General features: G+C 53.6%; 125 protein-coding genes and 5 pseudogenes. 109 read left to right on the plus strand and 21 right to left on the minus strand.

Features of this window, described 5'->3' with window-relative positions; all coding sequences use genetic code 11:
* Window positions 1–252 precede the first annotated feature (252 nt).
* The 7 genes and pseudogenes from NQZ67_RS20445 to NQZ67_RS20475 all read left to right on the plus strand — a co-directional run bounded on the left by NQZ67_RS20445 (window position 253) and on the right by NQZ67_RS20475 (window position 6,145).
* Window positions 253–1,419, plus strand: a complete 1,167-nt coding sequence (locus tag NQZ67_RS20445; RefSeq protein ID WP_257449541.1) for a DUF6155 family protein — start codon at window positions 253–255, stop codon at window positions 1,417–1,419.
* 12 nt (window positions 1,420–1,431) lie between these two features.
* Window positions 1,432–2,076 (plus strand): UPF0158 family protein, encoded by a 645-nt coding sequence (locus tag NQZ67_RS20450; RefSeq protein WP_257449543.1) that lies wholly within the window; start codon window positions 1,432–1,434, stop codon window positions 2,074–2,076.
* 163 nt (window positions 2,077–2,239) lie between these two features.
* Window positions 2,240–2,938: an RNA polymerase sporulation sigma factor SigK gene (gene sigK, locus NQZ67_RS20455; protein WP_257449546.1), complete on the plus strand. Its 699-nt coding sequence runs from the start codon at window positions 2,240–2,242 to the stop codon at window positions 2,936–2,938.
* Window positions 2,939–3,048: 110 nt separating this feature from the next.
* Window positions 3,049–3,225 carry a hypothetical protein gene (locus NQZ67_RS20460; protein ID WP_257449549.1) on the plus strand — a complete coding sequence of 59 codons (177 nt, stop codon included), beginning with the start codon at window positions 3,049–3,051 and terminating at the stop codon, window positions 3,223–3,225.
* A pseudogene (locus tag NQZ67_RS20465) lies at window positions 3,218–3,735 on the plus strand (ATPase). Before NQZ67_RS20460 ends, NQZ67_RS20465 begins: the two are co-directional and overlap by 8 nt.
* A gap of 14 nt (window positions 3,736–3,749) precedes the next feature.
* A pseudogene (sigK, locus tag NQZ67_RS20470) lies at window positions 3,750–4,338 on the plus strand (RNA polymerase sporulation sigma factor SigK).
* A gap of 397 nt (window positions 4,339–4,735) precedes the next feature.
* Entirely contained in the window at window positions 4,736–6,145 is a 1,410-nt protein-coding gene (locus NQZ67_RS20475) for a glycoside hydrolase family 5 protein (protein WP_257449552.1), read from the plus strand.
* 77 nt (window positions 6,146–6,222) lie between these two features.
* Here NQZ67_RS20475 and NQZ67_RS20480 read toward each other — a convergent pair whose 3' ends face one another.
* Window positions 6,223–7,824 carry a response regulator gene (locus tag NQZ67_RS20480; protein WP_257449554.1) on the minus strand — a complete coding sequence of 534 codons (1,602 nt, stop codon included), beginning with the start codon at window positions 7,822–7,824 and terminating at the stop codon, window positions 6,223–6,225.
* Between the two features lie 13 nt (window positions 7,825–7,837).
* Entirely contained in the window at window positions 7,838–9,505 is a 1,668-nt protein-coding gene (locus tag NQZ67_RS20485; RefSeq protein ID WP_257449556.1) for a sensor histidine kinase, read from the minus strand.
* 189 nt (window positions 9,506–9,694) lie between these two features.
* On the opposite strand from NQZ67_RS20485, the gene NQZ67_RS20490 reads away from it, so the two are divergent.
* From NQZ67_RS20490 to NQZ67_RS20660, 35 genes and pseudogenes are all read left to right on the plus strand, one after another.
* Window positions 9,695–10,636 carry an ABC transporter permease gene (locus tag NQZ67_RS20490; protein ID WP_257449558.1) on the plus strand — a complete coding sequence of 314 codons (942 nt, stop codon included), beginning with the start codon at window positions 9,695–9,697 and terminating at the stop codon, window positions 10,634–10,636.
* Window positions 10,637–10,648: 12 nt separating this feature from the next.
* Window positions 10,649–11,524: a carbohydrate ABC transporter permease gene (locus tag NQZ67_RS20495; RefSeq protein ID WP_257449561.1), complete on the plus strand. Its 876-nt coding sequence runs from the start codon at window positions 10,649–10,651 to the stop codon at window positions 11,522–11,524.
* A gap of 128 nt (window positions 11,525–11,652) precedes the next feature.
* Window positions 11,653–13,371: an extracellular solute-binding protein gene (locus NQZ67_RS20500; RefSeq protein WP_257449562.1), complete on the plus strand. Its 1,719-nt coding sequence runs from the start codon at window positions 11,653–11,655 to the stop codon at window positions 13,369–13,371.
* A 150-nt stretch (window positions 13,372–13,521) separates the two neighbouring features.
* Window positions 13,522–16,335 carry a glycosyl hydrolase gene (locus tag NQZ67_RS20505; RefSeq protein ID WP_257449770.1) on the plus strand — a complete coding sequence of 938 codons (2,814 nt, stop codon included), beginning with the start codon at window positions 13,522–13,524 and terminating at the stop codon, window positions 16,333–16,335.
* Window positions 16,336–16,492: 157 nt separating this feature from the next.
* Window positions 16,493–17,851 carry an MFS transporter gene (locus NQZ67_RS20510; protein ID WP_257449563.1) on the plus strand — a complete coding sequence of 453 codons (1,359 nt, stop codon included), beginning with the start codon at window positions 16,493–16,495 and terminating at the stop codon, window positions 17,849–17,851.
* A gap of 20 nt (window positions 17,852–17,871) precedes the next feature.
* Window positions 17,872–18,612 carry a helix-turn-helix domain-containing protein gene (locus tag NQZ67_RS20515; RefSeq protein WP_257449565.1) on the plus strand — a complete coding sequence of 247 codons (741 nt, stop codon included), beginning with the start codon at window positions 17,872–17,874 and terminating at the stop codon, window positions 18,610–18,612.
* A 101-nt stretch (window positions 18,613–18,713) separates the two neighbouring features.
* Window positions 18,714–21,545 carry an alpha-L-rhamnosidase gene (locus NQZ67_RS20520; RefSeq protein WP_257449566.1) on the plus strand — a complete coding sequence of 944 codons (2,832 nt, stop codon included), beginning with the start codon at window positions 18,714–18,716 and terminating at the stop codon, window positions 21,543–21,545.
* Between the two features lie 27 nt (window positions 21,546–21,572).
* Entirely contained in the window at window positions 21,573–22,565 is a 993-nt protein-coding gene (locus NQZ67_RS20525) for an alpha/beta hydrolase (RefSeq protein WP_257449567.1), read from the plus strand.
* Between the two features lie 18 nt (window positions 22,566–22,583).
* A pseudogene (locus NQZ67_RS20530) lies at window positions 22,584–24,845 on the plus strand (beta-glucosidase); the annotation flags it as partial.
* A 348-nt stretch (window positions 24,846–25,193) separates the two neighbouring features.
* A pseudogene (locus NQZ67_RS20535) lies at window positions 25,194–25,928 on the plus strand (SDR family NAD(P)-dependent oxidoreductase); the annotation flags it as partial.
* A 150-nt stretch (window positions 25,929–26,078) separates the two neighbouring features.
* On the plus strand, window positions 26,079–27,038 hold the full coding sequence (locus tag NQZ67_RS20540) for a tRNA dihydrouridine synthase (RefSeq protein ID WP_503636302.1): 960 nt from the start codon (window positions 26,079–26,081) through the stop codon (window positions 27,036–27,038).
* Between the two features lie 181 nt (window positions 27,039–27,219).
* Window positions 27,220–28,764: a response regulator transcription factor gene (locus NQZ67_RS20545; RefSeq protein ID WP_257449570.1), complete on the plus strand. Its 1,545-nt coding sequence runs from the start codon at window positions 27,220–27,222 to the stop codon at window positions 28,762–28,764.
* Window positions 28,761–30,494 (plus strand): cache domain-containing sensor histidine kinase, encoded by a 1,734-nt coding sequence (locus tag NQZ67_RS20550; RefSeq protein WP_257449572.1) that lies wholly within the window; start codon window positions 28,761–28,763, stop codon window positions 30,492–30,494. Before NQZ67_RS20545 ends, NQZ67_RS20550 begins: the two co-directional genes overlap by 4 nt.
* A gap of 93 nt (window positions 30,495–30,587) precedes the next feature.
* On the plus strand, window positions 30,588–31,961 hold the full coding sequence (locus NQZ67_RS20555) for an ABC transporter substrate-binding protein (protein ID WP_257449573.1): 1,374 nt from the start codon (window positions 30,588–30,590) through the stop codon (window positions 31,959–31,961).
* Between the two features lie 22 nt (window positions 31,962–31,983).
* Window positions 31,984–32,940 carry a carbohydrate ABC transporter permease gene (locus NQZ67_RS20560; RefSeq protein WP_257449574.1) on the plus strand — a complete coding sequence of 319 codons (957 nt, stop codon included), beginning with the start codon at window positions 31,984–31,986 and terminating at the stop codon, window positions 32,938–32,940.
* Entirely contained in the window at window positions 32,937–33,740 is an 804-nt protein-coding gene (locus NQZ67_RS20565) for a carbohydrate ABC transporter permease (protein ID WP_257449575.1), read from the plus strand. The genes NQZ67_RS20560 and NQZ67_RS20565 overlap by 4 nt, the downstream gene beginning before the upstream one ends.
* Window positions 33,741–34,002: 262 nt before the next feature.
* A complete protein-coding gene (locus NQZ67_RS20570) occupies window positions 34,003–35,793 on the plus strand; it encodes a sensor histidine kinase (RefSeq protein ID WP_257449576.1) in 1,791 nt (596 codons plus the stop codon).
* 17 nt (window positions 35,794–35,810) lie between these two features.
* Complete coding sequence (locus tag NQZ67_RS20575) at window positions 35,811–37,421, plus strand: response regulator (protein ID WP_257449577.1); 1,611 nt, start codon at window positions 35,811–35,813, stop codon at window positions 37,419–37,421.
* A gap of 218 nt (window positions 37,422–37,639) precedes the next feature.
* Window positions 37,640–38,989 (plus strand): ABC transporter substrate-binding protein, encoded by a 1,350-nt coding sequence (locus tag NQZ67_RS20580; RefSeq protein ID WP_257449578.1) that lies wholly within the window; start codon window positions 37,640–37,642, stop codon window positions 38,987–38,989.
* Window positions 38,990–39,087: 98 nt separating this feature from the next.
* Window positions 39,088–39,972 (plus strand): carbohydrate ABC transporter permease, encoded by an 885-nt coding sequence (locus tag NQZ67_RS20585; protein WP_257449579.1) that lies wholly within the window; start codon window positions 39,088–39,090, stop codon window positions 39,970–39,972.
* A gap of 12 nt (window positions 39,973–39,984) precedes the next feature.
* Window positions 39,985–40,797, plus strand: coding sequence for a carbohydrate ABC transporter permease (locus NQZ67_RS20590; RefSeq protein ID WP_257449580.1), 813 nt, complete (start codon window positions 39,985–39,987; stop codon window positions 40,795–40,797).
* Between the two features lie 82 nt (window positions 40,798–40,879).
* Window positions 40,880–46,756 carry a sugar-binding protein gene (locus tag NQZ67_RS20595; RefSeq protein ID WP_257449581.1) on the plus strand — a complete coding sequence of 1,959 codons (5,877 nt, stop codon included), beginning with the start codon at window positions 40,880–40,882 and terminating at the stop codon, window positions 46,754–46,756.
* Window positions 46,757–46,863: 107 nt separating this feature from the next.
* On the plus strand, window positions 46,864–47,895 hold the full coding sequence (locus NQZ67_RS20600) for an S-layer homology domain-containing protein (protein ID WP_257449582.1): 1,032 nt from the start codon (window positions 46,864–46,866) through the stop codon (window positions 47,893–47,895).
* Between the two features lie 171 nt (window positions 47,896–48,066).
* On the plus strand, window positions 48,067–49,020 hold the full coding sequence (locus tag NQZ67_RS20605; RefSeq protein ID WP_257449583.1) for a carbohydrate ABC transporter permease: 954 nt from the start codon (window positions 48,067–48,069) through the stop codon (window positions 49,018–49,020).
* Window positions 49,021–49,026: 6 nt separating this feature from the next.
* Window positions 49,027–49,866: a carbohydrate ABC transporter permease gene (locus NQZ67_RS20610; RefSeq protein ID WP_257449584.1), complete on the plus strand. Its 840-nt coding sequence runs from the start codon at window positions 49,027–49,029 to the stop codon at window positions 49,864–49,866.
* Between the two features lie 70 nt (window positions 49,867–49,936).
* Window positions 49,937–51,667 carry a sensor histidine kinase gene (locus NQZ67_RS20615; protein ID WP_257449586.1) on the plus strand — a complete coding sequence of 577 codons (1,731 nt, stop codon included), beginning with the start codon at window positions 49,937–49,939 and terminating at the stop codon, window positions 51,665–51,667.
* 107 nt (window positions 51,668–51,774) lie between these two features.
* Window positions 51,775–53,061 carry an ABC transporter substrate-binding protein gene (locus NQZ67_RS20620; RefSeq protein WP_257449587.1) on the plus strand — a complete coding sequence of 429 codons (1,287 nt, stop codon included), beginning with the start codon at window positions 51,775–51,777 and terminating at the stop codon, window positions 53,059–53,061.
* A 26-nt stretch (window positions 53,062–53,087) separates the two neighbouring features.
* Complete coding sequence (locus NQZ67_RS20625) at window positions 53,088–54,713, plus strand: response regulator transcription factor (RefSeq protein ID WP_257449588.1); 1,626 nt, start codon at window positions 53,088–53,090, stop codon at window positions 54,711–54,713.
* An 85-nt stretch (window positions 54,714–54,798) separates the two neighbouring features.
* Window positions 54,799–57,027, plus strand: coding sequence for a helix-turn-helix domain-containing protein (locus tag NQZ67_RS20630; RefSeq protein ID WP_257449590.1), 2,229 nt, complete (start codon window positions 54,799–54,801; stop codon window positions 57,025–57,027).
* A gap of 165 nt (window positions 57,028–57,192) precedes the next feature.
* Window positions 57,193–58,134: an ABC transporter permease gene (locus tag NQZ67_RS20635; RefSeq protein WP_257449591.1), complete on the plus strand. Its 942-nt coding sequence runs from the start codon at window positions 57,193–57,195 to the stop codon at window positions 58,132–58,134.
* 36 nt (window positions 58,135–58,170) lie between these two features.
* Window positions 58,171–59,037, plus strand: coding sequence for a carbohydrate ABC transporter permease (locus NQZ67_RS20640; protein ID WP_371825336.1), 867 nt, complete (start codon window positions 58,171–58,173; stop codon window positions 59,035–59,037).
* 88 nt (window positions 59,038–59,125) lie between these two features.
* Window positions 59,126–60,730, plus strand: coding sequence for an extracellular solute-binding protein (locus NQZ67_RS20645; protein WP_257449594.1), 1,605 nt, complete (start codon window positions 59,126–59,128; stop codon window positions 60,728–60,730).
* Window positions 60,731–60,876: 146 nt separating this feature from the next.
* Complete coding sequence (locus NQZ67_RS20650; RefSeq protein ID WP_257449596.1) at window positions 60,877–67,065, plus strand: fibronectin type III domain-containing protein; 6,189 nt, start codon at window positions 60,877–60,879, stop codon at window positions 67,063–67,065.
* A gap of 95 nt (window positions 67,066–67,160) precedes the next feature.
* Window positions 67,161–70,445: an endo-1,4-beta-xylanase gene (locus NQZ67_RS20655; protein WP_257449599.1), complete on the plus strand. Its 3,285-nt coding sequence runs from the start codon at window positions 67,161–67,163 to the stop codon at window positions 70,443–70,445.
* Between the two features lie 204 nt (window positions 70,446–70,649).
* On the plus strand, window positions 70,650–70,790 hold the full coding sequence (locus NQZ67_RS20660) for a hypothetical protein (protein ID WP_257449600.1): 141 nt from the start codon (window positions 70,650–70,652) through the stop codon (window positions 70,788–70,790).
* Window positions 70,791–70,989: 199 nt separating this feature from the next.
* Here NQZ67_RS20660 and NQZ67_RS20665 read toward each other — a convergent pair whose 3' ends face one another.
* Both NQZ67_RS20665 and NQZ67_RS20670 read right to left on the minus strand, forming a co-directional pair.
* Complete coding sequence (locus tag NQZ67_RS20665) at window positions 70,990–73,695, minus strand: RCC1 domain-containing protein (protein WP_257449601.1); 2,706 nt, start codon at window positions 73,693–73,695, stop codon at window positions 70,990–70,992.
* A gap of 364 nt (window positions 73,696–74,059) precedes the next feature.
* Window positions 74,060–74,911, minus strand: coding sequence for a helix-turn-helix transcriptional regulator (locus NQZ67_RS20670; protein WP_371825335.1), 852 nt, complete (start codon window positions 74,909–74,911; stop codon window positions 74,060–74,062).
* A gap of 367 nt (window positions 74,912–75,278) precedes the next feature.
* Here NQZ67_RS20670 and NQZ67_RS20675 point away from each other — a divergent pair, with 367 nt between their 5' ends.
* The 10 genes from NQZ67_RS20675 (at window position 75,279) to NQZ67_RS20720 (ending at window position 91,656) form a co-directional block, all read left to right on the plus strand.
* Window positions 75,279–78,863 carry a glycosyl hydrolase gene (locus NQZ67_RS20675; RefSeq protein WP_257449602.1) on the plus strand — a complete coding sequence of 1,195 codons (3,585 nt, stop codon included), beginning with the start codon at window positions 75,279–75,281 and terminating at the stop codon, window positions 78,861–78,863.
* 34 nt (window positions 78,864–78,897) lie between these two features.
* Entirely contained in the window at window positions 78,898–81,060 is a 2,163-nt protein-coding gene (locus NQZ67_RS20680) for an alpha-galactosidase (protein ID WP_257449603.1), read from the plus strand.
* Between the two features lie 95 nt (window positions 81,061–81,155).
* Window positions 81,156–82,937, plus strand: a complete 1,782-nt coding sequence (locus NQZ67_RS20685) for a cache domain-containing sensor histidine kinase (RefSeq protein WP_257449605.1) — start codon at window positions 81,156–81,158, stop codon at window positions 82,935–82,937.
* Window positions 82,930–84,480, plus strand: coding sequence for a response regulator transcription factor (locus NQZ67_RS20690; RefSeq protein ID WP_257449607.1), 1,551 nt, complete (start codon window positions 82,930–82,932; stop codon window positions 84,478–84,480). Before NQZ67_RS20685 ends, NQZ67_RS20690 begins: the two co-directional genes overlap by 8 nt.
* A gap of 179 nt (window positions 84,481–84,659) precedes the next feature.
* On the plus strand, window positions 84,660–85,550 hold the full coding sequence (locus NQZ67_RS20695; RefSeq protein ID WP_257449609.1) for an ABC transporter permease: 891 nt from the start codon (window positions 84,660–84,662) through the stop codon (window positions 85,548–85,550).
* Between the two features lie 15 nt (window positions 85,551–85,565).
* Entirely contained in the window at window positions 85,566–86,456 is an 891-nt protein-coding gene (locus tag NQZ67_RS20700; protein WP_371825337.1) for a carbohydrate ABC transporter permease, read from the plus strand.
* Between the two features lie 56 nt (window positions 86,457–86,512).
* Complete coding sequence (locus NQZ67_RS20705) at window positions 86,513–88,204, plus strand: ABC transporter substrate-binding protein (protein WP_257449612.1); 1,692 nt, start codon at window positions 86,513–86,515, stop codon at window positions 88,202–88,204.
* A 140-nt stretch (window positions 88,205–88,344) separates the two neighbouring features.
* Window positions 88,345–89,370: a LacI family DNA-binding transcriptional regulator gene (locus tag NQZ67_RS20710; protein ID WP_306812983.1), complete on the plus strand. Its 1,026-nt coding sequence runs from the start codon at window positions 88,345–88,347 to the stop codon at window positions 89,368–89,370.
* Window positions 89,371–89,397: 27 nt separating this feature from the next.
* On the plus strand, window positions 89,398–90,123 hold the full coding sequence (locus NQZ67_RS20715; protein ID WP_257449613.1) for a 3-ketoacyl-ACP reductase: 726 nt from the start codon (window positions 89,398–89,400) through the stop codon (window positions 90,121–90,123).
* A gap of 177 nt (window positions 90,124–90,300) precedes the next feature.
* Window positions 90,301–91,656: a glycoside hydrolase family 28 protein gene (locus tag NQZ67_RS20720; protein WP_257449617.1), complete on the plus strand. Its 1,356-nt coding sequence runs from the start codon at window positions 90,301–90,303 to the stop codon at window positions 91,654–91,656.
* Between the two features lie 61 nt (window positions 91,657–91,717).
* Here NQZ67_RS20720 and NQZ67_RS20725 read toward each other — a convergent pair whose 3' ends face one another.
* Window positions 91,718–98,032 (minus strand): immunoglobulin-like domain-containing protein, encoded by a 6,315-nt coding sequence (locus NQZ67_RS20725; RefSeq protein ID WP_257449620.1) that lies wholly within the window; start codon window positions 98,030–98,032, stop codon window positions 91,718–91,720.
* Between the two features lie 281 nt (window positions 98,033–98,313).
* Here NQZ67_RS20725 and NQZ67_RS20730 point away from each other — a divergent pair, with 281 nt between their 5' ends.
* From NQZ67_RS20730 to NQZ67_RS20755, 6 genes are all read left to right on the plus strand, one after another.
* Complete coding sequence (locus tag NQZ67_RS20730; RefSeq protein ID WP_257449623.1) at window positions 98,314–101,499, plus strand: heparinase II/III domain-containing protein; 3,186 nt, start codon at window positions 98,314–98,316, stop codon at window positions 101,497–101,499.
* A gap of 2 nt (window positions 101,500–101,501) precedes the next feature.
* Window positions 101,502–104,912 carry an alginate lyase family protein gene (locus NQZ67_RS20735; RefSeq protein ID WP_257449625.1) on the plus strand — a complete coding sequence of 1,137 codons (3,411 nt, stop codon included), beginning with the start codon at window positions 101,502–101,504 and terminating at the stop codon, window positions 104,910–104,912.
* A gap of 165 nt (window positions 104,913–105,077) precedes the next feature.
* Window positions 105,078–107,390, plus strand: a complete 2,313-nt coding sequence (locus NQZ67_RS20740; protein ID WP_257449627.1) for a helix-turn-helix domain-containing protein — start codon at window positions 105,078–105,080, stop codon at window positions 107,388–107,390.
* A gap of 209 nt (window positions 107,391–107,599) precedes the next feature.
* Window positions 107,600–108,577 carry an ABC transporter permease gene (locus NQZ67_RS20745; protein WP_257449629.1) on the plus strand — a complete coding sequence of 326 codons (978 nt, stop codon included), beginning with the start codon at window positions 107,600–107,602 and terminating at the stop codon, window positions 108,575–108,577.
* 19 nt (window positions 108,578–108,596) lie between these two features.
* The gene (locus NQZ67_RS20750; protein ID WP_257449631.1) at window positions 108,597–109,478 is read left to right on the plus strand and encodes a carbohydrate ABC transporter permease; all 882 of its coding nucleotides are present in this window, start codon (window positions 108,597–108,599) and stop codon (window positions 109,476–109,478) included.
* A 65-nt stretch (window positions 109,479–109,543) separates the two neighbouring features.
* Entirely contained in the window at window positions 109,544–111,160 is a 1,617-nt protein-coding gene (locus tag NQZ67_RS20755) for an ABC transporter substrate-binding protein (protein WP_257449633.1), read from the plus strand.
* Between the two features lie 49 nt (window positions 111,161–111,209).
* Here NQZ67_RS20755 and NQZ67_RS20760 read toward each other — a convergent pair whose 3' ends face one another.
* Both NQZ67_RS20760 and NQZ67_RS20765 read right to left on the minus strand, forming a co-directional pair.
* The gene (locus NQZ67_RS20760; protein ID WP_257449635.1) at window positions 111,210–112,007 is read right to left on the minus strand and encodes a sulfite exporter TauE/SafE family protein; all 798 of its coding nucleotides are present in this window, start codon (window positions 112,005–112,007) and stop codon (window positions 111,210–111,212) included.
* Window positions 112,008–112,037: 30 nt separating this feature from the next.
* Complete coding sequence (locus tag NQZ67_RS20765) at window positions 112,038–113,657, minus strand: carboxylesterase family protein (protein ID WP_257449637.1); 1,620 nt, start codon at window positions 113,655–113,657, stop codon at window positions 112,038–112,040.
* Window positions 113,658–113,774: 117 nt separating this feature from the next.
* On the opposite strand from NQZ67_RS20765, the gene NQZ67_RS20770 reads away from it, so the two are divergent.
* The 27 genes and pseudogenes from NQZ67_RS20770 (at window position 113,775) to NQZ67_RS20900 (ending at window position 140,441) form a co-directional block, all read left to right on the plus strand.
* Window positions 113,775–114,650 carry a LysR substrate-binding domain-containing protein gene (locus NQZ67_RS20770; RefSeq protein WP_257449640.1) on the plus strand — a complete coding sequence of 292 codons (876 nt, stop codon included), beginning with the start codon at window positions 113,775–113,777 and terminating at the stop codon, window positions 114,648–114,650.
* Between the two features lie 212 nt (window positions 114,651–114,862).
* A complete protein-coding gene (locus NQZ67_RS20775) occupies window positions 114,863–115,846 on the plus strand; it encodes a LysR family transcriptional regulator (protein ID WP_306812984.1) in 984 nt (327 codons plus the stop codon).
* 117 nt (window positions 115,847–115,963) lie between these two features.
* The gene (locus NQZ67_RS20780) at window positions 115,964–116,779 is read left to right on the plus strand and encodes a transporter substrate-binding domain-containing protein (protein WP_257449642.1); all 816 of its coding nucleotides are present in this window, start codon (window positions 115,964–115,966) and stop codon (window positions 116,777–116,779) included.
* Window positions 116,780–116,828: 49 nt separating this feature from the next.
* Window positions 116,829–117,605 carry an amino acid ABC transporter permease gene (locus NQZ67_RS20785; protein WP_257449643.1) on the plus strand — a complete coding sequence of 259 codons (777 nt, stop codon included), beginning with the start codon at window positions 116,829–116,831 and terminating at the stop codon, window positions 117,603–117,605.
* Window positions 117,602–118,312, plus strand: coding sequence for an amino acid ABC transporter permease (locus tag NQZ67_RS20790; RefSeq protein WP_257449644.1), 711 nt, complete (start codon window positions 117,602–117,604; stop codon window positions 118,310–118,312). Before NQZ67_RS20785 ends, NQZ67_RS20790 begins: the two co-directional genes overlap by 4 nt.
* A complete protein-coding gene (locus NQZ67_RS20795) occupies window positions 118,309–119,061 on the plus strand; it encodes an amino acid ABC transporter ATP-binding protein (protein ID WP_257449645.1) in 753 nt (250 codons plus the stop codon). The genes NQZ67_RS20790 and NQZ67_RS20795 overlap by 4 nt, the downstream gene beginning before the upstream one ends.
* Window positions 119,062–119,080: 19 nt before the next feature.
* Window positions 119,081–120,091, plus strand: a complete 1,011-nt coding sequence (locus NQZ67_RS20800) for an LLM class flavin-dependent oxidoreductase (RefSeq protein WP_257449646.1) — start codon at window positions 119,081–119,083, stop codon at window positions 120,089–120,091.
* 29 nt (window positions 120,092–120,120) lie between these two features.
* Window positions 120,121–121,263, plus strand: a pseudogene (locus NQZ67_RS20805) (amidohydrolase); the annotation flags it as partial.
* A 45-nt stretch (window positions 121,264–121,308) separates the two neighbouring features.
* Entirely contained in the window at window positions 121,309–121,788 is a 480-nt protein-coding gene (locus tag NQZ67_RS20810) for a DinB family protein (RefSeq protein WP_257449779.1), read from the plus strand.
* Window positions 121,785–122,327 (plus strand): GNAT family N-acetyltransferase, encoded by a 543-nt coding sequence (locus tag NQZ67_RS20815; RefSeq protein ID WP_257449647.1) that lies wholly within the window; start codon window positions 121,785–121,787, stop codon window positions 122,325–122,327. The genes NQZ67_RS20810 and NQZ67_RS20815 overlap by 4 nt, the downstream gene beginning before the upstream one ends.
* The gene (locus NQZ67_RS20820; protein WP_257449648.1) at window positions 122,324–123,658 is read left to right on the plus strand and encodes an LLM class flavin-dependent oxidoreductase; all 1,335 of its coding nucleotides are present in this window, start codon (window positions 122,324–122,326) and stop codon (window positions 123,656–123,658) included. Before NQZ67_RS20815 ends, NQZ67_RS20820 begins: the two co-directional genes overlap by 4 nt.
* A gap of 243 nt (window positions 123,659–123,901) precedes the next feature.
* Window positions 123,902–124,921 (plus strand): ABC transporter ATP-binding protein, encoded by a 1,020-nt coding sequence (locus NQZ67_RS20825; RefSeq protein WP_257449649.1) that lies wholly within the window; start codon window positions 123,902–123,904, stop codon window positions 124,919–124,921.
* Complete coding sequence (locus NQZ67_RS20830) at window positions 124,918–125,904, plus strand: ABC transporter ATP-binding protein (protein WP_257449650.1); 987 nt, start codon at window positions 124,918–124,920, stop codon at window positions 125,902–125,904. Before NQZ67_RS20825 ends, NQZ67_RS20830 begins: the two co-directional genes overlap by 4 nt.
* Window positions 125,905–125,931: 27 nt before the next feature.
* Window positions 125,932–126,882, plus strand: a complete 951-nt coding sequence (locus NQZ67_RS20835) for an ABC transporter permease (protein WP_257449651.1) — start codon at window positions 125,932–125,934, stop codon at window positions 126,880–126,882.
* A gap of 15 nt (window positions 126,883–126,897) precedes the next feature.
* The gene (locus NQZ67_RS20840) at window positions 126,898–127,779 is read left to right on the plus strand and encodes an ABC transporter permease (protein ID WP_257449652.1); all 882 of its coding nucleotides are present in this window, start codon (window positions 126,898–126,900) and stop codon (window positions 127,777–127,779) included.
* Between the two features lie 58 nt (window positions 127,780–127,837).
* Window positions 127,838–129,487, plus strand: coding sequence for an ABC transporter substrate-binding protein (locus tag NQZ67_RS20845; RefSeq protein WP_257449655.1), 1,650 nt, complete (start codon window positions 127,838–127,840; stop codon window positions 129,485–129,487).
* 137 nt (window positions 129,488–129,624) lie between these two features.
* Window positions 129,625–129,798, plus strand: a complete 174-nt coding sequence (locus NQZ67_RS20850) for a lysine biosynthesis protein LysW (protein ID WP_119598416.1) — start codon at window positions 129,625–129,627, stop codon at window positions 129,796–129,798.
* A gap of 11 nt (window positions 129,799–129,809) precedes the next feature.
* Complete coding sequence (locus NQZ67_RS20855) at window positions 129,810–130,703, plus strand: RimK family alpha-L-glutamate ligase (protein WP_257449660.1); 894 nt, start codon at window positions 129,810–129,812, stop codon at window positions 130,701–130,703.
* A 24-nt stretch (window positions 130,704–130,727) separates the two neighbouring features.
* Window positions 130,728–131,387: a degT/DnrJ/EryC1/StrS aminotransferase gene (locus NQZ67_RS20860; protein WP_257449662.1), complete on the plus strand. Its 660-nt coding sequence runs from the start codon at window positions 130,728–130,730 to the stop codon at window positions 131,385–131,387.
* Window positions 131,387–132,709 (plus strand): DegT/DnrJ/EryC1/StrS aminotransferase family protein, encoded by a 1,323-nt coding sequence (locus NQZ67_RS20865; RefSeq protein WP_257449665.1) that lies wholly within the window; start codon window positions 131,387–131,389, stop codon window positions 132,707–132,709. The genes NQZ67_RS20860 and NQZ67_RS20865 overlap by 1 nt, the downstream gene beginning before the upstream one ends.
* Entirely contained in the window at window positions 132,706–133,755 is a 1,050-nt protein-coding gene (argC, locus tag NQZ67_RS20870) for an N-acetyl-gamma-glutamyl-phosphate reductase (protein WP_257449667.1), read from the plus strand. Before NQZ67_RS20865 ends, argC begins: the two co-directional genes overlap by 4 nt.
* Entirely contained in the window at window positions 133,755–135,602 is a 1,848-nt protein-coding gene (locus NQZ67_RS20875) for a M20/M25/M40 family metallo-hydrolase (protein ID WP_257449669.1), read from the plus strand. The genes argC and NQZ67_RS20875 overlap by 1 nt, the downstream gene beginning before the upstream one ends.
* Window positions 135,603–136,412, plus strand: coding sequence for a thiamine pyrophosphate-binding protein (locus NQZ67_RS20880; protein ID WP_257449672.1), 810 nt, complete (start codon window positions 135,603–135,605; stop codon window positions 136,410–136,412).
* On the plus strand, window positions 136,409–137,350 hold the full coding sequence (locus NQZ67_RS20885) for a transketolase family protein (RefSeq protein ID WP_257449674.1): 942 nt from the start codon (window positions 136,409–136,411) through the stop codon (window positions 137,348–137,350). The genes NQZ67_RS20880 and NQZ67_RS20885 overlap by 4 nt, the downstream gene beginning before the upstream one ends.
* Window positions 137,340–138,566 carry an MFS transporter gene (locus NQZ67_RS20890; protein ID WP_257449676.1) on the plus strand — a complete coding sequence of 409 codons (1,227 nt, stop codon included), beginning with the start codon at window positions 137,340–137,342 and terminating at the stop codon, window positions 138,564–138,566. The genes NQZ67_RS20885 and NQZ67_RS20890 overlap by 11 nt, the downstream gene beginning before the upstream one ends.
* A 12-nt stretch (window positions 138,567–138,578) precedes the next feature.
* On the plus strand, window positions 138,579–139,835 hold the full coding sequence (locus NQZ67_RS20895; protein ID WP_257449678.1) for an ATP-grasp domain-containing protein: 1,257 nt from the start codon (window positions 138,579–138,581) through the stop codon (window positions 139,833–139,835).
* A 54-nt stretch (window positions 139,836–139,889) separates the two neighbouring features.
* On the plus strand, window positions 139,890–140,441 hold the full coding sequence (locus tag NQZ67_RS20900; protein ID WP_257449680.1) for a flavodoxin family protein: 552 nt from the start codon (window positions 139,890–139,892) through the stop codon (window positions 140,439–140,441).
* A 71-nt stretch (window positions 140,442–140,512) separates the two neighbouring features.
* Here NQZ67_RS20900 and NQZ67_RS20905 read toward each other — a convergent pair whose 3' ends face one another.
* Together NQZ67_RS20905 and NQZ67_RS20910 are read right to left on the minus strand one after the other, a co-directional pair.
* On the minus strand, window positions 140,513–140,938 hold the full coding sequence (locus NQZ67_RS20905; protein ID WP_257449683.1) for a DUF488 domain-containing protein: 426 nt from the start codon (window positions 140,936–140,938) through the stop codon (window positions 140,513–140,515).
* A gap of 21 nt (window positions 140,939–140,959) precedes the next feature.
* Window positions 140,960–141,856: a LysR family transcriptional regulator gene (locus NQZ67_RS20910; protein ID WP_257449685.1), complete on the minus strand. Its 897-nt coding sequence runs from the start codon at window positions 141,854–141,856 to the stop codon at window positions 140,960–140,962.
* A gap of 116 nt (window positions 141,857–141,972) precedes the next feature.
* On the opposite strand from NQZ67_RS20910, the gene NQZ67_RS20915 reads away from it, so the two are divergent.
* The 4 genes from NQZ67_RS20915 to NQZ67_RS20930 all read left to right on the plus strand — a co-directional run bounded on the left by NQZ67_RS20915 (window position 141,973) and on the right by NQZ67_RS20930 (window position 145,803).
* A complete protein-coding gene (locus tag NQZ67_RS20915) occupies window positions 141,973–143,364 on the plus strand; it encodes an MFS transporter (protein WP_257449687.1) in 1,392 nt (463 codons plus the stop codon).
* A gap of 51 nt (window positions 143,365–143,415) precedes the next feature.
* Window positions 143,416–143,964 (plus strand): hypothetical protein, encoded by a 549-nt coding sequence (locus NQZ67_RS20920; protein ID WP_257449689.1) that lies wholly within the window; start codon window positions 143,416–143,418, stop codon window positions 143,962–143,964.
* A gap of 208 nt (window positions 143,965–144,172) precedes the next feature.
* The gene (locus NQZ67_RS20925) at window positions 144,173–145,348 is read left to right on the plus strand and encodes an MFS transporter (RefSeq protein WP_257449691.1); all 1,176 of its coding nucleotides are present in this window, start codon (window positions 144,173–144,175) and stop codon (window positions 145,346–145,348) included.
* Window positions 145,349–145,407: 59 nt separating this feature from the next.
* Window positions 145,408–145,803 (plus strand): (R)-mandelonitrile lyase, encoded by a 396-nt coding sequence (locus NQZ67_RS20930; RefSeq protein WP_257449693.1) that lies wholly within the window; start codon window positions 145,408–145,410, stop codon window positions 145,801–145,803.
* Window positions 145,804–146,152: 349 nt separating this feature from the next.
* Here the strand turns inward: NQZ67_RS20930 and NQZ67_RS20935 are convergent, their stop codons facing one another.
* From NQZ67_RS20935 to NQZ67_RS20975, 9 genes are all read right to left on the minus strand, one after another.
* On the minus strand, window positions 146,153–147,340 hold the full coding sequence (locus NQZ67_RS20935; protein ID WP_257449696.1) for a patatin-like phospholipase family protein: 1,188 nt from the start codon (window positions 147,338–147,340) through the stop codon (window positions 146,153–146,155).
* A 231-nt stretch (window positions 147,341–147,571) separates the two neighbouring features.
* Window positions 147,572–148,813 (minus strand): sugar phosphate nucleotidyltransferase, encoded by a 1,242-nt coding sequence (locus NQZ67_RS20940; RefSeq protein ID WP_257449698.1) that lies wholly within the window; start codon window positions 148,811–148,813, stop codon window positions 147,572–147,574.
* Between the two features lie 116 nt (window positions 148,814–148,929).
* The gene (locus tag NQZ67_RS20945; protein WP_257449700.1) at window positions 148,930–150,678 is read right to left on the minus strand and encodes an alpha-glycosidase; all 1,749 of its coding nucleotides are present in this window, start codon (window positions 150,676–150,678) and stop codon (window positions 148,930–148,932) included.
* A 147-nt stretch (window positions 150,679–150,825) separates the two neighbouring features.
* Window positions 150,826–153,018: an alpha-glucan family phosphorylase gene (gene glgP, locus NQZ67_RS20950; protein WP_257449703.1), complete on the minus strand. Its 2,193-nt coding sequence runs from the start codon at window positions 153,016–153,018 to the stop codon at window positions 150,826–150,828.
* 185 nt (window positions 153,019–153,203) lie between these two features.
* The gene (locus NQZ67_RS20955) at window positions 153,204–154,187 is read right to left on the minus strand and encodes a DUF3231 family protein (RefSeq protein WP_257449705.1); all 984 of its coding nucleotides are present in this window, start codon (window positions 154,185–154,187) and stop codon (window positions 153,204–153,206) included.
* 66 nt (window positions 154,188–154,253) lie between these two features.
* On the minus strand, window positions 154,254–154,895 hold the full coding sequence (locus NQZ67_RS20960; protein WP_257449707.1) for a response regulator transcription factor: 642 nt from the start codon (window positions 154,893–154,895) through the stop codon (window positions 154,254–154,256).
* Window positions 154,892–157,084 (minus strand): sensor histidine kinase, encoded by a 2,193-nt coding sequence (locus NQZ67_RS20965; RefSeq protein ID WP_257449709.1) that lies wholly within the window; start codon window positions 157,082–157,084, stop codon window positions 154,892–154,894. Before NQZ67_RS20965 ends, NQZ67_RS20960 begins: the two co-directional genes overlap by 4 nt.
* Window positions 157,085–157,092: 8 nt before the next feature.
* Window positions 157,093–157,905 (minus strand): hypothetical protein, encoded by an 813-nt coding sequence (locus tag NQZ67_RS20970; protein ID WP_257449711.1) that lies wholly within the window; start codon window positions 157,903–157,905, stop codon window positions 157,093–157,095.
* A gap of 142 nt (window positions 157,906–158,047) precedes the next feature.
* Complete coding sequence (locus tag NQZ67_RS20975) at window positions 158,048–160,117, minus strand: beta-galactosidase (protein ID WP_257449713.1); 2,070 nt, start codon at window positions 160,115–160,117, stop codon at window positions 158,048–158,050.
* A gap of 165 nt (window positions 160,118–160,282) precedes the next feature.
* Here NQZ67_RS20975 and NQZ67_RS20980 point away from each other — a divergent pair, with 165 nt between their 5' ends.
* On the plus strand, window positions 160,283–161,158 hold the full coding sequence (locus NQZ67_RS20980) for a helix-turn-helix domain-containing protein (protein ID WP_257449715.1): 876 nt from the start codon (window positions 160,283–160,285) through the stop codon (window positions 161,156–161,158).
* Window positions 161,159–161,227: 69 nt separating this feature from the next.
* Here NQZ67_RS20980 and NQZ67_RS20985 read toward each other — a convergent pair whose 3' ends face one another.
* A complete protein-coding gene (locus tag NQZ67_RS20985) occupies window positions 161,228–165,565 on the minus strand; it encodes an InlB B-repeat-containing protein (RefSeq protein WP_257449717.1) in 4,338 nt (1,445 codons plus the stop codon).
* Between the two features lie 499 nt (window positions 165,566–166,064).
* Here NQZ67_RS20985 and NQZ67_RS20990 point away from each other — a divergent pair, with 499 nt between their 5' ends.
* The 9 genes from NQZ67_RS20990 to NQZ67_RS21030 all read left to right on the plus strand — a co-directional run bounded on the left by NQZ67_RS20990 (window position 166,065) and on the right by NQZ67_RS21030 (window position 172,857).
* Complete coding sequence (locus NQZ67_RS20990) at window positions 166,065–166,862, plus strand: hypothetical protein (protein WP_257449719.1); 798 nt, start codon at window positions 166,065–166,067, stop codon at window positions 166,860–166,862.
* Entirely contained in the window at window positions 166,859–167,320 is a 462-nt protein-coding gene (locus tag NQZ67_RS20995) for a hypothetical protein (protein ID WP_306812988.1), read from the plus strand. The genes NQZ67_RS20990 and NQZ67_RS20995 overlap by 4 nt, the downstream gene beginning before the upstream one ends.
* Window positions 167,321–167,417: 97 nt before the next feature.
* Window positions 167,418–168,086 (plus strand): response regulator transcription factor, encoded by a 669-nt coding sequence (locus tag NQZ67_RS21000; RefSeq protein ID WP_257449722.1) that lies wholly within the window; start codon window positions 167,418–167,420, stop codon window positions 168,084–168,086.
* Entirely contained in the window at window positions 168,083–169,492 is a 1,410-nt protein-coding gene (locus NQZ67_RS21005; RefSeq protein ID WP_257449724.1) for a sensor histidine kinase, read from the plus strand. The genes NQZ67_RS21000 and NQZ67_RS21005 overlap by 4 nt, the downstream gene beginning before the upstream one ends.
* A 47-nt stretch (window positions 169,493–169,539) precedes the next feature.
* Window positions 169,540–169,932 carry a hypothetical protein gene (locus NQZ67_RS21010; RefSeq protein ID WP_257449726.1) on the plus strand — a complete coding sequence of 131 codons (393 nt, stop codon included), beginning with the start codon at window positions 169,540–169,542 and terminating at the stop codon, window positions 169,930–169,932.
* A 158-nt stretch (window positions 169,933–170,090) separates the two neighbouring features.
* Window positions 170,091–170,420 (plus strand): PadR family transcriptional regulator, encoded by a 330-nt coding sequence (locus NQZ67_RS21015; protein ID WP_257449729.1) that lies wholly within the window; start codon window positions 170,091–170,093, stop codon window positions 170,418–170,420.
* Window positions 170,421–170,434: 14 nt separating this feature from the next.
* Window positions 170,435–171,301 (plus strand): pentapeptide repeat-containing protein, encoded by an 867-nt coding sequence (locus NQZ67_RS21020; RefSeq protein WP_257449732.1) that lies wholly within the window; start codon window positions 170,435–170,437, stop codon window positions 171,299–171,301.
* Between the two features lie 18 nt (window positions 171,302–171,319).
* A complete protein-coding gene (locus tag NQZ67_RS21025; RefSeq protein ID WP_257449734.1) occupies window positions 171,320–172,090 on the plus strand; it encodes an ABC transporter ATP-binding protein in 771 nt (256 codons plus the stop codon).
* Window positions 172,090–172,857: an ABC transporter permease gene (locus NQZ67_RS21030; protein WP_257449737.1), complete on the plus strand. Its 768-nt coding sequence runs from the start codon at window positions 172,090–172,092 to the stop codon at window positions 172,855–172,857. The genes NQZ67_RS21025 and NQZ67_RS21030 overlap by 1 nt, the downstream gene beginning before the upstream one ends.
* Window positions 172,858–172,865: 8 nt before the next feature.
* Here NQZ67_RS21030 and NQZ67_RS21035 read toward each other — a convergent pair whose 3' ends face one another.
* On the minus strand, window positions 172,866–173,726 hold the full coding sequence (locus tag NQZ67_RS21035) for a helix-turn-helix domain-containing protein (RefSeq protein ID WP_257449739.1): 861 nt from the start codon (window positions 173,724–173,726) through the stop codon (window positions 172,866–172,868).
* A gap of 130 nt (window positions 173,727–173,856) precedes the next feature.
* Between NQZ67_RS21035 and NQZ67_RS21040 the strand changes: the two genes are divergently transcribed.
* The 3 genes from NQZ67_RS21040 to NQZ67_RS21050 are packed head-to-tail and all read left to right on the plus strand — an operon-like array spanning window position 173,857 to window position 176,702.
* The gene (locus tag NQZ67_RS21040; protein ID WP_257449742.1) at window positions 173,857–174,690 is read left to right on the plus strand and encodes an amidohydrolase family protein; all 834 of its coding nucleotides are present in this window, start codon (window positions 173,857–173,859) and stop codon (window positions 174,688–174,690) included.
* Between the two features lie 37 nt (window positions 174,691–174,727).
* Window positions 174,728–175,672, plus strand: a complete 945-nt coding sequence (locus NQZ67_RS21045; protein WP_257449745.1) for an aldo/keto reductase — start codon at window positions 174,728–174,730, stop codon at window positions 175,670–175,672.
* Window positions 175,673–175,682: 10 nt separating this feature from the next.
* Complete coding sequence (locus tag NQZ67_RS21050) at window positions 175,683–176,702, plus strand: zinc-binding alcohol dehydrogenase family protein (protein ID WP_257449747.1); 1,020 nt, start codon at window positions 175,683–175,685, stop codon at window positions 176,700–176,702.
* 66 nt (window positions 176,703–176,768) lie between these two features.
* Here the strand turns inward: NQZ67_RS21050 and NQZ67_RS21055 are convergent, their stop codons facing one another.
* Window positions 176,769–178,259 carry a glycoside hydrolase family 43 protein gene (locus NQZ67_RS21055; RefSeq protein ID WP_257449749.1) on the minus strand — a complete coding sequence of 497 codons (1,491 nt, stop codon included), beginning with the start codon at window positions 178,257–178,259 and terminating at the stop codon, window positions 176,769–176,771.
* A 193-nt stretch (window positions 178,260–178,452) separates the two neighbouring features.
* Between NQZ67_RS21055 and NQZ67_RS21060 the strand changes: the two genes are divergently transcribed.
* From NQZ67_RS21060 to NQZ67_RS21090, 7 genes are all read left to right on the plus strand, one after another.
* A complete protein-coding gene (locus NQZ67_RS21060) occupies window positions 178,453–179,361 on the plus strand; it encodes an ArsR/SmtB family transcription factor (RefSeq protein ID WP_257449751.1) in 909 nt (302 codons plus the stop codon).
* 71 nt (window positions 179,362–179,432) lie between these two features.
* Complete coding sequence (locus tag NQZ67_RS21065) at window positions 179,433–181,154, plus strand: sensor histidine kinase (RefSeq protein ID WP_257449753.1); 1,722 nt, start codon at window positions 179,433–179,435, stop codon at window positions 181,152–181,154.
* Window positions 181,129–182,265, plus strand: coding sequence for a response regulator (locus NQZ67_RS21070; protein ID WP_257449755.1), 1,137 nt, complete (start codon window positions 181,129–181,131; stop codon window positions 182,263–182,265). Before NQZ67_RS21065 ends, NQZ67_RS21070 begins: the two co-directional genes overlap by 26 nt.
* A 140-nt stretch (window positions 182,266–182,405) precedes the next feature.
* Window positions 182,406–184,085 carry an extracellular solute-binding protein gene (locus NQZ67_RS21075; protein ID WP_257449758.1) on the plus strand — a complete coding sequence of 560 codons (1,680 nt, stop codon included), beginning with the start codon at window positions 182,406–182,408 and terminating at the stop codon, window positions 184,083–184,085.
* 118 nt (window positions 184,086–184,203) lie between these two features.
* Complete coding sequence (locus NQZ67_RS21080) at window positions 184,204–185,106, plus strand: ABC transporter permease (protein WP_371825338.1); 903 nt, start codon at window positions 184,204–184,206, stop codon at window positions 185,104–185,106.
* Between the two features lie 20 nt (window positions 185,107–185,126).
* Window positions 185,127–186,011 carry a carbohydrate ABC transporter permease gene (locus NQZ67_RS21085; RefSeq protein ID WP_257449764.1) on the plus strand — a complete coding sequence of 295 codons (885 nt, stop codon included), beginning with the start codon at window positions 185,127–185,129 and terminating at the stop codon, window positions 186,009–186,011.
* A 124-nt stretch (window positions 186,012–186,135) separates the two neighbouring features.
* Window positions 186,136–187,905, plus strand: a complete 1,770-nt coding sequence (locus tag NQZ67_RS21090) for an extracellular solute-binding protein (protein WP_257449767.1) — start codon at window positions 186,136–186,138, stop codon at window positions 187,903–187,905.
* The last annotated feature ends 356 nt before the right edge of the window (window positions 187,906–188,261 follow it).

The raw sequence follows: 188,261 nt of genomic DNA on the forward strand, positions 1-188,261 counted from the left end.
GATCGCCTTCCACCTGGAAAGGAAGGCGAAGGAGGGCTAGACCAGCCCCTAACCCTCCTCAATTACGTGCGAAAACTAAAGAGAAACCCGAGCATCTTTAAAAAGATGCGGGTTTCTCGACATTCTGTGCGTCCTTTGGACGCTTTTTTTCTTGGCTCGCGGCGGGACGAGAGATAGAGCCTTACTCCGATAAGTTATAATGGGTGTAATGGAGAATGGAACAAGAGAAACATCGGCAGAAGGGAATGGGTCATGATGATTTACGTATGCAGAATCGAGCTTGACGAAATCACTCCGAAGATTTGGCGGGAGTTCCGGTTCCATCCGGAATTGACGTTTCACCAGCTGCATCATTTGATCCAAGAGGTCATGGGGTGGGGCGATTATCATTTGTACGAGTTTCAGGTGAACAAGAAGTCGATCGGCGTGCCGGATCCGGAAATGCAGCCATTCGAGAGGGGAACGAGCAAGGAGCTCGACGCGCGCAAAGAAATCGTTCAGAAGCATGTCAGCATGGAGGGAGCAAATTTTTCATACCTCTATGATTTCGGCGACGGTTGGGAGCACACGATTACGCTGAAAAGCATCGACATGGAGCAATCGGATCCTGTGCCCGTGTGCCTGGATGGCGCGCGAGCTTGCCCGCCTGAAGATGTGGGAGGAGTGTGGGGCTATCAGCATTTGCTGGAGGTGCTCGGCACGCCCGACCATCCGGAGCGCGAGGAAATGCTGGAATGGGCCGGGGAGGAGTTCGACCCGGAGCACTTCTCCGTTCAGGATACGAATGTCCTGCTCCGGCAGATGAAGGACAAGCTGATTCCCAAGCCTGCTAAGGGTGGAGCCGGGAGCAAGAAGATTACGGGTGACACGGCCGGCAAGCCCGCGAAGCTGACGAAAACCGCGCTGAACAAACATTTGAAGCAGCTAAGCAACGAGCAGCTGATCGGGCTGGTCAAGGATTGTTTTGGCGTGAGCAAAGACATGGAGAAGTTTCTGTCCGTCCGAATACTCGGCGAAGAGGCCGCGGAGTCGCTGTTCGAGGAATACCGCAAGAAGGTTGAAAATGAATTTTTCCCGGATCGCGGACAGCCAAAGCTGCGTCTACAGGAAGCTAAGAAGGCGATAGCGGAGTTCGAGAAGTTGACGGGCAGCATGAAGCATGTGTTCGAGCTGAAGCTGATCTACGTCGAGTCGGGCGTCGACTTCACGGTAACCTACGGCGATATCGACGAGCGGTTCTATCGCAGCATGGTGTCCGTGTACGCCGATGTCATCGGCATGGCGAACGAGGATCCGATGGGTGAATTATTGGAAGAGTATGGGGATCGATTGCAGAAGATCGTCACGGATACGGAGGGTATTGGCTGGGGTTTTCAAGATGCTCTGGTCGAACTTCATGCGGAGCTGGATCGGGATTAGAGGTGACGATTAGTGAGCGGCGGAAAGAAGAAAAAGAAAGGTCCGAGAATAGAGGCTGCCTTTCCGATGGAGCAGGACGAGCATTTTTATTTTATTGCGGGGTATACCGAAGGCGGTTTTCCGAATGGCATCACTTGGGAAGAGCATGAAGCGGAACAGAATGGACAATTGGATGGACAAACTTTGCAAGGGGAAGTGCGAATGATTCCATTGAAAATAACCGAACGCCAGCTTCAGGAGCTGGTCGAAGCTTACGACATGAACGTCGATGGAATCGAGCATTACCTGAATGTTGAAACGGGTGATGTCGAGATTCTGAATACGTTAGACATGGATGAGGAAGATGAGCGATTAAGCTGGAGAATCGAAGAGCAGCTTGACGAAGTTTACTACCAGGTGCCTCATAAGGAATCGTACGAGGGATATGAGGACATGAGCAAATTCGCGGATACGGTGGACGACGAGAAATTAAGAGAAAAATTGTATCACATTTTAAATGGCGGCAAAAAAGTGTTTCGGCGATATAAAGATGCGTTGTCCTCGGACGCTACGGCAGTGAAACGCTATTATAAGTTTGTGGAAGAGCGAGATCGCGAACGGATTCTGGAATGGCTGAGAGCAGAGTCTATAGAAGCAATGATAGAACGACCGGAGTAGCTCTGGTCGTTTTCTTTGTATATGAGTATTTATTAACGAGTTGGTCATGCACACATAGGCCGTTGCCCACATACAATGTACAACTGACGTTCTTGCGAGCACGGACGAAGGCTTGCTATTCCGGGCCGGTTGTCCTGCCAATACAGCATGGGGGGTACGGAGCATGGGATTTTTTACGGCTGTCGCTTTGTTCATTAAGCAGCTCACGCTGCTCGTGTCGTATGTGAAAAATAACGCGTTTCCTCAACCGCTGAAGGAAGACGAGGAAGCCAAGCATCTTGCGCTTATGGCGGAGGGAAATGCTCACTCGCGCAATTTGCTCATCGAGCACAACCTGCGTCTCGTGGCGCATATCGTCAAAAAATTCGATAACACGGGTGAGGATTTAGAGGATTTGATCTCGATCGGCACGATTGGATTAATCAAAGCGATCGAAAGCTTCCAAACGGGAAAAGGCACGAAGCTCGCAACATTCGCCGCCCGTTGTATCGAAAACGAAATACTTATGCATCTTCGCAGCTTGAAGAAGACGCGCAAGGACGTATCCTTGCACGATCCGATCGGCACGGACAAAGAGGGGAACGAGATCACGCTGATCGACATCCTCGGGACGGAGTCCGATGACGTTGCGGACAAAGTGCAGCTCAAGATCGAGAAGAGCAAGATTTATAAGAACCTAGACATATTGGATGACCGGGAGAAGGAAGTCGTCATTGGCCGCTTCGGACTGGTGCATGGCGGGGATGAGCGGACGCAGCGGGAGATCGCGAAGGAGCTGGGGATCTCGCGGAGTTATGTGAGTAGGATTGAGAAACGGGCGTTGATGAAGCTGTATCATGAGTTTTATAAGGCTAAGAAGTGAAAATATAGCCTTGATGAGAAGCCGGCGATGCCGGCTTTTTCTGTCTGCATGCATAATCGCTGCTATGGTATAATTCGAATATATGCTTTGCACTGGAGGCTGAGGTTGATATGAATCGCACACAAGACCTAGGTAAGTTAATTAAACTGACAGGAGACCGTGCAAAATTAGACGCAAAAGCAAATGACACCTACATCGTTTATAAAACCAGGGAAGGTACAATTGTAAAAGAATACAGCAATGGCGATATAGTTCGAATGAACGATCAGGATTTCCAACATGAATGATCCCTTGGCTACCATGTTTGTGTTTGCAGGAAATAATGGCAGCGGAAAGAGTACGATTCGAAACCTTATAATTGATAAACTAGGTGTGAGCGTAAATATTGATCCTGATGCGTTAGCGCGAGGTATTGATATTGAAAGACAACACTTGCAGGCGGCAATGTAATCCGTCAAATGCGTGAGGCGAAAGCGAATGGTTTTGAAATCATTATGTTCTACGTAGGTCTTGGTGATGTTCGTCTTAACATTGAGCGTGTGGCTGCGCGTGTTCGAAATGGTGGACATCATATTGAAACAGCAGATATACTACGTCGACAACAAACTTCTATGAACAATTTACTTAACCATTTGGTACTCATTAATCATTTGATTATTATTGATAATAGTGGTGCTGGTGGAGAAATTGTGATGGAAGCGGATTGGACGCAAGTAAAGCAGTACACGCCAGAATTGCCGGATTGGGTGGAAATGATTGAGCGAGCGCTCGTAGAGCGAAATAACTTAGAGGATTAGACCGATTAAGTCTTTTGACTGTAATCGGTTATTTTTTTACATCGGGTTGTGTCCACAACGTCAAAAAGTTCGATAACACGGGTGAGGATTTAGAGGATTTAATCTCGATCGGCACCATCGGCCTGATCAAAGCGATCGAAAGCTTCCAAACGGGCAAAGGCACAAAACTCGCGACCTTCGCGGCCCGTTGTATCGAAAACGAAATACTTATGCATCTTCGCAGCTTGAAGAAGACGCGCAAGGACGTATCCTTGCACGACCCGATCGGCACGGACAAAGAGGGGAACGAAATCACGCTGATTGACATCCTCGGCACGGAGTCCGATGACGTGGCTAAGCTTATGCTTCCGAAGTAAGTTTTCTGCGAAAACTTTGCAAGTGCAGCTCAAGATCGAGAAGAGCAAGATTTATAAGAATTTGGACATATTGGACGACCGGGAGAAGGAAGTTGTTATTGGAAGGTTCGGGCTGGTGCATGGCGGGGATGAGCGGACGCAGCGGGAGATTGCGAAGGAGCTGGGGATCTCGCGGAGTTATGTGAGTCGGATTGAGAAGCGGGCGCTTATGAAGCTGTATCATGAGTTTTATAAGGCGAAGAAATAGTTTTAAAAAATAATGAATGGATCATGAAATTGGATCCCTACCAGGAGGCGGTTCATCCTTTTCATGGTGGGGATTCACTATCTTATTTCCTACGGGTGAATGTTCAATACCGTTCCGATCCTCGGCGCGGGAGGCAACATTACGGAAACATAAAGCTAGATTGAGTCGTGGGGAGAAAGCAAAAGCGCTATCGCTATCACGCGTTATGCGAGCGTGAGAGCCATTTGTTTATATGTAATAATAATAGGACAAGGCGCGGAATAGTGACTATTCCGGCGCCTTTTCTTGGTGATTAGAAGAATGGCGCAATTACCTATCGTGCCCTTATTGAAGGCTTGCTATGCTAGGAATGATTCCTGATGAATCCACTACTGATGCAGAGGAGGAGATATTGGTCATGAAACGTCTTAAAATATCCGGTATGAATCTCGTCGACGAAAAGGGAAATCAAGTCTTACTGAACGGTCTTTGTTTCATATGCAGGGATAAAGATAAGGGGTACTTGGAGCCGAATATCGAAAGCAAGCTGGCGTTCTATGCCAAGCGGGGATTTAATGTAATTCGCTTAGGTATTTTTTGGGATGGTGTCGAACCGGAGCCTGGAAAGTATGATGATGATTACTTAAATCGGGTAGCGGAAGTCGTACGGTTCGCCGAGCAAGTAGGTCTATACGTTTTCCTTGACATGCATCAGGATTTGTTCTCGGCCAAGTTTATTGACGGAGCACCGGAGTGGGCGACATTGGACGATGGATTGGATCATCCGGAGGAGCTGACAATCTGGTATGAGGCTTATCTCAGCAGTCCGGCCGTTATTCGTGCCGCGGATCATTTCTGGGGGAATCATCCAGCGGTCGACGGAGTCGGACTGCTTGATCATTATGAAGCGATGTGGGAGCATATCGCCAGCCGATTCCATGGGTATTCTAACATCATCGGGTTCGAGCCGATGAACGAGCCTTACATTGGAAGCCTTGCGCCGAAAGCTTTCGGAGAGGCATTTGGGGCGATTATGCAGAACAATCCTTCTTTTGATCCGAATTCGCCTCAATCCGCGACTCCATCGGAACGCGAGTTAATGATGGGCATCCTTACCGAGCATTTCGTAACGTTTGATAAGGAAATATTGATGCCGTTCTATAATCGTATGCTAAGGGCGATTCGCAAGGTAGGTAATATTCCAATCGTCACCGGCAGCAACATATACGGGACGGCCGTCAAAACGGGTATTGAAAAGGTTAGAGACTCAAATGGCGTCGTTGACACCCAGCAGATCTTTGCGCCGCACGGCTATGATACGGTGGTCGATACCGATCGTTACGATGAATATAACAAGGAACACGTGACGGAGATTTTCGCCCAGAAGCGATTATCCCAATTGGAGCTGCAGCTTCCGGTTATCGTCGGAGAATGGGGGAATTTCCCAAGCGGAGCCTTTACCAAAAGTTTAATCGAGCATATGACAGAAATTTTGGAGCAATATCATTGGTCCAGCACTTATCATCAGTATGTTGCGGGAATGGAAGGCGACGAGAATTATAGCAGCTTGGAACGAGGATACCCCGTATATATTGCAGGACGCTTGATCGCCTATCGATACGACTATGAGCAAAAACGGCTAACGGTGACATGGAATGCCGTTAAAGATGGAAAATCGAAATTGTACTTACCGGATTTACGGAGCATGAACAACTGGAGTGTTTCGCATGAAGCGGAAATCGAACTTGAACCGATTGAGGGAGAGATTGGAGGTTACGTATCGGTTAGCGCGCGAGAAGAAGGCGTTCTGGAGGCTGTAATCGGCTGAACAACGCAGTTAGATATACGATAAGAGCTGCAGAGCTGTCGCATTTATGCGGCAGCTCTCCGTGGTTTTTATAGCGGTCATGACTTGTTCCGATATTCCTGAGGCGTGCTCCCATAATGTTTCTTAAAGATCTTTATGAAATGAGGAGCCGCAAGGAACCCGAGCTCGGAGCTGATCTCGGCAATTTTCATATCCGTGTTTCGAAGCAGATACGCCGCGCGTTCCATCCGAATCCGATAGAGAAGATCACCAATGGTTTCGCCCGTGGCGCTCTTGTATACTTTGGACAGATAGACTGGATGCAATCCTACGTGATCGGCGACGGTCTGCAGCGAGATGCCTTCGGCCAGATGTCCCTGAATATAGGTTCTGACCTTGGACGCGATCTGTTGGTGCGAATCCTCCAATTGATTCGACGCTTTCACCTTAAGCGACGCAATGATTTTGTCCGCCCATTCGAAAATGCGCTGTCTGGACAGCTGGCTTTTCTTGCGCAGAAGCAAATCGAATTCTTCCCCGAGGGTCTCCTCGATCGGCAGCCCTTCGGAAGCCATGATGGTCGTGAACGAAGAGGAGAGGTAGAGAAATACGGCGAGCAGATGATCGCGGGAGGGCTCGCTGGACGGGTCGTCCAGCGCCAGCATCCTGCTGATCTTGACGGACGCTTCGTCCCAGCTTCCCGACTGCAGCAGTACCGGAAGCAGCGGCGGCTCATACAATTGGATGACTTTTGAATCTTCGGATTGGACCGAATTGCCTTCAACCGTGATGAAATAGCTTTTATTTTTCCCGACGTTTCGATTGATCGCGGCTACGGAGGCTTGATAAGAATCCGCCACTTTGGAAGGGAAAGTGCCGATTTTGCTCAAACAAACGGATAACGAGCCTTTTAAATATTTGTGTACGTGATTCTGAAGCTTTATCGCGTAGGAATCCGCCCGGACAAGCCCATCGGCAGCTCCGCTCTTGATCAGAAAGACCAAGTAGCCTTGCTCGGTGACGCCATGCCACAGCTCGAACAGCTCTTCGAACACTTCCTCGGCAATGTTGCTGACGGCGTATTCAAGCAAGGAGAGGGAGTGCAAGTCGTATCCGGAGAAATCCTCTTCCAGCCGAACGACCATCATCAGGTACGGGTCGCCTAATCGGAAGGAAACGTCAATCATGTCGAGCCGCTCCTCCAGCCATTTCGGTTCTATCGGCTTGTTCTGAAGCAAATCGCTCAGCAGTTGGTTCCTCAGCAGCGGCATATTGGCATGGAGCGTATGTTTGATCCGTTGATAGGAGCTGATCTCCGCCCATTCTTCTTCGATATCGACAATCGCTTTGCGCACCGCGTCTATTAACTCCCCAATGTCCACGGGCTTAAGAAGATAACCAAGCGTCTGGTATCGAATCGCCTTCTGAGCGTATTCGAATTCATCGTGCCCGGACAAAATGATACTGCGGACTTTGCTTGACAGACTGCGCATATGTCCGATAAGCTCGAGTCCATCCATCTCCGGCATCCGTATATCGGTAATCATGACATCGATCGGCACTTTCTCCGCAATTTGCAGCGCTTCCTCGGCCGAGTAGGCAAGATGGACTTCCTCAATGCCATGCTCTTCCCAGGGGATCGTTAGCGCTAAGCTTTCGACAACCGACGCTTCATCATCCACGATTAATAAATGATACATAAAAAGAATCCTCCTAATCGATGCTTCTTGGCCAATATAGCTGGATGCGAAGACCGCCGAGTTCGCTTGAACCAATCTCCATCCCGGCCGGCTGCTCGAAATAAATGCTCATACGCTGGCGTATATTCCACAAGGCGCAGCCCATTGACTCGTCAAGCGGCTGTTCGATTCGCCCCAGCAATTCTAAAATTTCAGTCTCCGTCATGCCTTTCCCGTCATCTTCTACGATAATCCGGAACCTTGCGCTCTCCTCTACGCCGGTAATGCGTATGCAGGATGCCTGCCGTTTCTGTTCAATCCCGTGAATAACTCCATTCTCTGCCAGGGGTTGAATGAGAAGCTTCGGGACGGGCAACTGCTTCATGGAATCAGGGACGTTGATTTCGTAACGAAGCCGATTCATTCTTAAACATTGGATTTTCAAATAATTTTCCACAACGCCAAGCTCTTTCTCCAGCGTCGTCACGGGCTCGTCCAATCTCGTGGTGTACCGGAAGTACTCCGCCAGATTTTTGGTCATGGCCGTTACGGCTTCTTCGTTGCCCAAGCGGGTCATGTTGTCGATGAAGAACAAGCAGTTATAGAGGAAATGCGGGTTGATCTGCGCCTGCAGCTGCTTGACCATAGCTTCCCGCGAAACGATTTTCTCCTTGTACACCTTATCGATCAAATCCCCGATCTGTTCGGCCATATCGTTGAAGCTTTCATATAAAATATCGAATTCGTTCCGGCTCGCTTTATGAATGCGAACCGAGAAGTCGCCGTGTTTGAGCAGCCGAACGCCTTTAAGCAGTGCCACGATCGGCACTTGTACTTTCCGGTAGAGAAAAAGCAGGGTGGCGACTCCTCCGAGAAAAATCATCACGCAGCCGATATAGAAAAAGACTTGCGTTCTTTTGATCGGCTGCAAGGCTTGATCCAGCGGGACGCAGTCGATCATATACCAGCCTAACGACTCGGCCTTCATGAACGTCGCCATATAATCGGTGCCGCCGAACGCTATCGTTTCCGTTCCTTCGGTTCTCTCTTCCAGGATTGGAATAAGAGCTTTGATGATTTTGTCCTTTTCCTTTATTTCTTGCGCCGCGGTCGAGATGACAGGTTGGTCCGGATGATAAAAAAAAGAATAGTTGCCGTCGATATTGGAGCCTTCAAGCAGGCCTTGCAAGTTGCTCTTCGGGAACGCAACCCGAATCGTATAGCCGTTCAAGCTTCGATCGTAGACAAACCGCTCGCCCGTGGAGTCGAGCTCCCATTGAGCATCGCTCCCTCCTCCAGGAAGAGAGTCCTGAATCTTTGTCGTCCCGATCCACTTCCCCATCAGCTCGGAGTAGATGGAGATCTTATTGTCCCATCCTCTCGAGAAGCTTTGCAGCCCTATTTTATCAGCTAGGTCAAGCTGCAGCTGGACCTGATCATAGGTGTCCATCAGATGAACGGATGAGAGTAAACCGACCTTGGAGTCGGTCTCCAGCGTCATGGCGAGCATGCTGAGCTGTTCGACATTGTGGTCCAGATTATTAATTAAGTATCGGATACGGTTCAAATTGTTCATCTGAATATCTTCCCGGACAGTTGCCAGGCTGGTGTTGACCGTATATGCGTACATAGTCATAACGGTCAGGATTGAAATCAGCGTAACCAATAACATGCCGATGAAGGTGCGATATTGTTTGTACATGGCGGTTAGTCCTTTGCGGTGTATTGTCTTCTCATTGTAGGTGTCACGAACTCCATTTACAACGAGCGAAAGCGCCAAATCACTGAAATCTTAAGATTGCGATATTCAAGTTTGGATTCCGTTATTTCGGACCGGTATTCCTAGGACGTACAATTAGCTCAAGAAAACGATACCAAGTAGGAGGCCCATATGCAGACTGCCATTCAACAAGAAACGCTGAAGAAGAAGAGGGAGAAGATCGTACGAAGAGGGGACAGCTGGCACTTGTACCTCATGATCCTTCCTGCCATTGCGCTGACTCTACTATTTGTCTATGTGCCGATGGGCGGCATTGTCATGGCGTTTCAGGAATACAAACCTTACCTCGGCATCACCGGTTCCAAATGGGTTGGACTGGATCAGTTCGAGTTCCTGTTCGAATATCCCGACAGCTCCCAAGTGATATGGAACACGCTTCGCATTGCCGTACTCAAGCTTTTTTTCGGAACGATCGCTACTCTAACGTTTGCCTTGCTCATTAACGAAGTGCGCAAGAAGTGGATTCGCAATTCGGTTCAGACCTTTGTCTTCCTCCCCCATTTTTTGTCGTGGGTCGTACTTGGCGGCATCTTCATCGAACTGCTTGATCCGAAGCACGGACTCGTGAATCAACTGCTAGGTGTACTGGGTATGGAATCGATCTTCTTCTTGGGGGATAACAATTGGTTTCTCGCAACGGTTGTCGGCACGGAAGTATGGAAGGAATTCGGTTATGGCTCGATTATATTCCTGGCGGCTCTGGCGGGAATTAATCCAGCGCTCTATGAAGCAGCCCAGCTGGACGGCGCCAACAAATGGAAGCAAATATGGCATATTACATTGCCGGCGCTGGTCCCTACGATCGTCGTTTGTCTCACTTTGTCGCTCAGTCAGGTGCTGAATGCGGGCTTCGATCAAATCTTCAATCTCTACAATCCTCTCGTCTATGCGAAAGGAGACATCATCGACACGTTCGTTTATCGCATTGGCTTAATCGGGGGGAATTACAGCTTCGGCACCGCTATCGGATTGTTTAAGTCGGTTGTTGGTCTAATCCTCATCGTAGGCGGATACCGGCTTGCCTATAAAGTCGCCGGATACAAAATATTCTAAGGAGCGAACAGCATGCAGCCCATACCCGCTTCGGAACGTTGGTTCCACATCATTAACAATGTGTTTATGCTATTTCTGGCGGCGATTTGCGTCCTGCCGCTTATCCATGTTGTGTCGATTTCGCTAAGCTCGAGTCCGGCCATTGCTTCCAACAGCGTGACGTTCTGGCCGATCGGACTTAATTTCTACTCTTACGAGAAGGCGCTGGAGGACGATCAACTCATCCGATCCGTTTGGATATCCGTGCAGCGAACCTCATTGAGCTTGGGGCTGGGGCTTCTTGTCAATTGTCTGGCCGCCTACGTCCTGTCCAAGGGAGGCGGAAGAGACGGAATTGCGGGCTATAAAGGGATCGTAGGGTTCTTTATCGTAGCGATGCTTTTTAACGGAGGGATGATTCCAACTTACTTGCTCGTTACGAAGCTTGGTCTGTACAATTCGATATGGGCTCTCGTTCTGCCTAGCGTCGTAAACGTCTTTTATTTAATCTTAATCATGAACTTCTTCAAGGCACTGCCGAAAGAGCTGGAGGAGGCGGCGTTCATGGACGGAGCGAATCATTGGCAGGTGTTCTATCGCTTGTTCCTGCCGCTTTCGCTTCCCGTATTGGCCACTGTAGGGTTATTCCTTGTGGTGATGGAATGGAACGAATGGCTGATGGGCCAAATCTATATGAAGGCGGACAATGTACCGCTAAGCACGTTCCTTAAATCGATTATAGCCGTACCTGTCATTGATGCTTCCAATGCAGCCGATGCGGCAAAATTGAACAACAGGTCGATCAGTTCTGCCCAAATCTTGATCGGAGCGCTGCCGATCTTGCTTATGTACCCTGTTTTACAACGTTTTTTCACGAAAGGAATTGTCATAGGCGCCGTGAAAGAATAAGAAGCAGGTCGTTATCTAAAGTTAAGATTGCGCTATTCAAAGTTTAAGATGCGCTATATCGGTGATTTGTATGCGCTTTTATACTGAACATGTAAGAGAACAGGCATGACTAACAGGAGGGGTTCGATATGGGGAAAAAGAGAAGGTTGTTTACCGCATCGCTTGCCACGGTAGTCTTATTGACTTCGCTGGCGGCTTGCAGCAGCGGGAACGGTAACAACAAAGGAAATGATGCCGGCACTGGCGAAGCAACCGAATCCAAGCTTAACATCGTGAACGGCAAGATCGAACCGCCGGTAACGATTACGTTGGTACGGGGCGAAGATCCTACCGCTACCTTCAAAAACGGGGAGACCTACGAGGACAACGTGCACACTCGCTGGGCGGAGGAGACGCTTGGCGTGAAGCTCGAAACTTTGTGGTCGTCGCCTTCGGCGGATACTTCTTATGACACGAAGCTGAAGCTTATGTTGTCTTCCGGCGAAGAATTGCCTGATCTGTTCGTATCGACGCAGTCCAACACGACGAATATGTTTATCGAATCCGGCAAGCTGCTGGACGTAGAAGAAGCTTTCGAGAAATATGCTTCCGATACATGGAAGGCGGCGATGGCCGAAGTGCCGGAAGCATGGCATCCGTTCATGATGGACGGCAAAAAATTCGCGATCCCGATCCTGCGCCCTACGATGGGCACGCAATCCCCATTATGGATCAGACAGGATTGGTTGGACAAGCTGAACCTGAAAGCGCCTACGAACCTGGAAGAATTGGAAGCGGTCATGGATGCATTCGCGAACCAGGATCCCGACGGAAACGGAGAGAAGGATACCATTGCCCTTGAATTCGGCATGAAGGATCAATTCATCGGATATCCGATTGGCGACGCTTCGTGGATCTTCGGATTGTTCGGAGCGATTCCGGATCGGTGGTACCCTGGAGAAGACGGAAAGCTTGAATTCGGATCCGTTCGGCCGGAGATTAAGACAGCCCTGGAGAAGATTAGTGAATGGAAAGAAAAGGGATATATCGCGGAAGATATCGCGCTTCACGACTTCAATAAAGTGACGGAGAACGTGGCGTCCGGCAAGGTCGGGATTCTAGGCGGCGAGCATTGGCTGATGGTGTATCCGGGCTCCCTGATGCTGGCGACCAATCCCACGGCGATGTATGCGCCGTATCCTCTTCCGCAAGGGCTTGACGGCAACAACATGAGAACGGTTGCAACTCCATATACGGGCGCTATTCTCATTAACAAGGATATTTCCGAAGAAGCGCTGCAGGCTTTCTTCCATTATCAGAATGCGTTGTATGAGTCGTATAACAGCGAAGATCCGTTCCTCTTCAAAGGCTTCCAAGAAGGCTATGATTACTTAACGAAGGACGGGGCTGTCATCTATGACCAAAATCAAATCCCAGGCGGCAAGACGGCAACCATGAAATATACGATTTCCGGGGCACAGACGGTTTATCAGTCGAAGCTGCTGGAGGCTTCCCTGAAGCGCGCCAAAGAAGAAGAGTTGACGAACCAAGAGCTCGCGGCATTCGCAACCTCGGGCATCGTGTCGATCGATAACAGTAATCCGTTAGAGGTCATCGGCAATAAGGCTTTACTTGTCATTTCTACTCAGTCTGAGTTCGATGTTCCTGAATATTTCCAAGGTCCCGCGACGTCTACGATGACTTCCCGGAACGAACTGCTGAAGAAGATGCAGATGGATACGTTCACCGAAATCATCTACGGCAAGCAGAGCGCAGATGCCTTCGATTCCTTCGTGAAAAAATGGAAATCGTCCGGCGGCGACGACATTACGACAGAAGTGAACGAATGGTACGATTCCGTTAAATAATAAGGGATTGGACGAAGCGGCCTCGGCGAGTACCGAAGCCGCTTTTGTCGTTCGCCTATGATTAGGAAATGGCGCGAATCCACATATCGATTACCTGTACGGTTTGTTATATTAATGGCAAATTCGCACATAGGATGGTGAGCTTTGAATATGTTCATGCGGGAGACATTCAAATCTCCGGAGAACCGGTATCGTCCCAAGATGAGATGGTGGCTGCCCGGGGCTTATATGGAGAATGATGAAATTAAACGGGAGATTGAATGGCTTGCCAACGCAGGTTACGGAGGCGCCGAAATCATTCATTTCTTCGGCATACCGACGGAAGACGTCGAGCCTGAGCAATATGTTCGATACGGATTCGGATCCGACGAGTGGAACGATCGGATGAAGGCTGCGCTGGAGACGGCCATTCCGCTCGGATTCCAGCTGGATTTCACGATTGGTCCGCTATGGCCGATCGCCACGCCAGCTATTATGGACAGAGAGGATGATCGTTGCGTTCATGGACTTCACTTTGGGACAAGGGCGATTATTGGAGCGTACCATGGTCAGATTCCGGGCGCCGAAACAATCGACGGAGAGCGCCCTCGCAAACTGGTTGCCGTTACGGCTGCCCGCCTGTACAACGGAGCGGCGACTATCGGCAAGGCGGCGACGCTCGACCTTGAATCGGCGATTGATTTGATGAAGGCAGGTTGTGTTGATATCTTGACTGAACGGATTGCCTGGTCACCTCCTGACGACGGGGAATGGTATCTATTTGCTTTCTGGAGCCAGACGAACGGTCAGATGAATGATTCCATTAGCGCTCCCGTCGTGGATCACTTCTCCAAGGATGCCGTGGATGCCATTACCGGCTACTGGGATGAACGCTTGCTCGGAGATCCATATTTGCGAATGTTGTACGAGAAGAATGCTGGCTGCCTATTCTGCGATTCGATCGAGCTGAATGCAACGATGCTTGGAGGCATGTATGGCGCGAAGCCGCTAGCGGTCTCGATTTGGACGCCTGAGCTTCTGCGTGAATTTCGAGAGCGGAGAGGTTATGATCTTACGCCATATTTGCCATCTATCTTCATCAAAGGTCTTTATCAATTAAGCGTACGGAATGCGGATGAAGACGCGGAGTTTGACTTTGAGGACCGATCGGCCAATCGGCGGATCCGCAACGATTTTCATCTCACTCTGACAGAGATGTTCCGCGATAATCACGTGCGAGTGCTGCGAGAATGGGCCAATCGTCACAACATGCGGCTTCGTTATCAAACGTACGGGTTACCGACGGAATTGACGAACGGTTTACTAGAAGTAGACATTCCCGAAACTGAATCTCTTGGCTTCAAAGACAGCACGGACGGATATCGCCTGCAATCGGGCGCGGTCCATATGAAGAATCTAGAAATGTATTCGATCGAAGTAGGAGCGGTAATGGGCTTCGGGTATAAGCAGACTTGGACGGGCAAGGAGTACGGGCTGCTGTGGCAGCTGCATCGGGGATTTGCGTCCGGAGTTAACCAGGCGGTATTGCACGGCATGTCCTACGAATCGACATCGGCTTCGGGGCATTTCCGGGATATGTTCAAATGGCCGGGCATGTCCTTAATGGGATCCATGTTCTCCAACGAGTGGGGAGCTCGCCAACCGATCTCCCGGCATTCGAGGGGGATCGCCGATTATATCGCACGCAATCAGTATGTGCTTCGAATGGGCAAGGCCAAGGTGGATCTGGCGATTTATCGTTATCATATCGATGGCATTCATCATGACATCCTAACCGAACCAACCGTATACGAGCAAGCGGGATACTCGTACGATTATGTAAGTCCCGCATTGCTAAATCTAGAGACGGCGAAAGTAGGGATGTTCGACGGTCAACCTGTTCTAGACGCAGACGGATCTGCTTACAAAACATTAATCGTAGATACGCGCGTTCATTCGGACGGTAGTTGGCGTTGGTCCCCTTACATGCCCCTCGATATAGCAGATCGGCTGTTGGAATACGCCAAGGAAGGACTTCCTATCGTTCTTGTAGGAGAAGGAGCCTCAGGGGTCTTATCCTATAACGGTGATTACAACGTCATGGAGAGGGAGGATGATGAGCTCAGGCAAAAGTTGGAGCGATTGCGCACAATGCCGAACGTTCGACATGTACCGAATCAAGAGGGCGTAGTCGAGGCGCTCCGTAAACTGTCCGTCTTACCGGCGGTCAGGACGCCCGCGAGCTCGCCTCTCATCGCCCTCCGCCGATATGACCAAGGGGACAATTATTATTATGTGTACAACTCGAGTCTCAAATCCGAGTTCCAAGGCGAAGTCGTTGTCGGCGGCAGAGGAAGGGCATACTTGCTGGACGCCTGGGATGGTTCGGTTTATCCTCTGGAAGCCGAGTCGGCGCCTGACGGCGAAGTCGCCATTCCTCTTCGGCTGGCGGCGAATGAATCGGCATTGGTTCTCGTTACCCCGCTTGACTTGGGCGAAAGCGAAGAGAAGCTCAAGATGACGCCGAGCGACAATCCGAACATCCTCCAGTTGGACAACTGGACGTTAACGGTCAATAGCTGGACGCCTGGTTCCGTTCCGTTCGAGACGCGGATCGAGAAGATCGAGCTTGAGCTTGGTGAGGGACTAAAGGATTGGACGGACATTCCACAGCTTGAAAATAAGTCTGGAATCGGATGCTACCGGACGTCGTTTGTGCTGTCCGAGTCCGAAGAACGCTTACCGGAGGCCATCCTGCAGATCGGACAATTAAGCGATACGTTCCGAATTCAGGTGAATGGAACTCCTCTTCACGCGGTTAACCAAATCGATCGTCGCGTTCGAATCGGGAAATGGCTGAAGACCGGCGTCAACCTAATCGAGATCGAGGTCGCGACGACATTAAATAATGCACTCCTTAAATTGGACCCTCATCGGAAGCCTGAGCCTCACGGCCTTGTCGGTCCAGTTCAGCTTCTATACTAGCAGAATTGAGGTCGGCTGAGCCGGCCTCTTTGTTTTCGAAACATTCTCTTCCCAAACCGCAAGTTAAGATCGGATTATTCTACCTTTAGATCGCGTTATATCTAGCGAAGGAGGGATTCGATAAACTTGAAGCATGACCATCATGGGGGGCAATTATATGGAGAGAGAATTATCGAATAAAGCGTTGGCCGGGGATGCAATGGGGCAGTTTTCCTTAAACATAGCAACGGGTTTGCTCGGTATCATTACGTATTATTATACAGACATTGTCGGCGTATCAGCCGGTCTAGTCGGCACGATCATGCTGCTGACGAAAGCGCTTGATGCATTCGCGGATATCGGCATGGGCGTCCTCGTCGATCGTACCCGATCGAGGCACGGACAAGCAAGGCCATGGCTCCTTTGGATGACAGTTCCTGTATTTGCTTCGATCTTACTGCTATTTTGCGTACCCGATATAAGTTCTTCGGCGAAAATCGCATATGCGGTAACGACCAATCTCGTATTTTTTGTTTTCGTTTACACGCCAATTTCCATTCCTTATCTAAGCCTAATGGCATTAACAACGAAGAGTCCGTTGGATCGATCCCTAATGGGGTTATATCGTGCGGGATTCGGCTATTTGGCGGGGATGGTCGTGGCAATCGGATTCGTTCCGATTGTCAACGCCATGGGCGGAGGCCGTTCGGAATGGACCTTGCTGGCTGCGGTGTTCGGTGCGATTGCTGCAGCGGGCATCTATACAGCATTCCGTTCAACGAAGGAGAGGTACAGTACGATTCAGATGAAGGAGTCCGGTGAGGTACAGAAGACGCTTCCGTTCCGTACGGGCATCAAGCTGTTATTCACGAATCGGTATTGGTTAATTGTAGTATCGGCGGGAATGCTCGCTAATATTCTTTTTGCAAGCTCCGCGACTAGCGGCATGTATTACGCCAAATATATCTGGGGCGATGTAAATCTGGTCAGCATTATGGGCGGAATTGGTTTGATTCCGGTTATCGTGGTATTCCTGTTATCTGGACCGGTCATGAAACGTGTAGGCAAAAGAAATACGGCAGTACTCGGACTGGGAATCGGCTTATTGGGGCTTCTGATTCGTCTAATCGATCCGCACAGCATCCCGATTGGTCTGGCAGGATCATTGATTCAAGCCTTCGGGATGATTCCGCTCATGATTGTTCTCTCCCCTATGACGGCAGACACGATCGAATACGGTGAGTGGAAGCATGGGCAACGAATTGTCGGTTTAACGAATAGCGTGAACGGCTTCGGAGGCAAGATCGGCACGGCGCTCGGCACGGCGTTGATCGGTTGGTTTCTGGCATGGGGTCATTACCAGGAAGGGGCTGCCTTACAGCCTGATTCGGCCAAACAAATGATTATTGCATTCAATATCTATGTCCCGATTGTTATTTATATAGGAATTGGAGTCTTGCTTATGTTCTTCTCGCTGGAAAAACAGTATACCAAGATTCTCGACGATCTCGAGAACAGGAAAGAACAAATCGGATAACGGCTCAAGGGGGGCTTGCAATGGAAGCTCAAAAAGATTTTTTGATTGTCGCTCTCATTCAGGATGGTCAAGGCCCATGCACGATTGGGTCCGCGAACATTCAGGCGGCTCGAGGAGAACTGTACGTCATTCCATTCAACGAGCCAGTTGCTCCATTCTTTAACGGAGTCGAAGGGGCTTCGGGACCGCGTGTCGTCCATTGCGCATTTCGTGCCGATGATTTGGGGATGGCCGCCCCGCTTCTTCCGATGAAATGGCGCATCGAAGAAGCTTATCTCGAAGAGATGCATGCGCTGCTCCGCGAGATAGCCGGAGCGGCGAATAAACCTTCGGCATCTTGCTCGGAAAACCGCTTGTCTGCTTGGACGCGTTTTATGGACTTTCTGTTATCCAGACCCGAACATGCCGAGCTGCAGACGTTCGAGCAGGACGAGACCCCGATCAGGCAAGCTCTCCATTTCATGGGCTATCGTTTTATGCACCCGATTTCCATAGCGGAGATTAGCAAGCGCGTAGCGATGAGTACCCGCCATTTCCAGCGTACGTTTAAATCCATTACGGGGAAAACGTATATTCAGATGCTGCAGGAGATCCGTATTCGTCATAGCTGCGGCCTGCTTCGATTTTCCCGCTTAAGCGTCCAATCGATCGCGGAGTCCGTCGGCATTTATGACATGAATTACTTTTACCGGTTATTCCGCAGCTATTGCGGCATGACGCCTGCTGCTTTCAGGCATCGCTATCAAGGGCTCGATGCCTGAGGATTGGCACGATAGCACATAGTATGGCGAGTCGGTATTTTGATATTTTTGAAATAAGCAGAATCATAACATTCGAGCAACGATCAGAAAGGAAGATCCCGATGAAAATCTCCCGTTTAAGAACAAATCGGATGGTGAGTCCGCTGGGCTTCACATTAGGTAAACCTCAATTGTCTTATGTCGTGTCGGAAACCGAAGCAAAGAAGCAGGCTGCCGCTCGTATTGAAGTCGCATTGGATGAAAGCTTCTCGAATATGGTGTTCGACAGCGGCAGAAGAGAAGATATCGACAGTCTTGCCTTCGAACTCCCGATCGAGCTTAAGCCGCGGACACGTTATTATTGGCGGGTGGAGGTATGGGCGGACAATGGCGATCATGGCCTAAGCGAAGTGACATGGTTCGAAACCGCAAAGCAGGACGAGCCTTGGACGGCGGAGTGGATCGTCCCCGAGCTTGACCGAGAGGTCCATCCGGTTTTAAGCCGAACGTTCGAGCTTTCCGATCCCATCCGGTCGGCGCGAGCTTATGTTTGCGGTTTAGGTTTATATGAGATGACGATAAACGGAGCCAAGGCCGGAGATGAATATTTCGCCCCTCACTTCAATGCCTATCAGAAGTGGCTTCAGTATCAGACCTACGATGTGACGGAACTATTGCTGGAAGGCGCGAACCAGGTGGAGGTGAGCCTCGGTAACGGTCTGTACAAAGGCCGGTTCGGGTTTAGCGGCCACACAGCGGAACTATACGGCAGCGAATTCGCGCTATTGTGCGAGATTGTCGTCGAATATGTTGACGGTTCTAGCGTCGTCATTCCATCCGATACGACGTGGTCCGCGAAAAGAAGTCGTGTCATGGGCGGCAACTTGTATGACGGGGAGACTTACGACGCCACCTTCGAATCGGCGGAAATATTCTCTGTACGCATCGGCGATCTCGGATACGAGCGTCTTATGGCTCGACTTAGCTTGCCGGTCATCATAAAGGAAGAGTTAAAGCCCGTTCAAGTGATACAAACTTCGGCAGGAGAGACGGTACTGGATATGGGACAGAACATGGTAGGGTGGATCCGCTTCCGAACGAATGCGCCAAGAGGTACAGTCATAAGGCTTCAACATGGCGAGGTGCTGCAGGATGGCAATTTCTATCGGGATAACTTGCGAACGGCGAAGGCGGAGTACGTGTACACGGCCGACGGCGGGGAGCGAGAGGTCCGTCCGTTCTTCACCTTCTACGGTTTCCGCTACGTCAAGGTCGAAGGCTGGCACGGCGAGCTGAATCCCGACGATTTCACGGGCTGCGTGCTCTATTCGGACTTGGAGGAGATCGGAAGCTTCGAGACTAGCGATCCGCTCGTCAACCGGCTATTCCAAAACGCTTTATGGGGACAGAAAGGCAACTTCCTGGACGTGCCGACGGACTGCCCGCAGCGCGACGAACGAATGGGCTGGACGGGCGATGCGCAAGTGTTCTCCGGAACGGCATGCTTCAATATGGATTCGTTCGCTTTCTTCCGCAAGTACGGATACGATATGGGACGAGAGCAGGAAGAACGAGGCGGAATGGTACCGATGGTCGTTCCCGCGACGAACGTACAGGGCGGCGGCTCCAGCGCTTGGGCGGACGCGGCGACCATCATTCCATGGAACGTGTACCTCCACTACGGCGACCGATCGATTCTGGAGCAGCAGTTCGGCAGCATGAAGGCATGGGTCGATTATATCATCAAGGCGGACCAGGAATCGGGCGGCCGGCGGCTCTGGACGACAGGCTTCCACTTCGGCGATTGGCTTGCTCTGGACGGCAGCAATTCGGATTCTCCGATGGGCGGCACGGACACGGAATTTATCGCATCGGCCTACTACCGTTACTCCGCTCAGTTGACGGCCAAAGCTGCCAGAGTATTAGGCCGGGCCGATCTGGCAGACTACTACGATCAGATCTCCGAGGAAGTGAAGTCGGCTATCGAGGACGAGTTTTTCAGCAAGAACGGCCGTTTGGCTCTGGATACGCAGACCGCATACGCCGTGGCCTTGTTCATGGATCTCGTGCCGGACGCTTACCGGCCGAGAGTAGTCGAAGCGCTGCGCAAGCGGCTCAAGCTTGACCGCAATCATCTGAAAACCGGGTTCGTCGGCACGCCTTATCTGAATCTGGTCCTGTCCGCCCAAGGCTGCAATGATCTTGCTTACACCTTGCTGCTGAACGACGATTATCCGAGCTGGCTCTATGCCGTCAAGCTGGGGGCCACGACGATCTGGGAACGCTGGAATTCCATCATGCCGGACGGATCGATTAGCAGTACGGGCATGAACTCGCTCAATCACTATGCTTACGGAGCCATAGCGGAATGGATGTACCGCGTTGTCGCGGGCATCAACCCTTCCGAGGAAGCTCCGGGCTTCCGCCGGGCGGAGCTGGCCCCGCAGCCCGATTTCCGCTTGAGGTCGGCCAAGGCCGGTGTGGAAACCGCGTCCGGCTTGTACAGGAGCGAATGGTCATTCGATGATGAGGGGAATCTCGCATTCCGGTTCGAAATTCCTTTCAACGCTACGGCAACCGTCCGATTGCCGCGGGCCGACGCGGCGGCGATCACGCTTAATGGCAATTCGATCGCGGCCAATGGTGTTTCGAGCCTTCAGATGGGAGAAGACTTCAGGCTGGAGCTAGACGCTGGCAGCTACGACATCCGATACACCCCGACGAGGAGCTATATCAAGCGCTTCAGTACGCATACTCCGCTTGTCGAGCTCTTATATAACGCACAGGCCCAAACGTTGATCGGCAGCTTGCTCCCGCATGGCATGGAGCTTAATCCGGATACGCTCGGCGCCTCGATCGGCGACGCGTCGCTGCGGGATTTAACCGCTTATTATCCGATGGAAGCGAGCATGCTCGACGAGCTGGACGCCAAGCTTGAAGCCATTCCGGTCTAACAAGATACGAGCGAGGAGTGAACTCGAATGCGGATATCGACTCTTGATCTAACCCATGCTGGCGTCACGCTGACCGCTTACGTGCTCGACGCGTCGAATGAAATGCCGAATGCTCGAACAAGACCAGCCGTTCTTATCTTCCCCGGCGGCGCCTACCGCGCATGCTCGGACCGGGAAGCGGAGCCGGTCGCCATGGCCTTCCTTGCCGAAGGCTACCATGCCTTCGTGCTCCGTTATTCGCTGAACGGGGATGCCCCTTTCCCAAAGCCGCTGAACGATGCGGAGGAAGCTCTCGATCTGATCCGCATGCGCAGCGAAGAATGGCATGTCGATCCCGGGAAGGTTGCCGTTTGCGGTTTCTCCGCGGGCGGCCATCTGGCCGCGGCGCTCGGAACGATGGGCAGAGTCCGCCCGAATGCCATGATACTTTGTTATCCATGCGTTGTTGCTTCGATGGGAGGCATACTTCCCGCTCCCATTCCCGGAGTAGACGAGGCCGTCAATTCGCTGACGCCGCCGGCCTATATTTTCCACACATATGAGGATACCCTTGTACCCGTCGGTAACGCTCTGGCCATGGCAGCCGCGATGGATCGGGAGAAACGGCCGTTCGAACTGCATATATTCCAGAACGGAGCGCACGGCTTGTCGCTGTCCAGACCGGTCACTTCAGGCGGCATGCGTTCTCTGTCGGATCCGGACGCGGCCAAGTGGTTCGGCTTATGCGTGGCCTGGCTGCGCAACCAATTCGGAGATTTTGCCGCCGATCGCGATTCCGTCCTGCTGAGCGAGACTGTCGCGGAATATAGCATCGATGTTCAATTGGGCGTCTTGTGGAAGAACGACGCATGCCGAAGGCTGGTGCTCGGGAAGCTGCCTATGTTGGAAGAAAGTCCTCAGTTGAAGGATGCGATGGGCGTTCCCCTTAGAACCATTATTGAATTCGGCGGCGGCTTATTAACAAGCGAAGATGTGCTCGATCTGGATCTCCAATTGAAGGAGATTCAAGTCATTTCATAACGTGTAACGGAGGATCATATGACCACAGAACGAATAAAAGCAATCCTTACTGCCATGACGCTGGAGGAGAAGGCAAGTCTTTGCTCGGGAGAAAGCTTCTGGACAACGAAAGCGATCGAGCGTCTGGGGATACCTTCGATCCTGTTGACCGACGGCCCGCATGGCTTGCGCAAGCAAGCCGGCGACGCTGACCACATGGGGCTGAACGAAAGCGTGCCGGCTACCTGCTTCCCGACCGCCGCGGGGATGGCCAGCTCCTGGGACCGAGAACTCTTGCGCAAGGTGGGGGAGGCGCTTGGCAAGGAAAGCCAGGCAGAGGGCGTAGGGATCCTGCTCGGACCCGGCGCTAATATTAAGCGTTCGCCGCTCTGCGGCCGGAACTTCGAATACTTCTCGGAGGATCCTTATTTAACAGGGGAGCTGGCGGCCGCGCATATCGAAGGCGTGCAAAGCCAAGGCGTCGGAACGTCGCTCAAACATTTCGCGGTCAACAATCAGGAGCATCGGCGGATGACGACGGATGCCGTGGTCGACGAACGTACGCTCCGGGAAATTTATTTGACCGGCTTCGAGATCGCAGTCAAGAAGTCGCAGCCATGGACCGTCATGTCGGCTTACAACCGATTGAACGGCACCTATTGCTCCGAGAACGAGACGCTTCTTACCGCCATTCTGAAAGAAGAATGGGGACATGAGGGCTTCGTTGTCTCGGACTGGGGCGCTGTGAACGAGGCCGCTGCAAGCGTGGCATCAGGAATGGAACTGGAGATGCCATCGAGCCATGGCATCGGCGAGCGTAAAATCATAGCGGCGGTAGAAAGCGGAGAGCTGTCCGCCCAGGCGCTCGATCGGGCGGTTGCGCGTCTTTTGAACGTCATATTCAAAGCCGTGGATAACCGGAAAGAGGGAGCCGTCTATGACAAGGATGCTCATCATCGGCTTGCCCGCGAAATCGCCCGGGAATCGATGGTGCTGCTTAAGAACGACGATCATCTCCTCCCGCTCAGCCCTTCGGGCAAGTTGGCGATAATCGGAGCGATGGCCGAGCAAGTCCGCTATCAAGGCGGCGGCAGCTCCCACATTAACCCGACGAGACTCGACAGTATCAGGGACGAGATCGGGAAGTCCGCGGGCGGCGCGGCGATCCTCTATTCGCAAGGCTACTTGCTGGAGAGCGATGCCGGCGACGAAGCACTGCTTAACGAGGCGAAGCGGACGGCGGCCGAGGCCGACACGGCGGTGTTGTTCGTCGGCTTGCCCGACCGATACGAATCGGAGGGCTACGATCGCACGCATTTGAACCTGCCTGCCAATCAGATCGAGCTTATCGAACAGATCGCTTCCGTTCAGCCGAATATCGTCGTTGTCCTGAGCAATGGCGCGCCTGTCGTCATGCCATGGCTGGGCAAAGCGAAGGCCGTGCTCGAGGCCTACTTGGGCGGTCAGGCGTTAGGCGGGGCGATCGCCGATCTATTGTTCGGCGAGGCGAACCCATCGGGCAAGCTGGCGGAGACGTTCCCGCAGAGTCTGAGGCACAGTCCGTCGCATCCGTTCTTCCCGGGCGAAGGCGACCGCACCGAATACCGCGAAGGGTTGTTCGTCGGCTACCGGTATTACGACGCGAAGGATATCGAGCCGTTGTTTCCGTTCGGTCATGGCCTCAGCTATACAACCTTCGAGTACTCTGCTCTTCAACTCGACCGAAGCGAGATGACCGACCGTGAGACCGCGCAGGCGAGCGTCACCGTGAAGAATACGGGGCAGCGCTTCGGCAAGGAAATCGTGCAGCTCTATATCAAGAGTCGGAACGGGAGCGTCATTAGGCCCGAGAAGGAGCTCAAAGGATTCGCGAAGGTCTCGCTGGAGCCAGGTGAAGAGAAAACCGTTCATTTCACTCTGGACAAACGAAGCTTCGCTTATTACGACGCGGCTCTGAAGGATTGGCATGCGGAGACGGGCGAATACGAGGTAGCCGTCGGAGGCTCGTCTCGCGAGATTATGCTAAGCGAGGTCGTGACGGTGCGATCCACGACGGACATCGTGCCAAGCTTTCATCGCAACACGACGCTGGGCGAGCTGATGGCGAATCCGAAGACGGCGCCGATTCTTGCCCAGCTGCAAGGCATGGCTCCCGAATCGGCGGCGCCATCGGATGCCGTCTCCGAAGAAATGATGGGCGCGATGATGAAATATATGCCGCTTAGGGCCTTGCTTGCGTTCTCCGGCGGACAGATGACGGAGGAGACGCTCGGCTACTTGCTCAATCAGTTCAATGAAGCCGTTCAGGGCGAAGGAGAACTTCGGAATCGAAGGGAGAGGAATGGAATGTTTAACGAAAACTCGAAATTAGGCGAGCTTCTGGCAGACTCGAAAGCCGCGGCCGTACTGGAGACGCATCTGCCGGGTATATCCACGAATCCTATGGCCAGCATGGGAAAAGGTATGTCGCTAAAGCAGCTGTCGGCCATCCCTCAGGCGAATATGCCCGAGGATTTGATTCGCGCAATCGTGGCCGACTTGGCGGTGCTTAACGGACAGGCCGATGAGACTGCAGAAGCAGCTGATGAAACGCCGGCAGCCGACTCTCGTCCGAAAGCTTCATTTTCGGCTTCCGGCGAGTCCGTAGCCATCGTAACGGGAGCGGGAGGCGGTATCGGACGAGCGTCGTCACTTAAGCTGGCAGAGGCAGGTTTCAAGGTGGTCGTCGTTGACTATAACGCGGCAACCGGCGAGGAGACGCTGCGACTCATCCGCGAGCAAGGCGGGGAGGGGCTGTTCGTGCAAGCGGACGTATCGAAGAACGAGGACGTCGAACGATACGTTGGCGCGGCGGTCGAAGCTTACGGACGAATCGATGCTTTCGTGAACAATGCCGGCGTTCTTCAGAAGTTTTCTTTGCTGGAGAACATCGAGCTGTCGGAATACGAACGAATTATGAGCGTCAATGTCCGGGGCGCGTTCCTGGGTCTCAAGCATGTCCTGAAGGTAATGGCGGAGCAAGGGGCCGGCTCGATCATCAATACGGCTTCGACAGCCGGTCTTCGCGCCGAACACAGCATGGCGGTCTATACCGCAAGCAAACATGCGGTAATCGGATTGACGAAGGCCGCCGCAATCGAATACGTGAAGAAAGGCGTTAGAGTCAATGCGATTTGTCCGGGCGGCGTAGACACGCCGCTTACGCAAGGCGTTCCCGCGATGATGCAGGACAGCGGCTATATGCCCGAGGAGTTCCCGAACATGCGCATGGGCCGGTTCGCCGACCCTTCCGAGCTCGCGGAGATGGTCGTATTCCTTGCAAGCGGCAAATCCAGCTACATGACGGGCTCCATCGTCGCGGTCGACGGCGGGCTGACGCTTTAGTCGCAAGGAAAAGCGTGAGAGCAGGGTGCTTCCTCCCTGGCTCCCACGCTTTTTGTTTTCTTCCAGCCTTCGTGAAAATTGCATGATGAAAATATGTTATAATGTTGTTTGTTTTAGGGTTATCGTATGCTGACGAGAGGAATGGAATTATTGATTGAAAATTTTTGGAAGGAATTACCTAAACCGTTTTTTGTACTTGCTCCTATGGAAGATGTAACGAATGTCGTATTTCGTCATGTTGTGAGTAAAGCGGGTAGACCTGATGTTTTTTTCACTGAGTTTACAAGTACGGAAGGTTACTGTAATCCGGATGCAATATATAGTGAACGCGGGAGATTATACTTTACGGAAGATGAACAGCCGATGGTTGCGCATATTTGGGGGAATAACCCTGAATATTTCAGGGAAATGAGTATAGGTTTGGCCAAGCTTGGCTTTAAAGGCATTGATATTAATATGGGCTGCCCTGCTCATAGCGTCGCAGCTAAAGCTAAGGGGAGCGGACTTATCCTGCAGCCTAAGCTTGCAGCAGATATTATACAGGCGACTAAAGCAGGCGGATTGCCTGTAAGCGTAAAAACCAGACTTGGCTATACACATGTTGATGAGTGGCGCGAGTGGTTATCACATATATTGCGACAAGATATTGCCAATCTTTCTATTCATCTACGAACCAAGAAAGAAATGAGCAAGGTGGCTGCTCATTGGGAGCTTATTCCTGAAATTAAACAGCTTCGCGATCAGATTGCACCCCATACCTTATTAACGATTAATGGAGATATAGCTGATCGAAAAACAGGCTTAATGCTGGCAGAACAATATGGAATTGATGGAATTATGATCGGTAGAGGTATATTTAAAGATCCATTTGCTTTTGAGAAAACGCCTAGAGAGCATAGCAGAGACGAAAAAATGGAGTTATTAAACTACCATATTGATTTATATGATAAATTTGCAACAGAACTAGAACCGAGACCATTTGTTCATTTGCTTCGTTTTTTCAAGATATATATTCATGGATTTGATAAGGCAGATGAGTTGAAAAATGAGCTCATGCAAACGAAGTCAACAGATGAAGTACGTCAAGTGCTACAAAACTTTACTAAATAATAATATCGTTCTTGATGAGAAGCCGGCGATGCCGGCTTTTTCTGTCTGATTGGGGCTATGAAATAGACGATGATAGACCAAACCCTTGTTCGGTATGGCTTTCCGGGGCGCATGATGGATACGATTGTTGTTCATCAAAACGCGTATTTACTATATCATGAACCCAAAGGAGGAGTGCTTAATGAACACGTTAACCGTCATGTTTGTGGACGATGAGGTCTTGGCGATTGAACATCTTAAGCGAATGGTCGATTGGGAGAAAGAGGGATTCAGGGTTGTCGGTGAATCCGCGCGTCCTCTGCAAGCGCTTTCTTTGGTGTCCAGACTAAAGCCCGATCTTATATTCGCAGACATCCGGATGCCCCATCTGGATGGGATCGAATTCAGCAAGCGCGTATTCGCCTCGGGGCATCGCTGCAGAATTGTTCTTCTTACGGCTTACAAAGAATTCGAGTATGTCAAAGAAGCGATATCGCTTGGGGTTACCGAGTATCTAATCAAGCACGATCTGGAGCCGGATACCTTACGTAGAGAGTTAGTAAAGGTAAAAGCGGCCATCCATGAAGAGCGGAAGAATAACGCGGTATTCATTCGACAATATCTCAAGGAATTGACCAGTGGGAACCGCCCGTCGGAGGAGCTTTCGGCAACGGTTTCGAGACAAGAAATCGTAAAGGGCAGGGAGTTCGCCTATGTCATCCTGTCGATTGATGACTATTTTGCGGTTCTGCCGGGAACGAATCGCGAAAGCGAGGATATTCGGAACGCGGAGCTTCCGCAGCTGCCCATGCACGACGTTGAGATTGCTTACCTAAGGGATGGACGAATCGGTTATTTGTTGTCCGCGAAGCCGGTCGCAAGCAGACGGGAAGCCGTCGGGCGCTGCGCGGAAGCCGCGTCCGCCCTATGCCGTGCTATAGAGGCTAGCTGTACGAAACAGCGGGTTGTTGCTGCGTATTCCGCACCGTTCTACAAGCTGGAGGATCTGATGGGAATACACCGCGCAACGATGGAACAGCTTACCGCCGGGATGCTGTTCGACGGAGCGGCAGTCATCGGCCCGGCTTCGGCCCGAAGGTTGACACTGACCGAGGACCATGCCGCTTTACTCCGCGAGGCATTGGACAAGCTGCAGGAAGGCGATCCGGATTCCGTCGAAGCGTCTCTAAATGTCTGCTTCGAGAAAGCTGCCCAAACACGGAGCATCTCCTATCTAGCGGATATTTGCGAAGCTCTAACATCCGCTCTAGAAGCCTTACGGTACAAACGGGGACTGCCATCGCTGAGCGAGTTACTAAATGAGGAGGCGACTGCCAGGTGGCGGACACTGAAAGGCATCCAAGCTTGGCTGATAACGAAGATGGAAGAGACCTTGTCATCTGGTACGAGTCATGGCTACAGCCGCAAAGTCAGAAGCGCCATCGACTATATTGCTGCTCATTTCGCCGAGGATTTGAGCGCGGATTCGATCTCGATGAACCTGGGCATCAGCGGAGAGCATCTTCGCCATCTGTTCAAGCAGGAAACGGGACAGACATTGCACGACTACATAACCAAGTACCGAATCGAGAAAGCAAAAACATGGCTTGCGAGCGGACATTACAAGCTCTATGAAATTTCCGATAGGGTCGGATATAAGAGCAGTCACTATTTCAGTAAGGTATTCTGTAAAGCCGTCGGCATGTCTCCGCTTGATTATGCCGAAACAAAGGGGGCCAAACAATGAAAGCGACCATTCGGACAAAAATTATTGGTAGTACGGTGCTCGTCGTGTCACTGTCGTTAATACTGAGCAGCTATTTTACCTTCTCCTATATGGCGAGGATCGTACGCGAACAGGCGTTGAAGGATAACATGACCAAGCTTGCCCAGAACTCGTCATCCCTTACCCGCATGCAAGATCGGCTATTCAAAACGGCGGAGACCATCATCGCCGACTCCGATATCAATGCCAATCTCATTCGCGAGCCCGGAGCGTCCATGGAGGAGGAGTACTTTAATAAAGTTGCCGTGATGAAGCAGCTGCAACGATTTGTTGCCTTGGATTCCAGCCTGCTGAACATCATGATCGTCCGTCCCGATAAGGAGGTGTTCTCCAACTACAGCGGTTACGACAGCTATTATGAGTATTACTTGAGAGAAGCGTGGTTTGCTCCTTTCCGGGACGGCCGGAGCGGTCCGCGGTTTTCCGAGGTTCACAAATTCAGCTATATGAACGGTCCTCAAGATGTCATCAGCTATGTCATCCCGTACCGGAATTGGGAGGCCCCATCCCATGAGAAGCCTTATTATCTTGTGATGGACGTGAAGCTGGATGAAGTCGGCAAGTTGTTTAAGGAAAGCAGGAAGGATTTCGAACGCATCGTGCTGACCGGCAGCGACGGCAGCACGATCTATGATACCGAGACGGCCGCAGTCTCAGAAGCGATGCAACGTTCGGGCGACGCCATTACGATCCGCTATGAGGCCATGAGCGAAGGATGGAGTCAAGAAGCATTCATTTCCAAAAGCAAGTTATACGAGAGCATCCGTCCCGTTCTCTTCTTCTACCTCTTAATTGTGATAGCCGGACTGCTCTTCATTCTGCTTATCATCCCCACCTTAATCCTAAATTTCACGAAGCCGATCACGGCATTGGCGCGCGCCATGCGTAGAGTATCCGCAGGTGAATTGCATACCAGCGTGACGATTCGCAGCGGCGACGAAATGCAGGTTCTCGGAGACGGCTTCAACCAAATGGTGCATGAACTCGATACGTGGATGAAATCCGCGTTGCGGGAGCAGGAAATGAAGCGGAACATGCAGATCAATTTGCTCCTATCCGAAATCAATCCGCATTTTATTTACAATACGCTCAATACCATCATCTATTTATCCCATGCCGAGCGAAGCAAGGATACGATTACGATCACCAGAGCTCTGATCGACATTCTGCAGGATACGATCAAGACCGGCGAGCAGGCTTTCTTCTCGACGCTGGAAGAGGAGCGCAAACTGGTTGAAAAGTATGTCTGCATCCAGCAGTACCGTTATCCAGGCCGATTTCACATGGAGTGGGACATTCCGGAGCCGCTTGGGGCGTGCAGCGTGCTTCGGCTCATGATCCAGCCTCTTGTCGAGAATGCGCTTTTCCACGGTATCTTCGATTTAGAAGAGGAGGGTGTGATCAAGGTTTTCGCCCTTGTAAGCGAAGGGACGCTGCTGGTAACGGTCTCCGATAACGGAACCGGCTTGGGAGAGAGACCGCCTTCGCTCGATCTTAAGCGCAGTCCCGTGCACACGGGCCAGACGAAGGGAATCGGTCTAGCCAATATCCGGGAGCGTATCGGCTTTCATTTCGGCGAAGCTTACGGGATTGATTTTGTTTCCCAGCCTGGCGAAGGTACTTCCGTCACAATACGGATTCCCTGCATCCTCGGCGAGGACATACCGCATAAGCGAATAGCCGGATTGTGAGCAAAATAACCGTTTCGTTTCATTTCTGTTCTTTCGTGAACACGCTATCATGAACTCGTAAGCGATTTCATTCCAATAAATGGAGGGGTTAAGGTGAAGGGAAGAAACAGATCCTGGCTCGCGACGGCGGTGTCGCTCGCATTGGTTTTGGTTATGGCACTGACCGGCTGCAGCGGCACGAACAACAGCGGCAGCGAAGGCGGAAAAACAACGAACAGTGGCGAGGGTACGACCACTAATACGGATGGCGCCCCGGTAACGGAATTGGAGGGTACGATCAAGGTATGGGACTGGGACGAGGCATTTCTGACGAAAATGGTCCCGGAGTTCAACAAGCTCTACCCGAAAATCAAGGTCGAATATACCGTCGTCAACAACGCGGACTACATGCAGAAGCTGCAAAGCGGCATCGCATCCGGCTCCGACGTACCCGATGTTATTCTCGGTGAGATGAACTATCGGGGCCAGCTCTTTGATTTGGATGTACTGGATAACCTTGAGGCGGATCCATACAACTTTTCACGCGACCAGCTGCTGGATTATCTGCCTTCGATTCTTTCCAATTCGAAGGGCGAGCTGGTAGGCGTCGATCAATCGATTACGCCCGCGGGTCTCGCTTATCGCAGGGATCTCGCGAAACAGTATCTCGGCGCGGACGATCCGGAAGCGGTAGAAGCCATGCTCGCCAATTGGGATGCTTTTATCGAGAAAGGCAAGGAAGTACAGGAGGCAAGCGGCGGCGAAGTCACGATGTTCGCGAGCTTTGACGACGCTTACCGCGTACTGCGGGAGCAGAACTCGAAGCCGTATGTCGACGGTACGACGGTCAACTTGACCGACCGGCTGCAGAAGCCGCTCGAGACGGTATTCAAGATGAGAGACGCAGCTATCCTCGGCAAATATGAGGCCTACACGCCGGGCTGGAACGCGTCGTTCGCCAAGGGAGACAATATCTTCTACCCGATGGCGCCGTGGAGCGCGAAGTGGAACATCGCTGCCAACGACAAGGACGGCATTGGACGCTGGGGCTTGATTCCGGCACCGGAAGGCAGCTATACGTACGGCGGTACTTCGGTAGGCGTATATAAGGGCAGCAAAAACAAGGAAGCCGCATGGGCGTACATTCAATTCGCCTATATGTCTGACGAAGGCATGACCATCAGCTACAAGGAGTTCGGCAATATGGCCGGCACGAAGGAGTTTTTCGAGAAGCACAAGGACTGGATTGAAGCGGGTACGGATTATGACAAGTATTTCGCTGGTCAGAACCTGAACAAGACGTTCATCGAGGAAATCGTTCCGACGGTCAAAGCCGATCCGCAGACCAAATACAACGCAATGGTTCAGACGGCTTACAGCTCGCTGTATCCGCTCTGGATGAAGGACACCAGCATCACGGTTGACGCCGCGCTTGAGAAGCTGAAGAGCGAAGTGAAGAACCTGGCGCCGGAAGCAACCATTCATTAATCGGAGCCAAGGAGGAAGCAACGTGAATACGGAAACGGTCTCGAAATCGAGCGCGTCTTCCAGGGTGGCGCCGTCCCGATGGTCGGGGGTCCGAGTGTGGCCATACCTGTTCGCCCTGCCGTTCATTCTGTCTTACATGACGTTTCATCTCTACCCGACGCTGTACTCGTTCTGGCTGAGTATGCACGACTGGAACGGAATCGGGGCCAAAACGTACATCGGCCTGCGTAACTACGTCACGCTGCTGACGAAAGACCCGCTCTTCTTCAAGTCTCTGTACAATACCTTCATCATCATGCTCATGTCCGTCCCGCTGATGATTCTGCTCGGAATGGTGCTGGCTTATCTGATTTTTCATCTGGCGAAGGGCCGAGTGTTTTTCCAGACCGTGAATTTTCTTCCCTATATTACGACACCGGTGGCCATCGGCTTTATTTTCTCCTTCATGTTCGACTGGCAGACGGGTATCGTGAATGCGCTTCTTATTAAAACGGGGCTGATGACGGAGGGCTACTATTGGCTGCAGGATCCCTTGATGGCCCAGGGCATCATTGCATTGATGATTATCTGGCGAAACTTAGGTTATTTCATGGCCATCTATCTTGCGGGAATGACGGCGATCCCGCAGGATATTTACGAAGCGGCGAAGGTGGACGGTTCCACGGGCCTGCATACGTTTACGAGAATCACGCTGCCGATGCTGAAAAATATAACCGTATTTCTGATCGTAACCTCTATCATCGGGGGGTTACAGCTATTCGACGAGCCCAAGCTGCTCTACGGCGGCTGGTCGGCGAGTACGTCGGGAGGACCGGATAACGCAGCGTTGACGGTGATCTGGAAATTCGTGAACGACTCTTTCGTTACGGGAACTCGATTCGGTTACGGCTCGGCGCTTGCCTACACGCTCTTCGTCATTATCGTGCTGTTCTCGCTTCTCAGCTATCGGATCAGCGCGGGGAAAGGGGATAAGGCATGAAAGTCGTCAAATGGATATTTATCGCGCTGGTAACGGCGGTATCGTTGTTTCCTTTTTACGTGATGATCATGATGTCGACGTATTATTCGGAAAATATTTTCAAGGGGCTGCCGCTATCGCCGTCCGATTACCTGACCGAAAATCTGATGACGGTATTTAAAACCGACTTTATCCGCGTGTACGCGAACAGCCTAACGGTCTCCTTCGCTGCAGGGATACTCGGCGTTCTGACCAGTACGCTGATCGGTTATGCGGTGGCGAAGTTTAACTTTAAGCTGAAGAGCTTCCTGAACTACTTTATTATCATCACGATGATGGTACCCGCGCAGGTAGGCTTAATCGGCTACATTATAGAGATGCGCCATATGGGGTTTGGTAACACGCTGATGCCCGTCATTCTCATTTGGAGCGCTTGGTCGTTCGGCGCGTTCTTCATGGTCCAGTACATCCGGGATACGGTGCCGACTGAAATTCTGGAATGCGCCCGAATCGACGGCGCGTCGGAGCCGAGAATCTTGTTCGGCATCGCCATGCCGCTGATCAAGCCGGGAATCGCCACCTTGTCCACGCTGGTCTTCCTGTGGTCGTGGAACAACTACCTGCTGCCTCTCGTGACCATCAATAATGCCAAATCGTTTACGTTGCCGGTGTTCATCTCCACGCTCGGTATCGTGCACCGGACGGATTACGGCGCACGGATGGCCGCGCTCGCCATGGCGACGCTGCCGGTCTTGATCATTTTCCTGCTCGGGAGCAGAACCTTCATCAAAGGCATAACGGCAGGTGCCGTGAAAGGATAGCTTGTCTAACTCCGCCGAGAACGGGATGGACTCGGCGGAGATCCTGGATATAGAGACTTATATTCGTATATTCGCAATTCTGCGAGCAGGCAGGAATGAGGAACCAGACGTCGAATCCCTTTCTAAACGACCCACCTACCTCTATTCGCGGCCACTCATCCATGAGAGGTCTCGCTAGAGGTTTTAATATAGCTATATTATGAAACTTTGTACTATATTATAGAACAAAACCTCCGCGCCGTTCGGAGAACCAGGGTGGAACATGAAATATCGTTCGTATTTCAACAGCATCTCTATTAAAAATAAAATATTCGCCGCCATGATTATTTTGGTTGTCCTTTCCATCACGGTTTTTGCTTTTTTTGCTAATAACGTTTCCCGGAAAGCGATTATCGAAAAGGCAATGAATAATTCCCTTCGGGAGCTTGTTCTCATTAACAATAACATTGAGACTTTAATTACGAATGTCGAGGACTATTCCAAAATGCTGGCTACCGACTATCGGCTGCAGGAGGTTTTATACACCGATATGTCAGTGAGTAAGCCGGAGGGCGGACTCGAGAGTTTGATTATGAGGAAGAAGCTTTCGGAGATTATAAGCAACTTCGTCGAACCGAATACGAAGGTTAAAGCCGCGAGCGTCTTATCCTCGCGGATTCAGTGGGCTGACGTCGGTTATGCCGATAACGAATACGCTGCCAGGTTATTCGGCACGGAGCCTGTAGCGATGAAGCTTGAAAATAACAATAAGCCGATTTGGACGGAACTTGTCCCCTTTAAATTTCGATATGATGCAACGGAAAGCAATGTCTTTGCGGTATCAAAGGCTGTTGTTCATAAGGAATTCGGGAAAACGATTGGAATGGTCGCCCTGTATGTCAAAGAATCCGTTATCGCGGCTATTTACGAAAACAGCTTAAACTATCAAGGAGGCGAGTTTTATATCCTTGATGCTAAGCATCGGATCATCTCATCTCGCAATAAGTCCCTCTTATATCATGATTTTACGAATATGACCTCTATATCGCTCCCGAGTCTGGATGAAAGAGAAACGAGTTTCATCCTCGGCAAAGGGAACGAGAAGCTACTGGTATCTACGCAGCATTTTGAACCCCTGAGCTGGACCATTATAAGTGTTATTCCGCTAGATGTGATTACGGTCGAGAATAAGAAAATTAATCAGCTCATTATTCGAACAGGAATACTGTGTCTGATATTTGCGATGGCTATTTCTTTTTTTCTGTCCCGCTCCATTACGAAACCTTTGCTCATACTCTCCAGTACCATGAGGAAAATCAGAAACGGACAAATGAATGTTCGAAGCGCTTACCAATCCATGGATGAAATTGGACATTTAAGCGACGGATTCAATAGTTTAATGGATCGCATCGAAGCTCTTGTGGCCAAAAACGCGGAAGAGGAAAGAACGAAAAGCGAAATCGAATTCAAGTTGCTTCAGTCTCAAGTCAAACCTCACTTCTTATATAACACGGTTGAAACCATCATCTCCTTAATTAAGCTGAATATGAAAACGGAAGCGATTGCAGCGGCAAAGTATATGGCTAACTTTTACAATATTTCATTGAGCAGAGGAAATGATGTCATTTCCATACGGCAAGAAATGAAATTGACGGAAAGCTATTTGGAAATACAGAAGCTTCGATACGTGGAGTATATGGACTATAGCATGGATATAGATGAAGACATTATGCGTTATGCTACCCCCAAGCTGATGCTTCAGCCCATTGTCGAGAACGCGATCTACCATGGTCTAAAGTGGAAAAAGGAGAAGGGGACATTACAAATCGCAGGCTTCCTGCGGAACGGTCAAATCATTATAGAGGTGTATGACAACGGTGTAGGCATGGACAAACAACAAATGGAGCAATTGTTGGAGCCTGCGGAGGAGGATAAACGAAAGGTAAGCTTCGGCGCCCGAAGCGTAAACAGTCGAATCAAAATGTTATTCGGGGACCAATATGGGCTGGAAATCGAAAGCGTTTCGGGCTCCTATACCAAAGTCACCATTCGTCTTCCTCTCCAAGAGTTATAGAAGAAGGGGGTAGGGGCATGTATAAAGTGTTGATCGTCGATGATGAATATTATTTTAGACAAGCTATAAAAATCTCGCTTCCTTGGGAAGAATGGGGTCTCCAATGGATAGGTGAAGCGAACAATGGCGAGGATGCGCTGGAACAAACGAGAATGCTGCATCCGGACATTATCATGGTAGACATTAATATGCCGATCATGGATGGCCTAACCTTTATTAGGGAAGCGAAGGCGGAAGGGCATAACTCCAAATTTATCGTTCTTACCGGTCATAGCGAATTTGCTTACGCCAAACATGCGTTACAGCTTGGAGTGTCTAATTATGTGTTGAAGCCGATTGACGAGGATGAAATCCGAAGCTCGTTATGTGAGATTAAGAAAGTACTCAACAAAGAGAGAAGTGCGAAAGTAGAGCTCGATAACCTGAAAAAGCAGGCGGTGGAAAAAGCAACCTTACTAAGAAACCAGGTAGTAAACGATTGGCTGCTTGGCAACTTAGGTCCTGAGCATAAGGAAGAACGCCTGTTGAGCTTGGGATTGGACATCGTTTCACCGTATTATAGGATAGCGGTTATGGCGATCGAGGCAAACGCCGAGCATGCGCGCTCCATGGAGCAGAATAAAACAACGATTGTGAATGTAGGTTTAGCATTTGTACAGCATGCCGTAACGAAGTCATTAAAGTGTGAAGGATGCTTGAACGGAAAAGGGCAGTACGTGCTCATTTTTGGTTCGAATGACAATGATTTCGACGAAGTCGGAGAGCTCTGCGATTCCATCCGCCACATGATGGCGGCGACGAACGATTATACCTATACGATTGGGCTGGGCAGTGGATATGCTGGTTTCGAGGGTGTTGCCGAATCGTATAAGGAAGCGCTTTACGCTCTGAAGCACCGGTTCATTCTGGAAGGCAACCAGATCATTTCTTATTCTGAAGCGACTCGGACCGCCAACAAGGTGAGCTTGTACTCGGTAGATAAGAGAAGCAAATTGTTGATGAGTATGAGGACAGGAAACATGCGGGAGGTTGAGGCATGGCTTAACGATTTCTTTGACAATGCCCGTTTGAAACAAGCCTCTTTAGAGATGCTTCTTGTTGCCGGGTTTGAAATTTTCTCCACTTGCATGGAGTTTTTGGAGGAAACATCGCGAGACATAAACGAGATCTTCGATAGCCAAACGGAGTCGGATCTGTTTCGATTCATCGAACGGATGAATGCTTTCGGTGAATTCGAGGAGTGGATACGCAGCCTGCTTCGGAAGCTCATGGCCCATGTTCACGCGAATAAGTCCAGCAGATCCGCCATAATCGTGGAAGAGGTGAAGTCATTTATTGAATTGAATTACGTGAATGAAGAGATGAAGATAGAAGACATTGCTAGAGGCGTCCATATGAATTATAACCATTTGTGTTATGTGTTCAAGAAAGAAACATCCTGCACGATTAATGATTATTTAACACGAGTAAGAATGCAAAAGGCCAAAGAGCTCTTCGATCAGGGTTATCTTGTCGTTCAAGAGGTTGCGGGCAGGGTCGGCTACTCGGACGCCAATTATTTTGGGAAATGCTTCAAAAAGTATGCGGGAATTACTCCGAGCAAGTATATAAGCTATATCGGCAAATAACAGTGATTTGACCATGAATCGTCAGTCAGAGGCGGCCGCTTTCGGTTCCTCCGGCAGGCGGTTTTTTTGTGGATCACGCAGAACTGCGTACAATATTCCTTCCTGACCTATAATCGTCTCTGTCCATGGTTAGGGCAGCCCTATACAATAAAGCCTGTAGATGGTAACGCTTTCTTGAGTCGCCAATCATCCTACAAAAAAAATCAGGAGGTCATAAAATGAAACCAATGATCAGGATAGTTTTTACAGCTTTGCTTGTACTGACAATGGTGGCTGTAGCGGCATGCTCCTCTAACAATTCGTCTTCTCCTTCAACCTCGCCTTCGACAGGCGCTTCGGAGCAGCCAAGCGGCGGGAAAACGGACGGGGAAAAAGTGAAACTGCGCATCATGACCATTACGACGGACGAAAACCGCAATAACATTATGGAGCAGTTTATTAAACCGAATATTGCAAAGGAGTTCCCCAATCTAGAGGTGGAATTCGAGCCGGGCGGCGGCGGCGAGGATATGGCCAACAAGATGAAAACCTACAATGCCTCCGGGGATATGCCGGATATATTCTGGAATGATGCCGGTTTCTTCACTTCCTTGAATCAAGCAGGCAATATTATGGATTTGACATCCTACATTACCGAAGACGGTTTTTTGAATAAATACAAGGTGCCGGAGGCGTTAAAGCATTTTGATGGAAAAATATACAGCCTATCCTCTGGAGCGGATACGTATTTCACGCCGGTTATTTTCTATCACAAGGATCTATTCGAACAAGCGGGCGTACAAGTGCCGCAAACCTTCGATGAGCTGATCGAGGCGTCGAAGAAGCTTAAGGATGAGGGCATCGTTCCGGTAGTGACTCCGGGTAAAGACGGTTGGGGGCTTAAGCTGTTTATGCTGCAGCAAATGGTCCAAACCGGAGACCCCGAGGCCATGATGAAGCTGGTAAACAATGAGACGGATTTCAACGACCCTTCCGTCATTGCGGGGGTAGAACGCATTGAACGACTCGCGAAGGAAGGCGTCTTCGCGGATGGTATTGCCAATATTGATTACGGTCCGGCGATGGAAATGTTTACTTCCAAAAAGTCGGCAATGCTGTGGATGTTCACCTGGGAGCTGCCGAATCTAGCGAAAATCGATAGCGTTGATTTCTTCCCGTTCCCGAGCTCGAGCGATAAGTACGATCCCAATAAAGTAGCTCAATTCTGGGGCTCTCCACTCAACGGGTATGCAGTCAGCGCAAAGACGGAACATCCTGACGAAGCGGTTAAGGTAGCTGAGTTCTTGGCTATGCAGGATGCTCTATACTTTGAATCCGTCGGTTCTGCTATTGCCCTGGAAACGGGAAACACTGCCGCGAATCTGAGTCCATTAATGGAGAAGTTTCTGAACTGGTACAATGCCGCCGATGTGAAGATTGCTTCGTTTGCGCTGAATTCGGTAGACGCACGTATGTCTGCGGAGCTATCGACTCAAGGCGCAAGGCTGTTGACTGGCGAATATCCATCAGCCGAATTCTTGAAGGTGATTAATCAGGAGTGGGAAGAGAATACTTGGTTTGGCAATTAAGGAATCTCGGAACGGAAATAGAGAAGAATGGCAGCCCGCTGGAAGAGGGGTCCAGCGGGCCATGCCTGACCATCTATATAGACAGTGGAGAGTGATTTATGAACAAGTTTTTCAGTACCAAGATGTCTATAGCTGTTTTTGCTACTCCCGCTTTATTGCTTTTTACGGTTTTTTGCGTCTACCCGCTGCTCCCTCAATTATGGATGAGCTTGCATAATCATAATGGCTTTCAGAATCTTGGTTTCGTTGGCTTCGATAATTATTGGAGTGTAATGAAGTCGTCATCGTTCTGGGTCTCTCATAGAAACACGTATTTGATTGTTGCGATTTCGGTATTGATTGGTTTGCCTCTGTCCATGGTATTCGCACTCTTTATTGATGTTCAGACGCCTAGATTGCGCAGGTTTTTTAAGTCGGCTGCGATGTTTCCCGCCATTCTATCCGTAATTGTCGTTTCCCAAATATGGGTAGCCTTTTATGAGCCGAACTGGGGATTATTCAACACCATCTTGAGATCTATTGGCCTCGATGGCTTGACTCGTTCCTGGCTTACGAATGAGAAGACTGTGATGATAAGCATCGGTTTGACGTTTCTATGGCAGTATATCGGATTGAATGCCATCTTATTGTATACAGGGATTAAAACCATCCCCAAAAACTATTATGAAGCCGCTTTAATTGACGGAGCGAATGCCTTTCAAGTCAGCACCCGCATCACGATTCCATTGCTGCAGGATGTCATGAAATATGTGCTCATCCTGTCGAGCTTAGGTTCTATGGCGTTCTATGCTCATGTCCGGGTGATGACCGCCGGCGGACCGGGTGACTTATCAAGAACGGTCATCTACCAAATGTATTATACGGCGTTTGATACCTCGCAATTTGGTAAGGGAACTGCCATTGCCGTTATCTTTATCTTGCAATGTCTTGTGATCTCCTTCCTCATACAACGCTTCGTAGCAAGAGAAAAAGTAGAGTTCTAGGGGGCATGGGACATGAAAAACGGGATTCGTCTATTTTGGTTCGTCGTCGGCTGCTCATTTCTATTTCCATTGTATTGGATGGTCTCGATGTCTTTAAAGTCCAAGTCAGAGGCCTATAACAATCAGTTCGGCCTTCCCAAGGCCTGGGCGTGGGATAATTACATGGAAGTATTATCCAAATACGATTTCCCTTTATATTTCAAGAACAGCGTCATTTATACGGGCGGCACCATCGCGATTACGCTCGTGGCAGGTACGATGCTCGCCTATTGCTTGAGCCGCATGTCCTGGAAGTTCAATGGCTTGGCGCTTTTTTATGTATCTTTGGGATTAATCGTCCCTATTGAGGTCGTTATCATTCCATTATTCCAACTAGTGAAATCGCTGCATATCAAGGATACCTATTTTGCGCTGATTTTGCCTTACACGGGCTTCTCTTTGGCTTCATGCGTGCTCATGCTCTTTGCTTTTCTCCGTTCGCTGCCAAAGGAATTGGAGGAAGCGGCCTGTATAGATGGGGCCAATGTGTATCAGGCGTTTTCTCGAATTATCTTCCCGATTGTCATGCCTGCGCTAGTGACGCAGACCGTTCTCATCTTCATGCGAGTTTGGAACGAATTCCCTCTAGCCTTTATTCTTGGAGCGAGAGACCAGTTCAGACCATTGACCGTGGGATTGCATAGCTTCTTTGTCAGTGTCGGGGTTTCTCACTGGGGATACATCGGCGCAGCCATGATGCTGACAAGCTTGCCCACGATCATTATCTATATGATCGGTAACGAGAAGATCGAGAATGCTTTAACCGCGGGCGCCATTTTGAAATAGACGATGACGGAACGGATCCGGCACCAATACCGTTCAGGCGGTATGTGTATAGTTTTACTATTATCCAAGGAGGTTTTGAGAGGTGAGAAAAAGCGCATTTATTTGGTTTTTGGCTTTGGCAATGGTACTCTCCATGATGCCATTAGCAGGGTCGGTAGCCGCGGCGGATAGCTCGCCAAGCGCTGCTATTAGTAAGACGATCTATGTGGCGGGAAGCGGCAATGATGACACAGGCGACGGAACAAAAGAAAAGCCGTACAAAACGATTGGCAAAGCTAAAGAAGTAGTGAGGACTTTGCCTAAGACCGGCGGGGATATCGTCGTTCAAATTGCAGATGGCTTTTATCCGCTTGAAGAAACCCTGGTTTTTACGGCGGAGGATTCCGGAACGGCAAGCAGCACGATTCGCTATGAGGCGGCACCGGGGGCAAAGCCGGTCATCAGCGGCGGAGAAATGCTGGAAAAAGGCGTTTGGACAGAAGCTGTCGGCCTTACCCAGACGGGCGGCTTAACCGCGTACAAAACGACTCTTAACCGGAGCGATAAGCTGCGCGCGATCTATGTAAACGACAAGCGCGCCAACATGACAGTGAGTCCGCAGATCGCTTCGGCTAACAGAACGGTCAACGGTACTCCGACAGTCAGCTTTACCTCTGAAGGTAATCCTTGGGCGTGGCAGAACGGCAGCAACATTCGGGCGGCTATCGTCTTCGACTCCAGCGTAGGCTTGACGAAGAATACGAAAAACCCTCAAAACATCGAAGCCGAAAGCATGGGCGGTTCCACCGCCAGATGGGCGAGGCCATTCGTTACCTTCGCGTCGATCGAAGAGGCGCCGGCAGCCAGCAGCAAGCCAGGAGGCGTCATGCTCCGGTTCCAAATGCCGTATGGGGCGATTTCACAATCCTTGAGCAATAACACGCAATACAATCCAAATAACAATCAAGTCATCCGTAACGCTTTCGAGTTCCTCAACAAGCGCGGCGATTTCTATTTCGACCAGGCGGAAAGCACGCTATATTACATCCCGCTTGAAGGCGAGGATATCCATACCGCCGATGTGGTCGTTCCAAAGCTGGAGACGGTTCTCGACGTAAGAGGGATCCCTGTAGGTGATCGGCTAAGCCCAATCGAGGACTCGGATGATGGACGCGTTAGACACGTCACCTTCGACGGGCTGAAGTTTGCCCATACCGACTACAAGCTGTACGAACTGACGGGCACCTATACGCTCAGCGATGGATCCGGTCCGGTGACGACCACTTCCCGCGGCTATGCGTCCGTTCAGGGCTCCATCGTGAACACCGCTTACTTTCCAAGCAGCATCAACTGGCATGAGACGTTCTACCGCGGTTATGACATACCGCCGGCAGCGGTCATGATTAATGCGGCAAGGCACATCAAGGTGTTGAATGGCGAGATCGGACTTACCGGATTTAACGGTATCCACGTGGAAAACGATGTCAAGGAGATCGAAGTCACGGGCAACTATATCGTAGACTCGCTCGCTTCCGGCATTGTGGTCGGACATCCGCATCATGTTTATGAGAACGATGAACCGATTAAGCATGAATCCAGCGCTTCGGTCTCCGGGACGCCAATAAGGGACTGGGCGGGCGTTGATAAAGAAAAATTTGCGGCGGGTACGGAAGCCGTGCCGGAAAACATTTATATTACGAATAATTTCCTGCACAGAACCTGTTACGGATTCCCGGGCGCCAACGCATTAGCCTCTTTCTACACGACCAATATGCAGGTACTTCATAATTATATTTATGATACGACTTACGGCGCCATGAGCATCGGCTGGGGCTGGGACGAGTACGACGGGTTCGGCTTTACCGCTCATGGCACGGACAAGAACGGCGGCCCTTACCATGGTACGCATGAGACGAGTCTCGCAAGGTCTCCGGAGTTGACGACGACCTCAAGGAATAACAAAATCAACTATAACCGGATAGAAGAAATCTGTACGATCGTCAATGACTCTGGCGCCATCTATTCATTGGGCCGGCAGGGAGACCCGGGTAACTTGCCGGGCGGAGGGACATGGGATACCGTCAAGGATTTGACGAACAGCCCTGTTACCGACAAAAATAGCAACTGGCATCCCGACAACTGGACGAATTACACCGAGATGAACTACAACTTCCTCGACCCGAATCCAACGGGCAAACCGACAACCTCCAACAACTGGACGAACGGGTTCCATCCCGACGAAGGAAGCACGTTCATTAAGATGATAGGCAACGTCGTGCAATCCAAGCTCTCGCATGCTCCCGGACAAAGCCGGCTTTATGAGTTCAACAACTGGAAGCGCAAAAGCGATATGATTGCCATCGAAGGTTACGTGGACGGAAACAACAACCAGAATGGCGCCCCTAGGATAACGTTCGACAATTATAAAAGCGAAGACCGCATTTGGCCGGTTAGAGGCAACGAAATCGTATTGAATTCGGGTCTTGCCAACGAATATACCCATATGATCCCAAGAAGCCTCATTGCCGACACCGAGTTTGAGCTTGCGTCCCATGTCATTATGGGGAAGGGGGAGAAGCTGCCGCGCAGAGGCCTGCTGCAGCCTGAAGATACAGTGTGGCTTGCGCCTGCGAACACAACCGTGTTTCATGAAGGCGCTACGATGACCAAAGCTGCCGGCGACGAACCATTCATCGATGCTCCGTCTGTGCCAGGGGAATACAAGCTATATATCGTATATGAAGACGGCAGAGAAACCGCTGCTTCTAAGTATACGTTATACGTCGACCTGAGCATGTCCTCGATCAATGTGGAAGACGGGCAGACTTACGATGTCTCAAAGTCACGTCCTCTTGAGCTTTCCCTAAGCGATGACAATACGTATACGCTTAACGGAAATCCTGTTGTAAGCGGTCACAAAATATTCGCCGAAGGAAGCTGGACGTTGGTCGTCAGCGCTCCGTCGGGGACGACTTCCAGAACCATCAGCTTTACGACCACAGTATCGGCGGCAAACAAACTGCTCTCGGCTGACGTGTCGGTAGCTCCCGGCGGGACTGTCAGGTTCGCGTACGATTTGGACGACGCGACCAAGAAGATATGGATCTCCTCGTCGAGCGGCGGACACTTTGATGGAGGCGACGATGAAACAGCAGCCTCTGGCGATGCAATCGCGATGAAAGCGCCCGTGCTGCCGGGGCCATACGTCATTTATGTACTGGCGGAAGACGGCGAAGTACTGAGCCAGTCGCATGCTAGTGTTGTGGTAAGGGATATGACGCCTGTCGATATTCCTAGAAACGGTCTTGATTTATGGCTGAAGGCCGATGAGGGCGTGGAACGGGATAGCAGCGGCAGCGTAACGGGATGGACCAATATGGGAGGCGTTCCGGCAAAGCTTGTTCCGGCGAACGTTCCTGGCAGCGGGGGTGATGGTCTCGGAGCGCCAAGCGGCAACCCTAAAATCAAACAAGGCGTTTACGAGTCTGTCGAATTCGACGCGAATTCAAGGCCGTTAAAAGCCGCGGGCTTTAAAGATTATAACGGCAAAACGGATATGACGATTTATACGCTGGTGAAACCAACGACGACAGCCAACAACTCCAGCGACCAAAGCGGTCTTGTTTACTTCGGATTGAACGAGTCTTACCAGACATGGGCTGCCAACGACGGTTGGAGCGGTATCAATCTCGGCGTTGGAACAAATCGAGTGAATCTTCGCTTCGGTAACGCGGATGGCAGCGTCGGAGGCGGCGGGCAATCCATTTCAACCACGGCCACAAACGGTCTGGTCAGCGTTCGGGCGCAGCTTAACGGAAACACGAGAACTGTTTTTGTTAATAACAACGTCATCGGCACCCCTGGAACGAACGCCAAGCCTCTGAAGGGGAACAGAGCGGATCTGGCCGTAGGTTACACGATGGCGTCTGCCACTCCATTCCGTTTCATGGGCGAAGTGCTGCAGATTCTTATCTACGACAGAGTGCTGACTGCTGAAGAGGTTACCAAGATCGAAGCCTACTTCAACGAGGTGAAAGCCGGCAGAGGCGGATCCGCGAATCCGATTGGCGAAGCAGCGGTCGACAAAACTTTGCTGAACGCCCTTATTGAGGACGCAGATAACCTAGACGACGCGATTTATACCAACGAATCATGGATGGCTTTTGCGAGCGCTTTAAGTGAGGCCAAAGCTGCAGCATCGAATGCTGAGATCGGTCAGGAAGCAGCGGACCATTCGTATTTCGCGCTGCGTAACGCGTTCAAAGCGCTGCAGCTGCTGCCTAGCGGCGTCGGGACCGCCGCATACGGTACGCCCGTTCTCGGCGGCTCCGAGCTCGACCCGCTCTGGAATACGACCGTCGCGCTGCCGATCCTTAAGCATCTGACGATGGTGAACGGTCCGGCGGACGGCTCCGCTAAAGTGCTATGGGACGATCAAAACCTGTATGTGCTGGTGCGTGTCAAAGACCCTGTGCTGAACAGCAGCAGCGGCAACGCGCATGAGAAGGATTCGGTCGAGATCTTCGTGGATGAGAGCAACAGTAAGCAAACGTCCTACGGCGCAGGTATGGGACAATACCGTATTAATTATCTAAATGAGCAAAGCTTTAATCCAGGCAGTATCAGTGCGGGGTTTGAGTCATTCGCCAAGGTCGTGGACGGCGGTTACTACATGGAAGCGAAGATTCCATTTAAAGCCGTTGCTCCCGCGGAAGATCATGTCATTGGATTTGACCTGCAGATCAATGACGCGAATGCAGGCGGCAGCCGTCAGGATATTGTCATGTGGCATGACCAGACCGGAGACTCCTGGATGAACGGTTCAAACTGGGGTGTGGTTACGCTTCTTAAACCATCGGGCGGGGATGACGAGAATGCTGACATCAGCGGTCCATCGACGGTTATAGCAGGACACCCTGTTGCCCTGTCCATTGGTATCGACAATCTGGCCGAAGGATTCGACGCTATGTCCGTCGAAGTTCATTACGATCCGGAGAAATTCGAGTTCGAGACCGTTACCGATATAGACGGAGTCGTCAGCCTGGCGGCAAGTGCATTAACAAATGTGCGCGATGATCTGACCATCCTTGCAACGGCTGTCAAGCAACAGACGGGGCAGATTCTCATCATTGCTTCAACAACAGGTCATTTGGACCAAAACAGCGGCGAACTGTTCGTGCTGAACGGCAGAGCGATGGGCAGCGCGTCTGCGGGCGGTACCAGCGTTTCCCTTGCCGACTTCGTTGTAACGGCGCAAGCTGACGCTCGTAACATCAACACAGCAAATGCCGTATTGGATATTACGGTGAAATTGGCGGATAGCTCGGCGCTTGCAGCCGTTATTGAACAGGCTGAAGGATTACTGAACACATCTACAGAAGGCACGCAGCCTGGACAATATCCGGTTGGTTCCAAAGCCGTACTGCAAGGTGCCGTTCAATCGGCGATTAACGTGCGGGATAACGGGGCCTCGACCGAAAGCGACATCGCGCAAGCGATCACAGCGCTCAATCAAGCGATTGCCGCGTTCAGAAGCAGCGTGATTCCTGATCCAAGCGTCAATAAATCGGAATTGATTGCAGCCATTGAAGCCGCGACTTCAAAGCTGGATGGTGCCGAGGAAGGTAATAAAATCGGGCAATATTCCTCCGCTGCAAGAAGCGCGCTGGAAGCTGCCATTCAGCAGGCAGTGGCCGTGAGGAATAATGGATCTGCATCACAGTCTACGGTTAACCAAGCAACTGCCGCTCTTCATGAAGCCGTAGACGTCTTCGCAGCTCAAATCATTACGCTAGTACCGGGTCAAACGGCAGTAACCATTCGCGACCTGTCGTACCTGGCCAAGTACTACGGTACGACATCTAACGATACGGATTGGATGAATGTCGAGAAGGCAGACCTGTTCGGCAGCGGAGAAATCACGATTCGCGAATTGTCCGCCGTTGCCAGAATGATTGCCGTAAACTGGCTGTCGGAGTAACTGCAGAATGTACAACACGGAGGCCGGCATTATGCCGACCTCCGTTTGTTAGTGGGCAACGTGCAAGGTTAAACGCTCTTACCATATAGAAAAGGATGGATCCTCCTATGAAGCGTAAATTCCTATTACTATGTCTATCTCTATGGGTATCGCTTTCTTTAATGCCTTATACCGTGTTGGCCAAGGATGCTTCCTTCTCCCTGACCTTAAACAATGAACGGCCCGCAGTCGGCGAGAATATTCAGGTTGTGGTAACCGGGAACAACTTGACCGACGTGTACGGATATGAAATAAACTTGACATACGAACCAAGCCGCTTGCGATATGTGAAGACGGAAAGTCCGATGACCGGCTTCTCCGTGCCGATGGCGCCTAAGGATGGTGAACTCGTATTCGCCCATACGAAGGTAGGTAAGGTTGCCGGTGAGAGCGGAAAAGTGGTTTTGGCTACGATAGAATTCAAGGTCATAGGCGGTACCGGCAGTAAGCCAACGGCAATTGGGTTAACAAACGTGGAGCTCGTAAAAAGCGACTTGACCGTCACTAATCATGCCGCGAATGTTAGCCTGAACGTTACGACGGCCGGAAAGACATTCAACGATCTTAACGGACACTGGGCGAAACAGGAGATCGAGCGGGCAGCCGGTCTTGGTTTCGTGGCTGGCTATGCCGACGGCACCTTCCGCCCGCAGAACCATGTAACGAGAGCGGAGTTTGCCACGATGGTCTCCAGGGCGATGGAGCTAAAGCCCAAGGGCGGCGCAGATCCTTCATTTGCCGATCTGGACCGTATTCCGGACTGGGCTAAGCCTTCTGTCTTGGAAGCCCAAACGGCAGGCGTCATAACGGGCTACGAGGATGCGACTTTCCGTCCAGACCTTCTGATCAACCGTTCCGAAATGGCGGCCATGATGATGCGGACATTAGATACGAAGATGGACGAAGGATGGAAACCCGCTTTCGCCGACACGGACAGCATTCCCGTCTGGGCGCAGCCGTCCGTTGCTGCGGCTGCCGAAGCGGGCCTGATTAAGGGCAGAGACAACAATAAGTTCGTGCCTGCGGCTAACGCGACTCGCGCCGAGGCGGTTGTCTTAATTCTAAGGTTGATTGATTATAAGAATACAGCGGAACTCTAATATCGTTCAAAAGCGCCACCTGGTGAAAGGTGGCGTTTTCTGCGATCAGTGACAGTGGTTCATGTTCGATTTCGGATTATTTTGAAAGAAATCGTGAAATTGCCTTCTATGACCGGACTGTCCTTGCTTCTATACTTGGTATATAGGCAACATCCAAGCAGGAGTGACGATATGAGCCGCTACGAGAACCCTCTCATTCACCGAAGTCCGCATTCAAAGTCTATCGGCAAGGCCTTAAAAAGATGGGAGTCCCCGCTGGCGGGCTACCTCTTTATTTCACCATGGTTGCTTGGCTTTTTTGCGCTGACGTTATACCCCATGATGCTTTCCCTCTATTACTCCTTTACGGATTATACCTTAATGAAAGGGATGGACTGGGTAGGCTTCGACAACTATAAGAACATCTTGCTGGAAGACGACAAGTTTGTTCAGTCTCTTATCGTCACCTTTAAGTTTGTAGTCGTATCCGTACCGGCTCGTTTATTGGCTGCATTGCTTATCGCCTTGGCGTTAAACAAAGCGGTTACAGGCATCTCCGCTTATCGAATCGCTATCTATTTCCCGTCTCTCATTGGGGGCAGCATCGCGGTTTCCATGCTATGGGAAACCATTTTCGGAGTCGATGGCTGGATGAATCGGTTTCTTGGCGTGTTCGGCATTCAAGGCAGAGGCTGGATCAGCGATCCCCAAACGGCCTTATGGACGCTGGTATTGCTTACGGTATGGCAGTTTGGTTCGGCCATGGTTATTTTCTTGGCCGGCCTCAAGCAAATTCCGAGAGAGCTATACGAGGCCTCATCCGTTGACGGAGCCGGTCGATGGACGCAGTCGTGGAGGATTACGTTGCCCATGCTCACCCCGGTATTGTATTTCAATCTTATAATGGCGGTAATCGGAGCGTTCCAGATGTTCACCGCGGCCTATGTCATTACTAGGGGCGGGCCGATGAATTCCACGATGGTCTATGCTGTTTACCTGTATGAACGTGCGTTTAATCGCTATCAGATGGGATACGCTTCTTCGCTTGCCTGGATCCTGTTGAGCATGATAGCCGTTATTGCCGGCATTCTCGCTTTAACCTCCAAATACTGGGTGTTCTATGAAACGGAATCAAAAGGAGGATAAAGGTAAATGAGTGGACGGATCTTCAGCGTCATTCGACATAGCTTTCTCTTTATTTTCAGTCTCGTTATGATCTATCCGCTTATTTGGTGGATGGGGTCGTCATTAAAATCAAATGCGGAAATGAGCTCTCCCTATCCATTTCCGTTGGTTCCCCTATGGAACAATTTCGGCGAAGGGTGGAACGCGATTCCGGGGTTTTCCTTCACCGATTTTTATCTGAATACGTTTATGCTCGAGCTTGCCGTTATTAACGCGACCGTTGTTTCTTGTACCCTGGTCGCGTTTGGGTTTGCCAGGCTGGATTTTCCCTTAAAAAAGTTTTGGTTCTCCATCCTTTTGTTGACCTTGATGCTTCCGGCACAGGTGCTTGTCATTCCGCAATACGCGATGTTTCACCAGTTTGGCTGGATCGATACGTATTGGCCGTTTATCGTTCCGCATCTTCTCGCCGGAGGATCGGGCGGAACATTTTTTGTGTTTCTCCTCGTTCAATTCATTAGGGGGGTACCCAAGGAACTGGACGAATCGGCGAAGATCGATGGATGCTCATGGTTCGGCATTTATTTGCTTATCGTGATGCCGCTAACGAGGTCTGCCCTTATAACGGTGATCATTTTCTGCTTTCTTTGGAATTGGGATGATTTCTTGGGTCACCTTCTGTATATTAATTCGGTCGACAAGTATACGGTGGGGCTTGCGCTCAAGATGCTCAGCGATTCCGAAGGCAATCAGCAATGGGGACAACTGCTGGCGATGTCGCTTGTTTCGATTTTGCCGGCAACGTTATTGTTTGCGGCTGCGCAAAAGCAATTGGTAGAAAGCGTTGCGACGACAGGCATGAAGTAATAGGATGGAAGGGACGAGCCCAATCGTTATATAGCTGCGAATTATTCGTTCTTCAGAAGGAGTGCCCTCAGTGAAGAATCCTTTTAAGAAGTACAGAATCGATCATCTGTTTTTTGGCAGCTTTGCCGCGTTAATCATCCTTGTGCTCAGTATAACGATATGGATAAGCTACAGCTTGACCTCCAAAGAGCTGGCGACTACGGCATCTACAAACCAGCAGAAGCTTCTTAATGAACTGAACAATGAGATAACGACGCGAATGGTAACCATTGAACAAATTTCATTATCAAGGTCCAGAGATAATTCGCTGCTCGCCTTATTGACGGGGGCTAGAGATCAGGATGAATTTTCCCGGTACCAGGGGTTTAACGAGGTGAAGCAATCTCTTGCCAATTTAACAAACTCAATGCCGCTTATCGAAGGCATAGACGTGTTTATGAACAGGCCGAGTTATGGAGACTCCTTGAGCTATATTCAATTTCTGGAGCTGGAGGACGCTTCGAATCATTATTGGGCGGAAAGCATCAGGCGCAACGATTTTGCATGGAGCGATGAGTATGAACGGTCATCGTTTCGAGGAGAGGTGTCCGTGCTTAGCTTCGCGCGGTCCATCTTGTACAACAATAAGCTTATCGGGTATTTGGTTATTCACGTGAAGTCGGATATGTTAAAAAACGTGTTAGCGGGCCATTCCTCGGTGGAAGTGAGCAGGATCATGTTAGATGTATCAGGCCAGCCCATTCTCCAAATCGGCAATGTTCCGGACGCGGAGACGTGGGCAAGCTTAAGGGCGCGAATGGGAGGCTCCTCCGGCGTATTTCGAATCGAAAACGATACGGGAGGGGCCGAATCGTCGCTTATCGTGTATGCTCGCAACAATAATTCCAAGTGGACCTTGGTCGAGCTGACCCCTTGGTCCGAGATCACGCAAGGAAGCGTGAAGCTTGCAAAGGTCATTGCGATCATAGGCGTTATATCCATATTACTAACGTTAGTCATTACGATGCTGCTTAGCATGCAGTTTACGAGGCCGATCAAGAAGCTGGTTGGCGCGATGAATCGTTATTCCATCGAGGGCAAAAACATGAAGCTGCCGGAAGACTATTCCAACGAGTTTGGTTACCTCTATGCGGGATATCGCAAGCAAAACGAGCGTATCGAACAGCTTATACAGTCGCTACGCGAACGTCACGAGCTGCAAAGGGTGGCCGAGATAGAAGCATTGCAGGCCAATATTAACCCCCACTTTCTGTATAACACGTTGGACCAGTTAAATTGGATTGCCATTGCCAACGATCAGGGGGATATGAGCCGCATTCTGGAGCTTATGGGTCGGATGTTTCGAATCAGCCTTTCCAACGGGAATACATATATTACGATCCAGCAAGAGCTGGAGCATTTAAGCTGCTATTTGGAAATTCAGCAAATTCGTTATAAGGGCTCCCTGCAATTTTATTTTGAAGTCCCAGAGGACATCCCGTTTTTATATATTCCAAAAATGATCTTGCAGCCCTTTGTAGAGAATGCGGTGGTACACGGCTTCCACAATCGGAGCCATGGGACGATCTGGATTACCATGAAGCAGCAAGGCGAGAAGCTCTCCATCCTTATAGAGGATGACGGACAAGGGTACCAGCCGGCCCGGACGACGCATCGAAAAACGGGAGGCTACGGCATACGCAATGTCAAGGAACGTATTTCAGCTCATTTTGGCAACGCTTACGGAGTCGAGTATGGGCCCCGCGATGAAGGGGGGACCACGATACGGCTGACGCTTCCCGTACTCCGCAATATACCGTGATATTGAAAAAATCGGAAAATATCAAATCAAATTGTGCATCCTTCTGCTATAACGGGTCCAGTAGACTTGTTAAGATGATGATGTAACGGGATAGGAGAGATGAACAAATGGTCATGCGGCGACGAATAGCTTATCTAGCTGCGGCAGCATTTTTGGCCATTGTGCTTTCGGCATGCTCATCCGGCAACGATACGATACCGACTAGGCCCCAAGACGGAGAGAGCGTTAAGCTGCGCATCATGTGGTGGGGCGCACAATCCCGGCATGAAGTGACGCTAAGGGCATTGGAAGCTTATACAAAAGCCAATCCCCATGTAACCTTTGAACCCGAGTATTCGGGGATGGACGGGTACTTGGATAAATTATCCACGCAAGCCGCGGCTCAGAATGCTCCGGATATATTCCAGATCGACCCCAGCTGGGTAGCGGACTGGGCTTCTCGAAATCAGTTGATTGATATGACGGATGCCATAGATCTGACAAACATCGATGCCAAGCTGACGAGTATCGGCTACATCGATAACAAGTTGTACGGCGTACCTCTGGGATCGGTAGCTCACGGGATGATCTACGATAAGGCGGCCATGGAAAAGCTGGGTTTATCGGTACCTTCCATGGGCTGGACATGGGACGAGTTTTTTCAATACGCCGTAGATGCCAAGGTAAAGCTGGGAGGAAACCAATACCTAACGAAGGATTACGCCGGCGATTATTTTGCCTATAGCGCCTATCAATATGCTCACGGCAAAGGCCAGCTCATCACAAACGACGGAAAATTCAACGTAGACAGGACAACGTTTCTGGATTGGGCCATGCGTTGGCAGACGCTACGCGAGGATGGCGTCATACCGCCCGCCGACGTGAATGCCTCGGACAAGGAATTCGATCCGGCCGCCGATCTGCTGGTGAAAGGGAACATATTGATCAGGCTTGCCTTTAACTCCAGTTTCGGAGCCTGGGACAGCATGAATCCCGGCGCGTACGCTCTCGTAACGATGCCCCGGGCGGAGGAGGCGGGCGGCTGGCTTAAGCCTTCTCTGTTCTTTGGAATCTCGCCTTTCTCCAAAAACGCCGAAGAGGCCAAAAAGTTTGTTAATTGGTTCATTAACAGTCAAGAGGCCGGCGAAATTCTCGGGACCAGCCGCGGGGTACCGGTAAACGCCAAGGTTGCTGCCGCCATCGAATCCTCCTTAAGCGATGCGGACAGGGCAGGCATGGAGCTGTATAACGCGACTCAGAAGCATGGCCAGCAATGGTCGCCCGGCGCAAGCGGCTGGACGAATTGGGTCGACAAAGACTGGAGTCTTGTCCGCGACGAGCTCAGCTTTGGCAAAAAAACGCCGGAGCAAGCATTCGACGCGCTGCAAAAGCTGGCAAAAGAGTACGGCAAATAATTCATGATAAGCCGGGGGACGACATCATGTGGAAGATCGTGATTATCGACGATGACCGAAACGTATTGCAGGGGATGAAGCTAGCCATACCCTGGAAGGAATTGGGTGCCGAGTGGGCCGGCGAAGCGACAGACGGCGAAGAAGGCTTCGAGCTGATCCGAAGGGTCAACCCGGATCTTGTCATTACGGATATTTACATGCCCGTCATGAGCGGTCTGGAGATGATCGAGTTGCTGCGAACCGATCAATTTAACGGGAAAATCGTTATTTTAAGCGGATATTCGGACTTTGAACACGCCCGTCAGGCCATGCGTTTACATGTCATCGATTATTTGAGTAAACCGGTGAGCGTTCCCACCCTCAAATCCGTCTTGCAGAAGGTGATAGACCAGCTGCACCTAGAGCGTTTGAAAAGCCGGGAGCAAGAGGAATTGAATGAGAAGCTTATCCAATTTCAACCCTTCATAGAAAAAGAATGGGTGAAATCCGTCGTTTCAGGCACGCTGGAGCCCTCTTATCGGGAGGATGATAAGCTTCCTGTTCCGTTTGAGAGTTGGAAAAAGGCCAATCACCTCGTTATCGGCGTCGAAATGGTGAGGGATATCCGTTTAAACGCGGTTTCTATTGCCGATTTGAATTTGTTTCGGTTCGCCGTCGGCAATATCGTCAAGGAAATCGCGAATGCGATCTTTGACTCCTATTCGTATTCGGAGCTGCATGGCACGCGATGCGCGATCGTCATTCATCTGGATCCCCCGCCCCCGCAAGAAGAGCTTCGGATGAAGCTAAGGCAGCTTGGGGCCGATGTAATCGAAAGCGTGAGTCGATATTTAAAGATCAATCTTCGTATCGGACTGGGGAGTCTAAAAAATAATTGGCTGCAAATGTCGGATTCAACGGAAGAGGCTTTCCGGGCCATCGAGCTAAGAGAATCTCCGGCAATGAAAGGCTGCGAGCTATTCCAATGGGATAGAACGCAAGCGTCTCCGGACCTCTCTCCTCTAACGCGTCCCGTGAAGTTCTACCAGGAGCTAATAAGCGCCGTTAAAGCAGGTCAGGCAGGGCTCGCTAACCGCATTATTGCCGATCAATTTCAACTTCTTGCCGCCAGAGGCCGATTTACCCCAACGGAAATACAGCTTCTTGCGGGCGAGATGTGGGGAATAATGAATTACAGTCTGTACGAGGCAGGCATTGTGTGGGACGAGCGATCTCCCGAGGAGCTTCCGCAGCAAGAAATTGTATGGCTGACAACTCTCGACATGCTGGAGAGATGGGTTGCGAAAACGGTAAACGCCATATGCTCCGGCAGAGAGTGGAAGGGGAACAGCAAACATAGGCAAGCGGTGGACTTCATGCTGCAATATCTTCACGATAACTATGCGGAAGACGTGACGCTTGGCGAGCTTGCGGACAAGGTTCATATGTCGCGCAATTACTTATCCGATATTTTTAAGAACATGGTTGGGGACACGTTCAACAATTATTTGACCCGAGTAAGAATGGAGAAAGCAAAGGAGCTGCTGCTGGAAAAAAACATGCTGGTTTACGAAGTGGCGAATCGGGTTGGTTATAAAAACGTCCCTTACTTCAGCACCTTGTTTAAAAAATATATCGGCATAAATCCAACGGATTTAACGAAACGGACGTAAAGTGTTGGATGAAGAGGGAGAGGGCAATCATTCCATTGCCCTCTTTCCGTTTAGTAGGAGGGAAATGATAAGGAGGCCTATTACAATGAAACGAAACTGGTATTACCGTATGATGTTGTCGTACACGCCTATTTTTTTCGTTGTGATTTCTTCGGTCATCATCGTATTTTTTACAACGCTAAATCAACAATCCGAGAACAGGTACATCGAAACCAACAGGTCGATCGTGACGCAGATGATGAAGAATACGGAGGTCAGCCTCAAGCTGATCGAGCTGAATTCGGTTAGCGCGCTCCTAACGGACCCCTATATCAACGATTATTTTTCTAGCCGCGGCAAAGAAGTCTACGACTATTTCGTCATCCAAAAAAAACTCATCGACCTCAAATCTTCGTTTCCCTTCGTAAGCTCCATCTATTTGTATGACGAACCCACTCATATGATCCTCTCCGACTCCAATACCTACACGTTTGCCTCTTTTGCGGATCGCGATTTTTTGGAGAGAAGCCTATTGGAGAGGGAACAAGCCAAATGGACGGAACCGCGAGACTATACGTTGTCCACCATTGATCGCAATGGTCAAAAAGTCGTTTCCCTCATGAAAACATATACCTATCCCACCCAGCAAACCGGCATTATGGTCATTAATATTTACGTCAATTCCATAATGGAGTACTTACATCAACTTAGTCAGCAAGAGGAGACCCAAATTCGCATTTTGGACGCCGAAGGCAACGATTTTCAAGGCACGTCCAGCGATCAAGACACGGCTTCCCATGTTAGAACCGTATCGGAGTACACCGGATGGGCCTATTCGGCGGTAAGCGTGAATGCAGGGAGCTACACGCTGATCTCGATGCTGTCCAATATTTGGATCCTTATCGTCCTTATCGTCATCGTGCTAGCACTCCTCTGGTTTACGATTATAACGCATGTCCACTACAGGCCGATTCATCAAATCGTGGAAAAAATCAATTCTTCAATCGGGGCAAGAAAGAGCGCGAGTAACGGCATGAAATCGCGTTTGAACGAATTTAATGTCATTGAATCCACGATTGATGCTTTGCTGCAGAAAACGATGGATTATCATTCCTTGCAGGAAGCGGAGGCCGTTCATCGCAAAAGAATCCTGATCCAGGAGCTATTGGCCGGACAACGCGTCATGAGCGACACGGAATGGAGAAAAGAAGCGGCTGTGCTGGGAATGCCCGTTGATTACGAATGCGTATGCGCGATTTCCATCGAGATCGACCACTATCATGACTTCGCCGAAAACTATAAACCCGGCGATCAACATCTGCTCAAATATATTTTGGAAAGCGCCATTAAGGAATCCGCCGTCGAAAGAGACATCGCGCTTTATTGCGTATGGACGGATCAGCATCAAATAGCAGTCGTATTGTTCCTTAAACAAGCCAATATTCCCTACGAAGACACGATTAGGGCGATGTGCGACGACTATCGCAAATGGATACATCAACATGTAGAGTTTACCGTAACCGTGGGCATCGGCAAGACGAGGGATGGCATGATCCATATGGCGTCTTCGTATCGGGCTGCCCAATCGAACGTTTTACTGAAAGCCGTCTTCGGCACCAATTGCGTTATCGATCACGAGATGTCCAAGCAAAAGTCGGACATCGGCTCGTACGCGCTTCTGGATGTCATGCCGGCCATGATCCATCTGTTTAAAAAAGGCGATCATGCTTGGCGGGGCAAGTTTACAGGAATGATAAACGAGCTTTACGACAAAAGGCTGGGAAGATTGCAATTATCGGACCTGATCAGCAGCCTGACGCAGATGCTGGAAAAGGAAATGCTGTCAATCTCGCCGGACATGTGGAGAATGCACTTTCAATCTCGCTTCGAGACCTTGTCCAATCAGACGGAAACGTTGGCGGAGTGGGGGCAAGATGGGCTGGCGTTGCTAGAAGAATTAGCTGAGCATTTGGTCCTGCAGCGGGAAGAGAATAGCACCAAATCCATAGCGATGCGGATGAAGTCTTATATCGATAATCATTATGCCGACCCGGATTTATCGTTGGTTGGCGTAAGCGATACGTTTGATATGCCCGCCGCGAGCGCAAGTATTTTATTCAAGAAGGAGACGGGCGAAAAGTTTGTCGACTATGTATTAAAGGTTCGTCTGGAGCATGCGCGCAAGATGCTGGTCGACTCCGATGATGCCATCGGGATCATTGCCGAGAAAGTGGGCTACAGCCACGTCCTTTCTTTCCATCGGGCATTTAAGAAGATTTACGGATTTCCGCCGGGCGAATTTCGGGTGATTTATCGCGCCCAGCGAAATGTGTAGGAGCAAGCGCTGCTTGTTAGCCGTTCAATAAAGGTAAAGAGCAGCGAAGTTAGCCCTTAAATTATTGTCAATGTTCAAGCGAAGCGGCGGGATGGTACATTTAAGCCCGTAAGCAGCGCCTAACCATGCATGGGCGAAGGCAATGATTAACTTCAGAGGAGGTAGATGGCCATAACAACCAAGCCGGTGCGCAGAACGGCACCACGACTGCCGTTCCGATCCTTGCTCCGCGACTGGCAGCTATACATCTTAATTCTGGTACCCTTGGCGTTTTTCGTAACCTTCAAGTATGTACCGATGTTTGGCGCGGTGATCGCATTCAAGGATTACAACATTTTTAAAGGCATTTGGGGAAGTCCATGGGTGGGCTTCGAGACGTTCAAAGAGATTTTTCAAATGCAAGGGTTTTACCTGGCGTTAAGAAACACGTTTATGTTGAACTTGCTGGATTTGCTAGTCAGCTTCCCGCTTCCGATTCTATTAGCTATCGTGCTTAACGAGCTGCGGATTCAATGGTTTAAGAGAGGCGCCCAAATGGTGCTGTATCTGCCGCATTTCATCTCTTGGGTGATCATCGGCGGCATAGCGATTCAGTTGTTCGCGACCAATACGGGCATCGTGAACAACGTGCTGAAATCGCTTAACCTTGAGGCCATACCTTTCTTGACGGAGCCGGTCTATTGGGTGTTTACGTATCTTGGCATCGGCATATGGCAGAGCGCGGGCTGGGGAACCATTATCTACCTTGCGGCTTTGACCGGCATCAACAAGGATCTTTATGAGGCAGCCGATGTGGACGGAGCCAGCCGATTGCGGAAGATATGGCATATTACGTTGCCGGGCATTAAGCCCACCATCATTATATTGCTGATCATCAATATCGGGCATATGGCCAGCATCGGTTTCGATCGGCCGTTCGTGTTAAGCAATCCGCTTGTCACGGATGTATCGGAAGTCATTAGTACGTACGTGTACAAAACCGGTATCCAATCGGCGCGTTATACGATAGCAACCGCTATTGGATTATTCCAGGCGGTCATCGGTTTGATCTTCCTCTTGTCTGCCGATTTGATTTCCCGCAAGGTCAACGACCAGGGCATATGGTAGGAGGAGATAATCATGACAAGCCCGAGTAACGCCCGCATTGGGAGCAGCGCAAGCGGCAAAATGTTGGATATCGCCCTGATCCTTGCGATCACGATCGCAAGCTTGCTCTGTTTGGCGCCAATGGTTCATATTTTGGCATTGTCGCTTAGCGGGAACAGCGCCATTATGGCCGGCAAGGTTACGCTGATCCCGCTCGATATCGATTTTACGGCATACAAGGCCGTTTTCGGCAACGCACAGATGATACGCTCGCTTGGATTTACGATAGGCATGGTAAGCTTGTATACCGTTATCGCGATGGCGTTGACGATTATAGCGGCTTATCCCTTAACCAAAAAGCATCTGAAAGGACGCGATTTCTTTCTATTCGTGATCGTCGTTACGATGTTTTTTAGCGGCGGAATGATTCCGGAGTATCTGAACGTTAAAAATTTGAATCTGTTGGATTCCATATGGGCAATGGTTCTTCCGGGTGCCATTAACGCGTTTTATTTGCTCATCGTCAAAACCTTCTTTAGCTCCATCCCCGCGGAGCTTGAAGAATCGGCGAGGATGGACGGCGCAAGTCAGTTCCGCATATTAACAAGCATTATTTTACCGCTTTCTCTGCCCGTGCTGGCGACGATCAGCTTGTTTTATGCCGTCGGCCGATGGAACGGGTTTATGGACGCTTTGCTTTACATTACGAACTCCAACTTATATCCCTTGCAGCTCAGGCTTTACGAGATGGTGATGAACAGCCAGGTGAACAGCATGCTCGAAGGCATCGGCACTACCGTGCCGGTACCTGAAAGCCTTAAAGCGGCATCCATCATGTTTGCCACGATTCCGATTTTGTTAGTGTACCCGTGGCTGCAGCGCTACTTCGTATCGGGCATGATGATCGGCGCAGTCAAAGGTTAAGAGGCAAGGATGGATTATAATAATTAAGCCAATGCTTCCGAAGCGGTTTTGTTCCACTTCATTACACAAAACTTAAGGAGAGGGTCAAATGAACAGGAAGTCCAAAAGATGGTCGGCCGGCCTAATGGCCGTAGCCGTATCGACTAGCATTCTCGCAGGTTGTTCCACCAATAACGGAGGCAACGCTGATCCTTCTAACCAGCCGTCCAATCAACCGGCCAATCCGGCAACGGAAGCGCCGAAGGGCGATCCCATCACGTTGCGCATCGAGTTGTTCGACCGCAATAATACGCCAACCGGCGCACCGCCCATCACGGACAATTTTATGACCAAGTACGTGCAGGAAAACTTCGGCGATCCCAACAATATCAAGGTCGAATTCGTAACCGTGCCTCGCTCGCAAGAGGTCGAGAAGCTGAACGTGCTGATGGCTGCCGGCCAAGCACCGGATCTCGTCTATACGTATGATACGCCGACGGTGCAGAAGTACGTAAAAGACGGCGGCTTAACCGATCTTGGCCCGCTGCTCGATCAGTATGGCCAAAACCTGAAGGCGGTTCTTGGCGACACCGTATTGAATTACGGCAAATTCGACGGCGTACAATACGCGATTCCGGCACGCCGCGTCCTCCTTCCGGAGAGCACGACCTTTATTCGCCAGGATTGGCTGGATGAGCTGGGCCTGCCGATCCCGAAGACTACGGACGAATTCTATCAAACGCTGAAAGCGTTTAAAGAGAAGAAACCGGGAAAATCCGGGGATAAAGTCATTCCTTACAGCCATATCGATCCTTTCCATAACAAGCCGCTGCAATATTCGTTCTGGGAGTGGGATAAAATTACGGACGCGGACCTGTACGCAACCCCGGACTGGTTATTGCCGGGCAACAAAGAAGCGTTCCGCTTCTTGAACAAGCTGTACAACGAAGGCTTGATCGATCCGGACTTCCCGCTATCGATGAACAAGGATGAGCAAAAATACCAGAAGGATTTGATCAACGGCATTGTAGGAGCAGCCACGGCCAACACGAATGAGCCTGTCTATCAAGGTTACCTGGCCGAGGTATACAAAGCGGATGCCAACGCAAAGCTTGTTCCGATCGATCCCTTCACGACACCTGACGGGAAAACGCCGAAGGCGCTTTACTCCCCGAACGGTCTGTACATGTTCGTGCCGAAATCAAGCAAGAACGCCGAAGCCGTAGTGAAATATCTGGACTGGATGGCTGTGCCCGAGAACTTTATCGCCCTTCAGAACGGAACAGAAGGCAAAACCTACGAGATGGTAGACGGCGTGCCGCAAGTTTTGGACAACGAAGAAGCCAAGCAAACGCTTTATAATTATCCGGACTACGCGATCATTCTGAACGGCAAGCTTGTGAGCACGACGGATGAAAGCCTCAATATTGCCGCTAATGCATCCGACCCGAAACACAAGGAATTTACAATTGCCAGCATCGAGCTGGGCAGCAAGGACGGCGTTATCAAGCCAAGCGTGACGACTCCGATCCAAGCGGAAATCAAGTATGCCACGACTCTTAAAGAGAAAACGGATGAAATATTCGTTAAGGTCATAACGGCAAAACCGGAAGACTTCGACAAGCTTTACGACAAAGAAGTGAATGATTACATGAAAATCGGCGGACAAGAAGTGATGGACGAGAAACGCCAAGCCTTCGAAGCTGCCAAGTAAGCATGAAACATGCGAATTCCTGCTTCTCCTTCCCAACGTGGGAGAAGCAGGGGCACCGCACGAAGACAAAATGGCTTCCATGTTTTGCAAAAGAATGAAAACGCATTCATTCATGATGAGCCATGCGACAGGGAGGAATCAAAATTATGGTGAAACGGATTAGGAGAAAGGCGTTTGCGCATTTGACGGTGAGCGCGCTGGCAGTATCTCTCTTTGCGCCAGCTTCTCTTTCCAGTACGGTACAGGCCGCGACGGATGCTGCTCCGGTCACGGCCAATTGGTATACGACCTATCAGGAAATGGATGGCGCCGGCGCCGCATATGCCTATACGCCTTCCATCAATATGATGCAGCTTGCATCAGCGGGGGAGCAGGATACGGTAAGGCATCTGCTTGATCTAACCTTCGACGAGAAGAACGGCACGGGGCACGATATCGTGCGCGTCATCATCGGCGACAACGGCGGCCTCACCGCCAGCGGCACGGCGGCAAGCCCCGGCTTTAATCCCGTGACTTCCTTGCTTGCGGATGTCGATAATCCGGGCTTCGATATCGAAGGCAATAAAATTCCGATGCGCGGTACAGCAGGCCAGTACGGCTACAAAATCGAAGCGGAAAATCGCTATTACGATGGCAATACCGACAGCATTTGGCCGAACGAACCGGAGCATGACCCCGGAACGCTCGTGCCGCTCGAAGGTTTCGTTTGGCAGCATCCATCCTGGAATCAGCCTATCCCGAGTGATAGCGGCGGACCGACCAGCCTCCTAAGCGCTCCCGGCGAGGATCCCGTCGTCATGAAAGACTCGGCGCGAACTCGCAAGGAATTGTTCGACTTCGACCAGGTATGGACGATGCTGCAGGCCCAGCAATATGGCGTCGATCAATTTTACGCCTGCGTATGGACGGTCCCTTACTGGATGAGCAACTCGGCGTCCAACGCGCCGAGCAAGATTATTCGAAACGACGTGGCTATTATCGATGGCAAGCAAGTCAAAATCTATTACCAGGCGTTTGCCGATTATTTGGTTCATTACGTAAAGGGCATGTGGGAGCAATATGGTATTCCGATTACCCATGTCGGTCCCTTTAACGAAGTCGATCTGGCAGGCGGAAGCGCGGCTTATGTAACCGAATTGGTCAACGAATATGTAGGACCTACATTAAAGGCAGCGGTAGAGCCGGGCGGCGCTCTGTACGACATCGAGAATCCCGATGGCGAAATCATTGACTTTACGCCGCAGCTCGTAGCCGTGGACGGCACGAACCTCAATGCTTCCATAAGCAGGGGCGGCCAAATGTTTTCCCAAGTCGACGAAGCGACGGCTACCATGAAAAATCCGTACCTGGATGTATTCTCCACGCATTTGTACGGTACGACGGGGATCGGCACGGACGAGACCAAGCTGTATCATACGGGCGGCTTCTCGCAAACTCCGATGGACTATACGACGGCTGGCAATACGTATCCGCAGTACCTGACCAAATATAAGCTGTGGCAAACCGAATTTATGAACCAGGATACCGGCGATGGTTCTGCCGGCGCCTACACCAATCGTTATGGCAATCAGAACATTTACGATGCCGTTCGATGGTCCAATTTGATGACCAACATGTTCACAAGCAATCCCGGCTTTAATGGCTTCATCTGGTGGAGCATGTGGGACAACAACGGCGTCGACGGCTCCGACTTGATACGTTTCGTAACAACAAACTCGCAGCAAGAGCCTGGGCGAATGGCTACATTGACGGGCGAATACCGTCTGTTCAAGCGCTTCTACGGGTTTGGCCACTACTCCCGCTTTATGAATCCGGGCGACAAGCGTTTCGAGGTAACGCGCTCACCCGCGCAGGACATTCATATCGTCGGCTTCAGAAGCAATACGGATTTCTCGATTACGGTATCCAACGCCAAGAACGACGATTCCGTTCAGCCGTTGGAGTTCACGCTTAATCAATTCCCGGTTGGAACGTCCAGCGTTACCGTGTTCCGGACCTCCGGCGACGAGAATCAGAGGAAGGTGGGCACGATCCCCGTCGTCAACGGCAAATTCGTCATCGACATCCCGTCGGCCAGCATCGTCACGATCGTGCCGTCCGAAGGGACTTACGCGACTTATAACGGACTGGACGGCGAGCGGGATATTTTCTCTACCCTCGAGGCGGAAAGAAACGACAATGGCGTGTTAGGCGACGCCGCGGGCAATGCCGGCCGAGCCAACGAGGCGGTCACTCTAAATAATGGCGGTTATCTGGCTTACAACAATGTCAACTTTGCGGACGGCTCCGCAAACGGAGGCGTTGTACGCAGACATTTGCTTTATCTTACGGCGCAGGCTAAATCGGCCAAGGGCGGAGATCTGGTCGCTTATGTGCTTCCGGTAGGAACAGCGGTTAGCGATTCCGCCGATATTGCTTCGTTAGGCAGGGAAGTGGCCCGCATTGCCGTTCCCGCCAATAACGGATATGGCAAATACCAAGACATGGTGGAAACGGGTGACCTTAGCGCATACGGCCATAAAGATTTTTACATCGTTTCGGAAGCAAGCGGCGGCGGCTCCATCGCAGTAGACCGCTTCCTGTTCGGCGCCAACGATTCCGATTGGAGTACCGCCGCCAACAATTCAACGGTTTCCATTCCGGGCAACATTCTGCTGGGCGGAGATTTCGACACGGCGACGGCTTCCAACACGAACAACTGGTCCGCTGGCCGCTACGATAACGGGACGTTCCAGCAATCCGTTACGGGTCCGGCGCTTACCGCGGACACGATTCAAAGCTACACTGGCCTGTCCAGATACCTCAAAAACAACAGCACGTCCAGAGTAGCGGGATCCGCCAAGCTGGCCAATCGGATCGACGCCGCCAATCAGTACGACGGCATCTGGCAAGAAGTGACCGGCAAGCTGACCGTCGGAGAAAGCTATGACTTCAAAGGGCACTTTATGTCCATGAAGCATCGTCCGGAGAGCTATGACGTCGCGGCCGAGAATCCGGGCGATATCGAAGTGGCGTTAGTCTATTACGATAACGAGGGAGAGCAGCTGGCGCTGACCCCGATTAGCGGCCGAGATATGCCCGAGCCTTTGCAGGCTCGCGAAGCGGGCGATGCCGGCTACTGGAATAGCAGCGGACAATTTGTAGGCCGGGTGTTGCAAGGCGGGCCGCTTAGCCTGACCTCTTTCCAGCCCGTCAACGTGAAGGTGGCGAATTGGCACGAAAGCGACAGCCGATCCTTTGTCTACAGCGAGCCTGCCGGTACGGCCAAGGTTGTGTTGGCTGTATATGCCAAGGATTCCAACATCATGTATGCCGACTTGCTATCATTGACGCCTCCTGTTATTACGACCTATAACGTTTTTGTTGACGGCAGCTTGCCGGCCAACTTCTCGCAAGACAGGACGGACTACACGTATACGGTCAATGGAACGGCCGTTCCGGTTGTTACGGCTTCTTCTAACGATCCAAGCGTCAAGGTAAGCATTTCGCAAGCAAGCAGCACGAGCGACACGGCTGTCATCCGCTTTATAAAAGGGGAGGCGGTCAAAACGTTTACGGTGGCGTTCTCCACGACGCAGGTAATTGATTTCGCAGACGGCCTGCCTGCCGGCTGGAGCATCGGCAATCCGAGCGGAGAAGCGTTCACCTACAATTCGAACGGAAGCGTAACGCTAAATACGGTTAAACAGGATCCGCCCTATCCGAACAGCACAAACCTCCTGCAGCTGCCGGGTTCGGCCGAAGGAGACTGGACTCTGACGGCAAGGCTGACAGTGGATAAAGCGCTAAGCGACGCAGCGTTTACGAACGCTACGCAAGTGGGCATCGGCATCCGCAATGCCGCTTCCGGCGAATTTTTCAGACTCGGCGCCATCCGGGTAGACAACAGCATCAAAGTCATCAGCACGGGCTTGTCCGGCACGACAACCAGCAACAACCAGACCGGTCAAACGAGTCTGTCAGGCACGAACTATTATCTTCGCGTCGTAAAAACAGGCAATGACGTACAAGGCTACTTCTCAACGAATAACGGCACCAGCTATACCATCATGAGCGGTAGAGCCGGAGCGACCGTTCCGACAACCTTTACGCCTGAATTTTTTAGAGACGGCAAGATACTCTTGTACGGAAGCAACTTGGGCACCGCCGACTTGCAAGTCACTTACAACGATGTGACGCTCGTGAAGTCAAGAGGCGTCGCGACAGTGAGCGAAGATCAATTAGCGGTAGAGCAGGCGGCGGTACTGATCGGCGGGACGATTACGGTACCGGATACAAGCGCGACGCAGCCCGCTTTGCTTGCAACGCTGGCACAAGAATACCTCGGGAATAACGAGGAACTGGCATCGCTCGGCGTAACCGTCGCCGTTTCGTACGAGGATGGCAAGTTTAACCTAACCTTCGCGAAAGGAACTTCGGCGATCACTGTGTATTCCGTTTCCATTACGGGAGGCGGCAACGGCACGGACACGACCTCGCCGACATGGGGGGCGGGAAGCGAGCTTACCGAATCCAATGTTACCAGTACCGGACTAACTCTGACATGGACCGCGGCAGAGGATGACGTGGCGGTTACAGGATACAAGATCTATAAGGGAACAGAAGAGATCGCTAATCTCGCAGGAAATGTCAACACGTATGAGGTCACCGGTTTAACGGCGGAAACGGAATATACGTTCAAGGTCGAAGCAGGCGACGCGGCAGGCAATTGGAGTACGGACGGACCTTCCAAGTCCGTTACAACGTCGACGCTGCCGGATACGGACGCACCGACGTGGGCGCAAGGAAGCACGCTTGCAGCAACAAATCTGGCGACGACCACGCTTACGCTGACCTGGTCTGCCGCGCAAGATAACAACGACGTTACAAGCTATAAGATCTACAAGGGTGCGGAGGAATTGGCAACCTTGCCGGGTTCGGTCACTTCCTACGAGGTTATCGGACTTGCGCCGGAAACGGAATATCTATTTAAGGTTGAAGCAGGTGACGAAGCGGGCAATTGGAGCGCGGACGGTCTAGCGGTAACGGTGACGACATTGCCGTCGGCCGATACGACGGCGCCGGCGTGGCCGGCGGGAAATCAACTAGCGGGATCCAATGTCGGAACGACGGGGCTTACGCTGACATGGACGGCAGCCGAGGACGAGACCGCGGTCACCGCGTACAAAATCTTTAAAGACGCAGAGGAGATTGCGACAGTAGCTGGCACGGCATTGACTTACGAGGTGGCTGGCTTAACGCCGAATAGCGAGTATGTGTTTAAGGTCGAAGCCGGAGACGGCGGAGGCAACTGGAGCACGAACGGTCCATCGGTTACTGTAACGACGTTGGCGGTTGTAGACGCCGAAGCTCCGACTTGGGCGCAAGGAAGCGCGCTGACGGCATCCTCCGTCTCGACGGGCAGCCTTACCTTGACTTGGCCGGCAGCCGCGGACAACACGGGAGTCACGGGATATACGATCTATAATGGCGCAGCGGAGGTAGCGGAGGTAGCGGGAGATGTGCGATCCAGGCAAGTGACGGGTCTTGCGCCCAATACGACGTATACTTTCTCCGTGCAAGCCAGAGACGCTGCAGGCAACCTGAGCAGCGATGGTCCGACGGTCCGCGTGACGACGCAAGCCGTGTCGACGCCTCCGCCATCGACGCCGACGCCAACGCCAAGTCCAACGCCAAGTCCAACGCCAACACCGGTGCCAACAACAACGCCAAGTCCGACGCCAAGTCCGACACCGACGCCGAGCCCTGAGTCGACGCCGAAGCCGACGCTTCCGCCTCATAGCTTTAAGGATGTAGGCAACGGCAAGTACGACTGGGCATCCGAAGCCATCGATACCTTATATGGCAACGGCGTCATTAAAGGCACGTCCGAAACGAGCTTTAGTCCCGATCAAAATATTACGAGAGCGGACTTTGTCGTCCTGCTGGTTAGAGCGCTGGGATTGCAAGCTGAAGTAGACGCCAATGAAAGCTTCAAGGATATTAGCGAGGACGATTATTATTATGAGTCGCTTCTGATTGCGAAGCAGCTAGGCATCGTAACGGGCGTGGACGGCAGCAACTTTCATCCAAACGGAGAAATTTCGAGGCAGGATATGATGGTCATTGTCGCAAGAGCGCTCAAGCTCGCCGGCAAGCTGTCATCGGAAGGAAGCATGGATGATTTGAACGGCTTCCTGGACGCTTCAAGCGTCGCGGGTTATGCGCAAGAAAGCGTAGCGGCTTTGATTGACGCAGGCATCATTAAAGGTGACGGTTCTTCCATTCATCCAAGAGGCTTTACTACGCGCGCGCAAGCGGCAGTCGTCATCTTCCGGATTTACAAAAGCCTGTGAGTTCGATAGAAGGCTTTGACTTTTATTAGAAAAAATTTGGGCAGCCTCTAGAACGAGGTTTTAGAGGTTGCCTTAAGAAAAGGAGCAAAATTAAGATGATAGGTGATAAACTCTTCATCCATGTCTCCCGCATCCTCGTCGTCATCATGCTGCTTACCTCATTCGCATTGAATCCAGGCCCGGCCGCCGCGTCCGAAGGCGGACCGACGCTTGAACTGAACGACCTCATTGCGCAAGCCGAAGCTTTAAAGGCCGGCAACGAGGAATTCCCGCTCCAGATTAGCCGCACCGACGACGGATCCGATGTGAACCAAGCTTTACCGTGGGTGTACGCCGACGAACTCGAAGACCTGGATAAAGCGCTTGAGTTCGCGCGCAATCCGCAAACTCCCTCCGGCGAAGCCATTGCCAGCCTCGAAGACGCCATAACAATTTTCTCTGGACAGATCAAAGCGGACGGTTCGGATCCCTATTTCCGTCTTGATCCGGGACCTGGTAAAGTACCTGTACAAGTTACGGCGCCTACCAATGTCTGGACAACAAGAACGCCGCTTGACAACCGTGTCCCCGCCGACTTTGCCGGCGGCACGCACCAAGTGATCCCGTATCCTTTTGCAGATTCCCAAGGCAAATCAGACGTGCTCCAGATCAATTATGCCCACAACGGAAAAACCACGTTCGGCGGAATCACGCTTGCAGCTCCGTTGTCCCCAGCCGTAAATGTGAAGGAAGGCTCCACGATTGAGTTTGATGTGTACTACCCGAAGAGCGCGCAAGGCAAATTCATGAGGTGGAGAATCAGAACGAACAACGCTGACCTCGATTCCTACCTCAGGGGTTACGATTACAACAACCTTAACCCCGACTGGGTTGGTAGCTACAACGGTGAAACTTGGCTAAAGGCTCACCACAGCATTAACGCCTCAACAGGCCTTTCATCGAACTTCATTCTCGAGCTCCATGGCGAGAACGGCCGTCCGGCCGAAACCGGCATGCTGCTTGTGGCGAATATCAAAATATTCGAGCCCGATCCGAGCGGCATTGCGCTTCCCGACGTAGTTAATAAGGAGCACCAGAGTGCCGTAGCGCCTCTCAAGAGTGTTTACAACAGGGAAAATGGTCATTTCATGGTCGGCTCGATCGGAACAGGACCCGTAACCGGAACCAGAGCCCGGCATTATGAAATTTTTGTCGACGGCAACAACCTCAAGGCCGATTCCACGCATCCCCGCGGCCCGAGCTGGCTGAGAAGCGTGACTGGCGAGCCGCTGAACGGTGCAACCACCGCTCCCGGCTTAGCCGAATACAATTTCCCGACCGGCTCTTATCAAGCGATCAGGGATTCCGGAACACCAGGAGAGTATAAGTCTCACGCTCATGTTCTGGCATGGTACAACCAGGCTCCTGCTTGGATGAGACAGATTATTCCCGCGAATCTTCCCTCCGGTTATCAAGGCACAGCCAGATTCTACGGATTGGGCAACGGAGTTACAACCACGGTTAAGGTAGACAAAGAAAGCGCCAGAAGAGTGCAGTTTAACCACACCATGACGGTGATGCGGCACTTCCTGACCACAGACGCGAAGTATGGCTCAAGCGAAGCCCGCGGAGTCATTCCCTTCAATTCATGGGATGTACTGAACGAAGAGGTTCACGAAAGCCGCCACAGCGAAACCATACCGACGGATCCGAACAGCTGGAGAGCGAGCCTCAAGCACACCAACTGGCTTGTCGCGATGTCAGATGATCTCATTGATGGCGACATCAGAGAGCATTACATTTACCTGCTGTTCAAATACGCGCACATCGCGGCTCCGAACGCCAAGATGGCGGCGGCGTACAAAGCCAACTATGCGGACCTCCCCGAGTACATGAAGCTCGACGGGCACGACAATGACGGAAGCATCGACGCTTATATCGTCGAGACTCCGCCGAAGCTGACCTACAACGATTACGACATTTCCAGCCGGACAAAGGCGAGGACGGCCTACAACATGATTCGCGAGCTGAACACCGCATGGCTCTCCGATCCGCTGTATGACGGAAGACCCCTTATTGAAGACATGGGTATCCAAGGACACGATGCGGTCAAAGAAACCCTTGCAAGCGATAACCAATATGCTATGGCCCTCTATGCCTCTCTGGTTGACCAAGGGCTGCTATCCGGTATTGCTTTCTCTGAATTCGACCTTAAGCTGCCGACCGGCGCCCCAGGCGGCGGCGCAACCGCTCCCGGAGTGCTCAATGTCAAACAGTCCGACGCCCTTGGCTATCAGTACGCGCTGATGTATAAACTGTTCGGCAAGTTCGCCCCGTACATCGATCACATCATCAGCTGGGGCGTAGCTGGATCAGGATGGCAGGGAAGCTATGTGCTGTTCGATAGTCAGAGCAATGCTAACGCCGGCTACTACGGCGCCGTGAATCCGGACCGATTCATTCTTGGGCATTCCTATCTAGATGATTTCTTTGAAGGGGAATACGAGAAGCTCCAGGACGACTATGCGATCGACCTCGGCGATCTTGGCATCTATTCGATCGGTGGACCGAAAGCACCTGTAAGGTTAACCGGCTCCGATCAGGTAACGGCCGGCAGCTCCTTCGACCTTGTCTACGGTTTGAGCCGCGTGCAGGGCAACGTGCTGGCTCAAGATGTGACGATCTCTTACGATGCCGATAAGCTGGAGCTGGCCGCACCGCCGGTCTCGACGGACGAAGCGAAATTCGCCGTCGTCGATTACAAGGCAGAACCTGCCGGAACACTGCGCATTCTTGGCGTTCATTTTGGCGCCGGCCAAACCAATCCGAATGCGGATCTGATGAAGTTGTCGTTCCGGGCGAAAGAACAGGCACCAGCCGGTCTGACCAACATTGAGGTCGCGCGATTGGTGACGGCGGATAGCGCTGGCACGGAAACGGTCCATTCCGGCACGGTACACAGCGTTCAAATCGACGTCATCGACAAGGCGGGGCTGAACGCGCTGATTGCCGAGGCGCAAAGCGCGCATGATCAAGCAGTGGAAGGCAAGCTGGTGGGACAATACCCTGTAGGCTCCAAAGCAACGCTGCAGTCTGCCATCGATGCAGCGGCGGCCGTAGCGAATAACCCGAAAGCCACACAGGCGCAGATCGATGCGGCTGCCACGCAGTTGAACGCTGCTTTACTAGCCTTCCAGTCTTCCGTGATCGTGAAGATTCCAACCGATCACAACGGCGACGGCAAGGTCAGCATTGGCGACCTGGCGATTCTGGCTAAGGCATATGGCGCCACTTCAACAGATGCAGGATGGGAGCAAGTGAAAGGCTTCGACTTGAACGGCGACAACCGGATCGATATTCTCGATTTGGCTATGATGGCCCGCATGATCTTTGAATGGTAATGGCCTAGCGAGTTCCCCGTGAACAGCTTTACGACAAAGGAGAGAGGCAGCTAGCTGCCTCTCTCCTTTGTCTAATTACGACGAGCATGGGCGTTATCTCTGGAAGCGAAGAAAATTATTTTAGTTTGTGATAATAATCACATCCCTAACATTGAAGCAAGGCTACAATAGTCTTAGAAAGAAATTCGCGAAGGAGTGGGATTAATGGAAGTTATGTTCATCATTATGGGATTCAGCGCAGCCATTCTCATTGTACTAGGCATTCTTGTAAAGGAAGCATTGGACATGGAACCGATCGATAAGGCATTTCCGACCGGTCAAACTTTGAATGGAGGCGCGAAATAATGGATGCTATGGCCATATATGTTTTCTTCTTCGGTATGCTCGGGCTGCTGGGTGTCGGATTGTTAGTACCTGCTCATTATATAACCATTCCAAAAGACGATGAAGCGCAGGCGAAATAATTCGAGACTGAAATGATAACCAAACGGCCGCGGTAGTATCCCGCGGCCGGTCTTTAGATTTCCGAGAACTTAGCGATTCTTCAGTGATCGTCATATACGATATTCACGTAGACGACAACCTTCTTATCCGGACTGTAATCCATGTCCGTATGCCCCTTAACCCTCCACTTAACCGTGTAGCCTTCGGGTACCTCGGCTGTACTGTACTCGGTACCATCCGGGAGTTTCGTCGTATTTTCCGGCAATCGGTTACCCCCGCCGTCCAAGATCTCCAGACTAAGGTCATAATCTTCCCCTTCCGGCGAAACCATGGATACCTTGACGACGCCATGGAACCCTTCAGGGGGGCTCCAAGAACCGCTCAGCTCCTGTCCAGGAGACGAAATGTACCCGTGATACAACGAATACTCATAATAGGAATCGTCGGCTTGATAAGAGACGGAGTCGGCAAGCTGGAGCTGATTCAGATCAATCTGATACAGCGAACCGCCGTCCACACGGTACCATACGCCATCTCGGTAGTGCAGCTCGCCTGGACCGCTGAAAGAATGCAGCAGTTTGCCATCCTGGGCGGAATAGAGGTAGGTCGTATCTTGAAACGTGTACGCGACCGTGCCGTCCGGTCCCAACTGCTTGAGGGAGAGAGGAACGCCAGTCAACTGCCACCATTTGGGGGCCGTATACACTTGTTTCTTCTCGCCTTCCGGCGACCGGACGTTCAAGGTCCAACGCTCGATTTCCTTCTTGTATTCCTTGTAGGCAATCCATCCATTATGAATCTGGTACGAAGTTCTCGGGTCGGTCGAATAATGATCCCCATTCTCGATAGGGTTCAAGGCGATCTCGGTAACCTGGCCATCGGCGCCGCGAACTTGGAGCGACCACTTCGCGTAAACACCTTGCTCCGTGTATGCATTGTAGAGTATGTTTGTTCCGTCCGTCAAAGGCCCGTTGTATACATAGGGATACCCGGCCGGAGAAGGATTAAACGTCGTGAACGTATCGTCGGCGAGGTGGCGGCGAATGCCATTATTGTACTCGTAAACGAGCGTTCCGTCAGCCGACAGATCGAACGAGTTCCTCGTGCTAAAAAACGCATTCGGCAAGTAACGGGACTCCTTCGTCTTCACATTCACAACGTTGCTGCGGGATACCGCGAAATTCCCTTTTACTTCGTACGGGCTCTCACCGGCCCAGCTATGGCGAACCGTCCCGCCCTCCCAATAATGAGTCCCGGCGCCGGATGAATACACAACGCCGTCAGCGGATAGCTTAGCCGTACGAATGGTGTGCTTGGAACCGTTGGCGTCGTATACCTTTTCCGTGCTTTTATCGACGCGGTTGTACAGCCAAAGCGATTCATCGCCCGTCTCTTTCCACAAAATGCGGTTTTGGTCTAGGTCGAGAATGGTCCCGTTAATCCGGTAAAGCAGCGCTTCTCCTTTTGGTACGGGGTGATTTGCCGCAGTCGTGACGACCTCTTCTTTTTTCACGCTTTGGTTGCCTTCGGTATCGACGGCGACCAGTGAAAAGAGGTATGTCGAGTTTGACGACAACCCATTCGCTTCATAGGTGTTCACGTCCCCGTTCAAGGAAGCCAGCAGCGTGTTGTCTTGGTAGACTAAGTACTTGTCTATACCTGTCTCGTCTGCGGCGTGCTGCCAATTCAGCTGCACGCTGTTATTGGTCACATCGGTAATCGCCAGCACGTCGTACCCAGGCCACTCTGGCGCTATAGGAATCGCAACTCTTACGGGAGTAGAACGATTTATCGTAGTTCCGTCACCGAGCTGGCCGGCATTATTAGCCCCCCACGCCCAAATGGTCCCGTCGCTTTTCACCGCCACACTATGCGAACCATCATTCGTCCCGATGGAGGACACCGAATCGAGCCCGGATACTTGAACGGGGGAAGAACGATTAGTTGTGCTTCCATCGCCCAGTTGCCCGGAAGCGTTATGGCCCCACGTCCAGACGGTTCCATCGCTTTTGAGCGCCAAAGAATGCGAAGAGCCCGCGGCGATGGCCGTCACCGAACCGAGATTGGTTACCTGAACGGGGGTAAAACGGTTTGTTGTGCTCGCATCGCCCAATTGCCCGGAACTATTATGCCCCCACGCCCAGACGGTTCCGTCGCTTTTGAGTGCCAAACTATGCGAATAACCTGCCGCGATGGCTACCACCGAATCGAGACCCTGGACTTGAACGGGAGTATGACGGTAAGTGGTTGTGTAGGGCCCGTCGTTGAAGGTCAAGCCGCCAGGCACACCATGTTGGCCGGAGTCGTTGTTCCCCCACGCCCAGACGGTTCCGTCGCTTCTAAGCGCCAAGCTATGGAGATGGCCCGCGGCAATGTCGACTACCGAATCGAGGCCCTGTACTTGAATAGGGGTATGAACCTCTGTGCTTTCATCGCCCATAGTCCACTCTCCGTCGCCAAGTACACCATGGATACTCCACCCCCACGCCCATACCGTCCCATCGTTTTTTACCGCCAAATTATGCTGATGCCCTGAAGCAATGGCGACCACGGCGCTAAGATTCGTTAAATGAACGGGAGAAGAACCGGTTGCTCCGTCCCATGACCAGACGGAACCGTCGCCTATGAGTGCCAAACTATACGAAGAACCCGCCGTGATGTCTGCCGCAAAATCGAGAAACTCCATTTGAACCGGCGTATAATGAGGGTCTGTCGTGCTTCCATCGGTGCTATAGTTGCTTCCCCACGCCCAAACCGTTCCGCCCTTTTTGATAGCAAGAGTATGATCCGTTCCTCCTGAAACCATCCTTGCTCCCGAATCCCAACTCTCTACTGCCAACTCGGAACCGGCCTCAGCGGCTGCTGCCTGATAAGGTACAAGCAACGTCGGCAAAAGAAAGGCGCAAACGAAAAGCATAAACCGTCGTTTCATCCAGCTTCACTCCCATCTCTAATCTACCTTAAATCTACCATATTACGGAAATCTGTTAATCTGCTAGTTGCACTATAGAAATATGGTACATTTGTCATAAGATGGGGTTATGAGCATTCAAACAAAACTTCTCGTTTTCTAGCATTCGGCCCCTGTCGGCTCATTGGTGAACATGCGTTTGTACTCTTTAGGTCCCAACATCTCGGCTGAAACGGGAGCGATTGGATCACCCCAATTATTAACCGTGCCGCTTGCGGAATTGAAGCGGGGTCGTACCGGTGATCTTCTTGAACGTTTTATTAAAGTGGGCAATATGCTCGAAGCCGGCTTGCTCCGAGATGAGTTGTACGGATTCCCGGCCGTTCACAAGCATCTTCTGGGCTTCCCGAATCCGCACAACCTGCAGATATTCGCGGAAGTGGAAGCCCGTCAGCTTGGAGAATAGCCGGCTGAGGTAGGAAGGACTTATAAAAAAATGTTTGGCTACTTGCTCCAGCGTGAGCTTCTCGTAATAGTTCGCTTTGATATATTGGGCGATTTCCGAAATTTTCTGGTGCATCGGATGCTCATTCTCGAGCGACGCTTGGTGATGCAGCGCGATTTCGATTCGGTGAAGGCGAATGAGCAATTCGTTCATCATGGAACGAATGAGCGAAGAGTAGTGCGGCTGCTCCGCCTCGCATTCTTTAAGCATCGAGCGCAGCAAGCGTTCGATCTCCGGCTGGTCCTTGAGCGGAATCCGCATCAGTCTGGATGCTCCTCCGTCTAACAGCCGTGCTACTTCGGCATCCCCCTGTTCGATGAAGCTTCTGGAGAAGCCGATCAGAACCCGTTCGAAATTCGGCTTATCCGTGCTTGCGGTCGAATGCAGATCATGCGGGCGGACGATCATCATATCGCCTTTCCTGACGGTGAACACTTTATCGTCCATGAAGTAGACTCTCTCTCCGTCCAGCAAGTAATACAGCTCGAAAAAAGGATGCTCGTGAGGACGGGGCATGCTGCTCGAGCCGTTCCGCGACATGTATTGAATCGTAAAGTCCTGCTCTCCGACTTGGTATTTGGGATGCTGCCGCTCCTTCAACTTCATCACCTTCCTCTACACGTTAGTTTAATTGTTTACACCTATAGCACACAACAAAAAAAGCAAAGTTTATTTCAAAACTTGCATCTTGAAGTAAGGAATTAAGTGCTGGCATTCTTAGAAGTGAAATAAGCTCTGCCTAATCCTCGGACTGGCAAGGTCACATATGCTTTCGAACAACATCGTCGAAGCCTATGAGTTAGGGATGACATTGCTGGCCGGCTCTATCTCTCCGTCCTAACAAAAACGTAAAATTTGTTATCTAAGTTTAAAAACAAATTCATAACAAAATTATTTTTTCTTATTGTGTTTGAAAGCGGTTTATATTAAGATGGCTTTGAGCAATGAGTCGAAAATCCAAGGAGGGATAGGGGTGTTTGTAAAGGATAAGCGTCTTTTTTCTGCATTCATGTGTATGGTATTATTATTCAGTCTGTTAGGTTCGTTAGGTAATCGCGATGTCGTTCGTGCGTCGGAAACCAAAACCGATCTGGTGATCGATTTTGAAGACGGAACTGCCGGAGGCTGGCAGAGAGGCTGGGGAGAAGGCTTCGACGGAGACAAGGAGCCTGCGGTCAGCGATGACTTGGCGGAAGCTGGCAATACGTATTCCCTACGGGTCGATACGGCTTTTAGCGGTGCCGGCTGGGAAGAGGCGGCTATCCGGATGTATTCGGCTGAAGCGCTGGGAAGCTACGAGAACTTATCCTTTGACGTCTATGTTCCCTCGTCCTTCGGAGGCGCGTTCGTTCTGGCTGCCGCGATGAATGGGGAGTGGAGGGATCTCGGAATGAGTAACCATGACATAACGACAGCCCCGAAAACGACCATTAACGGTCAGGCCTATGCAGTCATCTCCGAAACCGTGGCGATACCGGCGGAATCGACCCAGAAGGAGCTCGTGATCAAGCTCGCCAAAAATTCTCTTGTGGACTACGAAGGCCCCATCTATGTGGACAATGTCCGCCTACAGGCAAGAACGTCGGTAGAGACGCCGCCTGGCGATACGGCGGACAGTGTGAAGGTCGGCTATGCGGACGCTGTTCTGGAGGGATACGGAATCGAGAAGAGAGAAGGTCCCGTCAAGGAGAACGAAGATGCGCTTTATGACGGCGACGGCTACATCTCCTACTTCTTCGCCGAAGATGCGGGCGCTGCCGAGCCGGTCGGCAACGCTACGTTCACGGTGGACGCCGAAGAGGCGGGGTTGTATAAGCTCAGCGTCGGCTACTACATTCCGGAAGGCTATGGCGGCAAAGCAACCGGAATCCAGGTCAATGGCACGGGAACGGGAGAGTTGATGCTGGACGCTCCGCCTGCCGGGACGGTGCGCGCGGAGAAGATGGTCAGCAAGGTGATGCTGAACGCCGGCAGTAATACGGTCAAAATTACGCGAGGCTGGGGCTACTATGGCATCGAGTATATCAAGGTCGAACCGGCCGCGGCGAATGCCGCTGGCGACAAGCTGGAGGCGGAGGACGGCATGATGACGGGAGGCGTATCGATCGGGGGCGCCGGGACGGGCTATTCCGGCGAGGGATATGCAGCCTTCCAGCAGACGGGCTCCCTTGTTCTAACATACAATGCTCCTTCGGCCGGCATGTACGACATCGTCGTCGGTTACAGCTCGCCGAACGGAGAGAAGAAGACGAGCATGGTCGTTAACGGACAAACGACGGAGATTACGTTCTCCGAAACCGCGAATTTCATTGAGGTTTCCGCCGGCAAAGCCCTGATGGGCGAAGGGGAGAACACGATCGAGTTTTTGCCGAATTGGGGCTGGTACAATATCGACTATGTTAAGCTGACTGCCGCGTCCCAGGAGGTTGGCCATGACGTAACAGGCATCTTGACGAATCCGAATGCGACGGCGGGGGCTAAGGCTCTGATGTCCTACCTGGCAAGCCAATACGGCCATAAGATTATTGCGGGGCAGCAAACGATCGAGGATGTCGAATGGATTAAGCAGCAGACAGGCAAATACCCGGCTTTATTTTCTACCGACCTAATGGATTATTCCCCTTCGCGAGTCGAGAACGGCGCGACGTCGAACGAGGTGGAGAAGATGATCGACTGGTACAATCGGGGCGGTATCGTGGCGCTTTGCTGGCATTGGAACGCGCCGAAGGGAATCGGCGGCGACGAGCCCGGCAATGAATGGTGGAGAGGCTTCTATACGGAGCACACCACCTTCGATGTAGAATACGCGCTTCAAAATCAGGACTCGGAGGATTACCGGCTTCTCATTCGGGACATCGACGCGATAGCCGTGCAGCTGAAACGACTGCAGAATGCAGGCGTACCCGTGCTTTGGCGTCCGCTGCACGAGGCGGAGGGCGGCTGGTTCTGGTGGGGCGCGAAGGGGCCGGAGGCAACGAAGCAGCTGTGGAATCTGATGTATGACCGGCTAACCAACCATCACGGCCTGAACAATCTCATATGGGTATGGAATTCCGAGAAGCCGGAGTGGTATCCGGGCGACGAGGTCGTCGATATCGCGAGCGTCGATATTTACAATCCGGCCGGCGATTATAACCCGAGCATCGCGAGGTACGAAGGTCTGGTCTCCTTGGTGGACGATAAGAAGGTCGTAGGGCTGGCGGAGAACGGTCCGATTCCGGATCCGGATCTGCTGCAGGCGTACGGCGCCGACTGGAGCTTCTTCAGCACCTGGGCCGGGAGCTTCATCAATGACGGCAACACGAATACAGTAGAGCATTTGAACAAGGTTTATCATCACGATTATGTCGTGACGCTCGACGAGCTTCCGTCGGATTTGTATGGATCCGCACCTCCAGGGGGAAGCGTGATTCACGGCGGCAACCAGGCCCAAGCAGGCGTTAAGGGACGAATCGAGTTGGATGGCTCGAGGCTTGCGGAGGAGCTAGGCAAGCTGAGCGGCCTGCCTGCCGAAGAGCAGCAATACGTCATTGAGGTCCGCGATACCGATACGGCGGAAGTGATCCTTCCGGCGTCGGCGCTTTCGTCTGCAGCGGATATAATGCCGAATATAACCATCGTCATTCAGGCGGATACGGCCTCGTACCGGCTTCCGATTCATCTGATCGATGTCGACGCCATTGCGAAACGGATGGGAGTGGAAGCCTCGGAGGTTCGCATTGCGGTCAAAATCGAAAAAATAGGGGAGCGGGAAGCGGAGGCCATTCAAACCCGGATCAAGATTTCCGGCGTTTCATTCATCGGCGACATGATCGAGTTCAGCCTAACGGCCGAATCGGATGAGGCGTCCATTGCAATAAACGATTTCGGCAGCACCTATGTCTCCCGTACGATCGAGCTTCCTCAAACGACAAGCAACAAGCTGACGGCGGTCGTGCTTGAGCCGGCGACAGGCGGTATGAGCTTCGTGCCCGCGTTATTCGAGGAAGCCGGCGGGAAAACCATCGTTACGATCAAACGGAACGGGAACAGCATGTATACCGTTGTTGGGCTCGATAAATCGTTTGCCGATCTAGAGGGCCACCCGGCGAAGGAGATCATCGAATTCATGGCAAGCAAGCTTGTCGTACAAGGAATAGACGACGAACGTTTTGCGCCGGACCGCTCGATTACGCGTGCCGAGCTTGCGGCGCTAGTCGCTAGAGCGCTTGGTCTGACGCCCAAGCCTGAATCGGCCAAATTCCCCGACGTGGCGAGCGAGCATTGGTACGCTGGAGCAGTCGGAGCCGCGCGTGAAGCGGGGATTCTGCTGGGGTACGGAGACGGCACATTCAAACCGGACGCTCCCGTCACGCGGGAACAGATGGCGTTTATTCTCGCTAGGGCCGCCGCATTCGCGGGCGAAGAGTCGATACCAACGGCAAACCAAGCATGGGCAGCCGGACTAATGCAGGGAATAATGGCAAACCGAATTTCTCCGGTAAAAACGGTAAATCGGGCCGAGGCGGTTGATCTGATGAAGCGGCTGCTCGTGCATGTAGGCTTTGTTAATGCCTAAATCTTCATACACAACAAAAGGGAGAGCAGAAAAAATGGCCATTTACGTGAATAAAGAGCAACAGATGTTTCATATGCAAGCAGGCGATACCAGTTATGTGATTCAAATCATAGACGGATACCCCGTACACGCATATTGGGGGCGACGGCTTCGGGCGGACGGAAATCTAGAGGGACTTGCGCCGTTTACCGACAAAGCCTTCCTCGATACGACGCCTCAAGAATTTCCGCAATACGGGTCCGGCGATTTCCGATCGCCTGCCTACCAGGTGCAGCTCGAGGACGGAAGCCGGATCACGGAGCTTCGTTATAAGGGGTATGAGATCATGGCCGGAAAGCCGGCTCTCGAGGGTCTGCCCTCCGTGTATACGGAGTCGGACGACGAGGCGGATACGCTGGAGCTGGAGCTGGAGGATTCTTATACGGGCCTATCGGTGCGGTTGCGATACACGATATTCGCGGGCGGAGCGATCACGCGATCGGCACGGTTCGCGAACAACGGCAGCGGTTCGCTGAAGCTGCTGCGCGCGCTTAGCGCAAGCGTCGACCTGTTCGGCAAAAGCGACTATGAGCTGCTTTACCTGGCCGGCCATTGGACCCGGGAGGCGCATATCCAGCGCAGGCCGCTTGGACCCGGAGGAACGAGCCTCGGCAGCCGCCGCGGGATGAGCAGCCACCAGCATAATCCGTTCGCCGCGGTTATCAGTCCCGGAACGGACGAGGAGCATGGCGAAGTGTACGCCATGAATCTGGTGTACAGCGGCAACTTTCATGCCGAGGCGGAGGTCGACGCGTTCGGAATCGTCCGGCTGGCGGTAGGCGTGAATCCCTTCGATTTCGCGTGGATGCTGGAGCCGGGAGAGTCGTTCCAGACGCCGGAGGCCGTGCTGGTCTATTCGGCCGAAGGTCTTGGAGGGATGTCGCGAGCCTATCACCGCCTCTATCGGGAGCGTCTCTGCCGCGGAGCGCACCGGGACCGGGAGCGTCCGATACTCGTCAATAATTGGGAAGCGACGTATTTCAGCTTTACGGCGGAGAAAATCGAGAAGATCGCCGAGGCGGGAGCCGAATTGGGGATCGAGCTTTTCGTGCTGGATGACGGCTGGTTCGGCAAGCGCGACAGCGACAACAGCTCGCTCGGCGACTGGTTCGAGGACCGGCGCAAGCTGCCGGACGGACTTCGGGATTTGGCGGAACGGATTAACCGGCGCGGCTTGAAGTTCGGATTGTGGTTCGAGCCGGAGATGATCTCGCCGGACAGCGAGCTGTACCGCGCTCATCCCGACTGGTGCCTGCATGTCGCGGGCCGTCGACGGACGGAAGCGCGCTGGCAGCTGGTGCTCGACCTATCCCGGCAGGAGGTGCGGGATTATTTGTACGAGTCCCTTGCCCGAATTTTCGCGGACGTTCCAATCGCGTACGTGAAGTGGGACATGAACCGAGGACTGACGGAGATAGGATCCGCGGCCGCCCCGGCGGAGCGTCAGCAGGAGATCGCGCACCGGTACGTGCTGGGGCTATACGAGCTGCTGGAGAGGTTAACCTCGGCATTTCCCGAGATTCTGTTCGAGAGCTGCGCGAGCGGCGGCGGGCGATTCGACCCTGGCATGCTTTATTACATGCCGCAGACCTGGACCAGCGATAATACGGATGCCGTGGAGAGGCTGAAGATCCAGTACGGCACCAGCCTGATCTACCCGGTAAGCACAATTGGCGCTCATGTATCCGCTGTGCCGAATCATCAGGTCGGCAGGGAGACGCCGCTCAAAATGCGCGGAGAAGTGGCCATGTCCGGCAACTTCGGCTACGAACTCGACCTGACGAAATTCAGCGATGAGGAGAAAGCCGAGGTCAAGAAGCAGGTCGAGATGTACAAAGAGATTCGTTCCCTCGTGCAGAAAGGCGATCTATACCGGCTCCGCAGCCCGTTCGCGGGCAACGAGACGGCCTGGATGTTCGTGACGGAGGATCGTTCGGAAGCGTTAGTCTTCTTCTTCCGAGTCCTTGCCAAGCCGAATCCCGCGCCTGAGATACTCAGGCTCCAAGGGATCGACAAGTCGTTCGTTTATCGGATCGACGGACCGGACGGCATGATCGGAACGTTCGGCGGCGACCGCCTGCTTCATGCGGGCTTGACCGTTCCGCGCCTAGAGGGCGATTACGCCAGCACTTGGTTTAGGCTGACAGCAGTACGCTAGTAACAGGGGATCATTTCGGCAAATGGGGGATGCCTGCAAAGCCAATGCTTTGCAGGCATCCTCGTCTCGTTTTTAACCAAGGGGAGAGGAATAGCATGCATATGCCAAGCAAGGGACTTCCGAGTCGCATCCGCGACGCCTTCACAGCCTATATGAACAATGTCCGCACGAGAAAAAAACTGGTGTTTTCTTATCTATTGGTCGTTTTCCTTCCGGTTCTCGTCGTCGGAATCCTATTGACGAACACGCTGCGGGAGCAAGCCGTGAACCATGCGGTAGACCAGGCAGCCAACAATATGAACAAAATAAAACGGCAAATCGAAGAAACCTTGCAGATTCCTGAAGGCGTCTCGAACACGATTTTTTTCGACCGGGAGTTAATGGAAATCGTATCGCATGCCTATGAATCGGAATCCGAGGTGTTCCAGGCTTACCGCGGCTATGATTCATTTACTACCTATATGGAGCTGTACAAGGATATCGCGGATATCCGACTGTATGTCAATAACGAGACGCTGCTCGAGAATTGGTCGATCTTCCGCACCGACTCGGCAACGGAGGCCTCGGAGTGGTTTCGCAAAGGACTCGAGGGGCGCGGGAACATCGTATGGGAGCATGTTCCCAATCCGACCAAAGAACAGGAGGAGCATCTCAGTCTCGTGCGACAGGTGTTCAAGCTCGACATGGACTATATCGGGATGCTCGTAATCAGCGTGAAACCAGGCTCCCTGTACGCGATCCTGGAGCAGGAGCCGTTCGAAACGCTGATCTATACGGACGGCGGCGAGGTCGTCGCGGCAAAAGACAGGACGTGGATCGGAAAGCCCATCCAGGATTATCTAGACTTAAAGGAAGAGCCGGCTAAGCTGCTGGTCGAGTCGATCGAATTCGAATCCAGCGTTGACCGTCTGCACATGGTTAGCATCGTTCCGGAAGAGACGATCTTGAAGGATGCAAGGAAGGTTAGCCTGATTGCGTATGCCATTGTCGCATCCAGCTTACTCGCTTCCTGCGCGCTTATTCTGATCTTCTCGTCGGCCATGAGCAAGAGGATAAGCGTTCTAAGTCAGGACATGCGGAAAGTGGCGCGGGGAGATCTCAAGCATTATTCGCTCATCCAGGGACAAGATGAGATCGGTCAGCTCTCCCGTCATTTCAATCATATGGTCGAGAATATAGACGATTTGATGAGTCAGGTCCGCAAGGCGGACGAATCCCGTCATGAGCTGGAGCTGAAGCAGCGAGAAATCCGGTTTAAAATGCTGGCGAATCAGGTAGATCCCCACTTCTTGTTTAACGCGCTAGAAACGGTGCGCATGAAGGCGCATTGCAACGGCGAGGCGGAGATTGCCGACATCGTGAAGTCTCTGGGCACGCTGCTGCGGAACAATCTGGAAGCGGGTCAAGGCGACGTGTCTTTCGAATCGGAGTTGGAGCTGACCCGAATGTATCTCGGAATTCAGCACTTCCGTTTCGGGGCAAAGCTCGCGTACCGTCTTCCGGATCCGGCGGAGGTCCAAGGCATCAAGGTGCTGCCGCTGCTTCTGCAGCCTATTGTCGAGAATGCAATCGTACACGGAATCGAACGGAAGCTTGGCCCGGGTCTCGTCGATGTCTGCATCGTCATGGAGCCGGAAAAAATGCTGGTTGCGGTGAAGGACGATGGCGTCGGCATCGAGGCGGGGAAACTTCGTGAGCTCGTCGCGTCGCTGGACGATCCGGAGGATGATTCCGGCAAGCGGATTGGTCTGAGGAACGTCCATCAGAGAATGAAGCTGCATTACGGTCCGGAATACGGGCTGCTAATTACGAGCAGGCCGGGACATGGCACAACGGTCATTCTGACATTTCCGAAGGGAGAGCACTCTCATGTATAAGTTAGTCCTTATTGACGATGAACCGATTATACGGGAAGGCTTGCGGACGATTGTCGATTGGGCAAGCTTCGATATCGAGCTTTGCGGCGAATGCGACAACGGCTTGGACGGGCTGGCCCTATGCCGCGACGAGAAGCCGGATATCGCGATCGTCGATCTGAAGATGCCGGGCATGGACGGAATCGAGCTGATCGAGGAAGCCCGCTTGCTCGGGATACAGACGGATTTTATCGTGCTGAGCGGATACTCCGATTTCACCTATGCGCAGAAGGCGACCGAATTCGGCGTTCGAAGCTACTTAGTGAAGCCGATCGAGCCTTCGCAGCTCGTAGCGAAGTTAAAAACGCTTCGCGCCGAATGGGAGGAGAGAGACAGGCGCCGATCGCAGTGGCAAGCCGCGGTACCGCTGCGCGTTGAACGCATGCTGCAGCAGCTTTGCGAGGTGGAAACGGCGGCATGGCAGGCGGCGGAGGCGGACTTGGCCCCGTTCATGACACCGGATGGACGACCATGGCCGCGGTACCGCGTATTTCTGCTTGGCGAAGAGCGGGAGGAGTCTCCGCTATCCGCGTGGAGGGAAGTGCAGGAAGCCATTGAAAGTCGGCTTCTTCCCCTTGGACCGTGCGTCACCGGTTTTGTAAAGCCCTGCCTCGTGGTTCTAACGGATAACACAGACGTTAGCGGGCTGGTCGATCGCCTGGCGGATGAAGAGCTGGAGCTGCCCCTCATGGATATCGTAGTCGCCGAAGGAGAGCCCGCGTCGAAGCTATCCGAGATTCACCTTGCGTACCAGTCGGCTTTTCGACTGATGAAGGATAAATTTCTTCACGGCAGATCGGGGTGCGCGATTGTGCCGCTGACCCGTTGGAACGAGGCGGCCGTAACCGATGTCCCCATCGAAAGCTATGCCGCTATGGCCGCGGAGCAAATAGCGGCCGGCGATAACGCGGCAATCGGACGATTGATCGGCAGGCTGGAGGAGGCGACGATTCAATCGAAATGGCAGGAAGCGCGAATCAAGGCCGCATATGCCGCGTTCTACGTGGAGACTGTCGGACGGCTGGCCGCGATCGACGAGAACGTACGGAATGACGCGCTCCCTCTCCATCGGTTTGTGGAGGAGCTGAAAATATGCTGCACGCTCCGGGAGGCTTGCGGCTATGCGGAGCAAGAGCTGCTTCGGCTAATGGAGAGCTGGGGAAGAGGGCGGAAGCACGATACGTTCGCTCAGCTGCTCGACTATGTTAATGACCATTACGGAGCGGGTTTAACCTTGGAAAGCTTAGCGCGCGCCTTTCATTACAACAGCTCTTACCTTGGCAAGCTATTCAAAGCCCAGACGGGGAGAACGTTCAACGCGTATGTGGATGAACTTCGAATGAAACAGGCTAAACGGATGCTGGCGCAAGGGGCCAAGGTGTATGAGGTGGCGAAGGCCGTAGGCTATGCGAACGTAGACTACTTTCACGCGAAGTTCAAACGTCTGGAGGGCGAATCGCCGTCCGCATTCCGTGACAGATGGGGAGGGAACACTCGACCATGACGAATGTCTAATTTTTATATGAAGGACCTCCGGATCGCCTCGTATTGAAAACGCTGCAATTTCTTTATAGTTAGAAATGTAGCGTTTACATCAACAAAGGAGCGTTTAACCGGATGAAAATCGAAAGTTCACCAAAACCGCTCGCGCCAAACCTCCGATCCAAGCGATCGCTTTGGAGAATGGCAATCGAGCAGCGATATCTGTTTTTGATGTCGCTTCCATTTGTCGTGCTGGTGTTTGTGTTCAACTATTTGCCCCTCTGGGGCTGGACGATGGCGTTCCAAAACTTTAAGCCAGGACTCTCTTTCGCGGAGCAGGATTGGGTTGGCTTCAAAAATTTCATCGCGATATTCCAGGAACCGCAATTTTACCTCGTGCTTCGGAATACGCTGGCGATGAGCTTTATGGCATTGATTGCCGGTTATACCGTGCCCGTCCTGTTCGCCATTCTGCTCAACGAGATCAGGGTTGCCTTCTTCAAACGGTCGATCCAGACCATCTCGTATCTTCCGCACTTCGTATCATGGGTCGTAGCGGCCGGCATTATTACGAAGATGCTCTCCGTGGACGGGATCGTGAATGAGCTGTTGATGTGGCTCAACATCACGGACAAGCCGATCCAGTTCATGGCCAAGGGCGAATGGTTCTGGACGATCGTCACGCTCTCTGACCTATGGAAGGAGATGGGCTGGAATTCGATCATCTTCCTGGCCGCCATCGCAGGCATAGATCCGGAGCTGTACGAAGCCGCGACGGTTGACGGAGCCGGCCGGTTCCGGCGCATTTGGCATATTACGCTGCCGGGCATCCGATCGACGATGATGGTTATGCTGATCCTCTCCATCGGATGGCTGACAAGCATTGGCTTCGAGAAGCAATATTTGCTGGGGAACAGCCTAGTACTCGACTACTCCGAAGTGCTCGATCTCTACATTCTCAATTACGGTATCGGAATGGGACGCTTCTCGTTCGGTACGGCGCTTGGCATCGTCAACTCGATGGTCGCGATTACGCTGCTGCTCTTATCCAACTGGATCTTCAAGCGCATCACCAAAGAAAGCGTTATTTAGAAGGAGGCTGCTATGATGAACTATCGCACGACACCGGGGAGCCTGGCCTTCAACGTTTTCCTGTACGGATCCATGTTGTTGATCGGCATCGTCACGATCTATCCCTTCCTGAACCTGCTGGCCATTTCCCTCAACGATTCTCTTGATACGGTTAGGGGCGGAATCTACGTATGGCCGCGGATGTTCACTTGGAACAATTACGAGCAGATCTTCATGTATAACGATCTGCTGACCGCGTTCAGAAACTCGGTGCTTCGCACCGTGCTGGGTACGGTTCTCGGCATCCTCAGCGGCTCCATGCTGGCTTACGTGCTTAGCCGCAAAGATTTTATCGCGCGCAAGCCGATTTCCTTGTTCTTTGTCCTGACGCTTTATTTCTCCGGCGGACTAATTCCCGCTTACATGCTGATGCGTGACTTGGGCTTGATTAACAGCTTCTGGGTTTACATTCTGCCGGGCATCGTGAACGCATGGAACGTATTCGTGATCCGTTCTTACGTGGACGGGCTCCCTATCAGCCTGCAGGAATCGGCGAAGCTTGACGGGGCCAGCGATCTTACGATTTACTTCCGAATTATTCTGCCGCTTTGCAAGCCGGTGCTTGCGACCATCGGGTTGTTCGTCGCCGTGGGACAGTGGAATTCCTGGTTCGATACGTTCCTGTACAACAGCACGAACGAAGAGCTCACGACGCTGCAATACGAGCTGATGAAGATTCTGTCGGACACGCAGGCCGGCGACAGCTCGCAGGCCAGACTCGGCAGCTCCGAATTTGCCAATCAGGTTTCGCCGGAATCCATCCGGGCATCCATTACGATGGTAGCCACGCTGCCCATCCTGGTCGTTTATCCTTTCCTTCAACGGTATTTCGTCAAAGGATTAACGCTGGGCGCGGTGAAGAGCTGACTTTTGGTACTAACAGGGAACTGTTGCTACAATATAAAAAAACGGAGGGTTACAGCATGAAGAAGTTTGGAAATTGGTTGGCGCTTCCGCTGGCGGCATCGCTTGTCTTCCTATCTGCCTGCTCGGATGGGAACAATCAGAATGCCACAGAAGGCAGCAAGGCAAGCGAGGAAGGTGAAGCGTCAGACGCCTTATCGCCAATTACGATTACGATGTTCAGCTCTCAGCCGAACACCCAGTGGGAAGATATGGAGAGCCCCGTCGGTCAAAAAATCAAAGAGCTTACGGGCGTCACCCTGAAGCCCGACTTCCCGGTTGGCGATCCGATGCAGAAGTTGTCGCTAATGGCCGCAAGCGCCGAGTACCCGGACTTGATCTTCGCGAACAATAACGTGAACACGATCATCAATGCCGGCGGACTGATCGATCTGAGGCCTCTCATTGAGGAGCATGGACCGAACATCAAGAAGCTTTACGGGGATTACTTGAACCGTCTAAAATGGAGCAAGGATGATCCCGCCATCTATTTCCTTGGAACTTATGGCGTCAATGAAGTGCAGTGGGAGCCGCGCGACGGTTTCATGCTCCAGCATGAAGTCGTTAAGGAGCTGGGTTATCCGGAGCTGAAGACGGTGAAGGATTTCGAGAACGCGATCCGCGCTTACATGGAGAAGTATCCTACCATCGATGGCCAGCCTACGCTCGGTTTGTCCCTGCTTGCGGACGATTGGAGAATTGCTCAATCCGTGACCAACCCGGCCGTATTCGCCACTGGCGGATCGGATGACGGAGAATGGTACATCGATGACGAGTCCAAGGATCCGGTCATCCATTATACCCGCCCGGAAGAAAAGGAATATTTCCAGTGGCTGAACCATATGTTCAATTCCGGTTTGATCGATCCGGACAGCTTCGTGCAGAAGTACGATCAATATAAAGCAAAAATCGCGTCCGGACGCGTACTTGGCCTCATTGATTCCGAATGGCAGTTCCGCGAGCCCGAACAAGCGCTTCTGCAGGCAGGTAAGCCGGAACGGACGTATGGCATGTATCCGATCGTCTTGAACGAAACCTTCAAGAACCGCAACTTCCAAAGTCCGGGCTACTCCGGCGGTACGGGCGTCGGCATTTCGGTCAGCGCAGAGGATCCGGTTCGCATTATTAAATTCCTGGATTGGTTGTGCTCGGAAGAAGCCCAGATTCTGAATAACTGGGGAATCGAAGGGGAGCACTACACGATCGAAGACGGCAAACGCGTCATTTCGCCGGAAGAAATGCAGAAGCGTCTCACCGATCCTCAATACGGCAAGAAGACGGGCATCGGAACGTACCTGTATCCATTCCCTGAATATGGCGTGGGGGTTCAGGACTCGTCCGGTCAGACCTACAAGATCGACTCCAAGGAGCAGATTGTCGGGAAATATACGGATATCGAAAAAGAGGTTTTGAAAAATTACGGCGCAACCATGTGGATGGATCTTTACCCGAAGGTCGACGAGTTCCCGGTTAAGCCGTGGGGGGCTGCTTGGCAGATCAACATTCCGCAGGACTCGGACGGCGCGATCACGATGCAGAAGCTGAATGAAGTCGTTAGAAAGCGGATTCCGGAGATGATTATGGCCAAGCCGGATGCTTTCGACGGACTATGGGATTCGTTCCAAGCCGAGCTGACCGCTATCGGCGTCCCAGAGCTCGAAGAGCAGTTCCAGGGATTGCTGAACGAACGGATTGAAATGTTCAGCGAGTAGTCAACCGATATAACGAATGATGAAGAACTGCTCTGTTTGGGGCAGTTCTTTGTCTCGTTGTGTGGGCGAGGCTTCAATAACCTAACGTTATGTTGTAAAATAACATTTAATGCGGTTAGCATAACAAAGGGGTTCGGACAATGGCGATCAAAGGCAGAGTCACCGTACAAGAGATAGCCGATATGACAGGCGTGTCCAAATATGCGGTTTCGCGAGCATTATCCGGCAAATCCGGAGTCAGCGCGAAGACAAGGGAAATGATTCTCCGCGCAGCTGGGCAGCTGGGCTATTTCAAGGACGATGCGAAGCAATTCGCGGTCGATCCGGTCGACGACAATCAAAGGATTTATGGGACCATCGTCGTGCTGTTTCCTAACGTTCGTTTCCAAAACAATGAATCCGTGTATTGGGGACCGGTCTTTGACGGCATCAAAGCTCGACTGAACGAGAGAGGGGTGGATATTCTAACCCTAACCGAGCCCTCGAGAGACCATGTTTTCTCGCTGTTGAATCCGGATGCGATTCAAGGGATCATTACGGTAGGATCCATATCCACCGCGATTTTGCTCGAGATGCGGCGCTTGCATATTCCGGTCGTCATGGTCGATCATGAGGATCCGGCATATCGTTGCGATACCATCTTCTCCGATAACTTTTCATGCATGAGGGATCTCGTCGCCAAGCTGATCAGCAAAGGCTATAAGGATCTTCAGTTTCTTGGAGATATCAGCGACGCGCAAAGCTTTTTGGAGCGATATATCGCCTTTAAGACCGTGTTGGATCAAGCCGGCCTGCCGTATCAGCCCATCCCGGAGCTCATCGGGCCCGAGGCCAAGGACGTGCATCTTCTGATGGAGAATTTTCCGGAGCAGGCGTTGCCGGAGGTACTGGTTTGCGTGAACGATTCGCACGCTCAATTCGCAATCGAAGCGCTAGAGAAACGCGGGATTCGTATCCCGCAGAGCTGCGCGATAACGGGATTTGACAATACGTTCGTCCATCTCCCTCTTCTGGCCACCGTGAACGTGAATAAAGAGCTTCTAGGCATGCGGGCCGTGGACCAATTGCTATGGCGAATGGCGAATAGGGGGTCGGCGTACGAGAAAAAGCTCATATACGGCGATGTCATCCTGCGAGAGCAATTCGCGTACGAGAAACAAGAATAAAGCAAATAAAAGGAGATGACCACAGTAATGGCGCAATCGTTAAAAGCAAAGGTAGCAATCGTAACAGGCGCGGCAAGAGGAATTGGGAAAGCGACGGCAGTCGCATTGGCGAAAGAAGGCGTTAACGTCGGCTTGATTGCCAGGAATGAAGCGACTTTGAAGGAAGTGGCCGCCGAATTGGAGGGATTGAGCGTTAAAGCCGCTTATGCAACGGCGGATGTATCCTCCAAGGAGCAAGCGGAAGCAGCGGTTGAAGCTCTGAGAAGCGAGCTAGGCTCGGCTGACATTCTAATCAATAATGCCGGCATTGCGACATTCGGCACTTTATTGGAGATGGACCCTGAAGAGTGGAAACGGATCATCGATACGAATCTGCTGGGCACCTATTATGTCACGCGCGCGGTGCTGCCTCAATTGATCGAGAAGAATAGCGGAGACGTCATCAATATTTCTTCCACAAGCGGACTCGCCGGGGCGGCAACCTCCAGCGCTTATAGCGCATCGAAATTTGCGGTAATCGGTTTAACGGAATCGCTGGCGCAAGAGGTGCGCCGTAACAATATTCGCGTAACGGCCCTGAACCCTAGCACCGTAGCCACGGACCTGGCGCTTGATCTCAATCTTATTAAGGAGAACAACGACTCGAAGTTCATGCAGGCGGAAGACATCGCGGAAGTCATCGTCAATCAGCTGAAGCTGAATCCGCGCATCTATGTGAAAACGGCGAGCTTCATTGCGACGAATCCATACTGAGCGCATTTCGAACATGCCCCTCTCTTGGTCTATGACGAAGAGAGGGGTATTTTTTTGATTCGGATTGAAGTTCTTAAAAAACTGACTTTTTGTCTATAAAAACCTCGTTCTCATCGCCTTATTCCTATCCTACAATAAACGTATTTCAGAGTTGAAGAGGCTGGAGGGAATCAGGACATGCTGGATCTGTTTCATGTAAAGGAGTATGGGGCAAAGGGAGACGGCGCGACGGTAGATACGGCAGCGATTCAAGCCGCGATTGATTCCTGTCATGAGGCTGGCGGCGGCTATGTCGTTTTGGCGGGCGGAACATTCGTATCGGGCACGATTTTTTTGAAGTCCAATGTTTATTTGCAAATCAATCCGTCCGCGACGCTGCTTGCCAATCCGGATATCGGGGACTACTCGGAAGGTACGCATTACAACCGATACGTCAATGAAAAGGACATGGACAAATGCCTGATCTACGCGGAAGACGCTTCAAACATCGGGGTGGTCGGTAAAGGCGAAATTAACGGAAACGCCGAAGCGTTCCCGAACGAAGGCAGCATTTATCGCCCGATGATGATGCGGTTTCTCCGCTGCCGCCATATCCATGTGAGGGACTTGCGACTGCATAATTCGACGGCTTGGACCACGGCATTCCTGGACAGCGAAAACATCTGGTGCGACAGTCTGGACATCCGAAACGACAAAAGGTATAACGGAGACGGTCTTGATTATGACGGATGCCAGAACGTGTTTGTCTCCAATTGCAAAATTTTGGGTACCGACGATAATCTTTGTTTGCAGGCGAGCAGCAAAGACTACCCCATGAAAAACGTGCATATAAGCAACTGCCATTTCACGTCGACTTGCGCGGCTGTCCGGATCGGTCTCAAATCGGTAGGCGATATTTCGAATGTAACGATACAAAACTGCACGTTCGAGAATGTATGGCGGGAAGGGATCAAGATTGAATGCACGGAAGGCGGCCGAATTTCCGACATCGCGGCGCAAGGTCTCGTCATGAGGAATGTGACGCGCCCCATCTTCATTATTCTGAACAATCGACTCGACGTCATCGGCTCTTCGATCGGACTGGATGAGATGCCGGAGATCGGCGAATTGGAGCGTATTATGTTATCGGACATTATCGCTACGGACGACGAGGAGATGCGCAGCACGCATTACCGTTTTACCGACGATGTGATGGGGAGTCCTTCCTTCAACGGCATACGGGTCGATGCTTGCGAGAGCCATCCGATACGGGATCTAACGATTCGGAACATGACCTATACGTGTATCGGCGGAGTGAACAAGGAGGACATTCCCGCGCATTATCCGAAGGTATGGGATATGCGGCTGGAGCATCCGGAGGAAGTGTCCGAAAACTATTACCCGACATGGAGCCGCACTACGTTCATGGATATCCGCGGCGTGGACAGGCTCGAGCTGGAGGGCGTGAGACTTCGCGCTTTGAACGAAGATACTAGGGAGTCGTACTTGATTGAAAATTGTAAGACGCTGAATGTTGATATTAAAGAATGTTAAAAGAGGGACGCGATCCGAATCGCGTCCCTTTCTGCATCGAACAGAAATCCCAAAAGAACAGTTAGTCGATAAATTCGGCTTGTTTCAGGAATCGCTTTATCATAACCGCGGCTTCGGCGCGAGTTGCCAAGGCCCTCGGTGCCAGCATGAATTCTTCCTTCCCAATCACGATGCCGGTACGTACCGCTTGGGCAAGCTCTTGATGCGCCCAGACGATGTAATCGGCATCCTTGGATTCCCCTAAGATGTCCGCCAGCTCATCCGAAGAAAGCTCTTCAGCCGGATTTCCGGCAAATTTCAGGGCACGGATGACCATAGCCGCAAGCTCTTCGCGCGTGATGAAGGCTTCGGGACGGAAGGTTCCATCGGCATAGCCGTTCACGATGCCTGCGCTGACGGCTGTCGCGACGGCAGCCGCGTACCAATCGCCGCTTCCGACGTCGCTGAAGCCGGTTTTGCCGTCACCGTCGATGGTTAAACCTAGCGAGCGGACGATCAGCGCCGCGAATTCCGCTCTCGTTATCTCCCGTTCCGGAGCGAAGGACGCGGCCGTCACTCCGTTTACGATCAGCTTGCCGGCCATCTGCTCGATATCCGAGTTGGCCCAGTGACCAACCAGATCCTCGAACGTTCTGTTTACTTCCAGCACCGTATAGATGCTGTTGCCCGGCCTGTAGAACTCCGCTTCCGACTCCCCGAACCGGCTCGGCACGAAGGAGAAGATGCCTGTTGCCGGGTCGAATAAAGCGACCGTGGCGGACGAAGAAGCGGGCTCCCTCAGCGGAATGGTCCGTTTCACGTACAAACTGCCGAAGCTTTCGATGGCGACGGACTTACCGACCGAGGATCGCACGGTCAGGCTGAAGTCGATCACATCCGCAAGCGCCGAAGCTCCTATGGAAGTCATCTTGTCGATTACGGCTTGCTCCGCTTCGCCTGCCACCTTCGTTACGCCGACATGAATACTAAGCTCGGTCATTGGCACATTAAACTCCGCCGAAAGCTTCTGCAAATCAAGAACAGCCAGCGGCAAGAGGTAAGTACCGTTCGCGGTTATAATTTCCAGTTCTGCGTCAGAACCTTCGGCAGTCTCGGCTAGAGCGGAAGCGGGAAGGATGACGATGTCCCCTTTGGTTTGAATCGTCACGCGCGCGGATTGCTTCAAGGCGTCCCCGAGCGTCCCGGCATCCACTACGCCGTCTTGGCCAATGTTGAGCAGATCCTGGCCGCCTGGAAGGACGATGCCTATGCCGGAGCCGTCCGGAATATCCGGAGTCTGCTCGGCCGGCGCCTTGAACACGGTCAGACTCGCGGCCGCCGCCGTTACGGTCACTTCGCCACCCACTGAAGGATATCCCGTCCCGGTCTTCAAGTCCGCGAGGGACTTGGCTGATGGGAGAACGATTTGCGCATCCGCATCGCCGTTATTGACGACAGCGTAAGCCTGCTGTCCCGAAGCCGTCTCCAGCAAATACACATCGACGGGACCCGCGCCGATAGGAAGCTTTTCGGCTTTTTTCAGTCCTTCCGCGCCCTTCGCTTTCGGATAGAGCACGGTCAAGTAGTTTTGATTCGGATCGTTCGTTACGCGAATATATTCCAGCTTCGTTTCGCCGTCGACGGCAGGAACCATATTCGTGGCCCGGCCCCATTCCTGAGTAATCGACGGGTTGGCCGGCTGAAGAATCGTGGTCTCCAGATCCATGCCGAAATGGCCGGTCGACGTAATTTTGTTGCCGTCGATATCCGACAGAGCAGCGGAGGCGACGGGCAAATTCCAGATCGTCTCGGCCGATGGTGAGCCTTGAATCCGGTCCCAGATCAGGAACGCTTCGAGGCCATCCTTCACGTAAGCGATCGTTCTTGTCTGAGAGCCCGCGGAATTCGCGTTCGAATCGGCGATTCGCAGCGACATCGTATCTAAATGCTCATTCGTCGTAAAAGCGTGGTTCGTGCTGACCGCCGGCGTATTCAGGTAAGACCAGTTGTCCGTTTTCCTGAATTGCACCGTGGCGTGCGAAGCGGAACCGACGTACCAGGATTTGGTTCCTGCAAAATAGCTTTCGATGCCGGGATCAAGCACCAGAGGCGTGCTGTCCGCATACAACGTAAAGCTGCCTTGGTCGTAATGTCCGTGACCGAGCGGCGCCGCGTTCGCCATAATGGACATGAACGTGTCCTTCGGCGTCCCGAAATGATCGCGGAACATGACGAGGCCGACGCCCTTATACCGGTCCGTCGATTGAAGCGCGAGCGGCGAATGAGCCGGTCCGTCATCGAGCGGGGCGAAGAAGCTCTCGAGCAGGATCGTTTCGACACCGTTGGCCGGCAGCCTGCTGCCCGCTTTCACCCAGGTCTGGTACATATGCGACGCGAGCGTCTCGTTCGTTCTCGCCACCTCGTCGTAATAAATGCCGAGAAGCGAAAACTCGTTGCCCGCGGTCATCGTATCGTCGCCGAATACCGGCGAATTGATGGAACCGCCGGTGAAGGCGTAAGCCGGCGTCTGGACTTCCATGTTGTACTGGAACATCTTCACCAGCTTCGGAAGCGCGAACCAGTCCTCGCCGGTCTGATTGCGCAGCGACTTGGCGTAAGCCGCGAACCGCTGAAGCACGGCGAAGTGATAACGGACGGATTCCGGCCATTCGCCTTCGTCGCCTACGGCATACTGCAGCTGTGCCTTGATCAGTTTATTGGCGTTCGCGATGTACTGCTTGGCGTTGTCCAGCTCCGGGTACACCATGGCGAGCATACTTGCTCCGAGCACGGCGTCGGATTCCCAGTTGGACGCGCCGAGCTGCACCGAATAATCGTCCAGTTCGTTCCGGTCTCTGCCGTCGTTCAGGAACAGCATGAAGTAATTCAACTTGCGAATCAGGTTGCGATATTCCTCGTCGGAATAAACCTCTGCGTCCTTAATGAACGTTAATGCCGATGCGACGATCGAGGCGACGCGGCCGCCCTGTACCTTGCCGTAAGCATCGATGTTATCCGGCCTGGAGTCCTTGACCAGCCAATGCTCGGCTCCTTGCAGGAAGTCGTTCAGCCTGAGATCGACCAGCTCTTTCGTTTTGCGGGCGTAGTCGATATCTCCGGTTATGGCGTATGTCAGCGCGTTCGCCTGTACCGCCAGATTCGACGGAGGAGCGATCGTCGATTTCCGGTTCGTGACAAGCTCCGCGGAGCCGAGCGTCGATCCGTTCGCGTCTTTATAAGTAATAATAGCTTTCACGCCGCTTTTGAGCTTGCCGTCGATTTTGGCGGCGAACGTCAGCGTATGGGAGAGCCCCGGCGCTACGGCAATCGCCTGCTGGGACGTCCATGCGCCTTGATCGCTCGAGGTCGGATTTTCGATATACAGGGAGCGATTACCCGTGCTGCTGTAATTGGCGCGATTCTCCCATTTCATAATGGGATTGCCTTTGACGGCGGTTGGCGTCCAATGCTCCGGCGCCAGCTCGCCCTCTTCGAAATCGGCGTTCCGGATATTCAGGTCCGCCGCGTCGGCAGGGGATATTTTCACATTGTCCACCCAAGCATGGCCGAGACCGCCTGCTTCGTTGTCCGCGGCGTCCAATGTGAACTGCAGCCGAATGGAAGCGGTGCCGGCCGGGGGCGTGAAATTGAGCGGTTCCGAGCTGCTCCACAGCTTGTAACGGTCATTCGCGGCATCATAGTCGATCTCCGACTGCAAGAACGATCTTTGAGCCAGGATATCCTCCAAGGACTGCTCATCCGCGATTTGCTTTGCTTCCTCGTACTTGGTCTTCAGATCGGGGTTTTGCTCAATCTTGTCTCTCAGCTCCTGCAATCCGTTTTCCGTCCAATAAAGACTGGAGCCGGGCTCCGCTTCGCTTCGCAGAACTTGAGCGTCGCGCATCGCTTTCATCGCGTCGTACACCTGAACCAACGCGGCAGCCGTCCGCTCCGGATCGCCCTCCGAATTTGCCTGCTTCGCGGCGGCAACGCTTGCCTTCACCGCGTCCACGACCGCCTGCGGATATTGCCAGCCCTCATCGCCAACGACGGCGTTCCCGGCAAGCTCATTCGCCAGCCCGACGATGCGATCGAACTTCTCCTGGAGCTTGGCATCCACGATTTGGTTCAGGCTCAGCTCCAGATACGGACGATAGGACGGATTGGCCGTATCCTTCGAGTGGATTTCCGAAGCCCAGCGCGTACCCGGGACGTTGCTGAAGCCAAGGGTCAATACTTGATCCCCGAGCAGCTCGACGTTCACCGGCGTCGTCAGGTCCGCATAACCGGTGCCCGCTGCATCCTTGGCGCCTAGAATAAACGTCTTCACGATCGGTCCCAACTCGGGCTCCCCTGTTGCCGGGTAGACAAGCGTGCTTTCCTGCCAATCGTCGTTGGCTTCGTAATGCACTTGGGTCGTATTGCGGTCGGATTTCCAGTTCGTGACGCGCAGCTCCGCCTTCTTCACGGCGCCGGCGACCCCGGAGAGGTCGAACCTCATGTAGGCCGTTCGTCCTTCGCTGTAGATCAGACTGCTTCCGTTGTGCGTCGTCGTCTTCTCCGAAGTCCAGACGAAGGCGTCGTCCGTCGGCTGCAACCGGACGGTCTGGTACGTGCCGGCCAGAATATGGCTGTCCGGATACAAAGCGATGAGCTCTTTGAGACCGTATTTCTGGGAATACGGATGCGACGCTTTGGAGTAATGCTCGATGGCGAATTGAATATCCTCATCGGGTCTAGGCTTGTAGAACTCCCGGTGGCGAACGAAAGGCACTTCGTACGTGCCGGCCAGAACGGCTTCGGCATGATCGATTTGATCCCGAATGGCTTGCTTCGACGCTTGCGTATGCATCTCCGGATCGATGAGCAGCAGCGTTTCCGCTTCCCATACAAGGGCAATCAGCTCCTTCCGGTAGGCCGAAAATTCCAGCTTGTTCGCCTCGGCGTCAATGACCCGGTCAGAGGCCGCGATGCTCTTCAGGAACGCTGTGCCGCCCTCCCGCAGCTGCTTGATGCCGAGCTCCAGATCGCCCGCAGGATCGGAAAGCGCGCTCTGCGCTGACGCAATCCGCGCGGTCCATTGATCCATAGCGGACTGGGGAACCTGCCCCGGATTCGAGCCGACGGAGTAACGATCCTTCAGCCGGGCGGCGAGCTCCAGCATATCTGACAGAGCCTGCTGCTCCTTCGAGTCGGTACGCTCGCCGAGCTTGGGCACGAGCATATTCAGGACAATCGTCTCGGATACGGTGCCATACGTAAGAACGGCCCTCATCTTGACATTGGCGTCCTGTCCATCAGCGGCGGGACGGGTAACCTTGCCGGCATTCGTGATAACGTCAGGACTGTCGGAGGACCATCCGATGACCGAGAAGCCGTAGCTGCCGACGGAGCGCAAGATGACGTCCTCGTAGACGGTCATATTGTTGTACTCGCCGATTAGAAGCCCTTTGTCGCGAGCGACCCGCTGATCGTCGGTAGGCGTTGGTTGTTTCTGCACCGTCACCGTCATATCGGCCGTGTCGGTGACGGACCCGAAGGCGATGTTCGCGGTCAAGGTCACCTGCACGTCGGATTCGGTATATTCCGGTCTGGCGACGACTCCCGATTCGCTCAGAATCTCCGGATGGCTTGAGCTCCAAGCGATGGCCGTATTCGTCTCGCCTTCGGCCGGAAGCGTCAAATTGTCCGTTACCGTCTGATTGTCGAATTGCTCGAGGAGACGGGCTTTATCATTCGCTACGCGCTCGGTGTCGGTCAAGTGCCTTAGCGTCGAAACTTCGAGAACCGGCCTCCATGCGGCATTCGCATGTTCTTTGGAGGCCAGGTCGGCTCCGGGGGTGGCCGCGATATTGTCCCTCTTAAACACGAGAGAGAGGAGCTTGTCTCCGGCCGATTCGGCCAAGACGGCATCCGTCAGCTGAATCGGCACCAACGTGCCGGCTCCGCCGTTAGCCGCGCAAAGGCTGCTTCCGCAGGCGTTCTCGATGAGACTGTCTTCGGCAGGATCTTCAGGTCTATTGGCATAAGTGACCGAGGCCTCGGACCATCTGTCGGCTTCGCTGCGGTATACGGAGAAAGTGGCGGCGTTCGTGTTCGTCTTGTAAAGCTTGAGCGTGGCGCCCGTAATCGGGTCCGTAATGCCGGACAGGTCGAACTTCATCATGAACTGCCTGCCCGCGCCAAGGATAAGCGTGCCTGACGCATAGTTCGTATTCACCGCGCTGCTGCTCGCGTTGACGCTGGCGTCGTCGGTCGGGCTCAACTTGACCACGACCGTGCTTGGAGCAGGGTCATCGGCTGCGTAAACAGGGGGAACAGCTCCCAACGTCAGACTGAGAGCCATGCTGGCTGCCAGAGTGGTGGAAAGGGCGCGCTTCCATAATGTTTTGTGCATTGCGGGGGTAACCTCCCTTTTTTGATCAGTCATTTCAAACGGTTGTAAACGGTTGCAACAATATTCGTTGCGTCTTCACCTCCCTCCGACAAAGTAGCACAAGCAGAAGCATGGATTCTTACGATCTTCAAAATTTGAGCATCGCCAATTTCGGAAGGCAGACTTGCCGCATGGCAGGCGGACGACAATCGTTACATCTTAACCCGATCATTAATATTCCGTGCTTACCCGCCGTATGGACCCCGTGGGAAAATGGAGCAAACGACAAGGGGGGAAGCGTTGTGACGAAGGCAACGAAAACCGGTGATCGAGAGAAGCTTCAGGCTTTGGCGGACCGGGCGGCCGAATTATTGGAGACGAGGGGCCGGTATTTCACGGAAGGAACGAAGCTGGCATTGAAGGACATGCTGCTAGCGGCGCGAGAAGCGCTGGACGGCAAGGCGACCCTGCCGTTCTCCCGTAATCGCGAGTTTTACGCTCCGCGCGAGCGCGAGGAGGAGGCCATTCGGTTTGCCGGCAAACGGTTTACGATGGTGCCGCCCTTCAAGGAAGAAGGCAGCGTGTACGCGGAATACGGTCTGGAGCCCGCGCTCGAATGGTTTGAACGGCAGGAGTTGCTCGGAGGCAGCAGGGAGAAGCTCCTAAGCAGAGCGGAGCTTGCGATTTCGAAGGCGAAGGAATTGCTCGCGGAAGCGAAGTACGGGACGGAGGTCGGCTGCTGCAACGAAGAGGCAGGCAGGAAGCTGCGGGAATCGCTTCTTGTGCTGGAGTCGGCCAAACAGGCTCTCGGGTCGGAGCATTCCGAGGAAGCATTGGCGCTGGCCGTCGTGAACGTCGCCGACCGGACCCGCGACCTTCGCCATTCCCGCGTGCTCCGGACGGATGTGGACCCATCGGCATCCCTGTACTTCGACGAAGAGGGACGGAAGCGGGTAAAGGAGACGGTCGAATCGGATGCGCTCGTGCAAAGGCAGTATGAGGAGATGCTGCGGATCTCCGAGCATTACAGCCTCGAATATATTCAGAAGGCTTGCGCCATGATGATGGACGGCGAGGCGGATTACGGCGAATTGAATCAACACTTCTATTTGTGGAGCTCCACGGACAAAATCGTTAATTTCCGAACGCCGAAGCATGCCGTTCGGGCGACGATTTCCTTCGTGCTGCCATCGGAAGAAAACGAGGAAGACGGGCTTGGCCATGTGTGGATCGATGACCTGGATATCCTGTCGGCAAGCGGAGGAAGTCTGACCATTCGAAACGCGGGGTTCGACGAGGGAGGCGACGCGCCAGACGGCTGGGTCCCGGAAGCGCGGAGCGGGAACCCCGTCATGAAATGGGAGCGGGAGTACCCTTTCTGCGGGGGAGGCGACCGGCTCCGGCCGGAATCCGCCAATCCGTCCTCGCAAACCTCGGCGCGTTATGCCGAAGGCGGCCTCAGACGTTCTCTGTATATCTGTAATCCGACCCGGCAAGACGAAGGCTCCTGGCGATACGGGGAGACGTTCGAGATAGAGGCCGAAGCCGGGTATACGCTGACGTTCGCGGCGAAGCTGGACGGCAAGCTGAAGAGCGGAATAAAAACCGTCATCGCGTTTCTGGACGAGGCGGGTAGGCTGGTTGGCGAATTCGAGCATCGGTTCAACCGGAAATCCTCTATCCCGGGAGGCCGATTCCAGCTGGCCATGCAGTGCGATGCGGTCCGGTATGCGATGACGGGTGAGATAGAACACGCGCGCAAGGTCAAGCACGCGATCCTGTATATTCTCCATGACTTCTGTCAGGGCGCCGAGCATTGGATGGCGACGAATCTGCGCCCGGAAGGAAGCGACAGCTACGGCGCGGTTCAAGGCGGCAGGCTGCTGAGCAGCGCGGCCGTCAGCTATTCCTTGATCCGGCAAGCGGACGTCTTCTCGGGCGAAGAGAAGAATCGATTCTATCGCTTGGTCGATTATTTGCTCCGCTACATGCTGGACCTCCGGGACCGTACCGAATGGACGCCTGACCAAGCGCAGGCGGGCTGCACCAATTGGCAGACGGACATGTGCGCCGGAACCGGGCTCATGATGATGGCGCTGCCCGATTTCCCGAACCGGCATGCGTGGTTGTACAACGCGAACGCGGTATTGAAGGCCCAGCTCGAGCTGAACGTGAACCCGGATTCGTCCTGGCCCGAATCGATTCGCTACCATCATGCCGCGCTTGAACGGTTCGCCGGCTATGCGAAGGTCCTGCACCATGTCATGGGAGAGAATTGGTTCGAAACAACGCCGCTGGCGAGAATGTTCGGCTTCAGCATCGAGATGCAGACCCCGGGCTACGACTTCTTCTCCGGGCGCGTCGGAACGCCGCCATTCGGCGATCACGCGCTCGGCGGAGGCGGGGAATTCGGCAGCTTCCCCGTCTATATGGGGGAGATCGCAAGGCTCGATCCCGAGCTGGCGGGCCGGATGTACCAGACATGGACGGCGGCGGGCAGACCGTTCAAGAAGCTGTGGGGGGAAGGCATCGTACTGGAAAATATGTTGGTCCAAACGGACATCCGTCTGCCTGCCGAGCCGCTTCGGCTAAGCTCCACGGACCGCTTCCCCGACGCGGGCATTTATATATTCCGGAACGGATTCGGCGAGCGGAAGCAAAGCTACTTCGCCATCATGTCCAGTCCCGAGCCTATCGGCCACGGCCATCTGGATCAAGGCTCGTTCATCCTGTATAAGAATTCGGTTCCTCTCGTCATGGATTCGGGAATCGAAGGCTACTTCGACAGCAGCACCAGCTGGCATATCAGCTCCTATTCCCATGCCTGCCTGCAGTTTGCGACGACCCGCTCGGATATCTCGAAGCACGGAGAGGGCATGATCAATTTGTCCGCGGGGACGTACAGCCTGGAACGCGGCTGGGTGGACGTGCCCCGTACCAGCCGGGTGCTGAACGTCTCGCTAGGCGATTCGGTGGAAAGCATTACGATCGAGATTGCCAATCCCGAAGGGAAAGGTCGCCATATCCGGCATGTTTCTTATATGAAGGAACCGGAGCTGTATGTCATCCGCGACACGGTCGAGGATTTCGACGGGAAGGTGCTATTCTCGCTGCCCGTAGCCGCCAGTCAAACCAAGCTCGAAGGGAGCAGGCTTTATTCGGAGGGTACGTACGGAGTCGATCTCGAGACGGCGTTTCTAGCTCCGGTTCGGGAGATTAGGCTGGAGAAAGGGCGGTCGACGCCATTCTTCGACAGCGGGGATGAGGGCTTCTCCATGATGGACTATATCCGTGCCGTCGCCGACGCGAAGGATGGGTTTCTGACCGTCTTGCATCCGAAGGAGAGGAAGGCGCCGGGGCTTGCAATCGCAGTCGAGCCGAGCGGTACGATTACGGTCCAAGCAGGGAATGAATCGATAAGTCTGACGCCGGCAGACGATCATTACGGCATCCGATTTCTCCGGCAGGGCCAGGAAGGAGATAGATAACCATGAAGGTTCGCATCGATTTACTCAAAGAATGGAAGGTGAGCGGAACAGCTGCAGACTCAGGCTACCGGCTGCAGGATAAGCTGGTACTCGAATACCCCGCGCCGGACGACGCCGCAGGCTGGTATCCGATCGGCTTCGAGCGGGGGAATGACCGCGCGCTGGATGCAATGGGCTGGTACGGCTTCCTGCTCGACTTGCATACGGAGGATGAAACCGCACAGCTTATCCTTCATGCCCATTTCGCGGACGATCGGAAGCTTCAGGCCAAGCTATCCGTCGCCGGAGCCGGCAGTCACGAGCTGAGGGTGAGGCTGGAGGACTTCGAGATCGAAGCGGCCAAGTCCAATATTTGGCGGTTCTTGAACCGTCTTGAGCTGCAAGGCAATGCAGTGCTTCGTTCGGCGCGTCTGGTACGCGGGGAGAAGCTGTTTGTCCAAGCGGACATCAGGGGCAAATCGGGCGAAGCCGGCGAACAGGTCGCTTACGAGATAACCGTCCATAACTGCACGGATAGCCGCCAGCTCGTCGCCGTCAACCAGAAGTATGACGGTTGGGAAGCCTTGCATGCGGAACTAACGCCTAGGCAGTTCGTCTTGGAGCCTTTCGAAAGCCGTGGCATAACAGCTTCTTTGACGGTGCGCGACTCCATGGTGCCCGGCGGCCACGAGACGACCGTTCTCGGCTTCGTCGCGAACGGCGACGGCGGAAGCGAGAGCCGTGTGGAGCTGAAGACGATGCGCAAGCTTGCGCATCCGTATATTTATTGGAACAAGGAGCAATGGGCGGAGCGCAGGGCGCTGATTGACCGATATGAATGCTTCCGCCCAGGCTATGCGCGCATCTTGGCGGATGCGGAGGCCTGGGTCGTGAAGCCGCCTGTTCCGGTAGAGGAGCGGGATTACTGCTATGATACGAGCGAAGAGCATTACATCATGTCCGCGGCTTACGCCTATGCTTTGACGGGGGAGAAGCGGTACGCGGACAAAGTAGCGCAGTTCCTTCGTTATTTCATCGACGAGAACAGCGGCTATCCAAGGAAGAAGAAGGGCTGCAGCCAAAGCTACGTGCAGGAAGGGCACTTCTTCCAGCATCTCGCCATCCCGTACGACATTATCCATGATGCGGGCGTGCTGACGCCGGAGGAGCGCGAAGGCGTGGAAACATGCTTCCGTCTTTATATGGATATATTGGATCATCACATCCGCAGAGGGTATATATCCAACTGGCTGCTGTCCGAGATCACGGGCGCCTTCTACTGCGCCCTCGCGATTCAAGACATGGAGAGGGCGCTGCGGTTCGTGTTCGGACCGGGCGGCTCCATCGAGCAGCTGCGTTACGGCGTGTTCAACGACGGCTGGTGGTACGAATGCTCGGTCAGCTACAACACGTGGGTATCGTCGATGTACATCCATACGGCGCATGCGCTGCTTCCCTTCGGCATAAATATTTTGCACGAGCATTTCGCCGTTCCGTTCAACGATGAGGTGAACAGCACGTTCGGCGGCAGAGATGCGGAGGTTCGCTTCGGAATGGTGAACAAAAGGTGGGGCGGCAATCGCAAAAGCTATGTCCGGATAAAAGACATGTTCGATGCTCCGCTGCCCTTTTTAGATGATAGAGGCGTGCTGTTCGGCATCAGCGATTCCGTGGAAAGGAAGCTGGAGGGCGTTCATTTCGGGTCGACGTACGATTTGGCATACCTGTATTATCAAGATCCCCAATACGTCCCGGTCATCCGGATGAACGGGGAGACGGATCCGATATTCGGTCACGCGGAGCTGCCGGAAACCGCGTCCCCTCGCGCGATGGCGAACTCGTTCGCGGATAACGTGGGCATCGCGATGCTTCGGAGCCAAGCGCCGGGAAGGGAGCGGCGGCGGCAGATCCAGGCGGTGCTCCGTTACGGCTCCCATGGTTACGCGCACGGACATTTCGACCGGACGGGCCTGTTGTCGGTCATGCGTTACGGACGCAGCTTCTTCAACCCGGAGCATGTCTGGTGGGGCTACGCCCATTTCATGTACAAATTTTACGTGCAGAACTCCATGACGAAGAACATGGTCGTCGTCGACGGGAAGATGCAGGTGCCTGCCGATTCCAGAAGGACTCTATTCTACAGCGGTCAAGCGATCCAGGCCGCGGCGGTCGAGACGACCTCCGCCTGGGCGTTCCCGCCTTACGGAGGCATGGTCTACCGGGAGAAAGAAACGCTGAAGGAACGCTGCGCCATGAATGCCAGCTATCTCCCGGAAGCGCCGGAAGGCGCCGAATACGGCGAGCTGTCGGCATACACGGAGCCCGTGCGGCAGAAACGGGTGATGGCCGTAACCGATGATTTCATCGTCCTGTTCGACTTCCTGCAAGGGGAGATCGAGCATCAATACGACTGCTTGTTCCAGATCAAAGGCTTTAAGGAGCTGACAGCGGAACGGTTGGTTCGGACCAACCATACAAGCCAGTGGTCGGACCATCCGTTATCGGACGCGCAGTTCATTACGGAATGCCATTGGTACGAAGCGGAAGGGACGAGCGTCGCGCGCTTCGAGACGTTATTCGGCGAAGGAGAGGATTTGAGAGGGACCCGGACGGCTTACAACGAACCCGGTCCGCTCAAGCTGGATGTGCATACCGCATGGCCGAGGCGGACGGTACAGATCGTCGGCCGGGCCGCCGAGAATCACGGCATTACAATACCGATGGAATACGCGGTGGAGGCGGATGGCGTCACCATAGCGGAAGGCGGCTTCGGGGCGTGGATTCTTGGCGAAGGCAAGGTCGATGCGGCAATCGAAGAAGGCGCGAAAACCTTGACGCTGCGCGTCCGCAACTACCCGACCTATACCGAACAAAGATACCCCGAGCGGACCAGGCAAGGACTGTTCTGGGGCGAGGCCTCTATCCAGACGGCTGACGGCGAGAAGCTTCTTCTGAGCGAGCTGTCTCCCGAATACGTCAATGTAGATCCGGGCTTCGGAATCGGGCGGGATTACGAGGGCGGCCGCGTCACGATCGTAGGGAATGAATATCCCCATGCGATCCCGACGAGCCCCGTCGACCATGACCGGGAGGCGGTCATTCGCGTCGACTTAACGAAGCTTCAGGCCGTCCGGTTCGTCGGATTGATCGGCGCGGACGCCTTTCCGGGAGACGAGTCGCAGAGACGCGTCACTTACGGCATCCGGACGACGGGCCGAACCGGACGATTCGTTACGGTAATCGAGCCTTACGAAGCCGGACGAATGGTCGAGTCGGTCCATGCCCTGGACGAGAATACGGTGCGAGTCGAGCTCCGGGACGGACGCGCGCAAGCGATAACCGTGCAGCACATGGATTCGGACCGTAACTCCGTAATGCTGCGGGAATTCCGGAACGGCATGCTGATCCGGGAGGAATTGGCGGAAGGCAAGTAAGTCATGGCAAACCGATACGAAAGGAAGGCATGAGACGCGCGTCTCATGTCTATTTCGCGTGGAATCTTAAATAACCGTACATTTCGCCAAAAAAACCGCATACAAAGCATGCCGGCTTGTTTTTATAATGGTGGGTACAACGAAACAGAGACGAAGGAGGAGCTTATGAACGTCGTTCGCGGCTTTTTGCTTAGGAAGAGCTTGTTAGTCCGAATTATCTTATCCTATCTATTCGTGGGCCTGATCATCCTTGCGGCGCTGACCCTTGCCATCACATCAAGAGTTTCCGAGAGCCTGAAGGACGAATTGACCGAGTCGACGGACCGCTCGCTGGAGCAATCCTATAATACGGCGAATATATTGCTCAGCTCGACGTACCGGCATTTTGCAAACGCTTACGCTTCGCCGGACATTCAAGCGGGCTTCTACGCGCATTCGTTCGACACCGCCATGATGGGTAGAATCGGGGGCACCCTGACGGACCTCGCCAATACGAATCCGATGGTCCATTCCGTTTATTTGCTCAACACCCGGCAGAAGCTGGCTTTCTCGTCGCTGACGACCGTCCGGTCGTTCGACGAGTTTTACGATTCGCAAATTCTTCATCTGCTCGAAAATACCCAATCGTTGCGAGGGAGCATCTTCATTCCCCGCCATACGTCGTTCGTGCACGATACAAAACCGTTTAGCGGCAATCTCATATCCGTCGCCTACATGAGCACCCGCGACGATCAGGCTTCGAATGGAGCGCTGATCCTGAATTTGGATCAACGGGTCCTGCAGACTATGATGATGAACGGCGCGGGCAGCAAGTCGTTCCAGTCAATGATCGTAAACCGGCAGGGCGTCGTCATCTCGCATTCGGACGATGCGTTGATCCAAACGGACGTTTCTGAGCTGCCGGCCATTCAATCCATCCTGCAAGCTGAGGCCTCCCAAGGCGTCGTGGAGACGGAAGCGGGCGGAACCGCGCATCGCTTGTTCTACATCAAGTCCGACAGCCTGGGCTGGATTTTCATCGGCGACGTCAATTATGGCAGCCTGCTCGGCAAAGTGAATGCGGTCAGAGGGTACATCCTGTCGGTCACGGCCGTCATCCTGGTCGCCGTTATGGTCAGCGGATTCTTTTTCACGCGAATGATTTACGGTCCCATCCACCGACTGCTTAAGCATATCGCCAAGGCGCCGGATTCCGAGTCGGCCAGTGAATTCGAGACGCTGTCGAAGACGTTCCGGCATTTGGAGCGAAGGGTGCAGGATCTGCAGACGAGCATGGCCGGTTACCGGCATGCGGAACGGGAGGAGACGCTGCGCCAGCTTGCGGCGGGCGCCTGGAGCAGCGAGCCGGACATGGCCGCAAGATTGTCCCGGCTCGGCATTCGCCTTCCGGCTCCGGGGTTCCAGATCGGCATGCTTCGTCTGGACCATTACGAAGAGCTGAGGCAAGCCTACAGCCCCAATGATCTGTATTTGCTTAAATACGGCGTATCCAATATCGCGGACGAGCTCGGAGCCCCGCGGTTCCAATCGTTCGGCTTCGACGGAGGAGAGGACCGGATCGTTATTCTGTTTCTGAAGCCGGAGGGCGAGGACGAGGAGCTCAGGCAGCTGATGCTCGATATTCAACGGAACGCGGAGCGTTTCCTGCAGCTGTCGGTCACGGCATCTCTTGGCATGCACGTTGATGACATCCGGCAAATTCCTCAGTCGTGGCAGTCGGCTTACAACGGCTCGCGTTACCGGCTGGCCTATGGTCGGAAATGCTTTATCCCCGCGGATATCGAGACCAGCCGGGAGTCGATCCAAGGCAGCCAGTCCGCCGGCATGGAGAAGCAGGTGACCGACAGCATGAAGCTCGGCGACGCCTCAAGAACGGCGGATGCCTTCAAGCAATATTTCGGTCTGCTGCGCCACGCGCCATACGATGAAACGATGTTATTGCTGAACCAGCTGCTCTTCACCGTAACGAGAGCCTCCAAAGCGATGGCGTCGGGCGATTTGAGCGGGCTCAGCCTCGATATCGGCACGCTTGGCCAGCAGCTGTACAGGTGGGAGACGCTGGACGAGATCGAGGAATGGTTCATCGGGCTGGGCGAGACGGCAATCAGCCTGAGGGATCGGCAGTCTTCCCGGAAGAACGTCATGATCGTGGAGAAGCTGAAGCGCCATATTCATGCCCATTACGAGAATCCGAACTTGACCGTGGACATGCTGGCGGACGTCGCGGGGCTGTCGGTCAACTATATGAGGAAAATTTTTAAGGATATCGTCGGCGTCTCTTTGAACCAGTATTTGACGGACCACCGGTTCGAGAAGGCGAAGGAGCTGCTTCTGACCACCGATTTGCCCGCCAATCGGATCGGCGAGATGGTCGGGTTCGACAATACGAAGTACTTTTACATTTCCTTCAAGAAGCACTGCGGAAAAACGCCCGATCACTTCCGGAAAAGCAGCGGCGAGCGGATGGAAGAAGCATGAAGCATAGCGGAACAAGCCCCCTTTTTCGGAGAAATAGGGGGCTCATTCGTTCCCATTTCGGCAGGAATTAATCGAATGATTGCATTTCAAACCCATGGTTTCCGTGTCTTTTATGCTTTTTGGACGGTTTTTGAGGTTTTGCGTTCGCGGCGGAGGCGATAAAGTGGGAGCATGACATCAGCAACGAGTGCGAAGGAGGAACGACAACAATGAGCGCTACCCCAGCCGGCTACGCCGAACAAGCTTATTCCCCGTCCAAAAAACGAAGCGCGATCGGGGCCTTCATCTTTGAACTATTGAAAAATAAGTTTCTGTATTTGCTTGCCCTGCCCGGCATGATCTGGTTTTTCGTTTTCGCCTACTTGCCCATGGGCGGAATCATTATCGCCTTTCAGGATTTCAAGGCGATGCAGGGCATTGCCGGCAGCGAGTTCGTCGGTCTGAAAAACTTCAGATTTTTCTTCCGGTCGAACGACTGGATTCAAATCGTGACGAACACGCTGTTTCTGAACGTGCTGTTCATCGTCTTCAATACGCTTGCGGCCGTCGCGATCGCGGTGATGGTCACCGAGCTCGGGGGCAAATGGTTCAAGAAGCTGACCCAGTCGGTCATGATTTTCCCGCATTTCCTGTCGTGGACCGTGGTCGCGATGTTCGTCATGGCCTTCGTGGCGACGGACGGAGGCTTCATTAACCAGATTCTGTCCGCGTTCGGCATACCCCCCGTGCAGTTTCTTTCGTCGCCGGAGTATTGGCCGTTTATTCTCGTGCTGCTCAAGATCTGGCACGGAGCGGGCTTCGCTTCGATCGTGTACATGGCGACGATATCGGGCATCAATCCCGACATCTACGAATCGGCCTCCATCGACGGGGCCAGCCGCTTCCAGAAGATCCGCTTCATCACGCTTCCGCTGCTGAAGCCTACCGTCATCCTGCTGCTCATTCTGGCCGTCGGCGGCATCTTCAACGGCGACTTCGGCATGATCTACGCGATTATCGGGCGCAACCCTCCCCTCTATCCGACGACGGACGTCATCGATACGTATCTGTTCCGGGCGATGATGGATCTTGGCGACATGAGCATGTCCGCCGCAATCGGCTTCATGCAATCCCTGATCGGATTCCTTCTCGTCTTGAGCGTCAATGCCATCGCGAAGAAGCTCGCGCCGGAATCCGCCATTTTCTAATAAGGAAGTGAAACCATCCATGATCAAGGAAAGCTTGCCGGACCGGCTGCTGAAGAGCCTCTTCTATCTGACGATCGGCCTGTTCTCCGTCTATTGCCTGCTGCCGTTCTGGTCCGTAGTGGCCAGCTCGTTCGCCAGCGAAGCATCCATTCTGAAGAACGGCTATACCTTCTGGCCGAAGGACTTCAGCCTGGACGCCTACAAAATGATTTTTAGCGATAATACCATTTACCGGGCGTACGGGGTGACGACGTTCGTCACAGTCGCGGGAACGGTCATATCCATGATCCTCACAAGCGCCCTGGCGTACGCGCTGTCTGTAAAGTCAGTCAAATATCGCAATCACATCGCGTTCTATGTTTACTTTACGATGTTATTCCACGGAGGTCTGGTGGCCACGTATTTGCTTATATCCAAATATTTGGACATGAAGGACACGATTTGGGTGCTCATTATCCCGAGCTTGCTCAGCGCCTGGAACATGTTCCTGCTCCGGAACTTCTTCGCGTCGATCGACGATTCGATCGCGGAGTCCGCGAAAATCGACGGCGCCAACGACGTGTACATCCTGTTCCGGATCATTCTGCCGATTTCGCTGCCGGCGCTGGCTACGATCGGGTTGTTCTACGCTTTGAGCTATTGGAACAAATGGTTCGACGCGGTGCTCTACATCAACGACAAGGATCTCTATCCGCTCCAATACTTGATCCAGCGCATCATGAACAATCTGGACTATATCAACCAAATATCGGCGGACGTGAGCATTCCGAACTTCATACCGCCCGCCATGACCGTCCGATTGGCGACGACGGTCGTCACGATCGGGCCCATCGTCCTGCTGTATCCGTTCTTGCAGAAGTACTTCGTGAAGGGACTCATGGTAGGCGCCGTCAAAGGCTAACTCCGCTTACGGGCGGTTTAGTATAGACTCCAATCCATAACAAGAAAAGGGGATGAACAAGCAGCATGAAAGCGAAAAAATGGACAACCGTAGTATTATCCGTGGCGCTTGCGGGCTCCTTGGCCGCATGCAGCGGCAAAAACAACGAGACGAACGCGCCTGCCGCAACCGACGGAAATGGGTCGGAGACGCCTGCCGCGCCGAAAGAGGTTACGCTTACGGGCATGCTCTTCGGCGACGCGCCGAAGGATCTGCCGCTGGTGCTGGAGGAATTCGAGAAGCGCACGAAGGACACGTTGAACACGAAGCTCGAGATTCAATGGAACGCACCCGCGGACCACAAGCAGAAGGTGAAGCTGATGATGACCGCGGGCGAAGAAGTCGACTTCGTCTTCGACGCGGATTTCCAAAACTTGAGGGAGCTCATTCCGCAGGGCGCTTATGCCCAATTGGACCAATATTTCAACAATGATGAGTATCCGGGGCTTAAGCAAGCGTTCTCCCCCGAGTTTATCGAGATGAACAAGCGCTACGACAATCATCTGTACACCATTCCGTTTACGCAATATTTCTACGATATTCCGGTCGTGTACATCCGCAAGGATCTGCGGGTGAAGCTGGGCTTCGCCGAGCCGATCTCGAGCTACGACGAGCTTCAGCAGTACTACGAGAAGGTGTTGGCATCCGGCGAAGGAATCACGCCTCTGGCCGTTAGAGGAATCGGCGGCTTCCAGGAAATGCTGGCTCCGGAGCGTGAGGAACTGGACACGGTTCGTCCGCTTAACCTGGGCGGCATCACGTATTTCGTCCATTTGAGCGACGATCTGAAGTCGGTACAGAACGTCTTGGCGTTAGGCGATCCGGCTTCCGAATGGGCGAAGCTGCCGGCTCCGTTCCATACGATGAAATCGACGTTCGCGCAATACGACAAATGGGCGGAGTGGAGCAAATACCTCGAGAAGGACGTTCTCAGCCAGAAGGATCACAAGGCTTACTTCATGTCCGGCAAAGCCGCGTCTTATTACGGAACAATCTCCTCGTTCGCCGCTGACCGCAAGCTGCTGCAGGAGACGCTTGCCGGAGCGGACTTGGAATTTTTTGTACTGAAAGAGAGAATTCGCAATATGGAGCCGAAAGCGATTCCGACAAGCTACAAGGCGAATAACTCGCTCGCGATTCCGGTATCCTCCAAAAACATCGACCGTACGATGAAATTTTTCGATTGGCTGTTCCAGAGCCGCGAGAATCATGACCTGTTCGAATACGGCATCGAGGGCAAGCACTGGGAGCCGGTCGGCGAGAACCAGCTGAAACTGCTGGACGAGTCGAAAAACTATATCTTCCCGGGCTACGAATTCACTTGGAATCCGACCATGATTCGGCTGCCGGAGGATTTGGAAGAGTCCGCGCGGAAGTACTTCGAATATTCGGCACAGGCGGACACTTATTACGCGCCGGTGCTGGCCAAGTTCGCCTTCGACACTGCAAACGTGAAAGGCGAGTTCGCGAACGTTCAATCCAAGGCCGATCCGTTCATCCAGACGCTGAAAGCCGGCCAGGTAAAGGATTGGGAAGCGGAAGCCGTCAAGCTGAACGGCGAGCTGAATAATCTCGGCCTCGATACCATCCGCTCCGAAATCAAGGCTCAAGTCCAAGCTTATTTGGATGCGGGCGGCAAATAACGGTTTTCAAAAGGACACAAACACCTTATAGCCGGTGTTTGTGTCCTTTTTAACCCTTCATCATCAACCGAACGGAAACCAAAACGAGAAATACAGCCAATAGCTTCAGCAGCAGATTGCCAGGCAGGCGTTTGGCCAAGCGCGCGCCGAGCTGCCCGCCGATAATCGCGCCGGGCGCCAGGAACAACACCATCGACCAATCGATGTTGTGCAGAGCGGCATGCGTGGACGTGCTGACGATCGCGGACAGGAAAATTTGCAGCATGGAAGTCGCGACGGCAATATGCGGAGGGAAGCTAAGCAGCAAGGTCATGGTTGGAATCATGAGACTTCCGCCTCCCACTCCGAACAGGCTTGCCAGGAAGCCGACAAGAAAGCTGATGACGATGCCGGTAGGCATGTGATAGGAATAGTCGAACCGCTTGCCGGTTTGATCGATAAAGCTCCGCGTCGCCGTTGGAGCCAAAGGCCAGCCGATCGGCCGGTCCGGCTTGAATAGAAGCAGCAGAGCTATACCGATCAAGAAGACGCCGAAGCTTACGAAAAAAAGTCGTCCTTCTATTCGTTCCGCGAAGATGGCGCCCATAATCGAACCGGGGATCGAGGCGGCCGCGAACCGGATCGCGGCTGCATAATCGATTCGTTTCTGTCTGGCATATACGTAAGTGCTGGAGACGGAATTGCAGAGCAGCATCGCCATAGATGTACCGGCCAGATGCGACGGCTCCATATCGGGAAACAGGAAGGCGAGCGCGGGCACGACGATGAAGCCTCCGCCAAGACCGACCAAGGAGCCGGAAAGACCGGCCAAGAGCCCGATAGCTAATAGAAGTAGAAATGTGAACACCGTGGAAGTCCTTTCTGCATTCGTATTGCGTTACTCTTTCCAAAAAAAACGACCAGCGAACAAATAGGTACGAAGCCAAGCCCGTTGTTCCGCCGTTAGTCTAGAGTCCTTCATCAGTCCAGAGAGAATGTCATGCGCGAGAAGCTTCTTGTCCATTTGGACAACGGCCTGCTCTTCATCCGCATCGAGCGCAAGGATGTCGGGGGACAGGGGATCGGCGGTCCACCGATTCCAAGGCGGCGGACCTTCGCCGTTCGGATCTCCCATGTGCAAGAAGCCCCGCAAATAACAGCGCATCCAATCGGATAGCTGTTTGCGCCCCGGCTCGTTACGTTCGGTGACGACGCCCGCCGGAAAGTTCTGCATAACTCCCGAGAAATCGCCGGTATAGAAGGGGATATCCGCGCCATGATTGGCGCCAATCTGAAAGCGGATGGACGGATCAATCACGCCATCGCGCAGCCCCCAGCGGAATCGGTAGGCGAAGATCGGGCTGTCGGGAGACGCCTTCTTCCACTTGTCCGCCACTTCCTCTACATTAAACGCCGCATACAGCTCGCTCCCGTATTGAACGGCTGCCTCATACAAGTTTTTCTCCTCCGCTTGACTCTCTAAAAGTCCCGACTGCATATGATTCGAAAAGTAAGAATCCCCCAGAGCAAACCCCGAAAATTCGGTTGCGGTGCTTCCTAAGACGATAGGCAAGCAAGGGTGCCCGGGTAACCCGAGGTTCGCGAACCCTCCAATCGGGATGACCGTGCCGTCCTCGAACAAATGGGGAAACGCGTTCATCCGGAGACCGGTGTCGCCGATCGCTTCAGCGAAGCGGGCAGCGTTCTGCTGATGAAGGAAGCCGGAAATCTCTTCTACGGTTTGATTGGAGATCCACTCTTCCGCTTCAATGGGGTTACTCGCGAGTCCATCCTCCAGCAACAACGCGCTAAGTATCTCGTTCGCCTTGGACTCCCCTAATTTCGAGTCGGCGGTCGTTAACCCTCCGCTCATCACGTATAGCTTGTGGATCAGTCCTTTGCACAGAGGGGAGAGACTAGCGGCTAACGCGTTTCTTGCGCCGGCGGACTGGCCCGCCAACGTGACGTTGGCGGGATCCCCGCCGAAATAAGTAATGTTCCGGTGCACCCACTTCAAAGCTTGGATGACATCGAGGAGCCCGTAGTTTCCCGAATCGTCCAATGGATCGCCTGTACGCAGTGCGGGATGGAGGAAAAAACCCATCGCCCCTAGACGGTAATTCACCGTCACGACGATGCTATTCGTTTCGGGCGCCAATTGCCAGCCCTGGAAATCCCGCCCCGAACCCGCAACATTGCCGCCGCCGTGCAGAAAGACGAGTACAGGCAAGCCATCCTCTGCATGATCCGGCCGCCAGATGTTCAGGTATAAGCAGTCCTCGCTCCCTACAGGTCCCTGCGGACTCATTTGGACGCTGCTGCTTCGAAAATCCCTTGCGGACAATCGATCCCCCCAAGGCTCGACCTCGCGAGGTGCTTTCCATCGGAGTCCTCCCACCGGCGGCATCGCATAAGGAACGCCGAGCCATGCGATCGACCGGGCCTCCGTCAGACGGAGCCCTTCGAGCTGGCCGCAAGGGAGCGTGACGATTTCATTCCTCGTATCGTTCTCGTGCATGAACAAACCCCTTTTCATTGTGCTTTCATTCATTATAGGGTTCTGTTACGATAATGAAAAATATATTGTTTGATATAAAATATATATTCATTTGGTTATCGATTGAAAGGGGGGAAGATGATGGATCTGCATTCGCTTCGTTATTTTCAAACGGTGGCTCGGCTGGAGAACATGACGAAGGCCGCGGAGAAGCTGCAAATATCCCAGCCGGCCTTAAGCAAGTTAATTGGTAAGCTCGAGACGGAATTAAGCGTTCAATTGTTCGACCGCACGGGGAAATACATTCGGCTCAACGAGTTCGGTAAACGGTTCCTTACGAAGGTCGACCTGGCTCTTCAAACGTTGGAGGATGGGAAGACGGAGCTGATAGACTTGGCCGCGAAACCGATTGGGACTATCGCGGTCATGATTCATGTCGGATCTTATTTGCTTCCGGATATGATTGCTTCATTCCGGCAGCGGCATCCGGAAGCGGAGTTCAAGCTGCTGCAGCATGATCAGGATCGTACCGCTTCTCCGGCGTTCGATCTGTGCATTTCGTCATCGACGTTCAGAATGCCGGGAACCGAATCCATCCCCTTATTAACAGAGGAAATCATGCTTGCGGTCCCGAACGGACATCGGTTGGCCGGCCGCAAGAGCGTTCGCCTAAGCGAGCTGTCGGAGGACGGCTTCATAAGCTTAAAGCCGGGCAAGCAGCTGCGCGATACGACGGATTCCCTCTGCCGCGCGGCAGGCTTTGAGCCTCGAATGATTTATGAATGCGACGAGCCTTCGATGGTTCGGAGCCTGGTCCGCGCGGGACTTGGCGTTTCTTTTATTCCGTCGGTTACATGGGGCGGTTCGCAGGGCTCCTCCGTCGTTCTTCTCTCTATCGAAGAGCCGGTAAGTAAACGTTCGATCGAAATTTCTTGGTATGCCGACCGTTACATAACGAAGGCGGCCCGCGAATTCAAAGCGTTCGTGCAGGATTATTACCGAAAGCTGCAATAGAGAGCAGTGAAGATCGCGAAGCAGAAGGGTTGCCCAGCGGCTCTGCGTTTATTTGCGTGGCCCTATTGACAGATTTTGTATGACGATGGTATCCTGTAACAAATACAAGTAAGTTAATCGGAATAGTGTAGTATTGATAAGCAACCGAATATTGTTGATGCGATTGTTCCCTTCTATCGCGTCTACCGGATCACCGGAGACCTTCCTCTTTCATGCCTATGATTGCGGAGGTCTCTTTTGTTTATTCGAAACAATCTACCATTCGAGACGAACCGGAGGTGTGCGCCATCAATATCGATAACATCGAAGCATTCGTATTCATTGTCCATTACGGCAGTTACAACAAGGCGGCCGACATCCTATTCTTATCCCAGCCGTCCGTAAGCGCCCGGATCCAGTCGCTGGAACGCGAGCTGAACTGCAAGCTGTTCGACCGGATTGGCAAACAAATTCAAATTACGGAGGAAGGCAAGCGATTCTTGCCTTATGCGCAGCAAATATTGATGACGTACCAGAAGGGCAAGCTTCATATCAATCAGAAAAGATCGCTGCCGGAAGAGCTAAGACTGGGGTGTACCGTCTCGGTCTCGAATTACACGATTCCGGATGTGCTGTCAAGGCTGAAGCAGCGTTTTCCTAACACGCACTTCAAGCTCGTCACGGGAACAACGGACGATATCATCGGGAAGGTCGTCAATAAAGAGGTGGATATCGGATTCGTGCGAAATGTCAGCCATCCGAATTTGCAGTCCACCAAATTTTACGAGGATCCCATCCGATTGTACGTCTACGAAGGACATCCATTCTTAAGCATGGAGAAGATAACGATCGAGCAAATCGCCGTTCAGCCGCTCGTGTTTTTCGAATGCGGCGCGCTCGACTGGCTTCGGGTGCATCGCATGTTCGGCGGTCTTGATCATCCTCCGAATATCCAGTTCCTTACCGATAATTCGGAGACGGCCAAGAAGCTGGTCATCCGGAAAGCGGGCATCGGCTTCTTGCCCAGTCTCAGCGCGCAAGAGGAAATAAGAAGCGGAAAGCTTGTGCCGATTCCGATTCAGGAGGCGGAAGCGATCACGCTGCAGACGAATATCGTATCCTGCCATGGTAAGCATGCGCCGTTCATCGAAGCGATCATGGGCATCGGCAAAGAGCTGTACGGCGAAAAAAACGATATTGAATTGTTATATAAATAAATAGAACTTCTCTATTATCTTTCCCGGAAGCAGGATGCTACAGTTAGATCAGCTCATAATTCATACTTAACCAGTAGGTATTATGAGGTTAAAAACAAAAACATGGAGGTCTTTACAATGAAAAAGTTTACGGTAGTTGCATTAACGCTTGCCCTTGCCATTTTTGCTTCCGCATGCGGAAGCAACGGCAATGAACCCGCCAGCGGTTCGGCTGACGGCGAAACCGCCAAAAAAGTTATCGTAGGTACGGCAAACGACTTCGAACAAGTCGCTTTCCTTGACGATAAAGGCAACCTGACCGGCTTCGACGTCGAGCTTATTCGCGAGATCGACAAACGGCTGGAGCAATACGAGTTCGAATTCCAGACGTTGGAGTTCTCCAACATTTTGCTTAGCCTGGAAACCAAAAAGGTCGATATCGCCGCCCATCTCTTCGAGAAAAATCCGGAACGGGCCGAAAAGTTCGACTTTAACCAAGAGCCGTACGCCTATTGGCGGAACAAAATCATCGTAGCGTCGGATAACCAGGATCCGATCCAGACGCTGGACGACTTGAAAGGCAAGAAAGTGCTTATCGGTCCGACAAGCGCGCAAGCCCAGCTGCTCGAAAACTATAACAAGGAAAACGACAACGCGATCGAAATCGTCTATCAGCAGAACGACGCGAACGACGAAGTGCTCCAGATTACGTCGGGGCGCGTGTACGCAACGCTCGGAGCCGATTTCCTGCTCCCGATCAAAGACCCGCAAGGCAAGCTGAAAACGGTTGGGGAGCCGCTGAACGAAGGCAATATCCTGTACGTATTCCGCAAAAACGATCCGGAGTCCAAGAAGCTGTCCGACGCGGTCGATGCCACGATCAAAGAACTGAAAGCGGACGGGACGCTCAAAAAAATCAGCGAACAGTGGCTCGGCCAAGATTTCTCGCAATAAGAGGACGCCAGCGGCATGCGAGTCCGGCTGGGAGGAGTGAATACGAAGTATGGGTCAACACCAATTCGAGATTGCCTACGTATTCGAATATTTTTATAGATTGCTTCCGTCCCTCAAGGTTACGCTTCTCATCGTGGGAAGCTCCATCGGCCTCGGGACGATAGTCGGGCTTCTCGTCGCGCTGCCCCAGCTGTACCGCATTCCGGTTCTGAGGAGACTGTCGCAGCTGTACGTATCGTTTTTTCGAGGCACCCCGATCCTCATCCAATTATTTTTGTTCTATTACGGCGTCCCGGAAGTGCTGAAGCTCGTTTACGTCGACCTGACGAGAACGCCTGCCTTATTTTTCGTCATTCTCACGTATTCGCTGCATAGCGGAGCGTACATCGCCGAAGTGATCCGGGGAGCGGTATCGGCCGTAGACCGCGGGCAAGTGGAGGCCGCGTACGCCGTTGGGATGAACGGGTTCCAGGCATTCAGCCGGATCGTTCTGCCGCAAGCGCTGTCCATCTCCATTCCGGTATTCGGCAATATCGTAATCGGCAATCTGAAGGACACGTCGCTCGCCTTCACCCTCGGCATACTGGACATTACGGGCAAAGCGCAGACGATGGGCACGCTCTCTCAGCGGTTCATCGAAATTTATATCTCGCTCGCGGCGCTTTATTTCATCATCAGCTTTGCGCTGCAGAAGCTGTTCGACCGGCTCGAGAAGAGACTTCTTCGTCATGAACCGGCAGCCGCGAAGGATTCTTTGGTCAAAATATCGTTTCTTCGGAAAGATGTGGCGGCCTCGAAATGGCGAAGGAAGGAGGCGCAATTATGAAGCTGGACCTTTCGTTCATATGGACGGCTTTTCTTCAGCTGCTGTCGGCGATTCCGACTACGCTTGCCGTAACCGCGGTATCCGTCGTTTGCGGCCTTGCCATTGGCACGGTTGTCGCTCTTATTCGAATCAACCGGGTGCCCGTGCTGAATGCCGCCGCAGTCGCCTACGTCACTTTCATTCGAGGGACGCCTATGCTGACTCATCTGCTGCTGGTTTATTTCGGATTACCCTTCGTTATTGACGCGGTCTGCGAGAGCTTCGGCTGGCCGTTCCGCTCGGTGTCGATCCCGATGATCGGATTTGCTTACATTGCGTTTTCCATTACGGCAGGCGCCTATTTGTCCGAAGTTGTCCGTTCGGGACTTCTCGCGGTCGACAAGGGCCAGATCGAAGCGGCTTATTCGGTCGGAATGACGACCTCGCAGGCGATTCGCCGAATCGTATTCCCGCAGGCTTTCGCGATTTTATTGCCCAACCTTTCGAATAGCACGATCAGCATGCTGCACGGCTCCACGCTGGTGTTCACGGTTTCGGTCGTCGACATTAACGCCAAATCGCAGATCATCGCGTCTTCCAACTGGAAGTTTTTCGAAGCGTATATCGCGGCCGCCGCCCTGTATTGGGGATTGACGTTCCTGATCGAGCGGGTAACCGCCATGGCGGAGAAGCGATTCCAAATGTATAACCGGGGAGGCGTATCATGATCAAGCTGTCGCAAATCAAAAAATCGTACGGACGGCAGCAGGTGCTGCACGGCATCGATCTAACCGTCGGGAAAGGCGATGTCGTCGCCATCTTGGGACCGAGCGGTTCGGGCAAAACGACCTTGCTCCGCTGCATCAACTATTTGGAGCGGCCGAGCGACGGGGAAATCACGATCGACGGCTTCACCGTCCATTGCAAGCGTCCGACCAAAGCCGATATTCATCGCTTGCGCAAACAGTCGGCGATGGTGTTCCAGCAATATAATCTGTTCCGGCATAAAACGGCTCTCGAGAACGTCATGGAAGGACTCGTCGTCGTGCATAAGCAGCCGAAGGAGCAGGCTCGGCTTCGAAGCGCGGAGCTGCTCGAGAAGGTGGGGCTTGGCGATAAGCTGGATGCTTATCCAAGCCAATTATCCGGCGGACAGCAGCAGCGGGTAGGGATCGCAAGGGCGCTTGCGCTCGGGCCGAAGGTCATCCTGTTCGACGAGCCGACTTCTTCGCTCGATCCGGAGCTTGTTGGAGAGGTGCTCTCCGTCATTCGGAGAATCGCGAAGGAAGGCATAACGATGATCATCGTTACCCATGAAATGAGCTTCGCCCAAGACGTGGCGAGCCATGTCGTCTTCATGGATCACGGTACGATCGTCGAGCAGGGCGAGCCGAACGAAATCTTCCGCGCCCCAAAAGAAGAGAGAACGAAGCAGTTTCTGAAGAGGTTCGCGCCGGAAAGCGCGTATTCCATTTAATCGCGAGGAGTAGATATCGATGGCCTTGAAGCTTGGCATATTGGACCAAAGCATTGTGTTCCCTGGACAGACGGCGGCGGATGCCCTGCATAACACGGTCAAGTTAGCCCAACTGGCGGAATCCCTTGGCTACGAGCGCTTCTGGGTGTCGGAGCATCATGATTCGGATCGTCTGGCAGGATCGTCGCCCGAGGTGCTCATCGCTTATTTGCTTGCCCAAACCGAGTCTATACGGATCGGCTCCGGCGGCGTCATGCTGCAGCATTACCAGCCCTACAAGGTTGCGGAAAATTTCAACATGCTTGCCACTCTGGCCCCGGGAAGAGTGGAGCTCGGCATCGGACGCGCGCCGGGAGGTTTGCCCCGGTCGACGAGAGCTCTGCAGGCGGCGGAAACGGAAAAGCTCGAAAACAAGCTGGAAGAGCTGCAGCTATTTCTTCGAGGACCGGCAGGTGAAGACCATTCGCTCCCCGGCCTGCAGGCGAGTCCTTTGCCCAGTCAGCCGGCCGGCGTCTTTATGCTCGGCACGAGCGTGGCCAGCGCGGAGCTTGCGGCGGAGCGGGGGCTGCCATACGTCTTCGCTTTATTTATCAACAACGATCCAGAAGCCGCTCGTCAGGCATTCGATACGTATCACCGGAGCTTCAACGGAAGCGCGGGCGAGAAGCCCAAGGCGATTCTTGCCTTATCCGTCATCGCGGCGGATACGGAAGAAGAGGCGGCGGCCATCGCCGACGATCTATTAAGCGTTCGAGTTACGCTCGCGAGCGGCAAAACCGTTAACGTCAGCACGCTGGAACAAGCGGAAGAATTCGCAAGGCAGGCAGGGGAGTCTTATACGGCCGAAGTGCGCGAAGCCGACGTGACGAAAGGCACGAAGGAGACGGTCCGAAGCCGCATTCTTGAGCTTGGCGAAGCGTATGGCGTCGAGGAATTCGTGTTCACGACGGTGGTCGGCGATTACGAGAAACGCGCGCGTTCCGTGGCGCTGCTGAAAGAAGCTTTCGAGGAAATAGCCGTTTCGCGATGAGAGGCGGCGCGACTTGGGGAGGGGAAGCGATGAGCATCTTGAAGCTGGAGCCGTTCGGGGAACGACTGATCGCCATGAGAAGGCACTTGCATGCCAATCCCGAGCTTTCCTATGAAGAATACGAAACGACGGCGACCATCCGGAGATGGCTGACCGAGGCGGATATCCGCATAGCGGAATATCCTCTGCGCACAGGCGTCGTCGCAGAAGTCGGCGGAGAATGGGGAGGCCCGGTCATCGCAATCCGCGCCGATATCGACGCGCTCCCTGTGCAGGAAGAGACAGGTCTGCCGTTTGCCTCCGTGAACAAAGGCAAGATGCATGCGTGCGGACACGACTTTCATACGGCGGCCGCCATTGGCGCCGCTCTGCTGCTCAAGAAGAAGGAGAGCCAGCTGCGGGGAACAGTCCGGTTCTTGTTCCAGCCCGCGGAGGAGAAGGCGAAAGGCGCGCGGCAAATGATAGCAAGCGGAGCGCTTCGGGATGTGAAGGCCATATTCGGCTTGCACAACAAGCCGGATCTGCCGGTCGGCACGATCGGCATCAAAGGCGGGCCGATCATGGCCGCCGCCGACGGCTTCGTCGTTGAAGTGCATGGCCGAGGGAGCCATGCGGCCGTCCCCGAAGCCGGGCTCGACCCGATTGTCGTATCCGCGCATATCGTCACCGCGCTGCAGTCCATCGTCAGCCGCAACGTTGGCGCGCTCGACAGCGCCGTTATTAGCGTGACCCGGATTCAGAGCGGGACCGCATGGAACGTCATACCCGATAAAGCCGTGTTTGACGGCACATTGCGCACGTTCGATCCGCGCGTACGGATGCGAGTGCGCGAGAGGCTCGAACAAATCGTCGCGGGCATTGCCGGCTCCTTCGAAACAAGAGCAGAGGTTTCTTGGATTGACGGACCTCCGGCCGTGCGCAATGACGCAAGATGGGCTGAGCTTGCTTCAAGTACGGCCGAGAAGCTCGGCTTGCGCGTGATCGCTCCGGCTCCTTCGCCGGCGGGGGAGGATTTTGCCTTCTATTTAAAGGAAACGCCGGGCTTGTTCGTCTTCCTCGGAACAAACGGCCCGCAGGAATGGCATCACCCCGCATTCGACGTCGATGAACGTGCGCTCGAGCATGGCGCTTCTTTTTTTGCCGCGCTTGCCGTTGACGCGTTGAAGCAATTTTTAGATTCGGATAACACGAAGGAAGAAAGAGGTGAAAGAGACACGATGAGCCAATTGGCGATTGATGTCCATACGTATTTGCGAACGCATGAACAATTGAAGCAGGCCATAGAAGGGTTGACGGACGAAGGGCTGAGATGGAAGGCCGCTCCGAATTCGTGGAGCGTAACGGAGGTGCTTGCCCATCTGGCCGATCATAACCTGATCGTATCGTTCCGGATTAGGGAAATCTTGGCCCGTTCCGAGGCGAGGCTGCCCGCGTTCAACCAAGATGCCTGGGTGGCCGGGCAGAAAGCGAACGAGGGGCATGCCGCCGACATCCTCGCCGCTTTCAAATCGCTGCTCGACTACAACAGCTTGTTGTTTCAGCGGCTCGAGCCGGAGGATTGGGAGAAGACGGGAACGAACGCGAAGGGCGAGACGGTCACGTTATCGGCTGTCGTTCGCGGCTTTGTCGCCCATCTGGAGCATCACTTGCAGCAAATCGCCAGAATCCGGAATCACGAAAGCGGGGGAGCGGGATGACGAATCGGAAGGTTGTCATACGGGATGCGGAGCCGTCGGATACCGATGCGATAAGAGCGGTGCTGGAGGATGCTTACGCGGAATACGAACAGCTGATGCCCAAGGAGCGGTGGGAGGCTTATAAGGAGAATATCGCCTTCTCGTTGACGGACGCCAACGTGAAAACCCGTCTCGTTGCCGATGAGGAGGGCGTTATTCTCGGGAGCGTGTATCTGTACGATACGTCGGCTGCCGCATACGGCTTGCCGGAGTTGAACATTCACGGTCCGATTATGCGCCTGCTCGCCGTTACGCGCAGAGCCCGGGGAAGGGGCATCGCCGCAGCGCTGGTTGCGGGGAGCATCGAACGATCGCTCGCATGGGGAGCCGACATTCTCCATCTCCACACGAACGATATGATGCAATCCGCCGTTCGGCTTTACGAGCGGTTAGGCTTCGAACGGGCCGGCGAGAAGGACATCGTGAAGGGAGACTCGGTAGTGAAGAGCTACCGCATCCGGCTGAAGGAAACGGAACGCTCGATAGGAGGGACGAGATGAGCAGACGGAAATCGATTAAATTAGGCGCCTTGATTCACGGCGTGGGAGGGAATGTGACGGCCTGGCGCCACCCGGACGTCCCCGCCGACGCGAGCGTGAGCTTTCCATTCTACAAAGAGCAGGCTCAGATTGCCGAAGCCGGAAAGTTCGATCTTGTCTTTATTGCCGACGGCTTGTACATTAACGAAAAATCAATTCCTCACTTTCTGAACCGATTCGAGCCGCTCACTATTTTATCCGCTTTGGCTGGCGTCACGTCCAAGATCGGGCTGGTCGGCACGTTATCGAGCTCCTATAGCGAGCCTTTCACCGTTGCCAGACAGTTCGCGTCCCTTGACCATATCAGCGGAGGGAGGGCCGGTTGGAATATCGTCACTTCCCCGCTCGAAGGATCCGCGAAAAACTACGGGAAAATCGAGCATCCATCGCACGGCGAGCGCTATCAAATCGCGGAGGAGCATCTTGAGGTCGTTCGCGGCTTATGGGATTCCTGGGAGGATGACGCGTTCGTCCGCAACAAGGAGACGGGCGTTTTCTTCCATCCGGAGAAAATGCACCGATTGAACCACCGCGGCCGTTATTTCTCGGTCGAGGGGCCGCTTAATATTGCGCGGTCGAGGCAAGGCCAGCCGGTCGTCTTCCAGGCAGGCTCCTCCGAAAGCGGAATTAAGCTGGCGGCGGCAAGCGCGGATGCCGTCTTTACGGGTCATGATGATATCGAGGAGGCGAAACGGTTCTACAAGGAAGTCAAAAGCCGTGCCGTCGCTGCAGGCCGTTCGGCGGATGACATCGTCATCCTTCCCGGCATCGGACCGATCATCGGGCAAACGCAAGAAGAAGCGGACCGGAAGTACGAGGAGCTCGCCGGCCTCGTAAGCATCGAGCTTGCCCTGCAAGTGCTGGGGCGCTTCTTCGACCACCACGATTTCTCCCGTTATCCGCTTGACGAGCCGTTCCCCGACTTGGGCGACATCGGCAGCAACAGCTTCCGCAGCAGCACGGACCGGATCAAGAGAACGGCCAAGGAGCAGCAGCTGACGCTACGGCAGGTCGCTTTGCAGGCCGCGTCCCCGAAAACCCCGTTCGTCGGCACGCCCGAGAAAATCGCCGATTTGATCGAGCAATGGCATGAACAAGAAGCGGCTGACGGCTTTATCGTAAGCTCCCCCATTCCGACTTCGCTGCGCGATTTCGTGGAACTGGTGGTGCCGATCCTCCAGGAGCGCGGCCTTTTCCGGACGGAATACGATTCGGATACGCTGCGGGGACACTTGGAGCTCCGTATTCCGGAGAACCGGTACGCTTCCCGATCGGTCGAACAGCATAGTTGACATGCCGCCCTTTCGATGGCCGCTGTCCGTTAGTTGGCCGAAGGGCCGCGAGCGGATAGCGGCCATCGTCATTGTGCGAACCTATTTTAAGAGCTATTTAGATTTCTTCTATTTGCAAATAGATTTCTTCTATTATCCAAACGCATCCTGTTCAGGTATGCTTTTAGTAGGCAAAGTTTATTAAACAGGTAGGAATTATCAGAATTGTTCATTCACAATAGGAATGGAAGGCGGGTGAAAGGCATGGCTCGATTACTCGAAGTCGATCGGCTGCGAGTTGCCTTTCGAACCGAACGCGAAGAAGTCGTTGCCGTCGACGAAGTCAGCTTCGCGATGGGACGCGGCGAAACCATAGCGCTCGTCGGGGAGTCGGGCTGCGGGAAAAGCGTGACTTCGCTCTCCATTATGGGTTTGCTAGGCGCAAACGGAGCCGTTACCCATGGGGAAATCCGCTTTGACGGGAGTGTCATAACGGGTTGCGGAGAACCGGTAATGCGCCGGCTGCGGGGGAAGGAAATCGCGATGATCTTCCAGGAACCGATGACGTCGCTGAATCCCGTCATGAAGATCGGCGAGCAGATCGGTGAATGTCTGCGTCTTCACCGGAAGTGCGGCCGCAAGGAAGCGAAGTCGGTCGCGGTAGGGCTGCTGAACAAGGTCGGCATCGCAAGGGCTGAAGCCGTTGCGAAGGATTATCCTCATGCCTTGTCCGGAGGCATGCGCCAGAGGGTGATGATCGCCATGGCAATGGCGGGAAATCCGAAGCTGTTGATCGCGGATGAGCCGACGACAGCCCTTGACGTGACGATACAAGCGCAAATTCTCCAGCTAATGAAGCAAATGCAGGAGGAAGGCGGCATGGCTGTTCTGCTCGTCACCCATGACCTGGGCGTCGTAGCGGAAATGGCTGATCGAGTCATCGTCATGTATGCGGGACAGATTGTAGAGGAAGCGGATGTCTATGCCTTATTCCGGGATCCGCGGCATCCGTACACGCAAGGACTGATTCGAGCGGTTCCAGCCATTGACGGCGCTGCAAGGAGACGGGCGCAGCCGATCCCGGGAGCGGTACCCTCACCTCGCGAAATGCCCGTAGGATGCCGCTTCCACCCTCGCTGCCAGTACGCGATCGATCGATGCGGGCTCGAGAATCCGGAGCTGCAAAGGATAGGAGACCGCCACAGCGTCAGATGCTGGGCTGCCCATACGTCCAGCCTTGCCCCGGAAGGGCAGCCTGTCCCGGGGGCGGTGATCACGGTATGACGACGCGGGAAGCGATGCCGAAGCCGCTGCTGCAGATCGAGAATCTTAAAACGTATTATCCGGTTCGCCGAGGGTTATTCGGCCAGACCTCCGGTTTCGTCAAAGCCGTAGATGATGTCAGCTTGACGCTTTACGAGGGGGAGACGCTCGGGCTTGTCGGCGAATCGGGCTGCGGCAAATCTTCGATCGGCCGTTCTGTCGTCCGGCTGGAGCGTCCGCATGCGGGGCGCGTTCTCTTCGAAGGCGAGGACATTACGAATGCCTCGCAGAGCGAACTGAGGCCTATCCGGATGCGAATGCAAATGATCTTCCAAGATCCCTATGCCTCTCTTAATCCTAGATTGCGAATATTCGATACGTTGGCGGAGCCGATGATCGCCCATCGATTGGCGAAGCGCGGCGACGTTCAGGCCGAAGTAGAAAGGCTGCTTCAGCTGGTAGGATTGCCGCGTGCCGCGGCTGATCGGTATCCGCATGAATTTTCGGGCGGCCAGAAGCAGCGGATCGGCATCGCTAGGGCATTGTCGATGAACCCAAGGCTGATCGTGTGCGATGAGCCCGTGTCCGCGCTAGACGTTTCGATTCAGGCGCAAATCCTGGGCCTGCTGCAGGACTTGCAGGATGAGCTGAAGCTGTCTTACTTGTTCATCGCCCACGGGATCGGCGCCGTGAAGCAGGTGAGCACGAGGGTCGCCGTCATGTATTTGGGACGGATTGTGGAGCTGGCCCCTTCGGAGTCCCTATTCCGCAAGCCCAGACATCCTTACACGAAGCTGCTGCTCGGCGCATACCATCCGCCGGATCCTCTGCTCCGTGGCATGGATCGTCCGATTATCCGCGGAGACGTGCCCGATCCGTCGCGCCCGCCGCCAGGCTGCAGGTTCCATACCCGCTGTCCGTACGCCCGGGAACGGTGCCGGACGGAGGAACCAAGCTTAACGAATGACGCGCATGGCGTCGCCTGCCATTATCCGCTTGCATGAGAGAAAGAGAGGGAGGAAGCGAAGAAAATGGGCACTTATATCGTCAGGAGGCTGTTCATCGCCGTTCCCGTTTTTTTCGGCATTACGGTACTCAGCTTCCTCATCATGAATTTGGCGCCCGGCAATCCCGTAGACATGCTGATCAATCCCAATATTCCGAAGGAGCTGCTGGAGCTGAAGCGGGAGAGGCTAGGTCTGAACGATCCGCTTTACGCGCAATACGCGAATTGGCTAGGCGGCGTCCTCAAAGGCGATCTCGGATACTCCTTCAGCAGCTATGCCCCCGTCTCCCGGTTAATTGGAGAGCGAATCGGCCCGACTTTGCTGCTTGCTGCCGCATCTCTGCTGTTCGGATTGCTTATCGCGATACCGATCGGCGTCATCAGCGCCGTGAAGCGGAACTCGAAGCTGGATTATTTCCTGACGGGAATGACCTTCCTCGGCATCTCCATTCCGCCATTCTTCTTAGGACTCGGGCTCATCTACGTGGCGGGCATACAGTTGAAATGGCTGCCGACCGGCGGCATGACGACCTTAGGCGGAGATGGAGGAGCAGGTGACGTCCTTCTGCATATGATCTTGCCGGTAACGGTGCTGGGAGCCGCCATCGCGGGCAAGAAGGTGCGGTATGTGCGGGCCAGCATGCTGGAAGTATTAGGTCAAGATTACTTGCGCACGGCAAGGGCGAAGGGACTGCGGGAACTCGCGGTGACGAATAAGCACGCGCTGCGCAACGCGCTAATTCCTGTGATTGCCGTAGTCGGGGCGGAGATCCCTCTGCTGCTCGGCGGCAGCATTGTCATCGAGCAAGTGTTCCAATGGCCGGGCATCGGCCAGCTGACGATGGAAGCCATCCTGTCGCGCGATTACCCGATACTTATGGGACTGAACCTCATAGCGGCATGCGTCGTGCTGCTGACCAATTTATTGACGGATATGCTGTATGCCGCAGCCGATCCGCGCATTACTTACGGATGACGGGAGGAAGCATCGATGTCTGCGACAACGCTGCCTTGGGAACAGCCGAATACAAGGATCGAAGGTTACGTCCGGCAGGTTAGCCGGAGGTTTCTCCGGCACAAGCCTGCGGTTTGGGGGCTGGCCGTCACGATACTGCTGGTCCTGATCGCCCTGTTCGCTCCGTGGCTTGCGCCTTATCCGCCGAATGAAGTCATGAACGCGTTCGGCGCCAAGCCCTCGGCTGACCACTGGCTGGGTACCGATCAAGTGGGACGGGACGTGTTAAGCCGCTTGCTCTACGGAACCCGCGTCTCGCTGTTCATCGGCATTGCGACCGTCGCGATCTATGTGACGTTCGGGACTTTCGTGGGCATGGCCGCCGGCTATTACGGCCGATGGCTCGACATGGGCGTCATGAGAATCACCGATATTTTCTTAAGCTTCCCTTACATGCTGGTCGTGCTCGTGATCGTCAGTGTGCTGGGAGCAGATATGGCCACGATCATGATCGTGCTCGCTTTATTCAAGTGGCCCACGGTCGCCATGCTTGTGCGGGGAAGCGTATTGGCCGCGAAGGAGCTGGATTACATCAAAGCGGGCGTCGCGCTCGGGTTCCGCGCGCCGCGCATTCTGCTCCGCCATATGCTGCCGACAATCATCGGCCCCATTATCGTGAGCGCGACATTCGGCGTAGCCGGGACGATCCTAAGCGAAGCCGGACTCAGCTTTCTCGGCATGGGAGTGAAGTCGCCGCAGGCGAGCCTCGGCAATATGCTCCACGACGCGCAGTCCCTGACCGTATTGACCGAGCAGCAATGGCTTTGGATGCCGGCGGGGTGCATGATTCTTATTGCGGTACTCGCCGTCAACTTCGTCGGAGACGGGCTGCGCGACGCGCTCGACGCGAGGGCGTAATCGGCGGTCGATCATGTTTCGCTAAATAGAGAAGGAAGATAGAAGGAGTGGGAAAAGGATGAAACGATACAAACGAATGGGCCTGTTGATTGCTTCGGCCATTGCGACCCTCTTGATAGCGGCTTGCAGCCAATCGAACGACGCGAACGAAGGCGCTCCGGCCGAGCCGAAGCCGCAAGCGACGACAGAGGAGGCGCAAGCCGAGAAGAAGCTGACGATCGGCATCGTCAACGCGCCGGTCACGTTAAACCAGATTAACACGCAAGACAATTCGGCATCGCTGGCCCCGATCGGGTTGCTTAACGACGCGCTGCTCGACGTGACGGATTCGGCCGAGTTCGTCCCTAAGCTGGCGGAATCGATCGAAACGACGGATAAGCAGACGTTCACCGTCAAGCTGCGTCCGGATGCCAAGTGGAACGACGGGACGCCGTTCACGACGGCGGATGTCGCATTCACGCTGAAGCTCGCGCTTCATCCCAAGGTCGAAACTTCGTTCAAGCTGAGCTTCATCGAAGGGCTGAACGACTTCGGCAAGCTGGAGGAGGGCGTTACGGAAATCGCGGGACTCCGCATCATCGACCCGCATACGTTCGAGATCAAAGCCAAGACGCCGATCGATCCGCTCGTCTTCAACGAACGATTCGGCGCGAAGGTTTATTATTTGCCGGAGCATCTGTTGAAAGACGTGAATCCCGAACAACTGTCGACCCATCCCTATTTCCAGAAGCCGGAAGTCACGAACGGACCATACCGATTCGCCGCTTACGAGCAAGGACAATATGTCGAAGTGACCAAAAACGATCAGTACTACTTAGGCGCTCCGAAGATCGATACGATCTTCATTAAGGTGCTGCCGGCGGCTAATCTGGTTGCCCAGCTGCAGACGGGTGAAGTTCATATGAATTCGCTGCCTGTCGGACTCGTCCCGATTACGGATTACGACAAAGTGAAAAGCTTCGACAACGTCAACGTGACATCCGCTGCAGCCTCGGAACCGGCCGAGTTATTCTTCAATATCGAGAAGCTGCCGGATAAGAAAGTCCGTCAAGCGATCGCTTATGCCCTGAACCGCCCGCTTATCGTGGAGCAGCTGCTCAAGGGCCAAGCGGAAATTATCGACGGCGGCATCCCAAGCGGGCATCCTTACTTCAACAAGGACATCGCGCCTTATTCTTACGATCCGGAGAAAGCGAAGCAGCTGCTGCAGGAAGCCGGCTGGGACCCGAACCGGAAGCTTGCGTTCCTCATTCCGGTCGGCAACAAAGTCCGCGAACAGGCTGCCGATATTTTGGTGCAAAATTTGGAAGCCGTTGGGCTTAAAATCGATGTCCAAAAATACGATTTTCCTACGCTTATCGATAAAGTCGAAAAAGGCGAACACGATATCACGATTTTCACAAGGGATTATTACATCGAGCCCAGCCTTTACTTCACGACCTACAAAAGCGACGACCCCGAAAGCGTCATCCGGTACAACAATCCGGTCGTCGACGAATTAATCGCCCAAGGCGAGCAAGAAATCGACGAAGCGAAGCGCCACGAGATTTACGACCGTCTTCAGGAGGTGCTGCACGAGGACGTGCCGACGCTCGCCGTTTATTCCGAGAAGAGGCTGCAAGTCGTATCGAAGGAAGTGCTCGGAGGCAGACCGCTGAACCTCGGCACGTTCAACAACGTGAACGAATGGGACTTGACCGTCAAGTAAGTTATAAGGGATTCATTCCGTTATAGAGGTTGTTCAAAAAGCCCGCCTTTGATCACGAAGCGTATCGGGAAGTCTGGGCCTTTTGAACACATACTTTATATAAATCATTACCAATTCCATTAGGAGGTGCAAGGAGAATGGCAGAACTTAGCTGTCTCGTATGCAAGTCGGACATTGAGGTGGAAGAGCGGGCGACCACGGGAGAAATCGTGGAATGCGATTCCTGCGGCCAGGAGCACGAGGTCCAGGTTGAAGCAAGCCGCGTTACGATCGCTTTGGCACCCGAAATCGAAGAAACTTGGGGAGAGTAGGTGTAGAGAACATGGAGAACCAGAGCGCCATTCTGTTGTGCGTCACGAAGCTTAGGGAAGAAGAGCAGCTTATCGTCGAACATCTTAGCCGGCTCGGCATCCGCGTTCAAGTGAATTTGGACTCCATGGATCTTCCTGTCGGAGGGGGCGGCGTCCCGCCATACGGGCTTGCTCTCATTCGGTGCCTGTCCCAAAAGAACGCGCTGAGCCGCACCCAGCTTCTCGAGCTTGCCGGATATGAAACGTTGAATTCGGCCAAAGCCATCGCCATTTGCACGAATAAAATCCATCAGGCGATCGTCTTCGAAAAACACGGCATTCCGCAGCCTCGCTACCAAGTCGCCTTCACCCCGGCGAAGTTATACGATGCGCTTTCGGACTTCGGGGATCTATGTGTCATTAAACCCGCAACGTCTTCATGGGGGCGGGGAATCGCAAGGATGACGGGAAAGGAATGCCTGGACGGATGGATTGCCGCGAGGGAATCCGTTGATCCGAGCCATCAATCGTTCCCCGTCCTTGTGCAGGAATACGTGGAGAAAGGCGATTACGACATTCGCGTCGTGATAGTCGGTCGCAAGCCGATTGCTGCTTTTCGCCGGGTATCGGCTGAAAATTGGAAGACGAATACGCATCTGGGAGCGGAAATCGAACCGATCGAGATTAACGGCGAAATCGCCGCGATTTGCGGGGATTTGGTCGACGTATTAGGAGAAGGGATTTACGGCGCCGATTTGTTTTTCGATTATGGGCAGCTTCGATATGTCGTATGCGAAGTGAATCAGAATCCGGAATTCGCGAAATCGTGGAAGGTGCACGGCGTCGATGTCGCCTATCATATCGCCGAATACGTAAAGGAGAAGATCGGCAGGACAAATAAGGTAAACGTTACGGTTCATTCATAGAATGCGGGGAGGAATCATTTACGGATGGGAGATACATTAACGAAACCGGAGGCGCCGATCGCGAAGGAGCATTATTTTTCATTATCGTTTGTTTTGTCCAGAGTGCTGAATTCGGGCGTTATCATGAGCATCGAAAAAAACGACCATGAGTTAAAAGGACTGGAGAAGGCGATTGCCAAACTCACGAATACCCAATACGTTTCTTTGCTTAATAGCTTTACGGGCGCGGTGCATGGAGCATTCTGGGGGCAGGACATCGGCTACGGTTCGTCGGCGCGTCTCGAGCACGCCGGCGAGCAGGAAAGGAAGTTCGCTAAGTGGCTTGGCATTCAGCTCACGACGGATCCCTATGCGGAAATCGCTTATTCCGCCATTGCGGTGGACGGTCATAATCTCCACCGGTTAGAGCAGGAGGCTCGAAGCTCCGCCGGGCAGGCGCCCGTCCTCGTCCTCGATTTTACGGGACTGGGCTTTGGCCCGGTCGCCGCGATCGCGACGAATGACGAGCTGGTCTGGAAAAAAGCGGAGCGGCTCAAAATATTCGGCGCCTTCGACCTGCAGACGATGTGGACGCAGGAGGAGAGCGAGCCGGAGCTTCAGCCGGCCGTCCAATTCAATTACAGGCTGAGCCCGCTCGTGGCGGCATGCGTCAAGATTTCGTTATTAAGGAGGAAGCCGGCCTAATGAAAACCGATTTTATCCGCAAACCGCTGCAGCTGCCCGACGAGGAATGGATCCGGTCTCCGCTCGCGATCGACGGAGGACCGTCCATCATTCCCGAAGACGTCCGCAGGACTAATTTTCCCATTATTACGAAAGAAGACGTTATCCAAATGCTCGTCTCCATCCAACAAGACGGCGAAAGCGTCGTCGAGGAGTTTCGGGAAACGTACCGCGGCTACGTGGGCGCCAATTACGCCATTGCCACCTCCAGCGGCACATCGAGTCTACACTTAGCCCTTGTCGGAGTTGGGGTGCAGCCCGGAGACGAAGTCATTGTGCCCGCATTCACGTTTATTGCAACTGCTCAAGCGGTCGTTGCCGCCAAAGCGATTCCGATATTCGTGGATATCGATCCCGTCACGTATTGCCTCGATCCTTTGAAGGTAGAGGAAGCGATCACCGGCAAGACGAAAGCGATCATGCCCGTTCATGTGCACGGCTTGCCGGCCGACTTGCAAGCCTTGCGTCAACTGGCGGATAAACATTCGCTGCGGCTGGTCGAGGATGCCTCTCACGCCCATTCCGCATCGATTGACGGCAGAGTGGCCGGCTCGATCGGGGACGGCGCGGGGCAGAGCCTGATGGCGGACAAAAACTTCCCCGTCGGCGGCGAAGGCGGCATCGCGTTTTTCCGGGAGAAGGAGGACTACCGGCGCGCGCTCGCGTTCCTGGATTCGTCGGGCATCGATTACCGCATGTCATGGATCGCCGCGGCTTTCGGGCTAAGCCAGCTTGAGCGGCTGCCTTATTACGATGCGATCCGCGCACGAAACGCCGCTTATTTGACGAACGCGCTCAAGGAAACGAAGCTGTTCAGCGGACCGCTCGTCCCGGAAGGCTATAAGCACAGCTACAATATGTATCGCGTTAAGCTGTCGCCGGAGCGTCTCGGGCTTGGGGATCTGGAGGATTACCGGGTCAAACACGCGGTCGAGCAGCTCATCCAAGCGGAAGGCGTCTTCGCGAGGGAATGGCAGAACGTGCCGATTCCCGGCCATCTCCCGTTCAAGAACAGGAGAGGCTTCGGCAACGGCTATCCGTTCTCGCTGTCGGATCGGCAGGATTTCGGTTACGATCTGAACCGGTTCCCCGAGACGCTGAAGATGCTTCGCAGCACGCTCACGATCTGCAGGGAGCTCCGGACGCCGATCGAATACGAGCGGATTCAGGCTTACGCGCTGGCATTCAAGAAGGTCGACGCGAACCCGGATAAGATACGCGAGCTCGCGAAGAGAAGCGGCGATTTGAAGGTCGTCTACGAAAGAGACGCGAGGTTAGGATGAGCGGCGCGGCGCAACGGAAGAAAGCGGCCATTCTCGGCGGCAGCGGGTTCACCGGCGCCGAGTTGTACAGGCTGCTTCGCAGGCATCCCGGCTTCGAAGTGACGTTTATTTCTTCGGAGTCGAACGCCGGCCTTCCGGTGGACAAATATTACGCGGGTTCGGTTCACAGGAAGAAGCCGGGGGGATTGAAGTTCAGCCGGGTCTCCGAGCTGGAAGGCCATTACGACGCGGTATTCTCATGCCTGCCAACGGGCGAATTGCCGAAGATCATCCGGCGGGTCGCCGAGCATGCGGATTACATCTTCAACGTGAGCGGCGACTATCGGCTTGCCGACACCGCGCTATTGCAGCGGCATTACCCGGATACGCTGAAGCATGATTTCGAAGGCGGCTGGCATTATTTCGTACCCGAATTCAGCGAGATCGACCGGAGCAAGAAGGTCGTGAATTTGCCGGGATGCATGGCGGTGGCGACGATCTATACGTTGTATCCGCTCGTGGCGCATGACCTGATCGAGGGACGCGTCATTACGGACGCCAAGACGGGCTCAAGCGGCGGGGGGAAGCAGGCGGGCGAGCATCATGCCGAACGCACGAACAACTTCCGGGCATACAAAGTGCACGGCCACCGGCATAAGCCGGAAATCGAACATGCGCTGTCCTATCATTTGGCGCGTACCGTCGATCTTCAATTTTCGGTATACAGCCTCGATTTGCCGCGGGGCATTATGGCGACCTCGTATTCCTTGCTCAAGGAGGGCGTTACCCCCGTCGATGTGAGAAAAGCGTTCTACGGCGCCTATGGCGCCAAGCCGTTCCTTCACTTTCTCCCGGCCGGCAGCGGCACGCCCATGATCAAGACGGTAAACGGGACGAACTTCGCGGAGATCGGAGCTTACGTGGATGGCCGAAACTGCGTTTCCTTGGCGACGATCGATAACCTGCTCAAGGGAGCGGCAGGCCAAGCGGTTCAGGCGGCCAATCTGTATTTCGGATTTCCCGAGGAAGAAGGCTTGCCCCGGGAAGGGGAAGGAGCGTGGCCATAATGAGCAGAGGAAATTTATATGTCATCAAACTTGGCAGCAGTACCATCGTCCATCATCCACGCATCTTCGAGGAGATTGGCCGCATCTCGCGCAGAGGGAATCAAGTGCTGCTCGTCGCGGGCGGAGCGGAGGCGATACGCCGGAAGTACGAGGACCTGTCGCGGCCGATGCCCTTCTTGACGCTGCCGTCCGGCGACGAAGTACGCTATTGCTCTCCGGAGGAGATGCCTTATATCCGCGACGCTTATTACGAAAATATATTGTCGCCGGTCCGGGAGCGATTGAAGGAACAAGGGCTTAGCGTATTTGCGCAGCTTGGCGGCGACAACGGGCTTGTACAAGGCAGAAAGGCGAAGCCGATAAAGGCGATCCAAGGCCAGAAAACCGTTATCGTGCGGGATTCGTTATTCGGGCAATATACGGGCAGCCATTCCTCGTTCCTGCATGACGCTCTGAAAAACTTCGATATCGTATGCTTGACGCCTCCGATCTGGGACCCCGAGCTCGAATCGTACATTAATATCGACGCCGACGTTCTGGCTGCCGAGCTTGCGGTCGAGCTCGAAGCGCATCATCTACGCTTCGTGACCGGCACGGCAGGGCTATTGCGGGATATCGGAGACGAAGGCTCGACCATTGCGGATGTGTACGGGGACGAAGAGCTTCCATCCGTCCAGGGACGCATGAAGCAGAAGGTAAGGGCGGCAAGGCTGGCTGCCGGCCAAGGAGTCTGCGACGTGAACATATCAGGTCCTCATTCGCTGGAACGCGGCGGCCGGACATGGTTCTGGCAAGCGGAGCGCGGGCTAGCCGCCTTCGAGCTGCTGAACAAGGTTGCCCGCATTCCGTCCGTTTCCGAGGACGAACACGAGCTTGCCCGGTTCTTGCTCGAGGAGATCGAAGATCCGTCGGTGACCGGTCGCGTCGACGAAGCCGGCAACATCGTGTTCCGCAGAGGCAGCGGTCCTCATACGCTGCTGCTCCTGGGCCATCTCGACACGGTGCCATACGTGTGGCCGGTACGTTCGGACGATGGCGGTCTTGCCGGAAGAGGCGTCGTGGACGCCAAAGGCAGCTTCGTCAACTTCCTTCATATGCTGAGGGAAGCGGACGTGCCCGAGAACGGTTCGCTGCTCGTCATCGGCGCCGTGGAGGAGGAGATCTCGTCCTCGAAGGGCGCGTATTACGTTCGGGACCATTACCGTGCGGACGCGGTCATCATCGGCGAGCCAAGCGGCGAAGACAGCTTGACTCTAGGCTATTACGGATTGTTCAAGCTGCGGATAACCATTAGACGCGCGCAAGAGCATACGGCGGCGAAGGACAGCGTAAGCGCCATCGACGAGCTGTATCAAGTCGCGGCCGACATTCGCGGGAGAGTCCGGGATATCGATCCCCAGGGCTTGTCTTCCTTGATCGACATCGAGCATCGCAACGAGCGCGGCTATATAACGGTTACCGCGATATTGAATTTCAGAGTTTCGCCGGAAGCCGGCAGCGGCTACGCGGACAAGGTCGACTTGTCCTTCGGCGAAGCGGTGACGGTCGACGTGCTTCGGGCGACGCCGGGCTTTGCCAATCCGCGTTCGGATACGCTGGTGAAAGCTTTCGTCCGCAGCTTCGCCAAGCACGGGAAGTCGGTTCGCTATTTGAAGAAACGGGGAACGAGCGACATGAACACGCTGGCGTCGGCATGGACTACTGTTCCGATGGTGGCTTACGGGCCAGGCGATTCCAGCTTGGATCACACGAATGACGAATACTTGCGCTATGGGGAAGTCGAATCTTCGCGAGCCATTCTGAGAGAAGCCGTTAACGAATGGTTCCGGTTACGAACGGAGGATTAAATGGAGCAATCGATACCTGCATATAGCGAACGGGACCTTCCGATTCCGTCAATGGCCGATCGGGCAACAGAGGCAAGGAAGCTGATTCTCGACATGGCGGCCACGCCAACCGGCTGCCACGTCGGAGGCAGTCTGTCGGCTATCGATCTATTGGTCGTCGCCTATGCGAAGTACGGCCATGACAAGAATACCTCCGTCATCCTGAGCAAGGGGCATGCGGCGGCGGCTCTCTACGCCGCGCTATACGTCCATGGGAAATTGCCTTCCAATCCGGCGGAAAGCTACGGCAAGCAAGGCTCGCTCTATACGGGGCATCCGAACCATAAGCTTCCCGGCATTCCTTTCGCGACGGGCAGCTTGGGGCATGGCGTCGCTTACGCGGCGGGCTGGGCGCTGGCGCAAAAGCTGCAAGGCACCGGAGGGCTTGGCATCGCGATCGGGGGAGACGGGGAGCTGCAGGAAGGGCTCGTCTGGGAGACGGCCCAGATCGCCCAGGCGCGGTCGCTTACGAATTTCGTCTATATCGTCGATTGCAACGGCGGGCAGAACGACGGATACGTTGACGATATTTCGCCGATCCGCAATCTGAAGGAACGGTTCGAGGCGTTCGGGTTCGCCGTCCGGGAGATTGACGGTCACCGTCATGACGCCATCTTCTCCGCTATTACGCCGGACAAGGAGAAGCCGCTTGCCGTCCTAGCCCGGACGGTCAAAGGAAAAGGCGTTGCCGCCTTCGAAGGGAATCCGGATGCGCATTACGCCAAAATTCCCGCCAATTTGGCGAAAAGATGGAAGGTGAACCTATCGTGACGACGGCGTTATCAGGCAGGGACGCCTATAAAGACGAGCTCGCCCAGCTCGCGGAAACCGAGGAACGAATTATTTGCCTCGAGGCGGATCTAGGGGGCAAAAACCATCCGTTCCAGAGCCGGCATCCGGATCGGTTCCTCAATCTCGGCATCGCGGAGCTCGCCGGCGTCGACATCGCGGCAGGGCTCGCCGAAGCGGGTTATGTCCCCTTCATCTCGACGTTTGCCGCTTTTGCGGCATTGCGAGCATCGGAGAGCGTGAAGCTGTCGATGGGCTACATGGGGAAAAATGTGAAGCTCGTCGCTCCATACGGCGGCGTGTCGGGCGGATGGTTCGGAACGACCCATCATGCCCTGGAGGACATCGCGGTCATCCAGTCCTTCCAAAATATCCGGATGGCATGTCCGCATGGGGAAGAGGAGACGAGGAGGGTCATCCGGGAAGCGGCCGCATCCGCGGAACCGTATTATATTCGTCTGTCCCGCAATGACGCGTTCGAAAGCTTGCCGCGCGCCTCGGAACGATCTTGCAGGGATCTGCTTGTAGAAGACAGGGCAACGGATGCCCGGGCAAGTCTTTGCCTGATTTCCGTCGGGGAACAAGCAACGGAGCTATGCAAGAAGCTGACCGAGGAATACGAATTCGTCGCGCACGCTCATGCGTGCTACGTCGATAGTCAAAGCTTGAAAGCTTACGTGGAGCCGTTAAAGACATTAGCCGATCGTTTCCTCGTCGTCGAGGAGCATCGGGCGACAGGCGGTACGGCTTCCTATCTGGCATTGCTAATGCCCGAGCATCCGGTTTATTCCCATAACTGCGGAGAACGGTGGCCGACTTACGGGGGGACGCATGCGGAAGTGCTTGCCGATTTAGGTTTTGGCTTGGAACCGCTGCGGCGGCAAATCCAGTCCCTATTAGGAGGTCCGGATGGTATTTAGCGTGCTGAAGACGAACAGGTTTCGCAACTATTTTATCGCGGACATCATATCCGGCTTCGGCGTGGGCATGAGCACGATCGGCGCCAATTGGTATCTGATGGACCGGACGGGTTCGATGACCGCCGTCGGGCTTATGCTCTCTCTTAATGTGATTGCCGGATTTCTCATATCCGCATTCGCAGGAACGTTCGTCGATAAATGGAATCGGAAGACCATTCTGCTTTGGGCGAACGTCGTAAGGGCCGCCGCTTTGCTGCTGATTGCGGGCGCCTTCTTGGGAACCGGATTCCACGTTGAATATTTGTACGCGTTTGCCGTGGTCAACGGCATGGGATGGGCGCTCTACATGTCGGCTTCGCGCAGCCTCGTGCAGGAGCTGCTGCCCGAGAAAGAGCTGATCCACGGCAATTCCTTGATCGAGATCAGCCTGCAGGTCGGCATGTTCATGGCTGGAGGACTGTCCGGCTTCCTGTACAAATACATCGGCTTTGAAGCGATTCTGTTGTTGAACGCCGCGGCTTTTCTCGTAAGCAGCCTCTTCCTCGGCCGAATTTCCTATTCGGCCATGACGGTCGAGCAAGCGGAAGCCTCGTTCTTCGAATCGTTTAAGGCGGGCATTCAATATTTGGCGGAGAGGCCTTCTTTATTCGTACTCGGCATCGTGTCCATCATTCCGCTCGTGACGACGATGGTATTCAACGTAGTGCTGCCGGGTTATGTCAGCACGTCGGTTCGAGGGGATTCGGTCGTATTCGGATTGTCGGATATGTGCTACGGGATAGGAGGATTGCTGTCCGGCTTTTTGGCTGCGCCGCTAGCGAGAAGGCTGTCGCAGCACGGGACGATTCTGATCATTTTCCTCGTATCCGTATTGAATCTCGTGGCTATCGCCTTTAATTCGACCGTCATTCTGCTCTACATCGGCTGCGTGCTCATCGGTCTGACCAATTCCTCGCTGCGCATACTGATCACGACAACGCTCATGGAATCGGTCTCGAAATCGTATATGGGGCGCGCGACCTCGGTCTGGATGGGCATTTCCTTGCTGCTGCAGACCGTCTCGGCCACGGGGCTTGGCGTCCTCATCGACCGGTACTCGCCCGGACTCGGATTTATACTGATGGCAGGCTTGATGTTCGCCGGACTGATCGTCTATTACGTACTGAACAGCAAGTCGGCGCAGAAACAAACGATAGAGGCGCAGCAAAACTTATGAGAGGTGAGTAACATGTCAACAGTCAAAACGGTTGCGTTTGTCGAGCCGAGCTTTTACGGCGTCAGCTTCGCCAGAGCAGCCTACGAACAGGGGCATCGGGTCATTTCGATCGTGTCGTCCAAGGACAATCCGAAAAAATACGGGTATGAAGGCATCTACCACGATTTAATCGTTGCGGATATACGAGACGAGGATTCGCTCTATCAGGCGATAGCAGAATCGCCCTATGCGGGCAAACTGGATGCGCTAATTCCGGCAACGGACTACGCATCCCACTTGACGGCGAAGGTCGCGGAGCGGCTTGGCCTGCGGAGCGTGCCGTACGAGGCGGCGCTAAAATCGCGGAACAAGGATTTGGCGAGAGAGGCCTACGCCGAACACGGCGTGCCGAGCGCGAAATTCCGCAAAGTAAAAACGTTCGAGGAAGCGGCCGCTGCGGCCGAAGAGATCGGGTATCCGGTCGTCCTGAAGCCGACCAATTGCGCCAGCAGCCAAAACGTCTATTTTATTCACGACGAGGCGGAGCTGCGCAAAGCCATGGACGACATTGACGCTTTCAAAGTGACGTATATGGATTTCAAGGTGCGAGAAGAATACTTGATCGAACAATATTTGCAGGGACCGGAATTCAGCGTGGAGTTGTTTTTGCAGAGCGGCGAGCCATTATTCGCTGCCGTCACCGAAAAACTGACGACGCCTTTGCCCTATTTCGTGGAAACGCTCCATACGCTGCCATCCCCGTCTCATACCGACCGCCAGGAAGATATAATCCGAACGGCTGTCGATGCGCTCAAAGCGATCGGGTTAACGAACGGACCGAGCCATGTCGAGGTAAAGCTTACGCCGTCCGGTCCCCGCATTATCGAAGTGAACGGCAGACCCGGCGGAGATAACATTTCTTCGGATCTGCTGGTGCTGGCTTTCGGGGTCGATATTTTCGAAGCGACCGTCAACTATTATCTCGACCATCCGGTCTCGATCGGGAAGAAGCATATTCGGGCGGCATCGATCGCTTACGTCACCGCGGAACGTGACGGCGTGCTCGAACGAATTGAAGGCTTCGAGCTGCTGCCCCAGCATCCGGCTGTCGTACGCGCGCATGTCTCGGCGGTACCCGGCGATCAAGTGTTCCAGGCGAAAAGCTCGGATGACCGGCTTGCTTATTTCATCGTAGCAAGCGATACGCCGCAAGAAGCCAAACGATTGGCGCTTTCGTTGCTTGACGGGTTGAAAGTCGTTTACCGGAACCAAACGGTAGAGATTGCATAGCGAAAGAGGGGCCGCTTTGAACAATTTCAATAAGAAGAGGATGGGCACTAGCATATGGGAATAGCCGTTATTTACGGGAGCTCGAGAAAAAAAGGGAATTCGGAACAGTTAGCTAGGCTGTTAACGGAAGGGTTTGAAGCCGATCATATTTTTCTGGCCGATTACAGGATCGAGCCGATCAAGGATTATCGGCATGCTGATAAAGAACCGTATCCCGAAGACGATTACCGTTCGGTCATCGAACGAGTGCTGGCGCAGGATGTCCTTGTGTTCGCAACGCCCATCTATTGGTATGGATCATCCGGGCTTACGAAGACCTTCATTGATCGTTGGTCCCAGTCGCTAAGGGAAGACAAAGACGGGTTTCTTGAGAAATTTTCCGAAAAATCGGCCTGGGTGATCGGCGTCGGCGACGACGAGCCTCACCTTAAGGGGATACCGCTAGTCCAGCAATTCCAATATATTTTCGAATTTACGGGCACGAGATTTGAAGGCTACATTCTGGGCAAAGCGAATCGGCCGGGCGAGATCCTGGAGGATAAGGCTTCTTTGGCCGCTGTGGAGCAAATTCGGAGCAAGTGGCGCTCGGCATCGGTTAACGGCTGACAATCGCAGAAAAACCGATTCCTGATTAGGTTCAGGGATCGGTTTTTTGTGCTGGTCGATTGATCCGTCCGCTAAAACAGCGTCATTTGTTCAACCGTAATCGGATTAAGTTCCGTGGCTGTAAACCCATATTCATCAAAAAACTGTCCGACAAGCCTTCGGTGACAATAGCGATGATCCTTGCAAAAGCAGACCAAAACCACGTTTTCGCCGCTACGCAATCGCTTATATACCTCCCGGAGCGCTTGAAGCTTCAAGTTGGACTTCAGTTCAAGCTTGAATTTCTCCTCGAATTCCGGCCACCAATCGAAATCGTCGCTATCCTTCCGCATGCTTAGCAGGGCTTGGAAAAGTCCGGGGGAGGGGGCCAGATCTCTGACGATTTCCACTTGGGTTAATTCGGGACCTGCTCTCGTAATAAGCAGGATAGCGGCATCAACATTGAGCTTTTTGAGACCGGCAGGGTTAGAGGTGAATAATTGCCCGGGCTGCTTCATGATGAATCCCCCCATATGCGTTTAGTTTTGCTGCGCACTCTGCTTGGACAGCCCCTCGAAATAGTCTACGACGACCTCTCGAAATTCCAAAGCACTCCGCGTAAGGTATCGGCTTTTGTGCCATAACAGCGCGATCTCCCTCTCTATCGTATGGCCCTCGATCTCGAGAAAGCGGATCGGCGCTCTATCCTCTCTCGCAGTGCTCGGCATAAAGGCGAGTCCGACTTCGGCTTCCACGAGCGCGCTTAATCTCGCGGGTTCATCGCCCTCGTATACGTAATAGGGCTCGAAGCCGGCCGATTTGCAGGCCGCGTCCACGGTATCGCGGATCCCGTAGCCGCTCTTCACCCCGACGAACCGCTCTTCCCTGAGCTCCGGCAACGACACGCGGGTTCGTTGCGCCAGCCGGTGTCCGCTTGGAACGGCTACCTGGATCGGGTCAACGCATACGATTCGGCATTCGATGTCCTCTTCATGGACGGGCGGGGACGATAAGCAGAAATCGACATCTCCCCGATGCAGGAGAGCGACCATTTCTTGCAAGTTTAACATTTGCACGTGTATCTGCATATGGTTCCGCTTCCTCTGATACGCGCGAAGGATACCGGGCAGCGTACTGGCGGTCGTGACCGCCAGCTCGAGCGTGCCTTGCTCCGGGCCGGCCAAATCAAGGATCTCCTGCCGCCCCTGCTCCAGCTCGAACAAAGCTCTCTCCGCACGGCGTAGGAAGCGCTCGCCGAACTCGTTTAATCGCAGGTTACGGCCCGTTCGATTAAAGAGAGGGACGCCTACATTCTCCTCTAGGCGCTGAATCGTCCGGCTAAGCGAGGATTGCGTAACGTGCAGCTCCCGCGCGGCCTCGGTCATGTGCTCCAAGCGGGCTACCGTGAGAAAATATTGCAGCTGAAGCAGCTCCATTCCAAACAGCCTCCATTCATTCCTTTGCATACATGATATCATACCTTGAAATGCGTTGGAGTAAATGCATGCTTTCCAAGTAAGATAGCGTTAAAAGAAAGCAAGGGGATGCTGCCATGAGCGCTAGAAGCAGATGGCTAATGCTAGCCGTTGGCCTGGGAATACTGTTAAATCCGTTAAATTCATCGATGATCGCGGTCGCAATCGCAAGAATGCAGCATGTGTTTGGACTGGAGTATACGACCGTTTCTTGGCTTATTTTCTCCTTCTACATCGCAAGCGCGATCGCGCAGCCCGTCATGGGCAAGATGAGCGATTTGTTCGGGCGAAGAAAAATATTTCTCGCCGGACTCGTGATTTCTTTTTTCGCTTCGCTGCTGGCTCCCTTCTCGCCCCATTTCGGTTGCCTCATCGCGTCGCGCGTCGTGCAGTCGATAGGGACAAGCATGATGATGGCGGTGGGGATGGCCCTAGTCCGTTATCATATTACGGAGAAACAAGCGACGGCATTGTCCGTCCTGTCGATCTTCCTGTCCGGAGCGGCGGCCATCGGTCCTTTTGCCGGCGGAGTTTTGCTGAAGTGGTGGGATTGGCCGGCAATCTTTATGGTCAATCTTCCTTTCGTGGCGGTAAGCTTCCTGCTCGCCTGGCGAATGATTCCAAAGGACGCACCGGCCGCTTCCGGAGCTGGCCACTCATCCATTCGGAGCTGGTTGACCATGATTGATGCCTTGGGGATTCTATTGTTCACGGTGAGTCTGGTTGCCCTGCTCTCCGGCTTGCTGTCGGTCAGCTCTTCGGGTCATGTCTCGTTACGGAATGGGATGGCCGTGGTGATCGGCCTCGCGGCGCTGGGAGCATTCATACGACACGAATTAAGATCGGCGTCGCCGTTCATTCCGCTCCGCGCATTCAGACAATATCCGGCCATGTCCTTGGTCAACGTTCAGTTCATGCTGGTTAATTTTCTTTTCTATTCGCTATTCTTCGGGATTCCTTCCTACTTGCAGATCGTGCGTCATGTCAGCGAGCTTCAAACCGGTATCCTGATGCTGACCTTAGGCGCGAGCTCGCTTATCGCGTCACCCCTTGCAGGCAAATGGGTCGACCGAGCGGGACCTAAGCCCGCCATGGCGGTGTCCGCCATCTTGATGATGATAGGCTCGGCGTGGCTCGTAGTCTTGAAAGAATCGTCGCCGGTCATTCATGTGTGCTTGGCGCTCGCGGCATACGGGATCGGCAACGGGCTGAACGCCGTCGGCATGCAGGCGGCATTGTTCAAGAGCTCGCCGAAAGAAATGATAGGCGTCGCTTCCGGACTCTTCAATACGTCGCGGTATCTGGGCACGATTTTATCCTCATTATTGACAGGAATCATGATGGGAGGAACGTTCAGCTTTGCGGGATTTCAGCTGCTTGGCGCGCTGCTCGCCCTCGTTGCTTTGGCGCTGGTCATCATGAGTCTGAGATTCAGCGTCTCCGAACAATTGGAAAGGGGGAGCTTTTGATTTTTAATAGTATGCTATATTATAGTTGGTCGGGTGAGAGGGAGGGGACGAATGGAGAACGAGAAGCGGCGCCCGTTTCATAAAATATTCAAGTTCAGCACCAAGCTGATTATCGCGTTGTCGTTGGCCAACTTGGTCATTGCTTGCATCACCGGATTTATAACGTATCGGATCCACCTGTCCCTCTTCAACGACGAAGTGAGCCGTCAATACTTCTTGACCACGGAACAAGTGCTGGCCCGGCTGGATTCCAGAGTGAACGATATGTACAGAATTACCGATTACATTACGTTAAACCCTACTGTCCACCAGGCGATCATCAGCCAAAACCAACAATACAGCGATTATGAACAAATGAAATTGGAAGAGCTGCTCGACAAGCAGTTAGTCCAAGTCCGCTTGGACGCCCCGGAGATGATGGCAATCCGCATTTACGACCTGAACGAAAACCGGATTAATCTCGGGACGTACTCGGGTTCGTTCAACAACTTCAAGCCCGATTATTTGGATCGGATGCTGAAGAGGCTGGAAGGGACCGGAGGCGAATATGTGTGGGACTGGCCGGACGCGGAGGACTATGGGCCATTTTATTGGGAATAAGATCAAACAAGAGAACCCGATTCTATAACGGAATCGGGTTTTTCGCGTTTTATTATTTTCAGAGATAATTAACAATTCGGTTGGCCGGTGTTGAGATATGAACAATCCGCCTTCTTTTAACCATTGAATGTGAGAGTCTTCCACCTATAATATTAGACAAAAGTTGTTTAAACGAATGCTTTTCATTGGAGGACAGGAGTTGTTCATTTTGGGTAAACGAAATTATTTATTGATTTTTATATTAACCGTAGGCGTTTTCGGTATTCTGAATACCGAAATGGGGGTTATCGGTTTATTGCCTTCCCTTGCCGAACGGTTTGAAGTCAGCGTCACCGAGGCCGGACTTCTGGTGAGCGTGTTCGCCTTAGGCATCGCGGTTTCCGGCCCGATCATGCCTCTATTGTTCTCGGGTTTAGACCGCAAGAAGGTCATGCTGCTCGTGCTGGCGGTTTTCGTTGCAGGCAACATCGTGTCCCTCCTTACAACGAACTTTACCGTCCTGTTGATTGCCCGTATCATACCGGCGCTCTTCCATCCCATTTATTGCTCTTTGGCGTTTACGGTAGCGGCTTCCTCGGTAAGCGAGGAAGAGGCTCCGAAAGCCGTCTCCAAGGTGTTTATCGGCGTGTCGGCCGGCATGGTAGCCGGCGTGCCGATCGCAAGCTTTATCGACAGCGCCGTGTCTTACGAGATGGCGATGGCCTTCTTCGGCGTCGTAAATGTCCTTGTATTCATAGCGACATTGTTCTTTGTGTCTTCCATGCCCGTGCAGGAAAGACTTTCTTACGGCATGCAGTTTTCCGTCTTGAAGAAACCCATGTTATGGATATCCATCGTGACCGTCATTTTATTAAACTCGTCCGTATTCGGAGTGTATAGCTATATTTCCGAGTATTTGAGGACCGTCACCCATATGTCGCCCAATACGATAAGTTTAACGTTATTTCTTTTCGGCGGAGCCAATATGATCGGAAATATCGTCGCGGGAAGGCTGCTTGCCCGCAGCGCCGCCCAATCCGTCATCGCGTTTCCTTTGTTGTTGGCCGCCGTCTACATCGTGTTGTTCTTCACGGGACCATTCGCCGTGCCCATGGCTGTAACGACGGTCTTCTGGGGCATACTGGCAGGAGGAATCATGGCGAATATTAATCAATATCTGATTGCTTCTTCGGCGCCAGAAGCGCCCGATTTCGCCAATGGATTATTTATATCGGCCTGCAATGTGGGAACGACGGTGGGAGCAGCCATAGGCGGGTTGTTTATATCCCAGATGGGCACGCCATACGTTTTATGGGTAGGAGTGCTTTCTGTGATAGTCGGCATGGTCACGATTTTGCTGAGACATTACATGGTTGCTCCCGCTCGGCGGTTAGCCGGTCAATAAAGATAACATTGTCGTCGACATCGGGAAGATAGACAATCAATAAAATGGAGGTCATGTATATGGATATCAAAAGAATCGGCTCTCAACCTTCCGGAAAGGGACCGTCCGACTATTTTACAGGAACGGTTCGAATTGACCCTCTGTTTGAGGCGCCTGAACCAGCACGCGCGGCAGGAGCGAGCGTAACGTTCGAGCCTAGCGCACGGACGGCATGGCATACCCATCCGCTGGGTCAGACGCTAATTGTAACCGCAGGCAGCGGACGGGTTCAACGCTGGGGAGGTCCGATTGAGGAGATTCATCCCGGAGATATCGTATGGTTCCCGCCAGGGGAGAAGCATTGGCATGGAGCATCTCCGACGACGGCTATGACTCACATTGCGATCCAAGAGCGACTTCACGGCAAGGCGGTCGATTGGCTGGAGAAAGTCAGCGACGATCAATACAAAGCCTGACATACAAGAAAGGGGAACGAGATATGAACCCGTTAATCCTCTCTCCGGAGATAGAACTGTGCAATAAACTAGTCATTAGGGAAATAAGCGACGAGCATATGCTCCATGACAAAAAAGTCAAACGCGTTCATACGGCATGGAGACTCGAGAGCGGAGCCGTGATGGTGTACGAGTATATGTCAAGCAGCGTTCCGCCATCCAGCATATGCTTTTTTGAAAATATAGAAGAATACACGGATGCTTGCGAAGAAGTCAGTTGGTTATCCGATCCTAACCGACGATTCTAAACTAAGCCTGCGATGCGAAATAATCCGACGCTTGTTTCCTTGGGAAGCAGGCGTCTCTTTCATCATCCCAACCGTATGCCCTCCAAAATGCGCTGAGCCGCCATGCAGAGCTCCAATTGTCGGTAGCCGAGTCCTTGGACGTTCTTCAGGGGGCCGTTGATGGCGGAGCGTGCCCAATCGGGAAAGCGGTAGACGGCGAATCTATCCATCCCTTTGGCTGAGGCCAGCGCCTCCGTCAGACGGACGATGAAGGTGATGGAGGAGGCGTCGGCCCCGAGGCGCATGCTGCCGGACAGCTTTGGCACGATGACCCTGCTCCACAGCTCCCGTGCAGGAATACCGTTTGCGCCGAGCATGCGCCCGATCGCAAGCAGCTTGGCATCGGGAAGCGAAGCCAGCAGCTCGTCGCAGGCTTCTTCGGTTAAGCCGTCCATATCAATGCAGTAATAGCGGCCTTGCAAGCTCCTCAGCAGCCTAATCGCGTCGTAATAACCCATGCTCATGCTGCGGCGTATCGCTTCGGGGTTAAAGCTCATCGTGCCGCCCAGCGGCTCGGAGGGCGAGATCGTCGTAATCTTGAGGTCGGAATAGCGGATTTTACGCGTCACGCCGAAGCTGAACGTTCGGACCGCGACAATGTTCTTATAGCCTTTGAGGGCGAGCATGTTGATCGGACAATTGTCGTACAGCCCGCCGTCGATGAACGCTTTATCGTCAATGAACGTCGTCTGAAAGCCGGGGTAAGAGGCGCTTGCCATCAGATAGTCCACCATGCGGCCCTGCGGAATATCCTCCTTATAGAGCTCGAGCGGCGCCCGATCGGTCAAGGAGACCGTCACGAGGCCGAAGTCCGCGGCGGCAGCGCGCAGCCGGCTTTCATCGACGAGGGATTCGATCAGCAGGCGCATCTTCCGAGTATCCATGCCTCTGTCCGCGATCAGCCTCTTCGTGCGGGCGGCCAAGTGCCGCAAGGCGGCCGTATCGAGCTTCCGCCGCATGAGCAAGCGGTATTCTTCGTCGCTCAAATCGAAGATCGAACGGGCGTCCAGCTGTTCCCACACCTGATACCCGAGCTCGAAGTCCCCTTGCGCGATGACGGCACCGTTCAGGGCGCCGATCGAGGTGCCGGCGATGGCGTCAAAGGTATGGCCGGCCTCCCGGTAGGCCTTCGCCACACCCATATGATAAGCGCCCTTGGCGCCGCCCCCCTCAAGCGCGAGCGCCAGCTTGCCTGTATTCGTTGCTGTCACGTGTCCCCGGTCCTCCTTTATTACTCGTTTTGTCATTATTAGCTTTCAAGTGGAGTCGTCAAGTCAATATTCCTTGAAGGATAGCTAAGTCTATTATAAGCACGGTCAAACCGGGCGTACAATATGGCAGGCGCAAAGACGCAAAGCGGCCGCCATAGCTTGGCGGCGTTCATAGCGAACCCAAGCGCGGCGGCCGATTGACCATTTTTCAATTTCCCTTATCGTAACGCACTAATAGCTGGACGCTTTGCCTGCATGCCGTTCGCGATCGCGGCGCTCGGCGCCTGACAGCCATGCCGCAATCGAATCGCGGCCCGGGGACGCCGTTCTGCGCTCCGCTATGACATGCTCACCCGGCCCAACGACTGCAATACGGTCAGCCTGCGGGGCGCCAATGACGGCTCCATCCTCGATGATGGCGTTCTCGCCGATTATCGCTTTGTGAACGCGGACATGACGGCCAATCCTCGCGCCAGGCATAATGACGCTCTCGGAGACCAGACTTCCTCTGCCGACATACGAACCGGCGCCGATAATCGAGCGCTGCGCGCTGCCCTCCATCCGGCAATCCTTATCGAAGATACAGTCAGGGCGGATGGCGCCGCTCCGGCAGGCTTGGCGGACGGCAGTCGGCATTACTCCCGAATACAACGGCCAACGGGGCTCGGATAGGCGGAGAGTGCCGTCGAGCAGATCCATGTGGCCCTCCCACAAGCTGTCAACAGTGCCAACGTCCCGCCAGTATCCTTCGTAAGGATACGCGGTCAGGCGGGAGCCTTCCTTCAGCAGCTTCGTTATAATATCTTTGCCGAAATCGTGGCTGGAAGCCGGGTCGGCTGCATCCTGCGCCAACACTTCCTTAAGTTTGTCCGTGCGAAATATATAGATGCCCATGGAAGCCAGATTGCTTCTTGGGCGGGCCGGTTTCTCTTCGAATTCGACTATGCTGCGGTCATCGTTGGCATGCAGGATGCCGAAACGGCTTGCTTCATGCCAGGGTACCCGTTTCACCGCGATCGTAGCGGCTGCGCCGCTGCGAATATGCGCCTCCAGCATCGGACGGTAGTCCATTTGATAAATGTGATCGCCGGACAATAGGAGCACATGCTGCGGATTATGCTGTTCGATGAAGGAGAGATTGCGAAATATCGCATCCGCTGTTCCTGCGTAGCAGCCATCCGGAGAATGCTCGGAAGCCGGCAGCATCTCGATTCCGCCAAGATGCTTGGATGGGATGGCGTGAAGCCATGCGCTTCCATCGCCGATATGGCGGTGAACCGTGTCGGCGCAATATTGGGTCAATACGCCAATCCTGCGAATTCCCGAGTTTAGACAGTTGCTAAGCGGAAAATCAATCATGCGATACCGTCCCCCGAACGTGACGACGGGTTTTGCATGCGAAGCGGTTAGCGGCGCGAGTCGTCTGCCCTCGCCGCCCGCAAGCAGCATGGCGATGCAATCCATTTGAGTCATTGGCTTTTCCTCCAGATCTTCTTATTGGCAGGCAGCTCTCGCCGATTAGCCTTGTTAGCATGTAGTTACACGTTATTTCCCTCATTTGAAACATCATCCGCGTCGTTATTTTCGTATTATTCGATCTGACGCCATGCGATTCGGAATCCGTTCGGCTCAAGCCCGATTGCCAGCCGGCCGTCCGGGTTGTCCATCCGCTCGCCGGTTAACGCGTCGCGCCATCCGCCGGCTATCATGGGATGCGACAGCTCCACATGCTCATCCGAACGGTTCATCCATACGGTAAAATGCTCGTTGCCGTCCATCCGTTCGTAAATGAGGGAGCCGCCGTCCGTCTCAGCCGACAATATGCGGAACCGGCCGCCGCGCAGGACGGCATGCTCTTTCCTAAGAGAGATAAGCATCTTGTAGAAGGAGAAGAGGTCACGGTTCTGCGAGTCCTCGTCCCAGACCATACATTTGCGGCAGTCAGGGTCATCGCCGCCGTCCATGCCGAACTCATCGCCGTAATACACGCAAGGCAGGCCCATGGTCGTCATCTGATAGACGACGGCTTGCTTCAGCCGCCCGATGTCGCCATCGCAGCGGGTCATCGCGCGCGGAATGTCATGACTCGACAACAGGTTAAACAGCGTTTCATTCGTTTGTTGCGGATACCGCATCAGAAGCTTGCTCATCCGGTCCGAGAATTGGGCCGGCGAGATCGTCCGATCGGCGAAAAAGCTTAGCACCAGCTCCGTCCATGGATAGTTCATCACCGAATCGAACTGGTCGCCGAGCAGCCAGCGCAGCGAATCGCTCCATACCTCGCCTACGATAAACGCATCCTTGTTCGCCTTCTTGACCGCTCTTCGGAAATCGCGCCAGAAGCAGTGATCCACTTCATTGGCGACATCGAGCCGCCAGCCGTCGATTCCGGTCTCCTTCATCCAATGAACGGCGGTACCGATCAAATACCGCTTGACGTCCGGATTAGCCGTATTCAGCTTTGGCATATGGCCATAGAAGCCAAACGTATCGTAATTCGGCACGCCGTCCCGTACCTCGACAGGGAATTGACCCAGATGGAACCAGTCCTTGTATTCCGACTGCTCGCCTTTCTCCAGGACATCCTGGAAAGGTTGGAACCGCTCGCTCGCATGATTGAATACGGCGTCCAGAATGACGCGTATGCCATGGTCATGGCACATCTGGACCAGCTTCTTCAATATCTCCTTGTCCCCGAACTGCGGATCCACCTCGCGGTAATCAATGGTGTCGTATTTATGGTTCGAGGGGGAGCGGAAGACCGGAGTAAGGTAAACGGCGTTGACGCCCAGCTCGTTCAAGTGGCCGATGCGGTTCATGATGCCTTGTAGATCTCCTCCGAAAAAAGAATCGCCTTCCGGCTTCTCTCCCCATGGCAACGTGCCATCAGGATCATTGGAGCGGTCCCCATTCTCGAAACGATCGGGAATGATCTGATAGAAAACGGCTTCCTTGGCCCATTCCGGGGCGTCGAATAGATCGACGGCATGGATGTAATGCCCTTCGAAATACCCGGCTGCCGGGGCAGGCTGCTCGGAGGAGAAGCCGTCTTCGGTCAGCCAGACCGTCTCCTCGCCGCTGTGCAGGCGGAAGCCGTAGCTGAACCGCTTGAATTCCGGCCGGATGACGGCCTCCCAGTAATCATGCAGGCTATCCGTCGCGATATGGTCCATTTCGATTTCTTGGCAATGATGCTCCCAGTCGTATTTATCTCCCGCAACGGCAATTACTCGCTCGACATCGTCGCGTTTGGTTCTTAGTCGCAGGTGGAAGGTATCGGGATCGTAAGCATACGCCCATCTGTGGCTCGGGGAATGGTAGATGCTCTCTAATTGCATGGGGTCATCTCCTTTGTACTCATCGTAATGGCTTTATTGATGGAGTACCCTAGTTTCCACTGTGATTAAACAGTGGATATGGAGATCGCAAAAGAAACAGCCAGGTAAATTCCCGGCTGTCTCTGACGTGTTATATAGAATAACGGATTAAGACGGGCAAGGAACGCCTCCCCAAGCGGCAAGCTCCATCTCGAAATCGCTCGCAAAATCCGGGCTGACCGGCGTGACGCGCACGTTGACGTTAGCCTTCCAAATGTCGATCGGGACGCTCGGCGCAACGCCCTCATAGACGTACAGCCCCTTGGCCAGCTGCTGTACGGGATCCAGCTTCGCCTTCCAGATGCCGCGACGGCCGTCGGAGCCGACGGCCTCCACGCGAACGTCCTTGTGCCAGATCACGCCGAGCTCGATTTCCGCGCGGAAGGCGACCTTGTTCAGGCCGATCCTGCTGCTATGGTCATCCAGAATATCCACCTTCCTGACATGGACGGCAGACCAATGGCCGCGGATGAATTGCTTGTAGGCGGCCACTCTAGAAGCGACCTCGAACTGATCCGCGACGAACCGTCTTCCCCTTGCGGTTGCCGGTACGTAAATGTTGTTCCAGTAATCGCTTACCATTCTGTGGGTATTATAGACGGGCGCAAGCGAGCAGATCGATTCCTTCATCCTATTGGTCCATTCCATCGGGAACGAGCGCTCGCCCCGCTTGTAGAACAACGGAACAATTTCTTCTTCGAGCAGGCGGTAGAGGGTGTCGCTGTCCTGCTGCTCTTGCAGGTCGGCGGAGGTGTCCGTCGCGCCTTCGATGGCCCAGCCGTTCCGCCCGTTGTAGCCTTCCACCCACCATCCGTCCAGCACGCTGCAGTTGAGCACGCCGTTCATGGCCGCCTTTTGCCCGCTTGTGCCGCTGGCTTCCATGGGCTTAACCGGCGTGTTCAGCCAGACGTCAACGCCTTGAACGAGCTTTTTCGCCTTATCCATCGCATAGTTCTCCACGATGTGCACGCGGTCTTTGAACCGCTCCTCCCGGGATAGCTCCACGATTTTTTGAATGAGCTCCTTGCCTGGTCCATCCGCAGGATGCGCCTTGCCGGCGAACACAAGGCAGACCGGGCGCTGCGGATCGCCAACAATGCGCGCGAGCCGCTCCAGGTCGCGGAAGATGAGCAGCGCCCGCTTATAAGTCGCGAACCGCCTCGCGAAACCGATGATCAAAGGCCCGTCGCCGGACATATCAATCGGCAGGTCCAGCTCGCGAACCATCTCGGATTTCGCCCTCTGATGCTCCTCCCACAGCTCGGCGGCCGGGATATCCCGAACCGAAGACCATACGTCCCGCTCTTGCGTGCGGACGGCCCAGCCGGACGGGAGATGCCGGTCGAACAGCCTCTTCATCCCGTCAGCCAGCCACGTCCCGATATGAACGCCGTTCGTGACCGAATCTACGGGAATGTCTTGCCTCGGTATATACGGCATCCAGCGGTGGAAGAGGTCCTGCGTGACCTCGCCGTGCAGCTTGCTCACCCCGTTCACCTTCGAAGACGTGCTGACCGCAAGCCGCGTCATGTTGAACGCGCCGTCCACCCGGCCAAGCGACAGAATCCGTTCCCTGTCCGTCCCGAGCTGCCAGTAATAGTGGGAGAAATAACGGTCTATGAGGTCGATGGGGAAGACGTCGTGCCCGGCCGGAACCGGAGTGTGCGTGGTAAAAACGGTACTCGCCTTGACGGCTTCGAGCGCCGTCTCGAACGGCACGCCTTCCGCGGAAAGCGTGCGGATGCGCTCAAGCGCCAGGAACGCGGAGTGGCCTTCATTCATATGCCAGACGTCCGGCTGAATGCCCAGCGCGGCAAGCAGTCTGGCGCCGCCGATTCCGAGGAGAATCTCCTGGCTGATCCGTACATTCGGATCGCTCGGATAGAGCGTGTCGGTCAACCGGCGATCCTCGCCGCTGTTCGAATCCACGTCGGTATTGAGCAGGTAGAGCGTAACCGAGCCCACCTGCACGGACCATGCTTTCGCATATACTTGCCTGCCGTCTATCGTCACTTCGATGACGAGCGGCTTCTCTTCGGCATCCCTCACAAGCTGAACAGGGTAGATGCTCGCATCCGGGTCGATAGGGGGATAAAGCTGCTGCTGCGCGCCGTCTTCGTCGATTCTTTGTTGGAAATACCCTTTACTATAAAATAGGCCTACGCCCGTAAGCGGAATATTCAGATCTGCGGCCGCCTTAATATGATCGCCTGCCAATACGCCAAGGCCGCCCGAATAAATTGGCAAGGATTCGTCAAGCCCGAATTCTGCCGAGAAATAAGCTACACCGCCTTTTGGCATGATCCCACCTCATTTTCGCGAATTATTGCGCTTCTGCCATGTAAGCGACTGACTTGATGCCTATATACTATATGCCGGGCAGCAGAGCGCGTGCCTATCGCAAGCGGGGGTCAGGGAGAACGAGACACCTGCGGAAATAACCATAACGAAAGGCCGCTTCGGACGGAAGCGGCCTTTCGTTACGGTTACACATTCATTCTTGGCGGCTCTTCCAGCCAGCCTTTGGTCATCATCAGCTCCGCGCCTTGCATGGTGTATTCGAATATGTCTTTAGCGAATACTGCTGATTTCGCCGCTATGTCATGGCGCAAATTGAACGCGCCGCTGAAGCCTACGCCGCCGAGACTAAAGCCGCCTAGAAGATAGGTACAGAACATCATCAGCCTTTCGGAAAAAGGGGCTTCCGTTGAGGGTGCTACTGTACCGCCCGGGGAGGCAGGCGGCCGAATGTCGCTCTGGACAAGGACTTGCTCCGTTTCTAACATGATTTCTTTTGTAAGCTCAAGCCCTTTGGAAAAATATTGTTTCACCTCTTCATCCTTCGAGCATTGCGCAAAGCCTTTCATTAATTTCATGCCTGTACTGTTGGTTTCCAAGTTAAGATACATAATCCCGTATTCCACCGTATTAATGGCTCTCTTGTGCCCGAACAGATTCGTGCCCTTCATGTAATCCTTGCTCGTTATGTAATCGACGGAAGTAGGCATCGTTGTGTAATTAGGCTGCGTGAGGTAGTCTTTGGCAAGAAGGTATTGCGTGAAATGCTCATAATAGGTTTGCGTCAGCTCGGTTAGCTGCTTGTAGAGCTTAACAATATCTTCGCGATAGGATATCGTCATATGCAGCACGTACATGCCCATGCTGATTTCCTTCAGCACGCGGCAGAATAGTATATCAAAGCCGTTGTCCCACAGCTTGGGCACATTCAAATGTACATCTTCCTCCGTAAATCCGATCGGAGTCGCCGCGCCTTCATTCTTAAACATCGTTTTAATGGTAATCACTTTTTCATGAAGCTTCTCCTGCAGCTCCGACATCAGCTCTTTTGCTTTGGAATCGTCAGCTTTCTCGATAAAATAATCCAATATCCGAAGAATCATCGTTTTTTTGTGGTATGTCGTCCATAAGGCGCCGAGCTCCGCCGCGCTCATTTTCATTTGATTAGACATAAATATTGTCCTCCCGTTAATTGTTAAGGATAATTTGCACATTTATCCCAAAAATTAATCCGGAGATTATATTTCGTTCTTCGCCTTCTCCACCATGCGGATGGCTTCGGTCCGGTCGGCGGCATGGAGCTTGTTCAGGATTAACGTCACGTAATTGGAGACGGTCTTCGCCGTGAGGTCCATCGCGGCGCCGATCTGGGCGTTCGAATACCCTTCGGCCATGTAATGCAGAACCTCTTTCTCCCGGGCGGTTAATTGGGAGAACTGGTCCAGACGGGATACGGGGCGGGTCGCGATGTCGATCATTCGCGCGGCGACTTCCGCGCTGAAGATCGCTTCCCCCGCGGTTACCGCGCGGATGGCCCGAATGATCTCGTCTTTATCGGCGTCCTTGAGGAAGTAGCCTCTAGCGCCCGTCTTCAGGGCGGACAGGACCGATGTATCGTCCTGATGCATCGTCAAGAACAGGATTTGCACGTCGGGATAATGCTTCTTGATATGCCGGGCGGCATCCACGCCGTTCATGCCGGGCATCCGGATATCCATTAAGATCACGTCGGGCGATTCCCGCTCGCAGAGCGCAATCGCCTCTTCGCCGTTCGTCGCTTCCCCCGCAACCTCCATATCGTCCACCGTCTCCAGGATCGTTCTTAGCCCCTTGCGATACATCGGGTGATCATCGGCGATGAGGATTTTCCATATTTTCAATCAACGACACTCCAATCGGTATGTATTTGCACAGGAATCCATGTCGATACCCGGGTTCCGCCTTCTTCGGCATTGCCGATCCGGCTCCTTCCGCCGAGCTCCTCGGCTCTCTCCCGGATGGAGGTTAATCCCACTCCGCCCGCCTGGGCTCTCGATGCGGGTCTATTCGCGAGGGGGATGCCTACACCGTCATCCATAACTTCCACATACAGCTCTTCGGTCTGAGGCCCTGCCTGCAAGGCAAGCGTAACCTGGCATGTATTCGCTTTGGAATGCTTAACGACATTGGCCAGCGCCTCGGATACGATGCGGTATACGGCAACCTCAACCGCGGCGGGCAAGGGGGGGAGCGTATCGGGAGACGATACTTCGAATCGGATCCGTTCGCCGTATCCATTCGCGTTCTGAATATACATCAGACGTTCCGCCTGCTGACGGATCGCTCCCAAGAGTCCGTACTGATCCAGAGCCGGCGGACGCAGATTATGAACGAAATCGCGTATGTCGCTGACCATGACCCGAATGTCGGATTCAAGCTCCCCGGCAATGGCTTCGGCCCTGGCAGGATCCTTGCGGATCAGCTTATTCGCCGCCGAAGCGAATAGCGCGAGGGAAGCGAGCCGGGGGGCCAAGTCGTCATGCAGATTGTTGCGAATCGTCCGTCTCTCCTCTTCGCGCGCGTAGATGAGCCTCTCTCTGGAGCTATGGAGCTCCTGCATGAGGCGGTTAATATCGAGGGATTGCTTCAGTCCATGCACGATTCGGGACGCCTCCCTGCCGAGCAGCTGAAGAAGCTTATGATCCGCGGCGCTCAGCGGCTCATCCGGCGTTCGCGGCGTGACGATCAGGCTGCCGAGCTCCTCGCCGCCCATGACCAGCGGGAATCGGATGGCCCCTTCTTCAGAGGGGGATCCGGCCGCGGCCGCTTCCCGTTCCATTCCGTTCACGAGAATCGTAATGGAAGCGTGCGGCAGCCGAAGCATCTCTTTAATGGTTGTGACGACCGTGCCGAGGACCTGCTCCGGCGCATGGGGCTCCTTCAACCGGTCGCCGAGTCCGACCAGGAAGGAGACGGGATTCTCTCTTTTGCCATACAGAATCCGGTTAACCAGCTTATCCAGGCTTTCCTTCAGAGGGCTGAACAAGACGGCGACAAGCCCCGTCGCGATGAGCGGATACATACCGCTTTTGGTTTGGAACACAAGAGTCAGATACCAGACCGTGGCCATATAGATGCCGAACACCAGAATAAGGAGGAGCGCGTAGACAACGCTTTTGCGAACGATGGGGGGGACGCCCCATAACCGATATTTTAACAAGGCCGCGCCAAGGGAGAACGGAATGGGCAGTATCGTCAGACGGACCAGAAGATCCAGCCAAAACACGCTGTTCCCGTAAAGATGCGGCCAAATTAACAGCAGCAGGTTGACGCAGATCAGGGCGACGAAGGCCCCGATAAATCCGAATGCGACCTTGCGGATCGCCTGTTTTGCTTCAATGGAGTCATTCTCGCGATATTGCGTGAATTGGCTGTACGCCAACGTGCCGAAAAATAGGATAACCCAGCTTAACGACAGCCACAACGGCCAATGTTTCGTGTGAATCCCGGAGAAGGGCAAGTAATCGGGCACATATCGGACAACGAAGGCGGCGACGGCTACTGCTCCCAGCCATTTGCGGGTCATGCGGCCGCTCGGAAACAATAATGCAAATAACATAAAGCCCGGCATTCCGATGCTCTGCGCGAGAGGAGTTAGGAGCTCCGAGCCGCCCCACTGTCTGAAGGCAAGATCCCCGAACGCGAACGCGATCAGGGCAAGCGCCGTTATGGAGCCGACGACGTCCTTCGGCTTCAACAAGAGAATCAGGACAGCGACAAGGGCATAACAAGCAAAGAAAAGCAAATCCATTCCGATATGGAGCGCGGCTAAGCCCGAGGCGGTAAATCCCAGCGACTTGCCCCAATCGGCTGGCAGAGGGCTTATCGTCGTATCCGAGCATTCTCTTGACGAGCTGAAGCAGGAGCTCTGAAGATAGTCGAAATACGAAGGCAGCGAGGCCAAATAGCTTAAGAGGAGGAACAGGCAGCTCGCGACGATTCCGATATGCAACGCAAAGAGCCACCGGGATTGCCGGTGGCCGTGCTTCCTTATATGCGATTGGAGTACAGGCTTCTGTAAAGCCGTCATGAATGCTTTCACCTCATTCGTTTGCTGTGAACTACGGCGGCGGCGTGGATGATGCCGTAGACGATAGACGCGATCCCGCCCGCGATGCCCCAGCTGCCCGGATGGCCCGGAACCGCAAGGGCCGAAGCGCCAAGGTACACAAAAGTGATGCTTACGATTAGCCCGAGCGCGAACGAACCTGTTCGCCGCGAGGCGGCCAGCCATCCGCCGTATAACAATACAATCAGCATCGCCGCATGCTCGCCCCAGCGGAACTGCTCTTCCGTCTCCGACCACTGCTGAATGCCCGAATGGATGGCCACCGGCAGCAGAATGATCGCAGCGATGGCCGTCAACACGAGGAGCGGACGGGAGTATCCGGCGGAGGGCTCCAGCCGCACCGCGGAAGACCGATTGTGATAGAACGCGTACAACACCGCGAGCGTGATGAGAAACATGACGAATACGAATGCTTTCATCAAGGCAAGCTTCGGAGCGGTAACGGCAAATGTCGCCAGAAAGACCAGGTGGCCGGCCATATAGAAGTGCAGCAGCATCGGCTTCTCGAAAGGCCGGCGCAGCAGGGCGATCAGGCTTCCGCCGAACAGGAAGGCGAGCAGGGCGCCATGCGAGGCCGCAAGCCAGCGATAGGAATCGGGTACGAACGATTCGCCTTCGCAGCCCGCGCCGCAGTCCGACGGCAGCCAAGGCTCCAAGGCCTCCGTGGCCCCCTGCAGGAAGAAAAATCCAAACAGCGTAAACAGTACCGCGACAACGGCGAAGCCGATCCGCTTCCAGCGTTTGGGCTGGTTTTCCATCGTCGTTTTCAAATTCAAATTCATTTCGTGATATCCCCTCTCATTGGTCATGAGATCAGCTTATCGGAACAGCGTCCCTGCCCAATAGAGGAGATTTCCCGATTGTTCGGGAAAGATGTCGGGAAATATATTCGCTTCTAGAGAAGCATTATCCTGCTGCTAGCGTTTATTTCTCAAACTCCCTATAGAAATCATCTCGTATTTCGGATACCGCCAGGTAGCAGGCTTTCCCGTCCAACAGCCTTGCCGGCACCCGCCATACCTCGCCGTAATAGAAGCTGTCGGCGATCAATACTCCATCCGCATAGATCTGCGCGGCATCGCCGTAATAATCGATAGAGACAAAGCCTTGCGAGCCTTTCACCGCGATTTTCTGCCAGGTAATCTTCCTTTCTCCGCCAATATGCAGCTCGTCCGTATGCTGCGGATCGAAGGGAGGTCCTTCTACATTCTCGAACGTAACGACAGGCTCCGCATAAGGCCGGTGAATGGAGTCTTGCTCGAAGCTTTCCCCGTTCCAACGCCACATTCGGAAGTCTCCAGCCGCAACCGTGCGTATTTCGTCATCCTGTTTGTACAGGTCGCAGCCTTCGCCGATATAAAGCTTGCCATCCAGCCTGCGCAAATATAGGGCTTGTTCCCAGGTGAGAGTGACAATCGAAGCGCGCTCCGCCTTCACGAGCGATTCAAGTCCCGCCTCAGACTTGAAGCTACGACCATCGGCGAATCGATATTCCGCGGCGATGCCGGGTATTTGCACGAAGAAATACGTATCTCCCTGTTTGCATACAGGCTGCGCCGTTGCATACTCCAGCACATCCCCCGACAAATTCATCCGGAATGGAAGGAAGAAGCTGATATCTCCGCATACGTCAATGGGAGGGAAGGTCACGATGCCCGTATCGATCACCGCAGCATGAATGTCATCGAGCTTCGCGAGTCTTTGGTAATGGTTGACGAATACGAATCCGCTGCTGCCATCCGTACGCATCGCGTACCGCAGCGAGGAAGTGTCGTCCCGTTTCACGCTATGCTCGGCTTCCACTCTAACCATCGGCGCGAACGCTTCTTCGAAATCCTGAACGAACAAGTGGAGGAGATTCAGCATTCGGTATTGCTCTCTCGCTTCGCCATACTCCGATAAGGCCGTCTGATAATCATACGAGAGAATCGGATAATCATTCGGATACCCCGTCGCCTTCGACTCCTGGAACGTCGAGAGCTTGCCGATCTGATTCGTGCCGCCATGATAGACGTAATAGCCGATCAAGTTATTCCCGTCGCCGAGCTTGACAAGGGATAAGGAATAGATGTCGATGCCCTTCACGATGTATCTGCGGTGATGCGTCGATTGCAGACCGCCGCCTAACTCGCACGTAGCGAAAGGATACCGTTCATACGGGAGCTGCCATTCTCCGTCTTCTTCCGTCCGAGCAGGCATCAGATCGGCTCCGATCCCCGTATCATTGCGCATGCCGGTAAAAAAGTAATGGGGCGACGGAGGCAGCGGAGTGAGCCGGTCATCCCACGGCGCGTCGCAGTAGCCCCCGAATACGGGAACGACCTCGTCGACGGGAATTTGGGCACCCGCAACCGCATTCCATCCCGTAACCGTATAGAGAGGCGCAATCATCCCGCAGCTCACGGCCATTTCCTTGAGGGTGGCCAAGTGCTCGGCGTCGTTCGTCAGCTCGTTGTCCAGTTGGACGGCAAGGATAGGACCTCCGTCTTTGTAGAAAAGTCCCTGAACCTGCTCCGAAATTTTCTCATAGTAGATTCGTACTTTCTCCAGGTACTCAGGATTATTTGCACGCAGCTTGAAAGGCTTCCGGAGCAGCCAGTCCGGGTACCCGCCATTCCGGCATTCGCCATGCGCCCAAGGGCCGATTCGAATAACGACCTCGAGTCCAGCCCGTTTGCAATCCAATACGAAAGCGCGCAGATCATTGTCGCCGGCGAAGTCGAATTCGCCTTCGATTTCTTCGTGGTAGATCCAGAACACGTAAGTAGATACGAGCGTAATGCCGCCTGCTTTCATTTTGCACAGCTCTTCATACCAGTCATGACAGTTATACCTGGAAAAATGGAACTCGCCCATCACGCCTATCCATGGTTTTCCTCCGCGCGTAAAATATAAGCTCGTCACATCGATTCTTTCGTCGGACGGATTTTCTCCTCCGAGATTCAAATGATTCTCCAGCAGCGCCGGCTGCTGGAACGCCTTAAATCTATACATAGCCGCCATCCCTTCTTGTTCCTGCTTTGATGACATTGTAGCTTAGCCGGCGACCATGCCGTTAGGATTTTCGCAATAGAAAAATAGCAGAAAATGAACATGACTCCATAATAGATGTATAATAGATGGAGACAAGATAGAAGGATACGAAGGAGGCAGGCAGGCATGTTACCGTTCAGACTCTTTCATCATACAGGCGAACTGGATTTGCCCTTATCCTTATACAGCTGCGGCTTACATCCCCAGCATGCTATTGATAGACCGATCGGATATCCAACGTTTCAATGCATGATTTGCTTTGCCGGATCTGGGACCTTTCAATTGGAAGGCACTCCTTCCATAGAGCTTAGAAGGGGAGAGCTCATGTTCGTGCCAAGCAAGCTTGCTCATTCATACAGTCCATCCGAGACAGAGCCATGGATTTTAGGTTATATGGGATTCGAGGGGTCCTTCGCGGATTCCTTCCTTGGCGCGCTTCGGCTTCCTATGATGAAACCAATAGCAATAAATGAACATGAGGTCGTTCAACTGGAATCGGAGCTTCGGCAGCTCTGGCACATGAGCGAGCGGGAGGGGGAGAATGCCTATCGCGAGGCTTCGACCAAAATTTATCATCTATTAACTTATATCGCTGCGATTGTCTGTAAAGAGAAGCCGGTCCCTTCTAATCGGAGCCATGCGGGCACAAAGGAGCAGCTTTGCATTTCCGTTCAATATATGGAGCAGCATTATATGGAGGACTTGAGCCTGGCGAATATAGCTTATGCGGTTGGTTATTCGAAGCAGCATTTTCAGCGGAAGTTCAAGGAGCTATACGGCATGAATCCCAAACCTTATTTGCAGCGGCTTAGACTGCTTAAGGGTATTCAGCTGCTAGAAGAGGATTCGGGACTGTCTATCGGAGAAATCGCGGCGAGGGTGGGGATGGAGCTGAACTACTTCGTGCGTTTGTTTAAATGGAAGCATGGAACGACTCCGGCGAAATATCGATCAAGCTTTAGGGAATTCAGCAGGGAATTCGGCGAACGGCATAAGCCATGACACCACAAAAGAGCCTGTTGATCCGCTTAATCGGATGAACAGGCTCTTCCTTCATCGATCTATTCCATCTTATAGCTTATGGAACAAGTTCAAGATGGCTTGCGCGGTTTCGGCGCGGTTGGCGTCGGAAGCGGGATCGAAGATACCGTTTCCTTTGCCTTGCAGAAGTCCCGAGGCGATGGTTTTATTCACGCCATCTACAGCCCATGAGGAGATGCTTGATCCATCCTCGAGTTCGGCTGTTTCTTGGCCGGTCTCTTCAATTGCGCCGTTCTTGTACTCATAGGCGCGAACGAGCAGTACCGCCATTTGTTCGCGGGTAATCTCCGCGTTAGGATCGAATCGGTTATCCGATACTCCCGAGACAAGTCCCGCCTCATAGGCGATCGCGACTTCATTCGCATACCACTCTTCCGCCCCAACATCGTCGAACGGAACGGCGCCCGCAGCCTTCGTCAAGCTTAGAGCCCGCACCACCAAGGATGCGAACTCGGCGCGAGTCGTCTTTCCATTAGGCGAGAAGAGCGTATCGCTTGTGCCGTTAATGAGATGCTTCGCCGCTAGTACTTCCAGCGTCCGGGCAGCCCAGTGGTTCGAAGGAACGTCAGCGAATGACTTCGTGTACTCCAGAACCGCATATTTGCTCAGATGCTCCAGAGTCACCGTCACGCTATTGTTGTCCGCGTCTACGCTTCCTCCAACGTATTCCCACTCTTTGGCTTCTTCCTTGTAATAATAGATGCCGAGAAGCTCTTCGTCGGCTTCATTGCGATAAGGCAAGGAAACCTTGACTCCGCCGTCTACTTCGCTGATGTCGATAATTTGGTTGTTGAACTTCAGCGCAATCGTTATGTCGTAGACCGCGCCTGCAACTTCAACGCGAGCTCGACCGCCTTCAGCCGGAGCATTCGCGATCTCGCCTGAAGCCACTGGCGCGACGGTTACTTCAATACTTGCTCCGGACGGATTGCCCGCCTGAGTCAGCCATTGCTTCAGCGCATCTGCTTGAACGGTTAGAACCGCATTCGCGGCTTTCACCTGGAGGGTTAGTCCGCCGATATCCTGTACGGGAATGGACTTCGACGTTATGCCGCTGCCAAGCTCCACAATCGCTTTGTCTCCATCCTTTATTACAGTCGTTGGTACGGTTGGCACTGGCGTCGATGATCCAGGCTGGCTAGGAGGATTCGCTCGCGACCAGTGAGCGTAGATGGTGACGGGCGCGGCCGACAAATTGTCTTCAAAAACTCTGACGCCGTCGCTGTTGTAGTATTGCTCGCCATTCCCGCCGGTGTTCTCATAGAAGCCTTGGAACGAATAGCCGGCCCTTACGGGGCGGGTAATTCCAAGCGGCAGTTTGCCGCCGTAGTTGACCGACACGGTTGCCGTGCCGCCTGACCCGCTCTGAGGATCGAGAGTTATACTGTAGGCATTCGGCGTAAAGCGGGCGTAGAGAGTCAAATCGCCTACGGAGTTGACTTCGACGCTGGCGAGCTTGGAGCTCGGCTTGAATTGCGGGTCGGTAAACCAGCCGGCGAAGGTATGACCTTCCTTCGGACTCGGTTCGCTCAGATCAAATGTCGTCGTTTCAACGGTATAGGTGTCCGTTGCGCTGTCCGGCATGGCGGCGGCAGCTTCGCCGTCCCTATAGGTGATGGAGTAAGATGTAATCTCCCACTTGGCGAAGAGCGTCGTCGACGCCGTCACGGTATCCGTGTCAAAGCTCCAAGCTTCATTGTAAGCCGAATCCTTGTACCATCCCTCGAAACGGTAACCGTTTCTGACCGGCGGTACCGGTGCGGTAATGGTAGTGCCCCCCGCCACGTTCGGAATGGACATGACCGGGCTGCCTCCTTGGGAATCGAAATGGACGAGGAATTTGTCGGCTTCCAGCGCGATCCATCCGGCGTAGAGAGTCAACGCGTAGATGTGATCGTCGCCGAGAGTATTGACCACGGGAGCATTGAAATCATACTCCTGCGTGAAGGCCGGATCGGTGTACCATTTTCCGTCGAACAAATAGCCGCTGCGAGTCGGGTCGGTTGTCGGTCGGGTCGCTTGTTCGCCTTCCCGCACATATTGACTCGCGACCGCGCTGCCGCCCGACGTATCGAAAATGACGCCGTTGCGTCCCGGCGGGAAAACGCCGCTGGCTTCGAAGCCGATATTGTTGCCTGCGGCAAAGGCCGTGTCCCAGTTGGCGCGGGCGTTAGCGCCGCTGTCGGAGGAGCCGTTAATGCCAAAGCCCGAGTTTCCGGTGCCATAGAAATAAAGCTGCTCGTTATTAAGCATGGTGGCGGTAATCGCCGGTTGACCGGTTTGTTGCCCGGAGTTGTTATTGAATATGATCCCGCCGACGGCAGCCCGCGGCGCTTCGATCTTGTACCAATGAGTGTCGGCGCCATTGTATTTCATTCTTGTCATAGCGCCGCCGGGCCATCCGCCGAACAACTCGGGGTTGAAGCTGTAGGCCCACACGCCGGTGCTGGCCCAGGCTTGAAAGCCCGCATTCCGGTTGATGGAAAAATAAACGTTAACGTGTGTTGGTTCCTCGATCGGCGGGGCGACCTCCTCTTCAGGCTCGACCCGCGTGTAGGTAAATGCTTTGGTGATCCAATTCCCTCCGGCTGCCCGGCCCACTAACGTGACGGTGATAGGGTCGTTGTAGTTGCCGCTCACGGTGATGATGTCGTCATGGGCAAAGCTCACGGCGTCGCCGTTGTTAATGGCGTAGGAGGCATTGCTCACATTAGCAGCCGACATCCTGAGTCGGAGCTGATTGCCGGTAAAGCTATTGCCGGCGATCACGTCGTCATCGCTTGGCATTGCGGCAAGAATGGCGGGATTTGCGTTCTCCCTGTCCATTAGGACCACAAGGCCGGGGTTGGCATTGGTGTCGGTATTGGATATTTTGGCAGGGTTGCCGGGTATGGTACCGCTGATTCTGCCGTTCGATACGGTAAAGACGTTGGCCGGATTCAGCGCGTTAACATAATAGCCATCCTTCAAAAATTCCACTTCCACGCTGCCCAGAACACGGTCGGTTGTACTGGTGTTGATTAGCACCGCTCCGCCGCCGTCCGCGATTGTTCCGCGCTCGATCATGACGGCATTGTTGCCGAGGCTTACCAGATTCTCGTCCCGTCCCGCCATAGCGTTGTGGAACTGATTGACGGCCACGACCTCGGGATGGCTCCACTGAGGCCGGTTATTGTTTACGTTCTCTGCGGTCCGCACGCTCATTTTCTGTGTCCCGTCAGCGTTGATATTGCGGGCAAAAAAGAGGGGAGATGCGTCCTTGCGGGCGGCGATCATAGCCCAGCCCTGTCTAATCTGCTTCGGGCTGAAGCTCCGGGATTCTCCTTCGTTGTTGTAAGTGTCGTGGGATTCCACCCAAGGCACCAACCGGTCGGCCGTCAAACCTTCGGCGGCGTAATCCGCCCATTTGTCGAGACGGCCGATGTCCCCTACCTCGAGGACGCCGCGCACGTCATGCCCGTACATGGAGGCCGTCATGTCGATATATTTGGCATAGCCGGCCATCCTGTCGTTGTTCGGGTCTCCCCCTTGCAGCACCTCGCCGTACTGGAAGTTAACCTTGCCTTTCTCCTCGAAGTAGGCTTTGGCGGCGCCGGTCACGTTTTTCACATAATCGCTTGCGAAATTCCCATCGGGATATTTCGCATTCGTTGCGCCCGCGGCGATGCTGGCCGGGGAAGGCGCGTCGTCGTCCAGCTCGATATGCTTGATGGCGTCATAGCGGAAGCCGCTCGCGCCGGCGTCGATCATGCTCTTTAAGTACGCGATGAAGGCGTTTTGAACAAACGGGTTGTGCGTGTCCAGATCCCTTAGCCCCGGGATCATCTCCGGCTGGGTCAGAAGGAAACGGTCATTATAACCTACGTTGCCGCTCACATTGTGGATGTAGGTGTCAGCATTCCAAGGCTCATGCGCGCTGCCGCTCACGTGGTTAGCCACGACGTCGACGATGATCTTGATGCCGAGCTCTTCGGCGGCGGAGGTCAGGCTCTTAAAGGCGTTCAGGTCGCCGTATCGGTTGTCTAGGCCTCCAGCGATCATGTTGCGGGGAGTATAGGCCGCATACCATTCTTCCCCAGTGCCAACGCCCATAATGGGCGAAGTCTGGATCGCCGTATACCCGGCGTCGGCGATAGCCTGCAGATTTTCTTCGATGACATTTAAATTCCAGTCGAAGGCGTGCAGGATAACGCCGTCCCGGATACGTTCCGGGGTGGCGCCGCTTGCCGCGGAGGCTGCCGCCGTTGCAGGCGCATCCGTTATAGCTTCGGCCCGGGCCGTCGGCATGGCGAAGACCGAGGCCATCAGCGCGAGAGCAAGAAGCAGACTAAGGAAACGTTTTCGGTTCAGTTGATGGGTCTGTTTCATGGAAATGTTCAATCTCCTTATGGATAAAATGATAATGATAAAGTCTTTCACGAAAAACGTAGACTGTTACTTCCATACTGTGCCGTGTACATCACCGCCTAATGGTAAGATGACCTCGTCGAAACCGCTTTCAAAGGGAGCTATTCGATTTCTTCGCATGATCGCGACGCCCCCATTCTTCACCGAGATTTCCAAGCAACCCATGGTGAAATATTCCCCTTAAATATACCACCGCCCCAATAATGCCAAGGTAGAGATCGTTTGCGAGTGAGGACGATTATTATGCAAAAAAGAAACTCGTTCCGAAAATTTTCTATCTTCTTTTCATCGGTTGCAGTCCTTTGGCGGAAGGCCGGAATTCGGGTAGGATGATTCCATGAAATCAGGTGGATAAATTTTAGCGCGGGTTCACTGCTCCCCGTTTCGCGTTTCATGATTTTTTTCAGGCTAAGTTGGTTAAACTAACCAAGTTCTGAGCGGCGTTTCTCTGGGGGGACCTATGAATAATTACCGAAACATCGATAATAAATTCCGGCGCTACAAAGCTCATGTGAGTGTTGCCGGAACAACCCAGTTCCATATTCGAAATCCATACGTGATCGCTTGGTGGTCAGCGGCCTTTCCAGGGTTCGGACATCTATTGTTAAGCAAATATTTGCGCGGACTCGTTCTGTTTATCTGGGAGGTTATTGTAAACTACAACGCCAAGATTAACCTTGCCATGGTGCATAGCTTCTGCGGAAATATTGAACTGGCAAAGGATACGCTTGAGGTCAGGTGGATGTTGATGTATATCCCCGTCTATTTATTCGGGATATGGGACAGCTATCGGACTTGTGTGGACATGAACCACGTGTATTTGCTGACGGAGAGGGAGAATGCCCCTTTCAATTCATTTGCAATCGGCGCTCTCGAAATCAACTATTTGGATAAGCGGAATCCGGTTATGTCCGTATTATGGTCGCTCTTCATGCCGGGACTTGGGCAATTGCATATTCACCGGCTGTTAACGGCCTTCTTCTCCTTAGTCTGGACGATCATATTTTTATACTTCTCCAAGACGCTTGTCGCCGTCCACCATCTGTTTCTCGGAAACATTGCGAAAGCTACAGGAGTATTAGATATACAATGGCTCTTATATATGCCTTCCATGTGGGGGTTTGCCGTTTACGATTCTTACATGAATACGGTCGAGAATAACAAGCTGTTCGATTCCGAACAGAAAAGCTATCTGATTAAAGACTTTCAAAGCTCCGACTTTCGACTAAGGAAGGGAACGCGGTGGGACAAAACATGATGCAGATTTTTTCGGCTTTCGAGCATTCGGTCCATTTAGAATTGGCGATCAATTCGCTGGAGAAGAACGGAATTGGCAAACATGCCATGTTTGCCGTCCCCTTGACTAACCGCAAAACGAACCGAAGGCTGTTTGATTCGATTCATAATGCGGATGGGATCTCGCTCATTAGTACGGGAGCGGCCCTTGGAACCGCCTTGGCCGTCATCGGCGCCAGCGTCGGATTTAAACTGGAGTGGGGACCGATCTATTGGGGGCTGATCGGAGCAGCGAGCGGCTTTCTCTTGGGGCTCATGATCGACCTTTTCTATTACAAGGTCATTAAGAAACAGCGTAGCGCGTTACGAGGGAAACATCCGGATGTCATATTCATCGTGGAATGCGAAGAAGGGAAAGGGGACCTCGTGGAAGAGATATTGTGGCATCACTTTGCGCTAGGGACAGCTCGAATTATTTAACGCTCGTATTCCGGGTTCTGCCTCAATCCGCTATAATGACAAAGAATGCATGATATCATGGAGGCTGGCTGATGCCCATCGTAATGCGGGGGATGGAATGCGAACCATACTGGTTGTTGATGATGACCCGAACATACTAGAGCTGATAAGACTGCGTTTGGTTTCATGGCGATATCAAGTTCGGACTGCGAATTCGGGAGAGGCGGCCTTGGCCCTAATGAACGAGAAGGTGGATCTGGCCATCGTGGACGTCATGATGCCGGGCTTGGACGGATTCGAATTGACGGACAAGCTGAAGAAGGATTGGGATCTTCCCGTCCTCATGCTGACCGCCAAGGGAGAGCTGGAGGATAAACGCGAGGGGTTTATGGCCGGCGTCGACGATTACATGGTGAAGCCTTTCGAGCCGGAGGAGCTTCTGTTTCGCGTTCAGGCGATATTAAGGAGATACGATAAGCCGACGGATGCGGCGATTTCGGCCGGGGATTTGGAAATTAGACGCCCGACGCTCCAGGTCGTCAGAGGACAGAGGAAGCTGCTGCTGCCGCTCAAGGAGTTCGAGCTGCTTGCCGTTCTCGCATCGCGGCCTGGACAAGTGTTCGAACGAGAGTATCTGATGCAACAAGTCTGGGGCTTGGAATACGAAAGCGATCATACGCTGAATACCCATATGAACCGGCTTCGGGATCGGCTTGACTCACTCGGCTCATCCGTACGCATCCATACCGTTCGCGGCGTTGGGTACCGAATCGAGGTTTCGCCATGAAGCTGAAATCTTCCCTATACGTGAAATACCTTGTCGTAGCCCTGCTGATTATGTCGGTCAGCACGGTGCTCGCTTTCCTGGCAACGAATATGTACTACCAACAAGTGCTTAAGGAGCAGAATGACGCCAAAAACACCGCAATCGCCAGCCGCATGGCGGCTTATATTTCCGGGCAATCGAAGCTGAACTTGCAGGAACACCTGTCCATGCTGGGGCAAGCTGGATACCAGATCTATGTCGTGAACGAGAGCGGAGCTTCCGGTTACTACGGCGGCGAATATCGGCGGAAGGAGCTTGAACGCTCGATTATCGCAGACGTGTTAGCGGGAGATGTCTACCACGGCATGCGGGATTATCGGAAGCAGCTTTTCGTGACCGGCTTTTTTGCCAATGACATCCGGAATTCGATCGGCATTCCTTTCGTGCACGAAGGGCAGCGTTATGCGATGTTCGTCCGCCCGGATATTCGTCTGTTATTCAGCGAGGTGCATACCATGATGGGCGGGATGGCTCTTCTCATGCTCGTCGTTAGCTTGCTGGCGATTATCATCGCTGCTTGGTATCTGGTTCGTCCGATCAAAAAACTGACGGCGGCAACGAGACGGATAGCCGCGGAGGATTTCGAAACCCATGTTCGGATAAGCCGCTCGGATGAGCTTGGGGAGCTTGCCGCAAGCTTTAACCGAATGGCCAAGCAGCTTCTTGCCAATGAAGCGGAACGGAAAAGCTTTATTCGGAACGTGTCGCATGACTTCCAGTCTCCTCTTCTGAATATAGGAGGGTACGCGGCTCTCTTGAAGCAGAAGGAGCTGGATGAAGCGTCCCGCCGGCAGTATGCGGCGGTAATCGAAAATGAGGCCATGAGGTTATCGAATTTGACGAAGCAGCTGCTATTGTTAACGTCGCTGGATCAGCGCGGCAAATCCATTACCCGGCGGTCCTATGCGTTACACGAGCAAATCGAACGCATTGTAATGAAGTACCGCTGGCTATTGGAGAAAGAAGAGATCTCGATAAGCTTGGACACCGATCCTCTATATTTGAATGGCGACGAGGCTTTGCTGGAGAATGTATGGGAGAACCTGCTGACGAATGCGATCAAATACAACAAGCCCGGAGGAAAGATTCGGATTCGAACCGAAAGAGAGAGGAAGCAGGTGAACGTGACCTTCGAGGATACCGGCATCGGAATCGCGGAACAGGATTTGCCGCATGTATTCGAGCGATTTTATCGCGCGGATGCCTCGCGTTCGACGAATGGAACGGGCCTTGGGCTGTCTATCGTGAAGGAAACGGTCGTCTTGCATCAAGGCGAAATCCGAATATCGAGCACGCGGGGCGAAGGAACTTGCGTCACGGTGACTCTGCCCATCATGCCTGGGGCGGATCGTTTAGATACAGTTTAGATTGGCCTTGTATACTGCCTCTATACAACAGGTATGGAGGTTTTTTTATGGAGAAAACATGGAGCTTGCGTCTTATTCGGTTGGCAGCGGTCTTCGGGCTCGTCGGGGCTATTCTTGGTGCCGATATGGCGGGGAGCGGAAATTATGAGCTTCGCGCCATTCATGCGCATATGCTTGTGGTGGGCTGGTTGTCGGTGTTCGTCTGGGGGTTGTTCTATCGAGTATTTCATATCAAGGCGAAGAAGCTGGTTACTGCTCATGGGTGGCTGGCCGTCATTGGTTCGGTCGGGTTGACGGTCGGGATGCTGTTCTATACGATCAATCCGTTCCGCATGAACGAAACGTTCACGCTCATCGCGTTTATTGCGGGCGGAACGGCGCTGTTGCTTAGTTTTATTCTGTTCATAGCGGTGACCTTCTCGATTCAGATGGAGGAGTAGAATAGAATAACAACAGCGATAATACTCATGATATGGAAACCGCGCGATGCGCGGTTTTTTTATTTGGACTGAAGATTTTTAGGCAAAGTATTTAATTTAAAATACTACCTTGACAGTCATAGTAGTATGCTTTATCATGCAGATATGGAGGTGAGGAAATGAGCGGGAGCAAAATCACATCCGACCTGCTGCGAGGACATACGGACACGATGATTCTGCGGCTCTTGTCCGAAGCCGACCGTTATGGCTACGAGGTTGTCAAGCTGATTGCCGAGCGGTCGGGGGGCGAGTATGAATTAAAAGAAGCGACGATGTACTCCAGCTTCAGACGGCTTGAAGCGGACGGAGATATCGAGTGGTATTGGGGCGACGAAACCCAGGGAGGACGACGCAAATATTTCCGAATTACGAAGCGGGGCAAAGTTTCTTACGTCCGGAACAAAAGCAAGTGGGCGTATGCCAAACGCGTGATCGAAAACTTATTGTAAGGGAGATTGAAATCATGAATCAGAAGCTGACGAACCACTTGAACAGCGTCTTCATGCCATATGACGGAGTGAGAAGCGTCACCGAATTAAAGGCCGATCTACATTCCGATTTGCAGGAGCGCTACCGTGAGCTCCGGGCGGAGGGCAAGGACGATGAAACGGCGTTCGCGATGACGATGGAGAGTATCGGCGACATTGAGCAAACGATCCTGGAGGTCGCGAGCCTCTCTCTTTCGCTAGAGCGGCAAGTTCTGACAAACTTTAGCGCAAGCAACCTGGCGCAAAGCGATTTTGCGGGCGTCAAAGCTCACAAAGGACGGTTTAACGGCAGCGCCCTGCACGGCTCCGACTTTTCCGGCGCGGATTTGACCGGCAGCTCGTTTAAGGGCAGCGATGTGCGCGAAGCCAACTTTGACGGAGCGAATCTGACGGACTGCAGCTTCTCCGCGCTTGACCTGACGAATGCAAGCTTTGACAAGTCGATCCTTGTTCGAACGAATTTCAGCAGCTCGGCACTCGACGGAGCCAAATTCACGGGAGTGAGATTGACCGACGTGACACTATCAACCACGGATCTTAGAAAAACGGTTTTTGAGCGCTGCTTATTTGAGGGAGTGGACTTCAAATATTCCGACCTGACCGGACATTGCTTCGACGGACAGACGTTCATCGGCGTTACGTTCGAAAGAGCGGGACTGAACAACGTTTCGTTCAGAGGCGCTGCGTTTAGAAATGTTTCGTTCCAACCGGGTTTTACTTTGACGAAAAAGTACTATCGGATGATCAAAACCGTCTGCTTTGACGGCGCGACGATGGATAAGCTGACCTATGCGCTGCTCAAAGGGATGGATGCCAACGTATCGAAAGTGACTGTCATCTAATTTTTAGGAGGGAATCCGATGCAAACCGTACAAACCAAGTCGATTCAAGTAATAGGCCTGCAGAAAGCCTACAAGGAGCATCAAGTGCTGAAGGGCGTCGATTTCGAAGTGGAAAAGGGGCGTATTTTCGCTCTCCTCGGCTCGAACGGGGCAGGGAAAACGACGGTGGTCAAAATCCTCACCACGCTGCTTAAGCCGGATGGCGGAACCGCCGCCGTCAACGGATACGATGTCGCGACGAAGCCGGAACACGTGCGTCAGGCGATCAGCCTCACCGGGCAATTCGCCGCCGTGGATGAAATTTTGACCGGACGCGAAAATCTGGTCATGATCGCCAAGCTGCGATATCTCAAACATCCGCGCCAGGTTGCGGACGATATGTTAAAACGATTCAGTCTAACGGACGCAGCGGACCGTAAAGCGTCTACCTATTCGGGCGGCATGCGCCGCAGGCTCGACATCGCTCTGAGCCTCGTGGGGAATCCGCAGATTATATTCCTCGACGAGCCTACAACCGGGCTTGATCCCGAGGCGCGGATCGAAGTATGGAAGATTGTGAAGGGGCTTGCGGAGAGCGGGACGACCGTATTCCTTACGACGCAATATTTGGAGGAAGCCGAGCAGCTCGCCGATCGGATTGCCATATTGCATGAAGGCCGGATTATCGCCAGCGGCACGCTCCAAGAGCTGAAGCAGCGGTTCCCATCCGCCAAGGTGGAGTATGTCGAGAAGCAGCCGTCGTTAGAAGAGATCTTCCTCGCAATGGTCGGCAAAAAGGAGGAGAAGTAATGGAAACGGCAAAAAAACATTTTTTTACCGATATTAGCGTCATGCTGGGACGTTCCATGCGTCACATCTTCCGCAGCATGGACACGATCATCACGGTCACCATTACGCCGATCGCGATGATGCTGCTGTTCGTCTATGTATTCGGCGGCGCCATTCAAGCGGGAACGGATAACTATGTGAATTACCTTCTGCCCGGAATACTCCTGATGGCCATTGCCAGCGGAATATCCTACACGGCTTTCCGATTGTTCACCGATGTGCAGCGCGGGATATTCGAACGTTTCCACACCATGCCGATTTCGCGTTCCGCTTTGCTCTGGGGGCATGTGCTGACCTCGCTCGTATCCAACGCCCTGTCGGTGGTCGTCATCATACTTGTTGCGTTGCTTATGGGGTTTCGTTCGTCCGCAGGGGTGCTGCCTTGGCTAGCCGTAGCCGGGATACTCGCTCTGTTCACGCTAGCCTTAACATGGGTCGCGGCCATTGCCGGACTATCCGCCAAAACCGTCGATGGCGCGAGCGCCTTTTCCTATCCTCTAATCTTCCTGCCCTTTATCAGCTCGGCATTTGTGCCGACCGATTCAATGCCGACCGCCGTACGCGTCTTCGCCGAAAACCAGCCCGTGACCTCGATCGTCGAATCGATTCGCGCCTTGCTATCCGGTCAGCCGGTGGGCAACGACATTTGGATTGCGCTAGCGTGGTGCGTAGGAATTATGATTATCGCTTATATCTTTGCCATGAGGGTGTATAAGAGAAGGGGATAAAAAAGGCTCTAGTAGTTCCCGTTCCGGTATTGCCTCGGCGTGACGCCGGTTAATTGCTTGAAGTTTTGATAAAAATGCCGCATGCCCTGGAACCCGCAGGCGATCGCGATCGATTCGATCGTGTCGTCCGTCGAAAGAAGCAGCTCCTTCGCGCGGACCAGACGCTGGGTGTTGACGTATTGCGTGACGTTCATGCCCGTCAGCTGCTTGAACGCCCGCGAGAAATGGCCGGGGCTCACGCAGGCTCTGGCGGATAAGGCCGAGAGACTTCCGCATCCGACGGGATCGCGGTTAATATCCCGCAGGGCTTCCAGCAGCCACGGGGGAGCGAAGCCGATTGCAGGCGAAGAGGAGTCCTTTAATGCGGGATGCCGATACAGCTCGAGCAAGATCTGCTGAAGATGAAGCGACAAGGCCTGGCGATAGCCGGGCTCCCGATTCTTCACCTCAGTTCCCATGGCGTGGATCGCGGCTTCGATCCGCTCTTTGACCGGCACCGGCAATATGATTTTGTATTGCTTCTTCTTGCGCGCGGTATCGAAGCATCGAAGAGGATCATAGGCATCCCTTGGCGAGACGGCATGCAGAAGCGACGGCGCAAAGAAAACGGCGGTGGACACGATCGGCTCGTCGGCGGACGGAAACGCGCGGTGCACGGTATTCCCGGGGATCAGGAACAGATCGCCGGCTTCTTTGTCGTACAGGGCATGGTCGACAAAAAACGTTCCTCTGCCTTCATGGATGTACACGAGCTCGTACAAATCGTGCAGATGATCGGGAAGCTCGTTCTCCGTATACCGAACGCCCCGATAGACCACTTCTAACGGGAAGTCCGGATCGAGATAAAAAGGTTTGCGAATAGGCAGCATAGGGTACGCCTCACCATCCGTTACATGCTTAGTGAGTATCATAATCGGACATAAAATGATTCCATTATGATATTTCTATTTCCTATTATAATAGTAAAATAAGCATAAACAAGACAGAAGGAGGCCGCTTATGAGAATTGATGCCCATCAGCATTATTGGACGATGCAGCGTACGGATTACGGCTGGATAACGGAAGAGCTTCCGGTGCTGTACCGCGACTATTTGCCGGAACACCTCGAAGACCATTTGCGGAAGCATAATATCGACGGAACGATCGTCGTGCAGGCCGCTCCGACGATCGAGGAGACGGAATACATTCTGGCCTTAGCCGATCGATCGGATTCTATTCTCGGCATCGTAGGCTGGCTCGATCTGTTCGAATCCCATCATCGGGAGCAATTCGAGAGGTTCAAGGAACATCCGAAGTTCGTAGGGTTCCGGATCATGATTCAAGATATGCCGGATGCAAGCGTCATTCTCGAGCCGGCATTCGTGGAAGCGCTTCGCGGCTACGCCGAGCTGGACGTTCCCGTCGATTTGCTCGTGAAGGCGGATCAGCTGGAGGTGCTTTGCGAGCTGCTCGACGCGGTGCCCGGCCTGCGCGGCGTCATTGATCATATCGGCAAGCCGCCAATCGCGCGGCAGGCTCTCGAGCCGTGGGCCGCGCTCATCGAGCGGGCGGCCGGACATTCGAACATTTATTGCAAGCTGTCCGGCATGGTAACGGAGGCGGAGCACGATTCGTGGACAACGGAACAGTTCCAGCCGTACATCGAGCATGTGCTTCGCGTCTTCGGATCGGAGCGGATCTTATTCGGAACGGACTGGCCGGTATGTTTGCTGGCCGCAAGCTACGATGAAGTGGTGGATGTGCTGGAAGCCGCTTTGCCGGCGGAATGGGGCGGGCAAGAGCGGGCCAAGCTGTACGGAGAAAACGCAAGGACATTTTATAAATTGAGATAACCGCAATTTCAATACTTGAGAGGAATGGAGTGTCTTTATGGAATATCGCCGTTTAGGCCAAACAGGATTGGACGTCTCGAGTCTTAGCTTTGGAGCATCATCCTTAGGCTCCGTATTCCGGCAGACGGATGACGCCGAAGGCATTCGCGCCGTGCATGCGGCTCTCGATGCAGGGATCAATCTCATCGACGTCTCGCCGTATTACGGAGCGACGAAGGCCGAGGCCGTATTAGGAGAAGCCATCAGCCAGACCTCGCGCGACCGGTTTTATCTGAGCACGAAAGCGGGCCGTTACGGGGCGGATACGTTCGATTTCTCCGCGGCGAGAATCGAATCGAGCCTGGAGGAAAGCCTGCGCAGGCTGAAGACGGACTACGTCGATATCTTGTTCCTGCACGATATCGAATTCGTTCAGCCGGACATCATTTTGGAGGAAGCGATACCCGCTCTGGAACGATTGAAGCAGCAAGGGAAAATCCGCTACTCCGGCATTTGCGGTCTGCCGCTCGCTTTGTTCGAGCAGATGCTGCCCAAGGTTCAGGTGGATGCTATTATTTCGTACTGCCACTATTCGCTTAACGACACGTCTTTGCTGGGGCTGCTGCCTCTCTTGAACGAGCGTGGCGTCGGTCTCGTCAATGCTTCGCCGTTGTCGATGGGGCTATTAAGCACGCGCGGAACGCCCGATTGGCATCCAGCCGATGCGGAGACGAAGGCGGTCTGCCTTCAAGCGGCCAAGCACGCGGCGGAGCGGGGCTCGGACATCGCCAAGCTGGCGGTCCAGTTCTCGACCAGCCATGCCGGCATTCCGACTACGCTCGTTAGTACGGCTAACCCGGATAATATTACACAAAACGCGGCTTGGACGGAAGAGCCTCTGGATGAAGAGCTTCTCCATGAGGTGCTCGCCATCCTGAAGCCGATTCATAACCGGACGTGGGTCAGCGGTATTCCGTTGTACAACGATCAAGCAGAGAAATGAGGGATGTACGGTGAAAGGAATCGTGTGCGAGGAGATTGGGCAATTCCGGTTCGCCAACGATTTGCCCGAGCCTGCTCTAACCGAGGGACATGCCATCGTCAGCCTTCGGCGAATCGGCATTTGCGGAACGGATTACCATGCGTTTAAGGGAAATCAGCCATTCTTCCACTATCCAAGAATATTGGGCCACGAGCTGTCCGGCGTGATCGAGCAGATCGGGGCGAACGAACAAGGACTTGCGGCACGAGATCCGGTGGCCATTATTCCGTACCTTCATTGCGGCGAATGTCTCGCCTGCAGACGGGGCCGCACGAACTGCTGCACGAGCATGCAAGTGCTAGGCGTTCATCAGGATGGCGGGATGCGCGAACGCATCGCCGTGCCAGTCTCGCATTTGCTGAAAGCCGAAGGGCTGACATTCGATGAGGCGGCGATGGTAGAGCCGCTCGCCATCGGGGCGCATGCGGTGCGGCGAGCGGAGATCGAGCCTGGTGATACGGTGCTCGTCATTGGTTCGGGACCGATCGGCCTTGGCGTAATGGCATTCGCCAAGCAAGCGGGAGCGTATGTGATCGCGATGGATATTAATGAAGAGAGGCTCGCGTTCTGCAAGACATGGGCAGGCGCGGACCGGACGATCAACTCGCTCGAGGCCGACGCGAAGGAACGCTTAGCCGAATGGACGAACGGAGACTTCCCGGTCGCCGTATTCGACGCTACGGGCAACGCGGCTTCCATGACGAAGTCGTTCGAATGGGTCGGGCACGGCGGTAAGCTGGTTTTCGTCGGCCTGGTCAAAGGAGACATCGCGTTCTCCGATCCCGAATTCCATAAACGCGAGTTAACGCTTATGGGCAGCCGCAATGCTACGCGGGACGATTTCCGGCATGTGATGGAGGTGCTGGGCAGCGGCGCGTTGGATATCGAGAAATTCGTCACGCACCGCTCGCCCTTCAACAACATGATCGATTCGTTCGGAGAATGGCTGAAGCCGGAATCCAAGGTGATGAAGGCTATAGTGGAGCTGTAAAATTGTTGACGAAAAGCAGCCGATTAAAAAAATCGGCTGCTTTTCGCTGCGTTAAAGCTGCTGCATTTAACGATATTCGCACTTGAAGTTCGTGAATTCGGCCAACGAGTCTTCCCCGCAGGCGTACAGACCTATGACGACGCCCGTGAAGCCTCCGGCAACCTCCGACGAGAGGTATCTCGTCTGGGCCGTGCCAAGCGGAGTTTCTTTTCCATCGGCCAACACGGAAAAGCTGTAGCGTTCATGACCTGCTCGTATAATTAGAGTGGCATGCCCCTCGGCTCCGAGGGCCAGCTCGCGCTCGACGGATTTGATATCGCCGATATTCAGCCGCTCGATCGCTTGATACCCGCCTTCGACCTTGCGGATCGCCAGATCGTAATGATGATTCTCGTCCATATACAGTGTAATGCCGGCTTCTCCGTTCGTCATACGGACATCGCAGGCAATCGTCGCCTCGAAGTCGACCTGGCGGATGCCGATGAAGGTCGGGGAGGCAGGAACATCGAGAGTTACGGCTGTTCCCTTCAGCGTCGCTTTCCCTTCCTCCAGCTTATAGTTCTCCGGTGCCGGATGGCGAAGATAACACCAGTCGAGATTCCAATCCGTGTTCTCGAACGTGAGGACCTTCTTCTCCCGCTGCACGACAGAGTCCGGGATGCGGTCGGTCTCGAAGCTGGTCAGCGTCGTGCCGTTATGACCGGCTTCGAACCAGCCGTCCTCGCCGAAGGTAACCGGCGCCAGGAATACTTCGCGGCCAAGGTGATGGAAGGTGAGCCAGCGGCCGATCTGGCGGAAGCCCAGATGGAAGAGCCACCAGTTGCCTTCATCATCCTGGATGAGGTCGCTATGACCGACTCCTTGCAGCTCGTAGCCGCCCAGATTGCGGTTGGTCAGCACGGGATTATGCGGATACGGTTCGAACGGACCGGTAACGGACTCGCCGCGAGCATAGGTGACCATATGGCCGTATTCGGTGCCGCCCTCCGCCGCAAGCAGGTAATATTGCCCGTTTATCCGGTACATATGCGGGCTCTCCAGGTACCGTCCGCCCGTTCCTTGCCATAGCGAGCGGCTCGGCGTTAATTTGGCGCCCGTCTCGATGTCGATCTGGCACTGGACGATCCCGCCGATGCCGAGATCGTCCGTCCCGTTGCTCATAAAGTAGGCCTTGCCGCCCTCGAAATACAGATCCGGATCGATGCCGCCTTGATCGACGAAGATCGGCTCGGACCACTCCCCGTATATATCGTCGGTCCATACGTAGAAGTTCTGCCGCGTCGTATCGTTGGTCGTCGTCATGTAGAACCGCCCGTTGTCGTGACGGATGGTCGGGGCGAACACGCCGCCGGAGCTGCCCACGGTGTCCAGCTGCACCTGGCTCCTGCGGGTAAGACAATGGCCGATTTGGGTCCAGTTAATCAGGTCCTTGCTCTCGAACAGCGGCACGCCGGGGAAATACTGAAAGGAGCTGCAGACGAGATAGTAAGAGCCGTTCGCCTTGCAGATGCTTGGATCCGGGTAGAATCCCTTAATGACGGGATTGTTGAATTTCATGGTTACACCTCAATTTTGTAGAATTCACAAACATAAGAATCCAGTCGGATTCGTGCAGATATAGAAATTAAACACTATTGCATATTGGCTTGCAATACATGTAAGTTGTAGGTACAAAGGAAAATCATTAAATGAAGGTAAATGTGATTTTAACTTTTTATACTACCTTTTCGAAGGTCAGGTGAATTCTGTAATGATTAGGGCAAACGGCGAGCAACGCTATATGAAGTTGTATGAAGCGCTGGCAAGCGAGGTCCGGTGGAAAATGATGGACATGCTTGCCGGCAACGAGATGAACGTCAAGGATATTGCAGCCGCGCTACAATTAAGTCCATCCATCGTGACGATGCATATTCGCAAGCTCGAGGAAGCCGGGCTCATCGGCAGCCGCAGAGCGCGCCTGTACGGCGGCACGCATAAGCTGTGCTTTCTGAGAGAGAACCATATCGAGATCGAGCTGCCGTCCGCGACCAAAAACGCAAGAGTTAGAGAGCAGGCTATCTCGGTTGGGCATTATACCGCATTTGAAGTTTATCCCACCTGCGGGCTTGGTACACGAGAGAAGGAGATCGGCATTTGGGACGACCCTCGCTACTTTCTGGATCCCGAGCGGGTTCACGCGTCGATCCTGTGGTTTGGCAAGGGCTACGTCGAATATAAGACGGCAAATGATCTGCTCCCCGGCCAGTCGGCGGGAGCCGTCGAGATATCGATGGAGCTGGCTTCGGAGGCGCCGGGCTTAAGCGATCATTGGCCTTCGGACATCACGTTTACGTTCAACGGCGTCACCTTGGGCAGCTGGACAAGCCCCGCCGATTTCGGCAGAGCGGCGCGCGGCAGATTTACGCCGGATTGGTGGCATCGCAACGTCAATCAATACGGGCTGCTCAAGACGATCCGCATCGACGCCGCAGGCACATCTATAGACGGGGAGCGGATGTCGGACGTAACCGTGGCTGACATCGGGCTGCAGGAGCCGTTCTGGACGCTTCGATTCAGCGTTGACGAGGAAAGCGCTAATGTAGGCGGGCTGACGCTGTACGGAGCGGGCTTTGGGAACCACGATCAGGATATCGTCATTCGGGTGCATCTAACCAATTAACGGCGGGGAAGGGACGCAAACCTATGATAGGGGTCATTCGGCTGTGGGTGCGATTTATTCAGCAGGCAACGATGAAGAAAAGAATTATGTTTATATTCGCAACGGCTACCTTAGTCCCGTTCACTTGCGTCGTGCTGCTCTCCTATCACGCGATGTCGAACATTTTATCCGGCAATCTGGAGAACAGCGTCCGAAGCAATCTGAAGCAGGTGGAGCTCGCGTTCGAAGGCACGATCAGCAATCTTAACCATGTGACGCAGCAGCTGGCGTTCCAAGGGAGCATCGGCAAGAAGGTGGACGCGCTGCTGTCCTCGGGCGATCCGTTCGAGAGAACGGTCCTGTCGGAGGAGATTCATACCGAGCTTAATCTGATCTCGTTCACCAACCCCACTATCGGCCTGGTCATGTATTATTCGCAAGACGACGGCTCCTTCATGTTCAATAACACCATCGTGAAAGAAGATTACGAGATAGACGGTTTGCCGCTTCTCGCCGAATATTTCCGAATCTCCTACTTCGGCCCTCATGTCAGCAACGAACGTTATAATGATGAATTCGTCATTTCCGCGCTCCGGAGAATGGATGTATCGGGGGAGCTTGACGACGTATACGTCTATGTCGAATCGGGCTTCGAGACGTCCCATCATATTTTCGAAAATAAAGTAGGCGACTTCTCCTCGTACCTGATCCTGGACAATGATAAGCGAATCGCGTACAGCGACGCGGCTGCCGCCTTCCCGATGAATGATTACTTCGATGATTCCGGCGGGGCCGGCGAATCGGGTATGCTGAACGGCTATTATTGGTTCAAGAGCACGAGCAACCAAGGCTGGAGCATCGTATCCCTGATCCCGAAGGACGAATACAATCAGGAGAAAAATCGTTGGGTTACTCAGATGATGTATTTGTCCATTCTGTTCCTTGCCGTCACGCTGCTGATCGCTTGGCTGCTGTGGAAGATGGTCTATATCCCGCTGCACCAATTCAATCGGGAGATTAAATCGATCACGCAGAAAAACACGCCGCCGCGCGACGAGCTGGCCACGAACATTCCGGAATTCGATTTCCTTATCAAGCAATTGCAAAATATGAAGCTCCAAATTACCGATCTGATTGGCGAGGTGGAGCAGAAAGAGAAGCGGCGAGCGGATCTGGAGGTGGAGAAGCTGCTGTATCAGATTAACCCGCACTTCCTGATGAATACGCTAGATACGGCCCATTGGCTCGCCGCCCTTAATGGCAACAAGGAGCTCGACAAGCTGATCTTGTCGCTGAACAAGCTCTTGTATTATAACCTGGGCAAGAGGGGCCAGGCTTCCACGATCCGCGAGGAGATGGATTCCATCAAGCAGTACTTGACCCTGCAAAAAATCAGGTACGATTTCGAATTCGACGTGAGGATTCGAGTGGACGATCGGGCGCTGGACATTGAGGTTCCGCGATTCATTCTGCAGCCGATTCTGGAGAACGCGCTCTACCACGGGCTAGATGACGATGGACATATTCAAGTGGATGTCGCAAGTCATGAGGGCAGCATCGTCATCTCCGTTCAAGATAACGGAGCGGGCATATCCGAAGAAGAGATCGAGAAATTGCTGAATGAGCAGCAAGTCGAGCAGCAGAGGGCAGGCATGGGCATCGGACTCAATTACGTGAAACGGATGATCGACAATCAATATGGCGATCAAGCGAGTCTGGACATCAGAAGCGAGCGGAGCAAAGGAACGACCGTCTACTTGAAGCTGCCGAATAGGGAGGTGCTTGGCATTGATCAAAGTATTGATCGTGGATGACGATAACCTGGTTCGAAGAGGGCTCATGGCGATCCTGCCTTGGGAGCAGTATGAAATGGAGGTAGTGGGCGAAGCCAAAAACGGAGAAAAAGCGCTGGAGTTTTTGGCCTCGCATCCCGTCGATTTGCTGCTGACCGATCTGGCCATGCCCGTGATGACGGGCATGGAATTGATGAGAATCGTAAGAAAAGAATACCCTCATATCTTCATTGTCGTGCTCACGCTGCATCAAGATTTCGAATATATCCAAGAGAGCCTTAGACTCGGAGCCATTGACTATATCGCCAAGGTCGAGATGGAGCAGGACAGCTTCGGCGAAGTGATGAGCCGGGTGAAAGCAAGAATAGGGGAGGAGCGGCGCAAACAAGGAGCGGCTAACGGGTTTCATGAAGAGAAGAACGGCAAGGACGTCAAGTTCTATGAGGCTTGTCCCAGTCAAGGGGCGAGCGCGCTTGATGGTGAAGCAATAAGCGAGCCTAACCTCTCCGAGCTGAAGAAGCGCGGACAATCGCTTGGTTGGGTGCATAACCTGTCCGAGTTCGAAGCCTTCCTCGAGGAGCTTCGGCAAATCCAATTGCCCCCTGCCAAGCTGATGACGTTCCTCCAGTCGCTAATGATGGTCTGGAACCGCATCTACAGCTCCGTCACCGAGAAGAACATCGAGCTGCCGGACGCCTTCCATTCGTGGACGGATGTGAAGGAATGGCTAACCGCGGTAAGAGAGCGGTTCATTGCCGCCACAGGCAAAGCCCCCTATTCGGATGAGGTGAAGGACAGTATCGCCAGAGCCGTTCAAGCCATGCATGACGAATTATCCGGCCAGGTTCATGCTTCCGATATGGCCAAGCGGGTCAATATGAGCCGAAGCTACTTCAGCCAGTGCTTCAAGGAGCTTGTCGGCATGCCCTTCAACGAATATTTGCGACATATTCGGATAGAGCAGGCGAAGGAGTATTTGCAATATACACAGAAAACCGTGCAGTGGATCTCGGAGAATACGGGCTACGCCGATCAGAAATATTTCAGCCGGGTCTTCCAGGAGAAGACGGGAATGCTGCCCAGCGAATTCCGGCAATTCATCCTGTCTGAGAAACAAATGTCCGATTCATAGGGGGACATTTGTCTTCCGAATTCTTCGAAGCTTCCCCCATTTCTCTACCTAAACTGGCAACCGCGGTCTCTCACGAGGGTGGTTTCCGCCGTGTTATACTGAGCCCACGAGGCCAAACGAGCGAAAGCAGGGAATGGTATATGAACAGAAAGCAATGGATGTTGATGGCTCTGGTCGTCCTGCTGCTGGCGGCAAGCGCGTGCAGCGCCTCGAATGAATCGAATAAGGAGACCGATCAAGCCTTGAAGCCGCCTCCGCATCCCTTCGGGAAATACGAGGAGCCCGTAACCATCCGTGTGGCTACGATCGTAGAGCCGACCAAATCGCTGCTGGAGGGGGAAACCCTCCTGGATAATCAATACACCCGCAACATTAGGGAGAACTTGAACATCATCGTCGACTACTCCTTGAAGGCATCGCCTACGAATTACGATCAGAAGGTCAGCATGGCGATAGCCAGCAACGATCTGCCTGACGCTATGATCGTAGGTCCGGCGGAATTGAAGCAAATGGTTGAAGCCGATCAGCTGGCGGACATGACGGAAGTGTACAAGCAATATGCGTCCCCGGTCATTAAGAGGATCTTGGACAGCACAGGCGGCGAGGCTCTTCGCAGCGTGACGTTCGACGGCAAAATAATGGCTCTGCCGAACGCGCAGCTGCAAGCGGACGGCATTCATCTCTTATGGATTCGCAAGGATTGGCTGGAGAAGCTGGAGCTGGATCCGCCAACGACGGTGGAGCAGCTGGAAGCCGTCGCGCGAGCCTTTGTGGAACAAGACCCGGACGGCAACGGCAAACGGGATACGATCGGGCTGGCGGGACCGGGAGCGAGGGGAGCGTTATATGCGAGCTTTCTTCAATCGACCAATAACTTATACGGATTCGACGGCATCTTCTCCGCTTATCATGCTTATCCGGGTTATTGGCTGGAGAAAGAGGGAAAGGTCGTATATGGCTCCACTGAGCCGGAAACCAAAGAAGCCTTGGGCCAATTAAGGAAGCTCTATGCCGCAGGATTGATCGATAAGGAAATCGGGGTGCGGCAGGAGCCGTGGAAGCCGATCGCGAACGGAGAAGCCGGCATGTTCTTCGGGCCGTGGTGGGCGCCTTACGGACCCATCGACGACGCGATCCGGAACAACCCGGAGGCGAATTGGCAGGCGTACGCTCTGCCGCTGGACCGGAATGGCGAGTTCAGTCCGCATATGAGCACCTCCACCACGAAGTTCGTTGTCGTGCGCAAGGGCTACGAGCATCCGGAAGCCGTCATGAAAATGCTCAACAACCTGGTGCTGGGCGAAAGCGAAGGGACCTTCACTACCGAGAGGGGGCCTACGGAATATCCATTAAAGATGACTTATGCCGCTTCCGACGAGACGGAATATGAAGTGAAGGCACTTAGGGAGGTATTGGCCGGCAGGAAAACAGCACGGGACTTCGGAGATAAGCCAGAATACAAAATGCTGATAACTGACGCGGAGAAGATCGGCCCCGTGAAGCTGGAGCCTCATGACATGTACGATATTCAATACTGGGATCCCGCCAAGGACAGGGCGATGTGGATCCGGGCGTACGCCTTGATGGTTGGGGGATCTCCGCTCGTTGACAACGACATTAATGGCGTGTACAGCGTGACGTACTCGCAGACGGGAACGATGGAGAGAAGGTGGGAGAAGCTGCAGGAGCTGGAATACGAGACCTTTCTCAGCATCATTATGGGCGTTGCTCCGCTTGATGCGTTCGACCAGTTTGCCGAAGAGTGGCTGCGGTTAGGCGGGGAGCAGATCCTTCTAGAAGTAGCTCAACTGAAATCATAAAACGCGAGTTCGGAATGTGGACATTTCGATAAACTCGGAAAAAAAACAAGTGGCCTGGCAGCTTATTTTGTTATGCCCAAAATACCCATACGGCAATAGAACGAGGGGGAGCAACATGATGATAAAAGATAAATATCGACTCTTTCTGATGGCGTTGCCATTCCTGGCGCTGGCTTTTGTATTCTGCTATCTGCCGCTGTACGGATGGATTTATGCCTTCTACGATTACCGGCCCGGTATCCCGTTAGCTCAGTCGGAATTTATGGGCTTCGAGTGGTTCACCTCCATGGTATCCAACGAGGTGCAGAGAGAAGAGGTCATGCGAGTATTACGGAACACGTTTGCCATAAGTACTCTGAATATTCTGACTTCTGTATTGCCCGTTATCTTTGCGGTGTTCCTGGCGGAGCTGCGGAGCGCCAAGTTCAAGAAGCTCGTGCAAACGCTCACAACGCTGCCGAACTTCATCAGCTGGGTGCTTGTCTATTCGTTCGCGTTCATGCTGTTCTCCGTCAATAACGGCTTCATCAACAATTTGCTGCTGGATCTGGGATGGATCTCCGAGCCGCTCAACATTCTCGCTTCGGATGACCATACTTGGCTGAGCATGACCCTGTGGAGCGTATGGAAAGGTCTCGGGTGGGGCGCGATCATGTATATTGCCGCCATCATGGGCATCGATCAGGAAATTTACGAAGCGGCGAGAGTGGACGGCGCCGGCCGGTTCCGACTCATGTGGCACGTGACGATCCCGGGCATTATGCCGACGTTCTTCGTCCTGCTGCTGCTCTCGATCGGCAACTTCATCAATAACGGCATGGAGCAGTTCTACGTGTTCCAAAACGCAATGAACATGCACAATATCGAGGTTCTCGACTTGTACGTGTACAACATCGGCATGACGAATTCCAATTTCGGCTTCGCGACGGCCGTCAGCTTGCTGAAGTCGCTGGTCAGCCTGTTCCTATTGTTCATCGCCAATAGCATGTCGAAGGTCATCCGCGGCGAAAGCATCTTTTAGATAAAGGAGACATACAGCCTATGCCCGTCAAAGAGAAATTTACGATGTTCCACTTCGTGAACTATGCCGCGTTCGCGATGATTACGCTGATCTGCGTGTTTCCCTTCTATTATTTGTTCATCAACACGATCAGCAACAACGATCTGAGCAGCAGAGGGCTCGTCATGTTCTATCCGAAGGACATTCACTGGACGAACTATGCGGACGTGTTCCGAATTCCCGGCCTCGGACAGGCGGCGCTCATCTCGGTGTTCCGCACGGTGCTTGGCACCGTTCTGACGGTTGCGGCGTCGGCGTTCCTCGGCTATCTGTTCACTAAGCAAATGTGGGGACGCAGCTTCTGGTACCGGTTTCTGGTTATCACCATGTACTTCAACGCCGGCCTAATTCCGTGGTACTTGACGATGCTGCAGCTTGGCTTGACCAATAACTTCCTGGCGTATATATTGCCGGCCATCGTACAGCCGTTCTTCATCATTCTGGTCAAAACCTTTGTCGAATCGACGCCGCTTGCCCTTCAGGAGTCGGCGCAGATCGACGGGGCCGGCATTCTTACGATTTTCGCCAAAATCATCTTTCCGTTAATTACGCCGATCCTGGCAACCATTGCGATCTTCTCCGCGGTGACCCAGTGGAACAGCTTCACGGACACGTTGTTCCTGATTACGGATCAAAATTTGTTCACGCTGCAGTTCATCCTGTACCGCTATATGAACGAAGCGACGTCCATCGCCCAGCTCATGAAGCAGTCTACCGGCGCGATGGTGGATATTAGCAACATGGCCACGCCGACCTCGATCCAGACGACTGTCTCGATGGTTGTAGTGCTGCCGATTTTGCTGGTGTATCCGTTCTTCCAACGGTTTTTCGTCAAAGGCATTATGATCGGCGCCGTTAAAGGGTAATGGCTCTTGTCAGCTAATTTCGATAAAGGAGGTGAGGCTTGAGCGCGACGCGCGGTATTCCAAGTAAGGCAGGCTTGACCTAATAAAGGTGATCGCTACGTATTCAAGGGGAGGATATGTCCACATGAAAAAGAGAATAGTGAGCTCCACGCTTCTGATCTTGACCTGCGCCATCATGATCTTTACATCCGCATGCAGCAACGGCAATAATGGCGGCAATTCGAACAGCTCCGGGACAGGCGCCGAGGCTGGCAATAACGCGGCAGGCGGGGAGCGAGAGGAGATTACGATCGACGTGTTCTCCATGCTTGCCAACTACGCAGGCGAGCAGCCAGGCTGGTTCGCGAAGCTGGTCAAGGACAAATTCAATATCAAGCTGAACATCATCGCTTCCAACCTGGCCGGCGGCCAGCAAAAAATCGCGACGATGATGGCTTCCGGAGACATGGGCGACCTCGTCGTATTCGGCAGCAACGGCAAGGACTACCAAGACGCGATCAAAGCCGGCTTGCTCCTCGACTGGACGAAGGACGACCTGCTTAATCAATACGGGCAAGGCATGCTGGAGAACGCTCCCGAGGCAATCGAAGCGAACAAAAAACAATTCGGCGGCGGCACGGCCGTATACGGAATCGGCTTCGACGTCGGAACGGGCGAAGGTCCATCCGAAGGCGCGACGATGACGTACGGACCCAATCTTCGCTGGGACCTGTACCAGAAGCTCGGAAGTCCCGAGATCAAGACGTTGAACGACTACCTGCCGGTACTGAAGCAGATGCAGGAGCTGGAGCCCAAGAGTGAATCCGGACGACCGACTTACGGCATCTCCCTATGGTCGGATTGGGACGGCAATTACATGACGCTGGCCAAGGTTGTCGCGCAGTTCTACGGATACAACGAGGGTGACGGCCTGAACCCGGCCGGCTTGATTCTTACTCATCAGAACAAGGATGAATATCAAGGCGTGCTCGACGAGGACGGGCATTATCTGGAAGGCTTGAAGTTCTATTACGACGCCAACCAGATGGGACTGCTCGACCCGGACTCCCTGACGCAGAAGTTCTCCGACGTGTCGAGCAAGTTCCAGGACGGTCAAATTCTGTTCTCCCACTTCCCGTGGGTAGACAACGCTTATAACACGCCGGAACGCACGGCGCAGGGCAAAGGACTGGCGCTCGTGCCATTCTCGGAGGAGAAGATTACGTCCTATGGTCAAAGCCCTTATGGCGGCAACCGGGTATGGGCGATCGGCTCGAAGGCGAAGGATCCGGGCAGAATCATGGAATTCCTCGGCTGGCTGTACTCTCCGGAAGGCGTGATGGAAGCGAACTACGGTCCGAAAGGTCTGGCTTGGGATATCGACGAGAACGGCAAGCCGTTCGTCACGGAGTTCGGCTGGAAGGCATTGCCCGCCAACGCGGAGCCGGTGCCTGCGGAATACGGCGGCGGCACGTTCAAGGACGGCATGAATCAGATTAACAATACGACGCTGAAGCTGACGAACATTCATCCGGAGACAGGCGAGCCTTACGACTACAACATCTGGAATTCCACGCTGAACCACAATCCGGATCCGGTCACCAAGAGCTGGCGGGAAGCGATGGGCGTCATGACGGCGAAGGACTATTTCGTGAAGAACGATATGATCGAAGTATCGAAGCCGTTCTTCACGACGGAGACGCCTGCCACCCCGTCAGCCCATATCCAGCAGAAGACAACCGGCATCGGCAAGATCATCAAGGAATATTCCTGGAAAATGATCTACGCGAAGAGCGATGACGAATATAATAAGCTGAAGGAAGAGATGATCTCAAAGGCGAAGGGCCTCGGCTATGACGAGGTGATCCAATACGAAGTGGAGCTGGCGGAGAAAACCGTGTTCCCTCATCGATAATCGAATCCACAATATCGGGTAATAAAAGAGCATCCTGGACTAGATCCGGGATGCTCAGACTGTTAACGAAGCCCAAGCGGTAAGAGATTAAGGGTAAAACAGATAAATACTGCACTTGGTACATCATTTGCTATTGATTGTACGTGTGCAGGGGAAAATCCTGTAAAAAGTGCAGGATTTTTTTTGATTTTGGAGCATGTGATGGGATAATCGATAAAACTCCTGCATTTTTCAGGCTGTTGAGAAAGTTATAAACTTCAATAAATCACCGCGTTAATATGGTATAATGTAGTTAGTAACCATCCCACAGAAAGCGCGGTGTTTTTTTATGCTTCGCACGAATGATCCCAATCCGC

This window comes from Paenibacillus soyae, from assembly GCF_024623455.1.
GTDB lineage: Bacteria > Bacillota > Bacilli > Paenibacillales > Paenibacillaceae > Pristimantibacillus > Pristimantibacillus soyae.

Excerpts from the sequence above, each read along its gene's own strand:
- NQZ67_RS20445 (WP_257449541.1), top strand. The coding sequence starts at position 253 with ATGATGATTTACGTATGCAGAATCGAGCTTGACGAAATCACTCCGAAG.
- sigK (WP_257449546.1), top strand. The coding sequence starts at position 2,240 with ATGGGATTTTTTACGGCTGTCGCTTTGTTCATTAAGCAGCTCACGCTG.
- NQZ67_RS20460 (WP_257449549.1), top strand. The coding sequence starts at position 3,049 with ATGAATCGCACACAAGACCTAGGTAAGTTAATTAAACTGACAGGAGAC.
- NQZ67_RS20475 (WP_257449552.1), top strand. The coding sequence starts at position 4,736 with ATGAAACGTCTTAAAATATCCGGTATGAATCTCGTCGACGAAAAGGGA.
- NQZ67_RS20480 (WP_257449554.1), bottom strand. The coding sequence starts at position 7,824 with ATGTATCATTTATTAATCGTGGATGATGAAGCGTCGGTTGTCGAAAGC.
- NQZ67_RS20485 (WP_257449556.1), bottom strand. The coding sequence starts at position 9,505 with ATGTACAAACAATATCGCACCTTCATCGGCATGTTATTGGTTACGCTG.
- NQZ67_RS20490 (WP_257449558.1), top strand. The coding sequence starts at position 9,695 with ATGCAGACTGCCATTCAACAAGAAACGCTGAAGAAGAAGAGGGAGAAG.
- NQZ67_RS20495 (WP_257449561.1), top strand. The coding sequence starts at position 10,649 with ATGCAGCCCATACCCGCTTCGGAACGTTGGTTCCACATCATTAACAAT.
- NQZ67_RS20500 (WP_257449562.1), top strand. The coding sequence starts at position 11,653 with ATGGGGAAAAAGAGAAGGTTGTTTACCGCATCGCTTGCCACGGTAGTC.
- NQZ67_RS20505 (WP_257449770.1), top strand. The coding sequence starts at position 13,522 with ATGTTCATGCGGGAGACATTCAAATCTCCGGAGAACCGGTATCGTCCC.
- NQZ67_RS20510 (WP_257449563.1), top strand. The coding sequence starts at position 16,493 with ATGGAGAGAGAATTATCGAATAAAGCGTTGGCCGGGGATGCAATGGGG.
- NQZ67_RS20515 (WP_257449565.1), top strand. The coding sequence starts at position 17,872 with ATGGAAGCTCAAAAAGATTTTTTGATTGTCGCTCTCATTCAGGATGGT.
- NQZ67_RS20520 (WP_257449566.1), top strand. The coding sequence starts at position 18,714 with ATGAAAATCTCCCGTTTAAGAACAAATCGGATGGTGAGTCCGCTGGGC.
- NQZ67_RS20525 (WP_257449567.1), top strand. The coding sequence starts at position 21,573 with ATGCGGATATCGACTCTTGATCTAACCCATGCTGGCGTCACGCTGACC.
- NQZ67_RS20545 (WP_257449570.1), top strand. The coding sequence starts at position 27,220 with ATGAACACGTTAACCGTCATGTTTGTGGACGATGAGGTCTTGGCGATT.
- NQZ67_RS20550 (WP_257449572.1), top strand. The coding sequence starts at position 28,761 with ATGAAAGCGACCATTCGGACAAAAATTATTGGTAGTACGGTGCTCGTC.
- NQZ67_RS20565 (WP_257449575.1), top strand. The coding sequence starts at position 32,937 with ATGAAAGTCGTCAAATGGATATTTATCGCGCTGGTAACGGCGGTATCG.
- NQZ67_RS20570 (WP_257449576.1), top strand. The coding sequence starts at position 34,003 with ATGAAATATCGTTCGTATTTCAACAGCATCTCTATTAAAAATAAAATA.
- NQZ67_RS20575 (WP_257449577.1), top strand. The coding sequence starts at position 35,811 with ATGTATAAAGTGTTGATCGTCGATGATGAATATTATTTTAGACAAGCT.
- NQZ67_RS20580 (WP_257449578.1), top strand. The coding sequence starts at position 37,640 with ATGAAACCAATGATCAGGATAGTTTTTACAGCTTTGCTTGTACTGACA.
- NQZ67_RS20585 (WP_257449579.1), top strand. The coding sequence starts at position 39,088 with ATGAACAAGTTTTTCAGTACCAAGATGTCTATAGCTGTTTTTGCTACT.
- NQZ67_RS20590 (WP_257449580.1), top strand. The coding sequence starts at position 39,985 with ATGAAAAACGGGATTCGTCTATTTTGGTTCGTCGTCGGCTGCTCATTT.
- NQZ67_RS20600 (WP_257449582.1), top strand. The coding sequence starts at position 46,864 with ATGAAGCGTAAATTCCTATTACTATGTCTATCTCTATGGGTATCGCTT.
- NQZ67_RS20605 (WP_257449583.1), top strand. The coding sequence starts at position 48,067 with ATGAGCCGCTACGAGAACCCTCTCATTCACCGAAGTCCGCATTCAAAG.
- NQZ67_RS20610 (WP_257449584.1), top strand. The coding sequence starts at position 49,027 with ATGAGTGGACGGATCTTCAGCGTCATTCGACATAGCTTTCTCTTTATT.
- NQZ67_RS20620 (WP_257449587.1), top strand. The coding sequence starts at position 51,775 with ATGGTCATGCGGCGACGAATAGCTTATCTAGCTGCGGCAGCATTTTTG.
- NQZ67_RS20625 (WP_257449588.1), top strand. The coding sequence starts at position 53,088 with ATGTGGAAGATCGTGATTATCGACGATGACCGAAACGTATTGCAGGGG.
- NQZ67_RS20630 (WP_257449590.1), top strand. The coding sequence starts at position 54,799 with ATGAAACGAAACTGGTATTACCGTATGATGTTGTCGTACACGCCTATT.
- NQZ67_RS20635 (WP_257449591.1), top strand. The coding sequence starts at position 57,193 with ATGGCCATAACAACCAAGCCGGTGCGCAGAACGGCACCACGACTGCCG.
- NQZ67_RS20645 (WP_257449594.1), top strand. The coding sequence starts at position 59,126 with ATGAACAGGAAGTCCAAAAGATGGTCGGCCGGCCTAATGGCCGTAGCC.
- NQZ67_RS20650 (WP_257449596.1), top strand. The coding sequence starts at position 60,877 with ATGGTGAAACGGATTAGGAGAAAGGCGTTTGCGCATTTGACGGTGAGC.
- NQZ67_RS20655 (WP_257449599.1), top strand. The coding sequence starts at position 67,161 with ATGATAGGTGATAAACTCTTCATCCATGTCTCCCGCATCCTCGTCGTC.
- NQZ67_RS20660 (WP_257449600.1), top strand. The coding sequence starts at position 70,650 with ATGGAAGTTATGTTCATCATTATGGGATTCAGCGCAGCCATTCTCATT.
- NQZ67_RS20665 (WP_257449601.1), bottom strand. The coding sequence starts at position 73,695 with ATGGTTTCAGGAGGAACGGATCATACTCTTGCTATCAAAAAGGGCGGA.
- NQZ67_RS20670 (WP_371825335.1), bottom strand. The coding sequence starts at position 74,911 with ATGAAGTTGAAGGAGCGGCAGCATCCCAAATACCAAGTCGGAGAGCAG.
- NQZ67_RS20680 (WP_257449603.1), top strand. The coding sequence starts at position 78,898 with ATGGCCATTTACGTGAATAAAGAGCAACAGATGTTTCATATGCAAGCA.
- NQZ67_RS20685 (WP_257449605.1), top strand. The coding sequence starts at position 81,156 with ATGCATATGCCAAGCAAGGGACTTCCGAGTCGCATCCGCGACGCCTTC.
- NQZ67_RS20690 (WP_257449607.1), top strand. The coding sequence starts at position 82,930 with ATGTATAAGTTAGTCCTTATTGACGATGAACCGATTATACGGGAAGGC.
- NQZ67_RS20695 (WP_257449609.1), top strand. The coding sequence starts at position 84,660 with ATGGCAATCGAGCAGCGATATCTGTTTTTGATGTCGCTTCCATTTGTC.
- NQZ67_RS20700 (WP_371825337.1), top strand. The coding sequence starts at position 85,566 with ATGAACTATCGCACGACACCGGGGAGCCTGGCCTTCAACGTTTTCCTG.
- NQZ67_RS20705 (WP_257449612.1), top strand. The coding sequence starts at position 86,513 with ATGAAGAAGTTTGGAAATTGGTTGGCGCTTCCGCTGGCGGCATCGCTT.
- NQZ67_RS20710 (WP_306812983.1), top strand. The coding sequence starts at position 88,345 with ATGGCGATCAAAGGCAGAGTCACCGTACAAGAGATAGCCGATATGACA.
- NQZ67_RS20715 (WP_257449613.1), top strand. The coding sequence starts at position 89,398 with ATGGCGCAATCGTTAAAAGCAAAGGTAGCAATCGTAACAGGCGCGGCA.
- NQZ67_RS20720 (WP_257449617.1), top strand. The coding sequence starts at position 90,301 with ATGCTGGATCTGTTTCATGTAAAGGAGTATGGGGCAAAGGGAGACGGC.
- NQZ67_RS20725 (WP_257449620.1), bottom strand. The coding sequence starts at position 98,032 with ATGCACAAAACATTATGGAAGCGCGCCCTTTCCACCACTCTGGCAGCC.
- NQZ67_RS20735 (WP_257449625.1), top strand. The coding sequence starts at position 101,502 with ATGAAGGTTCGCATCGATTTACTCAAAGAATGGAAGGTGAGCGGAACA.
- NQZ67_RS20740 (WP_257449627.1), top strand. The coding sequence starts at position 105,078 with ATGAACGTCGTTCGCGGCTTTTTGCTTAGGAAGAGCTTGTTAGTCCGA.
- NQZ67_RS20745 (WP_257449629.1), top strand. The coding sequence starts at position 107,600 with ATGAGCGCTACCCCAGCCGGCTACGCCGAACAAGCTTATTCCCCGTCC.
- NQZ67_RS20750 (WP_257449631.1), top strand. The coding sequence starts at position 108,597 with ATGATCAAGGAAAGCTTGCCGGACCGGCTGCTGAAGAGCCTCTTCTAT.
- NQZ67_RS20755 (WP_257449633.1), top strand. The coding sequence starts at position 109,544 with ATGAAAGCGAAAAAATGGACAACCGTAGTATTATCCGTGGCGCTTGCG.
- NQZ67_RS20765 (WP_257449637.1), bottom strand. The coding sequence starts at position 113,657 with ATGCACGAGAACGATACGAGGAATGAAATCGTCACGCTCCCTTGCGGC.
- NQZ67_RS20770 (WP_257449640.1), top strand. The coding sequence starts at position 113,775 with ATGATGGATCTGCATTCGCTTCGTTATTTTCAAACGGTGGCTCGGCTG.
- NQZ67_RS20775 (WP_306812984.1), top strand. The coding sequence starts at position 114,863 with ATGCCTATGATTGCGGAGGTCTCTTTTGTTTATTCGAAACAATCTACC.
- NQZ67_RS20780 (WP_257449642.1), top strand. The coding sequence starts at position 115,964 with ATGAAAAAGTTTACGGTAGTTGCATTAACGCTTGCCCTTGCCATTTTT.
- NQZ67_RS20785 (WP_257449643.1), top strand. The coding sequence starts at position 116,829 with ATGGGTCAACACCAATTCGAGATTGCCTACGTATTCGAATATTTTTAT.
- NQZ67_RS20790 (WP_257449644.1), top strand. The coding sequence starts at position 117,602 with ATGAAGCTGGACCTTTCGTTCATATGGACGGCTTTTCTTCAGCTGCTG.
- NQZ67_RS20795 (WP_257449645.1), top strand. The coding sequence starts at position 118,309 with ATGATCAAGCTGTCGCAAATCAAAAAATCGTACGGACGGCAGCAGGTG.
- NQZ67_RS20800 (WP_257449646.1), top strand. The coding sequence starts at position 119,081 with ATGGCCTTGAAGCTTGGCATATTGGACCAAAGCATTGTGTTCCCTGGA.
- NQZ67_RS20810 (WP_257449779.1), top strand. The coding sequence starts at position 121,309 with ATGAGCCAATTGGCGATTGATGTCCATACGTATTTGCGAACGCATGAA.
- NQZ67_RS20815 (WP_257449647.1), top strand. The coding sequence starts at position 121,785 with ATGACGAATCGGAAGGTTGTCATACGGGATGCGGAGCCGTCGGATACC.
- NQZ67_RS20820 (WP_257449648.1), top strand. The coding sequence starts at position 122,324 with ATGAGCAGACGGAAATCGATTAAATTAGGCGCCTTGATTCACGGCGTG.
- NQZ67_RS20825 (WP_257449649.1), top strand. The coding sequence starts at position 123,902 with ATGGCTCGATTACTCGAAGTCGATCGGCTGCGAGTTGCCTTTCGAACC.
- NQZ67_RS20830 (WP_257449650.1), top strand. The coding sequence starts at position 124,918 with ATGACGACGCGGGAAGCGATGCCGAAGCCGCTGCTGCAGATCGAGAAT.
- NQZ67_RS20835 (WP_257449651.1), top strand. The coding sequence starts at position 125,932 with ATGGGCACTTATATCGTCAGGAGGCTGTTCATCGCCGTTCCCGTTTTT.
- NQZ67_RS20840 (WP_257449652.1), top strand. The coding sequence starts at position 126,898 with ATGTCTGCGACAACGCTGCCTTGGGAACAGCCGAATACAAGGATCGAA.
- NQZ67_RS20845 (WP_257449655.1), top strand. The coding sequence starts at position 127,838 with ATGAAACGATACAAACGAATGGGCCTGTTGATTGCTTCGGCCATTGCG.
- NQZ67_RS20850 (WP_119598416.1), top strand. The coding sequence starts at position 129,625 with ATGGCAGAACTTAGCTGTCTCGTATGCAAGTCGGACATTGAGGTGGAA.
- NQZ67_RS20855 (WP_257449660.1), top strand. The coding sequence starts at position 129,810 with ATGGAGAACCAGAGCGCCATTCTGTTGTGCGTCACGAAGCTTAGGGAA.
- NQZ67_RS20860 (WP_257449662.1), top strand. The coding sequence starts at position 130,728 with ATGGGAGATACATTAACGAAACCGGAGGCGCCGATCGCGAAGGAGCAT.
- NQZ67_RS20865 (WP_257449665.1), top strand. The coding sequence starts at position 131,387 with ATGAAAACCGATTTTATCCGCAAACCGCTGCAGCTGCCCGACGAGGAA.
- argC (WP_257449667.1), top strand. The coding sequence starts at position 132,706 with ATGAGCGGCGCGGCGCAACGGAAGAAAGCGGCCATTCTCGGCGGCAGC.
- NQZ67_RS20875 (WP_257449669.1), top strand. The coding sequence starts at position 133,755 with ATGAGCAGAGGAAATTTATATGTCATCAAACTTGGCAGCAGTACCATC.
- NQZ67_RS20880 (WP_257449672.1), top strand. The coding sequence starts at position 135,603 with ATGGAGCAATCGATACCTGCATATAGCGAACGGGACCTTCCGATTCCG.
- NQZ67_RS20890 (WP_257449676.1), top strand. The coding sequence starts at position 137,340 with ATGGTATTTAGCGTGCTGAAGACGAACAGGTTTCGCAACTATTTTATC.
- NQZ67_RS20895 (WP_257449678.1), top strand. The coding sequence starts at position 138,579 with ATGTCAACAGTCAAAACGGTTGCGTTTGTCGAGCCGAGCTTTTACGGC.
- NQZ67_RS20900 (WP_257449680.1), top strand. The coding sequence starts at position 139,890 with ATGGGAATAGCCGTTATTTACGGGAGCTCGAGAAAAAAAGGGAATTCG.
- NQZ67_RS20905 (WP_257449683.1), bottom strand. The coding sequence starts at position 140,938 with ATGAAGCAGCCCGGGCAATTATTCACCTCTAACCCTGCCGGTCTCAAA.
- NQZ67_RS20910 (WP_257449685.1), bottom strand. The coding sequence starts at position 141,856 with ATGGAGCTGCTTCAGCTGCAATATTTTCTCACGGTAGCCCGCTTGGAG.
- NQZ67_RS20915 (WP_257449687.1), top strand. The coding sequence starts at position 141,973 with ATGAGCGCTAGAAGCAGATGGCTAATGCTAGCCGTTGGCCTGGGAATA.
- NQZ67_RS20920 (WP_257449689.1), top strand. The coding sequence starts at position 143,416 with ATGGAGAACGAGAAGCGGCGCCCGTTTCATAAAATATTCAAGTTCAGC.
- NQZ67_RS20930 (WP_257449693.1), top strand. The coding sequence starts at position 145,408 with ATGGATATCAAAAGAATCGGCTCTCAACCTTCCGGAAAGGGACCGTCC.
- NQZ67_RS20940 (WP_257449698.1), bottom strand. The coding sequence starts at position 148,813 with ATGACTCAAATGGATTGCATCGCCATGCTGCTTGCGGGCGGCGAGGGC.
- NQZ67_RS20945 (WP_257449700.1), bottom strand. The coding sequence starts at position 150,678 with ATGCAATTAGAGAGCATCTACCATTCCCCGAGCCACAGATGGGCGTAT.
- glgP (WP_257449703.1), bottom strand. The coding sequence starts at position 153,018 with ATGCCAAAAGGCGGTGTAGCTTATTTCTCGGCAGAATTCGGGCTTGAC.
- NQZ67_RS20955 (WP_257449705.1), bottom strand. The coding sequence starts at position 154,187 with ATGTCTAATCAAATGAAAATGAGCGCGGCGGAGCTCGGCGCCTTATGG.
- NQZ67_RS20965 (WP_257449709.1), bottom strand. The coding sequence starts at position 157,084 with ATGACGGCTTTACAGAAGCCTGTACTCCAATCGCATATAAGGAAGCAC.
- NQZ67_RS20970 (WP_257449711.1), bottom strand. The coding sequence starts at position 157,905 with ATGAATTTGAATTTGAAAACGACGATGGAAAACCAGCCCAAACGCTGG.
- NQZ67_RS20975 (WP_257449713.1), bottom strand. The coding sequence starts at position 160,117 with ATGTATAGATTTAAGGCGTTCCAGCAGCCGGCGCTGCTGGAGAATCAT.
- NQZ67_RS20980 (WP_257449715.1), top strand. The coding sequence starts at position 160,283 with ATGTTACCGTTCAGACTCTTTCATCATACAGGCGAACTGGATTTGCCC.
- NQZ67_RS20985 (WP_257449717.1), bottom strand. The coding sequence starts at position 165,565 with ATGAAACAGACCCATCAACTGAACCGAAAACGTTTCCTTAGTCTGCTT.
- NQZ67_RS20990 (WP_257449719.1), top strand. The coding sequence starts at position 166,065 with ATGAATAATTACCGAAACATCGATAATAAATTCCGGCGCTACAAAGCT.
- NQZ67_RS20995 (WP_306812988.1), top strand. The coding sequence starts at position 166,859 with ATGATGCAGATTTTTTCGGCTTTCGAGCATTCGGTCCATTTAGAATTG.
- NQZ67_RS21000 (WP_257449722.1), top strand. The coding sequence starts at position 167,418 with ATGCGAACCATACTGGTTGTTGATGATGACCCGAACATACTAGAGCTG.
- NQZ67_RS21005 (WP_257449724.1), top strand. The coding sequence starts at position 168,083 with ATGAAGCTGAAATCTTCCCTATACGTGAAATACCTTGTCGTAGCCCTG.
- NQZ67_RS21010 (WP_257449726.1), top strand. The coding sequence starts at position 169,540 with ATGGAGAAAACATGGAGCTTGCGTCTTATTCGGTTGGCAGCGGTCTTC.
- NQZ67_RS21015 (WP_257449729.1), top strand. The coding sequence starts at position 170,091 with ATGAGCGGGAGCAAAATCACATCCGACCTGCTGCGAGGACATACGGAC.
- NQZ67_RS21020 (WP_257449732.1), top strand. The coding sequence starts at position 170,435 with ATGAATCAGAAGCTGACGAACCACTTGAACAGCGTCTTCATGCCATAT.
- NQZ67_RS21025 (WP_257449734.1), top strand. The coding sequence starts at position 171,320 with ATGCAAACCGTACAAACCAAGTCGATTCAAGTAATAGGCCTGCAGAAA.
- NQZ67_RS21030 (WP_257449737.1), top strand. The coding sequence starts at position 172,090 with ATGGAAACGGCAAAAAAACATTTTTTTACCGATATTAGCGTCATGCTG.
- NQZ67_RS21035 (WP_257449739.1), bottom strand. The coding sequence starts at position 173,726 with ATGCTGCCTATTCGCAAACCTTTTTATCTCGATCCGGACTTCCCGTTA.
- NQZ67_RS21040 (WP_257449742.1), top strand. The coding sequence starts at position 173,857 with ATGAGAATTGATGCCCATCAGCATTATTGGACGATGCAGCGTACGGAT.
- NQZ67_RS21045 (WP_257449745.1), top strand. The coding sequence starts at position 174,728 with ATGGAATATCGCCGTTTAGGCCAAACAGGATTGGACGTCTCGAGTCTT.
- NQZ67_RS21055 (WP_257449749.1), bottom strand. The coding sequence starts at position 178,259 with ATGAAATTCAACAATCCCGTCATTAAGGGATTCTACCCGGATCCAAGC.
- NQZ67_RS21060 (WP_257449751.1), top strand. The coding sequence starts at position 178,453 with ATGATTAGGGCAAACGGCGAGCAACGCTATATGAAGTTGTATGAAGCG.
- NQZ67_RS21065 (WP_257449753.1), top strand. The coding sequence starts at position 179,433 with ATGAAGAAAAGAATTATGTTTATATTCGCAACGGCTACCTTAGTCCCG.
- NQZ67_RS21075 (WP_257449758.1), top strand. The coding sequence starts at position 182,406 with ATGAACAGAAAGCAATGGATGTTGATGGCTCTGGTCGTCCTGCTGCTG.
- NQZ67_RS21080 (WP_371825338.1), top strand. The coding sequence starts at position 184,204 with ATGATAAAAGATAAATATCGACTCTTTCTGATGGCGTTGCCATTCCTG.
- NQZ67_RS21085 (WP_257449764.1), top strand. The coding sequence starts at position 185,127 with ATGCCCGTCAAAGAGAAATTTACGATGTTCCACTTCGTGAACTATGCC.
- NQZ67_RS21090 (WP_257449767.1), top strand. The coding sequence starts at position 186,136 with ATGAAAAAGAGAATAGTGAGCTCCACGCTTCTGATCTTGACCTGCGCC.